Here is a 179,264-nt window from a genome sequence, read left to right as displayed (position 1 = left end):
AAGGCATGCCGCCAGCGTTCAATCTGAGCCAGGATCAAACTCTTCAGTTTAATCTCTGTTACTTTGCCGTTTTACCGGCATGGTCGAACTATTTAACTAGTTCAAACCCCTCGCATTGCGAGGTGTTTGCTCACTCAAAAAACTGACAGGCCACTACTTGCGTAGCGCCTATTTCATTATTTCTTGTGAACATTTGATATTTTAAGTATTACGCTGCTTACGCAGCGCTGCACTTACATCAAATGCCCACACTTATCGACTGTTAATTGTTAAAGAACTGTATTCGGTACTGCTCTCGCGCTATCGACAAAGCGTTGTGTTTGTCAGCTGCGAAGAAGGAAGAGTATGAAGCAATTTGCTACGTCCGTCAACACCTTCTTTTTCTCTCGTCTCACTCGGCATTTGCATGCGTCGTTCAGCGAGGGGGCGAATTATAGCCAAGGTGCCGCCGCTCCGCAAGGGCCATTTATGGCATGACGAACGATTTCACCAAGGTCAGCTCGCCAGCGGCCCGCATCGGCACCTGGAAGCTCTGCAGCTTTTCACGCGGCGTGCCTTCATTGGTGATGATCGATATGCGGGCGACGGTCAGCATGGAGGTATTCTCGCCGCTGCCGTAGTAATTGACATAGACGTGATAGTTGCCCTTCAGGGGCGCCGCGCTGGAAAAGATTTCCGGCCCATAGCCGGTCGTCACGTCCACATCCAGCGCGCCGCCATCTTTCAAGACGCGATTGCCATACCAGGCGTGGCCACCATCCGGCGTGACCACATGCAGATCGAGATCAGTGCCGGCGCTGTCCCAGGACAGCACGATACGCAAGCGCGCCTGCGTCTTGCCCTGGTAGCTGTCGACAAACTGGGTGCGCGCGCGGCTCCTGCCATCGGGCGAACGCACTTCCACGCTGTTCGAACCGCTGCCGAAGCCATACGGCCGCCCATAGCTGCCGTCCTCGCCCACTTCCATCGGCATCGCCACGCCATTGACCACCAGGGTCGCGGGCTTGCCCTTGACGGCGCCTGCGATGCGCCCCCGTATCTGCGCCGTCTCGGCCTGGCCCGGCTGCAGGTTGACCGACGAGGCGGGATAATTGACCGCCTGCGTATAGTCCTCGCGCGCGCCGGCCGAATTGCGCCAGCCGCCCTTCGGTGCATCGATCGTGACCTGGGCCTGCGCCCAGAGTGGCAATAACATTAGCGGAATCGAGCAACGGATGTAAAAACTCACAGGACCTCCAGGTTAAGATCGACGAGCCGGCGGGCCAGCCGCTCGACATATTCCTCGCCCTGCCCGCTCGGATGGCGGCGCAGGCCCAGGTGTAAATATTCATGGGCCAAGGTGATGCGGTCTTCGCGCGTGGCCAGCGGCCGCATGAAGATGCGGTTGCGCGACTGTTCCGAATACGGCGCGCCGCTGGACAGGGCGCAGACCAGCGGCGCTTGCGGCGGCGCCTCGTAGCCGGCTTCGCGCAGCAGCACGCGCTGCCAGCGCGGCACGGACCGCGCCAGCCAATCCTCGTTCTGCGCCAGGCGCCGGCAACGCACACCGGTATTGCCAAAGGTGCTCAGCGCGCCGCCGGGATAGGCCGCCGCCAGCAATTCATCGTAGTGCTTGCCTTGTCTGGCCTGGCGCACCGCCTCGCTCCACGCCATCGTGCCCTCGGACGGCAAGTTGCTGTGATAGCGCACGGTGACGCCGTCGACGATCAACTGGTCCGTCCAGCGCGCAATGGCCAGCGCCGCCGGCGTGGCAGGGCTGGGACTGACGCGCTGCGTCGCGCTGCTGTCGGCAATCTGCTGGCAGCCCGCCACGGTCGCCGCGTTCTGCTGCAAATACGTACGCGCGGCAATCGCCAGCGCCTTGGCCGCTTCCGGCTCACTGGCACTCGCTTCGCGGTCGAGTACCCGCGCCACATATTCATTGACGCCGAAGCGGCCGCGCAAGCGCGGGCGGCCGCCCTTCTCCTGCAGCAGCATCAACTCGCCCGTGCTGCGCAAGGCGAGGTTCTGGCCATTCTCGAATTGCACGTGGTAGCGGCCATTGAGCGGACCGGGCGCCGCCACGCCGCGCTCGCCGCGCACGGCACGGATCGGATAGCGCGTGAAGTAATCGACCACCACGCAGCCGCCATCGTCGGCCGCGCCCACGGGCGGCAAGCTGGCGGCCAGCTTGGGTGCCCACTGCTCGAACACATTGCTGCTGCCGCCCGCGCCGCCAAACCAGATGGGCGTGCCATCGGACAGCCAGCCGGCCGCGCCGCCGATACGTTCCTCTGCCCGGCGCTGCGCGTGCCAGGAATACGTCTTCACGCGCAGCTGGCTGCCGAACCAGCGCGCCGTGCCGGCACCGCGCCCGTCCAGCACCACGCGCAGCAGGGCCGCTTCGGCGTCCGCGCGGCTGGCTGCCGGTATGCTGTCCAGCGCGCGCAGCAGGCTGTCTAACCGAACCAGCCGCCCCGGCGTAAGCTGCGCAGGATCGAACAGCCAGGCAAAGTCGCCCGCAGGCGCACTGCCCAGGCGGCCCGTCCAGTACTGGCGCCACGGCGCCTTCGCTATCATCAAGCGCCCGGGCGAAAAAAATGGGCCGCAGGACTGCGCCAGCGCCGCATCGTGGCCGATGCTCTGGCCCGCATCGCAGCAATACACTTCGTCCGGATCGCGGCCGCCGCAGCGGTAGTCCGGCATCGCCACCTTGTTATCGGCCGCGTATACATAGACAAACAGCTTCCACAGGCTGGCCAGCGGCACTTGCCGCGCGCCGTCGAACGGCGGCGAAGGCCGCGACGCGGTGCTACCCTGGCGCAGCTGCCGCACTTCGATCTTGCCATCGCGCCACCAGGCCACATCCAGCGATTTTGCCGATGGCTGCGCCCAGGCTGGCGCGGCCAGCCACAGCGTCGCCAACAAGGCGGGAATTGCCACGCGCATCACTCGACCTTCAGTGCGCGCGTGGTCTTGCCGCCGCCCTCGAACGCTTTCTGCTCCGGCTGGTACATGCGGTAAAAGCGCGCAGGCGGCAGCACATAGCTGCCCTTTTGCGCAAAGCGCAGCAAATGGCGCACCGTCACGTCGCCGGCCAAAGGCTCGATGGGCACGGCATAGCCGTCGCGGCGCTCGGTGTGGCGCGCGCGTTCCAGCGCGGCCGGCTTGTCGCCCGCCATGACCATGCCCCAGGTGGTCGATTCGACCATGGCGCCCGGCGGCAGCGCCACTTCCAGCAAACCAAAACGGTGCTTCGCGCCCGGCGCCGCCTTGAGCGTGATTTCATCGAGGTACAGCGCGTCCGTGCTGAGCGCCTCGCCCGGCTTGACCAGCTCCGTCGTGTAGCCGCCCTTGCCTTGCTTCATGCGCAGGATGCGGCGCTCGACGGCAACCGGCAAGGTTTGCGCTTCGACGGCGTGGCTGTCGTACTGCAGCACGGCCACCGTGCCCGCAGGCGCAGGCGCAGCGAGACGCAGTTTGTCAGGCTGGCCCTTGGCGTCGCTCCAGCGCCAGACCGGCTGGCCGCTGCGGCTGTCGCGTTTTTGCCATGCGCCGTCCGGCGCGACGACAGGCCCCTTGCCGAACGATGCGCCACCCAGCTTCTTTTGCACCCACATCAACGTCATCGCGCGGTCCAGGGTCGGCATCTCGGCGCGCACGCCGGCCAGCACCGCGTCGGCCTGCGATGGCGGCACTTCGCCGGCCAGCATCAGCAAGGCTTGCGCTACCGGCGCCCTGGACTCGCGCAAGACTTGCCAGGCACTGGCCACCTGCAGCTGCAGTCCATGCGGCAAGGCGATGCCATTCTGGCTGGCGACCAGCGCCACCAGGCCCAGCCCCATCGCCTGCGCCTCGCGGTCAAGGGCACCGCCCAGCAGCAGGCTGCCGCCGTCGCCCGCCTGGCGCGGCTTGCCGCCCAGGGTGGCACTCGCGCTGTCGTCCACCAGGCCGGCTGCCAGCGTCTGCGTGGGCAGGCCCATCTCGCGCGCCATCCACAGCACCAGCGCGCGGTCGCTCATCGCATCTTTCAAGCCATGTTCGCTGTAGACGGCCAGCAGCTTGTTCCAGTGTTCGGGCGGCAGTTCGATGCGCAGCGCACGCGACGCGTACCAGTCCGCGTAATACGCGTACGCCGTCATCAAGGCATTGCCATCCGTGGCGTTGCCCCACCAGCCGAAGACGGCGTTCGGCCCCGCCATGGACACCAGGCGCAGGCGCTGCGCCGTCAGCAACGCTTGCAGGCGTTCGCCTGCCGCGCCGGCGTCCGGCCCCAGGCTTTGCGTGGCCAGCGCGAGCGGGATCAAGCGGCTCGCCGTCTGCTCCACGCAGCCATACGGATAGTCGATCAGGTCGTCGGCAATGCGCGCGAACTGGCTGGCGGCCCCCTGCGCAAACGACACGCGGATATTGCGCGCGTCCGCCGGCAGCTTGAGCGCAATATCACCCGTGGCGCCGTCGAGCGGCAGCACCAGGGTGCGCGGGCTGCTCCAGGCGGCGGGCAAGGTTTGCATGGCGGTGTCGAGCGCGTCGACCAGTTTGCCATTCTGTTTCAGCTCCAGGCGCAACGGCCCGCTGCCTGCGGCCAGCGGGAACTCCACGTAGTTGACGCCCGGCTTGGCCGACAGTTTTTCCGTCTTCGGCTGTGTACCACCTGAGAGGACGACGTCAAGCGCCTGCTCCTTGCCGGTCTGGTTGAACACGGCCACCGAGGCACGCGGCGCATCGCCGGCGCGCATCCAGTCCGGCGCCGTCCACTTCGCATAGAAATTCTTGTCCGAGCGCAGATAGGCGGTGCGCTGGCCCACGCGCCCCTGCTCGTCCATCGCGCGGCCCGTGATGCGCCAGCGGGTCAACGCGTCGGGCATGGTGAAGCTCACGCGCGCCTGGCCATTGGCATCGGTCTTCAGCGATGGCGCCCAGTACGCCGTATCGATATTGTCGCGGCGCGGACGCTCGAGCACCTTGACACCGCGCTCGTTGTAATTGTGACGCGCGGGCGCGCCGGCAGTACGGCCCTGCGCCATGTCGTAGCTGATGAAGGACAGGCTGGCCGTCGTGCGCACGTTGTTGCGGCGCGGATGGTAGAAGAAGTCGCCGATGTCCGGCGCGATTTCCGGCTGCAGCACATAGATCATTTCATCGACCACGCCCAGCGCCACCATCGTGCTCAGAGGCTTGCCGTCCAGGGTAGCCGTGACGTCCAGGGTCACCTTCTCGCCCGGCTGGTAGACCTCCTTGTCGCTCTTGAACTGCAGCGCGATGCGCGGCTCGATCACTTGCAGGCCGGCGTTCTCGAACACGAAATCGCCATTGCGCGTGTACGCCACGGAAAACGTCATGTTGGGGCCATGCTCCTCCTTGACGGGAATGCGCACGCGCCACTGCCGCGGCGCCACCTGCTTCGCCTGGTACCAGCTGGCGGCGCCCGCCATCAAGCCATATTGTTCCACCTTGTCGCGCTCGAGCGTCAACAGCGCCTGGTCCACCTTGTCGGAGAACGTGATCAAGGCCTCGGCGGTATCGCCCGGACGATAGCGGGCGCGATCCAGCACGATCTCGATGCTGCCCGGCGTCGTCTGCACGCCATCGCCCGACACCCAGTGGCTGGCGGCGGCCAGCAGGTTGCCGCGCTCGTCGCGCAGCGCCAGCCGGTACGAGCCGGACGCAGGGAATGTCACGTCCCAGCCCTTGGCGTTCGGATCGAACGCACCCTCGGTCTTGCTCTGTTTTTCCAGCTGCACCATCTCCCAGCGCACGGGCTTGGCCGCGCCCTGGCCATCGGCCACCAGGTAGAAATGCACGGCCTGGCCCGGATCGGAAAACTGGCGCGTGGCCTTCAGCTGGTAGCTGCTGCTCGAGCGCTCGATCATCAGTTCGCGCGTCGCCTTGACGCGGTAGGCCGCGCCATCGGTCGCCAGCACGGTCAGGATGTAGCGCGAGGGATCGGCCGCGGGCGGCAAGGTGAAATCCACATTTCCGCTGCCGTCGCTCATCACCTCCTCGGTCTTCAAGGCCACGGGGAACAGGCCGCTGTAACGCAACTCGCCCTCGACCATGGTGTTTTGCTGGCCGCGCAGCGACAAGGTCATCTTCGCGTTTTTCACCGGCTTGCCATCGGGGTAGCGCAGCGCGATGCTGCCTTTGACCGCTTCGCCCGTCTTGAATTCCGGTTTCGCTGGCTGGACGTTGATTTCAAAGTGCGGCTTGACGTATTCGGCCACGCGGAAGGCCGCGCCATAGGCGCCGTCCTTGTAATTGAAGCGCAGTTCATAACCGCCGGCGGTGGCTTCCGTCGGCAGGCGAAAGCGCGTATCGGCGCCCGTGTCGCTAGATAACTGCAGCGTCTGCGTCAGCAGCGGCGTGCCGTTCGGATTGAGCACGGTCAAGCTTAACGGTGCGGCAGCCGCCGCCTGCGAGTTGCGCGCCGACGTGAATTCGCGGCCCACAAACTTGACGTTGACTTCGTCGCCTGGCCGGTACAGAGGGCGGTCCGTCACCGCATAAATCTTGGTGTTGTAGATCTCGCTGTCGTAATAAAAATTCTCGGACACGAATACGCCGCCGGCGCGGTCCTGGCCCAGCACATACGTGTGTTCCGGGCTGCCGCGCTCGAGCGAGGCGACGCCGTCGGCACCCGTGGTGGCCGACTGCAGCACGCCGGTGCCGTCGGTCCACGCCACGCTGGCGCCCGCCACGGCGGCGCTGTTGTCGCGCCGCGCCGTCCACACCAGCATCTGGCCGGACGATACCTTGGTGACGGCCACCGTGTCCGACACGAACACCAGGGTGGTGGCGCGGTGCTCGCCGATGATCGCTTCGATCAGGTACAAGCCCGGCTTGCGCTTGCCCAGCGGGATCATCACATTGCCGGCGCCGGCGACGATGAAGTCGCTGCTCGAACCATCGAGCTTGACGCCCTTCGGCGGTGCGATGGCCTTGGCTTGCCAGATCGGATAGCGGAAGCTGTCGACCAGCTCCATGCCCTTGATCGGCTTGTATTGCGGATGGTTGGCGAACACGGTACGCCGGCGGATCGCGTCATTCGTCGCCAGCTGCGGCTGTTCCTTGGTTACCGCGCGGCGCGCCTCGCCGGAAAACAGCTTGCGCCAGGCCAGGCGCGACTGCTTCCACCAGCTATCCCACAGAAAGCTCAAGGTGTTGGCCAGGCCCTCGCCCTGGTAATTGCCCTCCACCTGGATGCGGTGCAGATTGCGCTGTTTTTTCAGGAACTCCATCGGTTCGGGCACGCGGTAGACGACGATGTCCGCGCCGGAATACGCTTCCAGGTTCATGCGCCCCATGTCGCGGCCCGGCACCTCGAGCCGCACGCGCGACTCGTCGCCGCTGCCGTAGCTGGCATCCGACAGCAAAAAGAAGGGTTCGCCCTTGAAGGTGCTGTAGTTGCTGGGTTCGCGCTCCTGCGCCGAGGCGCCATGCGTGAGCAGCAGCGCCAGCGCGCCGGCAAATAACAGCTTCATGAGAAGCTTCATGACAAAAACGCCAGCCGGAACACACCGGCGAAATTCGGATTGTTGACCACAGGTTGCCACCGCGTGTCCTTCCAGCTCGTAAGTTCTTTGATATCGACGGTCCGCAGACCATTGTCGTCGGGGGTGACGGTGCCGGTGTGGTAGGCGATGCGCGCCCCCATCCAGACCATCAGGTGCTGTTCATCGCCCTGGTCGAAAAACAGCAGGTCGCCGGGCAGCGCCTGGCTGATTTCGCGGGCGATGAAACGGCTGTTGTGCTGCACCAGCGCCAGCGCCGTGACGAAGTGGCCGACCGTGCCATCCGTCTGCACCCAGCGGTTGCGCAGGGCCGCCTGGGCCCCGTTCAGTTCCAGCTCGGGCGGCAGGCGCCGGTCGCTGGCGATGCCGTTCGCGCGCAGCCACTTCGCGTCATGCACGGTCAGGGCTTCGTTGACGGCAAAGCGCACGAGGCCGGCGCAATCGCGGTGCGTCCAGCGCGGCGACGGTCCCCGTTCGATCTGCGCGTTGACGATGCGCAGCATCCAGGCCTGGAACGCGCGGCTCTGGGCCTGCGACAGCTGCACTTGCGGCTCGGCAGCCGCGCGCAGGGCCCACGCCCGGGGCGCCGCCACGGTGGCGGCGCAGGCCGCCAGCCGGCGCAAGGCGGCACGGCGCGCATGCCGCACCGTCATCGTGCAGTCTCCTGCCATTCCAGCGCTTCCCATGACGTGCCGCTGGCTGGCTGCCGCTTGAGCACCATGCGCAGCGGCGGATATTTCTTCAAGGCGTTCAGGCGCGGCACCAGGTGTTCGTTGGCGGCCGCGCGCAGTACCGGTTCGTTATTCGCCGGCAGGGTATCGAAGGCTTCCAGCTGGATCAGCCGGGCCAGCGACGCGGGCGCGATCAGGCCGATGGTGTGCGCGCCATCGGGCAGCAGGTCGCTGGCCGCCGGGGCCTGCTTGCGGCGCACGGCCAGCACCTGGTCCACCAGTTTGCCATCGGTGGAAAAGACAACGGTATTGCCGGCCACGGCCAGCGCCGGCGTGGACTGGCCCAGGGCCGTGGCGACGCTACGCTCCCAGCGTACGAACCCACCTTTAGCATCCTTGCCCGTCGTCTTGCGCACGGGGTCCTTGCCGCCGATGGCTGCCTCGAACAGGCTTCCATAGACAGCGTCATCCCCGGCCTGCGCACTGCGCGTGGCGACAAACACCGGCGTATGCAGGCGCGACGTCCCGTACCAGCAGGCGGCGGCCGGGCCTTGCAAGTGCCCGGCCAGCGGCACCACCGGCTCGGAGGTATTGCTCCCCAGGCGCTTGAGCACGGGCTGCAGCGCGGTCCAGTCCACCGGCACGCTGAAGCAGGCGCTGGGACTGTGCGGCAGCACGGGCCACAGGGCGCTGCTGTCGTAGCCGCCGTTTTTTAACTTGTCGGCATTGAGCAGCACCTTGGACTGCCAGGCGCCCTGTTGAAAATCGAAGCGCAGCGCTTCGAGCGCGCCGAAGAACGGCTGGTAGCCGAACGACAGGAAGTCCGCCTTGACGGCGATGCTGTGGCCCTCGGGCGCGGCGCCGTCGAGATGGAACTGCGCATGAAAGACGTTCTGCTTGGCCGCTTCCGGCGCCAGCAGGCTGGCCACGGTTTTCTCGGCCGTGCCATCGCCCTTCTTGCCGTCGGCGCCGCCATACAGCATGCCCGGATGGGACAGGATGACCAGGCGCTGGCCGTGCGCGGCAAACAGCAAGGTGCGCTGGTAGGCGTAATTGAGCGCATACACGGGCACCTGGCTGCCATCGACGCGCAAGCTGCCGGCCACGCGCATCTGCGTATCCTTCAAGGCGATCTTGCCCGCTTCCTCCAGCAGGCGCGTCAGCTGGCTGCGCGATACGGCGATGGCGAAATGCTTGAGCGAGCCGTCGGCGTCGCGCCACAGGGCCACTTCCGCAGGCTGGTCCAGCACCATGCGCAGTAGCTGGTCGCCCCATCCCAGCTCATGTTCATAGGCGATGCGGCGCAGGCTGCCCTTGAGCCCCAGGCGGTCTTCGCTTTGCTCGTAATAGAACAGGAAGTCTTCGCGCAGCACGTCGCGTGCCAGCGGCACCGTCAGCAAGTCGCGCGGCAAGGCCGACAGGCTTTTCGTCCGGACCAGCGCGTCGGGCCGGGACAAATCCAGCTTCAGGCCATTGACCGGTCCCATCGCGCCCCAGCCGAAGACCCGGTAACCGACCAGTGCGGCGGCCACCACTGCCACGCCGCCCAGCGCCCCGAGCAAGACTTTCTTGTTGAGTACTTTTTTCGCCAGCACCATGTATCCTTTTTACCCTGCCGAAGCATTGACAAGTTAGTAATTATTGACAAATGGTAACATGGCATTTGTGGCCGCAGCGCACAGCTGACGCGACAGCGTAAAATAGCGGTTTCGCCGTTTCAATCGCCTCCCATGACCATCCTGCTCTCCACCCTGAACGCCCGCTACACCCACGCCTCGCTGGGCTTGCGCTACCTGCTGGCCAATATGGGGCCGCTGCAGGCGCAGACGCGGCTGCAGGAATTCGTCATCGGCACGAAAACCACGGAACTGGTCGAGCGCATCCTGACGAACAAGCCCCGCATCATCGGTTTTGGCGTGTATATATGGAACGTCGAGGAAACAACGAAACTGGTGGCCATGCTCAAGCGCGTGGCGCCCGAGGTCATCGTCGTGCTGGGCGGGCCGGAAGTGTCGCATGAGGCGGGCGAGCAAGAGATCGTCAAGCTGGCCAACTACCTGATCACGGGCTGGGGCGACGTCACCTTCCCCAAGCTGTGCGGCGAGATCCTCCACGGCCCCAAGCCGCTGATGAAGATCCACGCGGGCGTGCAGGCGCCGCTGGCGGAACTGCAGCTGCCCTACTCCTTGTATACAGACGACGATATCCGCCACCGCACCATCTACGTGGAAGCGTCGCGCGGCTGCCCGTTCAAGTGCGAATTCTGCCTGTCCGCGCTGGACAAGACGGCCTGGCCCTTCGCCCTGGAAAATTTCCTTGCAGAAATGGAATCCCTGCATGCGCGCGGCGCCCGCCTGTTCAAGTTCGTCGACCGCACCTTCAACCTGAACATCAAGACCAGCCTGAAGATCATGCAGTTCTTCCTGGACAAGATCGAGGCGAATCCCAACGACCCGATCTACGCCCATTTCGAGCTGGTGCCCGACCACCTGCCCGACGCCTTGAAAGAAGGCATCAGCAAATTCCCGCCCGGCGCGCTGCAGTTCGAGATCGGCATCCAGAGTTTCAATCCGGACGTGCAATCGCTGGTCAGCCGCAAGCAGGACAATCAAAAGGCAGCCGACAACATCCGCTGGCTGTGCGAGGAATCGAACGCCCACCTGCACGTGGACTTGATCGCCGGCTTGCCGGGCGAGGATGAAGCGAGCTTTGCGGCCGGCTTCAACAAGCTGGTGGCCCTGAAGCCGCATGAAATCCAGTTCGGCATCCTGAAGCGCCTGCGCGGCACGCCCATCATCCGCCACACGGAAAACTATGGCATGGTGTTCGACCCGCACCCGCCGTACACCATCCTGGCGAACAAGCAGCTCGATTTCATGAGCATGCAGCGCCTCGTGCGCTTCGCCCGTTACTGGGACCTGGTGGCCAACTCGGGCCGCTTTGCCAATACGGTGCAATGGATGCTGGGCGACGCGCCATTTGAAAACTTCATGGATTTTTCGAACTGGCTGTACGCCCACACGGACGCCACCCACCGCATCGCCATGGAGCGCCTGGCCAAGCTGGTGGCGCAATGGCTGCAGACGCGCGGCATGAGCGCGCTTGAAGCCAACGCCCTCGTGGCCAGCGACTATGCGGGCGGCGCGCAGGCGGCCTCGCACGCCAAGCCAAGCGAAGTGAGTACTAGCAATGCCAAGGTGCGCCCGGACGTCGCCCTGCCGCAGCGGCAGGCGCGCCACCTGGCATCCTGACGGGCCGTCGATTGAACAGCGGTGGCGGTCTGCGCCATTCTCCCTTAAACTGGCACGATGCCGACTGTACAATCGCCGAAACTGACCCTCTCCCAGACCAGCTCCCAACAGGGAGCCCTTGTCACTGCCAGCGGCACCTGGCAGGTGCATGCGCTGGCGCATGACAATGCCATCAAGGCCATCGATGCCCAGCTCAAGCCCCTGCAGGACGACGCCAAGGTGCAATGGGACCTGTCGCAGATCGACAGCATGGACCATATCGGCGCCCAGCTGTTCTGGAATGCCTGGGGCAAGCGGCGTCCCGCGCAGCTGACCCTGGCACCGTCGCTGGAAGAGTTTTTCCGGCGCATCGAAGAGACGGGCCCCCTGGAAACGCCGCCCTCGCGCGCCAACCGCCTCACGCCCGTGATGAAGCTGGGCATGGCCATCCTGCTGTTTTTCGAACATTTGAAGGGGTTCATTGCGCTCGTGGGCCAGGTGACGCAGGATATCGGCCGCTTCGCGCGCCATCCCATGCGCGGGCCCTGGCGTGAAATTTCCGCCAACATCTTCCATGCGGGCTTCCAGGCGCTGGGCATCACGGCCCTCGTGGGCTTTCTGATCGGCGTCGTGCTGTCCTACTTGTCGGCCCAGCAACTACGCGCGTTTGGCGGCGACATCTACCTTGTCAACCTGCTGGGCATGAGCATCATCCGCGAACTGGGGCCCTTGCTGGCCGCCATCCTCGTGGCGGGCCGCTCGGGCTCGTCGATCACGGCGCAGCTGGGCGTCATGCGCGTCACGGAAGAGCTCGACGCCATGCTGGTGATGGGCATTTCGCACGGTTTCCGCCTGATCATGCCAAAAGTGCTGGCCCTGGCCATTTCCATGCCCCTGCTCGTCATCTGGACGGATACGGCCGCGCTGATCGGCGGCATGGTGGCGGCCAAGGTGGAACTGAATCTGTCGGCGCGCTACTTCATCCAGAAGCTGCCCGACGCCGTACCGCTGGCCAACTACATGATCGGCCTGGGCAAGGGCGCCATCTTCGGCATGCTGATCGCCCTCGTCTCCTGCCATTTCGGCCTGCGCATCAAGGCCAACACGGAAAGCCTGGGGCGCGGCACCACCACCGCCGTCGTCACGGCCATCACCGTGGTAATCCTGGCCGACGCCGTGTTTGCCATCGTCTTCAATGGAGTGGGCTACTGATGGCGGACGACACCAATATCGCTTGCGGCACGGGCAAGGAAGGCCAGTTCAACCTGCATGGCAGCGCGCCCGTGGTGGAAATCACCAATCTGTGGACCAAGTTCGGCCGCACCGTCGTGCACCAGGACTTGAACCTGGAAATCGAACGGGGCGAGATCCTCTCCATCGTGGGCGGCTCCGGCACGGGCAAGACGGTGCTGCTGCGCCAGATGCTGGGCCTGGAACACCCGGCCCGCGGCTGCGTCAAAGTCTTTGGCGAGGATATCAACCAGGCCAGTTCCGACCAGCTGCAGCAATTGCGCAACCACTGGGGCATGCTGTTCCAGCAAGGCGCCCTGTATTCGGCGCTGACCGTGTTCGACAACGTGGCCCAGCCCATGCGCGAATTGCGCGTGCTGCCCGAGGCGCTGATACGCGACGCGGTACTATTAAAGATGAACATGGTGGGACTGGGACCGGAACATGCGCTGAAAATGCCGTCGGACCTGTCGGGCGGCATGATCAAGCGCGTGGCCCTGGCGCGCGCCCTGGCGCTGGAACCGAAACTGCTGTTCCTCGACGAACCGACGGCGGGCCTGGACCCGGACTTGTCGGAAAGTTTCGTGTCCCTGATCCAGTCGCTGCACCGCGAGCTGGGCTTGACGGTGGTGATGGTCACGCATGACCTCGACACCCTGTTTGCCCTGTCCACGCGCATCGCCGTGCTGGCGGCAAAACACGTGATCGCCATCGGCCCCACGCGCGAGGTGATCGAAGTCGACCACCCGTTCATCAAGCAATTTTTCCTCGGCGACCGCGGCAAGCGCGCGCTGGCCGTCCTCGATGAAAAGCAGGCGGCAGAAGGCAAGGCGGCGCAGCCAGGCGACGACGCCGGCACAGACAAGAAAGCGGAGAAGTAATGGAAAACAGATCACACGCCCTGATGACGGGATTTTTTACACTCACTTTGCTGGTGGCCGCCATTCTGTTCGGCGTCTGGTTCAACCGCGACCGCGTGGAAAGAGTCCCGTACCTGCTCGCCACCACCCTGTCCGTGCCGGGCCTCAATCCGCAGGCGACCGTGCGCTACCGGGGCCTGGAAGTGGGCAAGGTCGACGCCATCGATTTCGACACGCAAAAGGCGGGACAGATCCTCGTGCACATCAGCGTGGCGCCCGATACCCCCGTCACCAACACCACGTTTGCCACCCTGGGCTACCAGGGCGTGACGGGCATCGCCTACATCCAGCTCGACGACGAGCACGTGGGTTCCAAGTTGCTGGGCACCAGCAAGGACAAGCCTTCGCTGATTCCCCTGCGCGCGGGCTTGCTGGACCAGCTGGAAAAGCGCGGCAAGCGCATCCTCGACCAGGCCGAGCAGATCACCAACAAGGTGAATAATCTGCTCAGCCCCGACAACCAGGCGGCCATGCTGGGCGCCTTCAATGAAGTGGGCAAGGCGGCCAAGGCCTTTGGCGCCATTCCGCAGCAGCTGGAACCGACCTTGACGCAATTGCCCCAGCTGACGGAACAGACGCGCCAGACCTTGACGGCCGTCAGCACGGCCAGCAAGAACGTGTCGGACTTGACGGCCACGTGGAAAAAACTGGGCAACGATATCCAGGCGCCCGGCGGCGTGCTCGAGAAGGTCAATGGCACGGTCGACAGGGTGGGCAATTCGGTGGAAACGGTGGCCAATGGCGTATCGCTGGAAGTCTTGCCGCAAGTGATAGAACTGAGCGGCGAGGCGCGTTCCTCGATGCGCGCCCTGAAAACCACCATGAGCACGCTCAATGAACAGCCGCAGAGCATCTTGTTCGGCGCCCCAGACATTCCGCCCGGCCCGGGCGAGCCCGGCTTTTCGGCGCCAGGCAAATAAGGAGAACACAGCATGCATATCCCTCGCAATCTCAGCGCACTGATGCTGGCCGGCGCTTTCCTGCTGGGCGGCTGCGCCAGCCGCGGCCCCGTCCCCACTTTCTATGATTTCGGTCCGGCCGCGCCCCAGGCGGCGGCACAAACGGCCGCGCCAGCCGTGCCCGTGCTGGTGATCGCCGACGCCAACGGCCCTTCCTGGCTGGACAGCCAGCGCATGTATTACCGCCTGCTGTACGCCGATGCGCAGCAATCGCGGCCGTACGCCTACAACCGCTGGAACACGCCGCCGCTGCAGCTGCTGAGCCAGCGCCTGAAGACGCGCGTGGCGCAAAGCGGCGTGAAAGTGCTGTCGACCACGGACGCGGCCGCCGGCATGCCCCTGCTGCGCATCGACGTCGATGATTTTTCGCAGGCTTTTGACACGCAGACGCAAAGCAGCGGCCATGTGTCGCTGCGCGCCTCGCTGTTCCGCGGCCACCGCCTGATCGACCAGAAAACCTTCAGCCGCAGCGGCCCGTCCGCCAGCGCCGATGCGCAAGGGGGCGCGCAGGCGCTGGCGGCCGCCTCGGACGCCATCGCCGCCGACCTGCTGGCCTGGCTGGGCACGCTGACCATCCCGAAAGAGTGACCGCAGCCGAATGACCGCCTCCGCAGCCCCTGCCAGCCCGCCCGCGCCACTGCCGCCCGCACGCTCGTCGCCCGTGTCGCGCGCGACCCTGCTCGCCTACGTCTTCCTGATCGTGTACGCCAGCTGGTTCCCGTTCACGGGCTGGCACAGCAACGGCTTGTCGCCGCTGACCTTCCTGGAAAACACGCGCATGCCCCGCTACTGGACGGGCTTTGACGTGGGCATCAACATCGTCGGCTACATCCCGCTGGGTGCGCTGATCGTGTATTCGCTGTTTCCAAGGGTGACGGGATTCCTGGCCGTCATCGTCGCCAGCCTGTGCGGCGTCTTCATTTCCGGCAGCATGGAAGCCGTGCAAACCTATCTGCCCAGCCGCGTGTCGTCGAATCTCGACTTCTATACGAATTCGGCGGGCTGCCTCATCGGTTCCATCATCGGCGCCTTGACGGCGCGCAAGCTGCTGGACCAGAGCCATTTGCTGCGCCTGCGCCAGCGCTGGTTTGCCCAGCACGCAAGCCAGGGCCTGGTGCTGGTGGCCCTGTGGCCGCTGGCACAAATCTATCCGCAAGGCTATCTGTTCGGCCTGGGCCAGCTGCTGCCCATTTTGTCGGACTGGGCTTCCACCCTGATGGGCATGGAAATCGACCTGGCCACGTATCTGCGTCCCGACACGATATTGACAGTTGAGCAATACTGGCTATCGGAAACCATCATCACGGCCTGCGGCATGACGGGCGCCGTGCTCACCTTGCTGTGCCTGCTACGTCGCGCCGCGCCGCGCGCCGTGCTGATGCTGGTCCTGATCGCCGCCGCGCTGGTGGTGCGCTCGATGGCCAGCGCGCTGCTGTTTTCGCCGCAAAACGCCTTCGTCTGGATCACGCCGGGCGCCCAGGGCGGCTTCCTGATCGGCCTGATCATGCTGGGCGGCCTGGCCTTCGCGCCCCACGTGGCGCAGCGCCGCATCGCGGCCGCCACCTTGCTGCTGAGCCTGGTGATGGTGAATACGACGCCCATCAACCCGTATTTCATGTCCACCTTGCAAGGCTGGGTACAAGGCAAGTTTCTCAACTTTAACGGCGCGGCGCAATTCCTGGCCCTGCTGTGGCCCTTCATGGCCCTGTGGTTCCTGTGCCTGCCCTCGCACCGGCTGAACCGGCAGGACGATGTGCAGCGCCAGCGTCGCGAAGACCACCCATAAGCGCTATCATGGCGCATTAATGTATAGAACAGCAGGAGAGCAGCATGAGCGACGCACCGTATTTTGAACGCCACGTTTTTTTCTGCATGAATAAACGTGAAGATGGCCGCAACAGCTGCGGCGACCATGGCGCGGAAGCGGCGCAAAAGCATTGCAAGCGCCGCATCAAGGAACTCGACATGAATGGCGCGGGCAAGATCCGCATCAACCAGGCCGGCTGCATGGACCGCTGCGAAGAAGGCCCGCTGCTGGTGATCTACCCGGAAGCGACCTGGTACACCTATGTCGACACCAGCGATATCGATGAAATCATCGATACGCACCTGGTGGGCGGCAAGATCGTCGAACGCCTGAAGATTTAATGCCAATTTAAGAGAATGCCACCAGTATGAGCATCATGAACAGAAACTCGGAAAAATTTACCCTCGCCGGCCATGCAGGCAGCATGGAAGGCTTGCTCGATTTCCCGGCAGATACCCCGCGCGGCATCGCCCTCGTTGCCCATCCGCATCCGCTGTACGGCGGCACGATGGATAACAAGGTCACGCAAACCCTGGCGCGCGCGTTTGTCGCCCTCGGTTACGTGGTGGCGCGCATCAACTTCCGCGGCGTGGGCGCCTCGGAAGGCGTGCACGACCATGGCGCGGGCGAGACGGACGACATGCAATTGCTGTATGAACACATGCGCGGCCTGTACCCGGGCTTGCCCGTGGCCTTGTCCGGTTTCTCGTTCGGCACCTTCGTGCAATCGAAACTGCAGGAACGCCTGGCCGCCGCCGGCACGCCCGTCGAGCGCCTTGCGCTGATCGGCAGCGCAGCCGGCAAGTGGGCCATGGCCGACATCCCGGCCGACACGATTTTGATCCACGGCGAACTGGACGACACCATTCCCCTGTCCGCCGTCTTCGACTGGGCCCGTCCACAAGACATTCCCGTGATCGTGATCCCCGGCGCCGACCACTTTTTCCACCGCAAGCTCAATCACATCAAGAACCTCGTGATTGCGCTGTGGCATGGTGACAAACCCGCAATCGCAGCCGATGATCATTGAAGTGTGGGCTTACTAGCGCTTCCACGGCTATAATTGATCCGTTTTTTCCACGCGGCCATGTAAGTAGCAACGACATGGCCCTCAGCCTTCATCTTTTTCTCGCAGACCAGCCTCCATGAAAAAACTTTTAGCGGCACTGGCCTCCAGTGTACTTTTCCTATCCGCCGCCTTCGCCCAGAGCGTTCCAGCCCCGACCATCGCCGCCAAGTCCTGGCTGCTGCTCGACGCCACCAGTGGCCAGATCATTGCTTCGCAAGATCCGGACGCGCGCATCGAACCGGCATCGTTGACCAAGATCATGACGGCTTACCTGACGTTTGCCGCCATTCGCGAAAAGAAACTGGCGCTGGACCAAAAGGTGAACGTGTCCGTGCGCGCCTGGAAAGTCGATTCGAGCAGCTCGAAGATGTTCATCGACCCCGCCACGCCCGTGTCGATCGACGACTTGCTGCATGGCCTGATGATTCAGTCGGGTAACGATGCCGCCGTGGCGCTGGCTGAAGCCGTTGCTGGCGATGAAGGCACTTTCGTCGTGCTGATGAACCGCGAAGCGCAGCGCATGGGTCTGAAAAACACGCGTTTTGCCAATCCGCATGGCTTGCCTAGCCCCGATAACTATTCCACCGCGCAAGATCTGTCCGTGCTGGCCCAGCGCGTGATCGCCGACTATCCGGAATTCTACAAAATCGATTCCATCAAGAGTTTCACTTACAACAAGATCACCCAGCCTAACCGCAACCGCCTGCTGTGGCTGGACCCAACCGTCGATGGCATGAAGACGGGCCACACGGAAGCGGCCGGCTATTGCATGATCGCCTCGGCACGCCGTCCAGGCGGCACGGGCGAGCGCCGCCTGATCTCCGTAGTGCTGGGCACCACGTCCGACCAGGCCCGCACGCAGGAAAGCCAGAAGCTGCTGAACTGGGGCTTCCAGAACTTCGACACGGTCAAGCTGTACTCGAAAGGCCAGGCCGTGGCCACGCCGGAAGTGTGGAAAGGCTCGAAAGGCACCGTGAAAATCGGTTTTGCGCGCGATGTGCTCGTCACCGTACCAAAAGGCACGGCTGCCAAGATGAAACCTGTGCTGGAACGCAAGGACCCGCTGGTCGCGCCGCTGGCTGAAAACGCTCCCGTCGGCAAGCTGAAAATGATGGTCGACGACAAGGTATTGCTGGAATTGCCAGTCGTGGCCCTGGAAACCATCAACCAGGCAACCATCTTTGGCCGCGCCTGGGATTCGATGCGTCTGTGGATGAAATAAGCAGTCAGTACTCCCATCAAAAATGCCCGCATCGCTGCGGGCATTTTTTTCGTCTTGCGCTAAGCCACATTACTTCAGCGGCGCATCCTTCAGGTGCGGCTTGCGCGCCACGGGCGGGAAGGTGCCCGGGCGGCCTGCCGCAAACGTCGCTTCCGTCTGCGATGCTTCCACCGGCACGGACAGCTTGCGCACCTTGGCCACCTGCGCCGCCGTCACCGGCGTGCCGCGGTTGCCCCAGCTGGTCTGGATGAAGGTCACCACCTGCGCAGTCTGCTCATCGTTGAAGATGTCGGCATATGGCGCCATCGTCAGCGCCGACGGCGCCGTGCGCGTGGCGGGCACGGCACCGCCCGACAGCACGATGTTGATGGCCGAGGTCGGGTCATTCGTCTGCAGCACGGCATTGCCGGCCAGCGCAGGGAAAGCCTTGTCGTAGCCCGTGCCGTCGGAACGGTGGCAGCCGGCACAGCGGTCCAGGTACAGCTGCGCGCCCGTGGAATTGACGATGCCGCTGAACAATTGCTTGCCCAGCTTGTCATCGGCCACGAAGGCGGGCGTGGCCGGATTCGATGGCGGCAACGATTTCAGGTATTTCGCCATGGCCGCCAGGTCGCCATCCGTCATGTGCTGCATGGAATGGGCCACCACATCGTTCATGGCGCCGAACGAGGCCGTATGGCTGTTGCGGCCCGTCTTCAGGAATTCGGCGATCTCCGCCGCGCTCCAGCGCGCCAAACCGCCGCCATGCTCATTGCGCAGCGAGGGCACGGACCAGCCGTCGATCACGCCGCCGCCCGCCAGAAACGTCGTGTTGCCCTCGTCCGTCAGCGATTTTTCCTGCATGCCCACGCCGCGCGCCGTATGGCAGGCGCCGCAGTGGCCCAGGCCTTGCACCAGGTAGGCGCCGCGCAGCAATTGCGCATCGCCCGTCGCCGGCACCTTGTACGGCTGCGGCGTGGGCGCGAAGGCCCAGCGCCAGATGGTCAGGGGGAAACGCATCGACAGGGGCCAGGGAATGTCGGCCGCCTTGTTCGGCGTCGGGTCCGCCTTCACGCCATGCATGAAGTAGGCGTACAGCGCCTGCATGTCCGCCTCGCTCAAACGCGAGTACGACGGATACGGCATGGCCGGATACACGGTGTAGCCGTGCTTGGTCACGCCGGTGCGCATCAGCTTGTCGAAATCGGCAAAGCTCCAGTCGCCGATACCGGCCTTTTTATCGGGCGTGATATTGGTGGAATACACCTTGCCGATCGGCGTTTCCATGCCCAGGCCGCCCGCAAATGGCTTGCCCTTCGTGCCGGCCGTATGGCAGGCGATGCAGTCGCCCGCGCGGGCCAGGTATTCGCCCTGGCGTATCAGCTGGGCGTTCGGGGTGGTGGCAGCGGCCGGGGTAGCAGACCAGGCGGTGCTCGAGGCGAGCGCCAGCAGCAGCGCGCCCACGGTATGGGTGAATGTGTTGTTCATCTTCTTGTTCTTTATCAGGCGACCAGGGGACGGGGATCTTTCAGGTATTGCTCGCGGATGGCCTTGGCCGACCAGTAGGTCAGCGCGCAAGCGAGGCCCGTCGGGTTGTAGCCGATGCCGACCGGGAACACGCTGGAGCCGACGGCAAACACATTGTGCACGTCCCAGCTCTGCAGGTAACGGTTGACGACGCTGGTCTTGCGGTCCGCGCCCATGGCCGTGCCGCCCGCCCAGTGCGTGGTCTGGTAGTTGCGCAAGTCCAGGTGGTCGCCCACGTTCTTGACGGACACCTTGATCGATTCCGGATTCATGGCTTCGGCCACCTTCATCATCTTGTCCGTGACGAAACGGCTCATCTTGATGTCGTTTTCCTTCCAGTCGAAGGTAAAGCGCAGCAATTTCTGGCCATACTTGTCCGTGTAGGTGGGATCGAGGTCGACATAGCAGTCGCGGTACGTCATGTTGGCGCCGTGGCAATCGAAGGACACCGTGTTCAGGTAGCTCTTCTTGACGGCCTTTTTCCAGGCCGAACCCCAGGCGGGCGTGCCGTCCGGCGTGGCAATGCCCGAGATCGGCTTGGAGCCGGCCGGGTTGCACCAGGCGGGCGAACCGCCCACAAAGCCCAGCGGGCCATGGTCGAAATTGTCGCCATTCCAGTCATCGAGCGCGACGCCGGTGCCGCCGGCGCCGATGAAGGGGTTGGTGTTCGTGTCTTCCTTGAAGAAGGTCTGGATGGTGGACATCATCTGGTAGGCGATGTTGCGCCCCACCACGCCTTCATTGCTGACGGGGTCATACGGCTTGCCGATGCCCGACAGCAGGAACAGGTGCGCATTGTTGTAGGCAAAGGCGCTGGCGATGACCAGGTCGGCCGGCTGCTCGACAGCCTTGCCGTCCGCATTGATGTAGGTCACGCCCGTTGCGCGTTTTTTGCTGCCGTCGAGGTTGATGCGCACGACGTTGCAGTTGGCACGCAGCTCGAAATTCGCCACCATGCGCAGGGCCGGCATGATGTTGACGTTGGGCGAAGCCTTGGAATAGTTGTAGCAGGCGTAGCCGGAGCAGAAACCGCAGAAGTTGCACGGTCCCATCTGGCAGCCGTACGGATTCGTGTACGGACCGGACGCGTTCGACGACGCATTGACGAACGGGTGGTAGCCGACGGCCTTGGCCGCGCGGCGGAACAGCTCGGCCGTGTACGGCACTTTTTGCGGCGCCAGCGCGTAATTGTCGGAGCGGTCGCCCTCGAACACATTGCCGTCGCCGTCGCCGACGACGATGCCGTTGACCTTGTACGCCTGGCCCGAGGTGCCGAAAACTTTTTCCACAAAATCGAAGTGCGGCTCCAGCTCGGCGTAGGTCACGCCAAAGTCCTGGATCGTCATGCCTTCGGGGATGAATTTCTTGCCGTAGCGGCGTTCGTAGTGGCTGCGGATCTGCAGCTCTTCCGGCAGGACGCGCCAGTGCATGCCCGACCAGTGCAAGCCCGCGCCGCCTACGCCCGTGCCCGGTTTGAACGCGCCGATCTGGCGGTAAGGCACGGCCACGCCCGTAATGCTGTGGCGGAAGGTAAACGTGCTCTTCGACATATCCTGGAACAGCTTGCTGCGCTGGATATACGTCAGCTCGTCGAGGGTCTTCGGATAGGCGCCGTCGGGATAGGTGTCGCGGTACTCGCCCCGTTCCAGCGCGACCACGTTCAGGCCCGCTTCCGTCAATTCCTTGGCCATGATGGCGCCGGTCCAGCCGAAGCCCACAATCACGGCGTCGACAGGCTTCATTTTCAAATCTGGTGTGATATCACTCATGATGGTTTTTCTTTTTCTTTGATCTGGTACAAAAAGTCTTAGGCGATAGAAACAGGGGGCAGCGGGTATTTCTTGCCGTACTGCTCTACCCAGTCCATGTAGTCGGCGCGGGCGCCAGGGAATCCCACCATCTTCCAGGCCAGCATGTCCTTGTTACCGCCGTGCACGGGATCGCAAAAATAGCCTTCGCGCGTGTTTTGCAGCAGCTGGTTGAAGAAGACCTTGGCCGGCACTTCGCCGATGTCCAGGGTTCCCTTTTGCAATTGCGTGATGACGGCGTCGCGCTCGGCCGCATTCAACTGCACGAAAGGCTTGCCCGACTGTTTATTGACGGCTGCGTTCACGCCGGCCAGGGCGCTCTTGTACAGCTCGCGCGGCGCCATGTGGAACTGGTAGCCGAACTGTTCGATCGAGGGCACGAACGGCCCTTGCATGTACCACAGCGCGCCATACGCGTACGGCGTATTCATCTGCGCGTCGATGAACTCATGCGCGCCCGATTCCAGCGCGCCCGGCCCTTCGCCATCGGCCGGAATCAGGCGGTCGACCAGGGCCGTCAGGGTGGCCCATTCGGTGGCGTCAAAGAAGCGGGGTTTGTAGGCAGGCTGATCCTTGGAGACGGCCATGGCCAGGCCGCCGCCGGCGCCGGCCAGCAAGGCCACGGCCGGCGCGGCACCGACGGCCTTGCGCAAGAAGTTACGCCGATGGGGCGAAATCCCGATGATTTTCATAGGTTTTCCTCAGGCGGCACAAGCCGCCACAGTGATGGATGTGGGTGTCAGACAGAAAATGCGGGCACGCGCCGCTGAGATTGCAGGTTTCACTAGAGATGACTGGGGTATCGGGGCGCGGCGCAACAACCTGTCGGTTAATTGACCAACATGATTGACAAGCAGTCGCTTTGCATTTACGGTGCGCATCGTACCATAATTAAAAGAAACATTCAGAGACAGGTATTACATGATCAAAAATGAGGCAGCGCCGCGCGGCCGCCCGCGCAAGGCTGGCGTGGAAGATGCGGTGCTCGAAGCGATCGTCATGCTGGTGCGCGAGCACGGGCTGGACGCGGTGACGATACAGATGGTGGCCGACGCTGCCGGCGTGGGGCGCCAGACGATTTACCGGCGGTGGCCGCGGCGCGAAGACATGCTGCTCGACGCGCTCGTCAAGCGCACGGCGGAAAAGCTGCAGCGCGCGCTCGACATGCCGGACGGCCAGGAAATCGAGGCGATCTGCGCGCGCATCTTCGACAACCTGAACGCGGACGGCCGCTTCACCTGCGATCTGTTGGTGCTGATACACAACGATGCGGCCGCGCAACTGCGCTTTCGCGAGCAGATCGTCGCCCCGTGGATCACCCTGGTGGTACAGCGCCTGGTCAACATCGGCGTGCGTGCCGACCTCGACCTGCGTTTGTTTGCCTTCATGCTGCAATCGGCGCTGGTGTACCAGATGCAACTGGGCGGCCAGCTGGACCTTGCCTTGCAGGAGCGTTGCTGCCGCTTTATCCGCAGCATGCTGTAGATTAGCTGGCTATAATCGTGGCGAGTTCTTCCACATACCACCAGAAAGCCAGCCCATGAGCCATGTATTTCCCGCCAGCCTGCAAGCGCCGCGCAGCCGTTTAAGCAGCAACGGTCCCGAACTGTCGCGCATCGTCGCCGGCATGTGGCGCATCGGCGAGTGGAATATGTCGGCGCAGCAGCGCCTGGCCTTCATCGAGCAATGCCTGGCGCTGGGCGTCTCGAGTTTCGACCATGCCGACATCTATGGCGATTACAGCGCCGAAGGCCTGTTTGGCGAAGCGCTGGCCCTGCAGCCGGGCTTGCGCGACAAGATGGAGCTGGTCAGCAAGTGCGGCATCAAGCTGCTGTCGCCGCACCGTCCTGGCCACGCCATCCAGCATTACGACACGAGCGCGGCGCACATCACCAGCTCCGTGGAACATACCTTGCGCCAGCTGCACACGGACCGCCTGGACTTGCTGCTGATCCACCGCCCCGATCCGCTGATGGATTTCGACGAGATCGCCGGCGCCTTCAGCCAGTTGAAGCAGGATGGCAAGGTGCTGCACTTTGGCGTGTCGAACTTCAGCCGCCACCAGTTCGAGTGCCTGCACCGGCGTTTCCCCCTCGTGACGAACCAGGTGGAATTTTCACCGCTGCACGTGGCGCCCCTGTTCGACGAAACCTTCGACGGCTTGCAGGACGTGGCAGTGGCGCCGATGATCTGGTCGCCGCTGGCCGGCGGCAGGCTGTTCCAGGGCGGCGATGCGAACGTGGAAAACTTGCGCAATGTCATCAAGCAAATCGCCGACCAGCTGCAGCGCCCGTTTGCCAGCGTGGTGTTTGCGTGGATCATGCAACTGCCATGCCGCCCTCTGCCGCTGACGGGTTCGGGCCGCATCGAGGCCGTGGGCGTGGCCGTGGAAGGCACGCAATTCACGCTCAGCCGCAGCGACTGGTTCGCCATCCTGCGCGCCGCGCGCGGGCACGAGGTTGCCTAAGATTTAATCAATCTCATCCGGGTCGTTGAACACTTGCGGCAACGCAATGCCGCGCCAGCCCAGGTACCACGCCAGGTTCAACGCCAGGGTGGCGCCGATATACACGGCGAAGAACAGCGCGAAAAAGCTGGTCTTCAGCCACACCAGCAGGGCGATGGCCACGATCAGCACCAGCAGCGCGGCCAGGCTTTTCTTTTGCTTGGAGCTGGGGAAACGCAAGGTCGACACCATCAGGCTGCCCACGCCCACCAGCAGCAGCATCAGCAGATAGCTGTGCAGCATGGAATCGATGGGCGCCGGCCAGGCTACCACCACGGCCGCCACGCAGGCAGCCCCGGCCGTGATCGGCATGCCGACAAAATACAGGGGATCGGTGCGTCCCACGTTCACATTGAAGCGCGCCAGGCGCATGGCGCCGCAGGCCACGAAGAAGAAGCTGGCCATGCCGCCAAAACGCAGCAGCAGCGGATCGTGCACGCCCATCTGCACGAAGCCGTAGCAATACAGTAGGACGGCAGGGGCGCAGCCGAAATTCATCACGTCGGCGATGGAATCGAGCTGCACGCCGAACTGCGAACTGGTGTTCGTCAGGCGCGCCACATAGCCGTCGAGCGCGTCGAACACCCCGGCCAGCACCAGCAGCGCCGCCGCAAGCCGGTAGGCATCCGCGTCGCCCACGGCGGCGTTATCGACGGAAATGACGATGCTGGCAAAACCGCAGGCTATCGAAAGCAAAGTCACCATGCTGGGCAAGGCGTATTTGGCGCGCTGCAGGCGCGACTTGGGCAATGTGTTCAAAGTTGTGGGCAATCAAAGAAATCAGGAATGAGGCAATGCAGCGGCAAACGCCGCACTATGCTCATTCTACCCTGCGCGGCTACGGCACCGTCCGCGCACGAGCGCGCAGCATATCTTTTCAGAGATGCTCTACGGCAGATCAAAATGCCTTAGAATCGTTTTACAGCCCCCCACCAGACAGGAGTCAGCTTGATTGCCTCGTTATCGCGTTGGACACACACCCTTCCCGCCCTCCTGACCGTTGCACTGCTGAGCGCCTGCGGCGGCGGCAGCGATAGCGGCGGCAACACTTCGCTGAGCAGCGCCACGGCGGCAAAACAGTTGACGGAGGAGCCGGGCGCCCCAGCCCTCAGCAACAATATCGCCACGGATGGCTTCAACTGGATCAACTACCGGCGCAGCCAGATCGGCCTGGGCCCGCTGGTGCGCAATAGCCTGATCGACAATGCGGCACTCGGCCATTCCAACTATCTGAACAGCAACAACGTGGTGGCGCACAGTCAAATCAAGGGCAAACCCGGCTTTACGGGCGAAACCCCCTTTGACCGCCTGAGCGCGTCAGGCTATGCCGTCACGTCCACCTGGGGCGAAGTCATCGCGGGCATAACGACCAACTCCGGTTTCTACATGGCGGAAAACCTGATCACGGCCGTGTATCACCGCTTCGTCATCTTCGAACCGGTGTTCAAGGAAGGGGGGGCCGGCTCTGCCGTCAACAACAGCGGCTACGCCTACTTCACCACCGACTTTGCGGGCAACACCCGCTACGGTCCCGGTTTGCCGGCCGGACAGATCATCAGCTATCCGTTCAGCGGACAGCTGAAAGTTGCCACCAGTTTCTCCAGCGATGAAGAGACGCCCGATCCCGTGCCCAACCAGGATGTGGTCGGCTACCCCATCAGCGTCCATGCGAACTTCGACGCCACCCTCGGCGTGACGGCGTTCACCGTGCGCCAGCGTGGCGCCAGTGCAGACCTGGCGGTACGCCTGCTCAGCAAGGAGACCGATGCCATTAATACATCGCGCTCGGTGGCCGCCATCATCCCGCTGGCCCCCCTGCTGGCGGGCACCACCTATGACGTGAGTTTCATCGGCAAAGTCAATGGCGCGAACGTCACGCGCACCTGGTCCTTCACGACACGCTAGGCGGCAGGCGGCCGCCAAACGGGCGCAGTGTCGAGGACGACTGGATGTAAAATAGCAGTTCCTGCTTTACTGCCATTGATACGTTTTGGGGCTCTGCGCACACCGGGCATGATGAAACCACACGCCACCTGCGATGATGATGCTGCCGTTGCGGCATCCGACATGGTCCGCATTCTCGATGTCGAGAACGGACTGGGCCGCATCATGGGCGACCGCCTCCTGTACCTGAAAATCCTGCGCCGCTTCCTGCATGACCACGGCACCACGCCGTGCCAGATCCGCGCCGAATTCGACGCGGGCAACTATGCCAATGCGCGCCTGAAGGCGCATACCCTGAAAGGCGCCGCCGGCATGATCGGTGCGCGCCACGTGCACGGCCTGTCGGCAACCCTGGAATCGGCGCTGCGCGCGCAGGCGCCCGACCTGGCCCAGCAGATGCTGCAGCTGGAACTGGCGCAGGATCAATTGCTGGGCGCGGTCAGCAGCATGCTGGGCACGCCGGAAGCCACCCATACGGCGGCGCAGGACGTGGCGCCCGACCCGGCCGCGCCTGCCATCCAGCTGCTGCTGGCGCGCCTGGCCAGCCATCTGCGCGAAGGCGATGGCGCGGCCATCGACATCCTGGAAAATTCGGCCAGCCTGCTGGCCGCCAGCCTGGGCGTGCACGTCTACCAGGAAGTGGCGGCCGCTGCGCATGAGTTCGACTTTGACGGCGCACTCGCGGCGCTGCTGCGCCGCCGCTAGCCTCCAGGTTCAGGGGTGGTATTGCGCCTCTTCCGCGTAAGCCATGCCGCAACTCTTGCCGCAAAAGCGGCGCACGGCGTCGAGCGGTTTGTCGCAATACCAGCACGCGCCTTTCGGCGGCAAGGTCGCGATCAATTCCGGCATGGCGGGCAATGGCCGCGCCACTGCCTCATCCTCGCATACCACGACGTCCGGCTGTTTGCTGTCCATGGCGCTTCCTTTCCTAGCGGCACTTCAAGGCCGCTCAGCAAGATTACGTCAGCGCTGTCCGGAGCCCATGACATTTCTCAACGGCGGCCACGCTTGCCCCATCCGCATGCTGAAATTTCCAAACGACAACGTTGTCACTTAACACTACAATCAATGTTCCGTTCACTTGTGCGCTTGCCATGAAACCCATCCCTCTGCTGCTCTCCTGCCTGCTGCTCAGCGCCTGCGCCACGCGCGCGCCCACGGCCTACACGCTCAACTCGGGCGCCGAACGCACGCCGGAACAATTGGCGGTGGTCTTCGAACACGCCGACCTGACCCTGCGCATCGATCCGGCCAGCCGCAGCATTGCCGGCGATGCCCGCCTGACCTTCCTGGCGACGCAGCCGATCACGCGTTTCGCGCTGGACCTGGACCGCAACCTGCCAGTCGATGCCATCGAAGTCGACGGCAAGGCGCTGCGGCCGCAGGACTATGCCAACCCGCAAGGCCAGCTCAGCATGACCTTGCCGGCCACCATCGCGGCCGGCGCGCGCACCACCATCCGCATCGTCTACCACGGCGTGCCGCACGTCGCCGTGAAAGCGCCGTGGGATGGCGGCATGGTGTGGTCGAGCACGGCAGACGGCGCGCCATGGATCGCCAGCGCCGTGCAAGGCGAAGGCTGCGACCTGTTCTGGCCGTGCATCGACCATCCGATGGGCAAGGCCCAGCTGATCGACCAGCACATCCAGGTGCCGGCGCCGCTGGTGGCGGCCGGCAACGGCATCGCGCTCGGCATGGACGAGGCCGACGGCTGGCGCACCTGGCATTGGCGCGCCAAACATCCGAGCACCTATGGCATCGCCCTCAACGTGGCGCCCTACCGCAACATGCAGGGGGAATATGTGAGCCGCTACGGCAACCGCATTCCCCTGCAATTCTGGTATCTGCCGGAAAGTGAAGCCAAGGCGGGCGCGCTGTTCGCGGAGCTGCCGCCCATGCTCGATTTTTTTGAAAGCGTGATCGGCCCCTACCCGTTCGGCGATGAAAAAGTCGGCATCGCCGAAACCCCGCACAAGGGAATGGAACACCAGACCATCAATGCCTATGGCAACAAATTCGCCAAGACCAGCTACGGCTACGATGAACTGCTGCAGCATGAATTTGCCCACGAATGGTTCGGCAACCAGCTGACCAACAGCAACTGGGACGATATGTGGCTGCACGAAGGCTTCGGCACGTATATGCAGCCGCTGTACATGCAGTACCTGCGGGGCGAGCAGGAATATTTTGCTTCGTTGCAGCAGATGCGCGCCGGCATCGTCAACAAGGCGCCCATGGTCTCGGGCAAGCCGAAAAGCGAGGAAGAGGTCTACGACCTGAAGAAGGGCGGCCCCGGCGGCGACCTCTATGTGAAGGGGGCGCTGGTACTGCATACCTTGCGCGGCCTGATCGGCGACGAGGCGTTCTTCCGCGCCGTGCGCCTGCTCGTATACGGCACGGAACAGCCGCAGCCGGGCCAGTTCCAGCCCCGCTACGGCAGCACGCAGGAATTCATGGCCATCGTCAACAAAGTCACGGGCAGCAATTACGACTGGTTTTTCCAGGCTTATCTGTACCAGGCGGCACTGCCGGAACTGTCCGCCGTGCGTGACGGCGACACCTTGCGCCTGCTGTGGAAGACGCCTGCCGACATCGCCTTCCCGATGCCGGTGGAAGTGCGTATCGGCAAGGAAATCCATACCGTTTCCATGTCGCTGGGCTTTGGCGAACTGCCCCTGCCGGCTGGCGCCACGTACACGCTCGACCCGCATTCGCGCGTGCTGCGCCGCGCCGAACATATCGAGACCTTCCAGAAATTCAAGGAAGAACAAGGCAAGGGCAAGAAAAGCTGAGCCAGCCGCAAGCCGGGGCAGCAGCTATTTCCGGAAGCTGCGCACCGCGTCATTGGCATTGTCGGCAATGACTTTTTGCAGCGCCGGCTGTCGCGCATACTTGGCGGACAGGCGCTTCCACTGGCGCTGCGCCTGGCCGCAGGAGCTGGCCACGGCTTGCGTGATTTCGCGCTGGCGCGCCTTGTCGTGGTCATCCCATTCGCCGGCAAAATGCTCGCACATTTGCGCCTGCTCAATGAATTGCGCCACGTCGCGCGGCAGTTTTTCCTCGGCCGTCGCCAGCAGGGGCAAACAGCACAGCAGAGCGGCGATCAGGATTTTCATCGCGGCCCCTCTTACTTGCCGATGCAGAAACGGCTGAAGATCACGCCCAGCAGATCGTCGGGCGAAAACTCGCCCGTGATGCTCGACAGCTGCACCTGCGCCAGGCGCAGTTCTTCGGCGAACAGGTCCAGCGACTGGTCGTCCTGCGCCGCGTGCGCGGCCGCGATATTCAAATGCTTGCCGGCCGACTTGAGCGCGATCAAATGGCGTTCGCGCGCCAGGAACAGCGATTCGCCCGTCTGCTGCCAGCCGGCGATGCGCAGCAGTTCCGCGCGCAGCAAATCGATGCCGATGTGCTCGTGCGCCGACAGGTAGACGTGCGTGGCGTCCGGCAAGCTGTCGACGCTGGGCTTGTGGCCCGAGAGGTCGATCTTGTTCCACACGCGCACCACGGGCACGCCTTCGGGGAAGGCGGCAACGATGGTTTCGTCGGCCAGGGTGGGGCCGTGGTCCGCATCGAGCAGGTGCAGGATGACGTCGGCCTTGCCGATTTCTCCCCAGGTGCGCTCGATGCCGATGCGCTCGACAGCGTCGATGGTGTCGCCCGCGCTGCGGATGCCGGCCGTGTCGATGATGTTGAGCGGAATGCCTTCGATCTGGATGGTTTCGCTGACCTTGTCGCGCGTGGTGCCGGCGATCGGCGTGACGATGGCCACATCGGCGCCCGCCAGCGCGTTCAGCAGCGACGATTTGCCCACGTTCGGCTGGCCCGCCAGCACGACATTGAGACCTTCGCGCAGCAGCGCGCCCTGCGCCGCCTGCGCAAACACTTTATTCAAGGCTTCGATGACGGCTTTCAGCTGGCCGCGCGCATTTGATTTTTCCAGGAAGTCGATCTCTTCTTCCGGGAAGTCCAGGGTCGCTTCGACCAGCATGCGCAAGCCCGTCACCTGCTCCACCAGCGCGTGAATCGTGTTCGAGAACACGCCCGACAGCGATTGCGAGGCGGACTTGGCGGCAGCTTCCGTGGAAGCGTCGATCAGGTCGGCCACGGCTTCCGCCTGTGCCAGGTCCAGCTTGTCATTGAGGAAGGCGCGGCGCGTGAATTCGCCCGGTTCGGCCAGGCGCAAGCCGCTGTCCCGGCCCGCTTCCAGCACGCGCGCCAGCAGCAGCTGCAGCACCACGGGGCCGCCGTGGCCCTGCAATTCCAGCACGTCTTCGCCCGTGTACGAATGGGGGCCCTTGAAATGCAGGGCGATGCCCTGGTCGATGATGGCGCCGTCGCCGTCCGTAAACGGCAGGTAGGTGGCGTGGCGCGGTTTCAGCTGCTGCGCGCCGAACAGGGCCGTCATCAGGGGAGCGAGATTTTTGCCGGAGGCGCGTACCACGCCGATGCCGCCGCGCCCGGGAGCGGTGGCGATGGCGGCGATAGGGGAAGAGTCGAGTTTCATGGGGTAATTGTAGTGTATTCGGGAAGGCTGCAGGAGCCGCGGTATTTTCAGCGACAGACCGGGTGCACATGAAGGGGGAGGACAGTGGAAAACCGGCAAAACCCACTTTTTTTGACATCGTGCCCATTGGGTACGATGTCAAAAAAAAGCCCGCGCGAGGCGGGCTTTCTGGTCGCTGGCCGGACTTACTTGACGGCTGGCGCGTATTTCTTGGTGATCACCCATTGCTGGCCGATCGACAGGACGTTGTTGACGACCCAGTAGAGTACCAAGCCCGACGGGAAAAAGAAGAACATCACCGAGAATGCCAGTGGCATGAACAGCATCATCTTCGCTTGCATCGGATCGGCCGGGGCCGGGTTCAGCTTGGTCGTGATGAACATCGAGATCGCGTACAGCACGGGCAGGATGCACCATGGGTCATGCTGGGCCAGGTCCGTAATCCAGCCGATCCATGGCGCGCCGCGGATTTCCACGGACGCGTTCAAGACCCAGTACAGCGCGATAAACACGGGCATCTGGATCAGGATCGGCAGGCAGCCGCCCAGCGGATTGATTTTTTCCGTCTTGTACAGCTCCATCGTGGCCTGATTCATCTTTTGCGGATCGCCCTTGAAGCGTTCGCGGATCGCTTGCATCTTCGGCGTGACCAGTTTCATCTTGGCCATGCTGCGGTAGCCGGCGGCCGACAGCGGGAAGAACAGCAGCTTGATCAGGATCGTGAAGGCGATGATGGTCCAGCCCCAGTTGCCCAGCACGCTGTGGATCTGTTCCATGACCCAGAACATCGGCTTGGCGATGATGGTCAGCCAGCCGTAATCCTTGACCAGTTCCAGGCCAGGCGAGACGTTTTCCAGCAGGTGCGCGATTTGCGGACCCGAGTACAGCTTGCTGTCCATGCTGGCCGAAGCGCCCGGCGCCAGGGTAGGCAGGGGCAGCACGTTGCCGATGGCGTACAGGTTGGTGCCGACCTTCTTCGTGAAGATGTCGCGCTTGGCGTTTTCAGGCGGAACGAACGCGGACACGAAGAAGTGTTGCGAAATCGCAAACCAGCCGCCATTTGCCGTGGCCGGGTGCAGCGCCTTCATGGCGTTGTCGTTGCCCTTCTTCTCGTCTTCCACGGCCGCTTTTTCGATTTTCTCGAACGTCAGCTTCTGGTACTTGTCTTGCGGCGTGTACAGGGTCGGGCCCGTGAAGCTGCTGTTGAAGAACGAGTCGCCGACGGGCTTGTTGCCGTCATGCGTCAGTTGCAGATACAGCTGCGGCGTGACGGGCGCAGCGCCCACGTTGGCCACGTCGTGGCGCACGTCGATGACGTAGTCGCCGCGCTTGAAGGTAAACGTCTTGGTCAGCTTGACGCCGCCTTCGACGGCTTCCATCACCAGTTGAATCTGCTTGCCATCGGCCAGGGTGCGTACGCCCGGCTGCACGGTGAAACCGCTCGCGTGCGTAGGGAAGGGACCGCCGACCAGGCCCGATTGCGCCAGGTAGGTATGGTTTGCGCCTTCGTCGAACAGCACTTCGTTTTGCTTGCCGTCGTCAGGCTGGCACCATTTGAACAGGCCGAAGCAGCCGCCAAACCAGCCCGGATTGCCCGCGCCCTTGAATTTCAGCAATTCCAGACGCTTGACCTGGCCGCCCAGGGTGTCGATGTCGACCTTGATGACGTCGGTGGTGATGGTAATCACTTCGCGCTTGAACGCGGCGGGATCGACAGCCTCACCCGGCAGGGCAGGCACGCCTGCCGCAGCCGACACAGCGGCCGTCTTGGCAGGGGTCGCAGGCGCCTTGGCGGTTTGTTCCGTGTTCGCGGAGAACATCGACGGCTTGCCGTTCGAGATCATCCATTCGTTCCAGAGAATTACCAGCGAGACGGAAAACACGATCCACAGGATGGTACGTTTATTGATATCCATTAGGGTATTTGTCAGGAGTGGTTGCAACCGCAAGCGGTCGTTGAAGATTGTTTAGCGTCGGCCGGCGGCACCGGGTCGACGCCCCCTTCATTCCAGGGGTGGCAACGGCACAGGCGCTTGGCAGCCAGCAGGCTGCCCTTGGCAGTACCGTGCACGCGCAGCGCTTCCATCGCGTAATGCGAACAACTCGGATAGAAACGGCAATTCTGTCCCAGCATGGGGCTGATCAGCAACTGATAAGCACGCAGCAGGAACAGCAGCAGGGTTTTCATGGCGCGGACGGTGGTGGCGCAGCAACAGAACGGGCCTGGGCGGCGATTTGCGCCGCGAACAGGCGGCTCAATTCTTCACGCAGCTCGGCTTTGAGTCGGGTCGTGGTGGCCGGGCCATCCTTGCTGTTGACGGCGCGCGACAAACGCACCACGCAGTCGACCGGCGGCAGCGCGCTGTTGCGAAACAGCTCGCGCGTCACGCGCTTGATCGTGTTGCGGGTCGCCGCGCGCGGCGCGAAACGCTTGGCCACAACGACGCCCAGCCGCGCATGCGGCAATTGATTGTGTCGGGTGTACAGCACAAAATGCGCTGTTTTTTGCGAAGGGCGCAAACGAAAAACGGATGAAAATTCATCCGTTTTAACGATACGCCGAACGCGCGCGAAGTCGTGTGAACCTTCGCGTTGATTGCCGACTGGAGTACAGCTAGCCACGCGATCAGCTGTCAACGACAAGCCTAGACGGCCAGACGTTTGCGGCCCTTTGCGCGACGTGCGTTGAGCACATCACGGCCACCACGGGTAGCCATACGAGCGCGGAAGCCGTGCGTACGCTTGCGGCGAACGACGGAAGGTTGGTAAGTACGTTTCATGTTGGTCTCGCTAAAAACAAAAAAAATGCAAAATCGGGTCTGACGTCCCGTCAGTTTTTGGTGCCAATGACAATCGCGCACTTATGCCAAGGCACAAGCTGGCCAATCTCATCGCCCGCTTAATCCACGCTTAGTCCATATTGTCGTTCCAAATGAATAAACACGGAATACGGGCGGGGAACCCTGAATTATTCAGCATATGCCCCCCTCTTGTCAAGGATTGCCGTGATCGCCAAGAAATTTGCGCGCCGGGCTCCGCCTGCCGGCAAGGCCCCGCCGCAGGCCGCGCCAGCACTGCCTGTCACGGGATAACCGGGGGATAAGTCGCCTCTTATGCACACGGCGCCCCACCCCGCCACACAAAAATAACAGCCGTGCCTGTGGATAACTTTCGCAGTCGGGAGTAGAATAGCGCGTTACGTGTGGCGAGCCCTCGCGCGACGCCGGCCTTGCAACACGGTGACCGCAGGGCAGAATCGATACGCCCTCCCACACCTTTTCACATAGACATACATGGATAATTTCTGGCAGGCCTGTTCCGCGCAGTTGGAACTGGAGCTGACACCGCAACAATTCAGTGCGTGGATCAAACCGCTTATCCCTCTCGATTACGAAGAGGGCAAGCTGCGCATTGCTGCGCCCAATCGCTTCAAGCTCGATTGGGTCAAGACCCAGTTCGCCAGCCGCATCACTGCCCTGGCCATTCAGTACTTCGAAGCGCCCACGGAAGTGCAGTTCGTGCTCGACCCGCGCCTGGCCCTGCCGAAGAAACCCGTTGCCGCCAGCACCCCGGCCAGCGATCCGAATGGCGGCGCGCCCAGCGCGCGCGCCGCGGAGCCGCAGCCCAGCGTGCCGGAACTGAGCATCGGCGCCGCGCCGCGCCGCGAACAGAGCCGCATCAACACCGACTTGACCTTCGACAGTTTCGTGACCGGTAAGGCCAACCAGCTGGCGCGCGCCGCCGCCATCCAGGTGGCAAACAACCCGGGCGTGTCGTACAACCCGCTGTTCTTCTACGGCGGCGTCGGCCTGGGTAAGACCCACTTGATCCACGCCATCGGCAACCAGGTGATGGCCGACAATCCGGGCGCAAAGATCCGCTACATCCACGCAGAACAGTACGTTCGCGACGTAGTGACCGCTTACCAGCGCAAGGGTTTCGACGACTTCAAGCACTATTACCACTCGCTCGACATGCTGTTGATCGATGATATTCAATTCTTTGGCGGCAAGAGCCGCACGCAGGAAGAGTTTTTCTATGCGTTCGAGGCATTAATTGCCGCTAAGAAACAAATCATCATCACCTCGGATACGTATCCGAAGGAAATCACGGGCATGGACGACCGCCTGATTTCGCGCTTCGACTCGGGCCTGACGGTGGCCATCGAACCGCCGGAACTGGAAATGCGCGTGGCCATTCTGTTGAAAAAAGCCAAGCAGGAAGGCGTGACTTTCTCGGATGACGTGGCGTTCTTTGTCGCCAAGCACTTGCGCTCGAACGTGCGCGAGCTGGAAGGCGCACTGCGCAAGATCCTGGCGTACTCGCGTTTCCATGGCAAAGACATCACCATCGATATCGTCAAGGAAGCCCTGAAGGACTTGCTGTCGGTGCAGAACCGCCAGATTTCCGTGGAAAACATCCAGAAGACGGTGGCCGACTTCTTCAATATCAAGGTTGCCGACATGTATTCGAAGCGCCGCCCCGCGAATATCGCCCGGCCGCGCCAGATCGCCATGTACCTGGCCAAGGAATTGACACAGAAGAGCCTGCCGGAAATCGGCGAGCTGTTCGGCGGCCGCGACCACACCACGGTGCTGCATGCCGTGCGCAAGATCGCGCTGGACCGCACCAAGAACCCGGAATGCAACCATGAATTGCATGTGCTGGAACAAACATTGAAGGGTTAAGCGCCGCTTGGGCAAGACTGGCTCAAAACGTGCTTTACCCTTATTATCTGGGAGAGCGCCGCAGCTGGTCTGCCGGGGTTCCCCATGCAATGATTGTTAAATTACTACGTTAAACTTCATACCTATACATTGAGGATAAATATGCAATTGGTCAAAACCACCCGAGATACCCTTCTCCGGCCACTGCAGATCGTGAGCGGTATTGTCGAGCGTCGGCACACTATGCCGATTCTGGCCAATATCCTCATCCGCAAAGACGGTGAAAATGTCTCCTTCCTGTCGACCGACACCGAAGTGCAGATCACCACGCACGCGGAAATCGGCTCCGGCGCGGACGTCACGGGCACCACCGTGGCCGCGCGCAAGCTGCTGGACATTCTGCGCGCGCTGCCCGAATCGGGCGACGTCACGATGACCCTGCTGAACAAGCGCTTGACCGTGCAAACGGGCAAGTCGCGCTTCGCCCTGCAAACCCTGGCAGCGGAAGAGTTTCCAACCGTGCAACAAGCGGAAAGCTACAACGCCAGCGTCACCCTGCCCCAGAAAACCTTGAAGCACCTGTTCAACATGGTGCATTTCTCGATGGCGCAGCAAGACATCCGCTATTACCTGAACGGCTTGCTGCTGGTTCTGGACGGCAATAATGTGATCGCCGTGGCCACCGACGGCCACCGCCTGGCGTTTTGCCAGGTGGCCACCGAGCAGACGTTTGCGCGCCAGGAAGTGATTATTCCGCGCAAGACCATCATCGAACTGCAGCGTCTGCTGGAAGAGAACGATGAACCGGTGCAGCTGGACATCGCCGCCAACCAGGTGAAACTGACCTTTGCCGACATCGAGCTGATCTCGAAGCTGGTGGAAGGCAAGTTCCCCGACTACACGCGCGTGATTCCAAAAGGCTACAAAAACGACTTCACGATCGGCCGCGATGAGCTGCTGCGTTCGCTGCAACGTGCCGCCATCATGACCAGCGACAAGTTCAAGGGCGTGCGCTGCATCATCACCCCGGGCAGCATGAAGATCAGCTCGACCAATGCGGACCAGGAAGAAGCCGTCGAAGAGCTGGAAATCGACTACGGCGGCGACTCCGTCGACATCGGCTTCAACGTGACGTATCTGCTGGACGTGCTGAACAACCTGAAATGCGAATACGTCAACATCGCGCTGGGCGATTCGAACTCGTCCGCACTGATCTCCATCCCTGACAACGCCGACTTCAAGTATGTCGTCATGCCGATGCGCATCTAAAGACCACAGCAGTGACGTAGGTCGGATTAGCGCAGCGTAATCCGACATGCTGAGCGCCATCTATCGGGTTACGCCGTTCCGGCTAACCCGACCTACGGCCATCAGCCAGCAGCCCCGAATCAATCAGCAATCGTTATTTGAGAAAGCAGTCCATGTCCGAGAATCCACAAGACACCCCGATCCAGGCCAAAACGGAAGAATACGGCGCCGCCTCCATCCAGATCCTGGAAGGCCTGGAAGCCGTGCGCAAACGCCCGGGCATGTACATTGGCGACACCTCGGACGGCACCGGCCTGCACCATCTGGTATTCGAGGTGCTGGACAACTCCATCGATGAATCGCTGGCCGGCCACTGCACGGAAATCCACGTCACCATCCACAGCGACAATTCCATCTCGATCACGGACAATGGCCGCGGCGTGCCGACCGGCCTGAAAATGGACGACAAGCACGATCCGAAGCGTTCGGCGGCGGAAATCGTCATGACCGAGCTGCACGCGGGCGGCAAGTTCGACCAGAACTCGTATAAGGTCTCGGGCGGCTTGCACGGCGTGGGCGTGTCCTGCGTGAACGGCCTGTCGAAATTGCTGAAACTGACCATCCGCCGCGATGGCAAAGTGCATCACATGGAATTCGTGCGCGGCGTGCCGCAAGACCGCCAGATCGTCATGGTGGGCGACGTCGCCACCTCGCCGATCAAGGTCATCGGCGAAACGGACAAGCGCGGCACGGACGTGCATTTCTGGGCCGACGAAGAGATTTTCACGCACGTGGAATTCCACTACGAAATCCTGGCCAAGCGCATCCGCGAACTGTCCTTCCTGAACAATGGCGTCAACATCAAGTTGTCGGACCAGCGCACGGGCAAGGAAGAAGTGTTTGCCTTCGAAGGCGGCACGCGCGGCTTCGTCGAATACATCAACAAGGCCAAGTCGGTCTTGCACCCGACCATTTTCCAGGCCACGGGCGAGCGCCTGTCGGACCAGGGCACGAACATCACGGTCGACGTGTCGATGCAGTGGAACGATGCCTACAATGAACAGGTGCTGTGCTTTACGAACAACATCCCGCAACGCGACGGCGGCACCCACCTGACGGGCTTGCGTGCGGCCATGACGCGCGTGATCAACAAATACATCGATGAACACGAGTTCGCCAAAAAGGCGAAAGTGGAAATCAACGGCGACGACATGCGCGAAGGCTTGACCTGCGTGCTGTCCGTAAAAGTGCCGGAGCCGAAATTCTCGTCGCAGACGAAAGACAAGCTGGTGTCGTCCGAAGTGCGCGGCCCTGTCGAAGAGATCGTTGCCAAGACCCTCGCTGATTACCTGCAAGAAAAACCGAACGACGCCAAGATCATTTGCGGCAAGATCGTCGAAGCGGCGCGCGCACGCGAAGCAGCCCGCAAGGCCCGCGACTTGACGCGCCGCAAAGGCATCATGGACGGCCTGGGCCTGTCGGCCAAGCTGGCCGACTGCCAGGAAAAAGACCCAGCCCTGTGCGAACTGTACATCGTCGAGGGTGACTCGGCAGGTGGCTCGGCAAAACAGGGGCGCGACCGCAAGTTCCAGGCGATTCTGCCGCTGCGCGGCAAGGTCTTGAACGTGGAAAAAGCCCGTTTCGAGAAAATGCTGTCGTCCGAGCAGATCACCACCCTGATCGCCACGCTCGGCACCTCGATCGGACCGGACGAATTCAACGTCGAGAAACTGCGCTACCACCGCATCATCATCATGACCGATGCGGACGTCGACGGCGCCCACATCCGCACCCTGCTGCTGACCCTGTTCTACCGCCAGATGCCGCAACTGGTCGAGCGCGGCCACATCTACATCGCGCAACCGCCGCTGTACAAGGTGAAGGCGGGCCGCGACGAGCGCTATCTGAAAGATGATGCCGAAGAAGCGAGCTACATGATGACGGTGGCGCTGAACACGGCCGTGCTGGTGCCGCGCGAAGGCGCGGACGGCATTTCCGGCGATACCCTGACGGAACTGGTGCGCAAGTTCAACCTGTCGAACACCATCATGACGCGTTTGACGCGCGTCATCGACCGCGCCGCCCTGACGGCCATCATGACGGGCGTGCAGCTGGACCTGTCGACCCTGGACCTGGCGGAAACCTCGGCCCTGGCCCTGCAGACAGCCATCAACGACAGCGCCGTGCGCGTGCATGTGCGTTCCGACGACCTGTCGGAAAAACACAAGCTGCACATCGAACGCATGCACCACGGTAACGTCAAAGTCACGGCCATCGACGCCGACTTCGTGCAAGGCCCGGACTACGCCGTGCTGAGCAGCGGCGCCGCCACCTTCGAAGGCCTGATCGGCGAAGGCGCCTTCGTGCGCCGCGGCGAAGGCGAGCGCATGAAGGAAATCGCCGTGGTCGACTTCCACCAGGCCATGCAATGGCTGCGCGACGAAGCCGAACGCACCGTCTCGAAACAGCGCTACAAAGGTCTGGGCGAAATGAACCCGGATCAACTGTGGGAAACAACGATGGACCCAACCGTGCGCCGCCTGCTGAAAGTGCAGATCGAAGACGCCATTGCGGCGGATCAGATCTTCACCACCCTGATGGGCGACGACGTGGAACCACGTCGCAACTTCATCGAAAACAACGCGCTGCGCGCGGGGAATATTGACGTGTAAGCTGTCGGGTGACATTGAAAGTGAAAACTGTGCCAGGTAAGTGAAAAACTACTGACATAGAAAGTGGAAAGATCAGGGCTTCTAAGGAGACAGAATGGCTGGGCCAACGATGAAGATTCTTTGCGGGCCACCAGGTACCGGAAAGACCTTTCGAGCGGCGCGTGAGGCTGTTAAGGCGTTGGAGCCGGAACGGTTTGCCACGGCACAGTTAAACGGAAACCCTGAAGAGGCAGTTCGTGCCTTACACGACAGCCTCGTTGCTGAAGGACGGATATTGTGGGTCACGTTTCACCCCAGTTATTCGTACGAAGACTTTGTTGAAGGTTATCGGCCCATCGTTGATGAAGAGGGTCGTCTTGCCTATCGTGTTATTGATGGTCCCTTTAAGTCACTTTGTCTGAGAGCTGGATCAGAAACAGACCTTCAAATAGGTGACCGGTTGGTGGATGGTCGAAACCTGTTGGCTGGATCTGTCATAGACAAGGATGCTGGCGGGTGGACAGTCAGGAGTACACCCGCGCGTGCAGATCAGGTTGCGGCCTACTACGACAGATATGTTCCTCGATCTGTCATAGAGAAGGTGATCTCGATGGGGTTACGCCCTCAGATTTTCTCTATTCCAGGGACTGGGGTTAGAGAACTTTCCGATTTTGGGATCGATCCTGCCGACCCTGACCTTCCCGCTCCAGTTGGTGCAGAAACGGCAACTGCGCGAGATGGAACGATCATCAAGAGATTTGTCTCAGCACGTACGCGCATGTTCTCTACGGTCGATCTTGGAAATTCTTCGCACTACGGCGCCGTTATGCGGAAACTTTTGGAGTTGCGTGCTGCGGGCCCAAGAGGCGGAACATCTGTAGTGCTGGTAATTGATGAGATCAACCGAGCAGAGCCATCAAGAGTCTTTGGCGAACTTTTGACCTTGTTGGAGGTGGACAAGCGGCAAGGAATGCCAGAAGAAAAAAGGATATGGTTACCTTACTCGAAGGAATTGTTCACTGTACCCCGTGATGTTTCTGTCATTGGTACGATGAATACAGTCGATCGTTCCTTGACTGCGTTGGATTTTGCTATGCGCCGTAGATTTGAGTTTGAGTATGTTGGACCGGAGACTTCACTGGTGTCTCAAAACTATGGCGGCGTTGACGTCAAAGCATTGCTTAGCCGATTGAATTCCAGAATCCGAATGTTGCTGGGCGCCGGGTACGAGTTCGGACATTCATACCTCATGTCAAGCAAGTTGGACGCCATAGCCCAATCGCGCGCATGGGATACCTTGCCAGATGCACAGCTTCGCTCGCTTGCTCGCGTATTACGCACGGCGCTGATTCCTACCTTGGCCGAGTACTTCCATGACGACTGGAAAAAGATCCGAGCAGTAGCTGGTGAAGTGCGTAGCAATGCGGAGCTGATTTCGTTGTTTAGCTCCATGGCCTCCGATCCGGCCTTTGTGGAAAGGCTTCCAGAAGAATACGAACTGGCAGAGTCTCAAGCACCCGTTTATGCCGATTGGTGGGAGCCGGATGCAGGCACTTGGGACGCGGACAGGTTCAAGCGGTTTTGTATTGCATTGGCAGCAGGAACATGAGCCATTGGGGAGTCTGAATTGACAGTGCTTACGACTTGGGAAGGCATGCCAATTCAGATGCCAGAAGGCTCGGACGGCCGCGCAATTGCGGCTCGGGTGATGAGGATTTCGGAATCGATTCCATTTCCAGCTTTTCGGATGAGCAAGGGCAGATTGTGTGCCGCAGAAGCCGTTGGAACAATTCAGGTGGCAGGCGTGCGGATCAACGTTCTGCCAAAGACCGACACCAGGGAAGAAGCGAGAGATTCGGATTTCCTAGTAAATATTCTTAGTGCGGCAGGCTATCTTTGCCGCGCGTATACAAGCTCTGGAGCTGTCCGCTCTAGTGTGCGTGATCCCCTGGAAGTCATGATCTCTGAAGCTGCAGCCGAATTGAATTTCGTGTTGAAAGATGGGGTGCCGCGTCGTTACCAAGAGAAGCATGAAGACTCTAGATCCCTGAGAGGTCGAATTGACTTTGGGCGGCTTGCTACGCGGCTCCCTAGTGACCTAACTGTTCTCCCCGTAAAGCACACGCCCCTCACCATTCAGAATGATCTGGCACATTGCCTTCTTTGGTTGGCTACGACGTTGGCGCGGTTGACGCGCAGCAGCTTCAATCGGCAACTGCTTACAACTTTAATTGGAAGATTAAGCGCGGTTTGGAATGGCGGGCATAAGCTTCCCATCCCTGCATTTGCAAAGCTTCGGCTTGCACCTTCAGAAGCACATTGTGAGCGCGTTCTATCTTTGGCGAAGCTTCTCTCCCAAGGCCAATTCGTGGATCCGACATTTGCCGGAAATACTGATGGATTCACAATGCTATTTCCTCTGCAGCATCTGTTTGAGAGAGCAATGCGGAAGGTTTTGGCTGAGACTCTGAGTGACTGCGGAATTACTATTAAGAACAGCGGGCAGCCATTGTTTCTTCTCCACGGAAATGATGATGGCGATAATGTATTGCGCCTGAAGCCTGATTACCTTCTGTATCGGGGAAATAGATTAATAGCGGTAGCGGATGCAAAATGGAAGCGTCTCAACGAAACTGCCCTGGCATATGGAGCAAGGCGTGAGGATTTCTACCAAGTCAACGCATACCTAGATACATTTGCGGTGGACAACTCCGTTGTCCTTATGCCCCGGGCGCCTTGGATGCCGTCTCCGTGGGTTCGCAGCTATACGGTAACTCACAGCAGGCGGAAGGTCCACTTGGTTGGTGTAGATATAGAGAAGCTGGTCAGCCATCGCGCTGAGGTCAAGACAGCAGCACGTGATGCCCTTCGAGATGCGCTTTTAGCGATTGTCTAGTGCAACAGCAGATGGAGCTGGCTTAGAGCTTCAGAGGATTGCGATGACGATGCTCGGATCTGCCATCGGATTGATGAAATAAATCCTCGATCAACCAAAGTTCTGTGCCGTCTGCCTGAGGATCAACTCGGGTTACAACAGGTCGGCTTGCAATAACATTTTCTGGATTTTTATATACATTGAGAACTAATGCGACCACCTGTTCTAATCCGCTTTTGATCTCATGTTCCCAAAACCGTAGGACCATCCATCCATTCTCTATTAGACGAAGGGTTTGGACTTGATCCCGTGCTGTATTGGCCCTGAGCTTATCTGCCCAAAACTCCAGTTTTGAACGTGGGCGAACGTAGTGCAAAGGGCAGCCATGCCAGAAACATCCATCGACAAATACCGCAAGTCTTTTTGTTTTGAACACGATATCAGGCCGTATTCCTTCAATCCTGCTGTGTAGGCGGTAACGCAATCCCTTCTTCCAAAGGGCTTTGCGAAAAAGGAGTTCAGGCTGCGTGTTTATGCCGCGAATGCGTGACATGTTCGCGCTGCGTAGAACGTCCTTCCTAAGCTGATGGTCATCCATGTCTTGCGCTTCTGCGATCCTTGCTTTGCCGCGATGCATCTACCAATGCCAAAACCTTGGCGACCCGCTCTGCAAACTGCAAACTTAACAAGGGGGGAACGGCGTTGCCCACAACCTTGAAGCCATCTACCAGACCAACGCTGCCAAAGCGATAGTCGTCAGGGAACGACTGCACTCTCGCGGCTTCTCTTACGGAGAGGGTCCGTGGAACAGTTGGATGCACATAAGCATAGGTGTCCTTTGCCATATGGCTCACAATAGTCTTTGATGGTTGTGCCCCATTCATTCGCGCAAGCCAGTCTCCGTGAGCACCTTCACGCTTCTGTAGATAGGTCCGCGTTAGAAGATGATGCTGCTCTTCCCCAGGAATAGGTGAAATGCTCTCTAACAGAAGGCGAAGGCTGAGTGATCCATCCATAGAGGCTGCAAGAGTTTCAATAGCCGCTGGATCCAACCCAAGCTGTTGAGCAAGCTCTGGTTCTCGCGCGAGAGAGGCCTGAAGTGAGCCCAGTACGTTGGCAAGTGACCTCAACGTTGGAGCTTCATCGCAGCGGTAATCCATCCACCTCTTTCCTGGGCCCATCAGCCCGAAGAACGCGCTGTCGTCTAGCCTTGGTGGGCGCGCCAAGTGCCCATCAACAGGCGATGTGCTTTGCGTCCATGTCCTATACACGTCAGAAGCAGTCCCTGCTCCCGATGAGATAGGAACGCGGGCGGTAACAACACGCGAAGCCATGTTTGCTTCAACCTGATTAGCAAACAACGGTTCAGGAAGGCCTTCCAATGCGACTTGGAGGGAGACAGATTCCCTGAATTGCAGAGACAGGCACAATGAAGCCGCATTCATCCCAGTAAGCGCACCATCTAAATCACGGCGGATACCTGCCATGACAAAGCGTTCCCGCGCTTGCGGGACGGCGTGTTTAGATGCAATAACGATTTTTCGAGCTACTGCATATCCCAAGCCTCCTGCTGAAACCGCCTCAATGGACTCTGCAAGTATGTCTGCTGCATCGAACTCAATGCCTTCGGATCGAACCACTGCCTGAAAATGCCGGACATTCTCAAACAAGAACACCTCCGGAGCCAATGCAGAAACAAAGAGCACATACTGATGCATCAGTTGATTTCTGCTGTCCACAGAATCTTCATCTTCTTGGACATGCACACTCTGCTCGCGAAGGCTACGGATCTTTCCTCGACCAATTCGGCTAAAGCCTTGGCAGGGCGGCCCCCCCAGCAGCACAGACACTTGGTGACCGTCTTCATAGATTTCTCTCAGGCGACCTTGAACCACAGGATTGTCGAGGAATGTGATTCGCACGGCTTCTCTAGAAGCTCGCCAGTTGATCCAGTGCTCCCGCACAAGAAGCATAGGCTTCGTGTCGATAAGCGTTATGAAGCGGTTGATCCGATCTGCCGCAGATGCAAGCTGCCCACGCCCTGACCCTTCAGCTCTAGTAATGAGCTTTTGTAGTTCTGAGAACCAGAGCTTGCGAGCCCGGCTTTTGCATGCCTTGATGAGCTTGTCATCGGCTTCAATGGTTCCTCGCACGTCACTTGAAGCAACTTCACCCTCTTCATGCCAGATCAGGGGGCCAAACTTCGGGTATGCATTACTGGTCGTAGGGAGCTTCGTAGCGTTGTGGAAGCCGATCACAGACGTTTGACCAAGTGATCCAGACCCAGTGTTGCGAAGTGCTGATATGTATTCTTGATCGCGTCGCAACTCAACCAATTGCCCTTGAAACTCAGCGTCGATCTTCTGGAGCGACTGGCGCAGTGCGCCCAGGCTATAGGGCCCAAGGGACATCAATGACGATGACAGCTTCTGATCACCGGTTGTCCTGGCGAGGTGATCCAAGTAGTACGCGAGGATCTCGGCCTCATTCATGAATTCGGCAATGTCCCCGCGTCTGCCGATGGGCAACTGCCCAGTTGGTGACGGATGGTTGTCGTTGAAGACCCGAACCATAGGCTCCTCAATGTCTAGCGCCATCGCGATCTGGTAGACCTGTCCATCCCTAAAACGTTCGAATCCCAAGGACATGCCACCACAGCCGCAGAAGAGATCTACGACGTAACGCCGTTGAGAGGGAATCAAGAGGGGCGGAACAAAGTCCACCAGTTGAGGATGTATGGACTCCTCATCTGATGGAGTAAAGTCAGAGGCAGCAGTTACAGTAACTGCTGCTCGCTGGGGTGCTCCTCCGTTCAACCATAAGCGATATTTTGCGAGAGAGTCGCTTCTTGCGTACTCTCCAGCAAGGTGCCGCTTCAAAACTCCCACGCCAACACCAATGGCACTGGCGGCTACGCCGAGGTTCATATGGTTTGCCTCAATACGACGGCGTAGTTGTTCGATGATTGGGTCAGCCATAGCATTCATTGGTACAAATCGGAAAGGTTCAAGGAGCTCTGACGAGCACTTTTGATAGAAGACAGGTGGAGTTGCAGGGTGCTTCCAATGCGACTTAGAGACTGCGATCAACCAGCTCTATGGCGACTGATGCATTGCTACTGAGGGTACTCATGTAGTGAGTTCCTGCTCAAGCAGCCGATAGACAGCGAGATTGATAACCGCTGCACGGCTCTGCCCCATAGCGGACGCGAGCCGATCAACCTTGGATAACAGGTCAGGGCTGATAGTGTGGGATATCTGAAGCCGACATCCCTTGCTTACACCCTTAGTCGTCTCTGACGTGGGCGGGCGACCCTTTGTGGATTTTTTTGCGAGCACGGAATAAATTCACTTTAGTCATATAGAATTATATTAACACAATCTAATCTACGTGTAAATTAATACTTGATTGATATCGATTTAATATTAATACGATATTACCAGACAAACATACAACTAAACAGTTAGACCCTTTCATTTATCAAAAGCTGTTCAAGCGATATAGCAGTTCCACGGTGAGGACCTGCGCGACCATGAGTCTGCACACTGTTTGCAAGTTGCTTGGCACCGCCGCTCGGGAAAAATCAGTATTAGTGGCACAGGGACCGGGTTACTTCAATTTCTGCGGCACAGACGAAAAATCTTCTGTCACAGTAAGTTAAAAATATCTTTTGAAGCAACCGCGTCATTTTCACTTTCCGTGTCACTCGACATGAGCCAGCTCCCCTGATTTGCGTGACAGTCAAGGCGGCCCTTTCCGGGCCGCTTTTTTTATGCACCCATTCCTGCACCATATTGACATACTTGCCAAAAGCAATCAATAATCTGCCATAAGCAAGTAAATGGAGGTGTTGCATGCAGGCAGATCAACTCGACGAACGCACGGAGATCGTGCGTCGCTTCAACCGTTTCTATACGCGCCAGATTGGCGTGCTGCATGAACACTTGCTGGACAGCGCATTCTCTCTGACGGAGGTGCGTATCCTGTATGAATTGGCGCACCAGGCGCAGCTGACCAGCGCGGACCTGTGCCGCGAGCTGGGCTTGAACGCGGGTTATCTGAGCCGTGTCATTGCCGGGTTTGAAAAGCAGGGACTGATCGCCAAGACGCGCTCGCCGACGGATGCCCGTGCCGTGCAATTGCAGCTGACCGAACAGGGACAGCGCACCCTCGCGCCCCTGGTCGACGCCTCGCGGCGCGAAGTGGCCGCCATGCTCGAACGCTTGCCGCCAGCGGCGCAGCAGGAGCTGGTCGATGCCATGGGACAAATCCAGGGCTTGCTGGGGGAACCATCGCCCAGTTATCTCCTGCGCAATCCGCAGCCGGGCGATATGGGCTGGATCATCCACCGGCAAGCCGTGCTGTATGCGCAGGAATATGGCTGGAACAACGAGTACGAGGCGCTCGTTGCCGAGATCCTCGCCAAGTTCGTGCGGGAATTCGACCCCACCCGTGAACGCTGCTGGATCGCCGAGAAGGACGGCAAGGTAATCGGCTCCATCTTCATCGTGCGCCAGGACGACACGACGGCCAAGCTGCGCCTGCTGTATGTCGATCCCTGCGCGCGCGGCCTGGGCATCGGCAGCCGCCTGGTCGATGAGTGCCTGCGTTTCAGCCGCCAAGCGGGCTACACGAAAATGGTGTTGTGGACCAACAGCATTCTCACCGATGCGCGCCGCATCTACGACAAGGCCGGCTTCCAGCTGGTCGAGGAAGAGGCGCATCACAGCTTTGGCAAGGACCTGGTCGGCCAGGTACTGGCGCGCGACCTGTGACACCCCGCGCTGCCGCACCGCCGCATGCCACTGTGGCGGCGGCAGGACACCGGCCGCCGTTTTCCTCGCCACTATCCCCATTGCGCCCAAGAAACCAGTACACTAGTTCCTGAGCGCAACTAATTTTGTGCGCGCGCCATGCCGCCTGCCGTTGCCGGGAGGTGTCCTTGCCGCAAGGCTTATTGTCTGCCTGGACAAATGCAATGTTCACTTCGCGCAGCCTGTCTCCTGCCTTCTATTACCTGTTCTTTTCAGGAGAACCGGAGCAGCAGCAGCGCTTTTTCAAGGAACTGCATTTCATTTCGATAGCCATCCTGACGTTTGGCCTGGCTTGCTGGCTGGTCACGTTCAGCCTGACCTTGCCGCGCGCGTCGCTCGATCATGCGCATGCGGCGCTGGGCGTGACGGGCATGCTGGTCGGGCTGGTGCTGACCGTGTATGCGAAATCGCTGCAAGCCATCATCGCCAGCGGCACCATCAGCGTGCTGTTCATCGGTTTCAGCTTTCGCGTGCTGATGCTGGGCACGGAAGACCCCGCTTTCTGGGTATTGCCGCTGGGCGTGATGATCACCCTGACGACGGCGCCCATCTTCAGCGGCATCGCGTATTACCTGGGCGTGTCGCTGTGCGTGTGGGCTATCCTGGGGCTGGGGCAGTTTCCCGTGCATGCGGGACAGGCCGACCAGCATTGGCCCGTGCTGGCCGTCACCATCAGCGTGATCATCGGCCTGGCGCTGAATATCTATTTTCTCGTCTTGCGCATCCACAACTACCGCGCCCAGTGCGAGCTGGCGACGATGGCCTACAAGGATGGCTTGACGGGACTGAACAATCGCCGCATGTTCACGCAAGGCGCGCGCACCTTGCAACGCACGGCGCGCACGCCCGCGTATTTCCTGATGATCGACATCGATGACTTCAAGCAAATCAACGACGTATACGGCCATGACGTGGGCGACGAGGTGCTGAAGAAAATCGCCGCCGTGATCGCAGGGCTGTCGGGCGAGCACCTGTGCGGCCGCCTGGGCGGCGAGGAGTTTGCCGTCATTTACCTGGGCGAAAAGAATGCGGCCTGCGCCTTTGCCGCGCAGCTGGTCGATGGCGTCGAGGCGGCCTTCGTGCCGGAACGCAAGGTATCCGTCAGCATCGGCATCGCGGAACTGATCAAGGAAGCGGACTTGTCGCACAGCTACCGGCGTGCCGACGAATCCTTGTACCAGGCCAAGAAGAACGGCAAGAACCGCTACGTGCTCAACGCCGCCTAGGCATGGCCGTCAGGCCTGGCATCGAGCAGCGCCAGCAAGGCTTGCGGCGAAATCTTCCAGGGATCGCGCTGCTCGGGATCGACTGCATGCCAGCTGTCCTGGGCCCCGATCTTGAGGATGCTCAAGGGAATATCCTTGCGCTCAAAAAACGCCAGCATGCGGCGGAGCATGCGGCTCACTTTGGCGTGCTCGTCCGTGTACAGAGGGCCGGTATAGAAACAGCCCTTCTCTCCCCTGCGCAACATGTTGGCCGCGCTGACGCGCGAGCGGCCCACGTACTTGTGCACGAACTCGGTCACGACCTCATCGTCAACTGGAATACTGCAGGAAATGGTGATCTGGGCCATGACAATTCGGACGGTGATTCAATAGCCAAGCTTAGCAGAAAGAGTTTCATTCCTGAAATGCTAAGATCGCGGCCCGCGCACGCCGGCAACCGCACCGGCATGGCGTCTCGACAAGGATCGTCATTGAACACCCGCACTCGTTTCATCTTGCCCCTGCTGTCGCTATGCGCGGCCCTGGGCGCGCCTGCCATGGCGCAAACGCCAGCAGCCGAGGACGCCGCCTTCGTGGCCGCCACCGTGCCCGTGCCGTCGCCGCCCCTGCGTTTGAGCGCGCATCCCGAGATCCGCGCCGACGTCTTTAAACTGCTGGGCTACGCACGCGGCAGCTATACGCAGGGCAACACCCTGATCGCGCGCCAGGTGCTCGACAGCATGCAGTCGCTTAACGACATCACGCGCACCATGCTGCCCGACGGGCGCTCCGTGCTGGCCTCCATCGATGCCGGCACGCACGGCGCGTGGCGCGCCGCCATGCTGTTCGACCCGCAACGCAAGCTGTTGGCCCTGGGCCTCGTCAACGGCCATTGCCAGGCCGCCATCGATGACGCCGCCCCCGCCTGCCTGCCGCGCACGCACGCCGTGCTGACGGTGTTCCTGCCGCCGGGCGCCGAGGACGAGATGGCCGCGCCGCTGCTGGTGTGGGCGCGGCAGCTGCCGGCCATGCTGGCACAGGCTGCGCCGGAGCAGCGGCAAAGCATTGCTGCGGTGGAATACATCACCACCCGCCCCGGCCAGCCCGGCTGGGAGCCGCGCGACGTGCCGCCCGGCTTTCCCGCCAGCTTGCTGCATTTGCTGCTGCCGAATGCGGAACTCAATAGCAGCTCCAGCGGTGGCAAACGCATCGCGCCGGCGGGCCTGGCGGGTTTGCCCATGCGCACACAAGCGAGCGAGGCAGGAGACGAGTCCATGCCCGACGCCAGCATCACCCTGCGCAGCTATGCCGATTTCCACTGGGTGCTCAACACCTATGCCAAGCTGGCCAAGGGCGCGCAAGTGAAGGGCCATGACGACAAGGTCGTGTTCACCGGCAGCGATACGAGCGGCCGCTACACGGTGACCCTGCGCGAGCCGGACAAGGAAAACGGCGTGCTCATCACCGTGGCCAGCTGGCGGAAAGAATAGGCGGAAGCAGCATGCGGACAGGGGAAAGCATTGCCATTACGCACAGGAGCATGGCATTTTGGCATTTTGCGGTATGATTTCCGGCCGTGCGGCGCGGCCCGATCCCTGCCTTGCCCACCCCGCCCTACAAGCCAGCCACGCTTGCGTAGCATTCTGCCCTAAGGAATTCATATGTTCGGTTTTAACTTGCGCGTTGCCAAGATGGTGTGGACGGCTTTCCTCATCGCCTTCCTGCTGTTTCTCACCTACAAGGTCTCGTCGACCCTGATCGTGGTGGTCTTTGCCATTTTCTTCAGCTACCTCGTGTATCCGCTGATCGGGCTGCTGGAGCGGTATGGGCCGAAGCGTTTGCCGCGCACGGCCAATATCGGCATCGTCTTCCTCGTGGTGATCTTGCTGGTGGCGATACTGGGTTCCATCTTTGGCGCCCGCATCGAGGAAGAAGCAATCAAGCTCAGCGATCAGTTACCAACCCTGCTCAAGGGCAACAACTTTGCCGAACGCATTCCTTTGCCGGAATTCATGGAACCGTTGCGCGCGCGCCTGCTGTCGTTCATGCAGACGCAGCTGAGCAGCGGTTCGGGACAAGCGATGCCGCTGGCGAAAGAACTGGGCTTGACCGTCATGCATGCGGCCAGCAACCTGATCTATCTGGTGCTGGTGCCCGTGCTGAGCTTTTTGCTGATCAAGGAAGGACCGGACATGCGCGACGGCTTGCTGTCCCTGCTGAACCGTCCGAACAAGAAACTCTGGGGCGCCATCATCGACGACCTCGACATCTTGCTGTCGCGCTATGTGCGCGCCCTGCTGCTGTTATCGATCGCCACTTTTGTGTCCTACAGCATCGCCTTTTCCCTGATGGGCGTGCCGTACAGCCTGCTGCTGGCCGGCGCCGCGGCCTTGCTGGAATTCATTCCGTTTGCCGGCCCGCTGGCCGCCGCCGTCATCGCCGTCGTCGTGGCCGGCTTCAGCGGCTTCGAGCACGTGTTCTGGCTGATCGGCTTTATTGCCGCCTACCGTTTGTTCCAGGATTACGTGGTCAACCCGTACTTGATGAGCGAAGGCGTGGAAGTGAGCCCGCTGATGGTGATCGTGGGCTTGCTGGCCGGCGACCAGCTGGGCGGCGTGGTGGGTATCTTCCTGTCCGTGCCCGTGATGGCGGCCATCAAGATCGTCTTCGTGCGCGCGCGGGCGGCCTTGCAGGCACGCCATGATGCGCTGGAGAAAGCGGAACAGGCCGCAGAGGAAGCGCGCGCCCAGGCCCTGGCCGAGGCGGCGCGATTGCAGGAACAGGGTAGCAAAGCCACCCTGGAAGCGCCGTAACTTAAAACTCTTCCCACTCGCCGCTGTTGTCGGCAGCAGGCTTGGCCGGACGCGGTTTAGCGGCAGCAGGTGCGGCCGCCGCACGGGCTGGCGCCAGGTGCAGCGCCGGGCGTTTCAAGGCCGTGCTGGCGGCGGCCACGACAGGCTTGCGCAAGGCAGGCTTGGCGGCAGCGGGGCCGCTATGGTTGGCGTCAAGCTTGAAAATGCTGACCATCTCGGCCAGCGCGGCCGCCTGCTCCTGCATGGATTCCGACGCGGCTGCCGCTTCTTCCACCAGCGCCGCATTCTGCTGCGTCACGGTATCCATTTCCGCCACGGCTTGATTGATCTGGCCGATGCCCAGTTCCTGCTCGCGGCCGGCGGCGCTGATTTCACCCATGATGTCCGTCACGCGGCGGATGCTGGAAACGATCTCGTCCATCGTCGTGCCCGTCTGGCTGACCAGCGCGCTGCCCGCGCCCACGTTCTGCACCGACGCTTCGATCAGCACCTTGATGTCCTTGGCGGCGCTGGCCGAGCGGTGCGCCAGGTTGCGCACTTCCGTGGCGACGACGGCAAAGCCGCGCCCCTGCTCGCCGGCGCGCGCCGCTTCCACGGCCGCGTTCAAGGCCAGGATGTTGGTCTGGAAAGCAATGCCGTCGATCACGCCGATGATGTCGGCGATCTTTTTCGACGATTCGCTGATGCTGCCCATGGTATCGACCACTTGCGCCACCAGCGCGCCGCCTTTGACGGCCACGTCCGAGGCGGAGACGGCCAGCTGGTTTGCCTGGCGCGCATTGTCGGAATTCTGCTTGACGGTCGAGGTCAGCTCTTCCAGCGAAGAGGCCGTTTCTTCCAGGCTCGACGCTTGCTGCTCCGTACGGCTCGACAAATCCAGGTTGCCCGAGGCGATTTCATTGCTGGCCGTGGCGATGGCGCCGCTGCCGTCGCGCACGCCGCGCACCGTGGTCGACAGGCGTTCCTGCATTTTCTGCAAGCCCGTCAGCAAGGCGCCCATTTCATCGTTGCGCGTGATGACGATGTGATTGGCCAGGTTGCCGTCCGAAATGGCGCCGAAATGGCGCAGGGCCTGGTCCAGCGGACCGAAGATGGCGCGCAGCAGCAAGACGCTGGAAATAATGGTCAGCAAGGCGCCCACCACCATGCCGATAATGGCCATCGTCACTTGCGTGTGGTAGCTGGCCTGGCTTTCCGCATACATCTTGGCGGCCGAGCTGGCCTGGTATTGCGTCAATGTTTCGGCGGCCTGGTCCAGGCTGCGGTACAGGGGCGTGAGGCCCTTCATCATCAAGCCATCGGCTTGCGCGATATTTCCTTCACGCAAAGCCTTGCTCATGGTCAGCACGCCATTGTTCATGTAATCGCTGCGCTTCTTGTCCATGTCGTCGGACAGGCGCTTTTCTTCCGCGCTCTGCGGCAAGGCCAGGTACACCTTCCAGGCCTTGTTCGACGCTTCCAGGAATTGTTCGGCGCGGGCCAGGGTATCCTTGGCATCGGGCGCATCGGGGTGCACCATCACGCGGTCCATCGTGAAACGGGCACGGCCCAGGGCAATTTGCGATTCGCCGATCGCTTGCGTCGATGCCAGCTGATTGCTGTAGACCTCGTTGAGGCTGTTGTTGGCCGATTTCAGCCCGATCATGCTCATGGCGGCCAGTACGGCGATCAGCAAGCCCAGCACGCTCATGGTGGCGATCAGGCGCATTTTTATTGTTATGTTCGACAACATGCAGTTTCCTTGGTAAGGGCGCAACCATGCTTGCGCATGCCGGACGAGATAGCGGCAAACGCCAGATGGGCGGGTCACGTGAATTGTTCAGGACAGGTCGATACGGCGTGTGCGGCGGCAGGGGGGAAGGCGGCCCGCGCATATCGTCAGGAGTGAAATACAGGTCAACAGGGTTGAGGTTTTCCGTATTTTTAATTTCCTGACTGCAAGATACAGGGAAAGATTACCAGTAGCAACATCCAGCATGGATTTTCACGCTTTGTAACAAGCGGATGATGTTTTTTGCGCAGAACTGGCATTCCGCTGACGTGCGCGGTCGCGCCGGAATGCCAGGTATGTTAATAGACGGTTTCTTCAATTAACTGGCCATCGTCGCGGAAATACTGGAAGCGGCCCGTTTTCTTGCCCATGTGATAATTGCCTATCTGCTTAGGTTTCCCGTTCTGGAAATGTTCGATGCTGGCGCCATGCAACACGCCCTGGTGCCAGTTGCGGTGAAATTGCGGCAGTTCGCCATCGGGATAAAACAGGGTTTCCCCGCCATCGCGCTTGCCATCAACAAACGTGCCCTGGTAACGCCGCTTGCCATCCGGATAAAAACTCTCCATCGGCCCCTCGAGCACGCCCAGGCGATAATGCTCGACCAGTTCCAGCTGGCCGTCGGCCCCGTATTGCTCGAGCTTGCCTTCCGGTTTGCCATCGAGCATGGTCAACACTTGCCAGCCGCCGTCCGGCGTCGCCTTCTTCCACGGCCCCTGCGGCACGTCATCGACGTAGTTGCCGCCACCGCCAGGTTCGATCCACGGGCCCTGCTTCTTGCCATTTACATAGTTGCCCTGCCAGTGCACCACCGTACCGATGCGTCGCTCGCTGGGGCCGTCCAGGCGGTCCCGGACGAAAGTATCGAAACCCTGGTAGTTGCCCTTGCCGGCCTCGCGCCATTCCTCCACGCCCGGGCTCACTTCCCAGCGTCCCGTGCGCTGGCCGTTGCGCATCTGGCCCGTCGTCGTTTCCTCGCCGCTTTCGTACGTCCACGGTCCTTCCGCCTTGCTGTCGACAAAAGCGCCCACCGAGCGGATGGTCAGCGGCTCTTCATAATGCCATACGCCGGTGCGCTTGCCCTGCGCATACTGGCCGCGGGCAAACACGCTGCCCACGCAGCAATTCACGTCGTATTCGATAAAGTAGCCATCCTGGCTGGCGGCAAAGCGCTGCGGCTGCGTTTCCCAGGTGATCCACTTGATGTGATAACTGGACGCGTGCCCTCCCTGCCAGCCCTTGCCCAGCAGATAGGTAACGGTCAGAAAATGGCCGTCTTTTTCCTCGAACGTTTTTTTATAGGCAAACGCCGGTGCATCGGCCGGCTTGCTGGACAATAACTCGCCATCGATATTGAAATAGCCGACCAGGGTACCGTGGCCATGCTCGATGGCGTCGAACTCGGCCACGCCCGTGGGCGCGTAATCGATGCTGTAATCGATCAGCTGCAAGGATGCCAGCGCGGCGCGCACCCGCGCCTCGTCCATGGATGTGGCGCCGCGCACGATGGCGTCCAGGGTGGGCTGCAGGGCGGCGACCTTGAACATTTTGCCGCCGCTGGATTCGTAGCGGTAGGCATGCAAGCCATAGGCCGTGCCGCTGCCAGCGCTGCGGCTGAGCACGAACGTGGTTTCGCCTTCGCTGTCGAGGTCGACCTGAAACACGGCGGCGATGCTGGCCTTGCCATACTTGTCCAGGTTCATGCGCTTGTCGCTGAGGCCATTGCACTGGCAATAGTAACCGTTGACTTCGCCATTTTCCCGCAGGAAGGCCAGCACCACGCCGCCGTCGCGGCGTTCGACAACGCTGGAATAGGCCATGGGAGCGCCTTCGTAGAAACGTGCCGCCTGTGCCGGCGCCAGGGCGCCCAGCGCCAGCAGTCCCGCCATCGTACTCATCCAAAATATTTGCCGCATGCCAACTCCACTGCCCGAAAACCGCCATTATGCATGGCCGTTCAGGCAAGCCCGGACACGCCAGGACGCTGGCGCCACAGGGGCCGCTGCACCGTCTGCGCCAGCAGCACGCCCAGCAGCGAGATGCCGCCGCCGACCAGGTGGTACGCATGCATGCTTTCGTGCAGCCAGAGTATCGCCAGCAAGGCCGTCAGCAAGGGCAGCAGGTTGACGTAGATGCTGCAGCGGTTCGGTCCCAGCAGTTTTACCCCTTCGATCCACAGGTAGGACAGCACGATGGACGAGCCGATCCCCGCATAGCCGATCAGGGGCAAGGTGGTGGCATCGAGCTTGGCGCTGCCGGGCGGCAACAGCAGGAACAGCGGCAACATGCAGGCCAGGGCCGCCAAGGCCTGACAATAGATGGCTTGCCAGGCGGGAATCGATAAACGCCAGCGGCGCAGCAGCACGCCATACAGGGCAAATACCAGGCAGGCCAGCAGCATCAGGGCATCGCCCGCATGCACGCCCTGGTGCAGCAAGGCCAGCACGTCGCCGCGCCCCACCAGGTACAGCAGGCCGCCAAACGACAGCACGCCGCCGGCCGCCATGCCCAGTGTCAATCGCTCGCCCAGCAGCAGCACACTGAGCAAGGCCGTCATCAGGGGCGCCAGCGCCGTGACGATGGCCATGTTGGTGGCCGTCGTGCTTTCCGCGGCGCGGTAGGACAGGCTCTGGAACAGCGCCATCGACATCACGCCGCACAGGGCCAGCTGCCACCACTGGCGGCGAAGGGCGGCACGGTTGCGCCACAGGGGGCGGGCAATAAACGGCGTCATCACCAGCAAGACCAGCACCAGGCGGTAAAAGGTGATGGCCGTGGGGGCGATGCTGGACGCGGCCAGCTTCGAGACGACGACGTTGCCGGCCCACAGCAGCATGGCCAGAAACGGATACAGATAGGCGCGCACAGGCATGCGTAGCTCCATAAATCATTGCGGGAAACCATCATGCCGCAGACGCGCCGCGCCTTCTCGCGCTAAGATGTCCATACCTGTCGCAAAACTGACCTTATTCTCATGGATTGCACCGCCCCCGCGTTTCAAGAATTGCTGCCCGTCACGGCGCGCGCCATGGCGCTGGCCATCGACTATGCGCACGGCCATGTGATTTCCGTGCACCGCCACACGCATGCGCAATTGCTGTATGCCATCGAGGGCGTGATGACTATCGAGGCGCAGGGCGGACGCTGGGTGGTGCCGCCCACGCGTGGCGTGTGGCTGCAGCCCGGCATCGCGCACCAGGTGCGCATGAGCGGCGCCGTGAAGATGCGCACGGTCTTCATCGATTGCGCCAGCTCACCGCTGTTGCCGCGCCACAGTTGCGTGCTCGACATCAGTCCCCTGCTGCGGCAATTGATCGTGGCGGCCGTCGACATCGCGCCCGATTTCACGGAAGGCAGCCGCGACTGGCATCTGCTGCAATTGCTGTTGCATGAGCTCGACAGCCTGCCCGTGCTGCCCCTGTACTTGCCGTTACCCGTCGATGCGCGCCTGCGCGGCATTTGCGCGCGACTGATGGAACAGCCGGGCGAACAGCAGACGGTGGCGCACTGGGCGCAGGAACTGGCCATCACCGAGCGCAGCCTGCACCGGCTGTTCCAGAAACAGACGGGCATGCGCTTCGGCCAATGGCGCCAGCAGGCACGCCTGCTGCGGGCGCTGGAACAATTGGCGCACGGCAGCAAGGTCATCGACGTGGCCATGGACAACGGCTACACGAGCCAGAGCGCGTTTGCAGCCATGTTCAAAAAGCATTTCGGCACCACGCCAACGGCGTTTTACCAGGCAAAAGTCATCGCTGTGTAAAAAAAATGCTGCTATGCATCAATAATCATGGGCGATAGTCGCCGCTCTTGTTATCATCGCAAGCCTTATCGCAGCGCGCCCATCCTGGCAGCGGTGCTGACCTCAATCACATCACCATGACACAGAATTTTTTCCAGACATTTATCCTGCTCTTGCTTGTCACCGACCCGTTCGGCAACGTTTCCCTGTTCGTCAATGCCCTGAAACGGGTACCGGTCGAGCGGCGCTGGAAAGTCGTGGTGCGCGAATGCATGATCGCCTTCGGTATCTTGCTGCTGTTTATGTTCTTCGGCCGCCACTTCCTGAACGCCTTGCAGTTATCGGAAGTCGCGCTGCGCATCGGCGGCGGCGTGATCCTGTTCCTGATCGCCATGCGCATGGTGTTTCCGCAGCCCAGCGCCGGCAATAGCGACCACGAGATGGGCGGCGAACCGTTCATCGTGCCGCTGGCCATCCCCGCGCTGGCCGGCCCATCGGCCCTGGCGACCGTCTTGCTGTTTTCCTCGCATGAAATGAACGACGTCATCGCCCACGTGGCGGGCTTGACGGCCGTGGCCGCCGTCTGGCTGGCCGTTTTCCTGTGCGCCGAACGCTTGCAACGGGCGCTGGGTCCAAGAGTCATGACGGCGTTCGAGCGCCTGATGGGCTTGATCCTGACGGCGATGGCGATTGAAATGTTGCTCGCCGGCATACGCGCATTCCTGAAATCCGTTTAACATACGACAGTCAACCACTGGAGGAATCACCATGAGCCGTTGCGCCCACATATGCCTGATGGCCGATTACAACCAGTGGATGAATGCCAAGGTCTACGCGGCGGCCGCCGGCCTGCCGCTGGAAGAACTGCGGCGCGAGCGGGGCGCCTTCTTCGGCTCGCTGCTGGCCACCCTGAACCACGTGATGGTGGGCGACACCCTGTGGCTGCAGCGCTACGCGAAACACCCGGCCGGCTTTCCCCTGCTCGACCCCATCCGCGCCATCACGCCGCCCGCCTCGCTCACGCACCCGCTGTTTGCGGCCGAGGATTTTGCCGCCATGCATGCGCACCGGCTGTGGCTGGACCAGGTCATCGTGGACTGGGCCGCTTCCATTACGGAAGGCGACCTCGACCATTTGCTCGATTACCGCAACAGCAAGGGCCCGAACCGGCGCGAGTTTTTCAGCCTGCTCATGCATTTCTTCAACCACCAGACGCACCACCGGGGCCAGGCCAGCACCCTGCTGTCGCAAGCGGGCGTGGACATCGGCGATACGGATCTACTGTTTCGCATCCCCAACCATATCGAAAGCTGACGGCCGGCGGTAGCACCACGCTTTCAACGCGATCACGGCCAGCGCCAGCGCCCCCAACAGCGCGCCGCAGCCCAGCGCCCCCTGCATGCCGTATTGTTCAATAGCCATGCCACCGGCCAGCGCGCCCACCGTCACGCCCAGGTTGATGGCGGCGATATACACGCCGATGGCGAATGCGGGTGCCTCGCGCGCTTCGCTGCTGAGCCACACTTGCGTGACAATCAGCCCGCTCGTATGCGCCGCGCCCCAGAACAGCAGCAGGACGGCCAGCGCCGCCCAGCCGGGACCCGTGCCCGCGTAACGGTACAGCAGCCAGTACGCCAGCCCCAGCAGCACGGGCTGCAGCACCACCGTGCGCAGCACATGCGTGCCCAGCTGACGCCCCGCGAACAGATTACCGGCCACGCCGCCCACGCCAAACACCACCAGCGCCAGCCCCGTCTGGCGTGCCGACAAGCGCGCCACCTGCTGCAGGTAAGCGGCCGCATACGCATACACGGCAAACATGGCGGCAAACACCAGCACGGCGGCGGCAATATTGAGCCACAGGGACAGTTTGCGCAGCACGGCCAATTGACGGCCATACGCCATCGGCGCTTCCTGCGGCGTATCGGGCAAGAACAGGAACAGCCCCAGCGCGGCCAGCGCATTGACGAGCGCGCAAGCGAGGAACGATGCCTCGTAGCCATATTGCGCGGCAATCCAGGTCGTCAGCGGAATGCCCAGCACCATCCCCATGCTGGTGCCCGTGAACGCATGCGCGCCGGCCCGCGCCGCCTCGCGGGGCGGGTACAGGGCGGCAGCGGCCACCATGGCCAGCGAAAAATACACAGGGTGGAACAGGGCCGGCACGATACGCAACGCCAATAGCCACTCGAAGCGGGGCGCATATGCGGACGCCGCGCTGGCCAGCGCAAACACCAGCAGGGAAACGATCAGCACGCGCTTGCGGCGCCAGCGCGTGGCCAGCAGCACGAGGAAGGGACCGCCCGCGGCGATCACCAGCGCAAACAGGCTCACCAGCGAACCCGCCTGCGCGGCCGTCACGCCAAAGCGCTGCATAATCATCGGCAAGATCCCCACCACGCCAAACTCGATGCAATACACGCCGAACAGGCCCAGCGCGAGGAAAACGACGGGATGCGGGCGGGTCATTGCCCCTGCTCCACGCCATACACGGCCTGGCACAGTGCCGTCACGAACGGTCCCGCCATGCCCTCCAGTGCCGTATTCGTGAACGCCACCACGGACAATTCCTGCGCAGGGTCGACAAACCACGAGTGGCCATATGTGCCGCCCATGCGCCAGCTGCCGACGGACTCCGGCGTGGCGGCAAGCCGCGGATCGGTCAGCACCGTAAAACCCAGGCCGAAGCCGCGACCCGGCCAGAAGGGCAGCTCGAAACCGCCCGTCTGGCTGGTGCCCATCTGGCGCGCCAGCGCGGGCGGCAGCAGCGGCGCGCCGCCCAGGCGCAGGGTTTCCAGCAGGCGCATGAAGTCGTCCGCCGAGCCCAGCATGCCGGCGCCGCCCGATGGGTACGCATGCACATCGAGCGCGCGCGCCGGCGACAGGGCAAACCCTGCCATACCATCGAGAAACGGCAGATGATCGTCCCCCGCCTCCCGCAAACGCCGCGGCTGGGATTCTCCCGCCGCACGGTCCGCATAGGCGACGGCCAGGCGCGCGGGGTCCGTGGCAATAAAACCCGTGTCGTGCATGGCCAGCGGCGCCGTCACCAGCTGTTGCACGGCTTGCGCCAGCGGCAATCCCGTCACCGCTTCGATCACGGTGCCCAGCACGTCGGTGGCGATCGAATAGGCCCAGCGCGCGCCCGGCGCATACGCGAGCGGCACGGTGGCCAGGCGGCGCAGGTTCTCTTCCAGGGTCATGCGGGAGGCATCCATGCCGTCGGACACCCCCGCCTGCGCATACGCGCCGCCCGGTGGCTGGAAGAAGCCGTAATCGAGGCCGGCCGTGTGCGTGAGCAAATGCCGCACGGTCATCGCCGCCACCATGCCGTCCGGCTGGCGCGGGGCAAAATACGGCAGCCAGCGCACCACGAGATCGTCCAGGCCCAGGCGGTTCTGTCCCACCAGCGCCAGCGCGGCCGCCGAGACGATGGGTTTGCTGACGGACGCCAGGCGGAAGATGGCATCCTCGCGCATGGGCGTGCCCGCCTCGCGGTCCAGGTGGCCGGCCACGCGGCGATACACATCCTGGCCACGGTGGCGCACCAGCACCACAGCGCCCACGAGGCGCTGTTGCTGCACGACAGCATCCAGCACGGCATCGATGCGGGCGGACAAGGTCGCGGGAGAAAAGGAAGAAGTCATGGCTGAGCCTTTCAAATGATCAAGCTGCCAAGGTAAGGCAGGCGAGATCAAAGAAAAATGGGCTATAGTTTCTGTCTGTGCGGACGTTGGCATCCGCAATTAATGGCGATGAAACGGAAACGAGATGGATAACCTGGCGGGATTCACGGCCTTCGTGCAGGCGGCGGAACTGCGCAGTTTTGTAGCGGCGGGCCGGGTGCTCGGCATTTCCGCCTCGGCCGTGGGCAAGAGCATCGCGCGGCTGGAAGCGCGCCTGGGCGTGCGCCTGTTTCACCGCAGCACGCGCAGCATCGCGCTGACCAGCGAGGGCACCGTGTTTCTCGAACGCTGCCGGCGCATCCTGGGCGAGATCGAAGCGGCCGAGCTGGAGTTATCCAATAGCAAGAGCGCACCGCAAGGCCGGCTGCGCGTCAGCCTGCCGCTGGTGGGCAGCTTGCTCAATCCCGTGCTGGCCGCGTTCGCGCGCGCCTATCCGCAGGTGGAGCTGGACCTCGATTTCAGCGACCGCCGGGTCGATGTGATTGAAGAGGGCTACGACGCCGTCGTGCGCGCGGGCGAAAGCGCCGACAGCCGTTTGATGAGCCGCCAGCTGGGCCAGTTCCAGCTGCAGCTGGTGGCCGCGCCCGCCTACCTGGCCCGGCATGGCACGCCGGTGCTTCCCGCCGATCTGGCGCAGCACACTTGCCTGCTGTACAAGTTTCCCAGCAGCGGCAAGGTCGAAGCCTGGCCCCTGCCCGAGTGGCCGGCCCTGCACGCGGCCGGCTTGCCTGCGCTACTGAACTGCAACAATGTGGAAACCCTGCTGCACTTTGCCGAAAGCGGCCTGGGCATCGCCGCCCTGCCTGACTTTGCCGTGCGCGCAGCGCTCGCCGCCGGCCGCCTGCACAGCGTGCTGGACGCCCACCGCCAGCACGACGGCGCCTTCCGCATCCTGTGGCCCAGCAGCCGTCACCTGACGCCGAAATTGCGCGCCTTCATCGATTTCCTGGCCAGCCACGTGTTTCCCCAGCGCTGATTTTTCCGGCTGGCGCGGCGCTCGTTGTTTCCACACGACAACTTATTTAATTTGCTACCAATTTTTTAACTTTTCGGGGACTTGATACAAGTATTTGTATTGCAGTGCGGAATTTTGAGGAACAATTACAGGCTGGCCGCCCTTACGTATAAACCCGTAGCCCTGGCCTGTCGACGTTTTCCCTCACTTCCGTAACACGAAAGCAATCATGTCACTCACACAATTCAAAATCGGCACCCGGCTCGGGATCGGATTTGCTGTCGTCCTCGGCCTGCTGGTGGCCGTCTTGCTCGTCGGCCTGTATTCCATGGGGCAACTGAGCGCACGTACCCACGACATCGTGGCCGACAAGAACGTCAAGATGGCGGCCGCCAATACCATGAGCGACAACGTGCGCAACATTACCCTGGCGATCACCAGCGTGGTGGTGGCGCCGACTGAAGCGCTGGTGCAGGCGGAGCTGGCAAAGATCGGCGAAGCGCGCAAGAAGTACGGCGCCGCCAAGGAAACCCTGCAAAAGAAAATCTCGACGGACAAGGAAACGGCGCTGATGGCCGAACTGGACGCGGCACTGAAATCGGGCGCGCCGCTGAACAACAAGGTCATCGAGCTGCGCAATGCGGGCCAGACGGAAGAGGCGATCGCCTTCCTGACGCAGCAGGCGGCGCCGAGCCTGAAGCGGGTGCTGGGCGCGCTCGACAGCCTGGTCGCGTATGAGGGCGAACAGGCGGCGCAGGCGGCAACGGACGCCGAAACGCTGAGCGCCAGCGCGCGCGCCTTCATGCTTACCCTGGGCAGCCTGGCCGTGCTGCTGGGTGCCTTCGTGGCGTGGATCATCACGCGCTCGATCACCCGTCCCATCAATGCGGCAGTCAGCGTGGCCGAAACCGTGGCATCGGGCGACTTGTCCTCGCACATCGTCGTCAATTCCAGCGATGAAACGGGCCGCCTGCTGGGCGCCCTGAAAGCCATGAACGACAGCCTGTTGGGCGTGGTGGCGCAAGTGCGTCACGGCACGGACGCCATCGCCACGGCGTCGAGCGAAATTGCCGCCGGCAACCTCGACCTGTCGTCGCGCACGGAAGAGCAAGCCAGTTCGCTGGAAGAAACGGCGTCGTCGATGGAAGAACTGACGTCGACCGTGAAACAGAATGCGGACAATGCGCGCCAGGCAAACCAGTTGGCGAAAAGCGCGTCGGAAGTGGCCGTGCGCGGCGGCAGCATCGTCTCGCAAGTGGTCGACACCATGGGCACCATCAATGAATCGTCGCGCAAGATCGTCGACATCATCGGCGTCATCGACGGCATCGCCTTCCAGACCAACATCCTCGCCTTGAACGCGGCCGTGGAAGCGGCGCGCGCAGGCGAACAGGGCCGTGGCTTTGCCGTCGTGGCCACGGAAGTGCGCAACCTGGCGCACCGCTCGGCCTCGGCCGCCAAGGAAATCAAGGAGCTGATCGCCGCCTCCGTCGCCAACGTGGACACGGGTTCGCGCCTCGTCAATGAAGCGGGCCAGACCATGGGCGACATCGTCGACAGCATCGTGCGCGTCACCGACATCATGGGCGAAATCACGTCCGCCACGCACGAACAGACCATCGGCATCGAACAGATCAACATGGCCATTGCCCAGATGGATGAAGTGACGCAGCAAAACGCGGCCCTCGTGGAAGAAGCGGCAGCCGCTTCGCAAAGCATGCAGGAACAGGCGGGCGAGCTGGCGCATGTGGTGGGCTTCTTCAAGACGGGCAACGCCGTTGCCGCACATCAACCCGCCGTCAAACTGGCCGCCACCCGCAGCCGTATCGCCGCGCCGGCACGTCCCGTGGCCCGCAAGGCGCCCGTGCGCCAGGCCGTGGCCGCCGCACCGGCGCGCCGCAACACTGCCGGCGCCGAGAGCGAATGGGAAGAGTTTTAAGCAATAAGCACTTCCCCTCGACGCGCCAGCCAGGCAGGAAGTTGCTGCCTGGCTTTTTTTCGTCTGCAAACCCCACTTTTTTTGCGGCAAAGCCCGCGCAATAGACAAAAGTGCAAAACGTGCACCGCGCATACGCTTTACAATCCTCGCTCGCTTTACAAAATATTGGTCATCATGAATCAGGCAGAACAGCAGCGCCTCCTGGCTATCCTGGAGTATTGGCACAAGATCGAATTCTTTATCCCGTTTGACCTGAATCAAATCACGGACGTTGAAGACCAGTCCACCGTGCGTCTCCTCCACCGCGAACAGCTGGCGCAATTGCCGCCACAGTTCGCCACGCAATGGCAAGTCCCGTCCGACCGCGAGATCGACGGCTTTAGCCTGTTCCTCGGCGTGTTCGACAAGGCTGAAATCAACAAGGCCTGTCCCGCCCCCATCGGCCCGGAAAACATTGCCGAAACAGAAAAAACAGAATTGCTGGGACGCTCGTGCTTTGCCCGCCTGTCCCTCAATGCGCTGGGCGAGCCGCAGTTCGATCCCGTATCCGTGTCGACCTTGCCGTGGGCGCTGGGCCGCGCCCGCACGCCGGACTGGTCGGGCCTGAGCCTGGACGCCTTCAGCGACAGCCAGCTGGCGCTGCAAGACAGCCTGCGCAACTTCGCGGCAAGGCGCGCGGCGCAGCAGATAACAGACGAAGCCGGCAATGTCTCATCTCCCCTGTCCGGCATGGAGATCGCGGCGCTGGCCGACCTGCTGCGCGACTGGGCCGGCTTCCATCCGTCGGCAGGCCAGCCGCTGGCCGTGCTGGAATTGCGTACGCGCAAGAAACGCGCGGCCGTGACGGATGCCGACCTGGCGGAAACGAGCCAGAACCGCACCCTGGACTTTGGCGACGCGGTGGAACCACGCATCGATATCCTCAACAGTTTTTACCTCGACGACCTGGAACAGATCATCCGCGCCTTGCGCGGCGGCAAGCTGCCCGCGACGGTCGCCGCCTATCTGACGCCGCTGGCGCAGGATGAGCGCATCGACCTGTACAGCCCGGCCGGACGCCAGGCGCTGGCCGCCATGCTCAATCCCGCCAACATGAACCGTGGACACTGGCTGGAAGACGCCAGCTACGCCATGAGCCTGATGCAGCAGTTCGCCATCCACGGCGCGCGCACGGGCTTGCACGAACGGGGCATTTTTTCCGTCAACGGCCCGCCGGGCACGGGCAAGACGACGTTATTGCGTGAATTGTTCGCCGACAACATCGTGCGCCGCGCCGCCGTGCTGTCCTGCCTGGACCGCGCTGCCGACGCCTTCATCGGCAAGGTGGCCGTGGCTTTCGAAGGCGTGCGCGACCCCATCACCATCGCCCGCTTGCGCCCGGAACTGACGGGATTTGAAATGGTCGTCGCCTCGTCGAACAATGCGGCGGTGGAAAATATTTCTGGCGATTTACCTAAACCCAAGCAGCTGGGCAAGGAATGGGCGCGCACGCGCTATTTCGAAAGCGTGGCGCGCCGGGTCGTGGCCGATGGCAATGGCGCCAACCGCGCCCTGGCCGAACAGGAAGCGCCATGGGGCTTGATGTCCTGCGCGTTGGGCAACAACGCGAACCGCCGCCGCTTCGTCAGCAATTTCTATGACGACGACTGGGACAAAAACACGCCGCGCAAGACGCCGAATGCGCAGAATATCCGCCAATGGCTGGCCAGCTACCAGGGCGTCAGCTTTGCCCAGGCGGCCCGCGAGTTTCGCGAAACGGAACACGTGGTGGAAAAGGCCCTGGCCGAGCATGCCCAGTACGCTGCCCTGTGGCAAGCCGTGGGCACGTGCACGGAAGCCGATTTCATCGAGGCCAGCCAGCACGCGCTGATTGCCGCAGAACAAGAAATGGATGCGGCCAACGGCGCCCTGGCCGGCGCGCTGGCGCAGCAGAACACCCTGCTTGCCAGCAAGAAGGAATTGCTGGAAGAAGAACGCCTGGTGGCGCTGACGCAACCCGGCTTCTTTGCCCGATTGTTCCGCACGGCCCCGGCGCGCGCCTACAAGGACGCCGTCGTGGCCAATGCCGAAGCGCAACGCCAGGCTGCGCGCGACGTCTCCGCCATCAAGCTGCTGCTGAAGGGAGAACTGGAACCGCGCTGCGAGCGCGCCCGCAACAGCCTGCACATCGCCCTGCGCACGGCGCAGTCGCGCCAGCGCGAATGGGATGACAGCACGGAACTGCTGCGCCGCGCGCGCATGCGCTTTCCCACCATCATCGCGCCGGCCACCTTGGACGAGCTGGACGGCGACGCCCTGCAAATTGGCGGCCTGTGGCATGAACCGGCGCTGGCCCGCCTGCGCTCGCGCCTGTTCGCCAAGGCCCTGGCCCTGCATGAAGCCTGGCTGGCCGAAGTGGCAAAAAAAGGCGGACCTGGATTTGGCGGCAACTTGCTGGCCGTCTCCAAATTGCTGAAAAACAAGCGCGCCTACGACCAGTCGCACATCGCCATGGTGTGGCACAGCCTGTTCATGGTGGTGCCCGTCGTGTCGACCACGTTCGCCTCGTTCGCGCGCCAGTTCCAGGGCATGGGCCCCGAATCGCTGGGCTGGCTGTTCATCGATGAAGCGGGCCAGGCACCACCGCAAACGGCGCTGGGCAGCCTGTGGCGCGCCAAGCGCGCCGTCGTCGTGGGCGACCCGCTGCAGATCGAACCCGTGTTCACGGTACCGGGCCGCCTCGTGCAGACCTTGTCCGCCCTGTCGCCGCACACGCGTGATGGCAGTTACGCGCCAACGGCCGTTTCCGTGCAGACCCTGGCCGACAAGGCCAACCGCTATGGCGCCGTCGTCGGCGCCGGCAGCGAAAAACCCTTGTGGATAGGCAGCCCCCTGCGCGTGCACCGCCGCTGCGTGGAACCGATGTTTTCGCTGGCCAACAGCATCGCCTACGAAGACAAGATGGTCTACGGGCTGGCCGAGCGCACGCCGCCGGCCGGCGCGCGTGGGCTCACGCGGGGCCCCAGCCGCTGGATCGATGCCGCCGGCCCCGTCAGCTACAAGCAGGTGGTGCCCGTGCAGCTCGATTTCGTGCTGGAAGTGCTGCTGAAACTGTACCGCCGCGACGGCAAGCTGCCGGACATGTACGTGATCACGCCCTTCAAGGCCGTGCGCAACGAATTGCGCTCGCGCATCATCGACATGGACTGGGACCGCCGCCTCGGCTATGGCAAGGCGCCGACGGCGCGCGAATTGCGCCAGTGGAGCAGCCAAATGGTGGGCACCGTGCACACCTTCCAGGGCAAGGAGCAAAGCGTGGTGATGCTGGTCCTCGGCGCCGACGACAGCACGGCCGGCGCCGCACAATGGGCAGCCGCCACGCCGAACCTGCTCAACGTGGCCCTGACGCGCGCCCAGCATCATGTGTACGTCGTCGGCAACCCGCTGCTGTGGGGACAGCTGCCGCACTTTACCTCCGCGTGCGCGCAATTGCCGCATACGGGCATGCATGAGTTTCTCGTGGAGATGGGCTGACGACCACGTGACCATGCGTTGCTGCGTAGGTCGGATGAGTGCGGCAACGCCGTGCGTAACCCGACATCTGCGCTGCCGCCAACACTGCGTCGGAATACGGCCTTGGCCTCGGCGGCCCCGCCTAATCCGACCTACGCGCCGCGCTGCTGGAGCGGAAACATCAAGGTAAACGTCGTGGCGGCCGCGTCGGACGCCACCGTCGCGCTGCCGCCATGCAATTGCATGATGGCCGTGACGATGGCCAGGCCCAGGCCCGTGGAAGCGGCCGAATCGCTGCGGGCGGGGTCGGCGCGGTAGAAACGGTCGAACAGGTGCGGCAAGTGGCGCGCGGGAATGGCGGGACCGAGGTTGCTTACGCTCAATTCCACGCCCTCGTTCGTCGTGTGCGAACGCAGCAGGATGGTGCTGCCTGGCGCCGCGTGGCGGATCGCATTCGACAGCAAATTGCCCAGCGCGCGGCGCAGCAGTTGCGGTTCGGCCGTGACTTCGCCGCTGCCGTGGCAGGCCAGCGCCAGCCCCCGCTCTTCAGTCAAGCCTTCAAAGAAATCGGCCAGGCGCACAAACTCGTCCTGCACGGGCAAGACTTGCTTGACGAGCACCATTTCATCTTGCTGCGCGCGCGCCAGGAACAGCATGCTGTCGATCATGCGCGACAGCCGTTCCAGCTCTTCCACATTCGACGACACCAGCTGTTCATACTCGTGCGCGCTGCGGGGACGGGCCAGCATGACCTGGCTTTGTCCCAGCAGATTGGTAACGGGCGTGCGGAATTCATGCGCGAGGTCGGCGGAAAACTGCGACAACCGTGCATACCCTTCCTGCAGCCGCGCCAGCATGGCATTGAGCGCCTGAATCAGAGGCAGGAGTTCCGTGGGCGCGCCACGGGCCTCCAGCTGCTGGCCCAGCTTGCCCGGCCGCACCAGGGCCGCATGGGCGGCGATATTGCGCAGCGGCCCCAGTCCCCGCAACAGCATCACGCTGGCCAGCAGCGCCGCCACCAGCGCGCTGACGGCCACCGACACGACGATCTGCCAGCGGTAGGCGGCAAACATGGCCGTGCGGTCGCCGTAGACCCGGGCGACGGAAATGTCGGCCATCTGCGCAGGATCGCCGATGCGCGCGCTGGCCGCCACGACCCGGGCGGGATAGCCGTCGCGGCTGGTCCAGCTGACGATGTCGCCGGCCGTGACGGGTGCATCGACGGCCACGGGGACAGGATGCGCCACTGCCTCGCCGTGCGGATTGACATCGATCAAACGCGTGCCATCGGCGCGCACGATGCGGACCAGGGAATTTTCTTGCCCGCTCATGGTGTCGCGGAAATACTGGGGCCGTTCGCGGATGATGTCCAGGGTACCCGCATTGCCCAGCAATTGCTGGATTTGCCGCAGTTTTCCCAGCAATAAAATGTCGTCGCGGCGCTCGATTTCCGCTACAAATGAACGGTACAGATGCATGCCCAGCCCGGCCGACACGAGCGCCACGATCAGCACGAACACGAGCGTGACGCGCAGGGTCAGCGAGCGGCGGAGTTGCGCCAGCTTCATGCGGCCGCGCCGCTGTCGGGAGCATGGGGCGCGCGCAATTCGCAGACATAGCCCATGCCCCGCAAGGTGTGGATCAGCTTGGGTTCGAACGGATCGTCGAGCTTGCTGCGCAGGCGGCGGATGGCCGCGTCGATGACGTTCGTATCGCTCTCGAAATTGATGTCCCACACTTGCGAGGCGATGATGGAGCGCGACAGCACTTCGCCCTGGCGCCGCGCCAATAAATGCAGCAAGCCGAATTCCTTGGCCGTCAGGGTGATGCGCTGGCCTTGCCGGCTGACCTTGCGTTTCATCACATCGATTTCCATGTCGCCGATGCGGATCACGTCGTCTTCGCGGGGCGGTCCCCGGCGCAGCAGGGTGCGGATGCGCGCCACCAGTTCGGCAAACGCAAACGGTTTCACCAGGTAATCGTCGGCGCCCAGTTCCAGCCCTTTGACGCGGTCCTGTACCTCGTCGCGCGCCGTGAGGAAGATGACGGGCACGTCCGCGCCGCCCTCCTGCAGGCGCAGCGCGCGCAGCACTTGCCAGCCATCCATGATGGGCAGCATGACGTCGAGCACGATCAAATCGGGTGCCTGCGTGCCGGCCATGTGCAGGCCGTCGCGGCCATTGCGCGCCAGGCTGACCGTAAAGCCGGACTCGGCCAGGCCGCGCAGCAGATAGTCGCCCGTCTTCGGTTCGTCTTCAATGACCAGGATGCGCATGGCGGCTTTCTAATGGGAATATGAGCCCATTTTACGCCGCACGCACGCCGCCGCGGATGATAAAAATGTCATGCGGCGATCATCTTCCCGTAGGGCAAGCCTGGCCATACTGGCGTCACCTGATTCTCTGGACGCCACATGAAAACCCTGTTATTCGGCAGTACCCTGCTGTGCCTGCTGGCCAGTCCCGCCCACGCGCAATTGCGCAGTATCAATGACCTGTCGCTGGCGGCGGCCAACAAGCTGGCCAACGCGGCCATGGCCGCGTGCCAGGCGCAGGGTCGGCACATCGTCGTCACCATACTGGACCATGGCGGCAATGTCGTCGCCGTGCAGCGCGCCGATGGCGTCGGGCCGCACAACACGGAAGCCAGCCGGCGCAAGGCCTACACGGCCTTGTCCACCAAGAGCGACACGTACACGCTGGCCGTGGCAGCCCGCACCCATCCGGACATGGCCAACCTGAGCACCGTGCCGGAACTGTTGCTGCTGGGCGGCGGCTTGCCATTGATGGCGCTGGGGCACGTGGTCGGCGCCATCGGCGTCGCCGGTGGCGGTGGCGCCCTGCAAGACCGTGCCTGCGCCCGGGCGGCGCTGGCCGCCCTCCCCGAACTCGATTCCCCCACCCTTTGAAGGATACAACGATGACCTGTCTGAAAAAAATCACCGCCGCCCTGGCTTTCGCCAGCCTGTCCAGCACGGCCCTGGCCGCCGCCAATCCCTTGAGCGTGCACATCCTCGACTTGCAAAGCGGCCAGCCGACGCCGGGCGTGACGGTGACCCTGGAGCAAAAGAAGGGAGATGACTGGAAGCCATTGAGCAGCGCCGTGACGAATGCGCAGGGGCGCATCGCAGCCATGTATCCGGCCGATACGCCCATGCAGGCGGGCGACTACCGCATCGTGTTTAAAACAGGCGAACACTATGCACGGCTGAAACAGGAAACCTTCTTCCCGGAAATCCCCGTGCAATTTCACGTGGAAAAGACCGAGCAGCACTATCACATTCCCCTGCTGCTCAGTCCTTTCGGTTTCTCCACATATCGGGGTAACTGAGGGGAAACTGAAACCTAAGCGAGCGTCTTCGCCGTCTGGCCGAACAGCACGCTTTTCGCCTCCTCGCTGACGGTGGGCTGCACATTGATTTCGGCCGCCCGCGCATACGCGCGCACGGTCGCGGGACGGGCGGCAATGGCCGCGAACCAGCGCGCCAGGTGCGGGAAATCTTCCAGCTTCTGGCGCTGGCGCGCATGCGGCACGATCCACGGGTAGATCGCCATGTCGGCGATGGAATAGCTGTCGCCGGCCACGAATGCACGGTCCGCCAGGCGCTTGTTCAGCACGCCGTATAGCCGGTTCGTTTCATTCACGTAGCGCGTGATCGCATACTCGATGGGCTCGGGTGCATATTGCACGAAATGGTGGTTTTGCCCAGCCATGGGCCCCAGTCCCCCCATTTGCCAGAACAGCCATTGCATCACCTCGGCGCGGCCGCGCACATCGGCCGGCAGGAATTGCCCGCTTTTCTCGGCCAGGTATTGCAGAATGGCGCCCGACTCGAACAGGGACAGGGGCGCGCCGCCATCTTCCGGCGCCTGGTCGACGATGGCGGGGATGCGGTTGTTCGGCGCGATGGCGAGAAATTCGGGCTTGAACTGCTCGCCCTTGCCGATATGCACGGGAATGAGCGTGTACGGGATGCCCGCTTCTTCCAGGAACATCGTCACTTTGTGCCCGTTGGGCGTGGTCCAGTAATAGAGGTCGATCATCGTGGTCTTTCCAGGTAGATAAGTAAAGCGGGCGGACTCTGCAAAACTATTGTCGCGCCGCAACTGGTGTGCATGGATATAATGCCACGTAAGCGAAAAACAAGACGGCGCCCAAGCGAGGCAAGCGCCCACTCGCAGCCTCACGCAGGCATCCCGACATTCCAGAGCACAAACAAAGAAAGCCGACCATGCGCAAACTCCTGATCGTCATGCTGTCCGTCCTGCTGTCAGGCTGTGTCCAGGACTTCGCCATCTACCTGTTCGACGGCCAGGACCACTCGCTGACCGTGCGCCGCCAGCAACGTTATTTTTGGCAAGATACCGTGGAAGTGCAGCTGATGGCCACCAATCTGCCGCAATGCCAGCGCCTGCATACGCTGTCGACGGATGCGCCAGCCGACATCAAGGTCGAGCTGTTTGCGGCCGGCGAGGGTGTGTGGAATATCCGCATGGGCAAGCAACTGTGGCAGGCGGAAACGAATACCTGCAATGAGCTGACGGAAATGGAAAACGACCCGAAAGCCGACCTGGGCCAGCCGGTCGGGCAATTCGTGGTCGTCGATGACAAGCTGGAATTCGAGCCGGCGCCGCCAGCAGCGGCGCCCGCCCAATAAGTCCTGAGCGAAGCCCCTAGCGCGCCGCCAGGCTGCGCAGCGGCTTTCTTGCCACGGCGCGTGGCGCGGCAGCCGACGTGGCCGCCAGGCGCGGCGCCGTTCCCGACTCCTGCGCCGACAGCTTGAAGCGCGCCACCAGCTGCGCCAGCACGGCCGCCTGGTCCTGCATGCTGGACGCTGCCGCTGCCGCCTCTTCCACCAGTGCCGCATTTTGCTGCGTCACGCTATCCATTTCCGTGATGGCCTGGTTCACATGGCCGATGCCCGTGCTTTGCTCGTGCGAGGCAGCCGTGATGTCGGCCATGATGTCGGTCACGCGCGAGACGGAAGCGACCACCTGATCCATGGTCGTGCCCGCCTGTGCGACGAGGGTGCTGCCGGCCGCGATGCTGTCGACGGAAGCGCCGATCAGTTCCTTGATTTCCTTCGCCGCGCCAGCGGACCGTTGGGCCAGATTGCGCACTTCCGACGCCACGACGGCAAAGCCGCGTCCCTGCTCGCCGGCGCGCGCCGCTTCCACGGCCGCGTTCAAGGCCAGGATATTCGTCTGGAACGCGATGCCATCGATGACGCCGATGATGTCGACGATCTTGCGCGACGAAGCGTTGATGGTGTCCATGGTGCCGATCACTTGCGCCACCACGGCGCCGCCTTGGCGCGCCACGGCGGAAGCGGACTGCGCCAGCTCATTTGCCTGCACGGCGTTGCCCGCGTTTTGCGTCACGGTCGAGGTCAATTCCTCCATCGAGGCGGCCGTTTCTTCCAGCGAACTGGCCTGCATTTCCGTACGCGCCGACAAGTCCATATTGCCGCTGGCAATCTCGCTCGATGCCGTGGCGATCGTCTCGGCGCTGTGGCGGATTTCGCTGATCGCGTCGACCAGGTTGGCCTGCATGGTTTTCATCGCGTACAGCACGCTGTGGCGGTCGTTGGCATGCGTGCGCACGGCGCCGCTCAAATCGTTGTTGGCGATCTTTTCAGCCACGTCGGCCGCATACTCGGGGTCGCCGCCCAGCGCATGGCGCAGGCTGCGGTTGATGGCCACGACGACGGCGGCCAGCAAGGCGCACACCAGCAGCAGCACGCCCAGCGAAGTGATCAGCGACTGGCGGAAGGCCGCGTCGATATCGTCCATGTACACGCCCACGACGAGGGTCCAGGCCCACGGCTTGTAGGCCACCACGCGGCTCATCTTCGGTTCCGGATTCTTCTGGCCCGGACGGGGGAAATAATAGTGGACGAAGCCCTTGCCCGCATCGCTCTTGCCGACGGTAACGATGTCGCGGTACAGATAGGTGCCGTTGGCATCTTTAAAATCCGACATGTTCTTGCCGTTGGTTTGCGGTGCGGCGGGATTCATCACGACGACGGCATCGAGGTTGATGATGGACAAATAACCGGTCTCGCCAAAACGCATGCTCTTGATGACGGCCGTGGCCTGCTTTTGCGCCTCTTCCTTCGTCAGGGCGCCGCTGGCGGCCAGGTCGCCGAACATCTTGACGGCGCCCAGGCCCAGGTCGGCGGCATTACTCAGGTCGGCGCTGCGCTCTTCGATGCGGATCTTGCGGATTTCCAGGGCGTTATAGACAAAAATAACGGTGATGCACAACAGGCTGCAAATCAGGGGAATCCATAACTTCTGCTGGAACGTCAATTTCTTCATGCTGTGTCTCCAACTATCTATTGTGCGGCGATGGGACGGGCCCGCTTCCAGCTCTGCAGGCCAGGAATGCGGCGGCGACGGTGCTCTGGCGGCACCGTTCAGACTGCTCCAGCATACGCTCGAACGACCAATATTTACAATGCCGGGAAGCAATGAATTTTTCCCGGTGTTGTTAATGCGTTGCGACAATTGATGAGAATTGATATTGCATTGCAATAAAAATGGGCCAGCGGCCGCCGCTCTTTTACGCTACAGTCATTGCCATTCCCCACCGCGCAAGGAGTGCCATGTCGACCACCATGAGCTGGCAAAGCTTTGCCATCCTGTCGGCCGTGTTCGAGCCGTTCACCCTGAAAGCGTCGGCCTGATCGTGCTCGGCTCGCTGATTTTGCTCCTGTGAGGCATTCCCCGGCACGCGGCGGCGCGCCTGTGTCAGAATGCACGCCGCATAGATCGACACACGAAAGAACAGCATGACCAAGAATGAAGCCATGAAACGCATCAACGACCGCCTGGGCAAACCCACGCTGACGGACAAGAACACGCACTTTGCCAGCGTCGCCAGCTATGGCACGGACGAAGGCTGGTGGCTGAAGATTCCCTTCCTGACCTTCAAGCAGGAATTGCACTTCATCCTCAACAATGAAAAGACCAAGAGCTTCCAGCACCTGAAGGTCGGCGCCAACCAGATCCTCAGCCCCGGCATGAAGTTCCGCAGCACGGGCGGCGCAGCCGACGCCTTCATGTCGGCCTCGGCACCGAAACGCCTGGTCGACCTGCTCGACGGCGGCAGCAAGTACAACTTCACCAAGCATTTCGTCAACGACTATCGCTACTAAAACACCTGACCAAACCTACTGCACGGCGCGCTTTGCGGCCTGCGATGCTCACCGTACTAGAAGTACGGTTGCGCTTCTTAGCCACAGCTACGGTTTTGTCAGGTGCTCTTGAGTTTGTCAACCCTCCCTTGGCGGCAGCCACGCCTTGAGCAAATGCTGGGCGATGTCGAGCGCGTCGTCGCGGCTGGTGCCGAAATGCAGGGGATAGCCCCAGAACTTGCCGAATAAAACGGCAAAGGCCTTGCCGGCCAGGCGCTTGGCGGCGCTCGGTTCGACCAGCACCATGCCCTGGATATAGGCGCGGATGGCAGCCTTGTTCTGCTTCATCCACAGTGAAGCCCGCTTGCGCTCCTCCTGCGGGTGCTCATGCCCGTCTTCGTCAAAGCCTTCCTCGCTGAGGATGACAAACGCCTGCCGGCGCGCCAGCAGCGCGTCGAATTGCGCGAACAAGGCATCGGCCTGGAGGCTGGACGCGCTGTCGCGGCGCATCCAGACGAGGGGAAATGTGGAAAAATCGAGTTGCATGGGATGACTCCTTCAAGGGGTTGCCGTTCCTCCTCACCTTCATCAGAACACTGGCGGCGGCGGTTGCCGTTGAAGCGGGGCTGCGGATGTGCACACGATACCGTTGGCGGCGTTACGCGTCATTGCATAAAATAGCCACAATATTATTCAATCCAGCCAACCCCTCATGCCCCATCCATTGTTGCCCAGCATGCTGACGGCCCACCTGGGCCTGGACGCCGCCGCCTCCATCTTCGATTTCGACGTCGATGGCGTGCTGCGCCCGCTGCTGGCCGTGGGCCTGGCCAGCGTACGCGAAGACGCGGAGCAGGCGCCGCACCAGCACCGCAAGGGACAGCTGCTGTATGCCACGCGGGGCGTGATTCATTGCGAGGTAGAAAGCGGCGTATGGATCGTGCCGCCCCAGTGCGCCGTGTGGATACCGGGCGGCCTGATGCATGCGGCGCAGGGCGTGGGCGAAGCCGAATGCTATTGCCTGTTTGTCGAGCCAGCCATGGCGCCGGCCCTGCCGGCCGTCTGCTGCACCGTGGCCGTCTCGCCCCTGCTGCGCGAACTGATCGCCAAGGCGGCCAGTTTTCCCACCCTGTATGCGCTGCACGGCGCACAGGAACGCCTGGTGGCGACCCTGCTCGATGAGCTGGCGGCCGCGCCCGTGGAAGACTTGCATTTACCGATACCGCGCGATGCGCGCCTGCGCCGCCTCGCTTCCCTGCTGCTGGCGCAGCCGGCCGATAAAAGCACCCTGGCCGAATGGGCCGGCCGCATCGGCATGAGCGAGCGCAGCATGACCCGGCAATCCCTGGAGGAAATGGGCATGAGCGTGGGCCGCTGGCGCCGGCAATTGCACGTCATCCTGGCCTTGCAACGGCTGGCGCAAGGCCACAGCGTGAAAGCGGTGGCGCTGGAACTCGGCTACGAAAACACCAGTGGCTTTGTCACCATGTTCCGCAAGGCCGTGGGCAAGCCACCGGCCCGTTACCTGGCGGAACGGGAATCGGGCAAGCCATAAAAAAAGGCGGCATCAGCCGCCTTCGTCCTGCATCGTCGCCGAAAATCAGCTTTCACGCGCCAGGGCCAGGAATTCCGTGCGCAGCGCCAGATTCGGCTGCATCTCACCCAGCATGGCCGAGGTGATGGTTTCTTCGCCCGGCGTACGGATGCCGCGGCTTTCCATGCACAGGTGGCGGCAGCGCACGACCACGCCCACCGACTTCGGTTCCAGCACTTCCATCAGCGCATTGGCGATCTGCATCGTCATGCGTTCCTGCACTTGCAGGCGCTTGGAGAAGCAATCGACCAGGCGCGTCAGCTTCGACAGGCCGACGATCTTGCCATTGGGCACGTAGCCGATGGTGGCCTTGCCGAAGAACGGCGCCAGATGGTGTTCGCAATGGCTGTAGACGGGGATGCCGCGCACCACGATCAGTTCGTTGTACTGCTCCGCGCCGTCTTCGAAGGCTTTCAGCAAATCGACCGGATCCTGGCCATAGCCCGACGTCCAGTGCTTCCAGGCCTTGGCCACGCGCGCCGGCGTTTCCAGCAAGCCAGGACGCTGCGGGTCTTCGCCAAAGCTGCTGATCAGCCGGCGCCAGTCGTTTTCGGAGAATTCTTCTTGAGACATGCTAAAACACCCTAAAATTTGCAATTGCCGCCAGTATATAGAAAATGTGGCAGGCTGCCTGAGCAGCCGCTGCTTTCCTACTGCGCCGGCGGGCGGTGCGCCTGCACCAGCAGCGCGGAAATCGACACGCTGGACGTCGCTTCCGGCCACGCATCGCCGGGGCCGAACCAGCGCGCCTCGGCGATCTCGTTCTCGTCCAGGCGGATGTCGCCATCGAGATAATCGGCCGTAAACGCGATCATCAGCGAATGGGGAAACGGCCAGGACTGGCTCATGAAGTACTGCAGGTTATGCACGCGCAAGCCCACCTCTTCCATCACTTCGCGGTGCACGGCTTCCTCGATCGATTCGCCCGCTTCCAGGAAACCGGCCAGCGGACTGAAGCGCTGCGACGGCGAGTGCTTGTGCATGGCCAGCAGCACCTGGTCGCCCTTGCGTATCAACACCATCATGGCGGGCGAAATGCGCGGATACGCGAGCATGCCGCAAGCGGCGCACGTGAAGCAGCGCTCGCCGCGCGTGCGCTGCATCGGCGTGGCGCACACGCCGCAATGGCGGTGCGTGCGCGCCCATTCGGCCAGCTGCACGGCACGGCTGGCCAAGCCCAGGAAACCGTCGTCGACGGCATTGAACAAACTGCGCATGCCATGCCAGGCCAGGCCGCCATCGGCGGGCAACGCTTCCTCATCGGACCAGACGGTCTGGCAATACCGGCCCTGCCACAGGCCCACGGGCTGGGCGCGGCTCAAGTCGATGCCGAGCGCCGCCACCTCGGCGGCTGTGGGCAAGAGCAACTGGGGCGTATGCAACAGCAGCCGCCCCCGGTGAAACACAAACGTGAGCGTCTGGTCAAAGGCCGGGGCCGGTTCGGGCGCATCGATCAGGGGAACAAAGGCATCGGGAGTGTGGAGCATGCTGGCAGTCAATTGTAAAGGTTGCTCATCATACTCCCGCTGCCAGACGCTTGCGCGCGTAGCAGCGGCCCGCCGGCAAAGCAAGCATTCATGCGGTATCACAGTGTTTTTTTTCCGATACCTGTAATCCGTTGTGTAAACGAGACTGATAACGATTCTCATTTACGAATTAGCGCCCAATTATTACAATGTCCCACACCCCGTCTCCACCGCCAGCCACTTGTCCGCGTGCCATTGCACCGCGCGCAGCGCCAGCCAGGAACCACTACCCTGACCTTATCGAGAGAGCAAGATGGCAATCAAGAGCCGCAAACACGCCCCCAACCGTTTCAACCAGCACATCGGCGCCGCCCTGGCCGTGATGCTGCTGCCCGTCGCCGCCCAGGCGGCCGATCCGGCCGGCCAAAGCGCCCCCGCATCGCAGCAAACCCTGAACGAAATCAAGGTCGTGGGCTCCAAGGAAAATGATTTCAAGGCCGAAAAAGCGTCGTCGCCGAAATACACGGAAGAGCTGGTCAATACGCCGCAAACCATCGTCGTGATCAAGAAGGAATTGATCGAACAACAAGGCGCGCTGACCCTGACGGACGCGCTGCGCAACACGCCAGGCGTCGGTACTTTTTTCCTCGGTGAAAACGGCAACACGAACACGGGCGACGCCGTCTACATGCGCGGCTTCGACTCGTCGGGCAGCATCTATGTCGACGGCGTGCGCGACGTGGGCTCCATCTCGCGCGACGTCTTCAACATCGAACAGATCGACGTGCTGAAGGGCCCGGCGGGCACGGACAGCGGCCGCGGTTCGCCCACGGGCTCGATCAACCTGGTCAGCAAGACGGCCACCATGGAAAACAAATTCAATTCCCTGCTGACGGCGGGCAGCGGCAAGCAGAAACGCGCCACGGCCGACTGGAACCGCATCCTCGACACCGACTCGGGCACGGCCTTGCGCCTGAACCTGATGACGCAAGACAGCGGCAACCCGGCACGCGATGAAGTCAAGAACAAGCGCTGGGCCTTCGCACCCACCGTCACCTTCGGCATCGGTAAACCAACGCGCATCACGGCCAGCTATCTGCACGTGGACCAGGACAACGTGCCCGACGGCGGCGTGCCCACCATCGGCTTGCCCGGCTACTCGACGCCGGACACCATCACGAAGACCAACCCGGTCATCCGCACCTTCCTGAACGGCGCGGCCAAGGTCGACCCGAAGAATTTCTACGGCTCCACTGCGGACTACGACAAGATCAAGGCCGACATGGGCACCTTGCGCATCGACCATGATTTCTCGCCCAACGTGCAGCTGCAAAACACCACGCGCTACGGCAAGACCAAGCAGGACTACCTGCTGACGGCCTTCATGGGCAGCACCGCCAACCTGAAGACGCCGGTCGCCACCGATCCGTCGACCTGGACCCTGGCGCGCTCGCTGCGCACCGTCAAGGAACAGGAAAACACGATCCTGACCAACCAGACCGTGGTCAGCGCGCAATTCGACACGGGCGTGCTCAAGCACTCGCTGGTGGCCGGCGCCGAGTTCACCAGCGAAAAGCAGACCAACTACAGCTATGTGCCCGCCAGCCTGGGGACCTTGCCGGACGCCAATCTGTACCACCCGAACCCGCGCGACCCCGTCACCGGCCACAACCCCGTGCGCAGCGGCGCCTACACCGAAGGCGAAGTCAACACGCAAAGCCTGTATGTATTCGACACCGTCAAATTCGGCGACAAGTGGATCTTCAATGGCGGCGTGCGTTTCGACCACTTCAACACCACGTATGACGCCGTCGCCCTGCAAGCGGCCGTCACGCCGCCAGCCGTACAGCCATTGCCAGTGGGCACGCCAATTCCCACCCACCTGACCCTGAGCGACACCTTGGCCAACGGCAAGATCTCGGCCATGTACAAGCCGACGCCGGACAGCAGCGTGTATGCCTTGCTGGCCACGTCGAAAGCGCCGCCCGGCGTCAACTTCGCCCTGAGCAGCGGCGCCAGCAGCGCGCAAAACCCGAGCTATGACCCACAGGAAACCCTCACCAAGGAAATCGGCACCAAGTGGGATTTCCTGAAGCAAAAACTGTCGCTGTCGGCCGCCGTCTACCAGACCACCGTCAAGAATGAAGTGGAACAGGATCCCGTCATCCCCACCATTTACTATCAGACCGGCAAGAAGCGCGTGGAAGGCCTGGAACTGGGCGTGGTGGGCGAGATCATGCCGAACTGGCTGGTCAGCGCCGGCTACACGCGCATGAATACCAAGGTCGAGTCGGGCAAGGTGGTCACGGCCAGCGGCATCAATAACCTCAGCTACACGCCGAAACAGGCGTTCACCAGCTGGACTTCGTACACGCTGCCGTTTGGCCTGAAGATCGGCGGCGGCGCGCGTTACGTGGGTGAAATGCTGCGCGGCACCGACGGCGCCGTCGGCACGCCGGCCCGCGTGGATGCCTACTGGGTCTTCGACGCCATGGCAACGTATCCCGTCAACAAGAACCTCGACTTGCAGCTGAACGCCTACAACCTGGCCGACAAGACCTATGTGGCGGCCATCAACAAGTCCGGCTTCCGCTACACCCCGGGCCAGCCCCGTTCGTTCAGCCTGACGGCAAATATCAAGTTCTGACGTCAAGAAAACAGGTATTGCGCGATATCAAGCCCCTCTTCGGAGGGGCTTTTTTATTGTCCTGATAATCTTGCCTTTTTGGCGCACCGCGCCCCTGCCGTGACTAGCGTATGAAAAGTCATACAGCGATGGCCCGCCGCGTCCAATATTTCGCGCAAGCAGGCCTGGTTGCGACTTCTTAACAACAAAAAAAGCTTCCTTAAATCAACAACTTAAGAAGTTACGTACCGAATTTCCATTTCAGGCATATCCTTTGCTATATACAGGTTTTGCTGCAAATAATCGCCAGCACGCAAGGGCTTGTTTTTGAGAAATATTGACTCCAAGCTTGAGTTGCTCGCTATCAATAATCCGCTCACAGCGGCGCTTCATTTGGAGGAGTCAAAATGAAAAAGAAACGGCCATTAACCCTGTACATCCTGATTGCCATGATCCTCGGCATTGCCGTCGGCTATGGATGCAACACCGCCTTCCCGGATGCCAAGCTCAGCGCTCAGATCGCTGGCAATATTTCCATCGTTACTGACGTCTTCCTGCGCCTGATCAAGATGATCATTGCGCTGCTGGTGTTCTCCACCCTGACGGTCGGCATCGCCCACATGGGCGACGGCAAGACGGCGGGCCGCATCGGCCTGAAAGCCATGTGCTGGTTCGTCGTCGCCTCGCTGGTGTCGCTGGCGCTGGGCATGGTGCTGTCGAACCTGATGCAGCTGGGCACCAACCTGGGCCTGCCATTGCCGGACGTACACGCGTCGACCAATTTGAAAACGGCCGCCTTCACCTTGAAAGATTTCTTCACGCACCTGGTGCCGAAATCACCGATCGAGGCCATGGCCAACAATGAAATCCTGCAAGTGCTGGTGTTCTCGATCTTCTTCGGCGGCGCACTGGCCGGCCTGGGCGAATCGGGCAAGACCCTGACGGCCGTCGTCGACCAGCTGGCACAAGTCATGCTGCGCATCACGGGCACCATCATGAACCTGGCCCCACTGGCCGTGTTTGCCGCGATGGCTTCCGTCATCACCACGCATGGCCTGGGCGTGCTGGTCACGTTTGCCAAGTTCATGGGTGGCTTCTACCTGGGCCTGATGTGCCTGTGGGCCCTGCTGATCGCCGCCGGTTTCGTCGTCATCGGCCCCCGCGTCTTCAAGCTGGTCGGCCTGATCCGCGAACCGTTCCTGCTGGCATTCTCGACGGCCAGCTCGGAAGCGGCGTATCCAAAACTGCTGACGGCGCTCGACCAGTTCGGCGTGGACCGCAAGATTTCCAGTTTTGTGCTGCCAATGGGCTACTCCTTCAACCTCGATGGCTCGATGATGTACTGCACCTTTGCCGTGCTGTTCATCGCGCAAGCCTACGGCATCGACCTGTCGATCGGCACGCAGATCACCATGCTGCTGCTGCTGATGCTGACGTCGAAAGGCATGGCCGGCGTACCGCGCGCCTCGCTGGTGGTGATTGCCGCTACATTGAACCAATTCAATATTCCAGAGGCGGGCCTGCTGCTGCTGATGGGTGTCGACCAATTCCTCGACATGGGCCGTTCGGCTACCAACGCGGTCGGCAATGCCGTCGCCACGGCAGTCGTCGCCAAGTGGGAAGGCGGCCTGGCCACCGAAGAAGAAGCAGCCGCGGCCAACGCGGCCAGCCAGAACACGGAAAGCCACTGGGGCGAAGCGGACCACGCTAGCAAGGCCTAAGGCGCCATGGCCCGCCACAAGCGGGCCATTTATTTGTTTTCATTGTTGAGTAACAAGCAGTCAGGTAGTGCGATCAGTAGTTATCCCCCTTACTAGAGAGATTCTCATGAAAAAAGTCCTGTTTACCCTGCTGGCCCTTGGCGCAGCTTCCGGCGGCGCGCTGGCCCAATCCAGCGTGACCATCTATGGCGTGGCCGATGCCGGCCTGGTGCTCGACAAGGATGCGGCAGGCGAGCGCGTCAATCGCGTCGCCTCTGGCGTGGCCTCCGGCTCGCGCATCGGCTTCAAGGGCAAGGAAGACCTCGGCGGCGGCATGTACGCCAACTTCGTGCTGGAAAGCGGTTTCAATATCGACACGGGCACCTCGGGCCAGGGCGGCTTGCTGTTCGGCCGCCAGGCGTATGTGGGCCTGTCCGGCAGCGCCGGCGCCATCACCCTGGGCCGTCAGTACTCGCCGTACTACCTGGCCCTGCGCGACGTGGCCGATCCGTTCGTCATCGGCCTGGCCGGCACGGCCTCGAACCTGATGGTGACGAATATCCGCGTCGACAACATGGTGCAATACACCACGCCGACCTATAGCCACCTGTCGGCCGACTTCGCTTATGGCTTTGGCGAAGTGGCTGATGACAATGCAAAAAACCGCAGCCTGGGCGGCGCCGTGCACTACATCGACGGCCCCCTGAACGTGACCCTGACGCACCACCGCAAGGAAAATGCGCTGGCCACCCAGCAGACGCGCAACACCCTGCTGGCCGCGCGCTACGACTTTGGTGTGCTGCAAGGCAACTTCGGCTATGCCGACAACCGCGCCCTCGACAACAGCAAGAGCAACGACTTGCTGGTCGGCCTGAGCGCCCCGTTCGGCGCCACCAAGCTGGTCGCGTCCTACATCCGCCACAACGACAAGAGCAACTTGAACCGTGACGCCCAGCAATGGGCCATCGGCGCCTTTTACTCCCTGTCCAAGCGCAGCGACCTGTACACCGGTTACGGCCACATCAGCAACAAGAACGGCGCCACCTTCGTCGTCGGCAACGCCACGGACAATGGCACCGGCAACAGCGGCTTTAACCTGGGCATGCGCCACACCTTCTGATCGCGGCTAATGACAGCGCAGGCCGCCGGATGCACATCCGGCGGCTTTTTTATTTCCGCGATTACTTAAATGCGATACTGTGGGTTCTTGCAAGTTGGCACCTGATTTTATGAATAGCAGCAGCAAACCACCTCTTTCCTGGCGCCAGCGCCTGTCGCAACGGTCGGGCCGCGAAACGCTGGCCTGGGGCGTGGTGCTGGCCGCCTGCCTGGCCACCGTCTGGCTCGTGTATTTCTGGACCGAACGCATCGCCATCGGCAAGCTGCAGGCCAGCGGCGCGCAGCGCCTCGAGGTGTACGTCAGCAGCCTGGAAAATGCGCTGGAGAAATACGACTTCCTGCCCAAGACCCTGGAGCTGAACCGCGACGTGATCCGCCTGCTGCAGCATCCGGAAGACCCGGTGCTGGTCGATACGGTCAACCATTACCTGGAGCAGATGAATGCCCAGGCGAAATCCTCGACCATCTTCATCAGCAACCTCGACGGCAACACGCGGGCCGCCAGCAACTGGCAAGGACCGGACAGTTTTATTGGCGACAATATCTCGTTCCGCCCGTATGCCCAGGACGCCCTGCGCGGCACGCCGGGCCGCTTCTATGGCGTGGGCACGACGCGGCTGGAACCCGGCTATTTCTTTGCCCATGGCATCTACCAGAATGGCCACATGCTGGGCCTGGCAACGGTGAAGGTGAACCTGGAAAACCTGGAAAAACGCTGGGTGCAGGGCGCCGACAAGGTGATGCTGGCCGATGAGCACGGCGTGATCTTCCTCAGCTCCATGCCTGACTGGAAATACCGCACCCTGGCCCCGCTGTCGCCCGCCATCGTCGAAGAACTCAACCGCACGCGCCAGTATTACTCAAAGCAGCTCGAACCGATCCCCTTCGTTTCCGACCGCCAGCTGGGCAATGGCGCGCGCGTGATCAGCGTGCGCGAGCAGGAACACCCCGATACGCCACCGAAGACCAGCTCCAGCGTGATGACGCAGATCAAGCTGAAGTCGCCGCAAGGCTGGACCTTCATTTATTTGTCCGACCTGGCGCAAGCGAAGGCCAGCGCCCGCGCGGCAGCCGCCTTCTCCTGCGTGCTGCTGGGCTTTTTCATGCTGCTGTTCTTTTACCTGCGCCAGCGCCGCGCGGCCGTGGCGCAAAAATTGCGCGCCCGCGAAGATCTGCAGCATGCGTACGACAACCTGGAAGCCATGGTCGAGGAACGCACGTCGGAACTCAATGCCATGACGCAAAGCCTGAGCCAGGAAATCGACGTGCGCAGCAAGGCCGAGCAAAAACTCCATATCACGCAAAATGAACTGTTCCAAGCGGGCAAGATGGCCGTGCTGGGGCAAATGTCGGCCAGCATCACGCATGAACTGAACCAGCCGCTGACGGCGCTGCGCACCATGTCCGACAATGCCGTCATCCTGCTGGAACGGGGACGGCTCGACGACGCGCGGCGCAACCTGGCGAAAATCTCGCAAATTGCGGCCAGGATGGGGACCATTACAGGCCAATTGAAGATTTTTGCGCGCAAATCGACGACCAGCCTGACCTCCGTGTCGATTCCCACGGCGATCAGCAACGCCCTGTTTCTGGTCGAACGGCGCCTGCAGGTTGAAAATGTGCGTTTCACCCTGCAATTGCCGCCCGAAGACATCTTCGCCATGTGCGAAAGTAACCGCCTGGAGCAGGTGCTGGTGAACCTGTACGCCAACGCGCTCGACGCCATGAACGGCAGCGACGTGCGCAGCCTGCGCGTGGCCGTCGAATGCACGCCGGAGCATGTCCTGATCCACGTGGCCGACACGGGACCGGGCCTGTCGACGGAAGTATATGAACACCTGTTCGAACCGTTCTTCACCACCAAGCCGCAAGGCCTGGGACTGGGTCTGGGACTGGCCATTTCCGAACAGATCACGCGCCAGTTCGGCGGCGTGCTGCGGGCCGAAAACGCGCCCGGCGGCGGCGCCATCTTCACCATCGAACTACAGATTGCAACGCAGGAGGAAAAACATGTTTGACGGCTTGAAGGTCTTGCTGGTCGAGGACGACCCCACCGTACGCGAAGGCAGCGAGCAGGCACTGCAGCTGGCCGGCCTGGACGTGCTGGCCTTCCACTCGGCCGAACTGGCCTATAAGCTGCTGACGCCGGATTTTCCCGGCATCGTGGTCAGCGACGTGCGCCTGCCCGGCATGAGCGGCCTGGAATTGCTGCAGGCGGTCAAGACGCTCGATGCCAACCTGCCCGTGATCCTCGTCACGGGCCACGGCGACATCACCATGGCCGTGCACGCCATGCGCACGGGTGCCTACGACTTCATCGAAAAGCCCTATTCGTCCGAGCAGCTGGTCGACGTCATTCTGCGCGCGCTGGAAACGCGGCGCCTCACCCTGGAAGTGCACAGCCTGCGCCGCCAGCTCGAGGACGGCGGCGGCATCGAAGCACGCTTGCTGGGCAATTCCGTGGCGATGCGCGACATACGGCGATTGATCCTCGACGTTGCCAACGAACCCGCCGACGTGCTGATCTATGGCGATACGGGCACGGGCAAGGAAATGGTGGCCCGCTGCCTGCACGACTTCAGCCATCGCCGCAAGCACAACTTCGTCGCCGTCAACTGCGGCGCGATTCCCGAAAGCATTTTTGAAAGCGAAGTCTTCGGCCACGAGCCGGGCGCGTTTACGGGCGCGGCCAAGCGCCAGGTGGGCAAGATCGAGCATGCGGACCAGGGCACCTTCTTTCTCGACGAGATCGAATCGCTGCCCCTGTCGCTGCAGGTGAAACTGCTGCGCGTGCTGCAGGAACGCTATATCGAACGGCTCGGTTCGAACGTGCCCACGCCCGTCGACGTGCGCGTGATCGCGGCGGCCAAGCTGGACCTGGAAGACTTGTCGCAGCAGCAGAAATTCCGCAGCGACCTGTACTACCGCCTGAATCTGATCGTGCTGCATTTGCCGCCCCTGCGCGAACGGCGCGAGGATATCCCCATCCTGTTCGAGCACTTCGTGCTGGCCGCCGCGGCCCGCTACAACCGGGCCGCGCCCGTCGTCTCCAGCGCGCAGATGCGCAACCTGATGGCCCATTCCTGGCCCGGCAACGTGCGCGAACTGCGCAATATCGCCGACCGCTTCGTGCTCGGTATCGCCGGTGGCGCGTCGAGCCTGCTGGCCGGCGGCCAGGCCAGTCCGCTGTCGCTGGCGGAACAGGTCAACGGCTTCGAACGCGCGCTGATCGAACAGGAACTGCGCGCATATTCTGGCAACGTCAGCGAAGTGAGCGCAGTGCTCGGTTTGCCGAAACAGACCTTGTATCACAAGATGCAGAAATACAACCTGGTGGCCGAAGAGTTCAGGTAATCAAGCCACGCGGCCCGTGCGCAAGGGTACGACCCAGTCGGGCCGGCCGTTCGCCAGCGCCAGCCGGGCCGCCTTTTCCCAGTCATACGCCACCGCATGCAGCTGCGCCGCCCAGGCGCCGTCCGCGCCCCGTTCCACGATGGCATAACGCGCGTGGGGCGTGCCGTTTTCCATCACGTGCGGATAAGCATGGTCGTCGTCGTACGCTTGCAAGCCCACGCTGCCCGGGTTGACGATCAGCCGCCCATCGGGCAGGCGTACCTGGCGCGGCATGTGCGTGTGGCCGCACAGGATCAGGGCCGCATCGGCCGGGCCCGCGCGTTCGGCCACCTCGATCGGCGTGGCGGCGCGGCTGCCTTGCGGCGTGACGCTGTCGAGAAAATATACGAGGTCGCTTTGCGGCGTGCCATGTACGAGCAGCACATCTTTGCTCAGACGCAAGGTGGCAGGCAGCGCCGCTATCCACGCGAGTTGTTCAGGTAACAGTTGCGCGCGCGCAAAGGCGTCCGATACGCCCATGCGGGCGGGGTCGCCGAACAATTGCCGCTCATGGTTGCCGCGGATGGTGGGCAAGTCCAGCGCCATCAGGCGCGCCGCCGTGGCGCGCGGCTGCAAATGGCCCGAGACGATATCGCCGAGGTTGACGATCATGTCCACGCCACGCAGGGCGATGTCGGCCAGCACGGCATCGAGCGCATCGAGGTTGCCGTGGATATCGGAAATGGCGGCAATTTTCATGGTGTGATTCCCTCCCGTGCGCACCATTGTGCGCGCGTCAGCCGATACAGGCAATGCGTGCGCAAACGGTGGCCCGGCGGCAGGGCCGGATGTTCGAACGTGGCCGCATCGCGATGCATGCCTAGGCGCGCCATCAGCGCGCTCGAGCGCACGTTAGGCAAGGCCGTAAACGAGACGATTTCCGGCAGGTGCAAGCGTGCAAACCCCGCCTGCAAGGCGGCCTGCGCCGCTTCCTGCGCGTAACCGTTTCCCCAGTAATCGAAGGCCAGGCGCCAGCCGATTTCCACGCACGGCGAGCACGGCAATTGCACGGTGGGAATATGCAGTCCCGTCATGCCGATGAAGGCATCGTTGTCGCGCAAGGACACGGCCCACAATCCCCAGCCCCGCTCGGCGATGAGGCTGCGGCAACGCTGCGCCATGGCGTCGCTGGCCTCGCGCGACAGGGTAGCGGGAAAGCAGGCCATCACGCGGGGATCCCCATTCAGGGCGGCAAATGGCGGCAGGTCGCTGTCGCGCCATTGGCGCAGCAGCAAGCGCGGCGTCGTCAGTTCGATGATCTGTTGCATGTTTTTCCTCTCTTGACTGGCGGTGACATTGGGTAGGACAAGTCCGACGGCCAGTTGCGTCGTGCGGCTACGTAATTCAAAAGTAACAATTGCTACCATTTCCTCATTGCATTACCGCATAAGGCCAGCCGCCCCGACGTCGCGGCCCGTTCACTTTATTTTGAGGAGTAGCCCCATGTTTGCCACGCCCGTCCCCGCCCGCCTGTCCCCACCACGCTTGCGCCATCTTGCCTTGCGCAGCGCCATGATGCTGGGCGTACTGGGCGTCGCCACGGCCGCCGCCACCGCGCGGGCGGAACCGTCGCCCACGCTGGATCGCGTCAGCATCTCGGTGGGGGCATTTTCCGCCGATCCGCGCATCAATATCGGCGCCGACACGCAGTTTGGCCGCATCGATGCGCCCGAATCCAAGCAGAGCCACACCACCATTCCCCGCGTCAAAGCGGACTTGCTGATCGGCGACCGCCACGGCCTGGCATTCGACTACTACCGCTACGACAAATCCTACACGCCAAGCCTGACTGGTGAAACCATCATCAATGGCCAGCCCGTCACGGGCACGGCCACGGCAAATGCCGACCTGAAGCTGGACTTGGCCAAGCTCGCCTATAAATGGTGGTTGGGCAGCGGCAACGACACCTTCGGCATCGGCCTGGGCGCCGCCTACTACCATGCCAACCTGAACGGCACGGCCACGGGCATCGTCAATGGCGAAACGGCCACGGCGCGCGATTCCATCGGCGAGCACGCGTTTGCGCCGCTGCTGGAAGTGGGCTGGCGCCACGCGTTCACACCGGACTTGCGCATGTATGCGGAAGCGTCGGGCATCAAGAAAAACGGCGGGCGCATCAACGGCCACATCTACGGCGGCAATGTCGGCGTGGAATGGTTTCCGTTCAAGAACATCGGTTTCGTGGCCGACTATGGCATCTCGAAAATCAAGCTGCACCGCGACAGCGAACGCGATGCCGACCTGAACATCCGCCTGACGGGCCCCTCCGCCTACGTCAAGGTCCGCTTTTAAGACAGTTCAGGCCGCCGGTTTCAGCACCGTCAGCTGAAACTGCGGCAAGGCCGGATCCTCGTACGCCTCGACACTGGCAAACGGCAGGCGCGCAAACGCCTGCTGCCAGAACGCGCAGGCCGCCGCATCGTCGCGGAATGTCGCCACCAGCCACGCCTGCGCGCTGCCCAGCAGCACGCGCCGCACCACTTCCAGCGCCAGCCCCCGGCGCCGGTATTTGCGCAAAATAAAAAAGTCGCTGAACTCCTGGACGGCAAGCGTGCCCGCCATGGCCGGCTCCGTGAGATAAAAACCTGCCAGCGCGCCATCGACCTCGATCCAGTGCGCCGTGTGGCCCGGCGCATGCACATACTCGGCCAGCCCCCCGTCGCACACGTCATAGCGGCCGTCGGCCAGCACGTCTTCGCCGCTCCAGGCGCTATTGTCGTAACAGTACAGCTGGAACAGCTGCGCCAACGCGCCTGCTTCGCCGGGCGCAACGGCGCGTAATGTCATGTGCTGCGCTATCGGCATGGTCCCGTCTTTCCGCCGCCTGGCGTCGCTGAAAAAGGCGAGTGTAGCACCACGTCATTCATCCCTCCCTCCTGCATTTCAGCCCTGTCATTCCACTGTTGGTCGCAAAAATATTAATTTCCTTCCAATTGGCTATATATTATTGTTTTTAAGTAACATCCGCCATCGCGGCTGAAAAAACAAGGGTGATCCCCTTCCACAGACCGGCAGACATGCATCTGCCGGCTTTCATACCCAAGCTCTGGAGAGTGCTGCACATGCTATCGATCAAACAGCTGAACAAAACGTATGCCAATGGCGTCAAGGCCATCAACAATGTCAGCCTGGAAATTCCCAACGGAATGTTCGGCTTGCTGGGGCCGAATGGTGCGGGCAAGTCCTCGCTGATGCGCACCATCGCCACCTTGCAGGATCCCGATAGCGGCAGCATCCATTTCGATGGTCTCGATGTGCTGCAGGACAAGGCCAGCCTGCGCCGCCAGCTCGGCTATTTGCCGCAGGATTTCGGCGTGTACCCGAAAGTGAGCGCGGAAACCCTGCTCAACCACTTTGCCGTCCTGAAGGGCTTGACGGAGAAGGGCCCGCGCAAGGAAGCCGTGGAAGCCTTGCTGCAGCAAACCAATCTGTGGGAAGCGCGCAAACGCAACCTGGGCACGTATTCGGGCGGCATGCGCCAGCGCTTCGGCATCGCCCAGGCCCTGCTGGGCGCGCCGCGCCTGGTGATCGTCGATGAACCGACGGCCGGCCTGGACCCCGACGAACGCAACCGCTTCCTCAACCTGCTGGCGAAGATCGGCGAGCAGGTGGTGGTGATCCTGTCGACGCACATCGTCGACGACGTGACGGACCTGTGCCCGCGCATGGCCATGATCGTCAAGGGACAGGTGCTGGTACAGGGCGAACCGCAAGCGGCCATCGACACCCTGCACAACAAAGTCTGGCGCCGCAGCGTCAGCATGGACGAACTGGTGCACTACCAGCAATCGCACAATGTGCTGTCGACGCGCCTGGTGGGCGGCAAGCCGCAGATCAATGTGTATGCCGACAGCCAGCCTGACAGCGGCTTCGTGCAGATTGCCCCGGACCTGGAAGACGTGTACTTCCTGCACGTGCGCAACGCTGCCCGCGGCGGCGCCGCAGCATCCGCCGCCGCGCCAGCCGCCGTCGCAGCGTAAGGGGCCGCCATGTGGAAGGAATTTTTCAAGTTTGACCTCGGCTACCAGCTGAAACAGCCGCTGCTGTGGATATTTGCCGTCATCCTGGCCTTGCTGGCGTTTGGCGCCAGCAGCAGCGATTCGATCCAGGTGGGCGGTGCCATCGGCAACATCAACCGCAATGCGCCCACCGTGGTGGCGCAGCTGCTGACAATGTTCAGCCTGCTGTCGATGCTGCTCATCACCATCTTCATCGCCGGCGCCGTGCTGCGCGACAGCGAAGTGGGCATGGCCGACATGCTGTTCGCCACGCCCATGCGCAAATGGGATTACCTGTTCGGGCGCTTCGCCGCCGGCTTCGTCGCCTGTCTGGTGATCTTTGCCGCCATCGCCCTGGCCATCATGCTCGGCCCCCTCATGCCCTGGGTCGACCCGCAGCGCGTGGGCGCATTCTCGCTGCATGCGTATGCGTGGAGCTTCGGCGTGATGGTGATCCCGAACCTGCTCTTCATTGGCGCCCTGCTGATGCTGCTGGCGGCCACCACGCGCTCAATGTTGCTCGTCTACGTGGGGGTGCTGGGCTTTTTCGTGCTGTGGGGCATGGCTGGCGCCTTTACGCGCGACATCAATAACGAATGGATCGCCGTCCTGCTCGACCCGTTCGGCATGCGCGCCCTTGGCCGCATGACGCGCTACTTCACGTCCGCCGAAGCGAATGCGGGCCTGCCGCCTCTGTCCGGCTTCCTGCTGGCCAACCGCTTGCTGTGGCTGGGCATCACGGTGGTGCTGTTCGCCGCCACCGTGATCCTGTTCAAGCCGCAGCGCACGGGGACGGGAAAACGCCTGTTCGGCAAGCACAAGGCAGAGACCATCGCGCCCGCCGTGGCCGCGCCGCTGCACCTGCCGCGCAGCATGCCCGCTTTTACCCCGGCAACTGCCTGGCGCCAGTGGTGGCAAATCCTGCGCTTCGATGCGGCCGGCGTCTTCAAGAGCGTGCCCTTCCTCGTCATGCTGCTGTTCGCCGTGATCAACCTGATCACCAGCGCCAATGTCGGCAAGAACATGTATGGTACGGCCGTGTATCCGATGACGCATTTGCTGTTACAGCAGATCAACAACAGCTTCAGTTTCATGCTCATCATCATCGTCACGTTTTATGCGGGCGAACTGATCTTCAAGGAACGCCAGGCCAGGATCGCCGATGTCAGCGATGCCATGCCCGTGCCCGACTGGGTTCCCCTGCTGGCCAAGTGCACGGCCCTGATCGGCGTCATCGCCGGCTATCTGCTGGTGGGCATCGTCGCGGCCATCGGCTTCCAGCTCGTCAAGGGCGGCGCGCCCGTGGAACTGGGGCTGTACCTGAAAGGCACCCTGCTGGGTTCCCTCTTCTTCGTGCTGATGGCCTTGTGCGCGCTCACCCTGCAAGTGCTGTCCAACAGCAAATTCATCGGCTACCTGCTGGTGATCCTGCTGATGGTGGCGCAAATGGTATTGGGCATGCTGCACTTCGAGCACAATCTGTACGCCTTCGGCGGCACGCCCGCCATCAAGTATTCAGACATGAATGGCTATGGCCACTTCCTGACCGGCTGGGCCTGGTTCGCGCTGTACTGGAGCCTGTTCACCGTGGCCCTCGTCATGCTGGCGCAGGCGTTCTGGGTGCGCGGCCTGTCCGCCGACTGGCGTGCGCGCCTGCGTCTGGCAGGACAGCGCCTGCGCGGCCGTGCGGGTGCCGCGCTGGCCCTGGTCCTGCTGTGCTGGGCAGGCACGGGCGGCTGGATCTTCTACAACACGAACGTGCTGAACCAGTACGAAACGGCGAACATCAGCATGGACAAGCAGGCGCGCTACGAAAAGTTGTACAAGCAGTACCAGCACTTGCCGCAATTAAAAATCACGGACGTCCAGGCCGATGTGGATATTTATCCAGAGCAACGCAAAGTCTTGATCAAGGGTCACTACGTGCTGCAAAACAAGACGCAGCAGCCGCTTGATACCCTGCGCATCCAGCGCAACCCGGACCTGGAAACACGCTGGTTGAACTTGCCCGAGCACAAGGTGACGCTGGACGACAAGGAACTGGGCTTCAGCATCCTCAAGCTGGCGCAAGCGCTGGCGCCCGGTGCCACCCTGCCGCTCGATTTCACGGTGGCCGTCACGCATCAGGGCTTTACCAACAGCGGCACGCCGGACCAGGTCAACCTGAACGGCAGCTTCTTCAACAACCAGGCCTTTTTCCCCCACTTCGGCTATGCGAAGCAAATGGAGTTACTGGACCGCAATGAGCGCCGCAAGCGGGGCCTGGGCGAGCCGCAGCGCATGGCCAAGCTGGAAGACCGCTCCGCGTATGACAACACAGTGCTGGGCGGCGATGCCGACTGGATCCATTTCGACACCACCGTGTCCACCAGCGGCGAGCAGATCGCCCTGGCGCCCGGCTATCTGCAGAGCAGCTGGGAAAAGGATGGCCGCCGCTACTACCGCTACAAGATGGACCAGCCGATGCTGCCGTTTTTTGCATATCTGTCGGCGCGCTGGGAAGTCAAGAAAGGCGAGTGGCACGGCTTGCCGATCGAAGTTTATTTCGACAAAAAGCATGGCTACAACACGGACCGCATGATCACTTCCGTGCAAAAGTCGCTCGACTACTACAGCACCGAGTTCACGCCCTACCAGCACAAGCAGGTGCGCATCCTGGAGTTTCCCGGCTACCAGAGCTTCGCGCAGTCGTTTGCGAATACGATTCCGTATTCGGAAGGCATCGGCTTCATCGCCGACCTGCGCAATAAGGATGACATCGATTATGTGTTTTACGTCACGGCGCATGAAATGGCGCACCAGTGGTGGGGCCACCAGGTCATCGGCGCCAATGTGCAGGGTGCCACCATGCTGATGGAATCGCTGGCGCAATATTCGGCCTTGATGGTGATGGAAAAGGAATACGGCCGCGACAAGATGCGCCGCTTCCTGCGCTATGAACTGGACCGCTACCTGAGCGGACGCGGCGGCGAAGCCATCGAGGAATTGCCGCTGGCGCGCGTGGAAGGACAGCAATACATCCACTACAACAAGGGCAGCCTCGTGTTCTACCGCCTGCGCGACGAGATCGGCGAGCAAGCGCTGAACCGTGCCCTGAAACGCTATCTGCAGGACAAGGGCTACCAGCAGGCGCCGTTTACCACCTCGCAGGAACTGCTGGCCTACATCCGCACCGAAACGCCGCAGGACAAGCAGGCGCTGATCACGGATCTGTTCGAGAAGATCGTCTTCTACGACAACCGCGTGACGCAGGCGACGGCCGTGCAGCGCAAGGATGGGCAATGGGATGTCACCATGCAACTGCACCTGGCCAAGCTGGAATCCGACGGCAAAGGCAAGGAAAGCCCGCGCGCCTATGACGAGCCGGTAGAAATCGCCATCTTCGCGCGCGCGCCGGGCGCCAAGGAGAAAGACGAAAAAGTCCTGTTCACGGACAAGCGCGTATTGTCCGGCAACGACCCGGTGGTGACGATGACGGTGAAGGAAAAACCGTTCGAAGTGGGCGTCGATCCCTACAACAAGATGATCGACCGCGTCCCGCGCGACAACCGCAAGGAAATCACGTTCAATTAAGCCTTGAGTTAACGCAAACAGGCCGCGCATTCCAGGAGTGCGCGGCCTTTTTTTTGCGTGTTGAAGCGTGGGCAATACTGGGCCTGCGCACGCTGCCGTACAGGCCCATGGCAGCAGCTGGCGTAAGATGGATGACAGCACCATCGACTGATTTTGACCTACAGATAAAGGGGAATAGCATATGCCGCATCGTCACCTGCCCATGCGCGCCAGCCTGCTGCTGGCGGCACTCGTTTTCACCACGCCGGCCTGGAGCGCGGACCCCGTCCACAAGGAAACAGTGGCACTGACCGCAGGCACAAGCGCGCACAGCGTGAAAGGCAAGATCCAGGGCTACGCCACGGCCGAATACACGGTGACCGGCAAGGCAGGCCAGACCCTCAGCGTCAAGCTGAAAACCAATCAGCCGTCGAATTACTTCAACATCCGCCAGGCTGGCCGCGATGACGCCCTGTTCACCGGCTCGAGCAGCGGCAACAGTTACCAGGCCAAACTGCCGGCCGATGGCGAGTACACGGTGCAGGTATATCTGATGCGCAATGCGGCGCGCCGGAATGCGGTGGCGACGTACACGCTCGATATCGGCTTGCGCGATTAGGCGAGTGAGCCGCCTACCCGGTCGATGCGGGCCGCATAACAGCCCCGCTTGGCATTGTGGGCGTGAATATAACTGACGTCCGTATTATCAAACAGCTGCGCAATGACGTCCTCCACGGCGTTGCCGTCCACCACCTCGGCATCGAGCATCATGCCATCGGCCGAATAGGCACGCAGCGACAATAGACGCCGCCGCATGGATGCCGGCACCTGGTTGACGGCATCGTAGGCGTGCGTGGCACCCTCGCTGACAAAAATGGCGTGGGAAGCCCGGTAAGGCGTCGCGGCGGGCTGGCAGACGTGATTCAGCAACAACACGGTCTCGCCCAGCTCGGCATCCACCAACCCTATACGGTCAGGAAATCCCGGATGTTGGTCGACCACATGGCGTTGTATGCCGAGTGCCGTTAACTGGGCATCGGACAAGGAAAAAAGGGGCAAAAAAGGCTCGGGTGACAGCCCCGTGATGCGAAAATCCATGCTGTTCTCCGGTGTCGTCAAAACCACCATCAGACCAGCATCGGGGCAGCGCTGCCACCCGTTTCTTGCTGTGGCATGGAACTGTGCGCCCCGGATCACCTTCTACAGCCCGTACATATGAAAAAGCCTGCTTCACGGAGGAAGCAGGCTTTTTATCGACAGTGCCTGACGGCAAGCGTCAGAACGGCGTACTTAGAACGGAATATCGTCATCCATATCCGAGAAATTCGGTGCTGGCTTCGGTGCCGGGCGTGGCGCCGGTGCCGGGGCTGGACGCGGGGCTGGTGCCTGGCGTGGGGCCGGGGCTTCGTAGCCGCCGCCACCGCCGTAGCTGTCATCGCCACCGCCGGCGTCGCCGCCCATGCCGGAACGGCCGCCCAGCATTTGCATCTGTTCCGCGATGATGTCGGTTGCGTACTTCTCGACGCCGTCCTTGTCCGTGTATTTACGGGTTTGCAGGCGGCCTTCGACGTAGACGGACGAACCTTTTTTCAGGTATTGGCCGACGATTTCCGCCAGGCGGCCGAAGAACGAGATACGGTGCCACTCTGTCAATTCTTTTTGTTCGCCCGTGTTGCGGTCCTTCGATTTGTACGAAGTGGCCACGGCGATGTTGGCGATCGCGTCGCCGCTAGGCATGTAGCGGATTTCCGGGTCACGGCCCAGATTGCCGACGATGATGACTTTGTTGACTGATGCCATGAATAACTCCTGATGAACTGCGGCGGGAGCCAAAACTCGCGCGCGTTAGATTTTTTACTAAACGACGATTATAAGCGAGTCGCCCGCGCAATGCGACTTCCGTTTCAGGCACAGGTCTTGCCATGCATTGAACGTTGCACGGTATAAATTTTTTCTGCTGCGGGAAAAACAGCAAGATTGAATACTGGTATTATATACAGTGTTTAACCCTCTGCACGCATCTGTATCAAACTTTATCGGGGCACGTTCCCCCGGCGGCGCAATCCGCCCAGAGACGCCTCAGGCATGCAGAACAAAACCCGGCTATAGTAACAGGTTGACCCGTTGTGGCCACTCATCCGTATCCTGGCCCGATGCGCCGGCCGCACACTCACTGAAAGCAAGGCAATCACATGGAACAGATCCGCATTCGCGGCGCTCGCACGCATAACCTCAAGAATATCAGTCTCGATTTGCCGCGCAATAAGCTGATCGTGATTACCGGCTTGTCCGGCTCCGGCAAGTCTTCGCTGGCTTTCGACACCTTGTACGCAGAAGGCCAGCGCCGCTACGTCGAGTCGCTGTCGGCCTACGCGCGCCAATTCCTGCAATTGATGGAAAAGCCGGACGTCGACCTGATCGAGGGCCTGTCTCCCGCCATCTCCATCGAACAGAAGGCAACTTCGCACAACCCACGCTCGACCGTGGGCACCGTGACGGAAATCCACGATTACCTGCGCCTGCTGTACGCACGCGTCGGCACGCCCTACTGCCCCGACCACCCGGAAAACGCGCTGGCGGCCCAGTCCGTGTCGCAAATGGTCGATGCCGTGCTGGCCATGCCGGAAGACACCAAGCTGATGATACTGGCGCCCGTCGTCGCCAACCGCAAGGGCGAACACGTGGACCTGTTCGAGCAGATGCAGGCGCAGGGCTTCGTGCGCTTCCGCGTGCAAAGCGGCACGCATGCGGCCAAAATCTATGAAGTTGATGACCTCCCGAAATTAAAGAAAACGGAAAAACACACGATCGACGTCGTCATCGACCGGGTCAAGGTGAACCAGGACATCAAGCAACGCCTGGCGGAAAGTTTCGAGACGGCCCTGCGCCTGGCCGACGGCCGCGCCATTGCCTACGAAATGGATACGGCCCAGGAACACGTGTACTCCAACAAATTCGCCTGCAATGTGTGTGGCTATTCCCTGCAGGAACTGGAACCGCGTTTATTCTCGTTCAACAACCCCATGGGCGCCTGCCCCGAATGCGACGGCCTGGGCCACATTGAATTCTTTGACCCGAAACGCATCGTCGCGTTCCCGAACCTGTCGCTGGCCTCGGGCGCCGTCAAGGGCTGGGACCGCCGCAACCAGTTTTATTTCCAGATGCTCACGAACCTGGCCGCCTTTTACGAGTTCGACCTGGACACGCCGTTCGAGCAACTGGACTTGAATTCGCAGCAAGCCGTGCTGTATGGTTCCGGCAAGCAAGTGATCCCGTTCAGCTATGTGAACGAACGGGGCCGCACCGTCATCAAGGAACACACGTTCGAAGGCGTGGTCAACAATCTGCAGCGCCGCTACCGCGAAACGGACTCGATGGCCGTCAAGGAAGAGTTGGCCAAGTTCATCAATGAAAAATGCTGCCCCTCGTGCGATGGCGCGCGCCTGCGCGTGGAAGCGCGCTTCGTCAAGGTGGGCACGGGCAAGCAGCAGCGCGCCATCTATGAAGTGGCGGAAAAACCGCTGCGCGAAACGCTGGAATTCTTTGAAAAACTGAAGCTGACGGGCGCCAAGAAAGAGATCGCCGACCGCGTCGTCAAAGAAATCATTTCGCGCCTGAAATTCCTCAACAACGTGGGCCTCGACTACCTGTCGCTGGACCGCAGCGCCGACACCTTGTCCGGCGGCGAAGCACAGCGTATCCGCCTGGCATCGCAGATCGGCTCCGGTTTGACGGGCGTCATGTATGTGCTCGATGAGCCGTCGATCGGCTTGCATCAGCGCGATAATGACCGCCTGATTGAAACCCTGAAGCACTTGCGCGACATCGGCAACAGCGTGCTGGTCGTCGAGCATGACGAAGACGCCATCCGCACGGCCGACTACATCGTCGACATGGGCATCGGTGCGGGCGTGCACGGCGGCGAAATCATCGCCGAAGGCACCCTGCAAGACATTTTGAAGAACAAGAAATCGTTGACGGCGCAGTACCTGAACGGCAAGCTGAAGATCGCCGTACCGGCCAAGCGCCACGCCAGCAATCCGGAAAAGCAACTGGTGATCACGGGCGCAACGGGCAACAATCTGAAAAAAGTGTCGCTGAGCTTGCCGGTAGGCTTGATGACGTGCGTGACGGGCGTGTCCGGCTCCGGCAAGTCGTCGCTGGTCAACGATACTTTATATCCTGCCCTGTCTCGCCATCTGTACGGTTCGCAGACGGAACCGGCGCCGCACGACTCGATCAGCGGCCTCGAACACTTCGACAAGGTCATTTCCGTCGACCAGGCGCCGATCGGCCGCACGCCGCGCTCGAACCCCGCCACCTACACGGGCTTGTTTACGCCGATCCGCGACCTGTTCTCCACCGTGCCGACGGCCAAGGAACGGGGCTACAGTGCGGGCCGCTTCTCGTTCAACGTGAAGGGCGGACGCTGCGAAGCGTGCCAGGGCGATGGCGTGATCAAGGTCGAGATGCATTTCTTGCCCGACGTGTACGTGCCGTGCGACGTGTGCCACGGCAAGCGCTACAACCGCGAAACCCTGGAAGTGCAATACAAGGGCAAGAACATCACGGAAGTGCTGGGCATGACGGTGGAAGAGGCGCATGAATTCTTCAAGCCCGTGCCACTGATCGCGCGCAAGCTGCAAACCCTGCTCGACGTGGGCCTCGGCTACATCAAGCTGGGGCAGAGCGCCACCACCCTGTCCGGCGGCGAGGCGCAGCGCGTGAAACTGTCGCTGGAACTGTCCAAGCGCGACACGGGCCGCACCCTGTACATCCTCGATGAACCGACGACGGGCTTGCACTTCCACGACATCGATCTGCTGCTCAAGGTCATCCACCGCCTGCGCGACCAGGGCAACACCCTCGTCATCATCGAGCACAACCTGGACGTCATCAAGACGGCCGACTGGATCGTCGACCTGGGCCCCGAAGGGGGCGCCGGCGGCGGACAAATCATCGCCACGGGAACGCCGGAAGACGTGGCCATCAATCCGGCCAGCGTAACGGGTAAATACCTGGGGCCGCTGCTGAAGCAGTAAGTTCCAATTTCCCTCACGATCCCCCGGGCCAGTTGTCTTGCCCGGGGGATTTTTCTATGGGAAACTGTTTTCCCGGCCCTGCGGCCATTTCATCCCGAGGGCCGTTTGTCGATCGCATCATCGCTTGTAACATTGGCGCGCCAATGCATCGCCCTGGCATTGGCTGGCGCCGCTCTGCCCGCATGGGCCTGTTCTTGCCCGCTAGACGAACCTGGGCAATTCCTGCACCTGGCGCCGGCCAAGGGCAAACGTCCGCCGTCCGTCACCTTGCCCGCCAATGCCCGCGGCATCCTGTTTCTTCCCGGGCAGTATCCCGATACGCTGGCCAGCGATAAGGACGGCTATTCCATCGTCGCTCCGCCGGTCCCCCTCTCCGCAACGCGCTTCCAACTCCGGGAACGCGGCACGGGCCGCAAGCTGACTCCGGTACTGGTGCGGCTGCATGTGGAAAAGCAGATGGGCTTGCAAGATAAGGGCAGCTTTCTGGCCAATACCGGAATGCAGCAATGCGCAAAGCAAAAACAGCCGCTCACGCCACTCTGCAGCACTTTGGCATCGTTGGAATGGGACTGGTCGAAACAGGAACAGGACGGCCCCAGCGACAAGGTGAAGCGATTTGCCTTACAGAATGGTTTGCGCGAGGTCAGTGACGAGGTCAATGCGGCCTACGGCCTGTACCGGGTCGAGGCAGGTGAAGGGTTCAAGCCTGGCAAGGTCTACGATATTGTCTATCGCGACGGCGGACGGCGCCTGACGGCCGAGCTACGCATGGCAAGAACGCCACTGAATACGGACGGCCAGATACCGTTCACTGTCGGCGTGGACGGTGCAGCCAGGCGAGAAAAGCTCCGCATGGCCCGCGGCGGTACTTGCGACATGCTGGTGACGCTGGCCAGCCAGCCATTGCGCCTGGCGCTGCCACCGGCGTACGAGGCCTATCCAGCACTGCTGATGTACTTCATGCAGGAAAAACTGGAGCAGCGGGACCGGCAGTAATTCTCTGCGGCGGGACGTTTCACGGCATTTCGATATTGGCCCACGGTCTGCACCAAGATTGCTTATGGCAGCAGTTTCCATGGACAGGGACGCGAACTGGCGATCGGTGAATGCCAGGCGCCTGCGCCACGCCAGGTCAAGGCCTACGCGGGCGTACTGGAAGTGGAGGACAGCCTGCATGAGACGGCGCCGTTGGCCATTACCTTTCCCGCAGAAAAGCCTGGGCAATGTCCCAAAATGCTGGACCCGGTCTACCCTATTTATGTCGTGCCGGCCAAGGCCGGCTAGACGCATCGGGCACGCCATAAAAAAACGGCGCGGATTGCTCATGCAATCCGCGCCGTTTCTCTTTTTGCTAGCACCCCAGTCATTGCCGGCGTGTCATTTATCGCACGCCAGTCTTTGCCGGCGTGTTTCTCCCCCCACTACAACTCTCCACACCTGACAAGCTGCTGCGCGGCGCGCTAGGCTGGTCAGGTGCTGCTTGACGCTAACTTACTTATGCACTCAGCCGCTTTTCCAGCGCAGCCTTGTTATCTGCCAATTCTTGCGGCAGATGATACGCGAGTTTTTCAAACAACTCCGTATGCAATTTCAATTCTTCCACCCACGCGGCCTTGTCGATCGAGGTGATGGTGTCGAACTGTTCCTGCGTGAATGGCAAGCCATCCCAGTTCAGGTCGCCATACTGCGGCGTCGTGCCGAACAGGTTTTCCACGCCACCGGCCTTGCCTTCGATGCGGTCCAGCATCCACTTCAGCACGCGCATATTGTCGCCAAAGCCAGGCCAGACGAACTTGCCTGCCTCGTCCGTACGGAACCAGTTGACGCAGTAGATCTTCGGCAGGGCGGCCGGGTTGACTTTGCCTACCTTGACGCCCATGTCCAGCCAGTGCTGGAAGTAATCGCTCATGTTATAGCCGATAAACGGCAGCATGGCAAATGGATCGCGGCGTACGACGCCCATCTGGCCCACGGCAGCCGCCGTCGTTTCGGAACCCATGGTGGCGGCCATGTAGACGCCTTCGACCCAGTTGCGCGCTTCCGTGACGAGCGGCACGGTGGTCGAGCGGCGGCCACCGAAGATGAAAGCCGAGATCGGCACGCCGGCCGGATCGTCCCAGGCCGCGTCGATCACTGGGTTTTGCGTTGCCGCAACAGTGAAGCGCGCGTTCGGGTGCGCGGCCTTGGTGCCGGACGCCGGCGTCCAGTCCTTGCCCTGCCAGTCGATCAAATGGCTAGGCGCTTCCTTGGTCAAGCCTTCCCACCACACGTCGCCGTCGTCCGTCAGCGCCACGTTGGTGAAAATCGTGTTGTCGCGCATGGACGCCATGCAGTTGTAATTGGTCTTTTCGTTCGTGCCCGGCGCCACGCCGAAGTAGCCCGCTTCCGGGTTGATCGCGTACAGGCGGCCATCGGCGCCCGGCTTGATCCAGGCGATATCGTCGCCGATGGTGGTCACTTTCCAGCCGTTAAAACTTGCCGGCGGAATCAGCATGGCGAAGTTGGTCTTGCCGCAGGCCGACGGGAACGCTGCCGCCACGTAATGCTTCTTGCCTTCCGGCGATTCCACGCCGAGGATCAGCATGTGTTCAGCCAGCCAGCCCGGGTTGCTGTCGGACGCTTGCGCCTCCTGGTAGCCCATGTTCGAGGCGATGCGCAGGGCGAAACATTTCTTGCCCAGCAAGGCGTTGCCGCCGTAACCCGAACCGAAGGACCAGATTTCGCGCGTTTCCGGGAAATGCACGATGTACTTGGTGCTGTTGCACGGCCATTTCACGTCTTGCTGGCCGGCAGCCAACGGTGCGCCCACGCTGTGCACGCACGGCACGAACTCGCCGTCGGTGCCCAGCACGTCGTACACGGCACGGCCCATGCGGGTCATGATCTTCATGTTGACGGCCACGTAAGGCGAATCGGACAGTTCCACGCCGATGTGCGCGATGGGCGAACCCAGCGGGCCCATCGAGAAGGGCACGACGTACATGGTACGGCCGCGCATGCAGCCATCGAACAGGCCGTTCAGGGTGTGGCGCATCTCGCCAGGCTCGGTCCAGTTATTCGTGGGGCCGGCCGCTTCTTTCGTTGCCGAACAGATATAGGTACGGTCTTCGACGCGGGCCACGTCGCTCGGGTCGGAGCAGGCCAGGTAGGAATTCGGGCGCTTTTCCGCATTCAGTTTTTTCATGGTGCCGCTGGCAACCATCTCGGCGCACAGGCGCTCGTACTCTTCTTGCGAGCCGTCGCACCAGTAGATGCGGTCCGGCTTGGTCAGCGCGGCAATGTCGGCCACCCAGTTGATCAGTTTCTGTTGTTTAATATAAGCTGGGACGTTGAGTGCGGCGACGCCACCCATGACGGGCTGATTCATATTACCTCCAATACCAATAAAAGAAATTCTGGTCGTTCCGGCAAGACAGGCAGCATCGTCGAGAGGTGGCTGCGGCTCACTGCAGGCGGCGTGTTCACGCGGACAGGGCTCTGGTGTCGTTTACCTGGATCATGCACCCAGGTTGCAGGAACAGTTTGCGCTATAACTATAATCAGGAAGCTTCAAAAGTGCCGGCGATTGTACACCCGCATAACGGCTATTCTCGCAAAAATGTAGGAGAATAGCTTGACTAATGTAGTAGGCTATTCAGCATTTCCCGTATCCTGTTATTTCCCTACCAAATCCTTACTAAAATCGGCCATCCACCATGAAAATTGCCATACTCGATGATTACCAGGATGCCGTGCGCGGCCTCGATTGCTTCCAGTTGCTCGATGGCCACGAGGTCAAAGTATTCAGCAATACGGCGCGGGGCCTGGGCCAGCTGGCGATCCGCCTGGCGCCGTTCGATGCGCTGGTGCTGATCCGCGAACGCAGCAGTTTCAACCGGGCCTTGCTGTCGAAACTGCCGAATCTGAAACTGATTTCGCAAACGGGCAAGGTCAGCGGACACATCGACGTGCCGGCCGCCACCGAACTGGGCATCGCCATCGCGGAAGGCATCGGCTCGCCCACGGCGCCGGCCGAACTGACGTGGGCGCTGATCATGGCGGCGCAGCGCAAGATCGTGCCGTACGCGCAACATTTACAGGAGGGGCTGTGGCAGACGGCGTCGCTGGAGCCGGCGCGCAACACCCTGGGCACGGTGCTCAAGGGACGCACCCTGGCGATCTGGGGCTACGGCAAGATCGGGCAATTGATCGCGGGCTATGGCCGCGCCTTCGGCATGACCATCCTCGTGTGGGGCAGCGAAGCGAGCCGCGCGGCGGCCGTGGCGGCCGGCGATACGGCAGCGGCATCGCGCGAGGCATTTTTTGAGCAGGCCGACGTGCTGACCTTGCACCTGCGGCTGTCCGACGCCACGCGGGGCCTGGTAACGGCCGAGGACCTGGCGCGCATGAAACCAACGTCCCTGTTCGTCAACACCAGCCGCGCCGAGCTGGTCGCCGATGGCGCGCTGGAAGCGGCGCTGCCGCAGGGACGCCCGGGCGCTGCCGCGCTGGACGTGTTTACGGACGAGCCGCTGCCGCCCGGCTCGCCATTGCTGCGGCTGCCGAACGTGCTGGCCACGCCACACCTGGGCTACGTCGAGCGTGACAGCTATGAACTGTATTTCCGCTACGCCTTGCAAAACATCGTCGATTTTGCGCAAGGCCAATGCACGCGCCTGCTCAATCCCCAGGTGCTGCAGCACGCGCGCCAAGCGCCGGAGAACAGCTGAGCAAACCTGCTGCGCGCGCGTCGATTTTGCCAGGCGCTCTCAGGAGCGCTGAAAACCCTTCAGCAGGTCCGGCTCGCCCGTGATGCCGATGGCCGGCGCGGGCAGCACGTGCCGGCCGCGCCACAGGCCGGCCCAGCCGGGCGGCCAGGCAATCTGCGGACCCGCATACGGCGCCACGCCGGCGCGCACGGCAACCACCGGCACGGGAGGCATGTCGGGCAAGGGGCCGCCGTCGCTGCGCTGCATGTCCAGGCTGTACATATAATCGGGCAACAAGGCATCGCAGACGCGGCCAAACCACTCGCTATGGTCGTCGTCGCGCCCCAGCGCCTGCGCCAGCCCCTGCGGGTCGAAACGGGCCAGCGCATCGATCAGCTCAGCAGTGGAGGCTCCCGGCGTATCGCCCCAGCCCATCACGGGGTTGACGTTGTAATCGGCGCCCGAACCGTACCACCCTTCGCGCCAGGGTCGCTGCATCCAGTCGCGCGGCCCCGTAAACAAATGCCAGCGCCAGTGCAGGCCCGACGGTTTCGGCCAGGAGTACAGATACAGTTTCTGGTAACCGGCCTGATGCAGCTCGCGCACCATGGCCATCAGGCGCGCGTGGGGCATGCGGTCGGGCGGCGCGCGGCGAAACAGGATCGCTTCGCCATCGGCAAACTGCACGTCGTCGGTCGACAGGTTCAAGTCCAGGGTGCGCGCTTCGCTGCCGAAACGGGCGGCGATCCAGCCCGTCAGCAAATTGACGGACGTGATCACCCCGTAACCGCGGTGGCGGTGAAAAATGACGGTGCCGGGAGCGAGCGCTTTCATACGGAGTCGGAGTGGTAGGCAAACAAAGAAACCAGTGTACTCACAGATGGCCGGATTTTCCAGATGCGGCGCAAGCGCGGGGCAACAAGCACGTCCCCTCTGCAGCGCCATTCACGCAACGGTGCCAATCCACGATATCATGCGCGTCATTCTCCACTGACATCGTGACCACATCATGACTTTGCGCATACTCGCCACTGGCGGCACTTTCGACAAGCACTACAACGAATTGAACGGTACCCTGGGCTTTTCCGACAGTCATTTGCCGGCAGCGATAGCCCGCGCGCGCATGACGGCGCCCGTGGCGCTGGAGCAATTGCCCCTGCTGGACTCGCTCGACATGCAGGATGCGGACCGCCAGCGCGTGCTGGCCTCGTGCCGCGCGGCACAGGAAAAAGCCATCGTCATCATCCACGGCACCGATACCATGCGCGAAACGGCGCAAGTGCTGGGCGCGGCCAACCTGCAGCAAACGGTGATTTTGACGGGCGCCATGATTCCCTACGAAATCGACAACTCCGATGCCCTGTTCAACCTGGGTTTTGCCTGCGGCGTGGCGCAAACCTTGCCCGCCGGCGTGTACGTGGCCATGAATGGCCAGATCTTTGCCTGGGACAATGTGCAAAAGAACCGCGCCGCCGGCGTATTCCAGCCCTTGTAAGCCGCTGGCAGGCAGGGCGCAAACGGCAGACCGGCATACGCTCTGACTGACGCGCCGTCACAATTCTACAAGCCCGTTTTCAACGGGCTTTTTTTACGTTTTTTCACTTGTCACAAATTCTGAAAAGCAACAGTTTTCATCGAATTATTGTAGGTAAAACATCGAATTGCCAATACAATAATTTTATGTTGTAAAAAAACGCCATTAATCATTTTTAAAAACACAGATATTTATAAATATAAAACTGTCATTTAACAATTAAATTGAACATTCTTCTGTATCCATAATTTATTGCCAAATCCGACACGGTTGAGGTGCATTTTTCCTTGCTGAGACGACATAATGTTCGCCTCGACAAGTCAAAAGTGCATTTATAACAATATTGCGCTAAGTAGTCTTCCACCTCCCACCGACGTGGTTCCGCCTACCGTACACGCCTCCGCTGGCCATCTATCTGATGGCTTCATCGGTGCTCGTGTACTGCTTGTCGTTATTAAAACTACTACGGAGTAATTGTTACAATGGCATTTAAAGAAAAAATCGGCGTACGCAGCGTACGTCTGGCCCTGACCGTACTGGCAGGTAGCGTCTTGTTCTCTGGCCAATCCATGGCGGACGAAGCAATTCAAAAAGTTGAAATCACCGGTTCGAGTATCAAGCGTATCGCCGTCGAAGGCGCCTTGCCTGTACAACGCCTGTCGCAAGAAGCGATCGCCAAATCGGGCGCCACTTCGGTAGCCGACCTGATCCAGGCCCTGCCTGCCATGCAAGGTTTCACCATCGGCGCCGTCGCCGCTGGTTCGAATTCGGGCGGCAATACCAGCGCATCGCTGCACGGCATTGGCGAAACCTACACCCTGGTGCTGTTGAACGGCCGCCGTATCGCGCCACAAGGTTCCGGCACCACGGTCAACCTGAATGCCATCCCGATGAGCGCCGTTGAGCGCGTCGAGATCCTGACCGACGGCGCTTCGGCACTGTACGGCTCGGACGCCATCGCCGGCGTAGTCAACTTCATCCTGAAGAAAAACCAGCAAGGCGCCACCCTGGAAGCCACCTATGGCGGTCCGGAAGACAAGGGCGGCAACGCCTGGAATACCAGCGTCACCTATGGTTTCGGCGACCTGGAAGAAGACCGTTTCAACGTGCTGATTTCGTACCGCCACGACGAGCAGTCGAAACTGAAAGCGACCGATCGCAAGTTCGCCGATAGCTCGTACCTGAAATTCGCCCGCAACGGCAAGAACTACATCTGGGACCGTACCAGCACCTCGGCTGCACCAGCTGGCGCCACCGTTGCCTACAACACGAAGGACAGCGCCTCGACAGCCTTCACGCCATATTATCTGCAAAACAACAAAACATGCCCTGACGGTTTCGACCTCACCACAAGCAATCCACGCGCTTGCGGTTTCGACACCGGCTCCACCGTGGAAATCGTGCCGCAATCGAAACGCGACAGCCTGTTCACCAAAGCAACCTACAAGCTGAACGACAACCTGAACGCGTTCGCTGAAGTCGCCTACTCGCGCTTCGACCTGACCGCGCGTATCGCCGCCAATCCGATCCCGATTTCGATCGCCAAGGACAGCGCGCTGTACAACACCTATGTGTCGCCATACCTGACGCCAGCGCAACGCGCCGATGTCAAATCGGTCACCGCCAACTACCGTACGACGGACTTCGGCCTGCGCGCCAGCAACACCATCACCGAAACCAAACACATGGTCGTTGGTGTGGAAGGCGAACTGGGCGCATGGAACTTCGAAAGCGGCCTGACCTGGTCGCAAAACGCGATCGACGAGCGCTACACGGGCGGCTACGCGAAAAACCAGGCGTTCAAGGATATGATCGCCAATCCGGAATTCAACCCGTTTGCGAGCAAGCAATCGGCTGCCATCCAGTCGCAAATCGCTGGCGCGCAATTCGTCGGTTCGATCCGTACCGCATCGACCACGATGCGCGGCGTCGACACGCACGGTTCGCGTGAACTGTTCGACCTGCCAGGTGGCAAGGCCAGCCTGGGTATCGGTGGTGACTACCGCACCTACCGCTATGAGCAGTCGCCAGACAGCAACGGCACGTCGAAGGATATCTACAACTTCAACACCTCGCCTGCCTACGACCTGAGCCGCGATACCTACGGCGCCTTCGTCGAGTTGCTGGCACCGCTGACCAAGTCGTTCGAAATGACCGTTGGCGGCCGTTACGATGCCGTCAAGGCGATCGATGACAAGCTGACCAACAAAACGGTCGGCAAGAAAGACAGCGCCAATACCTACAAGGTATCGGCACGCTGGCAACCAGTACAAACCGTGCTGATCCGCGGTTCGTACGGCACGGGCTTCAAGGCGCCAAGCATGCTGGACCTGGCACAGCCGCTGGTCGCTGCAGGCTTTACTGCCAAGAAATTCGACTGCCCATACCCAGGTACGCAGCTCTGCCGCGCGGAAGCAACGCAATACAACGCCATGTCGCAAGGCAATCCGGACCTGCAATCGGAAAAATCGAAGCAGTTCACCCTGGGCTTCCGTGTCGAGCCTAGCGCGGCCTTCTCGTTCGGCGCCGACCTGTGGGACGTAAAACTGCGCAATGCCGTATCGGAAATCACCGAAGAGCAAGCATTTGCCGATCCGGTCAAGTACGCAACGAGCTTCACGCAATATATCGAACCGTCGACCGGCAATGCCTACTACGCATTCAAGAAATTGTCGGTCAACATCGGCAAGAAGGAATACCGTGGTATCGACTGGGATCTGTCGGCCAACCACAAGTTTGACTTCGGCAAGCTGACCGCCCAATTGAGCGGTACGCACATGTTGCACGCTAACTACACCAAAGCTGGTAGCGACAATGTGTACACCAGCAACATGAACTTCTTCGGCGACACCAACGAAGTCACGTTCCGCAACCTGATGAAGCTGACGACGACCCTGGATACGGGCCGCCTGAGCAACACGGTCACGGTCAACTACCGTAACGGCTACACCGATGCAGCCGCTACCGTGTACGACGTGGCAGCCAAAAAAGAAGAGAAGGGCTTCCGCCTGCAAGTTCCGTCGTACACCACGTTCGACTGGCAAGCACGTTTCGCCTTTGACAAGCAAACCACGATCCGCGCAGGTATCAAAAACCTGTTCGACCGTGCACCACCGCTGTCGCTGCGCTCTTCGTCGGGCCACCAGATCGGTTTCGACCCACGCTACGCCGATCCAATGATGCGTTCGTTCTACATCACCGGCAACTACAAGTTCTAATTTGACGTCCTAAATTAGCTTGTCTGAAAAGCGCCTTGCACTTCACCGTGCAAGGCGCTTTTTTTATCTTCCTCGCATCGCTCTTCCTCGCATTATGCAGGCGAAAAAAAAGGAGCCGCAGCTCCTTTTCTTGTTACCGCATGACGTGCTTACGCCGTCGCTTCGCCGCCCAGCGCTTCGACCACGTCGGCCATCAGCTTGCTCAGCTCGCCCGTCATCAGCATCACGTCGCCGTCGAAACGCTCTTCGTCGTTCTTCGTGCTCGATTCCGTTTCCTTGATCACGTCCAGCGGCTTGACGCTCTTGATGGCCAGGGACTCCGTCAGCACGAACGAGATCTTGTCGTTCCACGTCATGGCCAGGCGCGTGCACTGCTTGCCGGCCGCGATGTGGCGGCGCACGTCGTCCGCTTCCAGGGTGTGGCGCACGTAGCGCACGGTGGCCTTGCTTTCGCCCGTGGCGCGCAATTCCGTGTCCATGTCCACCGTGAAGCCGGCAGGCGCGTCGTCGGCCTGCAGCCATTCCGTCATCACCGCCACGGGCGAGCGCTGCACGCGCAGGCTTTCCAGCGGCAATTTATCCACGGCTTTCAACAGCAGCTTGATGACTTCATCGGCTTTCGCCGGGCTGGCGGCATCGACCACCAGCCAGCCATTGACGGGGTCGATCCACGTCCAGACGTTGCTGCGGATGCTGAAGGCGCGCGGCAGCAGCTCGTCGGCCACGCGTTCCTTCAATTCTTTCATGGCTTTCTTGCCAGGCGCAAAGCCTTGCGCTTCCTCCATCTCGGCGGCACGGGCCTTGGCCACCTGGTTGATGACGGTCGCTGGCAGCAATTTCTTTTCCGTGCCCAGCAAGATCAGCATCTGCTTGTTGACCACGTGGACCAGGCCGCCGTTCGGGCGTGGCGTATCCCAGCCCTGGCGCATCAGATCCATGCTGGTCGCCGGCGTAAATTTGTTCGAGGACAAGGCCTCTTCCAGTTGTTCTGGCGTATAAGCCCATGGTGCGGGCAGGCGGTAAATCTGAAGATTCTTGAACCACATAGTTTTTGTCTTCCGTTTGTTTCAGTAGTGCCAGGGGAACGCCATTCTACACTTTCAACACGGGAATGCCGTCAAAAGCGCGGACTGGCGCGGTGTTGTTGATGCGTGGGGAATACCGCTACAGGGCGGGAAACAGCTCCGCCTGGGCCGGCGCCTGCCGCGTCGCGACGGCCGGATCGGACAAGGTCGAGATACGCACGCCCAGCAGGCGGATTTTCTTTTCAAAGGGCACGCGCCGCAGGCAATCGCGGCTGGCGCGCAGGATGGCGGCCGCGTCCGCCGTGGCGCTGGGCAAGGTAATGTCGCGCGTGACGGTGCTGAAATCCTCGAAGCGCAGCTTGACGCCCACCGTGCGCCCCGCCAGCGACTGTTTATCCAGATCGCCCGCCACGCGCGTGCACAGGCTTTCCAGCTTTTCCGACAGGGTGGCGCGGTCGCGCACCACCTGCAAGTCGCGCTCGAACGTCGTTTCGCGGCTGACGGACTTGGTTTCCCGGCTCGTCTGCACGGGCCGCTCGTCGATGCCCAGCGCCGCCTGGTGCAGCCAGCCCGTGTACAGGTCGCCGAACTGCGTGCGCAGCATGGCCATGTCGGCTTGCGCCAGCTGGCCGATGGTGACTATGCCCAGCGCTTCCAGCTTGGCCGTGGCTTTCGGCCCGATGCCGTTGATCTTTTTCGCTGGCAAGGGCCACACGCGCGTTGCGATATCCTCGGGCTGCAATAGGGTCAAGCCGTCGGGTTTTTCCAGGTCGGAACAGATTTTCGCCAGCAATTTATTGGGCGCCAGGCCGATCGAGCACGACAAACCCGTCGCCTCGAAGACGGCCGCCTTCAGGCGCGCCGCCATGGCCGGCGCCTGCTCGCCGTGTTCCGTCAGGTCGATATAGATTTCATCGATGCCCACGTTCTGGATGATGGGACACAGATGGGCCACGGCTTGCTTGAAGCGGGCCGAATATTCGCGGTACGCCTCGAAATCGGCGGGCAGCAGGATGCTGTCGGGCGCCAGCTTGGCCGCCTTCATGATGCCCATGGCGGAAAACACGCCGAACGCGCGCGCCGCATAGGTGGACGTGGTGACGACGCCGCGCCCCACGTAGTCGCGCATGCGCGCAAACTGCCGCGTGCCGTCGGCTTGCAGCAGGGGCTGCTGCAGGCGCCCGCCGCCGATGACGACGGCTTCGCCCCGCAATTCCGGATATTTCAGCAATTCCACGGAAGCAAAGAAGGCATCCATGTCCAGGTGGGCGATCCAGCGGCGCACGGCGGGTGCTTCGGCAAGTGTAGGGGCAGATGGAATCAAAAAACACCTCGCGGCGGATCGGCTTGCCTATACGCGGCAAGATACTGTGCATGCATACAGTATTACCGGAAATGGGCCGGGATGCAAGTTGAACCGCACGGGACCCGATGGCGGCGATCAGCGGTTGCTTTTCCCAATGGCAAGATTACAATCCTGACACAACTATTTAAAGGAGTTGCCTTGTCTACAGCACATCACGCCTTGCGCCGCCTGGCCGCCTGCTCATCCATCGTGCCGGCCCTGCTGCTGTCCACGCTGGCGCCATCCGCGCTGGCCGCCGACGCCCCCCTCGCCACCGCACCGGTGGCCGCCAAGACAGCCTGGCAGGAAACGCGCCACGGCACCGTCGTCACGGACGACTACCGCTGGCTGCAAAAGAAGACCGATCCTGCCGTGATCGATTACCTGAATGCGGAAAACGCCTACACGGCCGCCGTCACGGCCCCGATCCAGCCGCTGGCCGACAAGGTGTATGCGGAGATCAAGGGCCGCATGCAGGAAGTGGACTTGTCCGTGCCTGCGCGCCTGGGCAATTTCTACTATTACACGCGCACGGAAGCGGGCAAGCAGTATCCGCTCAATTGCCGCCGCCCCGTCGGCGCCGGCGGCGCCTATGATGCGCAGGCGCCCGAGGAAATCCTGCTGGACCAGAACCAGTTGGCCGAAGGCCAGAAATTCTTTGCCGTGCGCGCGTTTGCCATCAGCCCGAACGAGCAGTTGCTGGCCTACACCACCGACACGACGGGCTTTCGCCAGTACGAGCTGCACGTCAAGGATTTGAAGACGGGTAAATTGCTGACCGACAGCATGCCGCGAGTCACCTCGCTGGCCTGGGCGGCGGACAATGCCACCCTGATGCTGACGCAGGAAGACGCCACCACCAAGCGCTCGGACCGCTTGTTCCGCCTGCCCTTGGGCGGCACGCCGCAACAGGTCTACCACGAACCGGTGGAGCAGTTTTCCATCGGGGTGGAGCGCACGCGCGACCGGCGCTTCTTCGTGCTCACTTCCGGCAGCACCGATACCAGCGAAGTGCTGCTGCTGCCGACCAGCACACCGAACGGCAGCTTCCACAGCGTGCTGCCGCGCGAGAAAGGCCACCGCTATGGCATCGAACACCGCGACGGCCAGTTGTATATCGTCACCAACAAGGGAGCGAAGAACTTCCGCGTCGTCAGCGCGCCGCTGTCTGCGCCGCAGCCAAAAAACTGGACCACGCTGGTGCCGCACGACAAGGATACCGTCATTAAATCCATCGACGCCTTCCAGGGCTACCTGGTGGTGATGGAAAAGACGCGCGCCCTGAACCGCGCGCGCATCTACGATTTCGCCCACAAGAACTGGAAAACCGTGCAGTTCGACGATCCAGTCTACCTGGCCACGGCGGCCGATACGCCGGAATTTTCCGCTACGCAATTTCGCATGTCTTACCAGTCGCCCGTCACGCCGCCCACCGTCATCGACGTCAGCATGCAGGACGGCAAGCGCACGGTACTGAAGCAGCAAGCCATCGTGGGCGGCTACGACGGCAGCCGCTACACGACGCAGCGCCTGTGGGTGACGGCGCGCGATGGCGTGCAAGTGCCGCTGTGGATCGTCTACAAGAAAGGCGTCAAGCTCGACGGTTCAGCGCCGCTGCTGCTGTATTCCTACGGTTCGTATGGCATCTCGACGGAAGCGAGCTTTGGCCTGTCCCGCATCAGCCTGCTGGAGCGGGGCGTCATCTATGCGCAGGCGCATATCCGCGGCGGCACGGACATGGGCGAAGCGTGGCATGAAGACGGCATGCTGATGAAGAAGAAAAACACCTTCAATGACTTCATCGACAGCGCCGACTACCTGGTGCGCGAAAAATGGACGAGCCCGAACCGCCTCATCATCCAGGGTGGCAGCGCGGGCGGCCTGCTGATGGGCGCCGTCGTCAACATGCGCCCCGAGCTGTTCCATGCCGTGCACGCGGCCGTGCCGTTCGTCGACGTGATGAACACCATGATGGACGCCAGCCTGCCCCTGACGACGGGCGAGTACCTGGAATGGGGCGACCCGAACCAGAAGGCGGCCTACGACTACATGCTCAGCTACTCGCCCTACGACAACATTGCGCGCAAGAATTATCCAGCGATGCTGGTGACGACAGGCCTCAACGACAGCCAGGTCATGTACTGGGAACCGGCCAAGTACGTGGCCAAGCTGCGCGCGTATAAAACGGATGGCAATCCCTTGCTGCTGAAAACGAATATGGGCGCCGGCCACGGCGGCGCATCGGGCCGCTATAACGCGATCGCCGAAAATGCGTTCAATATGGCGTGGATGCTGTCGCAATGGAATATCACTGAATAATGTGAAAAAAGCGCTTGCACAAGGATTTCCGTCGTCCTATAATAGCGCCTCTTCCAGACGTGGTGACAAACGTCGGGATGGTTTTCTGAGACAAGCAATGGGTGCTTAGCTCAGTTGGTAGAGCGGCGCCCTTACAAGGCGTAGGTCGGGAGTTCGAGCCTCTCAGCACCCACCAAATCAGAAAACTGTCCAGTGCTTCATGGATCAGCAATACAGATCATACGAGCTTGGAGTGGTAGTTCAGTTGGTTAGAATACCGGCCTGTCACGTCGGGGGTCGCGGGTTCGAGTCCCGTCCGCTCCGCCAATAAAAGAAAAGCCCTTTGGTTCTCTGAACCGAAGGGCTTTTCCCATTTCCGGGCCACAAATGCGCTGGAAAAGGCATCATCCTCCCCGCACTTGAACATTTTTGCGCTTTTCAGCAAAAAAACTGCTTTTAGCCCCCAAGAATAGTTGCACAAGGGGGAAGCCGCCCCCTATAATAGTGCCTCTTCCAGACGTGGTGACAAACGTCGGGATAGTTTTCTGGGTATGCGGGTGCTTAGCTCAGTTGGTAGAGCGGCGCCCTTACAAGGCGTAGGTCGGGAGTTCGAGCCTCTCAGCACCCACCACCAAACAGAAAATTATCCAGTGCTTCATGGATCAGCAACACAGATCATACGAGCTTGGAGTGGTAGTTCAGTTGGTTAGAATACCGGCCTGTCACGTCGGGGGTCGCGGGTTCGAGTCCCGTCCGCTCCGCCAATAAAAGAAAAGCCCTTTGGTTCTCTGAACCGAAGGGCTTTTCCCATTGTGGGGTCAGACCCTCAACACCGCCAACGTCAAGCTCAACGCTAACTTCTCCGGGGGGGCTGACCCCGGCTGTTAGAATCAGCGCTCTTGCCGACTCTGCCGCTCCTGCCTGATGCGCCTGCCCCGCAGTCTTTCCCCCTACCTTGCCCTGCGCTTGCGCCTGGCCCATCATGCTTTGCTGCAATTTGCCGCCAGCCTGGCCAGCTCCATGGAAATCCTCGTGTTCCTGGCCGGTCCCGTCTTGCTGGGTTTACTCAGCGTCATCGCCCTGCCCGGCTTTCTCGCCATGAGCCTGCCCTGGCCCGCCGCCCTGGGTGTCGTCAGCGGGCAAGCCCTGCTGACCTGCCTGCCCGCCTGGCTGCTGCGCAAGCGGCTGCTGCCGGCCAGCATTGCCGCCTGGCTGCGCCAGCTGCCCTTGCCACGCCGCTTGCGCTGGCAAGCCGATATCGCCGTGGCCGGCCTGCTGATGTTGCCGCTGGGCCTCGCCTATGCCGTCTCGGCCACCATCTGGCTGCTGCAGTCGCCGCCCTGGCTGCGCCCCATTGCCGCGCACGGCATGGCCGCCACCGTCGCTGCCTGGCTGCTGGCCTGGCTGCTGACGACCTTCATCGTGGCGCAGCGCCTGCGCGCGCCGCGTCCCGCATCAAGGGCGCGCCCGCCCACGATGACCGCCTATGTGCCGCGGCTGCCCCGCTGGCGCACCGCATTCCTGTGGCGCCAGCTGTTCTGGCTGCCGTTCTGGCGCAACGAGAACGTGGTCGGCCTGCAGCAAAGCATCTTGCTGGCCGGCGCTGGCGCCAGCATGCTGGCCTGGCTGCTGCACGCGCCCCTCGTGCCCGCCCCCTTGCTCGGCTTGCTGGCCAGCGCCAGCCTCGTCATCGTGACAGACCGGGGCGACAAGGCCGTGCGGGAGCAAATCGGCTTGCTGTCTCCATCGCTGAACGCCTGGCCCCTGGCCAGCACGGCCTTGACGCGCCTGGCCTGCGCCGCCAGCCTGCTGCCCGCCTTTGCCGTGCTGCTCGGTGCTGGCGTCTTGCTGTACTGCATCGATCCAGCCGCCCTGCAACGGCGCGTGACCAGCGTGTACGCCATCACCGCCAGCGCGGCCCTGCTGGCCATCGTCGGCTTGCCCCGCCTGACGGCGCGGGGCCGCGTCGCCCTCGTCGTTTTCTCCATCCTTGCCTTGAGCGCCATCGGAAGCGAATTATGGAATTGACCGTCCCGTCCCCCATGCTGCACGTCGAGCAGCTCGATTTCCACTTTGCCACGCACAGCGTGTTCCAGCGCTATAACCAGCAATTCGGTCCCGGCATCACCTGGCTGCGCGGCGCCAACGGGGCCGGCAAGACCACCCTGCTGAAGCTGGCGGGCGGCGCCCTGCTGCCCGCGCGCGGGGCCATCCGCCTCGATGAGATCGATAGCGGCGCCATGCCGCTGGCCTACCGCGCGCGCGCCTTCTATTGCGGCGGCGACGCGCCCGCCCTGCCCTGGCTGCAGGTGCACGAATTTCTCGACCTGCACCTGGCCCTGTATCCGGGCACCGACCAGGCCTTGCTGAATGCAGAGCTGGGCGCGTTTGCCATGACGTCGACCTTGCAGCAAAGCATCACCGCCCTGTCCCTGGGCCAGCATAAAAAGCTGCAACTGGCGCTGGCCCTCGCCTTGCCCGTGCGCCTGCTGCTGATCGACGAACCGTTCAATGGCCTCGATGCGGCTGCCATGGCGCACCTGCGCGCGCGCCTGGCCGAACCGGCCCGGCTGGCGCGCCAGTGCATCGTGCTGACCAGCCACCTGGCGCCGGACGTGCCGCTGGCGGCGACGGTACAGCTGTGAAATAGGACTTTGCAGATCAGACAAGAAGCGCTTAGGATGCCGTGTTGCAAAACCGGCGATCCCGGTGCAGCCACTACGATAAAACGGCGCGCTTACCACCGCGTCCAGCCTATTCTTGGAGATCCGCATGTTCAATACCTACCGCAGCGCCCTGGCCATCCTGTGCGCCATCCTCGCGACGTCCGCCATCGCGGCCGGCCCCACAGGCACGGCCGCCGACTATGGCACCCCGGCCCACCATGGCGCCGCCCAGCGCAGCATCGAGTTGCAGCCGGAGACGCGCCACATCAACGTCACGCGCGGCGAAACCGTCACCATCGCGCGCGCGGGCCAGCGTTTTACGTGGCACGTGCAAACCTTCCACAACAAGACCGTCTTTGCCCTGGCCGAGATTGCACCGAAGGACATGGCCGTCGACGGGATTCAAGTGTATGTAGCCGGCAATCCGCTGTACGCGGGCAGCTAAGTTTCCTCTGCGCATAAAAAAACCGGAAGGGCCTCGCGGCCGTTCCGGTTTTTTTTCAGCGTGGACAGTTACGCCGTCAATGCTTCTTTTGCTGCCGCTTCATCGACCACTTCCTCGTCGTCCGAGCGGATCAGGTGGTCGAAGGCGGACAGGGCGGCCTTCGCACCTTCGCCCGTGGCGATGATGATCTGCTTGTACGGCACCGTGGTGACGTCGCCGGCCGCAAACACGCCGGGGATCGAGGTCTGGCCGCGGGCGTCCACTTCGATTTCGCCGTGGCGCGACAGGGCCAGCGTGCCCTTCAGCCACTCCGTGTTCGGCACCAGGCCGATTTGCACGAAGACGCCTTCCAGCTCGACCTTTTTCGACTCGCCGCTGACGCGGTCCGTGTAGCTGAGGCCATTGACGATCTTGCCGTCGCCGTGGATTTCCGTCGTTTGCGCCGACGTGATCACGGTCACGTTAGGCAAGCTGTGCAGCTTGCGTTGCAGCACCGCATCGGCGCGCAGTTCCGCGCCGAACTCGATCAGGGTCACGTGTTTCACGAGACCGGCCAGGTCGATCGCCGCTTCCACGCCCGAGTTGCCTCCGCCGATCACGGCCACTCGCTTGCCCTTGAACAGCGGGCCATCGCAGTGCGGACAGTAGGCCACACCGTGGTTGCGGTATTCCTTCTCGCCCGGCACGTTGATTTCGCGCCAGCGGGCACCGGTGGCCAGGATGACGGTCTTGGCTTTCAGAACGGCGCCATTCGCCGTTTCGATCTCCACCAGTTTGCCCGGCGTCAGCTTCGTGGCGCGCTGGGTGTTCATGATGTCGACTTCGTATTCCTTGACGTGCTGCTCCAGCGCCACGGCGAACTTCGGACCATCCGTTTCCTTGACCGAAATAAAATTCTCGATCGCCAAGGTATCGAGCACCTGGCCGCCGAAACGCTCGGCCAGCACGCCCGTCTTGATGCCTTTGCGGGCCGCGTAGATGGCCGCTGCCGCGCCGGCAGGGCCGCCGCCGACGATCAGCACATCAAAGACATCTTTCTTGTTCAGCGCTTCTGCCTGGCGGGCACCGGCGTTGGTGTCGAGCTTGGCGAGGATTTCCTCGACATTCGTGCGGCCCTGGCCGAAGTGTTCACCGTTCAGGAACATCATCGGCACGGCCATGATCTGGCGCGCTTCCACTTCTTGCGGGAAGACGCCGCCATCGATGGTGGTGACCTTGATGCGCGGGTTGATCACGGCCATGGCATTCAATGCCTGCACCACTTCCGGGCAGTTGTGGCAGGAGAGCGAAATAAACGTTTCAAACTCGTAATCGCCGTCGAGATTGCGGATCTGCTCGATCACGGCATCGTCGAACTTGATGGTGTGGCCGCCCACTTGCAGCAGCGCCAGCACCAGCGAGGTAAATTCATGGCCCAGCGGCACACCGGCAAAACGCACGCCGATGTCGGAGCCTGTACGGTTGATGCTGAACGACGGGGTCCGTACGTCAGCGTCCATGCGCTCGACCAGCGTGATCTTGTCGCTCAACAGGACTATCTCCTGGAGCAATTCCTTCATCTCGCGGGCTTTTGCGCTGTCATCGAGAGAAGCGACCAGCTCAAGCGGATACACCACTTTTTCCAGGTAGGATTTCAGTTGGGTTTTGAGGGTGGCGTCTAACATGATTTTTTCCTTTTCTACAAATATTTAGGCGAATGCCGGGCCGGACACCCGGGCCGGCATCGCGGTAACTACTTGTTTGCTGCTTGCCGCTTCACACCTTAGATCTTGCCGACCAGGTCCAGCGATGGGGTCAGGGTTGCTGCGCCTTCCGTCCATTTGGCTGGGCACACTTCGCCTGGGTGGTTCGCCACGTACTGGGCGGCTTTGACTTTGCGCAGCAGTTCTGCAGCGTCACGGCCGATGCCGTTGTCATGCACTTCCAGCACTTTGATGAAGCCGTCAGGATTGATGACGAAGGTACCGCGCAGTGCCAGGCCTTCTTCTTCGATCATGACTTCGAAGTTGCGCGACAGGGCGCCGGTTGGGTCGCCGATCAGTGCGTATTGCACTTTCTTGATGGCGTCCGAGGTGTCGTGCCAGGCTTTGTGCGCGAAGTGGGTATCGGTCGAGATGCCGTAGACATCGACGCCCAGCTTCTGGAACTCGGCGTGGTGATCGGCCAGGTCTTCCAGTTCGGTTGGGCAAACGAAGGTGAAGTCGGCTGGGTAGAACACGAATACCGACCACTTGCCTTTCAGCGACGCTTCCGTCAGGTCGACGAATTTGCCATTGTGGTATGCGGTTGCCTTGAATGGTTTAACTTGGGTATTGATGAGCGACATAGTCATTTCCTCTCGTGTGGTGAATCAGTAAGACTCTAGTGTAAGGGGTTTTAACCCATATGCAAAATTGATTGTCACAATAGTTTCAATTAGTTTTAGCTATCATGACACCATGGGAACTCCATCATAGGCAGTTCCCGCGGGATTGGATAGCGGCAGCAGTGGATACCCCTGCTGCCGCCAGGTGTTTAATTTTTGAGTTCTTCCGGGACCTTGCCGCCGTTTTCCGCCAGCTTGATCATCACCTGGCGGTGCAGCCAGATATTCATGCTGGCCGAATCGTTGGTGTCGCCCGTGAAGTGCAGCTCTTGCGCCAGTTCCTTGCGCGCGGCCAGGCTGCTGTCCAGTTGAAGCAGTTTCATCAGGTCGACGATGGACGTGCGCCAATTGAGTTTTTCCGCGTTCTTGCTGGCCAGGTCGACCAGCACCACTTCCACGTCCACCACCGGCACGGCAGCCGCCGGTGCAGGTGCTGCTGCCGGGGCGGCCGCAGCTGGCGCGTCGGTAGCGGCGGCGGGCGTGGCTGCCGGAGCGGCATCGGACGAATGGTGGAAGATTTTGTTGTAGATATTGCTGAAAATGCCCATGAGGTCACCTCGAGTTGAGTGAATGGAAGAAGGTTTGCCTGCGCTCCAGGTCCAGGACCCATGACAGCAAAGCCGGGCGCAGGCGCCAGCCGGTCGAGTATAAGCCCGTTCAAGCCGGAAGCCCTGTCCCGCAGGCTTGCGCCAGATCTGGTGGCGGGCCTTGCCTGTTTCAAGGGTGCAAGGGCCGCTGGGCGCGCAGCAGCGCATCGAACGCTTCGATGGCCAGCGGCGGCGCAAACAGATCGCCTTGCGCGAAATCGCAGCCGATCTCCAGCAGCCGCGCGCGCTGCTCCGGCGTCTCCACCCCTTCGGCAATCACCTGCAAGCCCAGCGTGTGGGCCATGGTGACGATGGCTTCGCACAGCGCCAGTTCGCTGGCGCCGGCCGCCAGCTTGCGCACCAGCACGCCGTCGATCTTCAGGTAATCGATGCCGCATTGCTGCAATTGCGTGAGCGAGGCATGGCCGCTGCCGAAGTCGTCGAGGGCGATCTGCATGCCCGCTTCGCGCAAGTGCTGCAGCCGCTGCGCCATGCTGCTGCCGGCGCCGGGGCCCAGCAGCGCATCTTCGCGCATGTCGAGCACGATGGCCGAGGCCGGTACATCGAGCGCCATCAGCTGGCGCAGCCAGGTGCCGGGTGCCTCGGCTTCGCGCTGCAGCTCCAGCGGCGACTGGTTCAGGCACAGCTGCAGCCCCGGCAAGCCGATGGCCTGGCCCTGCGCGCGCCAGCGCAGCAGTTGCGCGGCCGCCGTGCGCAGCACCCAGTCGCCGATGTCGACGATCAAGCCGCTGCTTTCGGCCAGCGCCAGGAAATCGGGCGGACACACGATGCCCCGCTGCGGATGGTTCCAGCGCAGCAAGGCTTCCACTTTGACAATATTGCCGCTATGCAGCTCGACGACGGGCTGGTAATGCAGCTGCAGCTGCTGCTCCCGCAGGGCCGTGCGCAAATCCGCGCCCATGCGCATGCGGTTGACGGCCGCCACCTGCATGGCGGGCGTAAAGTAGCTGTAGCGGTTGCGCCCCGCGCCTTTCGACACATACATGGCCTGGTCCGCATGCTTGAGCAAGTCCTCGATATTGCCCGCGTCGTCCGGATACAGGGTGATGCCGATCGACGCCGACACGAACGCCTGTTCCTGCCCCAGCAGGAACGGCGCCAGCAAGCCGTCGAGTATCTGCCGCGCGATGCGGTCGACTTGCTGCAGGTCATCGAGGTCGGACAGGATCACCGTGAATTCGTCGCCGCCCAGGCGCGCCACCGTGTCCGTCTCGCGCACGCCCACGCGGATGCGCCGCGCCGCTTCGATCAGCAGGATATCGCCCTGGTGGTGGCCCAGGGTGTCGTTGACTTCCTTGAAATGGTCGAGGTCGATGAACAGGATGGCCACGCGGCTCGTATCGCGCCGGCCCTGGGCCAGCGCCTGGCGCAGCCGCTCGTGGAACATGCGCCGGTTCGGCAATTGCGTCAAGGTATCGAAATTGGCTTGCTGCCAGATCAGCGCTTCCGTTTGCCGCTTGTCCGTCACGTCTTCCAGCATGCACAGATGGTGCGGCCCGCCGTGGCGCGTCGTGGCGATGGCCGTCACCGAAGCATCGACCCACACCACGCCGCCATCGGGCCGCACGATGCGCTTGGCGTGGCGGAAACCCTGCATGCGCCGCTCCAGCAGCTGCGCCACGTGCACCTGCTCGCCCGCCACGTCGTCGGGATGGCTGATCTCCATCCAGCTCGTTTGCTTCATGTGCTCCAGCGTGCGCCCCGCGATGGCCAGATAGCGCGGATTGATGTCAAGAAACTGCCCGCTCACGGTATCGATCAGGGCAATGCCCATGGGCGCTTCCTCGAACATGGTGCGAAAGCGCAATTCCCCCTGGCGGATGGTTTCCTCGGTGCGGCGGCGCTCGCGCGCCAGGTTGCTGAAGTGAAAGGCAGCCGACACGGCCAGCAGGCTGCCCGCCACGCCCAGCGACAGGTACAACCAGCCCAGGTCGGCGCCCGGCACGGGGCGGTACAGGAAACCCTGGTAGGCGTGGCTGTCCGTGGCATTGCGCGGCAGCACGCCCATGGCCGCATAGGTATCGGCGATGTGCTGCCAGCGCTGGGGGTTCATGTAGCCCGGCTCCACCAGCACGGGCTGCAGCAGCAATTCCATCTGCTGCGCCTCGTACAGCAGATGCGCGCGGTCGTGGCGCTGGCTGTATTTGGCATGGATCAGCTGCGCCATTTCCTCGCGGTGCGCCATCGCGTATTGCCAGCCGCGTAGGCTGGCCGCGCGGAACGCTTTTACGCGCTCGGGATGGCGGCGCAATTCCTGTTCGCTGGTAAACAGGTTGTCGCCGTAAAAATCGATGCCCGCCGTGCGCGGCGTAAACTGGTAGTAGGGAAAGCCGGCCCGGTCCAGGTAGTCCGGTTCATTGGTGGAATACGCGGCAATGGCGTCGACCTTGCCATCGATCAAATCCTCGACCCGGTAGCTGGGCGGCAAGTGGCGCATCTGCTGCGGCGCGACGCCCATTTTTTGCAGGAACAGCGACACTTCGTCGGAGGCGGCCGTTACATTGCCGGGCGCGCCTATCATCACGGGCGCGCCCACCAGCTTGCGCACGTCGGGCGCGCCGCCTTGCTGGCGCATCAGCAGCACGCTGGGAGAATGCTGGAACACCACGGCCAGCACCACCACGGGCTTGCCCGCCATACGGCTGAGCAGCAAGGTGCTGTTGCCCACGCCATATTCGGCCTGGCCGCCCAGCACGGCCGCCTCGGCAAGCGGTCCGCCGCCGCCTTCGAGCAACCTGACTTCCAGCCCCGCCTCGCGGTAATAGCCCTGCTCGATGGCCGCGTAATAGCCGGCAAACTGGAACTGGTGCGTGAAATTGAGTTGCAGGGAGATGGTTTCCAGCGCGCGGGCTGGCGTGGCGCAGCAATACAGCAGGGCAAGCAGCGCCAGCCAGCCGAACACGCGCCTGCCTGTGCTCGGCGACAAGGGGCAGCGAACAGCGCAAGTTGCTTCCATCGGCATGGCAAGGCACCACAGGGATCTGCCGAGTTGGCAGGAATAAGGCTATTGTAGCCGCCCCTTTTGCCGAAGGATAACTATTTCAGTGAGGACAATACCGTTGATGTTTTTGGCAAACAGTCTGAGCTTTGTTTGCGTTAGAACACGACGCCGGCCACCAGAATGATGTTGGCATACGGACTGCATTCGCCCGTGCGCACGATGGCGCGCGCGCCCCTGGACAGTTGCTTGAACTCCTCGTGCGTGACCTGGCGCGCATCGGGCAAGGCCAGGGCCGCCACCTGCGCCGCCATGGCGGGATTGTGCTGCGGCAATTCGCTGGCGAGCAGATGGTATTCCACCTGCATTTCGCTCAAGACCGTGTTCACGGTATCGATGAAGCCGGGAATGCCGCGCGTCAGGGCCAGGTCGATCAGGGGCACGCCCGGCTGCGAAGGCAAGCCCGCGTCGCCGATGACGAGCATGTCGCCATGGCCCAGCGAGGCGATCAGTTGCGACAGTGCGATATTGAGCAGCGGAGTCTTTTTCATGGTCTTAGAACAGCTCGTGCAAGTGGGGAATCGAGGTTTGTGCGCCAGGCTTGGTGACGCTCCAGGCGGCCGCGCGCTGGCCTTGCTGGATGGATTCGGCCTCGTCCATGCCGGACGCCAGGCCCGCGACAAAACCGCCGATGAACGTGTCGCCGGCGGCCGTCGTGTCGACGGCTTGCACCACTTCGGCAGGGAAGGTGTAATCGCCGCCATACAGGGCCGCGTGCACACCCTTGGAGCCCAGGGTGATGATGACGTTGTCGCTGCCCAGCTTTTGCAGCGCCGCGGCCAGCGCCTTGGCATCCGCGCCATCCGGGCTGACGCCGGCCAGCATGGCCGCTTCGATTTCATTCGGAATCAGGTAGTCGACCAGTTCCAGCACGCCGTCCGGCAGGCTGACGGCCGGGGCCGGGTTCAGCACGACGGTCTTGCCCAGCGAACGGGCCAGTTTGATGGCGTGCACGACGGTGTCCATCGGCGTTTCCAGCTGCAGCACGACGATATCGGCCTGTTCGATCAAACCTTGCGCCGCATCAATGTGCGCGGGGCTCAATAAATCGTTGGCGCCGCCCGCGATGACGATGCTGTTCTGGCCGTTGTCGTCGACGAGAATCGAGGCGATGCCGGACGCGACGCCGGGCAAGGTGGTGATGTGGCTGTCGATGATGCCGTCGCCCACCAGCGCCGCGCGCAACGTCGCGCCGAACGCGTCGTCGCCCACGCAGCCGACCATGGCCACTTGCTGGGCGCCCGCCACCTTGCCGCTCATGCGCGCGCATGCGACGGCCTGGTTGGCGCCCTTGCCGCCAGGGATGGTTCTAAAAGCGCCGCCCGTCAGGGTTTCGCCGGGGAGGGGCATGCGCGGCACGCGCAAGACCAGGTCCATATTGATGCTGCCGATAACCACGATCATGATGTCATTCCCATCAGTTCAGTTGCAGGTGAAGAAGTAGGTGCGGAAGAAGTTACAGTGGCAGCCACGCTGGAGCCGCGCACGTGCAGCGCGGGTGCGATGCTGCGCTGCTGGCGCGGCAAGGCGGGGTCGGCGATGCGCGCCAGCAGGCAGGCGGCCGTGATGTGGCCCAGCTCGCGCGTGTTCTGCGCCACGCTGCTCAGGGCCGGATGCACGAAGCTGGCCAGGTCGATATCGTCGAAGCCCACGACGGCCAGTTCGCCGGGCACGGCGATACCGCGCTCGGCGGCGGCGCGCAGGGCGCCAAACGCCATCAAGTCATTGCAGCAGAACAAGGCGTCGGGACGCTGGCCTGGCGGCAGCGCCAGCAAGTCCAGCGCGGCCGCATAGCCGCCCGCACTCGTAAAATCGCTATGGCGGCACAGCGCGTCGGCCAGGGCCACGCCCGCGTCCGCCATAGCGCTGCGCGCGCCGGCGATGCGGTCGTTGGAAATGCTCACTTCGCGGGGACCGGCGATGCAGGCGAGGCGCCGGCGTCCCAGCCCCAGCAGGTGGCGCGCGGCCAATACGCCGCCGGCCCGGTTGTCGACGGCCACGGCGTCGATGGACAGGTCGCTGGGCGCGCGATCGAGCAGCACGGCCGGCACCTTCATCTTGCGCAGCAATTCGCCATCGCTGTCGGCCAGCGCGGACAGGATCAGGCCGTCGCAGCGCTTGGTCAGCAGCACGTTCAGGTAGTCGCGCTGCTTGACGGGATTGTCATCGGAATTGCACAAAATGACGCTGTAGCCGGCCGCGTAGCAGCTGTCCTCGATGCCGCGCGCCACTTCCGAGAAATACGGATTCGTATTGTTCGGAATGATCAGGCCGATGGTGCCCGTGCTGCGGCTGCGCAAGGAACGCGCCAGCGCGCTGGGCACGTAATGCAATTGTTCCGCCGCTGCCAGCACGGCGCGGCGCGCCTCGTCGCTGACGGGGCGGGTATTGTTGAGGACGTGCGACACGGTGGTGAACGACACCCCCGCCGCCTGCGCCACTTGCTTGATGGTTGCCATGGGCGATGTGGCGCTTACGCGCGTTCGCCGCGGCGGCGGTAGGTGTCGAGCACCACGGCGGCGACGATCACCAGGCCCGTGACGATGCGTTTCACGGGTTCGGACACGCCCACTTGCGCCAGGCCCGCTTCCAGCACGGAAATGATCAATACGCCGATAAAGGTGCTGATGACGGAACCGCGTCCACCCATCAGGCTGGTGCCGCCGATCACCACGGCGGCGATCACTTGCAATTCCATGCCCACGCCGCCGTTCGGGTCGGCCGCTTCCAGGCGCGACACCTGGAACAGCGCGCCCACGCCGGCGAGAAAGCCCATCAAGGCAAACACCAGCACTTTCGACGGCTTCGTGTTGATGCCGGACAGCCGCACGGCTTCTTCATTCGTGCCGATGCCGATCCAGTGGCGTCCCAGCACCGTGCGCGTGAGCACCAGGTGGCCGATGACGACGATGGCGATCGAGGCGATGAAGGCAGGCGACAGGCCGAACGCGATCGGCGAGCTGATGCCGTCGACGGCGCTGCCGATGTATTCCGTGCGCGAATTGGTCACTTGATACGCCAGGCCCCGCGCCATTTCCAGCACGCCCAAGGACACAATGAACGAGGGGATGCGCCAGCCGACGGAAATGAGGCCCGTGGTGGCGCCGCACAGGGCCGCGACAAACATGCCCAGCAGGGCCGCGCTCCACACGGGCCAGCCCCAGTGCACGACGGCCAGGGACAGCACGGAAGCGGCCAGCGCCATCACGGAACCGACGGACAGGTCGATGCCGCCGATGATCAGCACGAACGTCATGCCGACGGCCATCACCACCAGGGTGGGGATGTTGTTGGACAGGGTGCTCAGGGTGGCCAGGGTAAAGAAGTTTTCGCTGGCAAACGAGAACAGCACGCACATGGCCAGCAGGGCGCCGATCAGGCCCCCGTAGTTTTTCAGGTCGGCCAGGCTGCGCTGCAGATACGAAGGAGAGGAGTTGGTGGTCATGGGAATCTTTCCGGCGGATCAGGCCGCAGCTGGAGTGGAAGTGGGGGTCAAGTAGCCAGAGAACGCGGCCGACAGCAGCGCGTCCTGGCTCCAGGCGCCCCGCTCGAAGGTGTCGACGATGCTGCCCGCGCTCATGACGGCGATGCGGTCGCAGATCAGCATCAGCTCGCGCAAGTCGCTCGAAACGATGACGAGGCCCTTGCCCTGGCGCGCCTGTTCCGCCAGCACCTGATAAATATCAAACTTGGCGCCGATATCGATGCCGCGCGTGGGCTCGTCGAACAGCATCACGGGACAGTCGCGGTACAGCCAGCGGGCGATCACCACCTTTTGCTGGTTGCCGCCAGAGAGCTCGGCCACCGTTTGCGCGCTGTTGCGCGAGCGGATGCCCAGGCGCTGGATGTAGTCGTCGGCCACTGATGCTTCCGCCGCGTCGTTGAGCCAGCCGGCGCCGCTGACGGTGTCGAGCGAGGCCAGGGTCGTGTTGACGGCGATGGACTGGCGCAGCAATAAACCTTGTCCCTTGCGGTCTTCCGTGATCATGGCGATGCCGGCTTTTACGGCTGCCTGCGGCGAAGTCAGGGCGGCGGGCGTGGCGCTGTCACCGAGGAAAATGTCACCCGCATCGGCGCGGTCGGCGCCAAAGATCAGGCGCAGCAATTCCGTGCGGCCCGAGCCGATCAGGCCGGCAATGCCGAGGATTTCGCCGGCGCGCAAGTCGAACGAGGTGGGGTTGACCACCTTGCCGCGCGCCAGGCCCCGCACGCGCAGCAGCGGTGCGCCGATGGTGCGCCCGCTCAGGTCGACGGCGTCGTCGGCCGAGCGGCCCACCATCAGGCTGACCAGGTCGGCGGCGGAGTGGCCCGCGATATCGTCGTCGCACACGAGCTGGCCGTCGCGCAGCACGGCGATGCGGTCGGCCACGCGCTTGAGTTCTTCCAGGCGGTGCGAAATATAGATGATGCACACGCCTTCGGCCTTCAGGCGCTCGATCTGCAGGAACAGCAATTCCACTTCGCGGTGCGTCAGCATGGCAGTCGGCTCGTCGAGCACCAGCAGGCGGCAGGCGCCGATCAGGTTGCGCGCGATCTCGATCATTTGCTGGTGGCCGATGCCCAGTTCGCCGACCAAAGTCCACGGGTCCAGGCCGCCCAGGCCCACTTTCTCCATCTGTTCGCGCGCGTCGCGTTCGAGGCGGGTGCGGTCGATGAAGCCGAAGCGCTGCGGCAAATTCTTGAGGTACAGGTTTTCCGCGATCGACAGGGTGGGAATCAGGTTGAGTTCCTGCATCACCATGCGGATGCCCAGCGCCTCGGCGGCGCCGCGCGAGGCGGGCTGGTAAGGCTTGCCGTCGAGCAGCATCGTGCCCGTGGTGGCTTGCTCCAGGCCGCAGATGATCTTCGACAGGGTGCTCTTGCCCGCGCCGTTCTCTCCCGTCAGCGCCAGCACCTGGCCAGGGGCAAAGCGCAGGCCCACGCCGCCCAGCACGGGGCCGACATAGGACTTGCCGATGTTATCCAGGGTCAATAGAGGAAGGGCGGCCGAGGGCGCCGGGGGAATGTCGGTAGGCATGATAAAACTCCGCGGTAGTGGCGGCGGGGCCGGCACCGCCTGCTCGGTGAGCAAGCAGGCGCCGGCCCCGGCGGGATCAAACGATCAGGACTTGGCGCCCTTGGCGACCAGTTCGACCTTGGTTTCGATGACGCCACCCAGATCGGCCTGTTTCTTCTTCTGCGCCAAGGCTTTCAGCACGGTGTCGATGCCGAACACGGCTTGCTGCGAGCCGAACTGGTCGGCGGTGGCCAGCACGCGGCCATCGGCCAGCATCGGCTTGATGGCGTTGATATTGTCGTAGCCGACGACCAGCACTTTGCCCGTCTTGCCGGCCGCCTTGATGGCGGACACGGCGCCGATGGCCATGTTGTCGTTACCGCACAGCAAAGCCTTGATGTTCGGGTTGGCGTTCAGCATGGCAGCCGCCACCGTGTTGGCAGGGGCGATTTCCCACTGGCCCGACTGCACGCTGACGACTTTCGCACCGGCTGCCGTCATGGCGTCCTGGAAACCCAGGGTACGCTGCTGCGCGTTGTAGGTGGTGGACACGCCTTCGATGATGCCGACGGGGTCGCCCTTCTTGATTTGCTGAGCCAGGAAATCGCCGACCACCTTGGCGCCCTTGCGGTTGTCCGGGCCCACGAACGGCACGGTGATGCCCTTCTCTTTCAGGGCGCCCGCGTCGAGCTTGTTGTCGATATTGACGACGATGATGCCCGCGTCGATGGCTTTCTTCAGCACCGGCACCAGCGCTTTCGAATCGGCCGGCGCGATCACCAGCGCATTGACGCGCGAGACGATCATCTGCTCGACCAGCTTGATCTGGCTCGACGTATCCGTTTCATCCTTGATGCCGTTCGACAGCAAGTCGTACTTGGCGGCATTGGCCTTCTGATGCGCCTTGGCACCGTTTTCCATGGTCAGGAAAAATTCGTTGGCGAGCGACTTCATCACCAGCGCCACTTTCGGCTTTGCAGGCGTCTGCGCCATCGCCGGCACGGCGGGCAAGGCACACACCAGGACAGCGGCGGCAATCATTTTCAGGCGAATACGGGATGTCATGAGCGTCTCCAGAGTTGTTGGTCAAGCACGTGTACTGCATGCTTTTGTGGAATTTCATTGCGCGCAAACGTTTGCGCGAAGCGAATAGTGCCTCAATGCCCCATACCAGTGCAAGCAAAACTGTATGTGCGGTGCAGCAAAAAGGGGACGCCCAGAGGGAAGCAGACAGGCCGATGCGATCGGCCTGTCTGGGAGAAATGCGCGGAAGTCAGGGGTTTGTTGCGGGACGGGCACTCGCCCACTGCACGGCCAGCACGCTGGCCAGCACCAGCAGCAGACCCAGCATCGACCAGCCCGTCATGGCCTGGCCCAGCAAGGCCCAGCCCAGCACGACGGCCATCAGGGGACTGAGCAGTCCCAGCGAGGACACGGCCACGGGCGAGAGCCTGGCGATGCCGCGGAACCACAAGGCGTACGCGAGCAAGGCGCCGGCCAGGCACAGGTAGGCATAGGCCAGGACTTGCTGCAGGGATAGTGCGGGCAACGGTGCGTCGGCCAGCCAGGCGACGGGCGCCAGCATCAGGCCGCCCAGCAGCAATTGCCAGCCCGTCAGCGCCAGCACGGGCAAGTCCGGCTTCCAGCGCCGCGTCAGATAGGTGCCGGCCGCCATGCAAGCCGTGCCGCACAGCGCGGCGGCAATGCCGATGGGTTCCCACACCGTGCGCGGCGACAGCAGCAACACGCCCATGCCGGCCACGCCCAGCACGCTGGCGCCCAGGGCCAGGCGGGCCGGGCGGCGCCCTTCCACGCCCCAGGCCAGGCCCATCACCAGCAGCGGCTGGATGGCGCCCACGACGGCCGCCAAACCGCCCGGCAAGCGGTAGGCGGCCACGAACAGCAAGGCCTGGAACACGCCGATATTCAGGGCGGACAGGATCAGTACGCGGCCCCAGTCGCGCCGCGCGGGCAGGCGCCGCATCAGCAGCAGCAACAGCAAGCCGGCCGGCAACACGCGGATCAGGGCCGCCGTGAAGGGCCGGTGCGGCGGCAGCAGTTCGGACGTGACGATATACGTGGAACCCCAGATCAGGGGCGCCAGCGCGGTGAGCACGATATCGCCCCAGGCGGGGCGGACAGCAGAGGTGGCCATAAACTATCTCGACGTTAAGATAATTCGAGTGTGAATGCATACTATCTTGATGTCAAGATAAATACGCCAGCCTGGATGATGCTGCCGGCCATAAAAAAACCCGGCGCGCAGGCCGGGTTCTGGATGCAGCAGGCTTACCTGCGGCCGCTGCGTGCCGGCGTGCCGCCCTTGGCCGGCGGCTTGGCGCCCCGGCCCACGGGCGCGGCGGCGGGCTTGGCCTTGGTCTTGATGGTCGACAGGATCGATGGACGCACCTTCGACTCGACAGCCGTGGCCTTGGGCGCGGCGGCCGTGCCACCGAGGGCGATGCGGTTCTTGCCCGGCGTGACCTTGAACTTGTCCGACGTGCCGGCGCCATGCGTCTGGCGGCTGCGTTCGCCTGCGGCCAGGCCGCCCGACTCGGACGAGGTCCAGGCGGGAATCAAATGCTTGTCGCCATTGCCGATCAAGTCGCCACGGCCCATGTTGACCAGCGCTTCGCGCAGGATAGGCCAGTTGGCCGGGTCCTGGTAGCGCAGGAACGCTTTATGCGTGCGGCGGATCTTGCCGCTGCGCGCCGTTTCCACCACTTCGGAGTCCGCCGTGACCTTGCGCAGGGGATTCTTGCGCGTGTGGTACATCGTCGTGGCCATGGCCATCGGCGTGGGCATGAAGGTTTGCACCTGGTCCAGCTTGAAATTGTTTTTCTTCAGCCACAGGGCCAGGTTCAGCATGTCCAGGTCCGTCGTGCCCGGGTGCGCGGCGATGAAGTACGGAATCAAATACTGCTTCTTGCCCGCTTCCAGTGAGAAACGGTCGAACATTTCCTTGAATTCATCGTAGGCGCCGATGCCGGGCTTCATCATCTTCGACAAGGTGCCCTCTTCCGTATGCTCGGGCGCAATCTTCAGCAAGCCGCCCACGTGGTGCGTGACCAGTTCCTTCACGTACTCGGGCGAACGCACGGCCAGGTCGTAGCGCAAGCCCGAGCTGATCAGCACTTTCTTGATGCCAGGAATGGCGCGCGCCTTGCGGTACAGGGAAATGAGCTTGCTATGGTCCGTGCCCAGGTTGACGCAGATGGACGGGTACACGCAGGACAAGCGGCGGCACGAGACTTCGATCTCTTTTTCCTTGCAGGCCAGGCGGTACATATTCGCCGTCGGACCACCCATATCGGAAATGGTGCCCGTAAAGCCCTTGGTTTTATCGCGGATATGCTCAATTTCGCGCAGGATCGACGGTTCCGAACGGCTCTGGATGATGCGGCCTTCGTGCTCCGTGATCGAGCAGAAGGTGCAGCCGCCGAAGCAGCCGCGCATGATGTTGACGGAAAAGCGGATCATTTCCCAAGCGGGGATATGCGCCTTGCCATAACTGGGGTGCGGGGCGCGCGCGTAATTCATGTCGTACACGCCATCCATCTCGTCCATGGCCAGCGGCAACGGCGGCGGATTGAGCCACACGTCGCGTTCGCCGTGCGCCTGCACCATGGCGCGCGCATTGCCGGGATTCGATTCCAGGTGGAACACGCGCGACGCGTGCGCATACATGACGGGATCATCCTTGACGACGTCGTACGCAGGCAGGCGCACCACCGTCTTGTCGTGCTTTTCCTTGGCCATGGCCAAGCGCTCTTCGCGGCTCATGATGCGGATGGGCTTGATCACTTCGGCCGATTTCGACGCATTCTCGGTCGCGCAGGCGGTCTTGTCTTCCTGCACCATCTCGTACGGGCTGTAGTGCGGGTCGATCTTGCCGGGCACGTCGACGCGGGTGGAATTGTGCACGCCCCAGTCGTCGCCAGGCAGCCAGCCGGACGGCACCATGAAGGCCGTGCCGCGCAAGTCGCGGATATCCTTGATGGCTTCGCCGGCAGCAAGGCGGTGCGTCAAGTCCACCAGCGCCCGCTCGGCATTGCCGAAGATCAGCAAATCAGCCTTGGAATCGGGCAAGACGGAACGGCGGACCTTGTCCGACCAGTAATCGTAATGGGCGATGCGGCGCAGCGAGGCTTCGATGCTGCCGATGACGATGGGCACGTCGGGATACGCTTCGCGCGCACGCTGCGCGTACACGGTGACGGCGCGGTCCGGGCGTTTATTCGGTTCCGCGTTGGCCGTGTAGGCGTCGTCGGAGCGGATCTTGCGGTCGGCCGTGTACTGGTTGACCATGGAATCCATGTTGCCGGCGGTCACGCCGTAGTACAGGCGCGGCTTGCCGAGGATGCGGAACGCGTCGGCCGACAGCCAGTCCGGCTGGCTGATGATGCCGACGCGGTAACCCTGCGCTTCGAGCAGGCGGCCAACGAGGGCCATGCCGAAACTCGGATGGTCGATGTAGGCGTCGCCCGTGACGAGGATGACGTCGCACTGGTCCCAGCCCAGCGCGTCCATCTCGGCACGCGACATCGGCAGGAAAGGCGCCACGGCAGCGCGGGCAGACCGCTTGGGAACGGTCGCAAATAAATTGGTAGGGGAGCTCATAGGGTACGGATTGTACCGGAATTGGCCATTTCCAACCTGACGGCCTGCTTTTTACTGTTGGATTTCAGTACAAAAAACGTTTATTTTTCAATCACTTGGGAAATTCCCATCGAGAAATTGTGACTGAGGAGCAGTTTTTTATCATTACATCAATACCGTCTCGGCGCCTCTCAAAACCGTAGCGAGCAAGCTCAATGCCGGGTTGAGTAGCGGAACCGTACGAAGGTACGGTGAGCAACGGATGCCCGGCAGTGGGCTGCGCAGTAGGTTTTCAGAGGCGCATCAGATACCCATATTGGCGAGAATTTCACCCAATTCGCGTAAGGCAGGCTCCAGTTTCGGATGCTTGACGGCGAACTTGGCCGACAATTCCTGGCTGCGCTCGGCCAGGCCATAGGTGGTCGACTCTTCTTCCTGTTCCTGCGCGGCACGCTTTTCCATGAGCAGCTTGATATCGACGTCGAGCTTTTGCAGCAAACCCTGCAGTTCCTCATCGACGGGGCCGCTGGTTGCTAGTGTCGAATGCAGCTGTTGCAGCGATTCCTTGAGTTTGCTATCCATGTTTTTTCCTGTCAGTCAGTAAATTGCGTGTCCAGGTACAGCTGTTCCACCTTGCTCCTGGCCCACGGGGTCTTGCGCAAAAACTTCAGGCTCGACTTGATGCTGGGATCGCTGATGAAGCAATTGATATCGATGTGCTTGGCCAAGCCATCCCAACCGTAGTGGGCTTGCAGGCGCGTCACAATCGCTTCCAGGGTGATGCCATTCAAATCTTGCTGACTCATATACTCTTTCGACTGCCTTCTTGTTTACATCTTACTCAATTCTACGCCGCCGGCACAGAAAGCTTGCGTGCGCCAGGTCAACGCAACGCAAGCTTCGGCTGAGGACGACTTACTTCGCGTTCAAGCCGCGGCGTTCCAGCAAGGGTTCCACGGTAGCATCGCGGCCGCGGAAGTCACGGAACAGCTGCAGCGCATCGACGCTGCCGCCGCGCGACAGCAATTTGCTGCGGAACCAGTCGCCATTCTTGCGCGTCAGGCCGCCGTTTTCCTTGAACCAGTTGACCGATTCCGCGTCCAGCTTTTCCGACCACAGGTAGGCGTAGTAAGCCGCCGAGTAGCCGCCCGAGAAGCTGTGCGAGAAATATGCCGTGCGGTAGCGCGGCGGCACGGGTGCGTAGTCGACGCCCGCATCCTTCAACGATGCCGCTTCAAAGGCCAGCACGTCGGTCGGGATCTGGCTTGGCGCCAGTTGGTGCCAGCGCTGGTCCAGCAGGGCTGCCGACAGGTATTCCGTGGTCATGAAACCCTGGTTGAATTTCTTTGCCGCCGTCACCTTGTCGAGCAATTCCTGCGGCATGGCCGCGCCGCTCTGGTAGTGCTTGGCATAGTTTTGCAGCACTTCCGGCCAGATCGCCCACATTTCATTGACTTGCGATGGATACTCGACGAAGTCGCTGGGCACGCTAGTGCCGGCAAAGCGCGGGTATTTCACGTTTGAAAACATGCCGTGCAGCGCATGGCCGAATTCGTGGAACATGGTCGTCACTTCGTCGAACGTCAGCAGGGTCGGCTGGCCGGCAGGCGGCTTCGGAATGTTCAACTGGTTGGCCACCACCGGATGCGTGCCCAGCAGCGACGATTGCGACACGTATTCATTCATCCACGCGCCGCCATGCTTGTTGCCGCGCGCATAGAAATCGGCGATGAACAGGGCCAGCGGCTTGCCGTTGGCATCGAGCACGTCGTAGACGCGCACGTCCGGGTTGTACACCGGTAGATCAGTGCGCTGCTTGAAGCTGATGCCATACAACTTGTTCGCGGCAAAGAAGACGCCGTTGTTCAGCACGCTATTCAATTCCAGGTACGGTTTCAGCTCGTTTTCATCGAAATTGAAGCGTTGCTTGCGCAGCTTGTCCGTGTAGATGGCCCAGTCGGCTGCTGCCACCTGAAAACCGCCCTTTTCTGCGTCGACCACTTGCTGCAGGTCGGCCGCTTCGCGGCGCGCATTGGCGACGGCCGGTTTCGCCAGTTCCGACAGCAGGGTGTTGACGGCCGTGGTCGTCTTGGCCGTCTGGTCTTCCAGCGAGTACGCGGCGTAATTGGCGTAACCGAGCAAGGTGGCCCGTTCGGCGCGCAGCTTGGCCAGCTTCAGCACGATGGCGCGGTTGTCGAACTCGCCGCCCTGGCTGCCGCGGTTCAGCGACGCATCCATCAGGCGCTGGCGCGTGGCGCGGTTGGTCAGCACGGCCAGTGCCGGCTGGCCGCTGGTGTTCACGAGGGCAATGACGAACTTGCCGTTCAAGCCACGTTCCTTGGCAGCCGTGGCGGCCGTGTCGATATCGCTGTCCGTCATGCCAGCCAGTTCAGCGCGCGTGTCGACGACGATGCTCTTGGCATTCGTTTCCTTCAGCACGTTTTGCGCGAAGGCCGTTTCCAGGCCCGCCTGCTCGGCGTTGTAGGCTTTCAGTTTTTCCTTGTCCGCATCGGACAGCTTGGCGCCGGCGCGCACGAAATCTGTGTGATAGCGTTCCAGCAGGCGCAACGATTCCGCGTCAAGGCCCAGCTTGTCGCGCTTGGCGTACAGGGTGTCGATGCGGGTAAACAGTTTCGGATTCAGGGTGATCGCGTCGCCATGCGCGGCCAGTTTCGGCGATACATCCACTTCCACCGCTTCCAGCGCGGCGTTGGTGTTGGTCGACGTCATGTTGCTGAAGATGCTTTGCACGCGGTGCAACAGCTGTCCCGTACGCTCGAGGGCCACGATGGTGTTTTCGAACGTGGGTGCCTGGCGATTGTTGGCGATCGCATTGACTTCGGCCAGCTGGCGTTTCATGCCTTCGGCAAACGCGGGCGCGTAGTGCGCATCCTTGATCAGGCCGAATTGCGGCATCTGGAACGGCAGCGGACTGGCTTTCAGCAGGGGGTTCTGGGCGCTGACGGCGGCAGCCGGTGCGGCGTTGGCCGTGGCGGCAGCCAAGGCGGAGGGAGCGGCGTGGGCCAGCATGACGCTGGCGGCGATGACGAGCAGTTGTGGACGGATCATGACATCTTTCAGGAAGCGCGGGGAAGAACCGCGATCGCGTCGCGGGCCAGTGGCAGATCATAGCAGCCTGTCACACAGGCGTCATCCAACATGGGCGATCCTGTGGTGCATCCCGCAAAATGCGCGGTTTACCACGGTTTTCAATCAAAATCTCCAAATAAAAATGGCTGCCAATTGCTTGGCAGCCATTTTCATTGACCCGGCTTTGCGGCCGGGAATGACGCGGATTACTTGCCGTTCAAGCCACGGCGTTCCAGCAATGGCTCGATCTTCGCATCGCGGCCGCGGAAGTTGCGGTAGATGTCGAGCGCATCGGCGCTGCCGCCGCGCGACAGCAATTTGCTGCGGAACCAGTCGCCGTTCTTGCGCGTCAGGCCGCCGTTTTCCTTGAACCACTCGACCGTGTCGGCATCGAGCTTTTCCGACCACAGGTAGGCGTAGTAGCCGGCCGAATAACCGCCCGCAAATGCGTGCGAGAAATACGTGGTGCGGTAGCGCGGCGGCGCCGGGGCGAAATCGACGCCCGCATCCGTCAAGGCGGTTTTTTCAAACGCCAGCACGTCGGTGGGGATCTGTGCCGGGGTCAGCTGATGCCAGCGCTGGTCCAGCAAGGCCGACGCCAGGTATTCCGTGGTTTTATAGCCCTGGTTGAAATTGTCGGCCGCCGTCACCTTCGCCAGCAGCTCGGCCGGGATGGCCGCGCCCGTTTGATAGTGCTTGGCATAGTTTTGCAGCACTTCCGGCCACAGCGCCCACATTTCATTGACTTGCGACGGGTATTCGACGAAGTCACGCGGCACGCTGGTGCCGGCAAAGCGCGGGTATTTCACGTTCGAGAACATGCCGTGCAGCGCGTGGCCGAATTCGTGGAACATGGTGTTGACTTCGTCAAACGTCATCAGGGTCGGCTGGCCCGCTTCCGGCTTCGGAATGTTCAGGTTATTCGCGATCACCGGCTTGCGGTTCAGCAAGGTCGACTGGCCCACATAGGCATTTGCCCAGGCGCCGCCGCGCTTGTTGCTGCGCGCGTAAGGGTCCAAGGTAAAGATGGCCAGCTGCGTGCCGTCTTCATTGAAGACGTCGTACACCAGCATGTCGGACGTGTAGACGGGCAAGTCGGTGCGTTGCTTGAAGGTCAAACCGTACAGTTTGCCAGCGGCAAAGAACACGCCCTTGGTCAGCACGCTGTGCATTTCAAAGTACGGTTTCAACTGATTTTCATCAAAGTTGTAGCGTTCGGCGCGCACCTTGTCGCTATAGAAAGCCCAGTCGGCGGCGCCGACCTTGAAGCCGCCCTTGCCCGCATCGATGACCTTCTGGATGTCGTCCGCTTCGCGGCGCGCATTGACGACGGCCGGTTTGGCCAGCTCGCCCAGCAGGGCGTTCACGGCCGTGGTGTCGTGCGCCGTCTGGTCTTCCAGCGAATACGCCGCGTAGTTCGGGTAGCCCATCAGTGCAGCCCGTTCGGCGCGCAGTTTCGCCAGTTCCAGCACTTCCTGGGTGTTGTCGAACTCGCCGCCGCGGCTGCCGCGCGCTTGCGAGGCGGCCATGATGCGTTCGCGCAAGGCGCGGTTGGTCAGCAGTGCCAGCGGCGCCTGCCCCGTCGTGTTGACGAGGGCGATCACGTACTTGCCATCGAGGCCACGCTTCTTGGCCAGGCCCGCAGCCACTTCGATGGCGGCCGGCGACAAGCCGTCCAGCTCTTCGCGCGTGTCGACAACGACGGCCGAAGCGTTCAATTCTTTCAGCACATTCTGCGCGAACTTGGTCGACAGGGCAGCCAGCTGGCCGTTATAGGCGCGCAGCTTTTCCTTGTCGGCCGCCGACAGCTTGGCGCCCGCGCGCACGAAGTCCGTGTGGTAACGTTCCAGCAAGCGTTTCGATTCGGCATCGAGGCCCAGCTTGTCGCGCTTGGCGTACAGGGTGTCGATGCGCTTGAACAATTTATCGTTGAGCATGATCGCGTCGCTGTGGGCCGCCATTTTCGGCGCCAGCTCGCGTTCCAGGCCCTGGATCGTGTCATTCGTGTTCGAACCGGACATCACGGAAAACACGGTGCGCACGCGGCTCAGCAACTGGCCCGAGCGCTCCATGGCCACGATGGTGTTGTCGAACGTGGCCGGCTTCTTGTTGTTCGCAATCGCGTTGATTTCCGCCAGGTTGGCGGCCATGCCGGCCGTAAAGGCGGGCGCGTAGTCCGCGTCCTGCACCTTGTCGAACGGCGGATAGTTGAATGGCAGGCTGCTCGCTTGCGCAAACGGGTTGGAAGCAGGCAAGGCTGCGGCCGCGGTAGCGGCAGTGGTTGGCGCGGTGGTGGCGGTCGCGGCAAAAGCGGCTGGCGCCAGCATCAGGCTGGCGGCGATGACGAGCATTGTTGGACGGGTCATGTCTTCTTTCAAGAAACGCAAGAGAGCCGCGATTGTGTCGCGGGCCAGCCTGAAATAATAACAGCCAGAAACATTTGCGTCACCCGCAACTACCGATGGTAGCGTGCCAGCCGGTGATGAACGGTTTTCATGTACGCAGCACCACGATGCCGATTTAGTAATGCGGCGGACGTTCGTTGACCAACCCGCCATTTGCCTGCTGCGCCCCGTCGCGCACGTGCTCGCCCAGCTTGTGCAGCATCGCTTCCAATTGGTCGATGCGCTTGCCCTGCTGGTACACCATCTGGTTCAGCGATTCGACCAGGTCCTCCTGCTGCGCCAGCTTGATCTCGATATCGACGAAACGTGTTTCCATCTGTTCTGCATTGCCCATGGTGCTCATTCCTAACTGAAAGGGGGCATTCTACCGCCGCAGCGGCGTGAGCCAGGACAAACCTCGTCCATTCGCCATCGGTCAGACGGCCATTGCTGCCTATTCTTTCGTTTGGGGCCCCCTCAAACCGCTTGACGAATGAGAACAAACGATTACAATGAATCGACCATCACCAACGGAACCACCGCTGATCGACACGCGCAAGACGGCAGAATACCGGCGCTGGGAAGATTCCCTGCACGACGTGGCAGCCGCCGCCATCGACGCGCGCATCAAGCACTTGCAGCACGGCAAAAAGGGCGACTGGCGGCCAGTGGGCGAAGGCGTGTGCGAGTTGCGGTGCCTGCAAACGGGGCCCGGCTGGCGCGTGTATTTTCACGAGACAAACCGGGGTACCCTGATCTTGCTGCTGTTGGGCGGCAATAAATCCAGCCAGCAACGCGACATCAGGCAGGCGCAAGCGATCCTCCGGGACTTGAAAACCCGGCAGGCGGCTCTCAAAAAAGCGGCAGCCAGCCCATCGACAGGAGCACGAAAGAAATGAACTGGGATATCAACGATAAGGACTTCGACCTCGACGACTTCGACGCGCTGGGCCTGAGCAAATTTGATCCAACGCAACACCTGACCAGCAAGGCCGCCGTGGCCGCCTACATGAGCGAAATCATCGCCACCGGCAATGCGGAACTGTTCCAGTCGGCCATGAACGACGTGGTGCGCGCCTACGGCATGGGCAAGGTGGCGGCCAGGGCTGACATCACGCGCGAAGGCGCGTATAAAGCCTTGCGCGAAGGCAGCAAGCCGCGCTTTGAAACCATTTTAAAGATGCTCGATGCGCTGGGCATGCAACTGGCCATCGTGCCGAAGGCCACGCCGGACGGCACCGTGGAAGCCTGAGCGCCACCTACCCTTTCGGCGCGGCCAGCAAGGCCTTCATGCGCGCCAGGCGTTCCTTGGGAGAAATCACTTCCGCTTCCGTGGGCACGGCGTCGCCCACATCGAGTTCCATTTCCTTGATGAAGCGCGACGGGTCGCAATGGACTTGTTCGCCCGCCCGCTTGCGCTTCTTGCACCACGTGATGTGCAAGGTGCGCTGGGCCCGCGTAATGCCCACGTACATCAGGCGCCGCTCTTCCTGGATGCGCGCGGCAATGGTTTCGGCGGGCGCGTCCGCGTCGCCCTTGTGCGGCAAGATACCCTCTTCCACGCCGACGAGGAATACGTGCGGAAATTCCAGCCCTTTCGACGCGTGCAGGGTGGACATGCGCACGGCGTCCTGCTCCTCGTCCTTGCCTTCCAACATCGTCATCAGGGCAACCATCTGCGTCAGTTCCAGCACGTTCTTTTCTTCGCCATCGCGGTCCTTGCCGCCCCGGCCCCGTTCCTTGAGCCAGTTGACGAATTCCAGCACGTTCTGCCACTTGCTTTGCGCTTGCCGTTCCTCGAAGGCATCGTACAGATACGATTCGTAGTGGATTTCCTTCATCATGTCATCCAGCACCTCGGCCGCGTTATCTCCGCTGCCGGCCGCGCCCGGGCGGCTGGCGCGCGATTCGAGGTCGTTGATGAAGTTACAGAAGTCGCGCAGGGGACCCAGCTGGCGGTCCGTCAGCTTGGCCTCGATGCCGCCCTTGAAAACGGCCTGGAACAGCGAACACTGCCACTGCCCCGAAAACGCGCCCAGCACCTCCAGGGTCGACTGGCCCACGCCGCGGCGCGGCGTCGTCACGGCGCGGATGAAGGCCGGGTCGTCGTCTTCGTTCGCCAGCAGGCGCAGGTAGCTGATGATGTCCTTGATCTCGGCCTTGTCGAAGAAACTCTGGCCGCCCGAAATCGTGTACGGGATGCGTTCCTTGCGCAGGCACTGCTCGATGATGCGCGCCTGGTGGTTGCCCCGGTACAAAATCGCGTAATCGGAAAATTTGTTCTTGCGCTCGAAATGGTCGGCCGAGATCATGATGGCGACCTGCTCCGCCTCCTGCTCGTCCGTCTGCATGCCCAGCACCTTGATCGGCTCGCCCAGGCCGTGCTCGGACCACAGCGACTTTTCAAACAATTTCGGGTTGTTGCCGATGACGGCATTGGCCGCGTTCAGCACGCGCATGGTGGAGCGGTAATTCTGCTCGAGCTTGATCACGCGCAAGTCGGGGAAATCCGTTTCCAGCGTCTTCAAGTTTTCCACGGTGGCGCCGCGCCACGCATAGATCGCCTGGTCATCGTCGCCCACGGCCGTAAACATCGGCTTCTTGCCGATGCCCGTCACCATCAGTTTGACCAGTTCGTACTGGCAGGTGTTCGTATCCTGGTATTCGTCGACGAGCAGGTAGCGCAGGCGGCGTTGCCACTTGTCGCGCACGGGGCCGTTGTTGCGGAACAGTTCCACGGGCAGGCGGATCAGATCGTCGAAATCGACGGCCTGGTAGGCGGACAAGGTCGCCACATAGCTGCGGTAGATGCGCGCCGCGTTGGCCTCGTCCTCGTCCTTCGCTTGCGCCAGCGCCATGTCCGGGTCGATCAGGCCGTTTTTCCACAAGGACATCGCGTTCTGGATGCCGCGGATCACCTGTTTATCGGTGGTAATGGCGAGGTCTTGCACGAGGGAAAAACAGTCGTCGCTGTCCATGATGGAAAAGCGGTCCTTCAACCCCACGCCATTGGCTTCCTGGCGCAGGATTTTCACGCCCAGCGAGTGGAAGGTCGACACCGTCAACTGCTTGGCCTGGCGCGGCTGCTTCAGCAGTTTGGCGATGCGTTCCTGCATTTCCAGCGCCGCCTTGTTGGTGAAGGTCAGCGCGGCGATGGTGCGCGGGTCGTAGCCCCGGTCTTCGATCAGGTGGGCGATCTTTTGCGTGATCACGCGCGTCTTGCCCGAACCGGCGCCCGCCAGCACGAGGCAAGGGCCGTCGAGGTAGGTAACCGCTTCGCTTTGGGGCGCATTCAGACCGAACTGTGGTGCTTTGGACATCAGGGTATTTCCGCAGGGAACAGCAGCCCATTGTAACAGCGTCGCGTGGGCCAATTGCATGGCGGGCCATGCCTGAAAAACAGGCAACGGCATTGATATATCGCCATATGACGCCATCTCGGGCCATGCAATGCGTGCGGCGCGGCCACGCCTGGAGTACCATTCCGCCTATATCGCCCGTGCGCGCCCACTTACCGAATGGCAGTCCCATGAAATTTGAACACCTGATTGAAATCAACGATCCGCTGAACCCGCTGATCGACACCTTGACCCTGGAGCAAGTCTGGCGCGGCCTCGTCTTGCGCGCCGAGTCGCCCAAGCTGTTCGTGCCCCACCTGGACGAATGCCAGATCAGCGAACGCAGCGATGCAGGTTTCGCCCGCAGCCTGCGCTATGGCGAGCTGGTCATCAACGACAAGGTGGTGCTGGTGCCGCAACTGCAGGTGCGCTACGAAGTGCCGGCGCAGAAAGACATCAGCGCCTCCTCGCTGGTGATGACCATCGAGATGCCCGACGAGGCCAGCCTGTGGGTGCGCTTCCAGTACGACGACGGCCACGACGCGTCCACCGATGCGGCCAACGCCCTGTACGACGACTTCCGCCGCTCCGCCTACCAGGAATCCGACATCGACACGGTGCGCATCATGCGCGAACTGGCGCTCGAGGGACGGCTCGATGCGGGTCTGCTGAATTAAGCTATTGATGTAGAGAGCGTCTGGAAAACGCTCAGGGCTAGGCGCATTGTCGAAGGCAGTACGAAAGTACGACTAGGCAATGCAACGCGCCATGGGCGTCTTTCCAGGCGCTCTACGTTCTGGCGCTGCGGCCCCATAGCTGGTCGGGCCGGAACTGCAGCCCCGCCTGCTCCGCGCTGAGCACCTCGCGGATGGCGTGCAAGTCCACGCGCGTGTCGCGCCGCAAGGGTACGTCCAGACGCGCGCCGCGGGGGCCGATCAGCGACTGCACGTGGGGCGTGGTGGCATTCAAGCCCTTGCGCGTGACGACGCCGATTTCTCCATTCAACAGTTTGACGTAGGTGCCGATGGGGTAGATGCCCAGCTCGCGCACCAGCAGCGAGGCCAGCGGCGCATCCAGGGTGGCCTTGTCGGCCATCAGCATTTCGCGCAGGGCCACGTTCGGCAGCAAAGGCTGGCGGTAGCTGCGCTTCGATACGCGCGCGCAATAGCGGTCGGCCAGCATGATCAGGCGGGCGCCGATGCCGATCGCCGCGCCTTGCGTGCCCAGCGGATAGCCGCTGCCATCGATATTTTCATGGTGCTGCAACACGGCTTGCAGCCAGACGGCGTCGGTGACGCCCGCCGCGCGCAGCAAGTCGACACCCGCTTGCGGATGGGCACGCAAATAGGCGCGTTCCTGCGCATCCAGCGGCCCCGCCTTGTGCTGGAAATCCGCATGGCGTTCCAGCATGCCCACATTCATGCTCAGCGCGGCCAGCACCACGCTGCGCACGACGCCCTCATCGAGTTTCAGGGCGCGCGCCAGCAGGGCCGTGATGACGGCCGTATCGACGCTGTGGCGCACGGCAAAGTCGCCCGCGCCCTGGTTGTGCAGGATGCAGGCCAGCGCCACGTCGGCGTCCAGCACGACAGCCTCTTCCACCAGCTGCGCCAGCGCGGCCAGCGGCAGGTGGCTGCCCGCTTGCCCGGCGGCAATCGTCGGCAAGACGAGGGCCAGGCCTGCCGTGACCAGGTTCAGCATGCGCAGGGCCGATGGCGCTTCCGTGGCCGTGCGCGGCACGTCCGCACTGGCATCGGCAATGACGCCGCGCGCCAGCAGCAAGGCGATCTGGTTCTCGCTGCTGATGACATGGCCCAGCCGAGCCAGCAAGCCCCCCGTTTCGCCATGCACGTCCCAGGGCAGGGCCACGCCCAGTGCGAGTTCTCCTGCGTAAATGCGCCGAATTTTCACATCGTCTCCATCATCGCCTGCACCCGCCTGTTTTTACCATCCTGGCATCAGCGGTATGTACCGATTGAAATGTTTTTTGCTTTTAATCAATATTTCAATGTGGCAGCGATGATCGCGCAATCATGTGAGCTTGTCTACAAAATTATGTAAATCGCAAAGTTGCATTCAAGGACCGGGCGTGCAGTCGGCGCAGCCGGGCGCGTGTTCCGGATCTTTTTCCAGGTGCAGCGCCAGTTCGCGCAAGGCCGTGCGCACGCCTTCCTCGACGACGGGGTGGTAAAACGGCATGTCGAGCATGGTGGGCACCGTCAGCTGCGCCTGGCATGCCCAGGCCAGCAGGTGACCCAGGTGTTCGGCCCGTGGCCCGATCAGCTCGGCGCCGAGAAAGCGCTTGCTGCCGAACTCCGCATACACGCGCAGCACACCCTGGTTTTGCAGCATCACGCGGCTGCGGCCCTGGTTGCCGAACGACACGGCACCGACGGCAAAGCGGCCCGCATGGCTCACGCACAGTTGCTGGTAGGTGGCGCCCACCGTGGCGACCTGCGGCTCCGTGAAGGCGATCGTCAATGGCGTGCGGCGCAAGCCCGGTTTGACGTCAGGAAAGCGCGCCGCGTTGTCGCCCGCGATGCGGCCCTCGTCGGCCGCCTCGGGCAGCAGCGGCAAGGCGTTGTCGGCATCCCCAGCGATGAAAATCGCGCTCTTGCCGCACTGCATGGTGTGCGGGTCATGCAGGGGGATGCCGTGGCGGTCGAGCGCGATCTGCGCCGTTTCCAGGCCGATCTTGTCCACGTTCGGACGGCGGCCGATGGCGGCCAGCACATACTCGAACTGCTCGGTTTTTTCCTGGCCCGCGCCATCGCGGCTGGTCAGCGCGATGCCGCTGCCGTCCGGGCTTGTTGCCACGTGCGCCACGCTGGTCTGGAAGCGGATGTCGAGTTCACGCGCCAGCACGGCGCCCGCCTCCTGCAGCACGAGCGGGTCCGTCAGCTGCGCCACTTTATTGCCGCGCGCAAACAGGGTCACGCGCACGCCCAGGCGCGCCAGCGCCTGGCCCAGCTCCAGGCCGATCACGCCGCTGCCGACCACGGCCACGGAAGCGGGCAAGTCCGTCCACTCGAACACGGCGTCGCTGGTGATGACGCGCTCGCCCGCCGCCTGCCACTCTGGCGGCACGATGGGCGTGGAACCGGTGGCGATCACCACGCTGGCCGCCTCGACGATCGTGTGTTCATCCACCTGCAATTTGCCGGGGGAAATAAAACGCGCATGGCCGCGCAGTTTTTCTTCGTCGGCAATGGCGTTGACGCCGTCGAGCACGAAGCCGACAAAGCGGTCGCGCTCGCTGCGCACCCGGGCCATCACTTGCCGGCCATCGATACGCACGGGTCCCGGATGCACGCCAAACGCCGGCGCGGCAGCGACGGCATGGGCCGCCTCGGCCGCCGCGATCAGCAGTTTGCTGGGCATGCAGCCGACCCTGGCGCACGTCGTGCCGTACGGCCCGCTTTCTATCATCAGCACGCGCTTGCCCTGCATGCGCGCCGCCCTGTGCGCCGTCATGCCGGCCGTGCCGCTGCCGATCACGGCCACATCCACTCGTATCGTCTTCATGCTGCTGTCCATCCGTTTGAGGTTGCTCACAGCATTCGATACTACCCGTTTGCCGAAAATAAGGTTTTACTTTGCAGCAATATATGCATTAGTATAACTAATCATTTTTAAAATTTATAAGCTGAGCTAATGGGATCACTCGATTATCGCGCGCTGGCCGTGCTGGACGCCGTTGCCAGCCATGGCAGTTTCGACAAGGCTGCCCTGGCGCTGGGCATCACCCAGTCGGCCGTCTCGCAGCGCATCAAGGCGCTGGAAGACGCCAGCGGGCGCCTGCTGATCATCCGTGGCCAGCCGGCCGTGCCGACGGGCTTGGGCCAGCGCCTGATCGTGCATCACCGCAACGTCAAGCTGATGGAAGCGTCGCTCGACATCGACCTGGGCAACAGCGTCAGCATGCCGGAAATCGCCATCGCCATCGATGCCGACAGCCTGGCCACGTGGTTTCCCGACACCTTGTCGGCGCTGCTGGCGCCGCCCCGCTGCCAGCTCGACGTGCGCCTGGCCGACAGCGACAGCGCCTTGCAGATGGTGCGCGACGGCTCCGTGTTTGGCTGCGTGGCAGCCGAGTCCGGCACAGCGCTGGACGCGGCGGCCGCCACCAGCGTCACGCCGCTGGGTACCTTGCGCTATGTCTGCGTGGCCACGCCCGTGTTTGCGGGCCACTGGTTCGGCGACGGTTTCAGCAGCGAGGCGGTACAGCTGGCGCCGGCCGTGGTGGGCCAGCACGGCTTGCTGGCACGTTTCCTCGCGGAACAATTGAGCATGCGTGAACCGTTCCCCCACCACACCTTGCCGGTGGAAGCGGCGCGCCGCGGCTGCGTCCACGATGGCCTGGCCTACGGCCTGATGCCACAGCGCCTGGCCGCGCAGGCGCTGGCGATGGACAGGCTCGTCGATCTGATGCCGGGCCGTACCCTGGACGTACCGCTGAGCTGGCACGCGTGGACCCTGGACACGCCGTTTACCAAGCTGCTGTCCGAGCAGATCGTCAAGTCCGCGCGCGATTATCTGAACTAATTCAGTGAATTAATTTAAATATCGAGCGGATCCACTTCCAGCGACCATTTCACGCGCGTCTTCATGGCGCGCAATTGCGCCAGCCATTCCTTTAAAAACGCCTGCAGCGCCGGGCGCGAGGGGGACTCGAGCAGCAGCTGAGCGCGGTCCACGTTGTACACGCGCGTCATGCTCATGGGAATCGGGTCGTTGATGGTCACCTGCGGGTGTTCCATGCACTCTTTCGCCGCCTGCAGGAACTCGATAGCCGTGGCCAGCTCCGGGGCTTCCGCGCGCAGCAGGGCCTGGAACAGATACGGCGGCAGCGCCGCCTGGGCCCGCTCTTCCAGCAGGGTCGTGGCGAAATGGTCGTAATCGTGGTTGACGACGGCGTCGTACAGCGGATGGCGCGCATAGCGCGTCTGGATCAGCACTTCGGAAACGCTGCCCCCTTCCGTCTGCGCGGCGCGGCCGGCCCGGCCCGCTACCTGCATCAGCTGGGCAAACAGGCGTTCGCTGGCCCGGTAATCCTGGGAAAACAGGGCCGTATCCGGATTCAGGATACCGACCAGGGTCAGCTTTTTGAAATCGTGGCCCTTGGCCACCATCTGCGTGCCGATCAGGATATCCACTTCGCCCCGGTGCACGGTGTCGAACGCTTCCTGCGCGCTGCCCTTCTTGCGCGTGGAATCGGCATCGATGCGCAAGATACGCGCCTCGGGAAACAATTGCTGCAAGCCCTCTTCCACCCGCTGCGTCCCCCGTCCCAGCGGCTGCAGGTCGACGTTGCCGCACGTGGGGCAATGGCGGGGAATGCGCAGTTCCAGGCTGCAATGGTGGCAGCGCAGCCGGTGTTCGGGCTTGTGCAGCACCATGAACGAGGTGCAGCGCGTGCAATTGCTGATCCAGCCGCACGATTCGCAACAGATGACGGGCGAATAGCCGCGCCGGTTCAAGAACAGCAGCGACTGTTCGCCCCGCTCCATACGCAGCTTTAGTGCGGCTACCAAATGCGAAGTCAAGCCATCTTTCGGCCGGTCGCGTTCCATGTCGAGAATCTTGACGCGCGGCAGCACCGCATTTTTGACGGCCCGCTCGCGCAATTCCAGCTTGCGGTAGCGCCCCGTCTGTGCATGGTGCCAGCTTTCCAGCGACGGCGTGGCCGAGCCCAGCACGATGGGAATCTGCAATTGCCAGGCGCGCCACACGGCCAGGTCGCGCGCGGAATAACGCAAGCCTTCCTGCTGCTTGTACGACGGGTCGTGCTCTTCGTCGATGACGATCAGCTTGAGCTTGGGCAGCGAGGCCAGGATGGCCAATCGCGTGCCCAGGATGATGCGCGCCTGGCCCTGGTGGGCGGCCAGCCAGTGCAGCATGCGTTCGCCTTCGGACAGGCTGCTGTGCAGGGTAGCGAGCATGACGCCGGGAAAGCGCGCGCGGATATTGCCTTCCAGCTGCGGCGTCAGGTTAATTTCCGGCACCAGGATGAGGATTTGCGCATCGTCCTCGCGCGCCAGCACCTGGGCGCAGGCCTGTAGATACACTTCCGTCTTGCCGCTGCCCGTCACGCCGTACAGCAGGGTCGGTTTAAAGCCCTGGGCGCCGCCGATGGCGTCCGCCGCTTCCTGCTGGGCGGGGTTGAGCGCCGGCATGTTCAGCGGCGTGCCGTCGTGCGCGTCGGCCAGCTTGGCCAGCTTCTTGATGGCACGATCGAGCGCCACGGTGGTCAGCACGCGCAAATTCTTCGGTAAACCCGGCAGCGCCACTTCACCGAGCGGACGCTGGTAGTAATCGGCGGCAAAGGCGGCCAGCGCCAGCCACTGTTCCGACAACGGCGCCAGCTGGCTGCGCACGGCCAGCACATCCTTCAGTTTCGCGGCGGGCACGTCGGTGCTGTCGGACACGCCGACGATCAAGCCCATCACTTCGCGCCGGCCGAACGGCACCAGCGCCAGCTGCCCCACTTGCGGCAGCGGCGCGTCCGCGCCGGCCTCCGCCGCCCCGTTCCAGCGGTAATCGAACAGGGCGTTCAGGGGCGTGTCGAGCGCGATTTTCAGGATGCACGACGTCAAAATGCACTGCGACATGGAGGTAGGGCCTATCTCAATAAAAAAGCGCGCCGCAGGATGCAGGGCGCGGCACGATGTCAGGCGTCAAGCCAGCGGGCCATGATACTTGTTTCGCCCGTCAAATGCCTAACGGCGGACGCGACAGCGAGTCCGGGAGCCTGAAGAAAATTCTGTGGATAACTTTGTGGACAAAGCAAAATTAACTTTCAGAAAAATGTGGATAGAAAATTTTGATCGCCGTCAAGAGGGGCACGCAAGAAAAATTAACTATTTAAAATCAATGACTTAAAAATTGATGCCCGGGAAGCAGCAAATCGGTCCCGCGTTTCCGCGGCTGTGCATAACTGAACCATTTCTGATTATTTTATACAGGAATCAGCACCGTTTTGATGCACGCCATCGGCAAAAATGCCCGCCGCATGAGGTAAAGTTGACAATTGCCGGGCAAGCGTTCGTTTTTGCCTGTTGGGTGGCGAAACATTGTTCAATTATCATGCGCTGCAACATACACTTCAGGTGAAACCTGAACATCTACGCTAAGTATCGGTTAACAAATTACTTTTCAATTTTATCCACAGAATCTGTTGATAACTTTGTGGACAATGAAGGAACAAGACGGATCAGCGCAAGAATAACCATCTCAATTGCAACAAAATCCGCCGAACAATGCCTTTTTTATGTCTTAATAATCAAGCACTTGCAACGTCTCCCCGGGCATGGCTTTTCCACTGCCTCTTATTTCCGCAGCAAAAAAAATTGTGCATAAGTCGGTATTTCTTGCTGGGGCGCAGCAAAGAAAAAGGCAGGCTTTCGCTGGAAAGCCTGCCTTGTCTGCCCCTGCGCCAGGGGAAATGAAGACTTACTGGCCGCTGCGCATGGCGCGGCTCATGCTGTGCACGGCTTCCACCATCGCTGCCACGGATTCGGGCGGCGTGAACTGGGAAATGCCATGGCCCAGGTTGAACACGTGGCCCGTGCCGGCCGATGGCGCGCCGAACGCATTGAGCACCTTCGCCACTTCGGCGCGGATCTGCTCGGGGCTGGCGAACAGGATGGCGGGGTCGAGATTGCCCTGCAAGCCTACTTTATGTCCGACCAGCTGGCGCGCGCGCGTCAGGTTGACGGTCCAGTCCAGGCCCACGGCATCGGCGCCGATGTCGGCGATCTGCTCGATCCACTGGCCGCCGCCCTTGGTAAACACGATGGCGGGTATCTTGACGCCATCCTTGTCGCGTTTCAGCTGCGCCACCACCTGCTGCATGTAGGCCAGCGAGAATTCCTGGTAGGCGCCATCGGCCAGCGCACCGCCCCAGGAATCGAAAATCATCACGGCTTGCGCGCCGGCATCGATTTGCGCATTCAGGTATTGCGCCACGGACGTGGCGTTGATGGCCAGGATGTGATGCATCAGGTCCGGGCGGTTGTACAGCATCTTCTTGATGGTATGGAACTCTTTCGAGCCGCCCCCTTCCACCATGTAGCAAGCCAGGGTCCACGGGCTGCCGGAAAAACCGATCAGCGGCACGCGGCCGTTCAGTTCCGTGCGGATTTGCGTCACGGCATTGAAGACGTAGTCGAGCGATGCCAGGTCCGGCACCTGCAGCGCCTTCACGTCCTGTTCCGTGCGCAGCGGACGCTCGAACTTCGGACCCTCGCCATCGGCAAAATACAGGCCCAGGCCCATGGCGTCGGGCACCGTCAGGATGTCGGAAAACAGGATCGCCGCGTCGAGCGGGAAGCGCTCCAGGGGCTGCAAGGTCACTTCGGTTGCGTAATCGGGATTCTTTGCCAGGCCCAGGAAGGAGCCGGCCCGCTCGCGCGTGGCGCGGTATTCGGGCAGGTAGCGGCCCGCCTGGCGCATCAGCCAGACAGGGGTGTGCTCGGTCGGCTGGCGCAGCAGGGCGCGCAGGAAAGTGTCGTTCTGGAGCGGAGCAAATTGTGGCATGGAAGGCAATCAATAGCTTGGAGAAGCGGTATTATCGCATCCAATCGCTGCCATTTCATTGATTCCAGTGCCGCTTTGCAGCATTTGCCATGCACAGCGATATCTTTCGTTGTGCCTGCCCTTCCATTATGATGATGCACGCCGCCGCGCTGCCTGACGCCGCCTGGAGGCCCCCTCTTTCCACCACGACACGGAGCCCGCATGACCTCGACCGCATCCAGCACCCCTTATGGCATTTGGCCATCGCCGATCAGCGCGGCCATCGTCGCCGCTGGCGCCTCGCCGCTGACGCAACTGGCCCTGGGGGGGGCGGATGGCGCCGACGTGTACTGGCTGGCCGGGCGCGCCAGCGAAGCGGGCCGCAATACCCTGCTGCGCCAGCGCGGCGCGCGCGTCGATGAACTGACGCCCGCGCCGTTCAATGTGCGCACCCGCGTGCACGAATACGGCGGCGGCGCGTATGCGATCGCCGGCGATACCGTGGTTTTCTCGCATTTCGCCGATAACCGCCTGTACCGCGTGGCAGGCGACGGCGCGCCCGCAGCGTTCACCACGGGCGGCAACACGCGCCATGCGGACTTCGTCGTCGATGCGGCCCGTTCCCGCCTGATCGCCGTGCGCGAGCAGCATCCGGACGAAGGCCATGCCCATCCGGAAAACAGCCTGGCGGCCGTCGGCTTCGACGGACGCGAAACGGTGCTGGCGCGGGGCCACGATTTCTATGCAGCACCGCGCTTGTCGCCGGACGGCAGCCAGCTGGCCTGGATCAGCTGGGATCACCCGCGCCTGCCATGGCAAGGCACGGAACTGTGGCTGGCCGACGTGCACCCGGACGGCAGCCTGGGTTCGCCCCGCCTGATCGCCGGCGGCGCGCGCGAGTCCATCTGCCAGCCGGAATGGTCGCCCAGCGGCTTGCTGCACTTCGTTTCCGACAGCAGCGGCTGGTGGAATCTGTACCGCCTGCACGGCGCCGACATCGAGGCGCTGTGCCCGATGGAAGCGGAATTTGCCACGCCGCACTGGACTTTCGGCGGCAGCATGTACGGTTTCCTGTCCACCGACGAGCTCGTCTGCACGTATATCCAGGCCGGCATCAGCTACCTGGCGCAATTGAACGTGGCCACGGCCAAGCTGGAACCGATACCGCACCCGTACCAGGAAATCCGCGAACTGCGCGTGGGTCCCGGCTTCGTGGCCTTGCTGGGCGGCAGCCCCACCATCGCGCTGGAACTGGCGCGCATCGATTTGTCTAACCATGAGCTGGAAGTGCTGGCGCAGTCGATCGGACAGTTGCCTGCGCTCGCTTACCTGTCCGTGCCCCGCAGTTTGAGTTTTAGCAGCAGCAATGGCCGCACGGCCCACGCCTTCTTTTATGCGCCGAAGAACGATGACGTGCAGGCGCCGGCGGGCACCTTGCCGCCCGTCATCGTCATCAGCCATGGCGGCCCCACCAGCATGGCCAGCAATACCTTGAAACTGGCGACGCAGTACTGGACCAGCCGCGGCATCGGCGTGCTCGATGTCAACTACGGCGGCAGCAGCGGCTTCGGCCGCGAATACCGCGACGCGCTGCGCGGCCAGTGGGGCATCGTCGACGTGGAAGACTGCATCGCCGGCGCGCGCTACCTGGCCGCCAATGGCCTGGCCGACCCGGAACGCCTGATCGTCCGCGGCGGCAGCGCGGGCGGCCTGACGACCCTGTGCGCCCTGACCTTCCACGACGTCTTCAAGGCGGGCGCCAGCTATTACGGCGTGTCCGACCTGAAGGGCCTGGACAACGATTCGCACAAGTTCGAATCGCGCTACACCGACTACCTGATCGCCTCGCAGCCGCAAGCCGAAGCGCTGTACCGCGAACGGTCGCCCATCCACCACACGGATAAACTGTCGCGCCCGATGATCTTCTTCCAGGGCCTCGACGACAAGGTGGTACCGCCGCAGCAGTCGCAGCTGATGGTCGACGCCCTGCAGGCGCGCGGCGTGCCCGTTGCCTACGTGCCGCTGGAAGGCGAGGGACACGGCTTCCGCAAGGCGGAAAACATCGTGCGCACGCTGGACGCGGAACTGTATTTCTACCAGCGCGTGTTCGGCCTGCCCGTGGCAGCCGGCGAGCCGCCCGTGCATATCGATAATCTGCCTGCATGACCGACGCGCACGCCGACCAGCACCTGCTCGATGAATTTGCCGCACTGGAGCAGCACGAGCAGATGATCCTCGCCTTGCTGGCGATCCCGGGCGAGCCGGTGGGCAAGCATGCCGTGTACGAACACTTGCAGCGCGCCAATATCGTCGAGCCGGACGGCACGCCGTTTTCCCTGCTGGTGGTGACGAACATGCTGCTGCGGCTGACGCGCCTGGCGCTGGCGTCGGAAATCGTCGGACGCGGTTTTGCCTGCGAAGCGAGGCTGCGCTGGCCCGCCATGCGCGCCGCCATCGAGCACCTGGCGTTTCGCGACCTGTGCCAGGCCATCGAGCTGATCAATCCCGTGCGGCGCAACTGGGACGGCTATGTGGAATTGCGCAGCTACCGGCAAGGCGTGGCCCGCCTGCGCATCGCCCTGCTGCGCAACGACGAGGTGCGACACGTGGCCGCCATCCTGGCTGCCTGCATGGCCTGCTATGAAGCGCAGCAGCTGCATCCGCTGATCGAGATTTTCGGCCGCCCGTTCGAGCCGGAAATGTTGTCCTTCGTCATGCCGCAATTGCAGGACGACATACTCGCAGTGCTGCTGGGCAATGCGCCCCGCGAGCCGGCCACGGCGCACGCCATCCGCACGTACGCGCGCGCGCACCACGCGCGCCAAGCGGCGGCCGGCGACCAGATCAGCGCGGCCCTGCCGCTGGCCCTGGCCGAAGATGCCCTGCTGTGCGGCGAACTCGATACAGCTGCGCGCTACCTGGCGGACCAGCAGGGGCCGCAGGTGCTGTTTATCGACAGCAGCATCGCCCTGTTGCGCGGCGAACATGCGCACGCCGTGGCGGGCTTCGAAACGGCCTTGAAGGGGCTGCGCAAGGAAGCGGGCAAGCGCAAGCTGTGCTTTACGGGCATCGGCGGCCATTTGTATGTGCTGGCCCTGCTGCGCAGCAATGACGCCAAGCTGCTGAAAAATGCGGAAGCCTACCTCGATATCGCGCTGCATGCGCAACCGAATCACGACAGCATCGTCTACCAGCAGCTCAACACCCTGCGCCTGGTGCGCGCCGGCGTGCTGCAGGCGGAAAGCATCCCCACGCGCAGCTGGGAAACGGGACTGCAGGCGCAGCTGTTCCAGGCCTTGCTGTACTACTGGCTGGCGCTACCGCAATTGAGCGAACGCAAGGACCAGCTGCGATCGCTGGTGCAGCAGGCGGACGCGGCCGGCTACGACCTGATTGCCGCGCAGGCGGCCGGCTTGCTGGGCCTGATGAGCGAGCCGCAGCAGGAGCGCTATGCGACGGCCAAGCGGGCGCTACACGGCCTGACGGACATGGCGCCGTGGTTCGAGCGCCAGGAAGCGTGGCAGCGCCAGCTGAGCGCCCTCATCAATCTGCAGCAGAACGCGCCTGCCGAAGCCATCGGCGGCGTGTCGCGCCTCGTGTGGCTGGTGGCGTTCGACCCGCGCTTCGGCTTGACGGCCGTGGAAGTGCGCGAGCAGAAACGCGACGCGCGGGGCGGCTGGAGCAAGGGCCGCGCCATGGGCTTGAAACGCCTGGCAGAAGAGGCGGGCGACATCGATTTCCTCACGCCGCAGGACGCGCGCGCGGCGGGCAGCATCGCACCGTTCAAACAGTATTATTCGTCGGCGCCCCGCTATGAAGTGGAGCTGGACAAGGCCGCCGTGCTGCTGGTGGGCCACCCGCTCGTGTTCTGGCTCGACCACCCGGACACGCGCGTGGAACTGATCGCCGGCGCGCCCGAGCTCCTGATCAAGTCGCACGAGGGGCAACTGTGGCTGGGCATGCAGCCGCCCCTGCCCGACAGCGGCAGCAATGTGGTGGTGCAGCGCGAGACGCCGACGCGCCTGCGCGTGGTGCATATCCTCGACGAACACCGGCGCATCGGCGCCATCGTGGGCCTGGGCCTGTCCGTGCCGCTGCATGCGGAAAAACAGGTCATGCAGGCCATCGGCGCCATCTCGTCCATGGTCACCGTGCAGTCGGACATCGGCGGCGGCACCGGGGACGCGGAAGCCATCACGGCCGACCACCGCCTGCACGTACACCTGCTGCCCTACCAGCAGGGGCTCAAAATGCAGATTCTGGTGCGCCCGCTGCTCGACAATGGCGCCTATTACGCGCCGGGCAGCGGCGCCGAAAGCGTGTTTGCCGATGTGGCGGGCCGGGCCGTACAAGCGCGGCGCGACCTGAACGGGGAGCGCGAAGCCCAGCGCCAGCTCATCGGGCGCTGCCTGGTACTGGAAGAGGCGGAAGAAGAGCATGGCGAGTGGCTGCTGGGCCAGCCTGCCCTGGGCCTGCAGCTGCTGGTGGAATTGCAGGCGCTGGACCCCGCCGGCATCGTCCTGGCCTGGCCCGAAGGCGAAACCATGCGCGTGTCGAAACGCATCGACAGCGGCCAGATGCGCCTGAATATCAAGAGCGACAAGGACTGGTTTGCCGCCAGCGGCGAAGTGCAGATCGATGAAGACAAGGTGATGGATTTGCGCGCCCTGCTCGATTTGATGCAGAACAATAAAAGCCGCTTCGTGGCCCTGGGCGACAGCCAGTTCCTCGCCCTCAGCGACGAATTGCACCGCCGGCTGTCGGAACTGGCCGCGTATGGCGAGGCGCATGCCGATGGCGTGCACATCCACCCGCTGGCCGCGTTCGCGCTGGAAGAGCTGGCCAACGACGCGGGCGGGGTCAACGCCGACAAATTGTGGCGCGAACACTTGCTGCGCCTGCGCGCCCTCGACGATTTTCAGGCGCAGCTGCCCAGCACCTTGCAGGCAGACTTGCGCGATTACCAGCTGGCCGGCTACGAGTGGCTGGCGCGCCTAGCGCACTGGGGCGTGGGCGCCTGCCTGGCCGATGACATGGGCTTAGGTAAAACCTTGCAGGCGCTGGCGCTGATTCTGGCGCGCGCGCCGAACGGCCCCACCTTGGTAGTGGCCCCCACGTCCGTGTGCCTGAACTGGATCAGCGAGGCCAAGCGCTTCGCGCCCACCTTGAACGTGAAACTGTTCGGCAGCGGCGACCGCGCCGACATGCTGGATACCCTGCAGCCCTTCGACGTGGTGGTGGCCAGCTATGGCTTGCTGCAGCAGGAAGCGGCCCTGTTTGCCGGCGTGCACTGGCATACGATCGTGCTCGACGAAGCGCAGGCCATCAAGAATGGCGCCACCAAGCGCTCGCAAGCCGTGATGGCCCTGCAAGGGGACTTCCGCATGGTGGCCAGCGGCACGCCGCTGGAAAACCACCTGGGTGAATTGTGGAACCTGTTCCGCTTCATCAACCCCGGCTTGCTGGGCACGCTCGACCAGTTCAACCTGCGCTTTGCGGGGCCCATCGAGAAAGACCAGGACAAGCGGGCCGCGGCCGGTGCGCGTCTGCGCTTGCGCCGCCTGATCGCACCGTTCATCCTGCGCCGCACGAAGACGCAAGTGCTGTCGGAATTGCCGTCGCGCACGGAAATCGTGCTGGAAGTGGAACTGTCGCCGCAGGAAACGGCACTGTACGAATCCTTGCGCCGCGAAGCGCTGGAAAAACTGGCCATGGTGGAAGGGCCCGCGTCGAAAAAGGCCATCCAGATCCTGGCGGAAATCATGAAGCTGCGCCGCGCCTGCTGCAATCCGCAACTGGTGGCGCCCGAGCTGGGCCTGGCCAGCAGCAAGCTGGCCGCCTTCGCGCAACTGCTGTCGGGCTTGCTGGAAAACCGCCACAAGGTGCTCGTCTTCAGCCAGTTCGTCGACCACCTGACCCTGATCCGCCAGCACCTGGAGCAGCATGGCGTGACGTACCAGTATCTCGACGGAAGCACGCCCATGCAGGAGCGCAAGCGCCGTGTGGACGCCTTCCAGGCGGGCGAAGGCGACGTTTTCCTGATCAGCCTGAAAGCGGGCGGCATGGGCATCAACCTGACGGCGGCCGACTATGTGATCCACATGGACCCGTGGTGGAACCCTGCCGTGGAAGACCAGGCCTCGGACCGCGCCCACCGCATGGGGCAATTGCGCCCCGTCACCATCTACCGCCTGGTGGCGAAACATACGATCGAGGAAGGCATCGTCGAACTGCACCAGCACAAACGCGACCTGGCCGACAGTTTATTGGAAGGCAGCGACGCGGCCGCGCGCATGTCGGCCAGCGACATGCTGGGCATGCTGCAGGAGGGTTTGAAAAAATGAACGGGGAAGCCGCGTTCCATGCGATGATCCTTTTTCCCTGTTTATCGCCCACGCCATGACCGATTACATCGCCACCAGCGCCGGCCAGCGCGCCACCTTTTTGTGCGGCAAATCCTGGACCGCCTATGTCAGCACGTTCATCATTGCCGTGCTGCTCTTCTTTGCCGCCCTGCCGCTGGCCTTCAAGTACAACGCGCGCGCCGCCTTCGTGGTGCTGATCGGCTCGGCCCTGATCGTCGGCTACCGTCTGCTGACCATCCGCAGCTATCAGCTGTACTACGACGAGGCGGGCGTGTGGCTGGCCTCCGGTATCTTGCCGTGGAAAAAGAAACTGACGGGCGTCAAATGGCGCGACATGGATGAAGCCGTCTATGAAACGAACTTCTGGAGCTGGCTGTTCCAGTCCTACACGGTCAGAGTCAGCCAGCGCTACACGCAGGAAACGGAAATCCACGCCACCGGCATGGCGCGCGGCAAGGATGCCGTGGCGGCGCTGAATGCGCATCACCAAGAGATGCTGCGCGGCAGCGCCATCGTCGTCTAGCCGGGTTGCCTAGCGGGCAAAAAACTGCGCAAACGCGGCAATTAATGCTAATCTTTGGCCGCCCTGGCAAGCAAAGCCCACCTTTCAATAGTTGTTTGTTACTTATATTATCAGTTTATTATTTTCTGATTCGGACAAATAGCAAAATATTCAAGAGATAAACTATGCTGACAAAAAATAAAGTTGCGCTCGCCGCATTGATGCTGGCCTTTACCCTGACCCCGGCCAGCGCCGCCAAGAAGCCGCAGAAAAATGGCAAGGCCAGCACCAGCAGCAGCAAGAAAAAAACCGGCGCCAAGAGAGCGGCCGTCGTCACGGCCGCCACGGCAGCAGCCGTGGCCAGCGAGAACAGCAGCGACCGCGCGATGAATAACCTGAGCGGCCAGTTCCTCACCGCCCTGTGGCGCCTGGACCCGGAAAGCGCGATTTCGGTCGGCAAGTACGATGGCGCCGCCAACCTGAGCATTCCCGACGCGGCCAGCCGCCAGAAGCAGCTGGCCTTCATCGACGAATGGCTGGGCAAGTTCGGCAAGCTGAATGCGAGCAAGATGTCCGACAAGCAACGCACCGACCTGGCCTTGCTGACGAATAAACTGCAATCGGACCGCTGGTATCTGACCACCTTCCGCGAATTCGAATGGAATCCCGCCCAGTACAACGTGGCCGGCTCCATCGACTTCATCCTGAACACGGAATATGCGGCGCAGCCGCAGCGCCTGCGTACCTTGCTCAAGCGCATCGCCACCGTGCCGCAATACTATGCGGCCGCGCGCGCCAGCATCCATCAACCCACGCGCGAACACACGCAGCTGGCCATCGCCCAGAGCGCCGGCGTACTCAGCGTGCTTGACGACCTGAACAAGACGGCACAGGCGTCCATCCTGACGCCGGTGGAAAAACAGCTGTACACGGCCCGCATCGCCGCGGCCCGCACGGCCGTGCAAGGCTATGCCGCCTGGCTGACGGAACAGGACGCCGCGCTGGCGCAGAACGGCAACGCGCGTTCCTTCCGCATCGGCAAGGAGCTGTATGAACAGAAATTTGCCTACGATATCCAGGCCAGCGTAAGCGCCGAGCAGATGTACCAGAAAGCCCTGGCCGCGCGCGAAAAGCTGCTCGAGCACATGGATAGCCTGTCCGACGAACTGTGGGTGAAAACCATGGGCGCCACGACCAAGCCGGCGGACCGCACGGCAAAGATCGGCATGGTGATCGACAAGCTGTCGAGCAACCACGTGGCGCCCGCCGATTTCGTGCCGGAAATCCGCCGCCAGATCCCGGAATTGCAGGAATGGGTGACCAGCCACAATCTGCTGACGATGGACCCGAAAAAACCGCTGGTCGTGCGCGAAACGCCCGCCTACCAGCGCGGCGTTGCCGGCGCCAGCATCGAGGCGCCCGGCCCGTATCGCCCGCAGGACCGCACGTATTACAACGTGACGCCGCTCGATGGCGAAACGCCGGAGCAGGCGGAAAGCAGCTTGCGCGAGTACAACCACTGGATCTTGCAGATCCTGAATATCCACGAAGCCATCCCCGGCCATTACACGCAGCTCGTGTACGCCAACAAGTCGCCGTCGCTGGTCAAGTCCATCTTCGGCAACGGCGCCATGATCGAGGGCTGGGCCGTGTATGGCGAGCGCATGATGCTCGAATCGGGCTATGGCAATAACGCGCCGGAAATGTGGCTGATGTACTCGAAGTGGAACTTGCGCAGCGTCACCAACACCATCCTCGATTACAGCGTCCACGTGCTGGGCATGACGGAAGCACAGGCGCTGGATCTGCTGACGCGCCAGGCCTTCCAGACCAAGCGTGAAGCGACGGAAAAATGGCGCCGCGTGCAGCTGAGCTCGGTGCAACTGACCAGCTATTTCAGCGGCTACAGCGAAATCATGGACTTGCGCGAACAGCGCAAGCAGGCACTGGGCAGCAAGTTCGTGCTGAAGGATTTCCACGAGCAATTCCTCAGCTACGGCAGCGCGCCCGTGAAAGTCATCAAGGAATTGATGAATTAAGGGCACGCATCCTCAGCTTGCAAAGGGCGCCGCGGCGCCCTTTTTGCATGCGCTTGCGCCGCCGCAAAGCGCCCCGCCCGCCATGTCCTAAGCTGGCATGAAGGCAAGCGCCACCGCTCTCCTCACTGGCAATTGCCGATTTTTCTGCTAGGCTTGGAATCAGGAGCGTCCATGCATATGCCCATCCAGTTCGACACCCTCGATTACGCCAAACGCCTCGCCTCGGCAGGCGTACCCACGCCGCAGGCCGAAGCCCATGCGGCAGCCCTGGGCGAAGTGCTGGGCTCGGCCGTGGTCGTGCACGGCGAACTGGCGGCGCTGGAACGCAATCTGCTGGGGGAAATCAATCTGGTGACGCAAAAGGTCGATACCAGGACGCATGCCCTGGATATGAAAATAGACGCGCTGGAGCTCAAACTTGACACCCGGATCGATGCGCTGGAATTGAAGCTCGACACGAAGATCGATGCGCTGGAACAGAAATTCGACACCCGGATTGATCTGCTGGAGCAAAAATTCGACGCCAGGATCGAACGCCTGGACTTGCGCCAGGGGGCGGACATGAAACACGTCTACTGGATGATGAGCACCCTGATCCTGCTGAACCTGGGCATCCTCAGCAAACTGATGCTGCAGTAAGCGCTCGCCAACATGACCCGCCATAAAAAAAGCCGCTGCTCCCGAAGAAGGACAGCGGCTTTTGCTTGCTTGCCGGCTAGGACGCCTCTTCCGGCGCCTGCGTCGCCCTGACAAAGACGGGCGCCACCAGCAAGCCCAGCTCGAACAGCAGCCACATGGGGACGGCCAGCGAGAACTGGCTGACCACGTCCGGCGGCGTGACGATGGCGGCAATGACGAAGGCGCCGACGATCACATAGGGGCGCACTTCCTTGAGCTTGGCGACGGAAACAAGGCCCATGCGCACCAGGATGACCACGACCACGGGCACTTCGAAGGTGGCGCCAAAGGCCAGACACATCGACATGACAAAATCGAGGTAATTTTCGATATCGGGCGTGACGGCGATCGAGGAAGGGGCGAAATTGCTAATGAAGTGAAACACGCGGCCAAAGACAAAGAAATAGCAGAAGGCCACGCCCGCCATGAACAGCAGCGACGAAGAGATGACGAGCGGCGCGATCAGGCGCTTCTCATGCGTGTACAGGCCGGGCGCGATAAACGCCCACATCTGGTACAGCACCCACGGCAGCGAGACGATAAAGCCCAGCAGCAAGGTCACCTTCATGGGGATCAGGAACGGCGACACCACGCCCGTGGCGATCAGCTTCGAGCCGACGGGCAGCGAAGCGAGCATGGGCGCGGCGATGAAATCGTAGATGTGCGAAGCACCGGGCCAGTAAAACAGGATGCCGCAGACGATGGCAAAACCGATCGAGGCCTTGACCAGGCGGTTGCGCAGCTCGACCAGATGCGAGATAAAGGTTTCTTCCACCGGGGATTTGCTACTCATGAGTAAAAGGACGAGGAACTGGCACGCGGACGGAAGCGCGCCACGCGGGCCGCCGCCGACTGCACGTGCAGCTTGCCGCCATGGCGCTGCTTGTACCAGCCGGGGATGGCGGAATTGCGCACCAGCTTTTTGCGGCGGAATTCGCGCGCCTTGCGGGCCAGGTCGTCATTGGTGGCGCGCAGCATGGCTTCATGGGCGTCGTGATGCCCGTCATACGCGCTTGAATCGCCGCGCCAGGCGTTTTCCACCTCGGCCAGGTTGCCGGAAATCGAGTTTTCCACGCCATGCATGGATTTTTCCACGCTTTGCTTCACGGAATGGGCCGCATCCTGCACTTCCTTCTGCAGGTTTTTCAGCTCTTCCAGCTCGATTTCGCGCGAGACTTCGGATTTCACCTGGTTCAGATAGCGTTGCGCGCGGCCATACAGGGTACCGGCCATGCGCGCCACTCTCGGCAACTTTTCAGGGCCGATGACTATCAACGCAACCACGCCGATGATGGCGATTTTAGAGAGACCGAGATCGATCATAAGCGGACAAGGGCTGTTACCGGACGAGGCAAGCGCCCCGCCACGCTATCAGAACTTGTTTTTCTCTTTCGTCTCGACGTCGATGGTGCTTTTGTCGGCCACTTGCGATGGCGCAGCAGGAGGGGTGTTGGCTGCCGCGGCATCATCATCGCCCTTGACGCCATCCTTGAAGCCTTTGACGGCCTTGCCGATATCACCGCCGATATTGCCCAGTTTCTTGGTGCCGAAGACCAGCATCACAATGACCAGAACGATCAGCCAGTGCCAAATACTCAATGAACCCATCACATTCTCCTTGCGGGACGGTGCCCGAATAGCGTCAACCAATGCCGGTAGTATACACGCGAACCCGGCGCACGGCGAAATCAGTGCTGGCCGCGCCAGGGGCGGGGGCCGCCGTACACGTGCATGTGCAGGTGATACACCTCTTGCCCGCCGTTCGGGCCGCTGTTGATCATGGTCTTGAAGCCGCCCGAGGGCACGCCGTCGGCGTCGTGGCTGACGGCGCAGCCGAATTCGGCCGCGAGCTTCGGCGCCAGGCGCAACAGCTTGCCCAGCATTTCCGTATGGCTATCGTCGCAGTCGGACAGGCTGGCCACGTGCTGCTTCGGAATCAACAGCAGGTGCACGGGCGCGGCCGGGTTGATGTCCTTGAAGGCCAGCAAGTCGTCGTCTTCATACACGATGGAAGAAGGAATTTGTTTTGCAGCAATCTTGCAGAAAATACAGTTATCCACGCGTTCTCCGGTCAGGTCAGTGTTTGTCGGCTTCGCCCGCGTCGCGCAGCTCGTCCTTGCGCGCCGCCTTTTCTTCCAGGCCGGACAGGCCTTCGCGGCGCGCCAGCTCGTCGAGCACCTGCTGCGGCGTCAGGTCGAATTGCGCCAGCATCACCAGCGAGTGAAACCACAGGTCCGCGCATTCGTACAGGACCTTCGACGGGTCATTGTCGCGGCGCGCATCCTTGGCGGCCATCACCGTTTCCGTCGCTTCTTCGCCGATTTTTTTCAAAATGGCATCATCGCCCTTGGCAAACAGGCGCGCGACATAGGAGGTGGCGGGGTCGCCGCCATTGGCCAGCTTGCGCGATTCGATCACGGCGGCCAGGCGCTTTAAAGTTTCACTCATTTCTTGGTTTCCGCGTAAATCGTGTCAGGGTCTTTCAGCACGGGGTCGGTGACTTGCCATTCGCCCGTTTTTTCGTCGCCTTCGAACTTCTGGAAGAAGCATGAATGGCGGCCCGTATGGCAGGCGATGCCGCCCGCTTGCTCGATTTTCAGCAAGACCACGTCTTCATCGCAATCGAGGCGGATTTCCAGCACCTTTTGCGTGTGGCCCGACTCTTCGCCCTTGTGCCACAGTTTCTTGCGCGAACGGCTCCAGTATACGGCTTCGCCCAGCTCCACCGTGCGCGCCAGCGCGTCGCGGTTCATCCAGGCGAACATCAGCACGTCATTGCTGCCCGCTTCCTGCGCGATCACGGGCACCAGGCCGTGCTCGTCCCATTTGACCTTTTTCAGCCACTTGGCATTGCTTGCTACGATAGTTCCGTTTTGCATGTTCTTCTATCCTGCCTGTATTGACTGCTGATCGTTACGCCAGCCGCATGGGAATGCCCTGCTGCGCCATGAAACGCTTGGCTTCCTGCACCGTGTGCTGGCCATAGTGGAAGATGCTGGCGGCCAGCACGGCATCCGCGCGGCCCACCTTGATGCCGTCGACCAGGTCTTGCAAGCCGCCCACACCGCCCGAAGCGATCACGGGAATGCTGACGGCATCGGACACGCCGCGCGTCAGGCCCAGGTCGAAACCCACCTTGGTGCCGTCGCGGTCCATACTGGTGAGCAAGATTTCTCCCGCGCCCAGGCTTTCCATTTTACGCGCCCATTCGAAGGCGTCCAGGCCCGTGGCATTGCGCCCGCCGTGGGTAAACACTTCCCACTTGCCGGGCGACACCTGCTTGGCGTCGATGGCGACGACGATGCATTGCGAGCCGTGCTTTTGCGATGCCTCGAACACCAGCTGCGGGTTCGTCACGGCCGAGGTATTGATGCTGACCTTGTCGGCGCCCGCGTTGAGCAGCCGGCGCACGTCTTCCACCACGCGCACGCCGCCGCCCACGGTCAGCGGAATGAACACTTGCGACGCCACCGCTTCGATGATGTCGAAGATCAGGCCGCGGTTGTCGCTCGAGGCGGTAATGTCGAGGAAAGTGATTTCATCGGCGCCCTGCTCGTCATAACGGCGGGCGATTTCCACCGGGTCGCCGGCGTCGCGCAATTCCGTGAAATTGACGCCTTTGACGACGCGGCCATTGGTCACGTCGAGGCAGGGGATGATACGTTTTGCAAGCATGATGGTATCCAGATTGTTGCCAGGCCCGGGCATGCACGCGCACGCCCGGGCCGGACAGGCTTAAACGGCGGCGTCGGTCAGTTCGTCGGCGCGTTCCTGCGCCTGCGCCAGGTCGATCGTGCCTTCATAGATGGAACGGCCGCAGATCACGCCTTCGATGCCTTCGGCCTGGACGGCGCACAGCGCTTCCACGTCGCCGATATTGTGCAGGCCGCCCGAGGCGATGACGGGGATCTTGACGGCTTGCGCCAGCTTGACGGTGGCCTCGATATTGATGCCGCCCATCATGCCGTCGCGGCCGATGTCCGTGTAGATGATCGATTCGACGCCATACGCCTCGAATTTCTTCGCCAGGTCGATCACTTCGTGGCCCGACATCTTGCTCCAGCCATCCGTTGCTACTTTGCCATCCTTGGCATCGAGGCCGACGATGATGTGGCCCGGGAAGGCGCCGCAGGCGTCGTGCAGGAAGCCGGGGCTTTTCACGGCCGCCGTGCCGATGATGATGTAGGTGATGCCTGCGTCGAGGTAGCGCTCGATGGTATCGAGGTCGCGGATGCCGCCGCCCAGCTGCACGGGGATTTCCTCGATGTCATTTTCCACGGCGAAATCCTGCACGGCTTTCAGGATGGCTTTCACGGCGCCTTCGTTCTTCGGCTTGCCGGCAAAGGCGCCGTTCAGGTCGACCAGGTGCAGCCGGCGCGCGCCTTGCATCAGCCAATGGCGGGCCATTTCGGCCGGGTCTTCGGAAAATACGGTGGCAAGTTCCATATCGCCTTGTTTCAGGCGTACGCAGTGACCGTCTTTCAGGTCGATGGCGGGAATAAGCAGCATGGTCAGTGTGGTTTAAAAGTGAGTGAGAGGCGGAAAAAAAGCCGGAGAGCTAACGTTAAGGTTGCCAGTGAACGAAGTTCTTGTACAGCTGCAAGCCAGCGGCAGCACTTTTTTCAGGGTGAAACTGTGTCGCGAAAATATTATCACGGGCGACGGCGCACGCGAACGGCGCGCCATAGATAGTCTCGCCCACCGTGTGCGCCGCCTCTTGAGGTTGAGCAAAATAGCTGTGCACAAAGTAAAAATAGGCGTTGTCGGCGATGCCATCCCACATGACATGGGACGCCGTTTGCCGCACTTGGTTCCAGCCCATCTGCGGCACCTTGAAGCGCGAGCCGTCTTCCTGCACCTGGCCGTCGAGCTGGAAGCGCACGACTTTGCCTGGCAGCAAGCCCAGACCGGCCGCATCGCCCTCCTCGCTGCCTTCGAACAGCATTTGCTCGCCGATGCACACGCCCAGCACGGGCTTGCTGTCGGCGGCGCGCAGCAGCGCTTCGAGCACGCCCGATTCGCGCAGGCTGCGCATGCAGTCGGGCATGGCGCCCTGGCCCGGCAAGACGATGCGGTCGGCGCTGTCGATGTCGGCCGGCACGCCGGAAATGCGCACGTCGGCTTCGGGCGCCACGGCACGCAGGGCCTGCGCTACCGAGCGCAGGTTGCCCATGCCGTAATCCACCACCACAATTTTATTCATGTTTGATCTCGGAATCTGCAATGTATCGCGGGCGCTTACAGGCTGCCCTTGGTCGATGGAATGATGCCGGCCGCGCGCTCGTCGAGCTCGGCAGCCATGCGCAGCGCGCGGCCAAAGGCCTTGAACACGGTTTCGCACTGATGGTGGGCATTCGTGCCGCGCAAGTTATCGATATGCAATGTCACGCCCGCATGGTTGACGAAGCCGCGGAAAAATTCCAGGGTCAGGTCGACGTCGAAGCCGGCGATCATGGCGCGCGTAAACGGGATGTGGTATTCGATGCCCGGGCGGCCCGAGAAATCGAGCACCACGCGCGACAGCGCCTCGTCCAGCGGCACATACGCGTGGCCGTAGCGGCGGATGCCCTTCTTGTCGCCGATGGCCTTGGCCACGGCCATGCCCAGGGTGATGCCCACGTCTTCCACCGTATGGTGGTTGTCGATATGCACGTCGCCCGTCGCTTCGATATCGAGGTCGATCAAGCCGTGGCGGGCGATCTGGTCCAGCATATGGTCGAGGAAGGGCACGCCCGTGTTGAGCTTTTGCTGGCCGGTGCCGTCCAGGTTGAGGGCGACGCGAACTTGCGTCTCATTGGTGTTGCGCGTGATTTCTGCGGTGCGGTTCATGGGAGGCTCTGGCGGTAGGCTAAACGAGGGATGCCTTGAAGGCATCGTAAAAAAGGGAATTGTCTTCCGGGGTGCTGACGCTGATGCGCAGGCAATTGACCAGCGCAGCATGCATTTTACTCATATTTTTAATTAAAACCCTGTGGGCAAGCAGTTTTGCGCAAACATCGTCGGAATCAGCCACACGAATCAGAAGAAAATTTGCCTTCGACGGAAACACGGTCACGCCCGGCAGCTCTGCCAGGCGCAGCGCCAGCGCATCGCGCGCGCTGTTGAGCAAGTCTGCCTGGGCATTGAGCACGTCGAGGTGCTCGAGCGCGAATTCGGCTGCCGCCTGCGTCAGCACATTGACGTTGTAAGGGGGGCGCACTTTTTCAAATTGCGCCAGCAGGGCCGGCGCGGCCGACATATAGCCGAGGCGAATGCCGGCCAGGCCCAGTTTCGACACGGTGCGCATCACCACCAGGTTCTCGAATTCGGGCAGGCGGCCCATGAAGCTGTGCTGCGCGAACGGTTCATACGCTTCGTCGACGACGGCGATGCCCGTGTCGCCCAGGGCCGCGAGGATGCGCTCGATGTCGGCGCTGGTAAACAGGTTGCCCGTCGGGTTGTTCGGATACGCGAGGAACACCAGCGCCGGGCGGTGCTGTTCGATGGCCGCCAGCATGGCCGGCATGTCCAGGCTGAAATCGGCCTGCAGGGGCACGCCGACGAAATCCATGCCGGCAAACTGCGCCGAGCGCGCATACATGACGAAGGCGGGCACGGGCGCCAGCAGCACGGCGCGCTTGCCCGCTTCCTGAGTGGCGCAGGCCATGGCCAGGATGGAAATCAGTTCGTCGGAGCCGTTGCCCAGCATGACATCGTAGCCGGCGGGCACGCCCAGCTTGGCGCAGATGGCTTGTTGCAGGCTGGCGTAGGACGGCGGATAGCGGTTCAGCGCCACGCCGGCCAGGCGTGCGCCCAGCTCCTCGCGCAGTTGCTGCGGCAGCGGATACGGGTTTTCCATCGCATCGAGTTTGATGTAACCGCTGGCATCGGCTACCTGGTAGCTTTTGACGGCTTGCACATCGGGCCGTACGGTGTTGCTGATTAACTGATCGAGGAAAGACATGCTGCAAACACTCCTGATGGAATTAGATGGAGACTAAATGACGACGTCTTCCGGCACGGCGGCGCTGCGCGCCTTGCGGGCCGGCGCTTTTTTCACGGCTGGCGGCGTCTTCGCGGCGGCCGGTTTTTTGCTGGCCGCCTTGGCGGCCTTGGGCGCGGCGGCTGCCGCGCGGCGCTTGGCCGGCGCCTTTTTCTCGGGCGTCGGCACGGCCGGTTCGGCCAGCTCCTGCGCGAGCGCCGTCAATCGCTGTTCGATGATGGCGCAGTAATCGGGATTCAGTTCAAAGCCGACGAAATCGCGTCCGCAGCGCTTCGCCGCCAGCGCCGTGGTGCCGCTGCCCATGAACAGGTCGAGCACCACGCCGCCGGGCGGACACGAGGCCTTGACCATGCGCTCGATGATTTCCAGCGGCTTTTGCGTCGGGTGGTCGGCCCGTTCCGGGTGTTCCTTGTGCAGGCGCGAAACGCTCCACAAGTCTTTCGGGTTGTAGCCCACTTCCAGCCATTTGGCGCCGATGAAGATCGAGCGCGAACGGGCTTTCTTGGTGGCCGCGTCGTAGGCGATGCGCACCGCGTCAAGGTCGAAGTAGTAATCCTTGCGCTTGACGAAGAAGCCGATGGTATCGTGCACCGATGAAAAGCTGCGCACGCTGCCGCCCATGGACGGCACGCGGCGGTCCCAGATGATTTCATTCATCATCGCCATGCGCTGTTTCAGCATGACGAAGATCTCGGGCGAATAGCGCCAGGTCAGGAAGATATACAGGCTGCCGTTGGCTTTCAGCTTGGGCAGCGCCGCATCGATCCACTGCTCCGTCCAGCGCAGGTAGTCGGCCACCGACTGCTGGTCCGAGGCGTTGCCGTAATCCTTGCCCAGGTTGTACGGCGGATCCGTCAGGATCAGGTCCACCGAGCCATCGGGAATGCGCGCCAGCCCCGCCAGCGCGTCTTCGCAATAGACCCGGTTGACCCAGTCCGGCTGCTCCGCCATATTCGTCATGGCTGCGGCTTCAAGCGCAGTTCGGCGCTGCGCGCGTGGGCTTGCAAGCCTTCGCCATACGCCAGGGTGGCGGCGACGCGGCCCAGGGTTTGCGCGCCCGCTTCGCTGACGTGAATGATGGACGAGCGCTTCTGGAAGTCGTACACGCCCAGCGGCGACGAGAAGCGCGCCGTGCGCGACGTCGGCAGCACGTGATTGGGGCCGCAGCAATAGTCGCCCAGCGATTCGGACGAGAAGCGCCCCAGGAACATGGCGCCCGCGTGGCGGATCTGTTCGGCCCACTGCTGCGGGTTTTCCGCCGAGATTTCCAGGTGCTCGGCCGCGATGGCATTGGCGATCTCGCACGCCTCCGCCATGCTGCGCACCTTGATCAGCGCGCCCCTGTCCTGCAGCGACGTGCTGATGGTGGCCTGGCGCGGCATCGTCGGCAGCAGCTTGGCGATGCTCTCCTCGACTTGCGCGATGTAGTCCGCGTCCGGGCACAGCAGAATCGCTTGCGCCAGTTCGTCGTGCTCGGCCTGCGAAAACAGGTCCATGGCCACCCAGTCCGGGTCCGTCGTGCCGTCGCACAGCACGAGGATTTCCGACGGTCCGGCGATCATGTCGATGCCGACGATGCCGAACACGCGGCGCTTGGCGGCGGCCACATAGGCGTTGCCGGGACCGACGATCTTGTCGACGGCGGCAATCGTCTGCGTGCCGTAGGCCAGCGCGCCGACGGCTTGCGCGCCGCCGATGGTGATCACGCGCGTCACGCCGGCGATGGCGGCAGCGGCCAGCACCATCTGGTTTTTCACGCCATCGGGCGTCGGCACCACCATGATGATTTCGCCCACGCCCGCCACATGCGCGGGAATGGCGTTCATCAGCACGGAAGAAGGATAGGCTGCCTTGCCGCCCGGGACGTAGATGCCGACCCGATCGAGCGGCGTGATCTTCTGGCCCAGCACCGTGCCGTCGGGCTCGGTGTAGGTAAAGCCGCGCAATTCTTCGCGCTGGCGTTCGTGGAAGGCGCGGATGCGCTGGGCGGCGATCTGCAGCGCTTCGCGCTGGGCCGACGGCAGGCCGTTCAAGGCCGCCTGCAATTCGGCTTGCGAAATATCGAAGGCCGCCATTTCCGCCGCGCCGCCATGCGGGATGCGGTCGAAACGGTTCGTGTATTCCAGTACCGCGGCGTCGCCGCGCGTTTTCACATCGGCCAGGATGTTGGCGACCGACGCTTCAATCGCTGCATCGGTGCCCGCCTCGAACGCCAGCAGCGTATCGAGCGATTGTTGGAAACCATCCTGGCTTGAATCGAGCTTGCGTATCTGTATCGGCATAATCGGCTTTCTGCTACTTGAATGTCTAGGCTTGCGAAGCAGTTTGCGAGGCGCTTTCGAACGCCTCGATAATCGGCTGCAAGCGCTCGCGCTTGAGCTTGAGCGCAGCCTGGTTGACCACCAGGCGCGACGAGATTTCCATGATGTGTTCGACCTCGACGAGGTTGTTCGCGCGCAGGGTACTGCCCGTGCTGACCAGGTCGACGATGGCGTCGGACAGGCCGACCAGGGGCGCCAGCTCCATCGAGCCATACAGCTTGATCAGGTCGACGTGCACGCCCTTGGCGGCGAAATGCTCGCGCGCCGTGTGCACGAACTTGGTGGCCACGCGCAAACGGGCGCCCTGGTGCACGGCCTTTTCATAGTCGAAGCCGGCCTGCACCGCCACCGACATGCGGCAGGAAGCGATATTCAGGTCGATCGGCTGGTACAGGCCTTCGCCGCCGTGTTCCAGCAGGACGTCCTTGCCCGCCACGCCGAAATCGGCCGCGCCGTACTGCACGTAGGTCGGCACGTCGCTGGCGCGCACGATGATGACGCGCACGTTCGGATCGTTGGTGGCCAAAATCAGCTTGCGCGAGGTCTCCGGGTTTTCCAGCACCTTGATGCCAGCCGCTTCCAGCAGCGGCATGGTGTCTTCGAAAATGCGGCCCTTCGACAGCGCCAGAATCAGCTGGGAGCTGTCACCGTTGTTCGATCCGTTCATGCTCGTTCCTTTTTCTTGTTTTTACTTGATGCGCACGATGTTCGCGCCGACGGCCGACAACTTCACTTCCATGCGGTCGTAGCCGCGGTCGAGGTGATAGATGCGGTCGATCAGGGTTTCGCCATCGGCGGCCAGGGCCGCGATCACCAGCGACGCCGAAGCGCGCAGGTCGGTCGCCATCACGGGCGCGCCGCGCAGCTGCTTGACGCCGGCGATGATGGCCGTGTTGCCTTCGATGGTGATGTCGGCGCCCAGGCGGTTCATTTCCTGCACGTGCATGAAGCGGTTCTCGAAAATCGTCTCGGTGACGCGGCTGGCGCCATTGGCGATGGTGTTTACGGCCATGAACTGCGCCTGCATGTCGGTCGGGAAGCCCGGGTATTCCGTGGTGCGGAAGCTGACGGGGTTCGGACGGGCCGACATCTCGGCGCGGATCCAGTCGGCGCCGAAGGTCATCGTCAGGCCCATGGCGCGCAGCTTGTCGAGGGCCGCGTCGAGGATGTCCGTGCGCACATTGCGCAGGGTGATATCGCCGCCGGTGGCTGCCACGGCGCACAGGAAGGTGCCCGTTTCGATGCGGTCGGCGATCACCGCGTGCGAGGCGCCGTGCAGCGCGTCGACGCCCTGGATGACCAGGCGGCTGGTGCCGATGCCGTCGATCTTCGCGCCCATGGCCACCAGCAGGTGCGCCAGGTCGGTCACTTCCGGCTCGCAGGCCGCGTTTTCCAGGATGGTCTCGCCTTCGGCCAGGGTCGCTGCCATCAGCAGGTTCTCGGTGCCGGTGACGGTGATCATGTCGGTGACGATGCGCGCGCCTTTCAGCTTGGCGCACTTGGCGTAGATGTAGCCCGCTTCGATGCGGATCTCGGCGCCCAGCGCTTCGAGGCCCTTGATATGCTGGTCGACGGGGCGCGAACCGATGGCGCAGCCGCCCGGCAGCGACACCTTGGCTTCGCCGAAGCGCGCCAGCATGGGGCCCAGCACGAGGATCGAGGCGCGCATGGTTTTCACCAGTTCATACGGTGCTTCCAGGGTGTCGATGGCGCTGCCGTTGAGGACCACGCGGTCGCCGTCCTGCTGCACTTTCAGGCCCGTCTGGCCCAGCAGTTTCAGCATGGTGGCCACGTCGTGCAGGTGCGGCACGTTGCTCAGGTCCAGGTCGCCCGCGGTCAGCAGGCCAGCGCACAGGATGGGCAGGGCGGCGTTCTTCGCGCCGGAGATGGCGATGTCGCCGTTCAGGCGGTTGCCGCCGTTGATGAGGAGCTTGTCCATGTGCTTATCCTTGGAATTCTTCAGGTGTCAGGGTTTTCATCGACAGCGCGTGGATTTCTTCGCGCATGCGGTCGCCCAGCGCCGCGTAGACGATCTGGTGACGCTGGATCAGGCGCTTGCCGGCAAAGGCGGGCGAGACGATCACGGCCTGGAAGTGCTGGCCGTCGCCCTCCACTTCGAGGTGCGTGCATTCGAGGCCGGCCGACAGATAGCCGTGGATCAGTTCTGGAGTGGTGGTCACGATAAGTCCTTGATATTGAATAATGTAGTGATGTGATGTGCCGCAGTCAACGGCGCAATTAGTGTCGCAAACGATAGCCGCTTTTCAGCAGGCGGATCGACGCCAGCGCCAGGATCACGAGGAAGCCGGCGACGATGGAAAGACTGAGCCACGGGCTGACGTCGGACACGCCGAAGAAGCCGTAGCGGAAGCCGTCGATCATGTAGAAGAAGGGGTTCAGGTGCGATACCGACTGCCAGAACGGCGGCAGCGAGTGGATCGAATAGAACACGCCCGACAGGAAGGTGGCCGGCATGATCAGGAAATTCTGGAAGGCGGCCAGCTGGTCGAATTTCTCGGCCCAGATGCCGGCGATCAGGCCCATGGTGCCCAGCATGGCGGCGCCCAGGAAGGCGAAGACGACGATCCACAGGGGCGCGACAAACGACAGCTTGGCGAACCAGCAGGTGATGGCAAACACGCCAAAGCCCACGGCCAGGCCGCGCGCGACGGAAGCGAGTACATACGCCGAGAAGATTTCCCAGTGCGACAGGGGCGTGAGCAGCACGAACACCAGGTTGCCCGTGATCTTGGACTGGATCAGCGAGGACGAGGAGTTGGCAAACGCGTTTTGCAGCACGCTCATCATCACCAGGCCGGGAATCAGAAAGGCCGTGTAGCTGACGCCGGGGCTGGGCTCCACGCGGCCGTCGAGCACGTGGCCGAACACCAGCAGGTACAGCATCGACGTGAGCACGGGCGCGGCCACGGTTTGCGTCGCCACTTTCCAGAAGCGCAGCGTCTCTTTGTAGACGAGGGTGCGAAAGCCTGTCGAAATCATACGGTACCTTTATCCATGATCTGCAAGAAGATATCTTCCAGGTCGGCTTGTTGCAATTGCATTTCATCGATCTCGAGGCCCGCTTCGCGCAGGCGGGCGAGGATTTTCTCGACTTCGCTGTATTCGTTGACGCGCAGGCTGAACTTGTTCGGCGCCTGCTGTTCTTCCGGGTGCAGCACCAGGTGCTGCAGGTCGGCCGGCAAGCTGCCGTATTTGAGGTGCACCTGCAGCTGCGAGCCGGCGATGCGGCGGATCAGGGCCGACATGGTGTCGAGCGCCACCACCTTGCCCGTCTTGAGCATGGCCACGCGCTGGCACATGGCTTGCGCCTCTTCCAGGTAGTGGGTGGTCAGCACGACCGTGTGGCCCCCTTCGCGGTTCAGGCGCGAGATGAACTTCCACAAGGTCTGGCGCAGTTCCACGTCGACGCCGGCAGTCGGCTCATCGAGCACGATGACGGGCGGCTTGTGCACCAGCGCCTGGGCGACGAGCACGCGGCGCTTCATGCCGCCGGACAGGGCGCGCATATTGGTGTCGGCCTTGCCCGTGAGGTCCAGGTTTTCCATGACCTCGTCGATCCACTTGTCGTTGTTCGGCAGGCCGAAATAGCCGGACTGCAGGCGCAGGGTTTCGCGCACGGTGAAGAACGGGTCGAACACCAGCTCCTGCGGCACCACGCCCAGGTTGCGGCGCGCATTGCGGAAGTCGCTGACCACGTCGTGGCCGTGGATCTTGACGGTGCCCGCGTCGGGGCGTATCAGGCCGGCGATGATGGAAATGAGCGTGGTCTTGCCGGCGCCGTTGGGGCCGAGCAGGCCGAAAAACTCGCCTTCCTCGATGGCCAGCGACACGCCGCCCAGCGCCTTGAGCGATTTATAGCTCTTTTCTACATTCGTTATTTGAATTGCGGTCATGTGCTTGTTTCAAGTGTAATGCGTCTGGTGTGATGCGCCAGTTGCCGGTGCAATGCAGGCCGGCTGGCCGGTGCAGGGCGCCCCTTCCGCAGAGGGTGGCGCAACAGTCAATTATAGTTGGAAACTTCGTGGAACACTTGGAGATCAATCCGGCGGCGCTGCTGGCCTGCCGGCTTGAAAGCTACTGCTGATGCGGGGAGTGGGACAGGATCAATGATGATGCAGGTCGGACGGGCTGCGTTCGGCGTGGCCGCCGGCGCTGCCGCAGTCCTCGGCCGTCAACGTGCTCGAGACGAGCGAGCAGACGCCATACAGCTTGGTGAGGTTTTTCAGGTTCGTCGGCAGGTTTTTCAGCTCCAGCACGCCGCCCGCTTCCTGCGCGGCGCGTTGCCACGTCAGCATGACGGAAACGGCGGCCGAATCGACAGCCTTGACGTTGCGCAGGTCGAACTTGGTCTGACCCGAGCGGATGGCGTCCAGACCCTGCTCCAATGCCGAGGTGGCATTGTGCACGGTCAGGGAAGTCAGGGACTGCAAGGTGTCGAGAGAGTCGGGCATGGCGTCGGGCTGCGCTGGTCTGGAGCTGGGTCAGGAGCTATATGATAGCCGATTATTTGGCTTTGGCAGCGGGACGGCTGGCCAGGGCCTTGTTTTTCGCTTGCAAGGTCTTGATCAGGCCATCGATGCCGCCCTTGCTGATCTCGCTGGCAAAGCTGCTTTTGTACGTTTCCACCAGCCACGCGCCCAGCACGTTGATGTCATAGATCTTCCAGCCGGTCGGGGTTTTCGCCACGCGGTAGTTCAGGGGCACGGGTTCGCCGCGCGCCACGTTGACCTGCGAGCGCACTTCCACTTCCGTGTCGGCCGGGTCGGCACGCAACGGCTTGAATTCCACGGTTTCGTTCTTGATCTGCGACAAGGCGCCCGAGTACGTGTAGATCAGCAGGGTGCGGAATTCGCTGGACAGCTGCTTTTGCTGGTCCGGCGTGGCGTCGCGCCAGAAGCGGCCGGCGGCCAGGGCCGTCATGCGCTGGAAATCCACGTACGGCAAGATCTTGCTTTCCACCAATTCGGTGACGCGCTTGATATCGCCAGCCTGGATAGCCTTGTCGTTCTTGGCCGTATCGATCACGTCCTGGCTGATGCGTTTGACCAGCACGTCCGGCGCTTCCACAGCGGGGGCGGCCTGGGCGGCGGTGGCAAAGGCGATGGTGGCCATCGCCAGCAGTTGTTTCATCAATTTCATGGTTCTACCTTTCATGGTGTTGCTAAGCACCGGCTGGCGTCGGTCGCAGCCGTGGTGTTTCTTTACCGCAGTTTACTCCTGAGGCCTGGCCTCGGATGCAACGGTATTGCTACCAGATGTTACGAGGTCCACGGGCGCAACAACGGCCGCAGCCGTGGCTGGCGGCTCTTCCGCAGGGGCCGCTTGTGGTTTCGCATCGTACTCCGGCTCGTAATCGCTGGTGTCGTTTTTTGGCACTTTCCGGTCGCGGCGGCTCGTATCGCCATCGAAGACCTTGCTTTCGCGCGCTTGCAGGAAGCCGTCGCGGATGAATTCATAGCGGTCCAGCGCGGCCGCTTCCATCAGATTGGTGGCGTCGAGCAGCGCGGCGCGCTTGTCGACCACGCGCGTCACCGTGCCGATATTGCGCACCGAGACAGGGTCCTTGTAGCGCCATGGGTCGCCCGTGATGTCGAGCGGCAGGGCCACCGTGTCGCGCACGGTCGATGGGCCCAGCAGCGGCAGCATCAGGTAGGGACCAGGCTGCACGCCATACCAGCCCAGGGTCTGGCCAAAGTCTTCGTTATGCTTGGGAATGCCCGCCTGCGACGCGATGTCGATCAGGCCGAGGATGCCGAAGGTCGAGTTCATGCTGACGCGCACGACATCCTGCAAGCCCGCTTCACCCTTGCCTTGCAGCAAGTTGTTCACGGCGCTCCACACATCGGACAAGTTGCCGAAGAAGTTGCCCACGCCCGTTTGCACGAACGACGGCGTGACCGTCTTGTAGGCTGTGGCGGCCGGTTTCAGGGCCACCTGGTCGACGGTGTCGTTGAACTTGAACATGGCGCGGTTATACCCTTCCAGCGGGTCGCGCGGATTGGTGCCGGTGGCGCAAGCGCTCACGCTGGCGGCGATGGCCAGGGCCAGGCCGATACGCGCCAGGCTGCCTCGGGATTTCATGGTCGACTCGCTCATTTGCTGTCCTTTCCTTCCGCTGCCTTGCTGTAGATGAACTGATTGATCAGGTCTTCCAGCACTGTGGCCGATTGAGTACGGGCAATCTTGTCGCCCTCTGCCAGGTTCGCCAGATCGCCGCCTGCTTCCAGGCCGATATATTGCTCACCCAGCAAACCGGCCGTCAAAATCTTGGCCGAGCTGTCTTTCGGAAATTTGTAGCCATCTTCGATGTCGATTTTCACCAGCGCCTGATACGTCTTGTCATCAAAGCGGATTTCCGCCACGCGCCCCACCACCACGCCGGCGCCCTTGACGGGTGCCTGCGGCTTGAGGCCGCCAATATTGTCGAACTTGGCCGTAATGGTATACGTCTTGCTGAAAGACAGCGAGCTCATATTGCCGGCCTTGAGCGCCAGAAACATCAATGCCGCCACACCCAGCAAGACGAACAAGCCGACCCAGACATCCAAAGATTTACGTTGCATAAACAATCCTAAATAATTTTTACTTGTTGCCGCCTGCGCAACATCCTGCCCAGGCCCGCTGTTTGTCGTTGATCGGCAATTACTTGCTAAACATCAACGCCGTCATCATGAAATCGAGCCACCACACCATCAGCGACGAAATCACCACCGTGCGCGTGGTCGCGCCGGACACGTCTTCCGGCGTCGGCTGTGCCTGGTAACCCTGGAACAGCGCGATGAAGGTCACCGCAATGCCGAACACCAGGCTCTTGATGGTGCCGTTGCCCACTTCTTTCCAGACATCCACGCCGCCTTGCATCTGCGACCAGAACGAGCCTTCGTCGACGCCAATCAGCACCACGCCCACCAGGTAGCTGCCGATGATGCCGACAGCCGTGAAAATGGCGCCGAGGATCGGCATGGCGATCACGCCGGCCCAGAAACGGGGCGCCAGCACGCGCTGGATCGGGTTCACGGCCATCATTTCCATGGCCGACAATTGCTCGCCCGCCTTCATCAAGCCGATTTCCGCCGTCAGCGACGTGCCGGCGCGGCCCGCAAACAGCAGCGCCGTGACCACGGGGCCCAGTTCGCGCGTCAGCGACAGCGCCACCAGCAAGCCCAGCGACTGCTCGGCGCCATACGTGGTCAGGGTGTAATACCCTTGCAAGCCCAGCACCATGCCGACGAACAGGCCGGAGACGGCGGTAATCACTAGCGAGCGATTACCGATAAAAAACAGTTGCTCGATCACCAGGCGCGGACGGCGCCACAGGCCGCCCGAGGAAGCGATGATGATGAAAAACGAACGCACGGCAAAGCCGAGGTCTTGTACCGAATTGCGCAACCATGCTCCGATCGCCGCCAGGAAACGCGCGATCATCGGCCCACTCCCGCGTGCAAGCCCAGGTCGTCGGCCAGCGACTTGCCCGGATAATGGAACGGCACGGGGCCATCTGCCTCGGCATTGACGAACTGCTTGACGTACGGATGCGTCGACACGGCCATCTCGGCCGGCGTGCCGTGCGCCACAATCTTGCCCGATGACAGAAAATAGACATAATCAGCGATGGCGAAACACTCCTTCACATCGTGCGATACCAGGATAGACGTGGAGCCCAGCGCATCGTTCAGATTGCGGATCAAATTGGCCGTCACGCCCATGGAAATCGGGTCCAGGCCGGCGAACGGCTCGTCGTACATGATCAGTTCGGGATCGAGCGCGATGGCGCGCGCCAGCGCGACGCGGCGGCCCATGCCGCCCGAGATCTCGGCCGGCTTCAATTGCGCCGCGTTGCGCAAGCCCACGGCGTGCAGCTTCATCAGCACCAGGGTACGGATCAGCTCTTCATTCAAATCCGTATGTTCGCGCAGGGGAAACGCCACGTTCTCGAACGCCGTCAGGTCCGTAAACAACGCACCGTGCTGGAACAGCATGCCCATCTTGCGGCGCAACTGATATAACTGGTCGGTCCCCAGCGTATGCACGATCTGGCCGTCGACATTGACGGAGCCGGAACTGGGGCGCAGCTGCCCGCCGATCAGGCGCAATACGGTCGTCTTGCCACTGCCGGAGCCACCCATGACGGCCACAACTTTTCCACGTGGGAAATCCATTTGAAGGCCCGATAAAATCGAACGTTCTCCATAGGCAAAGTGTAAATCACGGATCTCAACAAGATTTGGCACGACGAAGCTCACTATTTTAATGGCGTATTGTAGTGCAGAAACGCCAACCTCTGCTGAGACACCCCTTGGGACAGCCTTGTAAAGGGGAAGAATACAACACTAATGAATCGAAAGTCAGATATTGTATTAGAAATTTGGCCGGCGCATCGCGGCCCCCCTCCGATGACTTGCACGGCCGTTGACCTGGCAGATAAAAATAGCAAAGGCCACGGCGCGATCCGCGCCGTGGCCCTGGTAAAAAACGAACAATTGCTCGTTTTTAGCGCGGCAGCAGGGATGCCCCCATCAGGAACTCATCGACGGCGCGCGCGCACTGGCGCCCTTCGCGGATGGCCCACACCACCAGCGACTGGCCACGGCGCATGTCGCCGGCCGCAAACACCTTGGCCACCGACGTCTGGTAGCAGCCGGCGCCATCCGTGGTCGCCTTGACGTTGCCGCGCGCATCCGTGTCGACGCCGAACGCTTCCAGAACTTGTTGTACCGGAGAAACAAAACCCATGGCCAGGAAGACCAGGTCGGCCTTCATCTCGAATTCCGAGTTCGGCACTTCGCTCATCTTGCCGTCTTTCCATTCGACTCGGCAGGCGATCAGCTTTTCCACCTTGCCGCCCTTGCCTTCGAAACGCTTGGTGGCCACGGCCCAGTCGCGCTCGCAGCCCTCCTCGTGCGAAGACGAGGTGCGCAGCTTGGTCGGCCAGTACGGCCACACCAGCGGCTTGTTTTCCTGTTCCGGCGGCTGCGGCATCAGTTCGAACTGGGCCACCGAGGCGGCGCCATGGCGGTTCGAGGTGCCCACGCAGTCGGAACCCGTGTCGCCGCCGCCGATCACCACCACGTGCTTGCCCGTGGCCTTGATCTGGTCCTTGAGCTTGTCGCCCGCGTTGACCTTGTTTTGCAGCGGCAGGAAATCCATGGCGAAATGCACGCCTTTCAGTTCGCGGCCCGGCACGGGCAAGTCGCGCGGCTGCTCGGCGCCGCCGGCCATGATGACGGCGTCGAATTCTTTTTCCAGGTCTTCCGGGAAAATGGTTTCCTTGGCCCAGTTGTTCACATGGGCAGGGAAATCCTTGCCGACCAGCACGCTGGTGCGGAAGACCACGCCTTCCGCTTCCATCTGTTTCACGCGCAGGTCGATGTGCGACTTTTCCATCTTGAAGTCAGGGATGCCGTAACGCAGCAAGCCGCCGACCCGGTCGCTCTTCTCGAACACGGTGACGGCATGGCCGGCGCGCGCCAGCTGCTGTGCCGCCGCCAGGCCGGCGGGGCCGGAACCGACGATGGCCACTTTCTTGCCGGTACTAAAGCCGGCAGGCTGCGGCGTGACCCAGCCGTGCTCCCAGCCCATGTCGATGATCTTGTGCTCGATGGACTTGATGCCGACGGGATCTTCGTGGATGCCCAGGGTACAGGCCGATTCGCACGGCGCCGGGCAGATGCGGCCCGTAAATTCCGGGAAATTGTTCGTCGAATGCAGGATATCGAGCGCTTCGCGGTAGGCGCCGCGGTACACGAGGTCATTCCAGTCGGGAATGATGTTATTCACGGGGCAACCCGTGGTGCAGAAGGGAATGCCGCAATCCATGCAGCGCGCGCCTTGCACGGTCGCTTGCGCGTCCGACAGGTGCAGCACGAATTCCTTGTAGTTCTTCAGACGCGCGGCAGGCTCCAGATAGTGCTCGTCCTGGCGCTTGAATTCCATGAAGCCGGTAATTTTACCCACGATGTTTCCTTTGTATTTAGCTGGCGGGGAGCGGCCAGGCCGCTCCCGTGTCACATTTTTGGCAATGAGCTTGGCTGGCTCAGGCGGCGACGGCTTGCACTTCCATGGCCGCATCGGCAGCCATCTCGATCAGCGCGCGCTTGTATTCGTTCGGGAAGACTTTCACGAACTTGCCGCGCGCCGCGGCCCAGTCGTCGAGCAGGACGCGGGCGCGCGTGCTGCCCGTGTGCTTGAAGTGACGCTCGATCAGGCGCTTGAGGATGACTTCGTCCGCTTCCGGCACGCCGTCGCGGTGCTGCGTATGCCAGGCATCGCGGTCGACATGCTGTTCCGCTGCGGACACGACCTTGTCTAGGCTGACCATGGCCGTGTTGCACTTGCTGGCAAAGTCGCCCGCCGGGTCGTACACATAGGCGATGCCGCCCGACATGCCCGCCGCAAAGTTGCGTCCCGTGTTACCCAGGACCACGACCGTGCCGCCCGTCATGTATTCGCAGCCATGGTCGCCCAGGCCCTCGACCACCGTGGTGGCGCCCGAGTTGCGCACGGCAAAGCGTTCACCGGCCACGCCATTGAAGAAGGCTTCGCCGGCAATGGCGCCGTACAGCACCGTGTTGCCGATGATGATGTTGTCCACGGCCCAGCCACGGAATTCCGTATTCGGCCGCACGATGATGCGTCCGCCCGACAAGCCTTTACCCACGTAATCGTTGCCCTCGCCCACCAGGTCGATCGTGATGCCGTGCGCCAGGAAGGCGCAGGCCGATTGGCCCGCCGTGCCTTGCAGCTGGATGTGGATGGTGTCGTCCGGCAAGCCGGCATGGCCGTATTTCTTCGCCACTTCGCCGGACAGCATGGTGCCCACCGTGCGGTTCAAGTTGCGCACGGGCGAGATGAAGGAGACGCGCTCGCCCTTTTCCAGCGCCGCGCGCGCTTGCGCGATCAGCTTGTGGTCGAGCGCCTTTTCCAGCGCATGGTCCTGGAATTCCACGTGGCGACAGGCCTGGCCATCCGGGGTTTCCGGCTTGTGGAAGATGGCCGAGAAGTCCAGTCCCTGCGCCTTCCAGTGCGAAATCGCCTTCGATTTGTCCAGCAGGTCGACGCGGCCGATCAATTCGTCATACGTGCGGATGCCCAGCTGCGCCATCAACTGGCGCGCCTCTTCGGCAACGAAGAAGAAGTAATTGACGACATACTCGGGCTTGCCCGAGAACTTGGCGCGCAGCACGGGATCTTGCGTGGCCACGCCCACCGGGCAGGTATTCAAGTGGCATTTGCGCATCATGATGCAGCCTTCGACCACCAGCGGCGCCGTGGCGAAACCGATCTCGTCGGCGCCCAGCAGGGCGGCGATGACCACGTCGCGGCCCGTCTTCATCTGGCCGTCGGCCTGCACACGGATACGGCTGCGCAAGCCATTGAGTACCAGCGTCTGTTGCGTCTCGGCCAGGCCCAGCTCCCACGGCGTGCCCGCATGTTTCACGGACGACAAAGGCGAGGCGCCCGTGCCGCCATCGTGGCCGGCGACGACCACGTGGTCGGCCTTGGCCTTGGTGACGCCGGCCGCCACCGTGCCGATGCCCACTTCCGACACCAGTTTCACGGAGATCGACGCGCGCGGGTTGGCGTTCTTCAAGTCATGGATCAGCTGCGCCAGGTCTTCGATGGAATAGATGTCATGGTGCGGCGGCGGGGAAATCAGTCCCACGCCCGGCACGGAAAAGCGCAGGCTGGCGATGTATTCGGACACCTTATGGCCCGGCAACTGGCCGCCTTCGCCCGGCTTCGCGCCCTGCGCCATCTTGATCTGGATCTGGTCGGCCGAGTTCAGGTAGGCGGCCGTGACGCCGAAACGTCCCGACGCCACCTGCTTGATGCGCGAACGCATGGAATCGCCTTCCTGCAGCGGAATATCGACGACGATCTGCTCGGC

The 179,264-nt window shown here is 62.2% G+C and carries 150 protein-coding genes and 4 tRNA genes (1 of these 154 only partly in view); 66 read left to right on the top strand and 88 right to left on the bottom strand.

Features of this window, described 5'->3' with window-relative positions; translation table 11 throughout:
* Nucleotides 1-466: 466 nt before the first annotated feature.
* From VPH41_RS27670 to VPH41_RS27650, 5 genes are read right to left on the bottom strand one after another with little or no spacing between them, the layout of a single operon-like run.
* Complete coding sequence (locus VPH41_RS27670) at nt 467-1,195, bottom strand: YfaP family protein (RefSeq protein ID WP_152285085.1); 729 nt, start codon at nt 1,193-1,195, stop codon at nt 467-469.
* A 29-nt stretch (nt 1,196-1,224) separates the two neighbouring features.
* Nucleotides 1,225-2,928 carry a DUF2300 domain-containing protein gene (locus VPH41_RS27665; RefSeq protein WP_328572178.1) on the bottom strand — a complete coding sequence of 568 codons (1,704 nt, stop codon included), beginning with the start codon at nt 2,926-2,928 and terminating at the stop codon, nt 1,225-1,227.
* Nucleotides 2,928-7,460, bottom strand: coding sequence for an alpha-2-macroglobulin family protein (locus VPH41_RS27660; protein ID WP_328572177.1), 4,533 nt, complete (start codon nt 7,458-7,460; stop codon nt 2,928-2,930). Before VPH41_RS27660 ends, VPH41_RS27665 begins: the two co-directional genes overlap by 1 nt.
* Nucleotides 7,461-7,468: 8 nt before the next feature.
* Nucleotides 7,469-8,143 (bottom strand): DUF1175 family protein, encoded by a 675-nt coding sequence (locus VPH41_RS27655; protein WP_328572176.1) that lies wholly within the window; start codon nt 8,141-8,143, stop codon nt 7,469-7,471.
* On the bottom strand, nt 8,140-9,759 hold the full coding sequence (locus VPH41_RS27650) for a DUF2138 family protein (protein ID WP_328572175.1): 1,620 nt from the start codon (nt 9,757-9,759) through the stop codon (nt 8,140-8,142). The genes VPH41_RS27655 and VPH41_RS27650 overlap by 4 nt, the downstream gene beginning before the upstream one ends.
* 132 nt (nt 9,760-9,891) lie before the next feature.
* Between VPH41_RS27650 and VPH41_RS27645 the strand changes: the two genes are divergently transcribed.
* The 9 genes from VPH41_RS27645 to VPH41_RS27605 all read left to right on the top strand — a co-directional run bounded on the left by VPH41_RS27645 (nt 9,892) and on the right by VPH41_RS27605 (nt 18,598).
* The gene (locus VPH41_RS27645) at nt 9,892-11,412 is read left to right on the top strand and encodes a B12-binding domain-containing radical SAM protein (protein WP_328572174.1); all 1,521 of its coding nucleotides are present in this window, start codon (nt 9,892-9,894) and stop codon (nt 11,410-11,412) included.
* Nucleotides 11,413-11,469: 57 nt separating this feature from the next.
* Nucleotides 11,470-12,603: an MlaE family ABC transporter permease gene (locus tag VPH41_RS27640; protein ID WP_328572173.1), complete on the top strand. Its 1,134-nt coding sequence runs from the start codon at nt 11,470-11,472 to the stop codon at nt 12,601-12,603.
* Complete coding sequence (locus tag VPH41_RS27635) at nt 12,603-13,502, top strand: ABC transporter ATP-binding protein (RefSeq protein ID WP_328572172.1); 900 nt, start codon at nt 12,603-12,605, stop codon at nt 13,500-13,502. The genes VPH41_RS27640 and VPH41_RS27635 overlap by 1 nt, the downstream gene beginning before the upstream one ends.
* On the top strand, nt 13,502-14,461 hold the full coding sequence (locus VPH41_RS27630) for an MlaD family protein (RefSeq protein ID WP_152285077.1): 960 nt from the start codon (nt 13,502-13,504) through the stop codon (nt 14,459-14,461). The genes VPH41_RS27635 and VPH41_RS27630 overlap by 1 nt, the downstream gene beginning before the upstream one ends.
* A gap of 12 nt (nt 14,462-14,473) precedes the next feature.
* Nucleotides 14,474-15,088, top strand: a complete 615-nt coding sequence (locus tag VPH41_RS27625) for an ABC-type transport auxiliary lipoprotein family protein (protein ID WP_152285076.1) — start codon at nt 14,474-14,476, stop codon at nt 15,086-15,088.
* Between the two features lie 10 nt (nt 15,089-15,098).
* Complete coding sequence (locus VPH41_RS27620; RefSeq protein WP_328572171.1) at nt 15,099-16,286, top strand: VanZ family protein; 1,188 nt, start codon at nt 15,099-15,101, stop codon at nt 16,284-16,286.
* 44 nt (nt 16,287-16,330) lie between these two features.
* Nucleotides 16,331-16,648, top strand: a complete 318-nt coding sequence (locus VPH41_RS27615) for a (2Fe-2S) ferredoxin domain-containing protein (RefSeq protein ID WP_034781335.1) — start codon at nt 16,331-16,333, stop codon at nt 16,646-16,648.
* Between the two features lie 35 nt (nt 16,649-16,683).
* A complete protein-coding gene (locus VPH41_RS27610; protein WP_035828394.1) occupies nt 16,684-17,337 on the top strand; it encodes an alpha/beta hydrolase in 654 nt (217 codons plus the stop codon).
* A 115-nt stretch (nt 17,338-17,452) separates the two neighbouring features.
* Nucleotides 17,453-18,598: a D-alanyl-D-alanine carboxypeptidase family protein gene (locus VPH41_RS27605; RefSeq protein WP_152285073.1), complete on the top strand. Its 1,146-nt coding sequence runs from the start codon at nt 17,453-17,455 to the stop codon at nt 18,596-18,598.
* 69 nt (nt 18,599-18,667) lie between these two features.
* Here VPH41_RS27605 and VPH41_RS27600 read toward each other — a convergent pair whose 3' ends face one another.
* The 3 genes from VPH41_RS27600 to VPH41_RS27590 are packed head-to-tail and all read right to left on the bottom strand — an operon-like array spanning nt 18,668 to nt 22,604.
* Nucleotides 18,668-20,065, bottom strand: coding sequence for a cytochrome c (locus tag VPH41_RS27600; RefSeq protein WP_328572170.1), 1,398 nt, complete (start codon nt 20,063-20,065; stop codon nt 18,668-18,670).
* A 14-nt stretch (nt 20,066-20,079) separates the two neighbouring features.
* Nucleotides 20,080-21,873, bottom strand: a complete 1,794-nt coding sequence (locus VPH41_RS27595; RefSeq protein ID WP_328572169.1) for a GMC family oxidoreductase — start codon at nt 21,871-21,873, stop codon at nt 20,080-20,082.
* A gap of 38 nt (nt 21,874-21,911) precedes the next feature.
* Nucleotides 21,912-22,604 (bottom strand): gluconate 2-dehydrogenase subunit 3 family protein, encoded by a 693-nt coding sequence (locus tag VPH41_RS27590; protein WP_152285070.1) that lies wholly within the window; start codon nt 22,602-22,604, stop codon nt 21,912-21,914.
* A 229-nt stretch (nt 22,605-22,833) separates the two neighbouring features.
* Here VPH41_RS27590 and VPH41_RS27585 point away from each other — a divergent pair, with 229 nt between their 5' ends.
* Entirely contained in the window at nt 22,834-23,397 is a 564-nt protein-coding gene (locus VPH41_RS27585) for a TetR/AcrR family transcriptional regulator (protein WP_226941591.1), read from the top strand.
* Between the two features lie 55 nt (nt 23,398-23,452).
* Nucleotides 23,453-24,379, top strand: coding sequence for an aldo/keto reductase (locus VPH41_RS27580; protein ID WP_152285069.1), 927 nt, complete (start codon nt 23,453-23,455; stop codon nt 24,377-24,379).
* Nucleotides 24,380-24,382: 3 nt separating this feature from the next.
* Here VPH41_RS27580 and pssA read toward each other — a convergent pair whose 3' ends face one another.
* Nucleotides 24,383-25,123 (bottom strand): CDP-diacylglycerol--serine O-phosphatidyltransferase, encoded by a 741-nt coding sequence (pssA, locus tag VPH41_RS27575; protein ID WP_287776687.1) that lies wholly within the window; start codon nt 25,121-25,123, stop codon nt 24,383-24,385.
* Between the two features lie 243 nt (nt 25,124-25,366).
* Between pssA and VPH41_RS27570 the strand changes: the two genes are divergently transcribed.
* Together VPH41_RS27570 and VPH41_RS27565 are read left to right on the top strand one after the other, a co-directional pair.
* Nucleotides 25,367-26,323 carry a CAP domain-containing protein gene (locus VPH41_RS27570; protein WP_328572168.1) on the top strand — a complete coding sequence of 319 codons (957 nt, stop codon included), beginning with the start codon at nt 25,367-25,369 and terminating at the stop codon, nt 26,321-26,323.
* Nucleotides 26,324-26,431: 108 nt separating this feature from the next.
* Nucleotides 26,432-27,067, top strand: coding sequence for an Hpt domain-containing protein (locus VPH41_RS27565; protein ID WP_152285068.1), 636 nt, complete (start codon nt 26,432-26,434; stop codon nt 27,065-27,067).
* A gap of 9 nt (nt 27,068-27,076) precedes the next feature.
* Here VPH41_RS27565 and VPH41_RS27560 read toward each other — a convergent pair whose 3' ends face one another.
* Nucleotides 27,077-27,277 (bottom strand): hypothetical protein, encoded by a 201-nt coding sequence (locus VPH41_RS27560; protein WP_287776657.1) that lies wholly within the window; start codon nt 27,275-27,277, stop codon nt 27,077-27,079.
* A 179-nt stretch (nt 27,278-27,456) separates the two neighbouring features.
* Here VPH41_RS27560 and VPH41_RS27555 point away from each other — a divergent pair, with 179 nt between their 5' ends.
* Nucleotides 27,457-29,154, top strand: coding sequence for a M1 family metallopeptidase (locus VPH41_RS27555; protein ID WP_328572167.1), 1,698 nt, complete (start codon nt 27,457-27,459; stop codon nt 29,152-29,154).
* 24 nt (nt 29,155-29,178) lie between these two features.
* Here VPH41_RS27555 and VPH41_RS27550 read toward each other — a convergent pair whose 3' ends face one another.
* From VPH41_RS27550 to rpmH, 6 genes are all read right to left on the bottom strand, one after another.
* Nucleotides 29,179-29,478 carry a hypothetical protein gene (locus VPH41_RS27550; protein ID WP_328572166.1) on the bottom strand — a complete coding sequence of 100 codons (300 nt, stop codon included), beginning with the start codon at nt 29,476-29,478 and terminating at the stop codon, nt 29,179-29,181.
* A gap of 11 nt (nt 29,479-29,489) precedes the next feature.
* Entirely contained in the window at nt 29,490-30,869 is a 1,380-nt protein-coding gene (mnmE, locus tag VPH41_RS27545) for a tRNA uridine-5-carboxymethylaminomethyl(34) synthesis GTPase MnmE (protein ID WP_328572165.1), read from the bottom strand.
* Between the two features lie 185 nt (nt 30,870-31,054).
* Nucleotides 31,055-32,785 carry a membrane protein insertase YidC gene (yidC, locus tag VPH41_RS27540; protein WP_152259051.1) on the bottom strand — a complete coding sequence of 577 codons (1,731 nt, stop codon included), beginning with the start codon at nt 32,783-32,785 and terminating at the stop codon, nt 31,055-31,057.
* A gap of 11 nt (nt 32,786-32,796) precedes the next feature.
* Nucleotides 32,797-33,057, bottom strand: coding sequence for a membrane protein insertion efficiency factor YidD (gene yidD / locus VPH41_RS27535; protein ID WP_099380761.1), 261 nt, complete (start codon nt 33,055-33,057; stop codon nt 32,797-32,799).
* A complete protein-coding gene (gene rnpA / locus VPH41_RS27530; protein ID WP_083412080.1) occupies nt 33,054-33,506 on the bottom strand; it encodes a ribonuclease P protein component in 453 nt (150 codons plus the stop codon). The genes yidD and rnpA overlap by 4 nt, the downstream gene beginning before the upstream one ends.
* Before the next feature lie 8 nt (nt 33,507-33,514).
* Nucleotides 33,515-33,649, bottom strand: a complete 135-nt coding sequence (gene rpmH, locus VPH41_RS27525; protein WP_010401996.1) for a 50S ribosomal protein L34 — start codon at nt 33,647-33,649, stop codon at nt 33,515-33,517.
* Nucleotides 33,650-34,162: 513 nt separating this feature from the next.
* Here rpmH and dnaA point away from each other — a divergent pair.
* The 5 genes from dnaA (at nt 34,163) to VPH41_RS27500 (ending at nt 42,331) form a co-directional block, all read left to right on the top strand.
* Complete coding sequence (dnaA, locus tag VPH41_RS27520) at nt 34,163-35,557, top strand: chromosomal replication initiator protein DnaA (protein ID WP_034754339.1); 1,395 nt, start codon at nt 34,163-34,165, stop codon at nt 35,555-35,557.
* Nucleotides 35,558-35,698: 141 nt separating this feature from the next.
* Nucleotides 35,699-36,805: a DNA polymerase III subunit beta gene (gene dnaN, locus VPH41_RS27515; RefSeq protein ID WP_034754341.1), complete on the top strand. Its 1,107-nt coding sequence runs from the start codon at nt 35,699-35,701 to the stop codon at nt 36,803-36,805.
* Nucleotides 36,806-36,957: 152 nt separating this feature from the next.
* Entirely contained in the window at nt 36,958-39,456 is a 2,499-nt protein-coding gene (gyrB, locus tag VPH41_RS27510) for a DNA topoisomerase (ATP-hydrolyzing) subunit B (protein WP_328572164.1), read from the top strand.
* Between the two features lie 94 nt (nt 39,457-39,550).
* Nucleotides 39,551-41,044 carry an McrB family protein gene (locus tag VPH41_RS27505; RefSeq protein ID WP_328572163.1) on the top strand — a complete coding sequence of 498 codons (1,494 nt, stop codon included), beginning with the start codon at nt 39,551-39,553 and terminating at the stop codon, nt 41,042-41,044.
* A gap of 45 nt (nt 41,045-41,089) precedes the next feature.
* The gene (locus VPH41_RS27500) at nt 41,090-42,331 is read left to right on the top strand and encodes an McrC family protein (RefSeq protein ID WP_328572162.1); all 1,242 of its coding nucleotides are present in this window, start codon (nt 41,090-41,092) and stop codon (nt 42,329-42,331) included.
* 22 nt (nt 42,332-42,353) lie between these two features.
* On the opposite strand, the gene VPH41_RS27495 is transcribed toward VPH41_RS27500, so the two are convergent.
* Nucleotides 42,354-42,908: a very short patch repair endonuclease gene (locus VPH41_RS27495; RefSeq protein WP_328572161.1), complete on the bottom strand. Its 555-nt coding sequence runs from the start codon at nt 42,906-42,908 to the stop codon at nt 42,354-42,356.
* A complete protein-coding gene (locus VPH41_RS27490) occupies nt 42,901-45,288 on the bottom strand; it encodes a DNA cytosine methyltransferase (RefSeq protein ID WP_328572160.1) in 2,388 nt (795 codons plus the stop codon). The genes VPH41_RS27495 and VPH41_RS27490 overlap by 8 nt, the downstream gene beginning before the upstream one ends.
* Nucleotides 45,289-46,164: 876 nt before the next feature.
* On the opposite strand from VPH41_RS27490, the gene VPH41_RS27485 reads away from it, so the two are divergent.
* Nucleotides 46,165-47,085, top strand: a complete 921-nt coding sequence (locus VPH41_RS27485; RefSeq protein WP_328572159.1) for a bifunctional helix-turn-helix transcriptional regulator/GNAT family N-acetyltransferase — start codon at nt 46,165-46,167, stop codon at nt 47,083-47,085.
* Nucleotides 47,086-47,288: 203 nt separating this feature from the next.
* Nucleotides 47,289-48,350 carry a GGDEF domain-containing protein gene (locus VPH41_RS27480; RefSeq protein ID WP_328572158.1) on the top strand — a complete coding sequence of 354 codons (1,062 nt, stop codon included), beginning with the start codon at nt 47,289-47,291 and terminating at the stop codon, nt 48,348-48,350.
* Here VPH41_RS27480 and VPH41_RS27475 read toward each other — a convergent pair.
* Nucleotides 48,347-48,697 carry a hypothetical protein gene (locus tag VPH41_RS27475; protein ID WP_328572157.1) on the bottom strand — a complete coding sequence of 117 codons (351 nt, stop codon included), beginning with the start codon at nt 48,695-48,697 and terminating at the stop codon, nt 48,347-48,349. The two genes, VPH41_RS27480 and VPH41_RS27475, sit on opposite strands and share 4 nt — an antisense overlap.
* A 123-nt stretch (nt 48,698-48,820) precedes the next feature.
* Here VPH41_RS27475 and VPH41_RS27470 point away from each other — a divergent pair, with 123 nt between their 5' ends.
* Both VPH41_RS27470 and VPH41_RS27465 read left to right on the top strand, forming a co-directional pair.
* Complete coding sequence (locus VPH41_RS27470; protein WP_328572156.1) at nt 48,821-49,819, top strand: hypothetical protein; 999 nt, start codon at nt 48,821-48,823, stop codon at nt 49,817-49,819.
* A 171-nt stretch (nt 49,820-49,990) separates the two neighbouring features.
* Nucleotides 49,991-51,142 (top strand): AI-2E family transporter, encoded by a 1,152-nt coding sequence (locus tag VPH41_RS27465; protein ID WP_152282299.1) that lies wholly within the window; start codon nt 49,991-49,993, stop codon nt 51,140-51,142.
* 1 nt (nt 51,143) lies between these two features.
* Here VPH41_RS27465 and VPH41_RS27460 read toward each other — a convergent pair whose 3' ends face one another.
* From VPH41_RS27460 to VPH41_RS27450, 3 genes are all read right to left on the bottom strand, one after another.
* The gene (locus tag VPH41_RS27460) at nt 51,144-52,874 is read right to left on the bottom strand and encodes a methyl-accepting chemotaxis protein (protein ID WP_328572155.1); all 1,731 of its coding nucleotides are present in this window, start codon (nt 52,872-52,874) and stop codon (nt 51,144-51,146) included.
* Nucleotides 52,875-53,212: 338 nt separating this feature from the next.
* A complete protein-coding gene (locus tag VPH41_RS27455; RefSeq protein ID WP_328572154.1) occupies nt 53,213-54,829 on the bottom strand; it encodes a toxin-antitoxin system YwqK family antitoxin in 1,617 nt (538 codons plus the stop codon).
* Nucleotides 54,830-54,870: 41 nt separating this feature from the next.
* Complete coding sequence (locus tag VPH41_RS27450) at nt 54,871-55,785, bottom strand: DMT family transporter (protein WP_152282296.1); 915 nt, start codon at nt 55,783-55,785, stop codon at nt 54,871-54,873.
* Between the two features lie 102 nt (nt 55,786-55,887).
* Between VPH41_RS27450 and VPH41_RS27445 the strand changes: the two genes are divergently transcribed.
* The 3 genes from VPH41_RS27445 (at nt 55,888) to VPH41_RS27435 (ending at nt 57,969) form a co-directional block, all read left to right on the top strand.
* Entirely contained in the window at nt 55,888-56,676 is a 789-nt protein-coding gene (locus VPH41_RS27445; RefSeq protein ID WP_328572153.1) for an AraC family transcriptional regulator, read from the top strand.
* Between the two features lie 116 nt (nt 56,677-56,792).
* Nucleotides 56,793-57,392, top strand: coding sequence for a MarC family protein (locus VPH41_RS27440; protein ID WP_152282294.1), 600 nt, complete (start codon nt 56,793-56,795; stop codon nt 57,390-57,392).
* 31 nt (nt 57,393-57,423) lie between these two features.
* On the top strand, nt 57,424-57,969 hold the full coding sequence (locus VPH41_RS27435) for a DinB family protein (RefSeq protein WP_328572152.1): 546 nt from the start codon (nt 57,424-57,426) through the stop codon (nt 57,967-57,969).
* Here VPH41_RS27435 and VPH41_RS27430 read toward each other — a convergent pair.
* On the bottom strand, nt 57,934-59,124 hold the full coding sequence (locus VPH41_RS27430; RefSeq protein ID WP_328572151.1) for an MFS transporter: 1,191 nt from the start codon (nt 59,122-59,124) through the stop codon (nt 57,934-57,936). The two genes, VPH41_RS27435 and VPH41_RS27430, sit on opposite strands and share 36 nt — an antisense overlap.
* Nucleotides 59,121-60,302 (bottom strand): serine hydrolase domain-containing protein, encoded by a 1,182-nt coding sequence (locus VPH41_RS27425; protein ID WP_328572150.1) that lies wholly within the window; start codon nt 60,300-60,302, stop codon nt 59,121-59,123. Before VPH41_RS27425 ends, VPH41_RS27430 begins: the two co-directional genes overlap by 4 nt.
* Nucleotides 60,303-60,426: 124 nt before the next feature.
* Between VPH41_RS27425 and VPH41_RS27420 the strand changes: the two genes are divergently transcribed.
* The 3 genes from VPH41_RS27420 to VPH41_RS27410 all read left to right on the top strand — a co-directional run bounded on the left by VPH41_RS27420 (nt 60,427) and on the right by VPH41_RS27410 (nt 66,748).
* A complete protein-coding gene (locus VPH41_RS27420; RefSeq protein ID WP_328572149.1) occupies nt 60,427-61,317 on the top strand; it encodes a LysR family transcriptional regulator in 891 nt (296 codons plus the stop codon).
* A 208-nt stretch (nt 61,318-61,525) separates the two neighbouring features.
* Entirely contained in the window at nt 61,526-63,235 is a 1,710-nt protein-coding gene (locus VPH41_RS27415; protein ID WP_328572148.1) for a methyl-accepting chemotaxis protein, read from the top strand.
* A 174-nt stretch (nt 63,236-63,409) separates the two neighbouring features.
* The gene (locus tag VPH41_RS27410; RefSeq protein WP_328572147.1) at nt 63,410-66,748 is read left to right on the top strand and encodes a DEAD/DEAH box helicase; all 3,339 of its coding nucleotides are present in this window, start codon (nt 63,410-63,412) and stop codon (nt 66,746-66,748) included.
* 131 nt (nt 66,749-66,879) lie between these two features.
* On the opposite strand, the gene VPH41_RS27405 is transcribed toward VPH41_RS27410, so the two are convergent.
* Both VPH41_RS27405 and VPH41_RS27400 read right to left on the bottom strand, forming a co-directional pair.
* A complete protein-coding gene (locus VPH41_RS27405; RefSeq protein ID WP_328572146.1) occupies nt 66,880-68,295 on the bottom strand; it encodes a heavy metal sensor histidine kinase in 1,416 nt (471 codons plus the stop codon).
* The gene (locus tag VPH41_RS27400) at nt 68,292-69,002 is read right to left on the bottom strand and encodes a heavy metal response regulator transcription factor (RefSeq protein WP_328572145.1); all 711 of its coding nucleotides are present in this window, start codon (nt 69,000-69,002) and stop codon (nt 68,292-68,294) included. The genes VPH41_RS27405 and VPH41_RS27400 overlap by 4 nt, the downstream gene beginning before the upstream one ends.
* 138 nt (nt 69,003-69,140) lie before the next feature.
* Between VPH41_RS27400 and VPH41_RS27395 the strand changes: the two genes are divergently transcribed.
* Both VPH41_RS27395 and uraH read left to right on the top strand, forming a co-directional pair.
* A complete protein-coding gene (locus tag VPH41_RS27395; protein WP_328572144.1) occupies nt 69,141-69,635 on the top strand; it encodes a GlcG/HbpS family heme-binding protein in 495 nt (164 codons plus the stop codon).
* Nucleotides 69,636-69,646: 11 nt separating this feature from the next.
* Complete coding sequence (gene uraH / locus VPH41_RS27390) at nt 69,647-70,057, top strand: hydroxyisourate hydrolase (protein WP_328572143.1); 411 nt, start codon at nt 69,647-69,649, stop codon at nt 70,055-70,057.
* Nucleotides 70,058-70,071: 14 nt separating this feature from the next.
* Here uraH and VPH41_RS27385 read toward each other — a convergent pair whose 3' ends face one another.
* Nucleotides 70,072-70,770: a glutathione binding-like protein gene (locus VPH41_RS27385; RefSeq protein WP_328572142.1), complete on the bottom strand. Its 699-nt coding sequence runs from the start codon at nt 70,768-70,770 to the stop codon at nt 70,072-70,074.
* A 188-nt stretch (nt 70,771-70,958) separates the two neighbouring features.
* On the opposite strand from VPH41_RS27385, the gene VPH41_RS27380 reads away from it, so the two are divergent.
* Entirely contained in the window at nt 70,959-71,384 is a 426-nt protein-coding gene (locus tag VPH41_RS27380) for a hypothetical protein (RefSeq protein ID WP_152282286.1), read from the top strand.
* Between the two features lie 16 nt (nt 71,385-71,400).
* Here VPH41_RS27380 and VPH41_RS27375 read toward each other — a convergent pair whose 3' ends face one another.
* Nucleotides 71,401-73,047, bottom strand: coding sequence for a methyl-accepting chemotaxis protein (locus tag VPH41_RS27375; protein ID WP_328572141.1), 1,647 nt, complete (start codon nt 73,045-73,047; stop codon nt 71,401-71,403).
* A gap of 221 nt (nt 73,048-73,268) precedes the next feature.
* Between VPH41_RS27375 and VPH41_RS27370 the strand changes: the two genes are divergently transcribed.
* Nucleotides 73,269-73,415, top strand: a complete 147-nt coding sequence (locus VPH41_RS27370) for a hypothetical protein (protein WP_328572140.1) — start codon at nt 73,269-73,271, stop codon at nt 73,413-73,415.
* A gap of 105 nt (nt 73,416-73,520) precedes the next feature.
* Complete coding sequence (locus VPH41_RS27365; RefSeq protein ID WP_328572139.1) at nt 73,521-73,886, top strand: hypothetical protein; 366 nt, start codon at nt 73,521-73,523, stop codon at nt 73,884-73,886.
* 117 nt (nt 73,887-74,003) lie between these two features.
* On the opposite strand, the gene VPH41_RS27360 is transcribed toward VPH41_RS27365, so the two are convergent.
* A complete protein-coding gene (locus VPH41_RS27360; protein ID WP_328572138.1) occupies nt 74,004-74,411 on the bottom strand; it encodes a hypothetical protein in 408 nt (135 codons plus the stop codon).
* Nucleotides 74,412-74,601: 190 nt separating this feature from the next.
* On the opposite strand from VPH41_RS27360, the gene VPH41_RS27355 reads away from it, so the two are divergent.
* Nucleotides 74,602-75,420, top strand: a complete 819-nt coding sequence (locus tag VPH41_RS27355) for an AraC family transcriptional regulator (protein WP_442906330.1) — start codon at nt 74,602-74,604, stop codon at nt 75,418-75,420.
* Between the two features lie 45 nt (nt 75,421-75,465).
* Here VPH41_RS27355 and folE read toward each other — a convergent pair whose 3' ends face one another.
* Nucleotides 75,466-76,032, bottom strand: a complete 567-nt coding sequence (gene folE / locus VPH41_RS27350) for a GTP cyclohydrolase I FolE (protein ID WP_034754386.1) — start codon at nt 76,030-76,032, stop codon at nt 75,466-75,468.
* A gap of 77 nt (nt 76,033-76,109) precedes the next feature.
* Nucleotides 76,110-76,946: an NAD(+) diphosphatase gene (nudC, locus tag VPH41_RS27345; RefSeq protein ID WP_328572136.1), complete on the bottom strand. Its 837-nt coding sequence runs from the start codon at nt 76,944-76,946 to the stop codon at nt 76,110-76,112.
* Nucleotides 76,947-77,238: 292 nt separating this feature from the next.
* Here nudC and VPH41_RS27340 point away from each other — a divergent pair, with 292 nt between their 5' ends.
* The 5 genes from VPH41_RS27340 (at nt 77,239) to VPH41_RS27320 (ending at nt 85,724) form a co-directional block, all read left to right on the top strand.
* Nucleotides 77,239-79,572, top strand: coding sequence for a catecholate siderophore receptor Fiu (locus VPH41_RS27340; protein WP_328572135.1), 2,334 nt, complete (start codon nt 77,239-77,241; stop codon nt 79,570-79,572).
* A 386-nt stretch (nt 79,573-79,958) separates the two neighbouring features.
* Nucleotides 79,959-81,272 (top strand): dicarboxylate/amino acid:cation symporter, encoded by a 1,314-nt coding sequence (locus VPH41_RS27335; protein WP_152282281.1) that lies wholly within the window; start codon nt 79,959-79,961, stop codon nt 81,270-81,272.
* A gap of 106 nt (nt 81,273-81,378) precedes the next feature.
* Entirely contained in the window at nt 81,379-82,371 is a 993-nt protein-coding gene (locus VPH41_RS27330) for a porin (RefSeq protein WP_152282280.1), read from the top strand.
* A 109-nt stretch (nt 82,372-82,480) separates the two neighbouring features.
* Nucleotides 82,481-84,388 carry a sensor histidine kinase gene (locus VPH41_RS27325; protein ID WP_152255939.1) on the top strand — a complete coding sequence of 636 codons (1,908 nt, stop codon included), beginning with the start codon at nt 82,481-82,483 and terminating at the stop codon, nt 84,386-84,388.
* Nucleotides 84,381-85,724 carry a sigma-54-dependent transcriptional regulator gene (locus tag VPH41_RS27320; RefSeq protein ID WP_152282278.1) on the top strand — a complete coding sequence of 448 codons (1,344 nt, stop codon included), beginning with the start codon at nt 84,381-84,383 and terminating at the stop codon, nt 85,722-85,724. The genes VPH41_RS27325 and VPH41_RS27320 overlap by 8 nt, the downstream gene beginning before the upstream one ends.
* On the opposite strand, the gene VPH41_RS27315 is transcribed toward VPH41_RS27320, so the two are convergent.
* Nucleotides 85,725-86,462 (bottom strand): metallophosphoesterase family protein, encoded by a 738-nt coding sequence (locus VPH41_RS27315; RefSeq protein ID WP_328572134.1) that lies wholly within the window; start codon nt 86,460-86,462, stop codon nt 85,725-85,727.
* On the bottom strand, nt 86,459-87,031 hold the full coding sequence (locus VPH41_RS27310) for a GNAT family N-acetyltransferase (RefSeq protein ID WP_328572133.1): 573 nt from the start codon (nt 87,029-87,031) through the stop codon (nt 86,459-86,461). The genes VPH41_RS27315 and VPH41_RS27310 overlap by 4 nt, the downstream gene beginning before the upstream one ends.
* A 175-nt stretch (nt 87,032-87,206) precedes the next feature.
* Between VPH41_RS27310 and VPH41_RS27305 the strand changes: the two genes are divergently transcribed.
* Complete coding sequence (locus VPH41_RS27305) at nt 87,207-88,055, top strand: hypothetical protein (RefSeq protein ID WP_152282274.1); 849 nt, start codon at nt 87,207-87,209, stop codon at nt 88,053-88,055.
* 6 nt (nt 88,056-88,061) lie between these two features.
* Here VPH41_RS27305 and VPH41_RS27300 read toward each other — a convergent pair whose 3' ends face one another.
* Nucleotides 88,062-88,550, bottom strand: a complete 489-nt coding sequence (locus VPH41_RS27300; RefSeq protein WP_328572132.1) for a GNAT family N-acetyltransferase — start codon at nt 88,548-88,550, stop codon at nt 88,062-88,064.
* Between the two features lie 275 nt (nt 88,551-88,825).
* On the opposite strand from VPH41_RS27300, the gene VPH41_RS27295 reads away from it, so the two are divergent.
* The 3 genes from VPH41_RS27295 to VPH41_RS27285 all read left to right on the top strand — a co-directional run bounded on the left by VPH41_RS27295 (nt 88,826) and on the right by VPH41_RS27285 (nt 93,932).
* Nucleotides 88,826-89,743 carry an ABC transporter ATP-binding protein gene (locus VPH41_RS27295; RefSeq protein WP_328572131.1) on the top strand — a complete coding sequence of 306 codons (918 nt, stop codon included), beginning with the start codon at nt 88,826-88,828 and terminating at the stop codon, nt 89,741-89,743.
* A gap of 9 nt (nt 89,744-89,752) precedes the next feature.
* On the top strand, nt 89,753-93,334 hold the full coding sequence (locus tag VPH41_RS27290; protein ID WP_328572130.1) for an ABC transporter permease/M1 family aminopeptidase: 3,582 nt from the start codon (nt 89,753-89,755) through the stop codon (nt 93,332-93,334).
* Nucleotides 93,335-93,515: 181 nt separating this feature from the next.
* Nucleotides 93,516-93,932 (top strand): hypothetical protein, encoded by a 417-nt coding sequence (locus tag VPH41_RS27285; RefSeq protein ID WP_328572129.1) that lies wholly within the window; start codon nt 93,516-93,518, stop codon nt 93,930-93,932.
* Here VPH41_RS27285 and VPH41_RS27280 read toward each other — a convergent pair.
* Nucleotides 93,929-94,411 carry a DUF1203 domain-containing protein gene (locus tag VPH41_RS27280; protein WP_328572128.1) on the bottom strand — a complete coding sequence of 161 codons (483 nt, stop codon included), beginning with the start codon at nt 94,409-94,411 and terminating at the stop codon, nt 93,929-93,931. The genes VPH41_RS27285 and VPH41_RS27280 overlap by 4 nt on opposite strands.
* 192 nt (nt 94,412-94,603) lie before the next feature.
* The gene (gene ssb / locus VPH41_RS27275) at nt 94,604-95,113 is read right to left on the bottom strand and encodes a single-stranded DNA-binding protein (RefSeq protein ID WP_034781209.1); all 510 of its coding nucleotides are present in this window, start codon (nt 95,111-95,113) and stop codon (nt 94,604-94,606) included.
* 392 nt (nt 95,114-95,505) lie between these two features.
* On the opposite strand from ssb, the gene uvrA reads away from it, so the two are divergent.
* Nucleotides 95,506-98,355 (top strand): excinuclease ABC subunit UvrA, encoded by a 2,850-nt coding sequence (gene uvrA, locus VPH41_RS27270; RefSeq protein WP_290602569.1) that lies wholly within the window; start codon nt 95,506-95,508, stop codon nt 98,353-98,355.
* 105 nt (nt 98,356-98,460) lie between these two features.
* Nucleotides 98,461-99,351, top strand: a complete 891-nt coding sequence (locus tag VPH41_RS27265) for a hypothetical protein (RefSeq protein WP_328572127.1) — start codon at nt 98,461-98,463, stop codon at nt 99,349-99,351.
* 499 nt (nt 99,352-99,850) lie between these two features.
* Here the strand turns inward: VPH41_RS27265 and VPH41_RS27260 are convergent, their stop codons facing one another.
* Nucleotides 99,851-101,722 carry a phosphoenolpyruvate carboxykinase (GTP) gene (locus tag VPH41_RS27260; RefSeq protein ID WP_328572126.1) on the bottom strand — a complete coding sequence of 624 codons (1,872 nt, stop codon included), beginning with the start codon at nt 101,720-101,722 and terminating at the stop codon, nt 99,851-99,853.
* 328 nt (nt 101,723-102,050) lie between these two features.
* Between VPH41_RS27260 and VPH41_RS27255 the strand changes: the two genes are divergently transcribed.
* Nucleotides 102,051-103,064 (top strand): D-2-hydroxyacid dehydrogenase family protein, encoded by a 1,014-nt coding sequence (locus VPH41_RS27255; protein ID WP_328572125.1) that lies wholly within the window; start codon nt 102,051-102,053, stop codon nt 103,062-103,064.
* A gap of 39 nt (nt 103,065-103,103) precedes the next feature.
* Here VPH41_RS27255 and VPH41_RS27250 read toward each other — a convergent pair whose 3' ends face one another.
* Nucleotides 103,104-103,877: an L-asparaginase gene (locus VPH41_RS27250; protein ID WP_152255926.1), complete on the bottom strand. Its 774-nt coding sequence runs from the start codon at nt 103,875-103,877 to the stop codon at nt 103,104-103,106.
* A gap of 175 nt (nt 103,878-104,052) precedes the next feature.
* Here VPH41_RS27250 and VPH41_RS27245 point away from each other — a divergent pair, with 175 nt between their 5' ends.
* Together VPH41_RS27245 and VPH41_RS27240 are read left to right on the top strand one after the other, a co-directional pair.
* The gene (locus VPH41_RS27245) at nt 104,053-104,538 is read left to right on the top strand and encodes an asparaginase domain-containing protein (RefSeq protein WP_034781194.1); all 486 of its coding nucleotides are present in this window, start codon (nt 104,053-104,055) and stop codon (nt 104,536-104,538) included.
* A gap of 608 nt (nt 104,539-105,146) precedes the next feature.
* Complete coding sequence (locus VPH41_RS27240) at nt 105,147-107,795, top strand: TonB-dependent receptor (RefSeq protein WP_328572124.1); 2,649 nt, start codon at nt 105,147-105,149, stop codon at nt 107,793-107,795.
* Between the two features lie 149 nt (nt 107,796-107,944).
* On the opposite strand, the gene VPH41_RS27235 is transcribed toward VPH41_RS27240, so the two are convergent.
* Nucleotides 107,945-108,841, bottom strand: coding sequence for a recombination-associated protein RdgC (locus VPH41_RS27235; RefSeq protein ID WP_034754435.1), 897 nt, complete (start codon nt 108,839-108,841; stop codon nt 107,945-107,947).
* Between the two features lie 118 nt (nt 108,842-108,959).
* Nucleotides 108,960-110,144: a DNA polymerase IV gene (gene dinB / locus VPH41_RS27230; RefSeq protein ID WP_328572123.1), complete on the bottom strand. Its 1,185-nt coding sequence runs from the start codon at nt 110,142-110,144 to the stop codon at nt 108,960-108,962.
* A gap of 180 nt (nt 110,145-110,324) precedes the next feature.
* Between dinB and VPH41_RS27225 the strand changes: the two genes are divergently transcribed.
* The 8 genes from VPH41_RS27225 (at nt 110,325) to VPH41_RS27190 (ending at nt 115,574) form a co-directional block, all read left to right on the top strand.
* A complete protein-coding gene (locus VPH41_RS27225) occupies nt 110,325-112,484 on the top strand; it encodes a S9 family peptidase (protein ID WP_328572122.1) in 2,160 nt (719 codons plus the stop codon).
* A 99-nt stretch (nt 112,485-112,583) separates the two neighbouring features.
* Nucleotides 112,584-112,659: transfer RNA gene (locus VPH41_RS27220), tRNA-Val, on the top strand.
* A gap of 54 nt (nt 112,660-112,713) precedes the next feature.
* Nucleotides 112,714-112,790, top strand: a tRNA-Asp gene (locus VPH41_RS27215).
* Nucleotides 112,791-113,018: 228 nt separating this feature from the next.
* Nucleotides 113,019-113,094 (top strand) — tRNA-Val (locus tag VPH41_RS27210).
* Nucleotides 113,095-113,150: 56 nt separating this feature from the next.
* Nucleotides 113,151-113,227 (top strand) — tRNA-Asp (locus VPH41_RS27205).
* Between the two features lie 160 nt (nt 113,228-113,387).
* Nucleotides 113,388-114,491: a hypothetical protein gene (locus VPH41_RS27200; RefSeq protein ID WP_328572121.1), complete on the top strand. Its 1,104-nt coding sequence runs from the start codon at nt 113,388-113,390 to the stop codon at nt 114,489-114,491.
* Complete coding sequence (locus tag VPH41_RS27195; protein ID WP_328572120.1) at nt 114,482-115,108, top strand: ABC transporter ATP-binding protein; 627 nt, start codon at nt 114,482-114,484, stop codon at nt 115,106-115,108. The genes VPH41_RS27200 and VPH41_RS27195 overlap by 10 nt, the downstream gene beginning before the upstream one ends.
* A gap of 127 nt (nt 115,109-115,235) precedes the next feature.
* Complete coding sequence (locus VPH41_RS27190) at nt 115,236-115,574, top strand: CzcE family metal-binding protein (protein ID WP_328572119.1); 339 nt, start codon at nt 115,236-115,238, stop codon at nt 115,572-115,574.
* Nucleotides 115,575-115,642: 68 nt separating this feature from the next.
* On the opposite strand, the gene ahpF is transcribed toward VPH41_RS27190, so the two are convergent.
* The 17 genes from ahpF to VPH41_RS27105 form a co-directional block, all read right to left on the bottom strand.
* On the bottom strand, nt 115,643-117,238 hold the full coding sequence (gene ahpF / locus VPH41_RS27185) for an alkyl hydroperoxide reductase subunit F (protein WP_328572118.1): 1,596 nt from the start codon (nt 117,236-117,238) through the stop codon (nt 115,643-115,645).
* A 98-nt stretch (nt 117,239-117,336) separates the two neighbouring features.
* Nucleotides 117,337-117,900, bottom strand: coding sequence for an alkyl hydroperoxide reductase subunit C (gene ahpC / locus VPH41_RS27180; RefSeq protein WP_077398190.1), 564 nt, complete (start codon nt 117,898-117,900; stop codon nt 117,337-117,339).
* Between the two features lie 188 nt (nt 117,901-118,088).
* The gene (locus VPH41_RS27175) at nt 118,089-118,487 is read right to left on the bottom strand and encodes a DUF3597 domain-containing protein (protein WP_099411946.1); all 399 of its coding nucleotides are present in this window, start codon (nt 118,485-118,487) and stop codon (nt 118,089-118,091) included.
* Nucleotides 118,488-118,656: 169 nt separating this feature from the next.
* Entirely contained in the window at nt 118,657-121,449 is a 2,793-nt protein-coding gene (locus tag VPH41_RS27170; protein ID WP_328572117.1) for an EAL domain-containing protein, read from the bottom strand.
* A 194-nt stretch (nt 121,450-121,643) separates the two neighbouring features.
* A complete protein-coding gene (gene rbsD / locus VPH41_RS27165; protein WP_152255916.1) occupies nt 121,644-122,036 on the bottom strand; it encodes a D-ribose pyranase in 393 nt (130 codons plus the stop codon).
* Between the two features lie 4 nt (nt 122,037-122,040).
* Complete coding sequence (rbsK, locus tag VPH41_RS27160) at nt 122,041-122,949, bottom strand: ribokinase (RefSeq protein WP_328572116.1); 909 nt, start codon at nt 122,947-122,949, stop codon at nt 122,041-122,043.
* On the bottom strand, nt 122,946-124,004 hold the full coding sequence (locus VPH41_RS27155; protein ID WP_328572115.1) for a LacI family DNA-binding transcriptional regulator: 1,059 nt from the start codon (nt 124,002-124,004) through the stop codon (nt 122,946-122,948). Before VPH41_RS27155 ends, rbsK begins: the two co-directional genes overlap by 4 nt.
* Nucleotides 124,005-124,018: 14 nt before the next feature.
* Entirely contained in the window at nt 124,019-124,990 is a 972-nt protein-coding gene (locus VPH41_RS27150) for an ABC transporter permease (protein WP_152255913.1), read from the bottom strand.
* A gap of 18 nt (nt 124,991-125,008) precedes the next feature.
* Entirely contained in the window at nt 125,009-126,562 is a 1,554-nt protein-coding gene (locus tag VPH41_RS27145; RefSeq protein WP_287775908.1) for a sugar ABC transporter ATP-binding protein, read from the bottom strand.
* Between the two features lie 84 nt (nt 126,563-126,646).
* Complete coding sequence (locus VPH41_RS27140; protein ID WP_442906328.1) at nt 126,647-127,606, bottom strand: sugar ABC transporter substrate-binding protein; 960 nt, start codon at nt 127,604-127,606, stop codon at nt 126,647-126,649.
* Nucleotides 127,607-127,814: 208 nt separating this feature from the next.
* Nucleotides 127,815-128,696: an EamA family transporter gene (locus tag VPH41_RS27135; RefSeq protein WP_328572114.1), complete on the bottom strand. Its 882-nt coding sequence runs from the start codon at nt 128,694-128,696 to the stop codon at nt 127,815-127,817.
* 134 nt (nt 128,697-128,830) lie between these two features.
* Entirely contained in the window at nt 128,831-131,086 is a 2,256-nt protein-coding gene (locus VPH41_RS27130; protein WP_328572182.1) for a YgiQ family radical SAM protein, read from the bottom strand.
* Nucleotides 131,087-131,443: 357 nt separating this feature from the next.
* Nucleotides 131,444-131,722, bottom strand: a complete 279-nt coding sequence (locus VPH41_RS27125) for a DUF4404 family protein (RefSeq protein WP_152255908.1) — start codon at nt 131,720-131,722, stop codon at nt 131,444-131,446.
* Nucleotides 131,723-131,733: 11 nt separating this feature from the next.
* A complete protein-coding gene (locus VPH41_RS27120; RefSeq protein WP_152255907.1) occupies nt 131,734-131,946 on the bottom strand; it encodes a VF530 family DNA-binding protein in 213 nt (70 codons plus the stop codon).
* 109 nt (nt 131,947-132,055) lie between these two features.
* Nucleotides 132,056-134,209: a M3 family metallopeptidase gene (locus VPH41_RS27115; protein WP_152282252.1), complete on the bottom strand. Its 2,154-nt coding sequence runs from the start codon at nt 134,207-134,209 to the stop codon at nt 132,056-132,058.
* Between the two features lie 227 nt (nt 134,210-134,436).
* The gene (locus VPH41_RS27110) at nt 134,437-136,581 is read right to left on the bottom strand and encodes a M3 family metallopeptidase (protein WP_442906329.1); all 2,145 of its coding nucleotides are present in this window, start codon (nt 136,579-136,581) and stop codon (nt 134,437-134,439) included.
* Nucleotides 136,582-136,750: 169 nt separating this feature from the next.
* The gene (locus VPH41_RS27105; protein ID WP_328572113.1) at nt 136,751-136,969 is read right to left on the bottom strand and encodes a SlyX family protein; all 219 of its coding nucleotides are present in this window, start codon (nt 136,967-136,969) and stop codon (nt 136,751-136,753) included.
* A gap of 157 nt (nt 136,970-137,126) precedes the next feature.
* Here VPH41_RS27105 and VPH41_RS27100 point away from each other — a divergent pair, with 157 nt between their 5' ends.
* Both VPH41_RS27100 and VPH41_RS27095 read left to right on the top strand, forming a co-directional pair.
* Nucleotides 137,127-137,513: a type II toxin-antitoxin system RelE/ParE family toxin gene (locus tag VPH41_RS27100; protein WP_328572112.1), complete on the top strand. Its 387-nt coding sequence runs from the start codon at nt 137,127-137,129 to the stop codon at nt 137,511-137,513.
* Nucleotides 137,510-137,866, top strand: coding sequence for an addiction module antidote protein (locus VPH41_RS27095; protein ID WP_328572111.1), 357 nt, complete (start codon nt 137,510-137,512; stop codon nt 137,864-137,866). Before VPH41_RS27100 ends, VPH41_RS27095 begins: the two co-directional genes overlap by 4 nt.
* Nucleotides 137,867-137,873: 7 nt before the next feature.
* Here VPH41_RS27095 and VPH41_RS27090 read toward each other — a convergent pair whose 3' ends face one another.
* Nucleotides 137,874-139,934: a UvrD-helicase domain-containing protein gene (locus VPH41_RS27090; RefSeq protein WP_328572110.1), complete on the bottom strand. Its 2,061-nt coding sequence runs from the start codon at nt 139,932-139,934 to the stop codon at nt 137,874-137,876.
* Nucleotides 139,935-140,143: 209 nt separating this feature from the next.
* On the opposite strand from VPH41_RS27090, the gene VPH41_RS27085 reads away from it, so the two are divergent.
* Nucleotides 140,144-140,629 carry an SRPBCC family protein gene (locus VPH41_RS27085; protein WP_328572109.1) on the top strand — a complete coding sequence of 162 codons (486 nt, stop codon included), beginning with the start codon at nt 140,144-140,146 and terminating at the stop codon, nt 140,627-140,629.
* A 112-nt stretch (nt 140,630-140,741) separates the two neighbouring features.
* On the opposite strand, the gene VPH41_RS27080 is transcribed toward VPH41_RS27085, so the two are convergent.
* Complete coding sequence (locus VPH41_RS27080) at nt 140,742-141,863, bottom strand: HD-GYP domain-containing protein (protein ID WP_328572108.1); 1,122 nt, start codon at nt 141,861-141,863, stop codon at nt 140,742-140,744.
* A gap of 165 nt (nt 141,864-142,028) precedes the next feature.
* Entirely contained in the window at nt 142,029-143,477 is a 1,449-nt protein-coding gene (locus VPH41_RS27075) for a dihydrolipoyl dehydrogenase (RefSeq protein ID WP_287775923.1), read from the bottom strand.
* 129 nt (nt 143,478-143,606) lie between these two features.
* Here VPH41_RS27075 and VPH41_RS27070 point away from each other — a divergent pair, with 129 nt between their 5' ends.
* Nucleotides 143,607-144,497: an ArgP/LysG family DNA-binding transcriptional regulator gene (locus VPH41_RS27070; protein WP_328572107.1), complete on the top strand. Its 891-nt coding sequence runs from the start codon at nt 143,607-143,609 to the stop codon at nt 144,495-144,497.
* 14 nt (nt 144,498-144,511) lie between these two features.
* Here the strand turns inward: VPH41_RS27070 and VPH41_RS27065 are convergent, their stop codons facing one another.
* Nucleotides 144,512-146,563 (bottom strand): primosomal protein N', encoded by a 2,052-nt coding sequence (locus VPH41_RS27065; protein WP_328572106.1) that lies wholly within the window; start codon nt 146,561-146,563, stop codon nt 144,512-144,514.
* An 841-nt stretch (nt 146,564-147,404) separates the two neighbouring features.
* Nucleotides 147,405-148,490 (bottom strand): uroporphyrinogen decarboxylase, encoded by a 1,086-nt coding sequence (gene hemE / locus VPH41_RS27060; RefSeq protein ID WP_152255899.1) that lies wholly within the window; start codon nt 148,488-148,490, stop codon nt 147,405-147,407.
* Nucleotides 148,491-148,691: 201 nt separating this feature from the next.
* Here hemE and VPH41_RS27055 point away from each other — a divergent pair, with 201 nt between their 5' ends.
* The 5 genes from VPH41_RS27055 to VPH41_RS27035 all read left to right on the top strand — a co-directional run bounded on the left by VPH41_RS27055 (nt 148,692) and on the right by VPH41_RS27035 (nt 158,014).
* Nucleotides 148,692-150,635, top strand: coding sequence for a dipeptidyl-peptidase 5 (locus VPH41_RS27055; protein ID WP_328572105.1), 1,944 nt, complete (start codon nt 148,692-148,694; stop codon nt 150,633-150,635).
* The gene (locus VPH41_RS27050) at nt 150,632-154,813 is read left to right on the top strand and encodes a DEAD/DEAH box helicase (protein WP_328572104.1); all 4,182 of its coding nucleotides are present in this window, start codon (nt 150,632-150,634) and stop codon (nt 154,811-154,813) included. The genes VPH41_RS27055 and VPH41_RS27050 overlap by 4 nt, the downstream gene beginning before the upstream one ends.
* 55 nt (nt 154,814-154,868) lie before the next feature.
* Nucleotides 154,869-155,357 carry a hypothetical protein gene (locus VPH41_RS27045; protein WP_152282244.1) on the top strand — a complete coding sequence of 163 codons (489 nt, stop codon included), beginning with the start codon at nt 154,869-154,871 and terminating at the stop codon, nt 155,355-155,357.
* A gap of 167 nt (nt 155,358-155,524) precedes the next feature.
* Nucleotides 155,525-157,375 (top strand): DUF885 domain-containing protein, encoded by a 1,851-nt coding sequence (locus VPH41_RS27040; RefSeq protein WP_328572181.1) that lies wholly within the window; start codon nt 155,525-155,527, stop codon nt 157,373-157,375.
* Nucleotides 157,376-157,546: 171 nt separating this feature from the next.
* Nucleotides 157,547-158,014: a hypothetical protein gene (locus VPH41_RS27035; RefSeq protein ID WP_152282243.1), complete on the top strand. Its 468-nt coding sequence runs from the start codon at nt 157,547-157,549 to the stop codon at nt 158,012-158,014.
* A 76-nt stretch (nt 158,015-158,090) separates the two neighbouring features.
* Here the strand turns inward: VPH41_RS27035 and tatC are convergent, their stop codons facing one another.
* From tatC to VPH41_RS26905, 26 genes are all read right to left on the bottom strand, one after another.
* Nucleotides 158,091-158,846 (bottom strand): twin-arginine translocase subunit TatC, encoded by a 756-nt coding sequence (gene tatC, locus VPH41_RS27030; RefSeq protein WP_152255894.1) that lies wholly within the window; start codon nt 158,844-158,846, stop codon nt 158,091-158,093.
* A complete protein-coding gene (gene tatB, locus VPH41_RS27025) occupies nt 158,843-159,376 on the bottom strand; it encodes a Sec-independent protein translocase protein TatB (RefSeq protein WP_152282241.1) in 534 nt (177 codons plus the stop codon). Before tatB ends, tatC begins: the two co-directional genes overlap by 4 nt.
* A 48-nt stretch (nt 159,377-159,424) precedes the next feature.
* Nucleotides 159,425-159,661 (bottom strand): Sec-independent protein translocase subunit TatA, encoded by a 237-nt coding sequence (gene tatA, locus VPH41_RS27020; RefSeq protein ID WP_328572103.1) that lies wholly within the window; start codon nt 159,659-159,661, stop codon nt 159,425-159,427.
* A gap of 80 nt (nt 159,662-159,741) precedes the next feature.
* The gene (locus VPH41_RS27015; RefSeq protein ID WP_152255891.1) at nt 159,742-160,113 is read right to left on the bottom strand and encodes a histidine triad nucleotide-binding protein; all 372 of its coding nucleotides are present in this window, start codon (nt 160,111-160,113) and stop codon (nt 159,742-159,744) included.
* Nucleotides 160,114-160,129: 16 nt separating this feature from the next.
* Nucleotides 160,130-160,501, bottom strand: coding sequence for a phosphoribosyl-ATP diphosphatase (locus VPH41_RS27010; RefSeq protein ID WP_076569447.1), 372 nt, complete (start codon nt 160,499-160,501; stop codon nt 160,130-160,132).
* On the bottom strand, nt 160,498-160,932 hold the full coding sequence (gene hisI / locus VPH41_RS27005) for a phosphoribosyl-AMP cyclohydrolase (protein WP_290605689.1): 435 nt from the start codon (nt 160,930-160,932) through the stop codon (nt 160,498-160,500). The genes VPH41_RS27010 and hisI overlap by 4 nt, the downstream gene beginning before the upstream one ends.
* A 34-nt stretch (nt 160,933-160,966) precedes the next feature.
* Nucleotides 160,967-161,728, bottom strand: coding sequence for an imidazole glycerol phosphate synthase subunit HisF (hisF, locus tag VPH41_RS27000; RefSeq protein WP_152255889.1), 762 nt, complete (start codon nt 161,726-161,728; stop codon nt 160,967-160,969).
* 60 nt (nt 161,729-161,788) lie between these two features.
* A complete protein-coding gene (hisA, locus tag VPH41_RS26995) occupies nt 161,789-162,562 on the bottom strand; it encodes a 1-(5-phosphoribosyl)-5-[(5-phosphoribosylamino)methylideneamino]imidazole-4-carboxamide isomerase (protein ID WP_070219639.1) in 774 nt (257 codons plus the stop codon).
* 55 nt (nt 162,563-162,617) lie between these two features.
* Nucleotides 162,618-163,256, bottom strand: coding sequence for an imidazole glycerol phosphate synthase subunit HisH (hisH, locus tag VPH41_RS26990; protein ID WP_152282239.1), 639 nt, complete (start codon nt 163,254-163,256; stop codon nt 162,618-162,620).
* Between the two features lie 35 nt (nt 163,257-163,291).
* Nucleotides 163,292-163,882 carry an imidazoleglycerol-phosphate dehydratase HisB gene (hisB, locus tag VPH41_RS26985; RefSeq protein WP_010402123.1) on the bottom strand — a complete coding sequence of 197 codons (591 nt, stop codon included), beginning with the start codon at nt 163,880-163,882 and terminating at the stop codon, nt 163,292-163,294.
* 19 nt (nt 163,883-163,901) lie between these two features.
* Nucleotides 163,902-164,996: a histidinol-phosphate transaminase gene (gene hisC, locus VPH41_RS26980; protein ID WP_328572102.1), complete on the bottom strand. Its 1,095-nt coding sequence runs from the start codon at nt 164,994-164,996 to the stop codon at nt 163,902-163,904.
* Between the two features lie 33 nt (nt 164,997-165,029).
* Complete coding sequence (locus VPH41_RS26975; RefSeq protein ID WP_442906327.1) at nt 165,030-165,995, bottom strand: DNA-methyltransferase; 966 nt, start codon at nt 165,993-165,995, stop codon at nt 165,030-165,032.
* On the bottom strand, nt 165,992-167,317 hold the full coding sequence (gene hisD / locus VPH41_RS26970; RefSeq protein ID WP_328572101.1) for a histidinol dehydrogenase: 1,326 nt from the start codon (nt 167,315-167,317) through the stop codon (nt 165,992-165,994). Before hisD ends, VPH41_RS26975 begins: the two co-directional genes overlap by 4 nt.
* Before the next feature lie 25 nt (nt 167,318-167,342).
* On the bottom strand, nt 167,343-168,023 hold the full coding sequence (hisG, locus tag VPH41_RS26965; protein WP_328572100.1) for an ATP phosphoribosyltransferase: 681 nt from the start codon (nt 168,021-168,023) through the stop codon (nt 167,343-167,345).
* Between the two features lie 21 nt (nt 168,024-168,044).
* Nucleotides 168,045-169,295 (bottom strand): UDP-N-acetylglucosamine 1-carboxyvinyltransferase, encoded by a 1,251-nt coding sequence (murA, locus tag VPH41_RS26960; RefSeq protein ID WP_152282235.1) that lies wholly within the window; start codon nt 169,293-169,295, stop codon nt 168,045-168,047.
* A 4-nt stretch (nt 169,296-169,299) separates the two neighbouring features.
* Entirely contained in the window at nt 169,300-169,536 is a 237-nt protein-coding gene (locus VPH41_RS26955) for a BolA family protein (RefSeq protein ID WP_034753824.1), read from the bottom strand.
* Between the two features lie 58 nt (nt 169,537-169,594).
* The gene (locus tag VPH41_RS26950; protein WP_152255884.1) at nt 169,595-170,356 is read right to left on the bottom strand and encodes an ABC transporter permease; all 762 of its coding nucleotides are present in this window, start codon (nt 170,354-170,356) and stop codon (nt 169,595-169,597) included.
* Nucleotides 170,353-171,270 carry an ABC transporter ATP-binding protein gene (locus tag VPH41_RS26945; RefSeq protein ID WP_152282234.1) on the bottom strand — a complete coding sequence of 306 codons (918 nt, stop codon included), beginning with the start codon at nt 171,268-171,270 and terminating at the stop codon, nt 170,353-170,355. Before VPH41_RS26945 ends, VPH41_RS26950 begins: the two co-directional genes overlap by 4 nt.
* Nucleotides 171,271-171,480: 210 nt before the next feature.
* Entirely contained in the window at nt 171,481-171,828 is a 348-nt protein-coding gene (locus VPH41_RS26940; protein ID WP_328572099.1) for an STAS domain-containing protein, read from the bottom strand.
* Between the two features lie 52 nt (nt 171,829-171,880).
* Complete coding sequence (locus tag VPH41_RS26935) at nt 171,881-172,516, bottom strand: MlaC/ttg2D family ABC transporter substrate-binding protein (protein WP_152282233.1); 636 nt, start codon at nt 172,514-172,516, stop codon at nt 171,881-171,883.
* A gap of 72 nt (nt 172,517-172,588) precedes the next feature.
* Entirely contained in the window at nt 172,589-173,473 is an 885-nt protein-coding gene (locus VPH41_RS26930) for an MlaA family lipoprotein (protein WP_328572098.1), read from the bottom strand.
* Nucleotides 173,470-173,940, bottom strand: coding sequence for an outer membrane lipid asymmetry maintenance protein MlaD (mlaD, locus tag VPH41_RS26925; RefSeq protein WP_328572097.1), 471 nt, complete (start codon nt 173,938-173,940; stop codon nt 173,470-173,472). Before mlaD ends, VPH41_RS26930 begins: the two co-directional genes overlap by 4 nt.
* A gap of 79 nt (nt 173,941-174,019) precedes the next feature.
* A complete protein-coding gene (gene mlaE, locus VPH41_RS26920) occupies nt 174,020-174,802 on the bottom strand; it encodes a lipid asymmetry maintenance ABC transporter permease subunit MlaE (protein ID WP_034780952.1) in 783 nt (260 codons plus the stop codon).
* On the bottom strand, nt 174,799-175,608 hold the full coding sequence (locus tag VPH41_RS26915) for an ABC transporter ATP-binding protein (protein WP_328572096.1): 810 nt from the start codon (nt 175,606-175,608) through the stop codon (nt 174,799-174,801). The genes mlaE and VPH41_RS26915 overlap by 4 nt, the downstream gene beginning before the upstream one ends.
* A 259-nt stretch (nt 175,609-175,867) precedes the next feature.
* Nucleotides 175,868-177,331: a glutamate synthase subunit beta gene (locus VPH41_RS26910; protein WP_070257787.1), complete on the bottom strand. Its 1,464-nt coding sequence runs from the start codon at nt 177,329-177,331 to the stop codon at nt 175,868-175,870.
* 79 nt (nt 177,332-177,410) lie between these two features.
* Nucleotides 177,411-179,264, bottom strand: the end of a protein-coding gene (locus tag VPH41_RS26905) for a glutamate synthase-related protein (RefSeq protein WP_328572095.1). Its footprint extends 2,847 nt past the window's final position; 1,854 of the gene's 4,701 nt are visible here — the last part of the coding sequence; its start codon lies beyond the right edge, outside the window — the gene reads right to left on this strand; its stop codon occupies nt 177,411-177,413.

This window comes from Janthinobacterium sp. P210006 (assembly GCF_036231885.1).
GTDB lineage: Bacteria > Pseudomonadota > Gammaproteobacteria > Burkholderiales > Burkholderiaceae_D > Janthinobacterium > Janthinobacterium violaceinigrum.
This window is presented reverse-complemented; position numbering and strand designations above follow the sequence as displayed.

What these genes read in the sequence shown, in the direction of transcription:
- VPH41_RS27460 (WP_328572155.1), bottom strand. Translation starts at nt 52,874, where the DNA reads ATGTTGTCGAACATAACAATAAAAATGCGCCTGATCGCCACCATGAGC.
- VPH41_RS27485 (WP_328572159.1), top strand. Translation starts at nt 46,165, where the DNA reads ATGCAGGCAGATCAACTCGACGAACGCACGGAGATCGTGCGTCGCTTC.
- hisD (WP_328572101.1), bottom strand. Translation starts at nt 167,317, where the DNA reads ATGCCGATACAGATACGCAAGCTCGATTCAAGCCAGGATGGTTTCCAA.
- VPH41_RS27455 (WP_328572154.1), bottom strand. Translation starts at nt 54,829, where the DNA reads ATGCGGCAAATATTTTGGATGAGTACGATGGCGGGACTGCTGGCGCTG.
- VPH41_RS27420 (WP_328572149.1), top strand. Translation starts at nt 60,427, where the DNA reads ATGGATAACCTGGCGGGATTCACGGCCTTCGTGCAGGCGGCGGAACTG.
- rbsK (WP_328572116.1), bottom strand. Translation starts at nt 122,949, where the DNA reads ATGATCGTGGTTATCGGCAGCATCAATATGGACCTGGTCTTGCGCGTG.
- ssb (WP_034781209.1), bottom strand. Translation starts at nt 95,113, where the DNA reads ATGGCATCAGTCAACAAAGTCATCATCGTCGGCAATCTGGGCCGTGAC.
- VPH41_RS27085 (WP_328572109.1), top strand. Translation starts at nt 140,144, where the DNA reads ATGAAATTTGAACACCTGATTGAAATCAACGATCCGCTGAACCCGCTG.
- VPH41_RS27070 (WP_328572107.1), top strand. Translation starts at nt 143,607, where the DNA reads ATGGGATCACTCGATTATCGCGCGCTGGCCGTGCTGGACGCCGTTGCC.
- VPH41_RS26930 (WP_328572098.1), bottom strand. Translation starts at nt 173,473, where the DNA reads ATGAGCGAGTCGACCATGAAATCCCGAGGCAGCCTGGCGCGTATCGGC.
- VPH41_RS27145 (WP_287775908.1), bottom strand. Translation starts at nt 126,562, where the DNA reads ATGCCTACCGACATTCCCCCGGCGCCCTCGGCCGCCCTTCCTCTATTG.
- VPH41_RS27645 (WP_328572174.1), top strand. Translation starts at nt 9,892, where the DNA reads ATGACCATCCTGCTCTCCACCCTGAACGCCCGCTACACCCACGCCTCG.
- VPH41_RS27045 (WP_152282244.1), top strand. Translation starts at nt 154,869, where the DNA reads ATGACCGATTACATCGCCACCAGCGCCGGCCAGCGCGCCACCTTTTTG.
- VPH41_RS27150 (WP_152255913.1), bottom strand. Translation starts at nt 124,990, where the DNA reads ATGACCACCAACTCCTCTCCTTCGTATCTGCAGCGCAGCCTGGCCGAC.
- VPH41_RS27075 (WP_287775923.1), bottom strand. Translation starts at nt 143,477, where the DNA reads ATGAAGACGATACGAGTGGATGTGGCCGTGATCGGCAGCGGCACGGCC.
- VPH41_RS27625 (WP_152285076.1), top strand. Translation starts at nt 14,474, where the DNA reads ATGCATATCCCTCGCAATCTCAGCGCACTGATGCTGGCCGGCGCTTTC.
- VPH41_RS27480 (WP_328572158.1), top strand. Translation starts at nt 47,289, where the DNA reads ATGTTCACTTCGCGCAGCCTGTCTCCTGCCTTCTATTACCTGTTCTTT.
- VPH41_RS27610 (WP_035828394.1), top strand. Translation starts at nt 16,684, where the DNA reads ATGAACAGAAACTCGGAAAAATTTACCCTCGCCGGCCATGCAGGCAGC.
- VPH41_RS27010 (WP_076569447.1), bottom strand. Translation starts at nt 160,501, where the DNA reads ATGAGTGAAACTTTAAAGCGCCTGGCCGCCGTGATCGAATCGCGCAAG.
- VPH41_RS27405 (WP_328572146.1), bottom strand. Translation starts at nt 68,295, where the DNA reads ATGAAGCTGGCGCAACTCCGCCGCTCGCTGACCCTGCGCGTCACGCTC.
- VPH41_RS27490 (WP_328572160.1), bottom strand. Translation starts at nt 45,288, where the DNA reads ATGGCTGACCCAATCATCGAACAACTACGCCGTCGTATTGAGGCAAAC.
- VPH41_RS27605 (WP_152285073.1), top strand. Translation starts at nt 17,453, where the DNA reads ATGAAAAAACTTTTAGCGGCACTGGCCTCCAGTGTACTTTTCCTATCC.
- VPH41_RS27415 (WP_328572148.1), top strand. Translation starts at nt 61,526, where the DNA reads ATGTCACTCACACAATTCAAAATCGGCACCCGGCTCGGGATCGGATTT.
- VPH41_RS27110 (WP_442906329.1), bottom strand. Translation starts at nt 136,581, where the DNA reads ATGCTCGTCATCGCCGCCAGCCTGATGCTGGCGCCAGCCGCTTTTGCC.
- hemE (WP_152255899.1), bottom strand. Translation starts at nt 148,490, where the DNA reads ATGCCACAATTTGCTCCGCTCCAGAACGACACTTTCCTGCGCGCCCTG.
- VPH41_RS27400 (WP_328572145.1), bottom strand. Translation starts at nt 69,002, where the DNA reads ATGCGCATCCTGGTCATTGAAGACGAACCGAAGACGGGCGACTATCTG.
- uraH (WP_328572143.1), top strand. Translation starts at nt 69,647, where the DNA reads ATGACCTGTCTGAAAAAAATCACCGCCGCCCTGGCTTTCGCCAGCCTG.
- VPH41_RS27450 (WP_152282296.1), bottom strand. Translation starts at nt 55,785, where the DNA reads ATGCCTGTGCGCGCCTATCTGTATCCGTTTCTGGCCATGCTGCTGTGG.
- VPH41_RS27440 (WP_152282294.1), top strand. Translation starts at nt 56,793, where the DNA reads ATGACACAGAATTTTTTCCAGACATTTATCCTGCTCTTGCTTGTCACC.
- VPH41_RS26950 (WP_152255884.1), bottom strand. Translation starts at nt 170,356, where the DNA reads ATGATTTCGACAGGCTTTCGCACCCTCGTCTACAAAGAGACGCTGCGC.
- VPH41_RS27340 (WP_328572135.1), top strand. Translation starts at nt 77,239, where the DNA reads ATGGCAATCAAGAGCCGCAAACACGCCCCCAACCGTTTCAACCAGCAC.
- VPH41_RS27395 (WP_328572144.1), top strand. Translation starts at nt 69,141, where the DNA reads ATGAAAACCCTGTTATTCGGCAGTACCCTGCTGTGCCTGCTGGCCAGT.
- VPH41_RS27090 (WP_328572110.1), bottom strand. Translation starts at nt 139,934, where the DNA reads ATGTCCAAAGCACCACAGTTCGGTCTGAATGCGCCCCAAAGCGAAGCG.
- VPH41_RS27105 (WP_328572113.1), bottom strand. Translation starts at nt 136,969, where the DNA reads ATGGGCAATGCAGAACAGATGGAAACACGTTTCGTCGATATCGAGATC.
- gyrB (WP_328572164.1), top strand. Translation starts at nt 36,958, where the DNA reads ATGTCCGAGAATCCACAAGACACCCCGATCCAGGCCAAAACGGAAGAA.
- VPH41_RS27285 (WP_328572129.1), top strand. Translation starts at nt 93,516, where the DNA reads ATGCCGCATCGTCACCTGCCCATGCGCGCCAGCCTGCTGCTGGCGGCA.
- VPH41_RS27310 (WP_328572133.1), bottom strand. Translation starts at nt 87,031, where the DNA reads ATGCAACAGATCATCGAACTGACGACGCCGCGCTTGCTGCTGCGCCAA.
- VPH41_RS27295 (WP_328572131.1), top strand. Translation starts at nt 88,826, where the DNA reads ATGCTATCGATCAAACAGCTGAACAAAACGTATGCCAATGGCGTCAAG.
- VPH41_RS27315 (WP_328572134.1), bottom strand. Translation starts at nt 86,462, where the DNA reads ATGAAAATTGCCGCCATTTCCGATATCCACGGCAACCTCGATGCGCTC.
- VPH41_RS26975 (WP_442906327.1), bottom strand. Translation starts at nt 165,995, where the DNA reads ATGACGAATATGGCGGAGCAGCCGGACTGGGTCAACCGGGTCTATTGC.
- VPH41_RS27195 (WP_328572120.1), top strand. Translation starts at nt 114,482, where the DNA reads ATGGAATTGACCGTCCCGTCCCCCATGCTGCACGTCGAGCAGCTCGAT.
- dnaN (WP_034754341.1), top strand. Translation starts at nt 35,699, where the DNA reads ATGCAATTGGTCAAAACCACCCGAGATACCCTTCTCCGGCCACTGCAG.
- VPH41_RS26940 (WP_328572099.1), bottom strand. Translation starts at nt 171,828, where the DNA reads ATGCCCGACTCTCTCGACACCTTGCAGTCCCTGACTTCCCTGACCGTG.
- VPH41_RS27320 (WP_152282278.1), top strand. Translation starts at nt 84,381, where the DNA reads ATGTTTGACGGCTTGAAGGTCTTGCTGGTCGAGGACGACCCCACCGTA.
- VPH41_RS27565 (WP_152285068.1), top strand. Translation starts at nt 26,432, where the DNA reads ATGATGAAACCACACGCCACCTGCGATGATGATGCTGCCGTTGCGGCA.
- yidC (WP_152259051.1), bottom strand. Translation starts at nt 32,785, where the DNA reads ATGGATATCAATAAACGTACCATCCTGTGGATCGTGTTTTCCGTCTCG.
- VPH41_RS27430 (WP_328572151.1), bottom strand. Translation starts at nt 59,124, where the DNA reads ATGACCCGCCCGCATCCCGTCGTTTTCCTCGCGCTGGGCCTGTTCGGC.
- hisI (WP_290605689.1), bottom strand. Translation starts at nt 160,932, where the DNA reads ATGCAAAACGGAACTATCGTAGCAAGCAATGCCAAGTGGCTGAAAAAG.
- VPH41_RS27505 (WP_328572163.1), top strand. Translation starts at nt 39,551, where the DNA reads ATGGCTGGGCCAACGATGAAGATTCTTTGCGGGCCACCAGGTACCGGA.
- rpmH (WP_010401996.1), bottom strand. Translation starts at nt 33,649, where the DNA reads ATGAAACGTACTTACCAACCTTCCGTCGTTCGCCGCAAGCGTACGCAC.
- VPH41_RS27055 (WP_328572105.1), top strand. Translation starts at nt 148,692, where the DNA reads ATGACCTCGACCGCATCCAGCACCCCTTATGGCATTTGGCCATCGCCG.
- VPH41_RS27410 (WP_328572147.1), top strand. Translation starts at nt 63,410, where the DNA reads ATGAATCAGGCAGAACAGCAGCGCCTCCTGGCTATCCTGGAGTATTGG.
- VPH41_RS26935 (WP_152282233.1), bottom strand. Translation starts at nt 172,516, where the DNA reads ATGAAATTGATGAAACAACTGCTGGCGATGGCCACCATCGCCTTTGCC.
- hisG (WP_328572100.1), bottom strand. Translation starts at nt 168,023, where the DNA reads ATGAACGGATCGAACAACGGTGACAGCTCCCAGCTGATTCTGGCGCTG.
- folE (WP_034754386.1), bottom strand. Translation starts at nt 76,032, where the DNA reads ATGTCTCAAGAAGAATTCTCCGAAAACGACTGGCGCCGGCTGATCAGC.
- VPH41_RS27555 (WP_328572167.1), top strand. Translation starts at nt 27,457, where the DNA reads ATGAAACCCATCCCTCTGCTGCTCTCCTGCCTGCTGCTCAGCGCCTGC.
- VPH41_RS27640 (WP_328572173.1), top strand. Translation starts at nt 11,470, where the DNA reads ATGCCGACTGTACAATCGCCGAAACTGACCCTCTCCCAGACCAGCTCC.
- VPH41_RS27255 (WP_328572125.1), top strand. Translation starts at nt 102,051, where the DNA reads ATGAAAATTGCCATACTCGATGATTACCAGGATGCCGTGCGCGGCCTC.
- rbsD (WP_152255916.1), bottom strand. Translation starts at nt 122,036, where the DNA reads ATGAAAAAGACTCCGCTGCTCAATATCGCACTGTCGCAACTGATCGCC.
- VPH41_RS26945 (WP_152282234.1), bottom strand. Translation starts at nt 171,270, where the DNA reads ATGACCGCAATTCAAATAACGAATGTAGAAAAGAGCTATAAATCGCTC.
- hisA (WP_070219639.1), bottom strand. Translation starts at nt 162,562, where the DNA reads ATGCTGCTTATTCCCGCCATCGACCTGAAAGACGGTCACTGCGTACGC.
- VPH41_RS27335 (WP_152282281.1), top strand. Translation starts at nt 79,959, where the DNA reads ATGAAAAAGAAACGGCCATTAACCCTGTACATCCTGATTGCCATGATC.
- VPH41_RS27580 (WP_152285069.1), top strand. Translation starts at nt 23,453, where the DNA reads ATGAGCCATGTATTTCCCGCCAGCCTGCAAGCGCCGCGCAGCCGTTTA.
- hisC (WP_328572102.1), bottom strand. Translation starts at nt 164,996, where the DNA reads ATGTCTTTCCTCGATCAGTTAATCAGCAACACCGTACGGCCCGATGTG.
- ahpF (WP_328572118.1), bottom strand. Translation starts at nt 117,238, where the DNA reads ATGTTAGACGCCACCCTCAAAACCCAACTGAAATCCTACCTGGAAAAA.
- VPH41_RS27240 (WP_328572124.1), top strand. Translation starts at nt 105,147, where the DNA reads ATGGCGGACGAAGCAATTCAAAAAGTTGAAATCACCGGTTCGAGTATC.
- VPH41_RS27100 (WP_328572112.1), top strand. Translation starts at nt 137,127, where the DNA reads ATGAATCGACCATCACCAACGGAACCACCGCTGATCGACACGCGCAAG.
- VPH41_RS27365 (WP_328572139.1), top strand. Translation starts at nt 73,521, where the DNA reads ATGACCAAGAATGAAGCCATGAAACGCATCAACGACCGCCTGGGCAAA.
- yidD (WP_099380761.1), bottom strand. Translation starts at nt 33,057, where the DNA reads ATGAAAACCCTGCTGCTGTTCCTGCTGCGTGCTTATCAGTTGCTGATC.
- VPH41_RS27670 (WP_152285085.1), bottom strand. Translation starts at nt 1,195, where the DNA reads ATGTTATTGCCACTCTGGGCGCAGGCCCAGGTCACGATCGATGCACCG.
- VPH41_RS27260 (WP_328572126.1), bottom strand. Translation starts at nt 101,722, where the DNA reads ATGAATCAGCCCGTCATGGGTGGCGTCGCCGCACTCAACGTCCCAGCT.
- VPH41_RS27665 (WP_328572178.1), bottom strand. Translation starts at nt 2,928, where the DNA reads ATGCGCGTGGCAATTCCCGCCTTGTTGGCGACGCTGTGGCTGGCCGCG.
- VPH41_RS27120 (WP_152255907.1), bottom strand. Translation starts at nt 131,946, where the DNA reads ATGAGTCAGCAAGATTTGAATGGCATCACCCTGGAAGCGATTGTGACG.
- VPH41_RS27600 (WP_328572170.1), bottom strand. Translation starts at nt 20,065, where the DNA reads ATGAACAACACATTCACCCATACCGTGGGCGCGCTGCTGCTGGCGCTC.
- VPH41_RS27300 (WP_328572132.1), bottom strand. Translation starts at nt 88,550, where the DNA reads ATGACATTACGCGCCGTTGCGCCCGGCGAAGCAGGCGCGTTGGCGCAG.
- VPH41_RS27630 (WP_152285077.1), top strand. Translation starts at nt 13,502, where the DNA reads ATGGAAAACAGATCACACGCCCTGATGACGGGATTTTTTACACTCACT.
- VPH41_RS27615 (WP_034781335.1), top strand. Translation starts at nt 16,331, where the DNA reads ATGAGCGACGCACCGTATTTTGAACGCCACGTTTTTTTCTGCATGAAT.
- VPH41_RS27655 (WP_328572176.1), bottom strand. Translation starts at nt 8,143, where the DNA reads ATGACGGTGCGGCATGCGCGCCGTGCCGCCTTGCGCCGGCTGGCGGCC.
- nudC (WP_328572136.1), bottom strand. Translation starts at nt 76,946, where the DNA reads ATGCTCCACACTCCCGATGCCTTTGTTCCCCTGATCGATGCGCCCGAA.
- VPH41_RS27190 (WP_328572119.1), top strand. Translation starts at nt 115,236, where the DNA reads ATGTTCAATACCTACCGCAGCGCCCTGGCCATCCTGTGCGCCATCCTC.
- ahpC (WP_077398190.1), bottom strand. Translation starts at nt 117,900, where the DNA reads ATGTCGCTCATCAATACCCAAGTTAAACCATTCAAGGCAACCGCATAC.
- VPH41_RS27250 (WP_152255926.1), bottom strand. Translation starts at nt 103,877, where the DNA reads ATGAAAGCGCTCGCTCCCGGCACCGTCATTTTTCACCGCCACCGCGGT.
- VPH41_RS27065 (WP_328572106.1), bottom strand. Translation starts at nt 146,563, where the DNA reads ATGTCGCAGTGCATTTTGACGTCGTGCATCCTGAAAATCGCGCTCGAC.
- VPH41_RS27330 (WP_152282280.1), top strand. Translation starts at nt 81,379, where the DNA reads ATGAAAAAAGTCCTGTTTACCCTGCTGGCCCTTGGCGCAGCTTCCGGC.
- VPH41_RS27475 (WP_328572157.1), bottom strand. Translation starts at nt 48,697, where the DNA reads ATGGCCCAGATCACCATTTCCTGCAGTATTCCAGTTGACGATGAGGTC.
- VPH41_RS27635 (WP_328572172.1), top strand. Translation starts at nt 12,603, where the DNA reads ATGGCGGACGACACCAATATCGCTTGCGGCACGGGCAAGGAAGGCCAG.
- VPH41_RS27140 (WP_442906328.1), bottom strand. Translation starts at nt 127,606, where the DNA reads ATGACATCCCGTATTCGCCTGAAAATGATTGCCGCCGCTGTCCTGGTG.
- VPH41_RS27465 (WP_152282299.1), top strand. Translation starts at nt 49,991, where the DNA reads ATGTTCGGTTTTAACTTGCGCGTTGCCAAGATGGTGTGGACGGCTTTC.
- VPH41_RS27560 (WP_287776657.1), bottom strand. Translation starts at nt 27,277, where the DNA reads ATGGACAGCAAACAGCCGGACGTCGTGGTATGCGAGGATGAGGCAGTG.
- VPH41_RS27130 (WP_328572182.1), bottom strand. Translation starts at nt 131,086, where the DNA reads ATGTCGCGTGCCGAGATGGACGCGCTGGGCTGGGACCAGTGCGACGTC.
- hisH (WP_152282239.1), bottom strand. Translation starts at nt 163,256, where the DNA reads ATGAATAAAATTGTGGTGGTGGATTACGGCATGGGCAACCTGCGCTCG.
- mlaD (WP_328572097.1), bottom strand. Translation starts at nt 173,940, where the DNA reads ATGCAACGTAAATCTTTGGATGTCTGGGTCGGCTTGTTCGTCTTGCTG.
- mnmE (WP_328572165.1), bottom strand. Translation starts at nt 30,869, where the DNA reads ATGAAACTCGACTCTTCCCCTATCGCCGCCATCGCCACCGCTCCCGGG.
- VPH41_RS27355 (WP_442906330.1), top strand. Translation starts at nt 74,602, where the DNA reads ATGCTGACGGCCCACCTGGGCCTGGACGCCGCCGCCTCCATCTTCGAT.
- VPH41_RS27500 (WP_328572162.1), top strand. Translation starts at nt 41,090, where the DNA reads ATGCCAATTCAGATGCCAGAAGGCTCGGACGGCCGCGCAATTGCGGCT.
- VPH41_RS27370 (WP_328572140.1), top strand. Translation starts at nt 73,269, where the DNA reads ATGGGCCAGCGGCCGCCGCTCTTTTACGCTACAGTCATTGCCATTCCC.
- tatB (WP_152282241.1), bottom strand. Translation starts at nt 159,376, where the DNA reads ATGATCGATCTCGGTCTCTCTAAAATCGCCATCATCGGCGTGGTTGCG.
- VPH41_RS27550 (WP_328572166.1), bottom strand. Translation starts at nt 29,478, where the DNA reads ATGAAAATCCTGATCGCCGCTCTGCTGTGCTGTTTGCCCCTGCTGGCG.
- VPH41_RS27360 (WP_328572138.1), bottom strand. Translation starts at nt 74,411, where the DNA reads ATGCAACTCGATTTTTCCACATTTCCCCTCGTCTGGATGCGCCGCGAC.
- VPH41_RS27660 (WP_328572177.1), bottom strand. Translation starts at nt 7,460, where the DNA reads ATGAAGCTGTTATTTGCCGGCGCGCTGGCGCTGCTGCTCACGCATGGC.
- tatA (WP_328572103.1), bottom strand. Translation starts at nt 159,661, where the DNA reads ATGGGTTCATTGAGTATTTGGCACTGGCTGATCGTTCTGGTCATTGTG.
- VPH41_RS27095 (WP_328572111.1), top strand. Translation starts at nt 137,510, where the DNA reads ATGAACTGGGATATCAACGATAAGGACTTCGACCTCGACGACTTCGAC.
- VPH41_RS27280 (WP_328572128.1), bottom strand. Translation starts at nt 94,411, where the DNA reads ATGGATTTTCGCATCACGGGGCTGTCACCCGAGCCTTTTTTGCCCCTT.
- VPH41_RS27155 (WP_328572115.1), bottom strand. Translation starts at nt 124,004, where the DNA reads ATGGCAACCATCAAGCAAGTGGCGCAGGCGGCGGGGGTGTCGTTCACC.
- VPH41_RS27235 (WP_034754435.1), bottom strand. Translation starts at nt 108,841, where the DNA reads ATGTGGTTCAAGAATCTTCAGATTTACCGCCTGCCCGCACCATGGGCT.
- VPH41_RS27200 (WP_328572121.1), top strand. Translation starts at nt 113,388, where the DNA reads ATGCGCCTGCCCCGCAGTCTTTCCCCCTACCTTGCCCTGCGCTTGCGC.
- VPH41_RS27385 (WP_328572142.1), bottom strand. Translation starts at nt 70,770, where the DNA reads ATGATCGACCTCTATTACTGGACCACGCCCAACGGGCACAAAGTGACG.
- VPH41_RS27495 (WP_328572161.1), bottom strand. Translation starts at nt 42,908, where the DNA reads ATGGATGACCATCAGCTTAGGAAGGACGTTCTACGCAGCGCGAACATG.
- mlaE (WP_034780952.1), bottom strand. Translation starts at nt 174,802, where the DNA reads ATGATCGCGCGTTTCCTGGCGGCGATCGGAGCATGGTTGCGCAATTCG.
- VPH41_RS27245 (WP_034781194.1), top strand. Translation starts at nt 104,053, where the DNA reads ATGACTTTGCGCATACTCGCCACTGGCGGCACTTTCGACAAGCACTAC.
- VPH41_RS27425 (WP_328572150.1), bottom strand. Translation starts at nt 60,302, where the DNA reads ATGACTTCTTCCTTTTCTCCCGCGACCTTGTCCGCCCGCATCGATGCC.
- tatC (WP_152255894.1), bottom strand. Translation starts at nt 158,846, where the DNA reads ATGAGTAGCAAATCCCCGGTGGAAGAAACCTTTATCTCGCATCTGGTC.
- VPH41_RS27175 (WP_099411946.1), bottom strand. Translation starts at nt 118,487, where the DNA reads ATGGGCATTTTCAGCAATATCTACAACAAAATCTTCCACCATTCGTCC.
- pssA (WP_287776687.1), bottom strand. Translation starts at nt 25,123, where the DNA reads ATGGTGACTTTGCTTTCGATAGCCTGCGGTTTTGCCAGCATCGTCATT.
- VPH41_RS27595 (WP_328572169.1), bottom strand. Translation starts at nt 21,873, where the DNA reads ATGAGTGATATCACACCAGATTTGAAAATGAAGCCTGTCGACGCCGTG.
- hisB (WP_010402123.1), bottom strand. Translation starts at nt 163,882, where the DNA reads ATGAACCGCACCGCAGAAATCACGCGCAACACCAATGAGACGCAAGTT.
- VPH41_RS27135 (WP_328572114.1), bottom strand. Translation starts at nt 128,696, where the DNA reads ATGGCCACCTCTGCTGTCCGCCCCGCCTGGGGCGATATCGTGCTCACC.
- dnaA (WP_034754339.1), top strand. Translation starts at nt 34,163, where the DNA reads ATGGATAATTTCTGGCAGGCCTGTTCCGCGCAGTTGGAACTGGAGCTG.
- VPH41_RS27305 (WP_152282274.1), top strand. Translation starts at nt 87,207, where the DNA reads ATGTTTGCCACGCCCGTCCCCGCCCGCCTGTCCCCACCACGCTTGCGC.
- VPH41_RS27325 (WP_152255939.1), top strand. Translation starts at nt 82,481, where the DNA reads ATGAATAGCAGCAGCAAACCACCTCTTTCCTGGCGCCAGCGCCTGTCG.
- uvrA (WP_290602569.1), top strand. Translation starts at nt 95,506, where the DNA reads ATGGAACAGATCCGCATTCGCGGCGCTCGCACGCATAACCTCAAGAAT.
- VPH41_RS27650 (WP_328572175.1), bottom strand. Translation starts at nt 9,759, where the DNA reads ATGGTGCTGGCGAAAAAAGTACTCAACAAGAAAGTCTTGCTCGGGGCG.
- VPH41_RS27435 (WP_328572152.1), top strand. Translation starts at nt 57,424, where the DNA reads ATGAGCCGTTGCGCCCACATATGCCTGATGGCCGATTACAACCAGTGG.
- VPH41_RS27380 (WP_152282286.1), top strand. Translation starts at nt 70,959, where the DNA reads ATGCGCAAACTCCTGATCGTCATGCTGTCCGTCCTGCTGTCAGGCTGT.
- hisF (WP_152255889.1), bottom strand. Translation starts at nt 161,728, where the DNA reads ATGCTTGCAAAACGTATCATCCCCTGCCTCGACGTGACCAATGGCCGC.
- VPH41_RS27585 (WP_226941591.1), top strand. Translation starts at nt 22,834, where the DNA reads ATGATCAAAAATGAGGCAGCGCCGCGCGGCCGCCCGCGCAAGGCTGGC.
- VPH41_RS27050 (WP_328572104.1), top strand. Translation starts at nt 150,632, where the DNA reads ATGACCGACGCGCACGCCGACCAGCACCTGCTCGATGAATTTGCCGCA.
- VPH41_RS27125 (WP_152255908.1), bottom strand. Translation starts at nt 131,722, where the DNA reads ATGGATAGCAAACTCAAGGAATCGCTGCAACAGCTGCATTCGACACTA.
- murA (WP_152282235.1), bottom strand. Translation starts at nt 169,295, where the DNA reads ATGGACAAGCTCCTCATCAACGGCGGCAACCGCCTGAACGGCGACATC.
- VPH41_RS27115 (WP_152282252.1), bottom strand. Translation starts at nt 134,209, where the DNA reads ATGATCCGTCCACAACTGCTCGTCATCGCCGCCAGCGTCATGCTGGCC.
- VPH41_RS27290 (WP_328572130.1), top strand. Translation starts at nt 89,753, where the DNA reads ATGTGGAAGGAATTTTTCAAGTTTGACCTCGGCTACCAGCTGAAACAG.
- VPH41_RS27620 (WP_328572171.1), top strand. Translation starts at nt 15,099, where the DNA reads ATGACCGCCTCCGCAGCCCCTGCCAGCCCGCCCGCGCCACTGCCGCCC.
- VPH41_RS27375 (WP_328572141.1), bottom strand. Translation starts at nt 73,047, where the DNA reads ATGAAGAAATTGACGTTCCAGCAGAAGTTATGGATTCCCCTGATTTGC.
- VPH41_RS27035 (WP_152282243.1), top strand. Translation starts at nt 157,547, where the DNA reads ATGCATATGCCCATCCAGTTCGACACCCTCGATTACGCCAAACGCCTC.
- VPH41_RS27590 (WP_152285070.1), bottom strand. Translation starts at nt 22,604, where the DNA reads ATGAAAATCATCGGGATTTCGCCCCATCGGCGTAACTTCTTGCGCAAG.
- VPH41_RS27445 (WP_328572153.1), top strand. Translation starts at nt 55,888, where the DNA reads ATGGATTGCACCGCCCCCGCGTTTCAAGAATTGCTGCCCGTCACGGCG.